At 48.2% G+C, this 230686-nt stretch carries 186 protein-coding genes, 5 tRNA genes and 2 pseudogenes (1 of these 193 running past the window's edge); 108 read left to right on the forward strand and 85 right to left on the reverse strand.

Translation table 11 applies throughout. From position 1 onward, the window contains the following. Positions 1 to 642 precede the first annotated feature (642 nt). Complete coding sequence (locus NFHSH190041_RS01845; RefSeq protein WP_261923628.1) at positions 643 to 870, forward strand: hypothetical protein; 228 nt, start codon at positions 643 to 645, stop codon at positions 868 to 870. A 266-nt stretch (positions 871 to 1136) separates the two neighbouring features. On the opposite strand, the gene NFHSH190041_RS01850 is transcribed toward NFHSH190041_RS01845, so the two are convergent. Genes NFHSH190041_RS01850 through NFHSH190041_RS01860 form a run of 3 tightly spaced genes read right to left on the reverse strand, consistent with a single transcriptional unit; the run spans position 1137 to position 3715 of the window. Then, positions 1137 to 2660, reverse strand: coding sequence for a YifB family Mg chelatase-like AAA ATPase (locus NFHSH190041_RS01850; protein ID WP_261923629.1), 1524 nt, complete (start codon positions 2658 to 2660; stop codon positions 1137 to 1139). 18 nt (positions 2661 to 2678) lie between these two features. Then, positions 2679 to 3506, reverse strand: a complete 828-nt coding sequence (locus NFHSH190041_RS01855; RefSeq protein WP_261923630.1) for a GGDEF domain-containing protein — start codon at positions 3504 to 3506, stop codon at positions 2679 to 2681. A gap of 26 nt (positions 3507 to 3532) precedes the next feature. Continuing rightward, positions 3533 to 3715 carry a hypothetical protein gene (locus NFHSH190041_RS01860; protein WP_261923631.1) on the reverse strand — a complete coding sequence of 61 codons (183 nt, stop codon included), beginning with the start codon at positions 3713 to 3715 and terminating at the stop codon, positions 3533 to 3535. Between the two features lie 172 nt (positions 3716 to 3887). Here NFHSH190041_RS01860 and NFHSH190041_RS01865 point away from each other — a divergent pair, with 172 nt between their 5' ends. Further along, positions 3888 to 5231, forward strand: a complete 1344-nt coding sequence (locus NFHSH190041_RS01865; RefSeq protein WP_261923632.1) for a hemolysin family protein — start codon at positions 3888 to 3890, stop codon at positions 5229 to 5231. A gap of 27 nt (positions 5232 to 5258) precedes the next feature. Here NFHSH190041_RS01865 and ilvY read toward each other — a convergent pair whose 3' ends face one another. Continuing rightward, entirely contained in the window at positions 5259 to 6128 is an 870-nt protein-coding gene (gene ilvY / locus NFHSH190041_RS01870) for an HTH-type transcriptional activator IlvY (RefSeq protein WP_261923633.1), read from the reverse strand. Between the two features lie 311 nt (positions 6129 to 6439). Here ilvY and ilvC point away from each other — a divergent pair, with 311 nt between their 5' ends. The 6 genes from ilvC (at position 6440) to NFHSH190041_RS01900 (ending at position 15688) form a co-directional block, all read left to right on the forward strand. Then, the gene (ilvC, locus tag NFHSH190041_RS01875; RefSeq protein WP_261923634.1) at positions 6440 to 7921 is read left to right on the forward strand and encodes a ketol-acid reductoisomerase; all 1482 of its coding nucleotides are present in this window, start codon (positions 6440 to 6442) and stop codon (positions 7919 to 7921) included. Between the two features lie 739 nt (positions 7922 to 8660). Further along, positions 8661 to 10322, forward strand: a complete 1662-nt coding sequence (ilvG, locus tag NFHSH190041_RS01880; RefSeq protein WP_261925008.1) for an acetolactate synthase 2 catalytic subunit — start codon at positions 8661 to 8663, stop codon at positions 10320 to 10322. Next, positions 10312 to 10566: an acetolactate synthase 2 small subunit gene (gene ilvM / locus NFHSH190041_RS01885; protein WP_261923635.1), complete on the forward strand. Its 255-nt coding sequence runs from the start codon at positions 10312 to 10314 to the stop codon at positions 10564 to 10566. The genes ilvG and ilvM overlap by 11 nt, the downstream gene beginning before the upstream one ends. Before the next feature lie 133 nt (positions 10567 to 10699). Continuing rightward, on the forward strand, positions 10700 to 12559 hold the full coding sequence (gene ilvD, locus NFHSH190041_RS01890) for a dihydroxy-acid dehydratase (protein ID WP_261923636.1): 1860 nt from the start codon (positions 10700 to 10702) through the stop codon (positions 12557 to 12559). Then, complete coding sequence (gene ilvA / locus NFHSH190041_RS01895) at positions 12559 to 14100, forward strand: threonine ammonia-lyase, biosynthetic (RefSeq protein WP_261923637.1); 1542 nt, start codon at positions 12559 to 12561, stop codon at positions 14098 to 14100. The genes ilvD and ilvA overlap by 1 nt, the downstream gene beginning before the upstream one ends. Positions 14101 to 14548: 448 nt before the next feature. Then, positions 14549 to 15688, forward strand: a complete 1140-nt coding sequence (locus NFHSH190041_RS01900; RefSeq protein ID WP_261923638.1) for a pyridoxal-phosphate-dependent aminotransferase family protein — start codon at positions 14549 to 14551, stop codon at positions 15686 to 15688. A gap of 134 nt (positions 15689 to 15822) precedes the next feature. Here NFHSH190041_RS01900 and NFHSH190041_RS01905 read toward each other — a convergent pair whose 3' ends face one another. Further along, positions 15823 to 16878, reverse strand: a complete 1056-nt coding sequence (locus NFHSH190041_RS01905) for a lipoate--protein ligase (RefSeq protein WP_261923639.1) — start codon at positions 16876 to 16878, stop codon at positions 15823 to 15825. Between the two features lie 424 nt (positions 16879 to 17302). Between NFHSH190041_RS01905 and NFHSH190041_RS01910 the strand changes: the two genes are divergently transcribed. After that, entirely contained in the window at positions 17303 to 18955 is a 1653-nt protein-coding gene (locus tag NFHSH190041_RS01910) for a methyl-accepting chemotaxis protein (RefSeq protein ID WP_261923640.1), read from the forward strand. A gap of 70 nt (positions 18956 to 19025) precedes the next feature. Here NFHSH190041_RS01910 and NFHSH190041_RS01915 read toward each other — a convergent pair whose 3' ends face one another. The 3 genes from NFHSH190041_RS01915 to NFHSH190041_RS01925 all read right to left on the reverse strand — a co-directional run bounded on the left by NFHSH190041_RS01915 (position 19026) and on the right by NFHSH190041_RS01925 (position 21314). Continuing rightward, the gene (locus tag NFHSH190041_RS01915) at positions 19026 to 19277 is read right to left on the reverse strand and encodes a helix-turn-helix domain-containing protein (RefSeq protein WP_261923641.1); all 252 of its coding nucleotides are present in this window, start codon (positions 19275 to 19277) and stop codon (positions 19026 to 19028) included. 9 nt (positions 19278 to 19286) lie between these two features. After that, positions 19287 to 19835, reverse strand: a complete 549-nt coding sequence (locus tag NFHSH190041_RS01920; protein ID WP_261923642.1) for a DUF2975 domain-containing protein — start codon at positions 19833 to 19835, stop codon at positions 19287 to 19289. Positions 19836 to 19976: 141 nt separating this feature from the next. Further along, a complete protein-coding gene (locus tag NFHSH190041_RS01925; RefSeq protein ID WP_261923643.1) occupies positions 19977 to 21314 on the reverse strand; it encodes an MFS transporter in 1338 nt (445 codons plus the stop codon). Positions 21315 to 22047: 733 nt separating this feature from the next. On the opposite strand from NFHSH190041_RS01925, the gene NFHSH190041_RS01930 reads away from it, so the two are divergent. Beyond that, on the forward strand, positions 22048 to 23931 hold the full coding sequence (locus NFHSH190041_RS01930) for a methyl-accepting chemotaxis protein (RefSeq protein WP_261923644.1): 1884 nt from the start codon (positions 22048 to 22050) through the stop codon (positions 23929 to 23931). A 152-nt stretch (positions 23932 to 24083) separates the two neighbouring features. Here the strand turns inward: NFHSH190041_RS01930 and ubiK are convergent, their stop codons facing one another. From ubiK to NFHSH190041_RS01945, 3 genes are all read right to left on the reverse strand, one after another. Beyond that, the gene (ubiK, locus tag NFHSH190041_RS01935; protein WP_261923645.1) at positions 24084 to 24341 is read right to left on the reverse strand and encodes a ubiquinone biosynthesis accessory factor UbiK; all 258 of its coding nucleotides are present in this window, start codon (positions 24339 to 24341) and stop codon (positions 24084 to 24086) included. Positions 24342 to 24610: 269 nt separating this feature from the next. Continuing rightward, entirely contained in the window at positions 24611 to 27724 is a 3114-nt protein-coding gene (locus tag NFHSH190041_RS01940; protein WP_261923646.1) for a multidrug efflux RND transporter permease subunit, read from the reverse strand. A gap of 12 nt (positions 27725 to 27736) precedes the next feature. Next, positions 27737 to 28855 carry an efflux RND transporter periplasmic adaptor subunit gene (locus NFHSH190041_RS01945; protein ID WP_261923647.1) on the reverse strand — a complete coding sequence of 373 codons (1119 nt, stop codon included), beginning with the start codon at positions 28853 to 28855 and terminating at the stop codon, positions 27737 to 27739. 370 nt (positions 28856 to 29225) lie between these two features. On the opposite strand from NFHSH190041_RS01945, the gene rep reads away from it, so the two are divergent. Next, positions 29226 to 31244 carry a DNA helicase Rep gene (rep, locus tag NFHSH190041_RS01950; protein WP_261923648.1) on the forward strand — a complete coding sequence of 673 codons (2019 nt, stop codon included), beginning with the start codon at positions 29226 to 29228 and terminating at the stop codon, positions 31242 to 31244. Between the two features lie 138 nt (positions 31245 to 31382). Here rep and NFHSH190041_RS01955 read toward each other — a convergent pair whose 3' ends face one another. Further along, the gene (locus NFHSH190041_RS01955; protein WP_261923649.1) at positions 31383 to 33989 is read right to left on the reverse strand and encodes a diguanylate cyclase domain-containing protein; all 2607 of its coding nucleotides are present in this window, start codon (positions 33987 to 33989) and stop codon (positions 31383 to 31385) included. Positions 33990 to 34211: 222 nt separating this feature from the next. On the opposite strand from NFHSH190041_RS01955, the gene NFHSH190041_RS01960 reads away from it, so the two are divergent. The 12 genes from NFHSH190041_RS01960 to NFHSH190041_RS02015 all read left to right on the forward strand — a co-directional run bounded on the left by NFHSH190041_RS01960 (position 34212) and on the right by NFHSH190041_RS02015 (position 42145). Next, a tRNA-Arg gene (locus NFHSH190041_RS01960) sits at positions 34212 to 34288 on the forward strand. A 32-nt stretch (positions 34289 to 34320) separates the two neighbouring features. Beyond that, a tRNA-His gene (locus NFHSH190041_RS01965) sits at positions 34321 to 34396 on the forward strand. Between the two features lie 62 nt (positions 34397 to 34458). After that, a tRNA-Pro gene (locus NFHSH190041_RS01970) sits at positions 34459 to 34535 on the forward strand. Positions 34536 to 34558: 23 nt separating this feature from the next. Next, positions 34559 to 34635: transfer RNA gene (locus NFHSH190041_RS01975), tRNA-Pro, on the forward strand. 69 nt (positions 34636 to 34704) lie between these two features. Next, positions 34705 to 34781 (forward strand) — tRNA-Pro (locus NFHSH190041_RS01980). A gap of 462 nt (positions 34782 to 35243) precedes the next feature. Beyond that, positions 35244 to 36263 (forward strand): UDP-N-acetylglucosamine 4,6-dehydratase (inverting), encoded by a 1020-nt coding sequence (gene pseB / locus NFHSH190041_RS01985; protein ID WP_261923650.1) that lies wholly within the window; start codon positions 35244 to 35246, stop codon positions 36261 to 36263. A gap of 8 nt (positions 36264 to 36271) precedes the next feature. Beyond that, entirely contained in the window at positions 36272 to 37429 is a 1158-nt protein-coding gene (gene pseC / locus NFHSH190041_RS01990) for a UDP-4-amino-4,6-dideoxy-N-acetyl-beta-L-altrosamine transaminase (protein WP_261923651.1), read from the forward strand. A gap of 40 nt (positions 37430 to 37469) precedes the next feature. Beyond that, positions 37470 to 38645, forward strand: a complete 1176-nt coding sequence (locus tag NFHSH190041_RS01995) for an acetyl-CoA carboxylase biotin carboxylase subunit family protein (RefSeq protein ID WP_261923652.1) — start codon at positions 37470 to 37472, stop codon at positions 38643 to 38645. Between the two features lie 5 nt (positions 38646 to 38650). Continuing rightward, the gene (locus NFHSH190041_RS02000; protein WP_261923653.1) at positions 38651 to 39334 is read left to right on the forward strand and encodes a class I SAM-dependent methyltransferase; all 684 of its coding nucleotides are present in this window, start codon (positions 38651 to 38653) and stop codon (positions 39332 to 39334) included. A 14-nt stretch (positions 39335 to 39348) separates the two neighbouring features. Further along, a complete protein-coding gene (locus NFHSH190041_RS02005) occupies positions 39349 to 40404 on the forward strand; it encodes an N-acetylneuraminate synthase family protein (RefSeq protein WP_261923654.1) in 1056 nt (351 codons plus the stop codon). Then, positions 40397 to 41392, forward strand: coding sequence for a hypothetical protein (locus NFHSH190041_RS02010; protein ID WP_261923655.1), 996 nt, complete (start codon positions 40397 to 40399; stop codon positions 41390 to 41392). Before NFHSH190041_RS02005 ends, NFHSH190041_RS02010 begins: the two co-directional genes overlap by 8 nt. 18 nt (positions 41393 to 41410) lie before the next feature. Further along, positions 41411 to 42145 carry a glycosyltransferase family protein gene (locus NFHSH190041_RS02015; protein WP_261923656.1) on the forward strand — a complete coding sequence of 245 codons (735 nt, stop codon included), beginning with the start codon at positions 41411 to 41413 and terminating at the stop codon, positions 42143 to 42145. 53 nt (positions 42146 to 42198) lie between these two features. On the opposite strand, the gene NFHSH190041_RS02020 is transcribed toward NFHSH190041_RS02015, so the two are convergent. The 11 genes from NFHSH190041_RS02020 to hemC form a co-directional block, all read right to left on the reverse strand. After that, positions 42199 to 44130, reverse strand: coding sequence for an EAL domain-containing protein (locus NFHSH190041_RS02020; protein ID WP_261923657.1), 1932 nt, complete (start codon positions 44128 to 44130; stop codon positions 42199 to 42201). A 5-nt stretch (positions 44131 to 44135) separates the two neighbouring features. Continuing rightward, complete coding sequence (locus NFHSH190041_RS02025; RefSeq protein ID WP_261923658.1) at positions 44136 to 44915, reverse strand: transglutaminase-like cysteine peptidase; 780 nt, start codon at positions 44913 to 44915, stop codon at positions 44136 to 44138. A gap of 61 nt (positions 44916 to 44976) precedes the next feature. Then, the gene (locus tag NFHSH190041_RS02030; RefSeq protein ID WP_261923659.1) at positions 44977 to 46371 is read right to left on the reverse strand and encodes an HlyD family type I secretion periplasmic adaptor subunit; all 1395 of its coding nucleotides are present in this window, start codon (positions 46369 to 46371) and stop codon (positions 44977 to 44979) included. Continuing rightward, entirely contained in the window at positions 46368 to 48578 is a 2211-nt protein-coding gene (locus NFHSH190041_RS02035) for a type I secretion system permease/ATPase (RefSeq protein ID WP_261923660.1), read from the reverse strand. Before NFHSH190041_RS02035 ends, NFHSH190041_RS02030 begins: the two co-directional genes overlap by 4 nt. A gap of 141 nt (positions 48579 to 48719) precedes the next feature. Next, entirely contained in the window at positions 48720 to 49331 is a 612-nt protein-coding gene (locus NFHSH190041_RS02040; RefSeq protein WP_261923661.1) for an OmpA family protein, read from the reverse strand. After that, on the reverse strand, positions 49328 to 50722 hold the full coding sequence (locus tag NFHSH190041_RS02045) for a TolC family outer membrane protein (RefSeq protein ID WP_261923662.1): 1395 nt from the start codon (positions 50720 to 50722) through the stop codon (positions 49328 to 49330). The genes NFHSH190041_RS02040 and NFHSH190041_RS02045 overlap by 4 nt, the downstream gene beginning before the upstream one ends. A 38-nt stretch (positions 50723 to 50760) precedes the next feature. Continuing rightward, positions 50761 to 60024 (reverse strand): Ig-like domain-containing protein, encoded by a 9264-nt coding sequence (locus tag NFHSH190041_RS02050; protein ID WP_261923663.1) that lies wholly within the window; start codon positions 60022 to 60024, stop codon positions 50761 to 50763. A gap of 418 nt (positions 60025 to 60442) precedes the next feature. Next, on the reverse strand, positions 60443 to 61612 hold the full coding sequence (locus NFHSH190041_RS02055; protein ID WP_261923664.1) for a heme biosynthesis HemY N-terminal domain-containing protein: 1170 nt from the start codon (positions 61610 to 61612) through the stop codon (positions 60443 to 60445). Continuing rightward, positions 61609 to 62775, reverse strand: coding sequence for a uroporphyrinogen-III C-methyltransferase (locus NFHSH190041_RS02060; protein ID WP_261923665.1), 1167 nt, complete (start codon positions 62773 to 62775; stop codon positions 61609 to 61611). Before NFHSH190041_RS02060 ends, NFHSH190041_RS02055 begins: the two co-directional genes overlap by 4 nt. A 62-nt stretch (positions 62776 to 62837) precedes the next feature. Then, a complete protein-coding gene (locus tag NFHSH190041_RS02065) occupies positions 62838 to 63575 on the reverse strand; it encodes a uroporphyrinogen-III synthase (RefSeq protein WP_261923666.1) in 738 nt (245 codons plus the stop codon). Between the two features lie 2 nt (positions 63576 to 63577). Next, positions 63578 to 64510 (reverse strand): hydroxymethylbilane synthase, encoded by a 933-nt coding sequence (gene hemC / locus NFHSH190041_RS02070; RefSeq protein WP_261923667.1) that lies wholly within the window; start codon positions 64508 to 64510, stop codon positions 63578 to 63580. A 191-nt stretch (positions 64511 to 64701) separates the two neighbouring features. Here hemC and NFHSH190041_RS02075 point away from each other — a divergent pair, with 191 nt between their 5' ends. Then, entirely contained in the window at positions 64702 to 67227 is a 2526-nt protein-coding gene (locus NFHSH190041_RS02075) for a class I adenylate cyclase (protein WP_261923668.1), read from the forward strand. Positions 67228 to 67276: 49 nt separating this feature from the next. Here NFHSH190041_RS02075 and cyaY read toward each other — a convergent pair whose 3' ends face one another. Further along, positions 67277 to 67609, reverse strand: coding sequence for an iron donor protein CyaY (cyaY, locus tag NFHSH190041_RS02080; RefSeq protein ID WP_261923669.1), 333 nt, complete (start codon positions 67607 to 67609; stop codon positions 67277 to 67279). A gap of 76 nt (positions 67610 to 67685) precedes the next feature. On the opposite strand from cyaY, the gene lptM reads away from it, so the two are divergent. The 6 genes from lptM to NFHSH190041_RS02110 are packed head-to-tail and all read left to right on the forward strand — an operon-like array spanning position 67686 to position 72246. Next, entirely contained in the window at positions 67686 to 67826 is a 141-nt protein-coding gene (gene lptM, locus NFHSH190041_RS02085; protein WP_261923670.1) for an LPS translocon maturation chaperone LptM, read from the forward strand. A 6-nt stretch (positions 67827 to 67832) separates the two neighbouring features. Then, entirely contained in the window at positions 67833 to 69077 is a 1245-nt protein-coding gene (gene lysA / locus NFHSH190041_RS02090) for a diaminopimelate decarboxylase (protein WP_261923671.1), read from the forward strand. A 60-nt stretch (positions 69078 to 69137) separates the two neighbouring features. Then, the gene (gene dapF, locus NFHSH190041_RS02095; protein WP_261923672.1) at positions 69138 to 69965 is read left to right on the forward strand and encodes a diaminopimelate epimerase; all 828 of its coding nucleotides are present in this window, start codon (positions 69138 to 69140) and stop codon (positions 69963 to 69965) included. Further along, complete coding sequence (locus NFHSH190041_RS02100) at positions 69962 to 70600, forward strand: DUF484 family protein (protein WP_261923673.1); 639 nt, start codon at positions 69962 to 69964, stop codon at positions 70598 to 70600. Before dapF ends, NFHSH190041_RS02100 begins: the two co-directional genes overlap by 4 nt. 30 nt (positions 70601 to 70630) lie before the next feature. Next, on the forward strand, positions 70631 to 71536 hold the full coding sequence (xerC, locus tag NFHSH190041_RS02105) for a tyrosine recombinase XerC (protein ID WP_261923674.1): 906 nt from the start codon (positions 70631 to 70633) through the stop codon (positions 71534 to 71536). Beyond that, entirely contained in the window at positions 71533 to 72246 is a 714-nt protein-coding gene (locus NFHSH190041_RS02110; RefSeq protein WP_261923675.1) for an HAD-IA family hydrolase, read from the forward strand. Before xerC ends, NFHSH190041_RS02110 begins: the two co-directional genes overlap by 4 nt. Before the next feature lie 25 nt (positions 72247 to 72271). Here the strand turns inward: NFHSH190041_RS02110 and NFHSH190041_RS02115 are convergent, their stop codons facing one another. Together NFHSH190041_RS02115 and hpf are read right to left on the reverse strand one after the other, a co-directional pair. Then, positions 72272 to 73039 carry an outer membrane protein OmpK gene (locus tag NFHSH190041_RS02115; RefSeq protein ID WP_261923676.1) on the reverse strand — a complete coding sequence of 256 codons (768 nt, stop codon included), beginning with the start codon at positions 73037 to 73039 and terminating at the stop codon, positions 72272 to 72274. A gap of 318 nt (positions 73040 to 73357) precedes the next feature. After that, positions 73358 to 73738, reverse strand: a complete 381-nt coding sequence (hpf, locus tag NFHSH190041_RS02120; RefSeq protein WP_261923677.1) for a ribosome hibernation-promoting factor, HPF/YfiA family — start codon at positions 73736 to 73738, stop codon at positions 73358 to 73360. Between the two features lie 410 nt (positions 73739 to 74148). On the opposite strand from hpf, the gene NFHSH190041_RS02125 reads away from it, so the two are divergent. Continuing rightward, on the forward strand, positions 74149 to 74370 hold the full coding sequence (locus tag NFHSH190041_RS02125; RefSeq protein WP_261923678.1) for a hypothetical protein: 222 nt from the start codon (positions 74149 to 74151) through the stop codon (positions 74368 to 74370). Between the two features lie 224 nt (positions 74371 to 74594). Here the strand turns inward: NFHSH190041_RS02125 and fis are convergent, their stop codons facing one another. The 3 genes from fis to prmA all read right to left on the reverse strand — a co-directional run bounded on the left by fis (position 74595) and on the right by prmA (position 76919). Continuing rightward, entirely contained in the window at positions 74595 to 74900 is a 306-nt protein-coding gene (fis, locus tag NFHSH190041_RS02130) for a DNA-binding transcriptional regulator Fis (RefSeq protein ID WP_011761333.1), read from the reverse strand. After that, entirely contained in the window at positions 74893 to 75888 is a 996-nt protein-coding gene (gene dusB, locus NFHSH190041_RS02135) for a tRNA dihydrouridine synthase DusB (RefSeq protein ID WP_261923679.1), read from the reverse strand. The genes fis and dusB overlap by 8 nt, the downstream gene beginning before the upstream one ends. A 149-nt stretch (positions 75889 to 76037) precedes the next feature. Then, positions 76038 to 76919 (reverse strand): 50S ribosomal protein L11 methyltransferase, encoded by an 882-nt coding sequence (prmA, locus tag NFHSH190041_RS02140; protein WP_261923680.1) that lies wholly within the window; start codon positions 76917 to 76919, stop codon positions 76038 to 76040. Positions 76920 to 77240: 321 nt separating this feature from the next. Between prmA and NFHSH190041_RS02145 the strand changes: the two genes are divergently transcribed. Genes NFHSH190041_RS02145 through NFHSH190041_RS02155 form a run of 3 tightly spaced genes read left to right on the forward strand, consistent with a single transcriptional unit; the run spans position 77241 to position 80751 of the window. Continuing rightward, positions 77241 to 77966 carry a fumarate reductase cytochrome b subunit gene (locus tag NFHSH190041_RS02145; protein WP_261923681.1) on the forward strand — a complete coding sequence of 242 codons (726 nt, stop codon included), beginning with the start codon at positions 77241 to 77243 and terminating at the stop codon, positions 77964 to 77966. Positions 77967 to 78025: 59 nt separating this feature from the next. Further along, positions 78026 to 80023 carry a fumarate reductase flavoprotein subunit gene (locus NFHSH190041_RS02150; protein ID WP_261923682.1) on the forward strand — a complete coding sequence of 666 codons (1998 nt, stop codon included), beginning with the start codon at positions 78026 to 78028 and terminating at the stop codon, positions 80021 to 80023. Next, on the forward strand, positions 80020 to 80751 hold the full coding sequence (locus NFHSH190041_RS02155; RefSeq protein WP_261923683.1) for a fumarate reductase iron-sulfur subunit: 732 nt from the start codon (positions 80020 to 80022) through the stop codon (positions 80749 to 80751). Before NFHSH190041_RS02150 ends, NFHSH190041_RS02155 begins: the two co-directional genes overlap by 4 nt. A 737-nt stretch (positions 80752 to 81488) precedes the next feature. On the opposite strand, the gene rho is transcribed toward NFHSH190041_RS02155, so the two are convergent. Both rho and trxA read right to left on the reverse strand, forming a co-directional pair. Continuing rightward, on the reverse strand, positions 81489 to 82754 hold the full coding sequence (rho, locus tag NFHSH190041_RS02160) for a transcription termination factor Rho (RefSeq protein WP_261923684.1): 1266 nt from the start codon (positions 82752 to 82754) through the stop codon (positions 81489 to 81491). A 226-nt stretch (positions 82755 to 82980) separates the two neighbouring features. Continuing rightward, positions 82981 to 83307: a thioredoxin TrxA gene (trxA, locus tag NFHSH190041_RS02165; RefSeq protein WP_261923685.1), complete on the reverse strand. Its 327-nt coding sequence runs from the start codon at positions 83305 to 83307 to the stop codon at positions 82981 to 82983. A 166-nt stretch (positions 83308 to 83473) separates the two neighbouring features. On the opposite strand from trxA, the gene rhlB reads away from it, so the two are divergent. Together rhlB and NFHSH190041_RS02175 are read left to right on the forward strand one after the other, a co-directional pair. Next, entirely contained in the window at positions 83474 to 84793 is a 1320-nt protein-coding gene (gene rhlB / locus NFHSH190041_RS02170; RefSeq protein WP_261923686.1) for an ATP-dependent RNA helicase RhlB, read from the forward strand. 12 nt (positions 84794 to 84805) lie between these two features. Beyond that, positions 84806 to 85723 (forward strand): exopolyphosphatase, encoded by a 918-nt coding sequence (locus NFHSH190041_RS02175; protein WP_261923687.1) that lies wholly within the window; start codon positions 84806 to 84808, stop codon positions 85721 to 85723. 221 nt (positions 85724 to 85944) lie between these two features. Here the strand turns inward: NFHSH190041_RS02175 and NFHSH190041_RS02180 are convergent, their stop codons facing one another. Continuing rightward, on the reverse strand, positions 85945 to 86613 hold the full coding sequence (locus tag NFHSH190041_RS02180; protein WP_261923688.1) for an AcfA family outer membrane beta-barrel protein: 669 nt from the start codon (positions 86611 to 86613) through the stop codon (positions 85945 to 85947). A 241-nt stretch (positions 86614 to 86854) separates the two neighbouring features. On the opposite strand from NFHSH190041_RS02180, the gene uvrD reads away from it, so the two are divergent. Both uvrD and ubiA read left to right on the forward strand, forming a co-directional pair. Beyond that, positions 86855 to 89020 (forward strand): DNA helicase II, encoded by a 2166-nt coding sequence (uvrD, locus tag NFHSH190041_RS02185; protein WP_261923689.1) that lies wholly within the window; start codon positions 86855 to 86857, stop codon positions 89018 to 89020. 108 nt (positions 89021 to 89128) lie between these two features. Then, the gene (ubiA, locus tag NFHSH190041_RS02190) at positions 89129 to 89995 is read left to right on the forward strand and encodes a 4-hydroxybenzoate octaprenyltransferase (RefSeq protein ID WP_261923690.1); all 867 of its coding nucleotides are present in this window, start codon (positions 89129 to 89131) and stop codon (positions 89993 to 89995) included. Positions 89996 to 90206: 211 nt separating this feature from the next. Here the strand turns inward: ubiA and NFHSH190041_RS02195 are convergent, their stop codons facing one another. The 5 genes from NFHSH190041_RS02195 to hutW all read right to left on the reverse strand — a co-directional run bounded on the left by NFHSH190041_RS02195 (position 90207) and on the right by hutW (position 96977). Next, complete coding sequence (locus NFHSH190041_RS02195) at positions 90207 to 91973, reverse strand: ABC transporter ATP-binding protein (protein ID WP_261925009.1); 1767 nt, start codon at positions 91971 to 91973, stop codon at positions 90207 to 90209. Positions 91974 to 92207: 234 nt separating this feature from the next. After that, positions 92208 to 94406 carry a TonB-dependent hemoglobin/transferrin/lactoferrin family receptor gene (locus NFHSH190041_RS02200; RefSeq protein ID WP_261923691.1) on the reverse strand — a complete coding sequence of 733 codons (2199 nt, stop codon included), beginning with the start codon at positions 94404 to 94406 and terminating at the stop codon, positions 92208 to 92210. 129 nt (positions 94407 to 94535) lie between these two features. Then, the gene (locus tag NFHSH190041_RS02205) at positions 94536 to 95075 is read right to left on the reverse strand and encodes a pyridoxamine 5'-phosphate oxidase family protein (protein WP_261923692.1); all 540 of its coding nucleotides are present in this window, start codon (positions 95073 to 95075) and stop codon (positions 94536 to 94538) included. After that, positions 95072 to 95590 carry a heme utilization cystosolic carrier protein HutX gene (hutX, locus tag NFHSH190041_RS02210; RefSeq protein WP_261923693.1) on the reverse strand — a complete coding sequence of 173 codons (519 nt, stop codon included), beginning with the start codon at positions 95588 to 95590 and terminating at the stop codon, positions 95072 to 95074. The genes NFHSH190041_RS02205 and hutX overlap by 4 nt, the downstream gene beginning before the upstream one ends. A 13-nt stretch (positions 95591 to 95603) precedes the next feature. Then, entirely contained in the window at positions 95604 to 96977 is a 1374-nt protein-coding gene (hutW, locus tag NFHSH190041_RS02215; protein WP_261923694.1) for a heme anaerobic degradation radical SAM methyltransferase ChuW/HutW, read from the reverse strand. 222 nt (positions 96978 to 97199) lie between these two features. Here hutW and NFHSH190041_RS02220 point away from each other — a divergent pair, with 222 nt between their 5' ends. Genes NFHSH190041_RS02220 through NFHSH190041_RS02245 form a run of 6 tightly spaced genes read left to right on the forward strand, consistent with a single transcriptional unit; the run spans position 97200 to position 101917 of the window. Then, entirely contained in the window at positions 97200 to 97922 is a 723-nt protein-coding gene (locus tag NFHSH190041_RS02220) for an energy transducer TonB (protein ID WP_261923695.1), read from the forward strand. Positions 97923 to 97958: 36 nt separating this feature from the next. Continuing rightward, positions 97959 to 98699, forward strand: coding sequence for a MotA/TolQ/ExbB proton channel family protein (locus tag NFHSH190041_RS02225; protein ID WP_261923696.1), 741 nt, complete (start codon positions 97959 to 97961; stop codon positions 98697 to 98699). Continuing rightward, complete coding sequence (locus NFHSH190041_RS02230) at positions 98696 to 99118, forward strand: ExbD/TolR family protein (RefSeq protein WP_261923697.1); 423 nt, start codon at positions 98696 to 98698, stop codon at positions 99116 to 99118. The genes NFHSH190041_RS02225 and NFHSH190041_RS02230 overlap by 4 nt, the downstream gene beginning before the upstream one ends. Positions 99119 to 99144: 26 nt before the next feature. Then, positions 99145 to 100089, forward strand: a complete 945-nt coding sequence (locus tag NFHSH190041_RS02235) for a hemin ABC transporter substrate-binding protein (protein WP_261923698.1) — start codon at positions 99145 to 99147, stop codon at positions 100087 to 100089. Between the two features lie 20 nt (positions 100090 to 100109). Continuing rightward, the gene (locus NFHSH190041_RS02240) at positions 100110 to 101153 is read left to right on the forward strand and encodes a FecCD family ABC transporter permease (protein ID WP_261923699.1); all 1044 of its coding nucleotides are present in this window, start codon (positions 100110 to 100112) and stop codon (positions 101151 to 101153) included. Beyond that, on the forward strand, positions 101153 to 101917 hold the full coding sequence (locus NFHSH190041_RS02245; RefSeq protein WP_261923700.1) for a heme ABC transporter ATP-binding protein: 765 nt from the start codon (positions 101153 to 101155) through the stop codon (positions 101915 to 101917). The genes NFHSH190041_RS02240 and NFHSH190041_RS02245 overlap by 1 nt, the downstream gene beginning before the upstream one ends. A 148-nt stretch (positions 101918 to 102065) precedes the next feature. On the opposite strand, the gene rtcR is transcribed toward NFHSH190041_RS02245, so the two are convergent. Further along, positions 102066 to 103727, reverse strand: a complete 1662-nt coding sequence (gene rtcR, locus NFHSH190041_RS02250; RefSeq protein ID WP_261923701.1) for an RNA repair transcriptional activator RtcR — start codon at positions 103725 to 103727, stop codon at positions 102066 to 102068. 604 nt (positions 103728 to 104331) lie between these two features. Between rtcR and NFHSH190041_RS02255 the strand changes: the two genes are divergently transcribed. The 3 genes from NFHSH190041_RS02255 to NFHSH190041_RS02265 all read left to right on the forward strand — a co-directional run bounded on the left by NFHSH190041_RS02255 (position 104332) and on the right by NFHSH190041_RS02265 (position 109220). After that, entirely contained in the window at positions 104332 to 106383 is a 2052-nt protein-coding gene (locus NFHSH190041_RS02255) for a slipin family protein (protein ID WP_261923702.1), read from the forward strand. Between the two features lie 109 nt (positions 106384 to 106492). After that, positions 106493 to 106684 (forward strand): DUF2986 domain-containing protein, encoded by a 192-nt coding sequence (locus tag NFHSH190041_RS02260; RefSeq protein ID WP_261923703.1) that lies wholly within the window; start codon positions 106493 to 106495, stop codon positions 106682 to 106684. A 952-nt stretch (positions 106685 to 107636) separates the two neighbouring features. Further along, positions 107637 to 109220, forward strand: coding sequence for a methyl-accepting chemotaxis protein (locus NFHSH190041_RS02265; protein WP_261923704.1), 1584 nt, complete (start codon positions 107637 to 107639; stop codon positions 109218 to 109220). A gap of 175 nt (positions 109221 to 109395) precedes the next feature. On the opposite strand, the gene NFHSH190041_RS02270 is transcribed toward NFHSH190041_RS02265, so the two are convergent. Next, positions 109396 to 110121 carry a hypothetical protein gene (locus tag NFHSH190041_RS02270; protein WP_261923705.1) on the reverse strand — a complete coding sequence of 242 codons (726 nt, stop codon included), beginning with the start codon at positions 110119 to 110121 and terminating at the stop codon, positions 109396 to 109398. Positions 110122 to 110649: 528 nt separating this feature from the next. Here NFHSH190041_RS02270 and NFHSH190041_RS02275 point away from each other — a divergent pair. After that, positions 110650 to 110940, forward strand: coding sequence for a hypothetical protein (locus tag NFHSH190041_RS02275; protein WP_261923706.1), 291 nt, complete (start codon positions 110650 to 110652; stop codon positions 110938 to 110940). A 25-nt stretch (positions 110941 to 110965) separates the two neighbouring features. Next, positions 110966 to 111850 carry an IS1595 family transposase gene (locus NFHSH190041_RS02280; RefSeq protein ID WP_261925010.1) on the forward strand — a complete coding sequence of 295 codons (885 nt, stop codon included), beginning with the start codon at positions 110966 to 110968 and terminating at the stop codon, positions 111848 to 111850. A gap of 425 nt (positions 111851 to 112275) precedes the next feature. Here NFHSH190041_RS02280 and NFHSH190041_RS02285 read toward each other — a convergent pair whose 3' ends face one another. From NFHSH190041_RS02285 to NFHSH190041_RS02295, 3 genes and pseudogenes are all read right to left on the reverse strand, one after another. Continuing rightward, complete coding sequence (locus tag NFHSH190041_RS02285; RefSeq protein ID WP_261923707.1) at positions 112276 to 112869, reverse strand: TlpA family protein disulfide reductase; 594 nt, start codon at positions 112867 to 112869, stop codon at positions 112276 to 112278. Continuing rightward, positions 112866 to 113330 carry a cytochrome c-type biogenesis protein gene (locus NFHSH190041_RS02290; RefSeq protein WP_315972981.1) on the reverse strand — a complete coding sequence of 155 codons (465 nt, stop codon included), beginning with the start codon at positions 113328 to 113330 and terminating at the stop codon, positions 112866 to 112868. The genes NFHSH190041_RS02285 and NFHSH190041_RS02290 overlap by 4 nt, the downstream gene beginning before the upstream one ends. Before the next feature lie 27 nt (positions 113331 to 113357). Beyond that, positions 113358 to 115280 (reverse strand): annotated as a pseudogene (locus NFHSH190041_RS02295) (heme lyase CcmF/NrfE family subunit); the annotation flags it as partial. Between the two features lie 693 nt (positions 115281 to 115973). On the opposite strand from NFHSH190041_RS02295, the gene NFHSH190041_RS02300 reads away from it, so the two are divergent. The 13 genes from NFHSH190041_RS02300 to NFHSH190041_RS02360 all read left to right on the forward strand — a co-directional run bounded on the left by NFHSH190041_RS02300 (position 115974) and on the right by NFHSH190041_RS02360 (position 130483). Then, positions 115974 to 118013 (forward strand): multiheme c-type cytochrome, encoded by a 2040-nt coding sequence (locus tag NFHSH190041_RS02300; protein WP_261925012.1) that lies wholly within the window; start codon positions 115974 to 115976, stop codon positions 118011 to 118013. Between the two features lie 97 nt (positions 118014 to 118110). After that, positions 118111 to 118539: a rhodanese-like domain-containing protein gene (locus NFHSH190041_RS02305; RefSeq protein ID WP_261923708.1), complete on the forward strand. Its 429-nt coding sequence runs from the start codon at positions 118111 to 118113 to the stop codon at positions 118537 to 118539. A gap of 127 nt (positions 118540 to 118666) precedes the next feature. Next, positions 118667 to 119431 (forward strand): FKBP-type peptidyl-prolyl cis-trans isomerase, encoded by a 765-nt coding sequence (locus NFHSH190041_RS02310; protein WP_261923709.1) that lies wholly within the window; start codon positions 118667 to 118669, stop codon positions 119429 to 119431. A 95-nt stretch (positions 119432 to 119526) separates the two neighbouring features. Further along, entirely contained in the window at positions 119527 to 120273 is a 747-nt protein-coding gene (locus tag NFHSH190041_RS02315; RefSeq protein ID WP_261923710.1) for a nitrite reductase, read from the forward strand. Positions 120274 to 120305: 32 nt separating this feature from the next. Next, positions 120306 to 121013 (forward strand): 4Fe-4S dicluster domain-containing protein, encoded by a 708-nt coding sequence (locus tag NFHSH190041_RS02320; protein WP_261923711.1) that lies wholly within the window; start codon positions 120306 to 120308, stop codon positions 121011 to 121013. Positions 121014 to 121016: 3 nt separating this feature from the next. Beyond that, entirely contained in the window at positions 121017 to 121964 is a 948-nt protein-coding gene (gene nrfD / locus NFHSH190041_RS02325) for an NrfD/PsrC family molybdoenzyme membrane anchor subunit (protein ID WP_261923712.1), read from the forward strand. Between the two features lie 248 nt (positions 121965 to 122212). After that, positions 122213 to 122698 (forward strand): nitrous oxide reductase accessory protein NosL, encoded by a 486-nt coding sequence (locus NFHSH190041_RS02330; protein ID WP_261923713.1) that lies wholly within the window; start codon positions 122213 to 122215, stop codon positions 122696 to 122698. Between the two features lie 225 nt (positions 122699 to 122923). Beyond that, complete coding sequence (nosD, locus tag NFHSH190041_RS02335; protein WP_261923714.1) at positions 122924 to 124540, forward strand: nitrous oxide reductase family maturation protein NosD; 1617 nt, start codon at positions 122924 to 122926, stop codon at positions 124538 to 124540. A gap of 16 nt (positions 124541 to 124556) precedes the next feature. Then, positions 124557 to 125489: an ABC transporter ATP-binding protein gene (locus NFHSH190041_RS02340; RefSeq protein WP_261923715.1), complete on the forward strand. Its 933-nt coding sequence runs from the start codon at positions 124557 to 124559 to the stop codon at positions 125487 to 125489. Beyond that, the gene (locus NFHSH190041_RS02345; RefSeq protein ID WP_261923716.1) at positions 125486 to 126316 is read left to right on the forward strand and encodes an ABC transporter permease; all 831 of its coding nucleotides are present in this window, start codon (positions 125486 to 125488) and stop codon (positions 126314 to 126316) included. Before NFHSH190041_RS02340 ends, NFHSH190041_RS02345 begins: the two co-directional genes overlap by 4 nt. 225 nt (positions 126317 to 126541) lie before the next feature. After that, positions 126542 to 127336 (forward strand): glycosyltransferase family 2 protein, encoded by a 795-nt coding sequence (locus NFHSH190041_RS02350; protein ID WP_261923717.1) that lies wholly within the window; start codon positions 126542 to 126544, stop codon positions 127334 to 127336. 1080 nt (positions 127337 to 128416) lie between these two features. Continuing rightward, the gene (locus NFHSH190041_RS02355) at positions 128417 to 129700 is read left to right on the forward strand and encodes a transcriptional regulator (RefSeq protein WP_261923718.1); all 1284 of its coding nucleotides are present in this window, start codon (positions 128417 to 128419) and stop codon (positions 129698 to 129700) included. A 399-nt stretch (positions 129701 to 130099) separates the two neighbouring features. Continuing rightward, entirely contained in the window at positions 130100 to 130483 is a 384-nt protein-coding gene (locus NFHSH190041_RS02360; RefSeq protein WP_261923719.1) for a Crp/Fnr family transcriptional regulator, read from the forward strand. Positions 130484 to 130486: 3 nt separating this feature from the next. Here the strand turns inward: NFHSH190041_RS02360 and NFHSH190041_RS02365 are convergent. After that, a protein-coding gene (locus NFHSH190041_RS02365) for an IS3 family transposase (RefSeq protein WP_261921927.1) occupies positions 130487 to 131562 on the reverse strand; the annotation gives its coding sequence in 2 pieces (ribosomal slippage) (positions 130487 to 131310 and positions 131310 to 131562; 1077 coding nt in all). Between the two features lie 224 nt (positions 131563 to 131786). Here NFHSH190041_RS02365 and NFHSH190041_RS02370 point away from each other — a divergent pair. The 4 genes from NFHSH190041_RS02370 to NFHSH190041_RS02390 all read left to right on the forward strand — a co-directional run bounded on the left by NFHSH190041_RS02370 (position 131787) and on the right by NFHSH190041_RS02390 (position 135798). After that, positions 131787 to 132884 carry an ISAs1 family transposase gene (locus NFHSH190041_RS02370; RefSeq protein ID WP_261923720.1) on the forward strand — a complete coding sequence of 366 codons (1098 nt, stop codon included), beginning with the start codon at positions 131787 to 131789 and terminating at the stop codon, positions 132882 to 132884. 85 nt (positions 132885 to 132969) lie between these two features. Next, the gene (locus NFHSH190041_RS02375; protein WP_261923721.1) at positions 132970 to 133389 is read left to right on the forward strand and encodes a GNAT family N-acetyltransferase; all 420 of its coding nucleotides are present in this window, start codon (positions 132970 to 132972) and stop codon (positions 133387 to 133389) included. 53 nt (positions 133390 to 133442) lie between these two features. Continuing rightward, positions 133443 to 134069 carry a lysozyme inhibitor LprI family protein gene (locus NFHSH190041_RS02380; protein WP_261923722.1) on the forward strand — a complete coding sequence of 209 codons (627 nt, stop codon included), beginning with the start codon at positions 133443 to 133445 and terminating at the stop codon, positions 134067 to 134069. Positions 134070 to 134682: 613 nt separating this feature from the next. Continuing rightward, positions 134683 to 135798 carry a GGDEF domain-containing protein gene (locus tag NFHSH190041_RS02390; RefSeq protein WP_261923724.1) on the forward strand — a complete coding sequence of 372 codons (1116 nt, stop codon included), beginning with the start codon at positions 134683 to 134685 and terminating at the stop codon, positions 135796 to 135798. 22 nt (positions 135799 to 135820) lie between these two features. On the opposite strand, the gene NFHSH190041_RS02395 is transcribed toward NFHSH190041_RS02390, so the two are convergent. The 8 genes from NFHSH190041_RS02395 to NFHSH190041_RS02430 all read right to left on the reverse strand — a co-directional run bounded on the left by NFHSH190041_RS02395 (position 135821) and on the right by NFHSH190041_RS02430 (position 144582). Next, positions 135821 to 136435, reverse strand: coding sequence for a histidine phosphatase family protein (locus NFHSH190041_RS02395; RefSeq protein ID WP_261923725.1), 615 nt, complete (start codon positions 136433 to 136435; stop codon positions 135821 to 135823). Positions 136436 to 136645: 210 nt separating this feature from the next. Next, positions 136646 to 137977 (reverse strand): HslU--HslV peptidase ATPase subunit, encoded by a 1332-nt coding sequence (gene hslU, locus NFHSH190041_RS02400; RefSeq protein ID WP_261923726.1) that lies wholly within the window; start codon positions 137975 to 137977, stop codon positions 136646 to 136648. 23 nt (positions 137978 to 138000) lie between these two features. Then, positions 138001 to 138525, reverse strand: a complete 525-nt coding sequence (hslV, locus tag NFHSH190041_RS02405; RefSeq protein WP_261923727.1) for an ATP-dependent protease subunit HslV — start codon at positions 138523 to 138525, stop codon at positions 138001 to 138003. A gap of 162 nt (positions 138526 to 138687) precedes the next feature. Further along, the gene (locus tag NFHSH190041_RS02410) at positions 138688 to 139257 is read right to left on the reverse strand and encodes an SPOR domain-containing protein (RefSeq protein ID WP_261923728.1); all 570 of its coding nucleotides are present in this window, start codon (positions 139255 to 139257) and stop codon (positions 138688 to 138690) included. A gap of 3 nt (positions 139258 to 139260) precedes the next feature. Next, on the reverse strand, positions 139261 to 141006 hold the full coding sequence (argS, locus tag NFHSH190041_RS02415; protein WP_261923729.1) for an arginine--tRNA ligase: 1746 nt from the start codon (positions 141004 to 141006) through the stop codon (positions 139261 to 139263). Positions 141007 to 141399: 393 nt separating this feature from the next. Next, the gene (locus tag NFHSH190041_RS02420; protein WP_261923730.1) at positions 141400 to 142020 is read right to left on the reverse strand and encodes a DedA family protein; all 621 of its coding nucleotides are present in this window, start codon (positions 142018 to 142020) and stop codon (positions 141400 to 141402) included. A gap of 216 nt (positions 142021 to 142236) precedes the next feature. Beyond that, a complete protein-coding gene (locus NFHSH190041_RS02425) occupies positions 142237 to 144048 on the reverse strand; it encodes a DUF3413 domain-containing protein (RefSeq protein ID WP_261923731.1) in 1812 nt (603 codons plus the stop codon). Between the two features lie 66 nt (positions 144049 to 144114). Then, on the reverse strand, positions 144115 to 144582 hold the full coding sequence (locus tag NFHSH190041_RS02430) for a YhcH/YjgK/YiaL family protein (RefSeq protein WP_261923732.1): 468 nt from the start codon (positions 144580 to 144582) through the stop codon (positions 144115 to 144117). Positions 144583 to 145113: 531 nt separating this feature from the next. On the opposite strand from NFHSH190041_RS02430, the gene NFHSH190041_RS02440 reads away from it, so the two are divergent. Next, positions 145114 to 145689 (forward strand): LON peptidase substrate-binding domain-containing protein, encoded by a 576-nt coding sequence (locus NFHSH190041_RS02440; RefSeq protein WP_261923734.1) that lies wholly within the window; start codon positions 145114 to 145116, stop codon positions 145687 to 145689. A 72-nt stretch (positions 145690 to 145761) separates the two neighbouring features. Continuing rightward, positions 145762 to 146688 (forward strand): pseudouridine synthase, encoded by a 927-nt coding sequence (locus tag NFHSH190041_RS02445; protein ID WP_261923735.1) that lies wholly within the window; start codon positions 145762 to 145764, stop codon positions 146686 to 146688. On the opposite strand, the gene NFHSH190041_RS02450 is transcribed toward NFHSH190041_RS02445, so the two are convergent. Continuing rightward, positions 146676 to 148619, reverse strand: coding sequence for an alkaline phosphatase D family protein (locus NFHSH190041_RS02450; protein WP_261923736.1), 1944 nt, complete (start codon positions 148617 to 148619; stop codon positions 146676 to 146678). The genes NFHSH190041_RS02445 and NFHSH190041_RS02450 overlap by 13 nt on opposite strands. 236 nt (positions 148620 to 148855) lie before the next feature. On the opposite strand from NFHSH190041_RS02450, the gene NFHSH190041_RS02455 reads away from it, so the two are divergent. The 3 genes from NFHSH190041_RS02455 to NFHSH190041_RS02465 all read left to right on the forward strand — a co-directional run bounded on the left by NFHSH190041_RS02455 (position 148856) and on the right by NFHSH190041_RS02465 (position 152125). After that, on the forward strand, positions 148856 to 150244 hold the full coding sequence (locus NFHSH190041_RS02455; RefSeq protein WP_261923737.1) for an ATP-binding protein: 1389 nt from the start codon (positions 148856 to 148858) through the stop codon (positions 150242 to 150244). Then, positions 150228 to 150788, forward strand: a complete 561-nt coding sequence (locus NFHSH190041_RS02460; protein WP_261923738.1) for a response regulator transcription factor — start codon at positions 150228 to 150230, stop codon at positions 150786 to 150788. Before NFHSH190041_RS02455 ends, NFHSH190041_RS02460 begins: the two co-directional genes overlap by 17 nt. Positions 150789 to 150922: 134 nt before the next feature. Then, a complete protein-coding gene (locus NFHSH190041_RS02465) occupies positions 150923 to 152125 on the forward strand; it encodes a conjugal transfer protein TraF (protein WP_261923739.1) in 1203 nt (400 codons plus the stop codon). Positions 152126 to 152198: 73 nt separating this feature from the next. Here the strand turns inward: NFHSH190041_RS02465 and metJ are convergent, their stop codons facing one another. Continuing rightward, positions 152199 to 152513, reverse strand: a complete 315-nt coding sequence (gene metJ / locus NFHSH190041_RS02470; RefSeq protein WP_261923740.1) for a met regulon transcriptional regulator MetJ — start codon at positions 152511 to 152513, stop codon at positions 152199 to 152201. 201 nt (positions 152514 to 152714) lie between these two features. Between metJ and metB the strand changes: the two genes are divergently transcribed. The 6 genes from metB to NFHSH190041_RS02500 all read left to right on the forward strand — a co-directional run bounded on the left by metB (position 152715) and on the right by NFHSH190041_RS02500 (position 161093). Beyond that, positions 152715 to 153887 carry a cystathionine gamma-synthase gene (gene metB, locus NFHSH190041_RS02475; RefSeq protein ID WP_261923741.1) on the forward strand — a complete coding sequence of 391 codons (1173 nt, stop codon included), beginning with the start codon at positions 152715 to 152717 and terminating at the stop codon, positions 153885 to 153887. Continuing rightward, entirely contained in the window at positions 153884 to 156325 is a 2442-nt protein-coding gene (gene metL, locus NFHSH190041_RS02480) for a bifunctional aspartate kinase/homoserine dehydrogenase II (RefSeq protein ID WP_261923742.1), read from the forward strand. The genes metB and metL overlap by 4 nt, the downstream gene beginning before the upstream one ends. A gap of 629 nt (positions 156326 to 156954) precedes the next feature. Further along, positions 156955 to 157851 (forward strand): methylenetetrahydrofolate reductase, encoded by an 897-nt coding sequence (gene metF / locus NFHSH190041_RS02485; RefSeq protein ID WP_261923743.1) that lies wholly within the window; start codon positions 156955 to 156957, stop codon positions 157849 to 157851. A gap of 217 nt (positions 157852 to 158068) precedes the next feature. Beyond that, entirely contained in the window at positions 158069 to 158641 is a 573-nt protein-coding gene (locus NFHSH190041_RS02490) for an HdeD family acid-resistance protein (protein WP_261923744.1), read from the forward strand. A gap of 282 nt (positions 158642 to 158923) precedes the next feature. Further along, positions 158924 to 160375, forward strand: a complete 1452-nt coding sequence (locus NFHSH190041_RS02495; RefSeq protein ID WP_261923745.1) for a basic amino acid/polyamine antiporter — start codon at positions 158924 to 158926, stop codon at positions 160373 to 160375. 88 nt (positions 160376 to 160463) lie between these two features. Next, entirely contained in the window at positions 160464 to 161093 is a 630-nt protein-coding gene (locus NFHSH190041_RS02500) for an HAD family hydrolase (RefSeq protein WP_261923746.1), read from the forward strand. 456 nt (positions 161094 to 161549) lie between these two features. Here the strand turns inward: NFHSH190041_RS02500 and NFHSH190041_RS02505 are convergent, their stop codons facing one another. The 4 genes from NFHSH190041_RS02505 to purH form a co-directional block, all read right to left on the reverse strand. Further along, positions 161550 to 163454 (reverse strand): DEAD/DEAH box helicase, encoded by a 1905-nt coding sequence (locus NFHSH190041_RS02505; protein WP_261923747.1) that lies wholly within the window; start codon positions 163452 to 163454, stop codon positions 161550 to 161552. Between the two features lie 162 nt (positions 163455 to 163616). Then, positions 163617 to 163817 carry a hypothetical protein gene (locus NFHSH190041_RS02510; RefSeq protein WP_261923748.1) on the reverse strand — a complete coding sequence of 67 codons (201 nt, stop codon included), beginning with the start codon at positions 163815 to 163817 and terminating at the stop codon, positions 163617 to 163619. 159 nt (positions 163818 to 163976) lie between these two features. Continuing rightward, a complete protein-coding gene (gene purD / locus NFHSH190041_RS02515) occupies positions 163977 to 165290 on the reverse strand; it encodes a phosphoribosylamine--glycine ligase (RefSeq protein ID WP_261923749.1) in 1314 nt (437 codons plus the stop codon). A 41-nt stretch (positions 165291 to 165331) separates the two neighbouring features. Continuing rightward, complete coding sequence (gene purH, locus NFHSH190041_RS02520) at positions 165332 to 166912, reverse strand: bifunctional phosphoribosylaminoimidazolecarboxamide formyltransferase/IMP cyclohydrolase (RefSeq protein WP_261923750.1); 1581 nt, start codon at positions 166910 to 166912, stop codon at positions 165332 to 165334. A 522-nt stretch (positions 166913 to 167434) separates the two neighbouring features. Here purH and zntR point away from each other — a divergent pair. Together zntR and NFHSH190041_RS02530 are read left to right on the forward strand one after the other, a co-directional pair. Beyond that, complete coding sequence (gene zntR / locus NFHSH190041_RS02525; protein ID WP_261923751.1) at positions 167435 to 167899, forward strand: Zn(2+)-responsive transcriptional regulator; 465 nt, start codon at positions 167435 to 167437, stop codon at positions 167897 to 167899. A 15-nt stretch (positions 167900 to 167914) separates the two neighbouring features. Further along, a complete protein-coding gene (locus NFHSH190041_RS02530) occupies positions 167915 to 169189 on the forward strand; it encodes an SO_0444 family Cu/Zn efflux transporter (RefSeq protein WP_261923752.1) in 1275 nt (424 codons plus the stop codon). A gap of 59 nt (positions 169190 to 169248) precedes the next feature. Here NFHSH190041_RS02530 and NFHSH190041_RS02535 read toward each other — a convergent pair whose 3' ends face one another. Beyond that, complete coding sequence (locus NFHSH190041_RS02535; RefSeq protein ID WP_261923753.1) at positions 169249 to 169584, reverse strand: cytochrome c3 family protein; 336 nt, start codon at positions 169582 to 169584, stop codon at positions 169249 to 169251. 738 nt (positions 169585 to 170322) lie between these two features. On the opposite strand from NFHSH190041_RS02535, the gene NFHSH190041_RS02540 reads away from it, so the two are divergent. Together NFHSH190041_RS02540 and NFHSH190041_RS02545 are read left to right on the forward strand one after the other, a co-directional pair. Further along, entirely contained in the window at positions 170323 to 170778 is a 456-nt protein-coding gene (locus NFHSH190041_RS02540) for a GNAT family N-acetyltransferase (protein WP_261923754.1), read from the forward strand. Positions 170779 to 170892: 114 nt separating this feature from the next. Next, a complete protein-coding gene (locus NFHSH190041_RS02545; RefSeq protein ID WP_261923755.1) occupies positions 170893 to 171357 on the forward strand; it encodes a hypothetical protein in 465 nt (154 codons plus the stop codon). Positions 171358 to 171392: 35 nt separating this feature from the next. Here NFHSH190041_RS02545 and NFHSH190041_RS02550 read toward each other — a convergent pair whose 3' ends face one another. Then, positions 171393 to 171605, reverse strand: a complete 213-nt coding sequence (locus NFHSH190041_RS02550; protein WP_261923756.1) for a YdcH family protein — start codon at positions 171603 to 171605, stop codon at positions 171393 to 171395. 365 nt (positions 171606 to 171970) lie between these two features. Here NFHSH190041_RS02550 and udp point away from each other — a divergent pair, with 365 nt between their 5' ends. Continuing rightward, entirely contained in the window at positions 171971 to 172729 is a 759-nt protein-coding gene (gene udp, locus NFHSH190041_RS02555) for a uridine phosphorylase (RefSeq protein WP_261923757.1), read from the forward strand. A 96-nt stretch (positions 172730 to 172825) separates the two neighbouring features. Here the strand turns inward: udp and NFHSH190041_RS02560 are convergent, their stop codons facing one another. The 13 genes from NFHSH190041_RS02560 to rraA form a co-directional block, all read right to left on the reverse strand. Further along, on the reverse strand, positions 172826 to 173365 hold the full coding sequence (locus tag NFHSH190041_RS02560; protein WP_261925013.1) for a thioredoxin family protein: 540 nt from the start codon (positions 173363 to 173365) through the stop codon (positions 172826 to 172828). A gap of 209 nt (positions 173366 to 173574) precedes the next feature. Further along, positions 173575 to 174585, reverse strand: coding sequence for a porphobilinogen synthase (hemB, locus tag NFHSH190041_RS02565; RefSeq protein WP_261923758.1), 1011 nt, complete (start codon positions 174583 to 174585; stop codon positions 173575 to 173577). Between the two features lie 14 nt (positions 174586 to 174599). Continuing rightward, the gene (locus NFHSH190041_RS02570) at positions 174600 to 176477 is read right to left on the reverse strand and encodes a diguanylate cyclase (RefSeq protein ID WP_261923759.1); all 1878 of its coding nucleotides are present in this window, start codon (positions 176475 to 176477) and stop codon (positions 174600 to 174602) included. Further along, the gene (locus NFHSH190041_RS02575) at positions 176474 to 177274 is read right to left on the reverse strand and encodes a TatD family hydrolase (RefSeq protein WP_261923760.1); all 801 of its coding nucleotides are present in this window, start codon (positions 177272 to 177274) and stop codon (positions 176474 to 176476) included. Before NFHSH190041_RS02575 ends, NFHSH190041_RS02570 begins: the two co-directional genes overlap by 4 nt. A 1-nt stretch (position 177275) precedes the next feature. Beyond that, positions 177276 to 177788 (reverse strand): type VI secretion protein, encoded by a 513-nt coding sequence (locus NFHSH190041_RS02580; protein WP_261923761.1) that lies wholly within the window; start codon positions 177786 to 177788, stop codon positions 177276 to 177278. Between the two features lie 49 nt (positions 177789 to 177837). Next, a complete protein-coding gene (tatC, locus tag NFHSH190041_RS02585) occupies positions 177838 to 178599 on the reverse strand; it encodes a twin-arginine translocase subunit TatC (RefSeq protein ID WP_261923762.1) in 762 nt (253 codons plus the stop codon). Positions 178600 to 178602: 3 nt separating this feature from the next. Continuing rightward, the gene (gene tatB, locus NFHSH190041_RS02590; protein WP_261923763.1) at positions 178603 to 179037 is read right to left on the reverse strand and encodes a Sec-independent protein translocase protein TatB; all 435 of its coding nucleotides are present in this window, start codon (positions 179035 to 179037) and stop codon (positions 178603 to 178605) included. Between the two features lie 6 nt (positions 179038 to 179043). Beyond that, positions 179044 to 179319 (reverse strand): Sec-independent protein translocase subunit TatA, encoded by a 276-nt coding sequence (gene tatA, locus NFHSH190041_RS02595; protein ID WP_261923764.1) that lies wholly within the window; start codon positions 179317 to 179319, stop codon positions 179044 to 179046. A gap of 69 nt (positions 179320 to 179388) precedes the next feature. Then, positions 179389 to 181032, reverse strand: a complete 1644-nt coding sequence (gene ubiB, locus NFHSH190041_RS02600; protein ID WP_261923765.1) for a ubiquinone biosynthesis regulatory protein kinase UbiB — start codon at positions 181030 to 181032, stop codon at positions 179389 to 179391. Beyond that, the gene (locus NFHSH190041_RS02605; protein WP_261923766.1) at positions 181029 to 181652 is read right to left on the reverse strand and encodes an SCP2 domain-containing protein; all 624 of its coding nucleotides are present in this window, start codon (positions 181650 to 181652) and stop codon (positions 181029 to 181031) included. Before NFHSH190041_RS02605 ends, ubiB begins: the two co-directional genes overlap by 4 nt. Continuing rightward, complete coding sequence (gene ubiE, locus NFHSH190041_RS02610; RefSeq protein ID WP_261923767.1) at positions 181652 to 182407, reverse strand: bifunctional demethylmenaquinone methyltransferase/2-methoxy-6-polyprenyl-1,4-benzoquinol methylase UbiE; 756 nt, start codon at positions 182405 to 182407, stop codon at positions 181652 to 181654. Before ubiE ends, NFHSH190041_RS02605 begins: the two co-directional genes overlap by 1 nt. Positions 182408 to 182667: 260 nt before the next feature. Continuing rightward, on the reverse strand, positions 182668 to 183696 hold the full coding sequence (locus NFHSH190041_RS02615; RefSeq protein WP_261923768.1) for a formimidoylglutamase: 1029 nt from the start codon (positions 183694 to 183696) through the stop codon (positions 182668 to 182670). A gap of 178 nt (positions 183697 to 183874) precedes the next feature. Further along, the gene (gene rraA / locus NFHSH190041_RS02620; RefSeq protein ID WP_261923769.1) at positions 183875 to 184360 is read right to left on the reverse strand and encodes a ribonuclease E activity regulator RraA; all 486 of its coding nucleotides are present in this window, start codon (positions 184358 to 184360) and stop codon (positions 183875 to 183877) included. A gap of 302 nt (positions 184361 to 184662) precedes the next feature. On the opposite strand from rraA, the gene NFHSH190041_RS02625 reads away from it, so the two are divergent. Then, positions 184663 to 184908 (forward strand): uroporphyrinogen decarboxylase, encoded by a 246-nt coding sequence (locus NFHSH190041_RS02625; RefSeq protein ID WP_261923770.1) that lies wholly within the window; start codon positions 184663 to 184665, stop codon positions 184906 to 184908. Between the two features lie 7 nt (positions 184909 to 184915). On the opposite strand, the gene NFHSH190041_RS02630 is transcribed toward NFHSH190041_RS02625, so the two are convergent. Further along, positions 184916 to 185299 (reverse strand): DUF971 domain-containing protein, encoded by a 384-nt coding sequence (locus NFHSH190041_RS02630; protein ID WP_261923771.1) that lies wholly within the window; start codon positions 185297 to 185299, stop codon positions 184916 to 184918. A gap of 260 nt (positions 185300 to 185559) precedes the next feature. Here NFHSH190041_RS02630 and NFHSH190041_RS02635 point away from each other — a divergent pair, with 260 nt between their 5' ends. Together NFHSH190041_RS02635 and NFHSH190041_RS02640 are read left to right on the forward strand one after the other, a co-directional pair. Beyond that, a complete protein-coding gene (locus NFHSH190041_RS02635) occupies positions 185560 to 188805 on the forward strand; it encodes a winged helix-turn-helix domain-containing protein (protein WP_261923772.1) in 3246 nt (1081 codons plus the stop codon). After that, the gene (locus NFHSH190041_RS02640; protein WP_261923773.1) at positions 188806 to 189159 is read left to right on the forward strand and encodes a DP-EP family protein; all 354 of its coding nucleotides are present in this window, start codon (positions 188806 to 188808) and stop codon (positions 189157 to 189159) included. 81 nt (positions 189160 to 189240) lie between these two features. Here the strand turns inward: NFHSH190041_RS02640 and NFHSH190041_RS02645 are convergent, their stop codons facing one another. The 3 genes from NFHSH190041_RS02645 to ubiD all read right to left on the reverse strand — a co-directional run bounded on the left by NFHSH190041_RS02645 (position 189241) and on the right by ubiD (position 192418). Further along, positions 189241 to 189813: a nucleoside triphosphate pyrophosphohydrolase family protein gene (locus NFHSH190041_RS02645; protein ID WP_261925014.1), complete on the reverse strand. Its 573-nt coding sequence runs from the start codon at positions 189811 to 189813 to the stop codon at positions 189241 to 189243. A 368-nt stretch (positions 189814 to 190181) separates the two neighbouring features. Further along, entirely contained in the window at positions 190182 to 190880 is a 699-nt protein-coding gene (gene fre / locus NFHSH190041_RS02650) for an NAD(P)H-flavin reductase (protein WP_261923774.1), read from the reverse strand. A 56-nt stretch (positions 190881 to 190936) separates the two neighbouring features. Then, entirely contained in the window at positions 190937 to 192418 is a 1482-nt protein-coding gene (gene ubiD / locus NFHSH190041_RS02655; RefSeq protein ID WP_261923775.1) for a 4-hydroxy-3-polyprenylbenzoate decarboxylase, read from the reverse strand. Between the two features lie 451 nt (positions 192419 to 192869). On the opposite strand from ubiD, the gene NFHSH190041_RS02660 reads away from it, so the two are divergent. The 3 genes from NFHSH190041_RS02660 (at position 192870) to NFHSH190041_RS02670 (ending at position 197349) form a co-directional block, all read left to right on the forward strand. After that, a complete protein-coding gene (locus tag NFHSH190041_RS02660) occupies positions 192870 to 193820 on the forward strand; it encodes a TerC family protein (protein WP_261923776.1) in 951 nt (316 codons plus the stop codon). 372 nt (positions 193821 to 194192) lie between these two features. Further along, a complete protein-coding gene (locus NFHSH190041_RS02665; RefSeq protein WP_261923777.1) occupies positions 194193 to 195158 on the forward strand; it encodes a DMT family transporter in 966 nt (321 codons plus the stop codon). Between the two features lie 175 nt (positions 195159 to 195333). Continuing rightward, positions 195334 to 197349, forward strand: a complete 2016-nt coding sequence (locus NFHSH190041_RS02670; protein ID WP_261923778.1) for a bifunctional metallophosphatase/5'-nucleotidase — start codon at positions 195334 to 195336, stop codon at positions 197347 to 197349. 572 nt (positions 197350 to 197921) lie between these two features. Here NFHSH190041_RS02670 and NFHSH190041_RS19645 read toward each other — a convergent pair. From NFHSH190041_RS19645 to arfB, 7 genes and pseudogenes are all read right to left on the reverse strand, one after another. After that, positions 197922 to 198719, reverse strand: a complete 798-nt coding sequence (locus NFHSH190041_RS19645) for a molybdopterin dinucleotide binding domain-containing protein (protein WP_315972982.1) — start codon at positions 198717 to 198719, stop codon at positions 197922 to 197924. A gap of 15 nt (positions 198720 to 198734) precedes the next feature. Beyond that, positions 198735 to 200387: pseudogene (locus NFHSH190041_RS02680) on the reverse strand (molybdopterin-dependent oxidoreductase); the annotation flags it as partial. 9 nt (positions 200388 to 200396) lie between these two features. After that, positions 200397 to 200966, reverse strand: a complete 570-nt coding sequence (locus NFHSH190041_RS02685; RefSeq protein ID WP_261923780.1) for a hypothetical protein — start codon at positions 200964 to 200966, stop codon at positions 200397 to 200399. 324 nt (positions 200967 to 201290) lie between these two features. Then, entirely contained in the window at positions 201291 to 202196 is a 906-nt protein-coding gene (locus NFHSH190041_RS02690; protein ID WP_261923781.1) for a GGDEF domain-containing protein, read from the reverse strand. Between the two features lie 266 nt (positions 202197 to 202462). Then, positions 202463 to 203806 carry an NADP-specific glutamate dehydrogenase gene (gdhA, locus tag NFHSH190041_RS02695; protein WP_261923782.1) on the reverse strand — a complete coding sequence of 448 codons (1344 nt, stop codon included), beginning with the start codon at positions 203804 to 203806 and terminating at the stop codon, positions 202463 to 202465. Positions 203807 to 204100: 294 nt separating this feature from the next. Further along, positions 204101 to 204553: a type II 3-dehydroquinate dehydratase gene (gene aroQ / locus NFHSH190041_RS02700; RefSeq protein WP_261923783.1), complete on the reverse strand. Its 453-nt coding sequence runs from the start codon at positions 204551 to 204553 to the stop codon at positions 204101 to 204103. A 343-nt stretch (positions 204554 to 204896) separates the two neighbouring features. Next, entirely contained in the window at positions 204897 to 205313 is a 417-nt protein-coding gene (gene arfB, locus NFHSH190041_RS02705) for an alternative ribosome rescue aminoacyl-tRNA hydrolase ArfB (RefSeq protein WP_261923784.1), read from the reverse strand. Between the two features lie 97 nt (positions 205314 to 205410). On the opposite strand from arfB, the gene NFHSH190041_RS02710 reads away from it, so the two are divergent. The 4 genes from NFHSH190041_RS02710 (at position 205411) to NFHSH190041_RS02725 (ending at position 211058) form a co-directional block, all read left to right on the forward strand. After that, entirely contained in the window at positions 205411 to 205767 is a 357-nt protein-coding gene (locus tag NFHSH190041_RS02710; protein WP_261923785.1) for an STAS/SEC14 domain-containing protein, read from the forward strand. 201 nt (positions 205768 to 205968) lie between these two features. Continuing rightward, positions 205969 to 206412, forward strand: a complete 444-nt coding sequence (locus tag NFHSH190041_RS02715) for a hypothetical protein (protein ID WP_261923786.1) — start codon at positions 205969 to 205971, stop codon at positions 206410 to 206412. Positions 206413 to 206721: 309 nt separating this feature from the next. Beyond that, positions 206722 to 207879, forward strand: a complete 1158-nt coding sequence (locus tag NFHSH190041_RS02720; protein WP_261923787.1) for an efflux RND transporter periplasmic adaptor subunit — start codon at positions 206722 to 206724, stop codon at positions 207877 to 207879. Positions 207880 to 207890: 11 nt separating this feature from the next. Beyond that, the gene (locus tag NFHSH190041_RS02725) at positions 207891 to 211058 is read left to right on the forward strand and encodes an efflux RND transporter permease subunit (protein ID WP_261923788.1); all 3168 of its coding nucleotides are present in this window, start codon (positions 207891 to 207893) and stop codon (positions 211056 to 211058) included. 156 nt (positions 211059 to 211214) lie between these two features. Here the strand turns inward: NFHSH190041_RS02725 and NFHSH190041_RS02730 are convergent, their stop codons facing one another. Beyond that, positions 211215 to 212006: a recombinase family protein gene (locus NFHSH190041_RS02730; protein WP_261923789.1), complete on the reverse strand. Its 792-nt coding sequence runs from the start codon at positions 212004 to 212006 to the stop codon at positions 211215 to 211217. 362 nt (positions 212007 to 212368) lie between these two features. Here NFHSH190041_RS02730 and NFHSH190041_RS02735 point away from each other — a divergent pair, with 362 nt between their 5' ends. Together NFHSH190041_RS02735 and NFHSH190041_RS02740 are read left to right on the forward strand one after the other, a co-directional pair. Beyond that, positions 212369 to 213028 carry a DedA family protein gene (locus NFHSH190041_RS02735; RefSeq protein WP_261923790.1) on the forward strand — a complete coding sequence of 220 codons (660 nt, stop codon included), beginning with the start codon at positions 212369 to 212371 and terminating at the stop codon, positions 213026 to 213028. Positions 213029 to 213271: 243 nt separating this feature from the next. Beyond that, positions 213272 to 213931 (forward strand): DedA family protein, encoded by a 660-nt coding sequence (locus NFHSH190041_RS02740; protein ID WP_261923791.1) that lies wholly within the window; start codon positions 213272 to 213274, stop codon positions 213929 to 213931. 85 nt (positions 213932 to 214016) lie between these two features. On the opposite strand, the gene priA is transcribed toward NFHSH190041_RS02740, so the two are convergent. Then, positions 214017 to 216212: a primosomal protein N' gene (gene priA / locus NFHSH190041_RS02745; protein WP_261923792.1), complete on the reverse strand. Its 2196-nt coding sequence runs from the start codon at positions 216210 to 216212 to the stop codon at positions 214017 to 214019. A gap of 272 nt (positions 216213 to 216484) precedes the next feature. Here priA and rpmE point away from each other — a divergent pair, with 272 nt between their 5' ends. The 14 genes from rpmE to NFHSH190041_RS02815 all read left to right on the forward strand — a co-directional run. Next, positions 216485 to 216697 carry a 50S ribosomal protein L31 gene (gene rpmE / locus NFHSH190041_RS02750; RefSeq protein ID WP_261923793.1) on the forward strand — a complete coding sequence of 71 codons (213 nt, stop codon included), beginning with the start codon at positions 216485 to 216487 and terminating at the stop codon, positions 216695 to 216697. A gap of 492 nt (positions 216698 to 217189) precedes the next feature. After that, positions 217190 to 218440: a malic enzyme-like NAD(P)-binding protein gene (locus NFHSH190041_RS02755; RefSeq protein WP_261923794.1), complete on the forward strand. Its 1251-nt coding sequence runs from the start codon at positions 217190 to 217192 to the stop codon at positions 218438 to 218440. Positions 218441 to 218620: 180 nt separating this feature from the next. Further along, positions 218621 to 220510 (forward strand): RNase E specificity factor CsrD, encoded by a 1890-nt coding sequence (csrD, locus tag NFHSH190041_RS02760; RefSeq protein WP_261923795.1) that lies wholly within the window; start codon positions 218621 to 218623, stop codon positions 220508 to 220510. A 290-nt stretch (positions 220511 to 220800) separates the two neighbouring features. Beyond that, positions 220801 to 221685 carry an MSHA biogenesis protein MshI gene (locus NFHSH190041_RS02765; RefSeq protein ID WP_261923796.1) on the forward strand — a complete coding sequence of 295 codons (885 nt, stop codon included), beginning with the start codon at positions 220801 to 220803 and terminating at the stop codon, positions 221683 to 221685. Then, on the forward strand, positions 221682 to 222299 hold the full coding sequence (locus NFHSH190041_RS02770; protein ID WP_261923797.1) for a fimbrial assembly protein: 618 nt from the start codon (positions 221682 to 221684) through the stop codon (positions 222297 to 222299). The genes NFHSH190041_RS02765 and NFHSH190041_RS02770 overlap by 4 nt, the downstream gene beginning before the upstream one ends. Continuing rightward, positions 222296 to 222943: an MSHA biogenesis protein MshJ gene (locus tag NFHSH190041_RS02775; protein WP_261923798.1), complete on the forward strand. Its 648-nt coding sequence runs from the start codon at positions 222296 to 222298 to the stop codon at positions 222941 to 222943. The genes NFHSH190041_RS02770 and NFHSH190041_RS02775 overlap by 4 nt, the downstream gene beginning before the upstream one ends. Further along, complete coding sequence (locus NFHSH190041_RS02780) at positions 222930 to 223250, forward strand: MSHA biogenesis protein MshK (RefSeq protein ID WP_261923799.1); 321 nt, start codon at positions 222930 to 222932, stop codon at positions 223248 to 223250. Before NFHSH190041_RS02775 ends, NFHSH190041_RS02780 begins: the two co-directional genes overlap by 14 nt. Before the next feature lie 10 nt (positions 223251 to 223260). Continuing rightward, positions 223261 to 224952, forward strand: coding sequence for a pilus (MSHA type) biogenesis protein MshL (gene mshL, locus NFHSH190041_RS02785; protein WP_261923800.1), 1692 nt, complete (start codon positions 223261 to 223263; stop codon positions 224950 to 224952). 15 nt (positions 224953 to 224967) lie between these two features. Further along, positions 224968 to 225867 (forward strand): ExeA family protein, encoded by a 900-nt coding sequence (locus NFHSH190041_RS02790; RefSeq protein WP_261923801.1) that lies wholly within the window; start codon positions 224968 to 224970, stop codon positions 225865 to 225867. Between the two features lie 3 nt (positions 225868 to 225870). Then, positions 225871 to 226980, forward strand: a complete 1110-nt coding sequence (locus NFHSH190041_RS02795) for a tetratricopeptide repeat protein (protein ID WP_261923802.1) — start codon at positions 225871 to 225873, stop codon at positions 226978 to 226980. Beyond that, complete coding sequence (locus NFHSH190041_RS02800) at positions 226977 to 228719, forward strand: GspE/PulE family protein (protein WP_261923803.1); 1743 nt, start codon at positions 226977 to 226979, stop codon at positions 228717 to 228719. Before NFHSH190041_RS02795 ends, NFHSH190041_RS02800 begins: the two co-directional genes overlap by 4 nt. Positions 228720 to 228721: 2 nt before the next feature. Continuing rightward, positions 228722 to 229939 (forward strand): type II secretion system F family protein, encoded by a 1218-nt coding sequence (locus NFHSH190041_RS02805; protein WP_261923804.1) that lies wholly within the window; start codon positions 228722 to 228724, stop codon positions 229937 to 229939. Positions 229940 to 229941: 2 nt separating this feature from the next. Then, positions 229942 to 230460 carry an MSHA biogenesis protein MshF gene (locus NFHSH190041_RS02810; RefSeq protein WP_261923805.1) on the forward strand — a complete coding sequence of 173 codons (519 nt, stop codon included), beginning with the start codon at positions 229942 to 229944 and terminating at the stop codon, positions 230458 to 230460. Between the two features lie 78 nt (positions 230461 to 230538). Beyond that, positions 230539 to 230686 carry the 5' end (the start) of a prepilin-type N-terminal cleavage/methylation domain-containing protein gene (locus NFHSH190041_RS02815; protein WP_261923806.1) on the forward strand. The gene runs 467 nt beyond the window's last position, so 148 of the gene's 615 nt are visible here — the first part of the coding sequence; the start codon lies at positions 230539 to 230541; its stop codon lies off the right edge, out of view.

Here is a 230686-nt window from a genome sequence, read left to right on the forward strand (position 1 = left end):
TTTGAGAATTATTATCGCGATAATTGCATTTATGACAACAAAGTGTGTTTAAACATCTATTCTAGATGCAAAATAATAGGCTAATTAATCACCTTCGCTGACAGCTGTGGCACACGCATGGCTAACCACACAGAGGGATTCCGTGGTGAGTTGATAGGGAGTTGATCCTGATACCACACTGGGGCTTGTTAGGCATGGCAGCTTGCCTTGGGTGGTGATTATTTGCTCAGTTGGGCATAATGCGTGGCGAGCATATCGCCACGGTGTGAGTACCATCATCGATTGGTGTTGCCATATGCTTGATTCAGTATCACTCATACTCTTAGGGGCTGTTGACGTTTCAAGTTTGTTTTTGCAGCGATTTGAGGATGCTTTATACAAGGCAGAGGCTTTGATAGGTAGTTGCGCTACCTGATAAGCCGATAACGCAGTAGAAAGTAGCCTCAAACGCTGCCCGCAGGGTTCGGCTAAAAGCGTTTTACTCTTTGTTGAGCGGTTCTTGCTTAGAATAACTAGGCGACAAACCACTCGCCGCGATTAAAACGCTTTTATCTCGAACAAAATTTAATCACGAAACGTCAACAGACCCTAGCTAAGGGATGCTAAGACTGGTCTATTGTTTATTTTTACACGGAGGTGAATATGAATGCAGCAACACTTGCCCTGTTAATTCCCATCGTCGCTATTGTTGGTGGTGTGGTGCTGTCAGCGATGAAAATTCAACAGCGAAAGGGACAAGCTCAGCAACAAGATGCCGTTTTGCAGGCGCTGCAGGAAGAGGTTAGCGCATTGAAAGCGCGCGTACAGGTATTAGAAGCCCTTGCCACAGATAGTGGTGAATCCCTAAAGCGCAAGATAAATGACCTTTAGTTTCCAGTGGTTGGTTTAGCCTTCGCGTCATACGCTAGATGCCTATACAAAGCTCATACAAATAAGTGCGTAGTGGGCATCTGATAGTATGACAACTATGGGTGATAAGGCGGAATAAAGCAGGCTGGAGAACATTCACCCGCCTGCATGCTATGTCTAGGCGCTTTTGAGCCCCATTTTAGTGGTTTGCGATAGGGTCATTCCTTTAGTTTCTGGTGCTTCTGCCACTGTATTTCTAAGTTAACCCTTTTGAGCATTTAGCATTATTAGTGTGCCACTGATGCCAGTAGGCGATCCATGGCGCGGTATCCCAGGGCTTGGGCCAGATGGCGGCGTTCAACTTGAGTACTATTATCTAAATCAGCAATGGTGCGGGCTACCCGTTGAATGCGGTGAAAACTGCGCACCGATAGCCCTAATTTTTCGACACTTTGTTCTAGAAAATTCAGTTCAGCAGTGCCAATGCCTGCGCTTTGTTGCAGTTGTCGCCCACTTAATTCCGCATTTAATACGCCTGCACGGCTCAGTTGCATTTCCCTTGCGGCGAGCACCCGCGCGCGTACCTGAGCGCTGGTTTCGGTTTGAGCATGGGGCTGACTGAGGCTTCCGGCCGGTAGGCGAGGCACATCAATGCTGAGATCAAAACGGTCAAGGAATGGGCCAGATAAACGCGACAGATAACGGGTGATTTGTTCCGGAGTGGCTCGACTGTGGGGCCCCGCATCGCCACATGGGCTGGGGTTCATGGCCGCTATCAGTTGAAAATCACTGGCAAAAGTCAGCTTGGCAGCGGCGCGGGAAATGACCACTTCACCGGTTTCCATTGGCTGGCGCAGGCAGTCCAGTACCCGGCGGGGAAACTCTGTCAGTTCATCAAGAAATAATACTCCGCGATGAGCTAACGAAATTTCTCCGGGTTTGGGCACCGCGCCACCGCCCACCAGAGAGACCGCCGAACTGGTATGGTGCGGATTACGAAAAGGGCGCTGATAAAAGCGTTGGCTGTTAAGGGCCATCCCCGCTACGGAATGGATAGCGGCGACTTCCAGTGCTTGAGTGTAATTGAGCGGGGGCAGTAGTCCGGTTATGCGACTGGCAAGCATGGTTTTGCCTGTACCTGGCGGGCCAAGTAGCAATAAATTGTGCGAGCCCGCCGCCGCAATTTCTAATGCCTGTTTGGCTTGATGTTGCCCCAGTACATCGCTGAGACAGGCAGGCTGTTCGGCCTCGGTGCTATGCTCCAGCCATTGGGTACCTTGACTTAACCCGGGTAGCGTTTGCTGACCGTGGAGAAAGGCACTGAGGGATTGCAGATGGCTGGCAAAGAAGACTTTGTCATAATTGACTATCTCCGCGTCATCGCGATTAGCCGCTGGTAGGATAACACTGGCATCAACGCTACGAGCCTGAATCAGCATAGGGAGCAGGCCGGGGCAGTATCGTATCGCACCTGATAAGGCTAATTCTCCGGCAAACTCTAACCCGTTAAGGCTATTGGCGGGCAGCTGATCCGACGCGGCTAAAATTCCGATGGCGATGGGCAGATCATAACGACCTCCCTGTTTAGGTAGCTCTGCGGGGGCCAGATTGACCGTGATACGGCGCATGGGAAAGTCAAAACCGGCATTAATGATCGCACTGCGAACCCGCTCACGGGATTCTTTTACCGAGGCTTCGGGTAACCCCACCAAATTAAAGGCCGGCAGGCCATTACTGAGATGAACTTCAACTGTGACTGGCGGGGCGTCAACCCCGGCCAAGGCACGACTGGCCACACATGCCATCGCCATGGTTGCACTCCTTGCATTTTAGTTGACGGAGGATGTCCGGATATGGCGCATATCCGGATGATAGATTTGGTAGCTTCGGGCGCTGCGTTTGGCCTGATACATGGCGGTATCAGCATTGAGCAGCAAGGTTTTTCTGTCCCGGCCATCATCCGGGTAATGGGCCAGCCCAATACTGATCCCAATACCGTTTTGAAAGGACCCGCAACTCATTGGCTGCTCCAGTTGTTGTACGATCGCCTGGGTAACATTCAGGGCATCATCAATGTCACTGTCCGGCAATAGCACGGCTAACTCATCACCACCGATCCGTGCCGCCATCGCCCCGCCGGGCAGAATATTGGTAATACGCTGGCCTATAGTCTGCAGTACACAGTCACCCTGTTCATGGCCGAAACTGTCATTGATCAGCTTAAAGTTATCCACATCGAGGATCATGCAGCAAAAGCTGGTGTGGTGGCTTTCCAGCAGGCGATCAAATTCCTGATAGAAAAATACCCGGTTGGGCAAGCCGGTAAGCGAGTCATGGGATGCCTGATAATGTTTTTCCTGCACCATTTGCTTTAGTCGGGCAATAGTCTGTTTGCTCATATGGGTGACCACAAAAACAAAGGTGCCCCCGGCACAGAAAATGGCTGCGATGCCTAGTTTCAGTGGTGTTACCGGGTGTAGCGCCAATATCCACAGATAGCTGAGAAAGGCGAGGATAAAGATCAAAATCATACTCAGCAGTACCCGCCAGCCGGTATGCTGATAATCGGAAAATTGAATAATATGGTAGGTGGGCTTGAGTGAGCCGAGCAGGCCGCCAAGGCCGATACATAGAATGCAGATCGCCAGTATTTCCATATTCTCAGCGCCGGTTAATTTGCTTACTAGTATAGACAAACTGACGACAGTGCTTGATTGGTGTTGACTGGGAAATGGGCATTCTGCCGCAGCTGGCCGGAGGAGCGAGCTTGGCTTACCCGAGTGCCGGTTTTGGTGATATACTGAGCGGCGCGAAATCGCAGTTCAATTTCAGGGAGAAATGCTTCAGCCTGCCAAGGGTGAGTCAATTCGATTCCCCGGCATACTGGCTCGCGTCAGTGTCAGATCAACTCTATTCAAACCATACTTCTGTCAGACTCGCTGGCTGTGTGAGCCGGTCACGTGTAACCGGATCCCGGTCGGATTTTCTCCCGGTGTGGTGTGTGCCCCCCAAAGCGGGGCGTTTCATTAAGGTGTCCTATGGGCTTATTTGAGAATCTTTTGGTGATATTTTGCCTTATCGGTGGCAGTTGTTTTTTCTCCATGTCGGAGATTTCACTTGCTGCAGCCCGCAAAATGCGGCTGCGACAGGCGTTGGAAGAAGGGGACTTACGCGCCGACAAGGTTTTGAAGCTACAGGAGCATCCAGGCAACTTTTTTACCGTGGTACAAATTGGCCTCAATGCGGTAGCAATTCTTGGCGGTATTGTCGGTGAATCAGCATTTACTCCTTACTTCAAACTGATCTTAAGTCATTGGGTGGATGAACCTTGGCTGAGTCAGGCCAGTTTTTTGCTGTCATTTGTAATGGTGACCAGTATGTTTATTCTGATCGCTGACTTGATGCCAAAACGTATCGCAATGGCTGTGCCAGAAAAAGTGGCCATGACGCTGGTTGGTCCCATGATGGTCTGTATTGTGGTGCTTAAGCCGCTAGTGTTTCTGTTCAATGGCTTGGCCGATGGCATTATGAAGTTGTTTCAGGTACCGACTGCTCGCAACGATGAAATTACCTCAGATGATATTTATGCGGTGATGGATGCCGGTGCTGAAGCTGGGGTATTGGATCCCGGTGAGCAGCAGATGATTGAAAATGTGTTTGAAATGCAGTCTGTGCCGGTCACTTCAGCCATGACATCGCGAGAAAGTGTTGTTTATTTTTTAAATAGTGACAGTGAAGAAGATATCAAGCGTAAGATCACTGAAGATCCCCATTCTAAATTTTTGGTTTGTGATAGCCAGTTGGATAGGATCAAGGGATTTGTTGATGCTAAAGAGTTATTGCTGCGGTTGATCAATGGCCAGAAGTTGGATTTGACTGATACCAATGTGCTGCACACCTGTCCTATTATCCCAGATACCTTGAGCCTGTCTGAGGCGATGGAGTATTTCAAACTGCACCGCACAGATTTTGGTGTGGTGATGAATGAATACGCTCTGGTGGTAGGGATTGTCACCAGTAATGATCTGCAAAGCGCGGTGATGGGTACGTGGGCGTTGCACGATGTGGAAGAGCAGATTGTCGCTCGGGATAATAATTCTTGGCTGGTGGATGGGGTGACGCCGATCACCGATGTGATGCGGGCTTTTGATATTGAAGAGTTTCCTTATAACGAAAACTACGAAACTATGGCCGGTTTTATGATGTATATGCTGCGGAAAATTCCAAAGCGCACCGATTTTGTGGTGTTTTCTGGGTACAAGTTTGAAGTGGTCGATATTGATGCTTTCCGGGTCGATCAACTGCTGGTCACCAAGGTGGATGCCTGTGACAAGTCAGTGCCAACCCTGCCGCCGCTGGATGACAACAAATCGGCTCAGTAACCCTCGAGTCTAAGCGGTTACCATCCGTTATAACACCTGCAGAAACGCACCTATGATACTGTCATCGGTGCGTTGTTTTTTGCAGCAACACCCCAATACAAAAGGCTCAATAGGGACTGGGGAGTTGAGCACTTCAATTCGTTCCCGCACCGGGCTATGAGCAAGCACAGCATCAGGGATAATACTCAGGCCACAGCCCAGCGCCACCATAGCGGTTATGGCTTCTTGGCCGGTAACTTGGGCATAGATGGTGGGTTTGATACCCATCTGGCGAAACCAGATGTCACAGCGCTGCCACCCCGGCCCATGCTGGGGCACAATAAAGGGTAATTGCTGCCAGTCGATGTCACTGTGGCTAAGTAGCTCCCGGCTTAAGCAGGGAATTTGGGGAGCCAGTAACTGCAGCGGTACAGTATCTATCACCGCAAAATGCAAACTATCCGGCAGTTTTTCCGGTTTGGCGGCAATGGCCACATCGGCGCTGCCCTGCTGGATATGGTTGACCGCATCGGCAGCATCGCCGGTGATCAATTTAATCTCTACCCCGGGCTGCTCATGACGGAATCGGTCCAGAAGCGGTGGCAGATGGCTGTAAGCGGCTGTTACTGAGCAATAAATATTGAGCTGGCCAGATAGTTGCGCCCCGGGACTTAGTTGGCGTCGCAGTTGTTGCCATTGGCTCAATGTTTGACGGGCAAACTGTTGCAGCTCTTTGCCTGCTTTGGTGAGGGAGACGCTACGGTTATCCCGGCTCATCAATACTGTGCCGGTTTCCTGCTCCAGCCGCTGTAAGGTGCGACTAAGGGTGGAGGGGCTGATATGCATTTGCTCAGCGGTGCGGCTGAAGTTCAAGCTATCGCACAGGTGCAAATAGAGCTGTAATGTTCTGATATCCATTCTTTCCCCTTGCCCGTTGCGATTAATAATCGGAATTGGCCATGGCTATTACCCTTGTGAGCCTGCTTTGGCACCGCGATCATCGCGTGTGGTCTATATCTTTTATTGGTCATTAAAATCAACACCTTGTAGATATTGACGCTAACCTCTGTCGATAACAGGGTGCCGCGGTGTTGCAAAAAACGCAATAACATTTTGTTAATATATCAGTTCTAGCAATGTTAACCCTAGGCTATAGTGAATCATCACCGTATCGGCAGGCCGTTGACTGGCCGTTGACTGGCCGCCGGCCAATTTAGCAGGAGCACAGCATGGCCAATTATTTCAATACCTTGAGTCTGCGTCAGCAGTTATCCCAACTGGGACAGTGCCGTTTTATGGCCAAGGATGAGTTTCAGCAGGGATGCAGTTATATCCGTGACTGGAAGATTGTGATTCTCGGCTGTGGTGCGCAAGGGCTAAATCAAGGGCTGAATATGCGAGATTCTGGGCTGAATATCGCCTATGCCTTGCGGCCGGAAGCCATTGCCCAGCAGCGTCCATCCTGGCAGCGGGCAACTGAACATGATTTTACTGTCGGCAGTTTTGAAGCCTTGATCCCTGAGGCGGATCTGGTGCTGAATCTGACCCCGGACAAGCAACATACTCAAGTGGTTAATAGTGTGATGCCGCTGATGAAGCGAGGCGCAACCCTGGCTTATTCCCATGGCTTTAATATTGTGGAAGAAGGTATGCAGGTGCGGCCGGATATCTGCGTCATTATGGTGGCACCCAAGTGCCCGGGTACCGAAGTGCGGGAAGAATACAAGCGCGGTTTTGGTGTGCCGACTTTGATTGCTGTGCACCCGGAAAACGATCCTCGAGGTGATGGGTTGGAAATTGCTAAAGCGTATGCCAGCGCTACCGGTGGCGATCGCGCCGGAGTGTTGCAGTCATCCTTTATCGCTGAAGTGAAATCTGATCTGATGGGGGAGCAAACTATTCTGTGCGGCATGTTGCAGACCGGCGCCATTTTGGGCTTTGACAAAATGGTCGCGGACGGTCTAGCGCCGGATTATGCCGCCAAGCTGATCCAGCAAGGATGGGAGACCATTACTGAGGCCCTGAAACAGGGGGGGATTACCCTGATGATGGATCGACTGTCTAACCCGGCTAAAATTGCTGCGTTTGATCTGGCTGATGAGCTGAAAACCCGTTTACGCCCCCTGTATGAAAAGCATATGGACGACATCATTAGCGGAGCATTTTCTCAGACCATGATGAATGATTGGGCTGAGGATGATACCAACTTGCTGCGTTGGCGGGAGCAGACCAATGAAACCGGATTTGAACAAGCGCCAACTTATGATGGGCAGCTGGACGAGCAGGAGTATTTTGAACACGGCATCTTTTTGGTCGCCATGATTAAAGCGGGCGTGGAGCTGGCGTTCGATACCATGGTGCAGGCCGGCATTGTGGCGGAATCGGCTTATTATGAATCCCTGCATGAGACACCATTAATCGCCAATACCATTGCCCGTAAACGCCTGTATGAAATGAATGTGGTGATTTCTGATACTGCGGAGTATGGCTGTTATCTGTTTACCCATGCGGCAGTGCCTTTATTGCGTGATTTTGTCAGTAATATGCCGGCGCAATATCTCGGTTTGGGGCTGCATCCTGCATCTCAAGCTGTGGACAATGTTCGGCTTAATGAAGTGGACCAAGCGATCCGCAATACCCAAGTCGAACAAACTGGCGCCCGATTGCGCCGTTATATGACGGCGATGAAGCGGCTTAATGCCGCTAACTAGGGGCTGTTGACGTTTTATGGGTAAATTTTGTTTGGGATAAAAGCGTGTTAATCGCAACGAGCGGTTTGCTGTCTAGCATGCTAAACAAGAGCCGCTCAACCAAGGGGAAAACGCTTTTAGCCGACTTCTGCGGATAGCGTTGAGGCGCTCTTCTACTAGGTTATTGGCTTTTCAGGTGGCGTAGTCGCTATCAAAGCCTCTGCCTAGATAAAGCATTCTCAATCGCTGCAAAAACAAACTTAAAAGGTTAACAGATCTTTGTAAACGATCTGGTATCAGGGGGACTCCCAGTGAGTGTTAGCCGTTGACGGAAATTTACCGGGTGGATAAAAAATAAGCTTGTGGTGCAGCTTGTGGCTGTGATACTTCTATTTAGGTTATTTTTTCGGCGGCGATTTTTTTAGCTGTACTGGCTTGCGTTGCCCTAGCTTGAATTGTACTAGCTTGGGCTGAGCTAAATAGTAAAGCCATCGCCATACCGTCAAGCAGACAAATTTTCAGGAGTACTGTCAGTTTATGTTTAACTCGCACCAAGCCGCCATCACCTCTGTTGCCATTGCGCTACTAGTGATTATTACCGTTGTGATTATTCCATCACGGCGGGGGAGGCTTATGGCCAGGTGATAGCCGACAGGCTTCAACATACCACCCCCCGCTCCGACAGGACCGGGGGGTTTTTCATTCTCAGGACGGTGACATGATAAAAACAGAGCAGGATACAGCCGGTGATGCGGCGCAGATGCGCGGTGCTGATGCCATTGTCAGGGTACTCGCAGCCCATGGTGTTGATCGGGTCTTTGGCTATCCCGGTGGGGCCATTATGCCGCTGTATGATGCCTTGTATGACAGCCAGGTAAAGCATGTCCTGACTCGCCATGAGCAGGGGGCTGCTTTTGCTGCTTTGGGTTACGCCCGAGCCAGTGGAAAAACCGGGGTCTGTATAGCGACCTCGGGGCCGGGTGCTACGAATTTAATCACCGGCCTTGCTGATGCATTACTGGATTCTGTCCCTGTGGTGGCGATTACCGGTCAGGTGGCCAGCAGCCTGATTGGCACTGATGCTTTTCAGGAAATTGATGTGTTGGGAATGTCATTGTCTTGCACTAAACACAGCTTTCAGGTGACTGACGTTGAGGCGTTAATTCCAACCCTGTATTGGGCATTTTCTTTGGCCGCAGAGGGCCGTCCCGGCCCGGTACTGGTAGATATTGCCAAAGATGTACAACTGGCACCACTCAGTTATCGCCGAGTTTTGCAGCCGGTGCAGCATATGCCTAAGGCTGACAGTGGTGATATTGACCGTGCCAAAGCGTTACTGGGAGCATCCCGGCGGCCGATGCTTTATATAGGGGGCGGCGTTGGTATGGCGGGGGCCGTGGATGCGCTGCGCAGTTTTATGGCGCAGACCCGGTTGCCATCTGTGTGCACCTTAAAGGGGCTTGGCAGTGTGACACCGGATGATCCTTTATATCTGGGGATGTTGGGTATGCATGGCCTAAAAGCGGCTAATTTGGCGGTGCAGCAGTGTGATTTGTTGCTGGCAGTTGGTGCTCGGTTTGATGACCGAGTAACCGGCCGTTTAGCGGCGTTTGCGCCACGGGCAAAAGTGATCCATCTGGATATCGATCCAGCTGAATTTGGCAAACTGCGCCAGCCGGATGTCGCCCTGTGTGGGGATTTAAATCAACTGTTACCCGCATTGACGCAACCGCTGGTGTTGGATGACTGGCGTGATGAAGTCGTGGCACTGAAACAGCAATACCAGCAGAAATATCACCAGCAGAAACAGGCCATTTGCGCACCTGCCTTGCTCAATGCTTTGTCGCAGCGCCTACAGGGGGACATTGTGGTGTCGTGTGATGTCGGGCAGCATCAGATGTGGGTTGCGCAGCATATGCAGTTTTCCCGTCCGGAAAATCTGCTATCCAGTGCTGGTCTTGGCACCATGGGGTTTGGCTTGCCCGCCGCAATTGGTGCCCAGTTTGCCCGGCCTCAGGCCACGGTTGTTGCTGTGTCCGGCGATGGCTCTTTTATGATGAATGTGCAGGAGTTAGCCACTATCAAACGTATGGGGCTGCCAGTAAAAATTTTACTGCTGGATAACGGCAAGCTTGGGATGGTGAAACAATGGCAGCAGCTATTTTTTGATGGCCGCCTGAGTGAAACCGATTTGTCTGATAATCCGGATTTTGTTCAGTTGGCGGCGGCCTTTGGTATTCGGGGGCATCATATCAGTCGCGGGGATGAGGTCAGTGACGGGCTGGATGCGTTATTGCAGGCTAACGGCGCGTATTTGCTGCATGTGAGCATAGATAACCGGGCTGATGTTTGGCCTTTGGTGCCGCCGGGAGCGGCGAATCAGGAGATGTTGGATAACGGAGGCGCACAGGATGAATCATGAGATGGAATTGGAATTAAGCCCGCGTCCTGAAGTGCTGGAGCGGGTGCTGCGGGTGATCCGGCATCGGGGATTTAAAATAACCGGCATGCAGATGCGCGCAGGGGATGATGCGATGATCCATCTGGCCGTGAATTTGGAAGCTGACCGGGCGATAGAACTGCTGAGTCGCCAGTTAGATAAATTGGTGGATGTGCAGCGTTGTCGGGTTTTAGCGGTTGCTTCATCCTTGGCATTGCGTCGTTGAGCATATATCAGCCGGTTTAAGAGGACGATTTCAACGCGGCGCAGGTGGCAACAAGCAAAGTACCAGCTCCTGGGCATTATCGATTTGGCGCGGGTCGGAGATGGCCAGCAGCAACCTACTACAAGGAATCAATATGGCAAAGTTACGATCAGCAACCAGTACTCAAGGACGCAATATGGCCGGTGCGCGCGCGCTATGGCGGGCGACCGGGGTAAAAGACAGTGACTTTGGCAAACCCATTGTCGCTGTGGCTAATTCCTTTACTCAGTTTGTGCCTGGCCATGTGCACTTAAAAGATATGGGTGCCTTGGTCGCCAGTGCCATTGAAGAAGCCGGGGGCATTGCCAAAGAATTTAATACTATTGCCGTGGATGATGGCATTGCCATGGGGCATGGTGGCATGCTCTATTCGCTGCCATCCCGTGAGCTGATTGCCGACAGTGTGGAATATATGGTCAATGCTCACTGCGCCGATGCATTAGTGTGTATTTCCAACTGCGATAAGATCACCCCTGGTATGTTGATGGCGGCGCTGCGGCTGAATATTCCGGTCGTGTTTGTCTCCGGCGGCCCGATGGAAGCGGGGAAGACGAAATTGTCAGATCAGTTGATTAAATTGGATCTGGTTGACGCCATGGTGGCCGCGGCTGATGAACGGGTCAGTGATGAGGATGCGGCGCAAATTGAGCGCAGTGCCTGCCCGACCTGCGGCAGTTGTTCTGGCATGTTTACCGCCAATTCCATGAACTGTCTGACCGAGGCCTTGGGTTTGTCACTGCCGGGTAATGGCTCCCTGTTGGCGACCCATGCTGATCGCCGAGAGCTGTTCTTACAAGCCGGCCGTCGGGTGATGGCATTGGCCAAGCGTTACTACCAGGATGATGATGTGACGGCTTTGCCGCGCAATATCGCCAACTTCCATGCTTTTGAAAATGCCATGACCCTAGATATTGCCATGGGCGGCTCATCTAATACGGTACTGCACCTATTGGCTGCTGCGCAGGAAGCGCAGGTGAATTTTAGTATGGTGGACATTGATCGCTTGTCACGCCAAGTCCCGCACCTGTGTAAAGTGGCCCCAGCGACACCGCAATATCATATGGAAGATGTACACCGTGCTGGTGGTGTGATGGGGATTTTAGGGGAGCTAAACCGCGCTGGACTTTTGCACACGGATGTTGGCCATGTGGCGCTGGATGATGGTGATTTAGCTGTGCTGCTGGCGCGTTTTGATATCACCGTCAGTCAAGATGATGCGGTGCGGGAGATGTATCGTGCCGGACCTGCGGGTATTCCTACTACTCAGGCTTTTAGTCAGGATTGTCGTTGGGATGTGCTGGATGTGGACCGCCAGCAGGGCTGTATCCGTAGCCGGGAGTTTGCCTTTAGTCAGGATGGCGGGTTGGCGGTCCTGTCGGGCAATTTGGCTGAGCATGGTTGTATTGTGAAAACGGCTGGGGTTGATGAAGCTAATTTGACCTTTACCGGCCGGGCGCGGGTGTACGAGAGTCAAGATGATGCGGTTGCCGGTATTCTCGGCGGTGAGGTGGTGGCCGGGGATGTGGTGGTGATCCGCTATGAAGGCCCTAAAGGTGGGCCGGGGATGCAGGAGATGTTGTATCCCACCAGTTATTTGAAATCCCGGGGATTGGGCAGGGCTTGCGCCTTGATCACCGACGGGCGTTTCTCCGGCGGCACATCCGGCTTGTCCATCGGCCATATCTCCCCAGAAGCAGCCGCGGGTGGCACGATTGCCTTGATTGAAACCGGTGACACCATTGCGATTGATATTCCCAAGCGCGCTATCAGTTTGGCTGTGTCTGATGCAGAGCTGAATCAACGGCGTCAGGCCATGAATGACAAAGGTCGACAGGCTTGGCGCCCCCAATCCCGAAAACGGACAGTGTCTGCGGCATTAAAAGCCTATGCCTTATTGGCAACCAGTGCCGATAAAGGTGCGGTGCGGGATCTGAGTCAATTGGAGGACCGTTGATGCTGGCTTTAGCAAAACAATCCCATTTGAACCTAGCCAATTATTATCTGCAGCAAATTTTGCAAGCCTGTGTCTATGACAGTGCCCGGGTGACACCATTAGACCGGATGGATAAGTTGTCAGCCCGGTTGGGATGTGAGGTGCAACTGAAACGAGAAGATCTGCAACCTGTGCACTCATTTAAGCTGCGTGGCGCCAGTAATAAAATGGCAGCATTGAGCTCTGAGCAGTGTCAAGCTGGCGTGGTCTGCGCCTCAGCGGGTAACCATGCCCAAGGGGTCGCGTTGGCCGCAGCCAAACGGGGCATTGATGCCTTGATCGTGATGCCGACAACGACACCAGAGATAAAAGTGGATGCCGTACGCCGTCGCGGCGGGCGGGTGTTGCTGCATGGTCAAGGGTTTGATCAGGCAAATGAACAGGCTCGGTTATTGGCCAAACAGGAGGGGCGGGTATATATCGCCCCGTTTGATGATGAAGCTGTGATTGCCGGTCAGGGCACTGTCGCCCAAGAGATGTTGCAGCAAAACCGCGCTCTGCAGGCTGTTTATGTGCCGGTCGGCGGTGGCGGACTGGTGGCGGGGATGGCGGCTTATTACAAGGCTGTAATGCCCGAAGTGAAAGTGATTGCAGTTGAGCCAGAAGATGCCGCTTGCCTTAAGGCGGCGTTGGTAGCCGGGCAACCGGTGACACTGCCGCAGGTGGGATTGTTTGCTGACGGCGTGGCGGTTAAGCGCATAGGTGAGGAAACATTTCGATTGGCTCAGGCATTTGTTGATGAGGTAGTGACTGTCAGTGCCGATGAAATTTGTGCTGCAGTAAAGGATATTTTTGAAGATACCCGGGCCATTGCGGAGCCGGCCGGAGCGCTGGCGTTAGCCGGGCTGAAAAAGCATGTGACAGCTCAAGGGGGCAGTCAGGTCGCTGCGGTATTGAGTGGCGCTAATGTGAATTTTCACTCGCTGCGGTATATCTCCGAGCGCTGTGAATTGGGGGAGCAAAAAGAAGCTGTGCTGGCCGTCAGTGTGCCGGAGCAACCGGGAAGTTTTCTGCGCTTTTGCCAGTTATTGGGGCCGCGGGCCATTACCGAGTTTAATTATCGCTTTAGCGGCCGGGAAGGTGCAGTGGTTTTTGCCGGGGTTCGCCTCGCTGGCGGTCATGATGAACTGACTCAGATTATTACCGAATTAGAGCGCAGTGGCTTTGATGTGCAAGATTTGTCCGGCGATGAAACCGCTAAGCTGCACGTGCGCTATATGGTGGGTGGTCGGCCACCACAATCGCTGCCAGAGCGCTTGTTTAGCGTGGAATTTCCTGAGCGTCCCGGGGCTTTGCTGCAATTTCTGTCTGCATTGCAGCAAAGTTGGAATATCAGTCTATTTCATTACCGTAATCATGGGGCGGCGGTCGGGCAGGTGCTGGTGGGCTTTGAAGTGCCGGACAGTGAGCAGCCGACATTTGAAGCTTGTCTGACTCAGCTAGGTTTTGCTTGGCGGGAAATTACGGATAGCCCCGCTTATCGGCTGTTTCTTACTCGTTAAGCGTGTGGACCAATAGCGGTATTATTTTCAGGCGGTTCGAAACAAAAGCCCCCTATTGTTCGCTTACTAACAGCGGATATGGCATTAAACAACCGCTGACAGATAAGTGGAATATGATAACTTAAGCTACTGAGTGATTGCTCTAATTTGACAGATGTGCTGTTAGGGTATGTTGACTTTTCAGGGTTAAATTTTGTTCGAGATAAAAGCGTTTTAATCGCGGCGAGCGGTTTGCTGCCTAGTTGTTCTAAGCAAAAACCGCTCAACAAAGAGTAGAACGCTTTTAGCCGAACCCTTCGGGCAGCGTTTGAGGCTACTTTCTACAGCGTTATCGGCTTATCAGGTAGCGCAACTACATCTCAAAACCTCTGCCTTGTATAAAGCATCCTCAAATCGCTGCAAAAACAAACTTGAAAGGTCAACAGACCCTAGAGATAAGGAGATTAACATGATTGCTGCACCCAAGTTTGCACCGTTTAATCCACCCCGCCGGGTGTTGATGGGACCTGGTCCATCGGATGTATACCCTGAGGTCTTAGCGGCGCAGTCAAGGCCAACGGTGGGCCATTTGGATCCGCTGTTTATTCAAATGATGGATGAACTTAAGGCGCTGATCCAATATGCCTTTCAGACTGAAAATGAGATGACAGTTGCCATTTCTGCCCCTGGCAGTGCCGGGATGGAAGCCTGCTTTGTCAATCTGGTTGAGCCGGGCGATAAAGTGGTTGTCTGTCGTAATGGCGTATTTGGGGAGCGGATGCGACAGAATGTTGAGCGCTGTGGCGGGCAGGTGGTGATGGTGGATAACGAATGGGGTGAGCCGGTTGATGTTGCTGAGGTTGAAGTCGCGCTGCACGCTAACCCGGATGCCAAATTTGTTGCCTTTGTGCATGCAGAAACCTCCACCGGTGCCGTGTCTGATGCTAAAGCCCTTTGCGCATTGGCGAAAGCCCATGACTGCCTGACCATTGTTGATGCTGTTACATCACTGGGTGGAGTAGAACTTAAAGTTGATGAATGGGGCATTGATGCTGTTTATTCCGGCTCTCAGAAGTGTCTCTCCTGCGTACCAGGATTGTCCCCTGTGTCATTTTCTCCGGCGGCAGTAGAGAAGCTCACTTCCCGTAAAACTCAGGTGCAAAGCTGGTTTTTAGATCAAACACTGGTGATGGGCTACTGGAGTGGGGGGGGACGCCGCAGTTACCACCACACCGCACCGGTCAATGCGCTGTATGCTTTGCACGAATCTCTGCGTTTGTTGGCAGCAGAGGGGCTGGAGCAAGCATGGCAGCGTCACCGGGATATGCATGAGCTGCTTAAAAGCGGATTGACAGAATTGGGGCTGGAATTTGTGGTACCAGAGGCCAGTCGACTACCACAACTTAATGCCATATACATTCCCGCTGGGGTGGATGATGCCGCGGTGCGCCGCCAATTACTGCAAGATTATAACCTTGAAATTGGTGCTGGATTAGGGGCGTTAGCCGGGCGAGCTTGGCGGATAGGTTTGATGGGCTATGGCGCGCGGCGGGAAAATGTTGCCCTGTGTCTTAAAGCATTGGGGGATGTGTTGGCGCAGCAACCTTAATTTTTCAGGGACATAGCTTCTGAATGCTGACAGATAATACACAGGCCGAAATCCATTGGATTCGGCCTGTTTATTTTGTGGAGCCTTCAAGGTCGTCGGCAGATTATGGTTGCACAGCGTTTTGCTTTTTTTGTTTAGCGCAATTGTTGCGCTAGCCAGAGTCCCAGTTCTTGCAGCGGATTTGGCTGCGGGGCAGTTGTGGTGCTTGGCGCTGTTTTCCCACTCAGGGCTGTTTGCTGGCTTAATGCTGTAATGTGTTGTAGCAGAGGCTCAGGTTGATATGCCACGCCGGTGAGACTGTCAGCCAGTTGTTCCAGAGGTTGAGGATCAAGTGCATCTGTGTAGATACTGGCATGTTTAATGACCCCTTTTTCCACATCGAGTAGTAATTCAACGCTGCCCCAACTGAAGCGTTCATCTAATGAATGGGTAAATGGCGGAGTTTGGCCGAAGTTCCATTCCCAACTTTGTTGGCGTTGATACTTGTCATCGAAGCCGGGTAAATCCTGTGGCCACTCGGTCTCACTGATCTGTTCTACTTCCGCCATGGTGTCATAGTGGCGGTTGAAGGTGTTGATGATGGCCTTACAGATCTGCTGGTGGTCAATATCGGGTTTAATGCTGTTAAGGTTAATGACCCGGGATTTGACCGAGGTTATCCCTTTAGCTTGCAGTTTTTTCACATCGGGATTGAGGTAGTCCGCTAAACGGCTCATATCGGCGCTGAGCAGCAGGGTGCCATGGTGAAAGCCGCGATCCAGTGTTTCTCGGTACGCAGAGCCAGAAAATTTACGCAAGCCTTGCGCATCTTCCACCACTAAATCATTGCGGCCATTGGTTTGCGCGGTAATACCTAATTGTTGCAGTGCATCCAGGACAATTTGAGTGGAGACACTTTTATCGTATTCAGGCTTGCCAGCCATAAATGTGAAATTGGTATTGCCTAAATCGTGAAATACGGCACCGCCCCCGGTTTGCCGCCGAGCCAATTTAATACCATCCCGTTCCATCAATTCAGTGCGACATTCCCGCCAGGGATTTTGTGCCCTACCGATCACAACTGTGTCGGCATTGCGCCAGAGAAACAGTACTCGCTGATCGGCAGGCATATTGCGAAAAATAGTGTCTTCAACCGCGAGGTTGAACCAAGGATTAGTGGAGGTGGAAATCAGTATGCGGGTACGAGGCATAGGTGAAACAACTCTGAATGTTTAGATAATTCTGTGGCTTATATTACTTTAATGCCGTGGACTTTTGCTGCTTTATCTTTGAGCAACCATATAAATAATTATGAATGTTATTTTCAGTATTAAAGTTAATATGTTGAATATTATGGGAATTTTATTTCTTAATCGGGAATATCGTTTGCTGTTATCTAATTAGCAAATACTAAAGAAAAAGTTAATGCTAATAATATATATAATTAATTTACGTTAATGAATAATTGATCTGTCTTTCTTAGAAGCTTAAGGTATTAAATTAATACAGATTGATAAGTTTTATTGTCTGAAACAACATGATTAATTAATTCTAATAATATATTTATTCATTTTTTGATAATTATTAGCCGACTTTTGGCTTATGTTTACATTTTAAAGGTTATAAAAGGTTTTTATGCAATTTAGACATCTTACAATAGGGAAGAAGCTTGCCGTTGCTTTTTCTTTATTTGCATTAGTTTTAGTGTTTATGGGGCTATCTTCTCTTTATTTATTTTATGAAATGAATGAGCAAGTGGTTGAAATTACAGATAATAATATTCCTAGTTTAAATTTGGCCAGCGATATTCGTAGTGAAGTCGCGGATTTCAGACGTTATGAGTTGGGATATTTTTTATTGCCGCAACAATCTGGTTTACACGGGCAGTATATTGAGGTGATGAAAGATAAAAAAAATAAAATTTTCAATTATTTGGATGATTACAAGAAAGATTTATCTAATCAAAATGAAACTTCAATTTATAACTCTGTGATGGTGAATTGGGATGAATATCATCAACTCCATGATAGAGTATTCAATATGATTCAGAACGGTCAATTGGCTCAAGCACAGACGTTATTTTTAGCTCAAGGCCCGGCAATGTTTGTCAAGGTGATGTCTGATGCAGAAAAACTTATCAAACTGAATCACGGCTTTGCCCGCCAAAGTCGTATTGATGTAGAGCATAGCTACAGTTCTGCGGTACAGAGCATTATTGTGATTACATTGATTGCGCTGGTATTGGTACTGTTTTTCGCCACTATGTTGACCAAGCAGATCCGGGGACCATTGATTATGTTGGTGAATCAGGCTCGGGCGATTGCTCAGGGTAAATTGGGCCGAGGTGAGCTGTGTGAATGGATGGAAACGGATCGGATAAACCGAGACGAAACAGGGCAATTGGCTGAAGCCGTAAAGGATATGAAAGACGGCTTAAGCCACTTAGTTTCGGAAATCTCTTCATCTGTGGCGCAGTTAAGTTCCGCTGTAGAAGAGATGAGCGCGATTTCTGAGCAGTCTGCTCAAGGCATGTCGCAGCAGCAAAGTGAAATTGATCAGGTGGCTACGGCCATGAATCAAATGCAGTCTACTCTGGGGGAAGTTGCCCGCAATACCACTGAGGCTGCTAGCGCTGCGAATTATGCTCGCACGGCTGCTGAAGAAGGCACTGGCGTTGTGCATGATACGGTAACCAGTATTGATGCTGTAGCAGGTAAGCTGGATATTGCCTCTGGTGTCGTACAGCAATTAGAGCAAGATAGCCACAATATCAGCATGGTACTGGATGTTATCCGCGGTATTGCTGATCAAACTAACCTGTTGGCATTGAATGCGGCCATTGAAGCTGCCCGTGCCGGAGAGCAGGGGCGTGGGTTTGCCGTGGTATCTGATGAAGTGCGAACTCTGGCCCAGCGCACTCAGGACTCAACCGAAGAGATCAGTAAAACCATTGAAATGCTGCAAAGCCGAACTGCTCAAGCAGATGAAGCAATGCAGGTGAGTCGCGAGCAGATGCAGAGCTCACTGGCGCTAGCCAGTAAAGCTGGGGAAAGTATTGTCAGCATCAATCAAGCGGTTAGCACCATTACCGATATGAATAATCAGATTGCCAGTGCGACGGAAGAGCAAAATGTGGTTGCTGACGAACTGAATAGAAATATCACCACGATTCAGACTGTTGCCGATGAAAATGCTCAAGGGGCTCGTCATACTGCGTCGACTTGTCATGATTTGAACCGTTTGGCTTCTGAGTTATTAGAGACCACCAGACGTTTTGATTTGAATTGATTAAGTTATTAATAATGATGAAAAATAGCGGCATTGTGGCCGCTATTTTTATTGGTGTTTATGACGGACATTATTCTTGAATATGCTGCCCGTTATTATTATCAGCATGGTCAACGCTTTCATCTTGGAATGCCATAATATCACCCGGTTGACATGCAAGTACTTGGCATAATTTATCTAATGTTGAAAAGCGAATTGCTTTTGCTTTACCGTTTTTCAAAATTGATAAATTTGCTTCTGTGATTCCAACCTGCTGTGCCAGTGTTTTTAGGCGTATTTTTCTTTTTGCCATCATTACATCTAAATTAATATAGATAGCCATGATAACCTCTTAAATTGTATATTTATTTTCTTCAGCAATTTGCTGAGCTTCCTGCATAACCCAGGCGATAATGGTCACAGTAAAGCCGAGTATTATAGTCAGCAGATTCATACTGGAAATACCAATGCTGAAAATACGCTCTCCAATCGGATTATTGATAGTTAAAATAATTGACATCAAGGCGTTATAAATAATCTCCCCGATCACCCAATAAAAAATAGTCAAGCCGAGCTTACGGTAAATTCTGGTATTAGCTTGCGTGAATATTTCACCCTGTTCGTAGTGGCTGAACAACTGAATGAGCTGTTTGAAGGCATAGAATAAAATGCCATAAAGCATCAGACTGCAGATTACTGCCAGTAATTTGGTTTGGGCAGATAAGGGTATTGATGTGTACTGGTCAACGGGGATCTGAAATGGCGCAATAGTAAATACTGACAGCCAGGAATAGTCTGTTCCTTGGCTGAGCCAATAGGCACAGATCCCCACGGGAAAGAGAATTGCCAGTCCCTGAAATAGCCATTTTATCCGTCTACTCTGTGCTTGAATGTGTCCCATAAAAAATTCCAACCAGTAATTAAGATAGCGATATCTTAGGCTTTATTTTTCTTTTATCAATAAAAAAATATCGAAAAACGATAATTATTTTATATTGAACAAAAAACTGCCTGAATAATCAAGCAGTTATTTGGGATGGGATTAGCGGTAAAAATAATGATGTCGGTTGCAGTAGAGCATGGCGGTTAGTGCTATGGCGGCAATGAGCATCATGTAATAGGCTGGCGCCATGGCACTGCCGGTAAATTCGATCAATGTCGTTGCAACCAAGGGGGCGGTGCCGCCGAAAATGGCATTGGCGGAATTAAAGGAAAAGGCAAAGCCGCTGTATCTGACATTGGTTGGAAACAGTTCGCATAAGAAGCAAGTCAGGGTGCCGTCATTAAGCGCTAGAAACAGCCCCATCAGGATCTGAGCCAGCAAAATAATCGCGAAGTGAGATAGGCTCATCAGAAAGAACAGCGGCAGGGTGAACAACATAAAACATAAGCAAGCCAATACCAGTAGTTGCCCACGCCCAAATCGGTCAGACAAGGCGCCGACACACAACACTGCGACAATGTAGCCAGTTAATGTCAGGCTGGAGATGGTAAAAGCCTGTTGTTCACTTAATCCCAGCTCAAAAGTCAGATAAATTGGCATATAGCTGAGTAAGAGATAAAACCCCACCGCATTGAGTGATGTGACACCACAAGCGGCAAACATGCTACTGCGGTGATGGCGGAAAATGGTTTTAATTGGCGCGGGATCTTTTACCTTGGTCTTTTTTTGCTGTTGGAACTGTATGAATTCCTGTGAATCTTCTAGATGAAAGCGGATATATAACCCTATTAGCCCCAGCGGAGCCGCTAATAAAAATGGCACTCTCCAGCCCCAACCGTGCAGATCTTCGGGACTAAGATAGCTATACATTGCGGAGACAAATAGGGAACCGAACAATAACCCGGTTGCGGCACTGGCTGGTACTAGGCTGGCATAAAACCCTTTACGGTCTTTGGGGGCATGTTCAGTTAAAAAGGTCGCCGCGCCAGCATATTCACCTGACGCGGAAAACCCCTGAACGAGCCGACAAATTAGCAGTAACAGTGGTGCCATTAGGCCGATGCTTTCATATCCTGGCAGTAAGGCGATACAGAAGGTGGCAATTGACATCAGAATAATGGATACCGAGAGGGCGGTTTTGCGGCCGAGTCGATCGCCGATATGCCCCCAGAATATCCCGCCTAGTGGCCGAACCATAAACGAAAGTGCAAATACAGAAAATGTCGCGATAAGTGCGGTGGTGCTGTCGTATTCAGGAAAAAAGAATGCTGAGATAATTGCAGCCATAAAGCCATAACTGGCGTAATCAAACCACTCAACAAAATTACCTAAAAAGCATGCAGTAGCAGCTTTAGATAAACTTTTATTTTTGATGGTACGGACATTAATGCTTTCTTTGGCGGCTAATGAGTGTGGCGTCCGTGCTCCTATTGTCATGCTTAATACTCCTGTATTTTTTACTCAGTTTATTGAGTCACTAATATTCATTTGCATCTATCTGAATAAATTGTTTTTTATCTATTTTGTATGCTTTGTATAAAGTCTGTTGTTGGTGACTTATACACAAGGTGTTTTGCTGACAGCTTTTGTGCGTTTTTGGGCGAGTAACAGGAATAGATTCAAGCGCGCATTGTGCCGGGGAGGTTATTTTTCTCTCACTGTCGCTGTCCATTCTGTTTGCTTTTCCCATGGGATTTTAATGGTGCAAGGAAGGTGTTTTTCGCTTTTTGAGCCAAGTTAAGCGGTTCAATAATGAGAAGGTTAATTTAACCTGCCTACGAGGAATAATTCTATTTTTTAACCAGGTTTTGTGAGTTGGTTTGGGTTAATTGTGAGTTATTTGATGTTGACTTGTTTTATTTTTAGCGATGTAAATATTTTTATTTGATACAAATTATCTGATTTGTTCACTATTTAAGAAATTTAATGATATTTATTGTTATGGTATGACGAAGAAAAATTAATCGATTTTATCCAATTATTCTGTTTCTTGGTATTATATTAATTACTTAATATTAATCTATAAAACTATTGGTTCTCAATTTTGCTACACAAATACATTGATATTAGTGTTAAATTGATCAATTAAACATTATTTCAGTTATTTACCTTTACTTATCATGGATGGATGGTAAAAGTTAGCTTTATTTTAATTAATCTTTGTTACTAAATGTCTTTGTCCATCAAAAATCAAATTATTTTGGCTACTGCAAGTATTGTTGCGATTGTGTGTGGGTTGCAAGCGTGGCTTTCTGTTAGCAGTTTAACTGAGCTAACGCTTCAAAATGTGAATGCTGAAATGAAGCAAAGTAGTGGTGCTACCAGCAACTTTATTAGTGCTTGGTTAGAGCTGCGTAAGCAGATCTTATTGGTGAATGAAAACGCGGTAACGAAGGGGCGGGATATCAGTTCCCAAATGCGTCAGACTAAACGCGTCGGGCACTTTTCTGCTGTGTATACGGCATTTGAAGATAATCGTTTAGTTACCGCGGAAAAAAATGCGGATTGGGCCAAAGATTATCATCATAAAGATCATGACTGGTATAAGCAGGCCCGAGAGAGTAGTGAGCTGATTGTGACCTCGCCTTACAATAATGTGCATCAAAATCTGGTGGTGACGTTAGCGAAATCTTTTGCCGGTAGCAGCCCTGGGGTATTAGCAGCGGATGTGCCTGTAGCGGATATTGTCGATCAAGTCAGAGATATTAAGCTACAAAATGACGGTTTTGCGGTACTGATTGATGGCCATAATAATATTGTGGCTTATAAAGATGCTGCGATGACAGGCACTTCTTTGACAACATTAGACAGTGAATTAACGCCAGCATTTATTCGTCGTCTAGGTCAGGCTGATGAGCCTTATGAATTTCACTTTGATCCAGACAATAGAACGAAATGGATTTATGTGACCCCGATTCAAGGGACAAAGTGGAATTTGGCTATTTTCATGGATAAAAATGTCGCATTACAAGCGGTTAAACAACAAGTATGGCTGGATTTGATGACCACGTTAGGTCTGTTTGTATTGGTCTTGGCGTTGGGAAGTTGGATTATGACCCGATTACTAAAACCTTTAGCAGAATTGAATGATGCTGTTGATGAGTTAGCCCAGGGGGACGCCAATCTTAGCTATCGCCTGACGATTAAACGTGATGATGAAATCGGGCGTTTATCAACTAGTATGAACCGGTTTATTGCTCAGCTGCAGACACTGATTAGCGATTTAGTTCAGCGTACCGATACGCTTAATAATATCACTGAGGATGCCAGTAAGGTATCAGAACGGACTGCTCAAGCTATTGACCAGCAACGACAGCAAGTTGATCAAGCCGCGACGGCAATTCATCAAATGAGCATTTCTGCGAGTGAAATTGCCAGTCATGCGGAGATGAGTGCGACTGCTGCTCAGTCTTCATCCGCAGCTTGTGGTCAGGGGCAGGAGATTATCAGCCGTAATATGAAGGCGATTGATCGTGCGGCGCGGGAGATTGTCGATGCCAGTGGGGTGATCACCGAATTGGATACAAATATCCAGGGCATTAATCAAATTTTGGTCAATATTCAAAGTATTGCAGATCAGACCAATTTGCTGGCGTTAAATGCTGCTATTGAAGCGGCTCGGGCTGGCAGCCATGGGCGGGGCTTTGCCGTTGTTGCTGATGAGGTACGCACCTTGAGTCAACGTACACATACCGCAACAGAAGAGGTCAGCCGCATTATTAGTACTTTGCAAAATAATGCTCAACGCGCGGTGCAGGCGATGAGTAACAGTAATGAACAGGCTCAAGTCGGGGTGAATTTTGCGCAGCAGGCAAATGATTGTTTAATGCAGATTACCGATTCCATCACTCATATCTCGGATATGGCGAATCAAATCGCCAATGCGGCAGAAGAGCAGCGGGCCGTTAGTGAGGATATTAGTCAAAATACTCGACGCATTTTGAATGCGGCCGATGATGTTGCTCGACAAGCCAGTGCGGGTAATCAGCAAAATCGCCAGATTGCAGTTGAAGTCAGTGGTATTGGTCAGCAGATAAATCGTTTTCAGATTTAAGGGAGCGTGAGGTTTTTACGCTGCGTCAGCTAACTGAGTATGCGCTGATGATGACGACTTTGCCCGTTTGGCTACTGTAGCCAGTAGTCATTACGGGCAAGTTAGTTAATCAGTTAAATGGTACAGGGCATCTGATGGTGGTTATTTTGCCTTCACGACTTGTGCTCGTTCAGTTTGGCTTCAAGCTCATCCATCCGGGCTTGCAAGGCCTCAAGTTTTTCCCGGGTTTTAAGCAGTACATGCTGTTGTACATCAAACTCTTCCCGAGAAACCAAATCTAACTTCATCAGTTGATTCTGTAGAATCTGTTTGCTGCGATCTTCAAATTCGCCGGCAAACTGCTTCAGACCTGAAGGGAGATTGTCCGTCAGCTGCTTGGCGATATCTTCTATTTTTTTTGGATTTATCATGACCTTGGCCCACTTTAGTAATGATGTTCAGAGGTTTGATTGTAACTGAGTCATTGATGCCTGTGGAAATTTTATCCTGCAGGCGTGGTATTCGTCAGCGTCGTTTTCTTCCTGTTGTGACGTCAGTGGTTTCTTACCGCGTTTATCGCTGCAAAAGGGGACTAAAATTTACCTTTGAAAAGGCAGCTACTCCTGATTTAGAGACTCTGTCTGGGAGATAAAAAAACGCCCGCATATAGCGGGCGTTGATGTACTAACAATAGTGAGCGTTACTGAGCTTGCGTATCAGTACTTTTTGTCGCGGCGATAGCAACAGGTTGGTTTTCATCAAATACCGGCAGCGGTTTGTGACGCTCTGCCAAGAAGGTATAGACCACAGGCAGCACAAACAGGGTAAAGATAGTGCCGACCCCAAGGCCTGCAACAATCACAATCCCGATATTGAAGCGGGCTGCAGCCCCGGCGCCAGACGCAAACAGCAGTGGGATCAAGCCGGCAATCATCGCCGCAGTGGTCATCAGAATCGGTCGTAAACGCACAGCTGCTGCATGTTTGATCGCATCCATCTTACTGGCACCATGCAGTACCTGTTCTTCTCTGGCTACCTCACACATCAAGATACCGTGTTTGGAAATCAAGCCAACTAAGGTGATCAGCCCCACCTGGGTATAGATGTTCAGTGATGTCAGGCCAAAGACATGGGTCCAGCCCAGTGCAATCAGTGCACCACTGATTGCCATAGGCACAGATACCAGGATAACCAAGGGGTCACGCACACTTTCAAACTGACTTGCCAGTACCAGGAAGATAATGGCTAGCGCCAGACCAAAGGTGACATACAGGGCATCGCCTTCTTCAACAAACTGACGGGCTTCCCCCATAAAGTTGTAGTTATAGCCCTTCGGTAGATCCTGCTTACCTATGGTTTCCAGGAAGTTGATCGCATCGCCCATGGCGACGCCAGGAGCAGGCACTGCCCCCACTGTGATTGAGTTCATTTGGTTAAAATGCGGGAGTGAGCGGGGCTCAGATACCACTTGAATATCAACCAAACTGGACAGTGGGATGGACTTGCCGTCAGCCGCTTTCAGATAGTATTTCGACAGATCTTCAGGTGTTGAACGCAGTTCACGTTTCACCTGTGGGATCACCTCATAAGAGCGACCATCAATGCTGACCCGGTTGACATAACCATCTGTCATCATGGTGCTGAGTGTTGCGCCGATATCCTGCATCGTGATGCCATATACCCCGGCTAAATCCCGGTTGATATGGATCTTCATGGTGCCTGAGTCATATTTCAGGTTGATTTCGGAGTACACAAACAGCGGGCTCTTTTTCACTTTCTCCAGCACGTTGGAGCCGATTTGGAAAATGCTTTCAAATGAGTTAGAGCTGGTGATAACAAACTGAACGGGCAGGCCACCAGATGCCCCCGGCAATGCCGGCATCTGGAAGGTGGTTACCGCCATGCCCGGTACTTCTTTGGCTTGTTTACCAATAATCTGCTGCATCTGGGCTTGGCTCTTATCCCGCTGGCTCCAAGGCACCAATGGGGCAATCCCCATGGCCTGGTTGGAACTTGGGATACCGATAAAGGCCAGTGAACCGGCAGATTCGGGTTGAGCCTTAATAATGTCGGTCACCAGTTTCATGTTGTTTTGGATATAGTCCAGGTTAGCGCTCGATGGCGCGGTACCCAGCATCATCACCACCCCATTATCCTCATTCGGGGCAAGTTGAGACGGAATATCCTTAAACATGATGGGCAGTGAGGCCAGTACGATGAGGGCGAAGACAATAATGACAGGTCGCTTCTGCATGACGGCATCGAGTGCTAGCGCATATTTGTGCTGCAGTTTTTCCAGGAAATTTTCCACGCCACGCTCAAAGGCGTTGGGTTGGCTATTTTCCTTGAGCAGTTTGGAGCACATCATAGGTGACAGGGTCAGGGCAACAATACCGGAAATAAAGACCGAGCCTGCGAGGGTTAACGCGAACTCTTTAAACAGGGCTCCAGTTACCCCGCCCATCAAGGCAATAGGCGCATAAACTGCCGCCAGTGTGATGGTCATAGAAATAACGGGGACTGCGATTTCCCGGGTACCGATAATAGCCGCCCGAAATGGTGATTCCCCGGCTTTAATATGCCTATCGACGTTTTCCACCACCACAATGGCATCATCCACCACCAAACCGATGGCGAGCACCATGGCCAGTAGCGTCATCAGGTTGAGGGTGAAACCAAACATCTGCATCACCAGCGCCACACCGATCAGAGACAGAGGGATGGTGATAATCGGAATCACAACTGCCCGCAGTGATCCCATAAATAGCATCACTACCACGATCACGATAACGGCCGCTTCAATAATCGTCTTGGCTACTTCGTGGATAGACTCATCAATCGCTAACGATGCGTCATAGAGGATCTCGGCCTTCATCGCTGGCGGCAGGTTGCGTTTGATTTCCGGTAACATCGCCCGGGCATCGGCTGCCACAGTTAATGGGTTGGCCGTTGGGGTAACATCTAGGCCGACAACAACGGCTTCCTTACCATCAGCTAAAGCACGGTAAACATCATGGCTTTTTGCCAAGGTCACTTTGGCAATATCACCTAAGCGCACCACCATGCCATCTTTACTGCCAATCACTAGGTTTTCTAATGCATCAACGGTTGCCACCTGGGTATCGGCGGTACCATTGAGCAGGGTAAAGTAAGAGTTAGTCTGTCCAACAGCACTTTGGTAGTTGTTTGCCTGCAATACGTGCAAAAGGTCGGTGGCGGTAATATTGTACGCCCCCATTTTGGCCGGCTCAGGCCAGATCCTCAGGGCATAAGGGGTACCACCGTACAGGTTAACGTTGGATATACCATTAATGGTGAACAGCTGCGGCTTAACTACCCGTTCCAGATAATCAGTGATTTGGCTGGAATTGAGCTTGTCACTGGAAAAGGAGATATACAGGGTGGAGGTTTGGGAGCCGGTGGACATGGTCACGGTCGGATCCTGGGCCTCTTTGGGTAGCTTGGAGGCTACCGAGTTGATTTTGGCTAATACATCAGCCAGTGCACCATTGGGATCGGTATTGAGCTTCATATAAACAGAGATACTGGAGGTCCCCAGAAAACTCTCGGATGTCATAAAGTCAACATTGTCCACCTGAGCCAGCGCTTGCTCCAGTGGCTGGGTAATAAAGCCCTGGATTAGGTTAGCGTCGGCACCATAATAGGCGGTGGAAACCTTGATCACCGTATTGGTCATCTTGGGGTATTCACGTACCTGCATCCCAGTCAGGGCATGGATACCCAAGATCAACAGCAGTACGCTGATCGCCCCGGCTAACACCGGGCGCTTGATAAAGATGTCAGTAAATCGCATCAGCCTCTCCCGTTACAGTGCCGGCATGGCGGCGGGTAGCTGCAGCGCATTGCTCTGGACAATATTGACCTTGCTGTCATTACTCAGTCGTACCAGACCTGATGTGACAATTTCATCACCGGCTTTCAGATCGCCACTGACTAATGCTTCAGCCCCACTGCGCTCCAGTACATTGACATTGACCTGTTTCACCCGCAAGGCGGTACCGGTTTTCTCATGGCTTTTATGGATCACATACACAGAGTTGCCATACAGGGCGAAGTTAATCGCAGTTTGTGGCACAACCAGCTGATCTTTCAGTGTGGGTAATACGATAGCGGCTTTTGCGAACATACCGCTACGCAGTTTGCCATCGGTATTAGGAATGCGGGCCTGAACTTGGATCAAACCGCTTTGATAAAACACGGCAGGTTCAATTGCGGCGATTTGCCCTTCAAACACATGATTGGGGTACGCATCAACATTGATATGAACCAATTGACCAACATGGATATGGCTCAGTTGAGTCTGAGGCACGGTAAAGCGCATCTTCATCGAGCTGGTATCTTCCAGTCGTACAATATTGGTTCCGATTTGCAGGTATTGGCCCAAGTTGACGGAGCGGATACCCACAATGCCAGTAAATGGGGCTTTAATTTGGCGCTCATTAATGGTGGCTTTCAGGCTTTCAATATCGGCTTGCAATGCCATATAGCGGGATTCGGCATTATCCAAATCTTGCTTGGACACAGATTTTTGTCGGTACAGACGCAGCAGGCGATCATAGTCGGCTTTCAGTGCCGGTAGCTGAACCTGTTTGGCTTTCAGATTGGCCTGTTCTACCTGAGAGTCCAATTGTACTAACAGGGTGCCGGCATTAACATGGGTGCCGTTTTCAAAGTCGATGGATTTTACGATACCGGAGGATTCATTGGCGATGGTGACGCCTTGATTCGGTTCGATAAAACCGATGGCGTCAATTGTTGGCTGCCATTGTACCGGCTCCAGTTTCATTGCTGTGACCGGATAAACTGCTTCTGGCATATTAGTAATTGCTTCTTTGGTTTTTTGTTGGATAAACCAGTTAAAACCGATGACCGAACCAAAGGCCAGTAAGGCAATGATCACCATGATCAGAAACCATTTTTTCATGTTCTGAGTGCTCCCCCTTGAGAATAACTATGCTGAAAATAGCTATTGGTAGAAAAATATGTTGTCTATGGTAGCAAGGGCCAGTTGAATGAAGTCTGACTAAGCAGCCATTTTTACAGCTGTAATATTCTAGGGTACAAGTTAACACTTGGGCACATTAAAGAAAAAATACATTTTTCATCTGTTTACCAACTTTTTCAGCCAGTAGTTTAGATTTGGTTTCAACTGTGAACGTAGCGTAAATTTCCTGGCAACCAGCCCCTAACCTAACGGCTCTATTGAGTCCCTGCAAGCCAGGGATTTCTGCTTCTCGCTGTGCTTTCTGGTAGAATCGACCGCTGATAAATTGAAAAGGGTTCCGTATAAATCCATGAAGTTAAATCCTGCGCAGAATGATGCTGTTCATTATGTTTCCGGCCCTTGTCTGGTGCTGGCGGGTGCCGGTAGTGGCAAAACCCGGGTGATCATCAACAAGATTGCGTATCTGGTACAGCAGTGCGGCTACAATGCCCGTCATATTGCTGCGGTGACCTTTACCAACAAAGCCGCTCGGGAAATGAAGGAGCGGGTCGCTCAGTCGATGGGCCGCAAAGAGGCGCGCGGGCTATGGATTTCCACCTTTCATACGCTGGGGTTGGAAATTTTAAAGCGGGAGCACAAACAGGTGGGGCTCAAAGCCGGTTTCTCTCTGTTTGATGATCAAGACACGCTGGCACTGCTGAAGGAACTGACCGAAAAAGAGCTGCAGGAAGATAAAGATTTGCTGCGTTTGCTGGCCACGGCCATCTCCAACTGGAAGGGAGCTTTGGTGGTCCCGGAACGCGCGGCGAAAATTGCCCGGGGTGAGCAGGAGCAATTGTTTGCTTTGTTATATCAGCGCTATGCCCAACATATGAAGGCGTACAATGCGCTGGATTTTGATGATTTGATCCTGCTGCCAACATTGTTACTGCGTCACAATGAGGTGGTGCGGGAAAAATGGCAAAGCCGGATCCGTTATCTGTTGGTGGATGAATATCAGGATACCAATACCAGTCAGTATGAATTGGTGAAACTATTGGTCGGTGATCGAGCCCGTTTTACCGTGGTGGGTGATGATGACCAATCTATTTATTCCTGGCGCGGGGCGAAACCGCAAAATTTGGTGTTACTGGGACAGGACTTCCCTGCGCTCAAGCTGATTAAGTTGGAGCAGAATTATCGCTCTAGTCAGCGTATTTTGCATGCGGCGAATATTTTGATTGCCAATAACCCCCATGTATATGACAAAGCACTGTTCAGCCAGTTAGGCCAGGGTGAACCACTGCGGGTGTTGATGGCGGCCAATGAAGAGCAGGAAGCTGAGCGGGTGGTGGCTGAGATTATTCGCCACAAATTTGTTAACCGTACCCGGTTTGGGGACTATGCGGTATTGTACCGCGGCAATCATCAGTCACGGCTGTTGGAGCGGGCACTGATGACGAACCGTATCCCCTACAAGCTCAGTGGCGGCACGTCGTTTTTTGCCCGCGCTGAAGTGAAAGATATTATGGCGTATCTGCGTCTGGTGGTGAATCCCGATGACGATAATGCTTTTCTGCGGGTAGTCAATTTGCCTAAGCGGGGCATAGGCCCGGCCACGCTGGAACGGTTGGGTAACTTTGCTAATCATAAACATATCTCGATGTTTGAGGCGCTGTTTCATCCTGATCTGAACCATGAGTTGGCCCCCTCCGCGATGGCGGCACTATACGATTTCGGGCGCTTTATTGTTGATACCGGAGAAATTGCCAAACGGGGTGAAGGGGTCGATGCGATCAAGCAGTTGATCCGTAATATCCGTTATGAAGATTACCTGTACGAAACCAGCACCAGCGCCAAAGCGGCAGAAATGCGGATGAAAAATATCTCCGAGTTGTACCGCTGGGTAACCGAGATGCTTAACGGTGATGATTTGGATGAACCTATGACCTTGCCCGAAGTCGTCACCCGATTGACATTACGGGATATGATGGAACGTAATCAGGAAGATGAAGGTGGCGATCAGGTGCAGTTGATGACGCTGCATGCTTCCAAAGGCTTGGAGTTTCCTTATGTCTTTATGGTGGGAATGGAAGAACGGATTTTGCCGCACCAAACCAGCATAGATGAAGACAATGTCGATGAAGAGCGTCGTTTAGCCTATGTGGGGATCACCCGGGCACAAAAAGAGCTCTGGTTTGTGATGTGTCGGGAGCGGCGCCAATTTGGTGAAACGCTGCGCTGTGAACCGAGCCGTTTTCTAGCTGAGTTGCCCCAAGATGACCTCGTATGGGAAAACCGTCAGACTCCGAAAACACCGGAGCAGCGGATGCAGACCGGTAAGGCTAATATCTCCAATTTGCGCGCCATGCTGAATAAAGGTAATTGATTTTAACCACTGGATTTATCCATTGTTGGTAGCAAAGATGTCGCATCACATCGGTTTACTCAGAATGTGCTGCGGCATGTTTGCTGTTTAACACCTTTGCGTATGTGAAATACGATTTCACAGAATGTTGATATCAGTTCAAGCAATGTGTAATTGAGGATGGCTGTAGCTGCTATGGCCAAGCGCGGGTCCTTGCCCCCATTGAATGCCGATGTCAATAAAGGCTTGCTGTTGCGCGGTAGAGGTGATGCCGGTGCAAAAAACCTGTAAATCTAATGCAGAAGCTGCCAGAAAACAGGCTTTGACCAGTTTAAGGTGGCGCGGACTGTCTAAATGGGTAGCGAAGCAGGGATCCAATTTTAATGCGGTGACGGGCAGAAATGACAGACTGGCCAGTGCGCTGAAACTGGTGCCATAACTACTGATGCCAAGATTAACCCCGGTTTTACTTAGTGCATCAAAACTACAAACATGATGTTCACTGTCTTGCACTAGAGCCTGCTCATCAAAAAATAGCCACAATTTTGACAAGGGTATATCACTGCTGACCAGTTGATGACACAGTTGTTTACGGCTGTGGGGTTGGCGCAGAGATTCGGCACTCAAGGTTAAATGAAGTGGTAGATTAGACGGTTGGATGGGCCATTCATTGATAAGCAGGCTTATTGCCAAGTTGTCTAGCTCTTTGCGCAGTCCATTCTGTTCCGCCAACGTGTGGAGCCTAAGCTGATGAATATGCCCCAGTGTGGGATGTTCCCAATAGAGTTTGGCTTCTTGGGCAATAATTTTATTGCCGTTTAACTTATATATAGGCAGATACTGCATTTTGATTTGTCCTGCCGCTAATGCCGGGGCCAATTCATCTGCCAATTCTCCATCACCACTACGGGGTGATGGCCTGAGCGGGTCAAAAATCACAAAACAGCCTTTGCCCTTGGCTTTAGCTTGATACATAGCGTTATCAGCGTTTTTGAGTAAGGTTTCGCTACTATCTTGGGGGGTAGCGATGGCAATGCCGATGCTGGCACCAGAACGGAATTTTTGCCCACTTAGTTCATAGGGTGCAGCTAATACCCGAATCACCCGCTCACCAATCTCCAGTACATCCTCTTTCTGATGAATACAGTCGAGTAGAATGACAAACTCATCCCCGCCCAAGCGGGCTAAGGTGTCGTTATCTCTTATACAGGTACGCAATCGGCGGGCGGTTTCAATGAGAAAATGATCCCCTTCTACATGGCCAACCGTGTCATTAACGAGTTTGAACCGATCCAAATCGATAAACAGCACTGCAAAATGATCTGTTTTATGACGGCGCAAATGGCGCACGGCCTGGGTCAACCTTTCCCGGAACATCGCTCGATTAGGCAACCCTGTGAGAGTATCGTGATTAGCATCATAAGTGAGTTGTTGCTCGACTTTTTGTCGCCGTAGAATTTCCAGTTCAAGCGCTTGGTTTATTCGGCCCAATTCCTGGGTTCGGGCATTAACCATAACCTCTAACCGCTCAAAACTTTTTTGCATTGCTGAGGCATTCAGTTTGCGTTCAATGGCTGTGGCGATATGTTGGGAAACAAACGTGAGCAATTCCACATCTTGATTTTGCAGTTGCTGCTGATCTCGGAAGCTATAAATAGCTAAATTTCCCATGATACGACCATGGATAAACAGCGGTACCCCAATCCATTGATGCATTAAATTACTGTTATTGAGAATAGGCGCTTGGCGGTAAATTTTTCCTTGTGTCATCAGCCGAGTGATTTCAGCATGATTCAATAGTAGCGGGTGACCTTTAGCCATTAAATATTCGGTGAGGCCATCTTGGCGAGGACGAGAGAGGGGATGACGACTCGCTAGCTCTGAAACATAAAAGGGGAAAGTTAATTGATCTGTCTGTTCATCAATTAATGCGATATAACAGTTATGAGCGGGTAATAGATGGCGTAAGACTCGATGTATCTGCTGGTAAAAGTCATTATCATTTAAATTTGCAGCAGCTAGATTGGCAATTTCATAGAGTGACTTTTGTAGTAACTCTGTTCGTCGACGAATTCGGACTTCTTGTTTTAGTTTATTATAAGCTTGCCTCAGTTTTAGCGTATGTTGAGAAATTGCTCGTTCCATTTCATCATGTTCATTTCCCCGTTCTAGCACTCCTGCTACATGTTGACTGATAAACTCCATCAGCGCTATATCACTCGGGCTGAAGTGGAATTCCTCTTGACGGTTCTGCACGACTAATGCGCCAATAACATGCCCATGGGCAAGGGTCGGAACCCCCAGCCATTGCAAACAATCATTATCTCGGCGAGTAATATTTCCGGATTGATAAAGTCGCTCTATATCTGTTGGATTTGCTAATAATGCTTTACCTGTGCGCAAGATATAACCTGTTAGTCCATGACGTAACAGTTGCGTTAGATTTTCTGGGGGCGCAGCTTGTTGTTGTTGATCGGCATAAAAAGGAATGGATAACTCACCTGTTCTTGGACAGCACAGTACGATGTAGAAACGATCGACAGTGATTAGTTTTTGTAGTTGCTGATAAAGTTCTGGGTAAAACTGTTCGGGATTAAGGGCCAGGTTGGCTATTGTTGAGAGTTTAAGCAGCGTTTTTTGCATTGTTTCAGCTTGCTTATACTTAGCTGAAAGAGAATAAAGTCGACGAAATCTGTTATCTAGATAACGAGGTTGTTCATTTTCTGTGTTATTGGCGTCATCCTTGACGCGAATATGACTTGTCATAATGCTTACGCGATGCCTCGCTTAACTACCGCCTGAGGGTAATTTATACAATTATCACAGGTTCTGACGATAGCCAAGGGGGTAAAATGATGGATTATCCTGCAAAATTGATAATTTATAGCCATCTGCAGTTAAAACTTGAGCAGTCAGATAAAAAAAGTAAAAACAGTGCTGGACGTCGCCCAGGAAAATACATATTATACGCCCCGCTGACACGGCAGGGCACCCATAGCTCAGTTGGATAGAGCGCACCCCTCCGGAGGGTGAGGCCGAGGGTTCGAATCCTTCTGGGTGCACCAGTTGGATGTTGTCAGTAAGCGGTAACGAGATGGTGGCTATAGCTCAGTTGGTAGAGCCCTGGATTGTGATTCCAGTTGTCGTGGGTTCGAGTCCCATTAGCCACCCCACTCGCGCTTCACATTAAGTTGTGATCCTATCGGCGGCACGGTCGTACTAAGTGCAAAAAGTTCGGTGATTAGCGCAGTCTGGTAGCGCATCTGCTTTGGGAGCAGAGGGTCAGAGGTTCGAATCCTCTATCACCGACCAAATTCAAAAAGTATTCAAATTATCGGTGATTAGCGCAGTCTGGTAGCGCATCTGCTTTGGGAGCAGAGGGTCAGAGGTTCGAATCCTCTATCACCGACCAATACTTTGAAGCTTCGCATTTGCGGGGCTTTTTATTTTCCAGAACCTTGGTTTGGAAAATAACAAAATTCGGTGATTAGCGCAGTCTGGTAGCGCATCTGCTTTGGGAGCAGAGGGTCAGAGGTTCGAATCCTCTATCACCGACCAATTAAACAAAAAGCCCGCAATAATTTGCGGGCTTTTTGTTTTTTTATTTTCGAACTCTTCTTCACGCTTTTCTTATTTACGTTTAGTTTTGTGGGTTAGTTTACTTTGCAAACAAACGTCATATTGTCTGGAATTGATTAAATACGGCTTTTGGTTTTTATAACTGGTTATTCTGCCTGATTATGAAAACAAAACTTTAACAGCCTGATTTTGTAATTTTCCTTGTATTTCAATAATAAATTTTACGTTTAAATGGGCGTGTTTCGATATTTGTATTATTTTAATTAATGTGTGTTTTTTTTGCTTTATTGTTTGTTTTATTAACAATTGATCAAAAAAAATAAAGATATAAATATAATTATTTATAGATGTAATAATCGCCTAAAATGTTATATTTAAACAAAATGGCTTATCTAAACAAAACATGTCTTTTGTTTTGTAATTTTTATTTGGATTGTGTAGATGTTAAATGGCAAAACAGTTTTAATTACTGGCGGAACGGGATCTTTTGGGAAAAAATTTGTTGAAACAATTTTAGAAAGGTATCCAAATGTAAAGAAAATAATAATTTTTTCTCGAGATGAACTGAAACAGTTTGAGTTAAAGCAAAAATATCCGTTTAACCGTTATCCACAAATTCGTTTTTTTATTGGCGATGTGCGTGATCAACAAAGAATGATTCAGGCTTGCCAAGGGGTTGATGTCATCATTCATGCTGCAGCTATTAAGCAAGTTGATACTGCGGAATATAATCCTTCAGAGTGTATTAAAACTAATGTGGTCGGTGCTGAAAATGTAATTAATGCTGCATTGCAATGTGGTGTGAGTGATGTTGTAGCATTGTCGACAGATAAAGCCTGTGCGCCAATTAATCTATATGGTGCGACAAAATTAGTATCAGATAAGTTGTTCACTGCCGCTAATAATATTAAAGGCTCCCGAGACATTCGATTCAGTGTAGTGCGTTATGGAAACGTGATGGGCTCAAGAGGCTCCGTTATTCCTTTCTTTTTGAAAAAACGCCATGAAGGCGCTGGAGCATTACCTGTTACACATGAAGACATGACCCGATTTAATATCTCGTTGCAAGATGGTGTCGATATGGTGATGTTTGCCCTAGGACATCACTTAGGTGGGGAGATATTTGTTCCTAAAATCCCTTCATATAAAATTTTAGATATCGCCAAAGCGATTGCCCCTGAATGTGATGTTGAGATTGTTGGAATCCGTCCAGGTGAAAAGCTGCATGAAGAAATGATTACAGATACTGACTCATTGCATACCATTGATATGGGTAAATATTATGCAATATTGCCATCTGTTTCGTTTACCTACTCAGAAGAAGACTACATAAAGCATCACAACGCAGAAAAAGTACCATTTGGATTCAAATATAATTCTGGAACGAATACAGAATGGGAAACAGTAGAAAGCTTGAGAGACCTGATGAAAAAACATGTTGATCATAACTTCAGTGTGTGAGGTGAGAAATGATCCCATATGGAAAACAAAGTATTAATCAGCAGGATATTGATGCAGTCATCAATGTATTAACCTCAGATTTTTTGACTCAGGGACCAAAAGTTCCGGAGTTTGAGTCGAAACTTTCAAGTCTATGTAAGGCGAAATTTGCTTTTGCTGTTAACAGTGCGACTTCGGCGCTGCATATTGCTTGTTGTGCATTAGGGTTAGGTAAGGGCGATTGGCTGTGGACGTCACCTATTACATTTGTCGCATCAGCTAATTGTGGGCTTTATTGTGGTGCAAGCATTGATTTTGTCGATGTAGACGAAGCTACATACAACATGTGCCCGCGTAAATTGGAAGAAAAGCTTATTGTTGCAAAACAACAAGGTCGATTACCTAAGATTGTTATTCCAGTACATCTTTGTGGTCAGTCGTGTGATATGGAAGCAATTTTCCGATTATCACAAGAATATGGATTCAAGATTATTGAAGATGCTTCACATGCTATTGGTGGGTTTTATAAAGGTGAACCAATTGGAAATTGTGCATATTCAGATATGACAGTGTTTAGTTTTCACCCAGTGAAAATAATCACTACTGCTGAAGGTGGCGCGGTTTTAACCAATAATGCGGCATTAGCTGAAAAGCTTGCATTGTTACGTAGTCATGGCGTTACCCGCAATACAGATTTGATGGAAGGTGAAAGCCATGGTGCTTGGTACTATGAACAGGTTGCGCTTGGTTTTAATTACCGAATGACAGAATTACAGGGTGCACTAGGTGCTAGCCAAATTAGTCGTTTATCTGAATTTGTACAGAAAAGGCATAAGTTGGCAGAGCGCTATAATCAACGATTAGCCGATCTACCAATCGTTCTACCAAAACAACATACAGATACGTATTCAAGCTTTCATTTATATATCATTCGTTTAAAACTTAACTTACTAACGAAATCTCGGAAGCAGATTTTTGATGAATTAAGAGATGCTGACATTGGTGTCAATGTTCACTATATTCCTGTCCACACTCAACCTTATTATCAGTCGCTAGGTTTTACTGTTGGGGATTTTCCTGTAGCAGAAAGATTCTATTCAGAAGCAATATCTCTACCTCTCTATGCTGATATGACAGATACAGAGCAAAATGAAGTTATCAGTATTTTAACTCGTGTATTAGCATAATTACTTTTACAAAAATCATCATCTAGTTCAGGATATATTGATGAAGTATTTAATGTGTGTTGGTGCAGGTATTGAGCAGGTGCCAGGTATTAAATTAGCACAAAAAAAAGGATATAAAGTTGTTGCCATTGATGGTGATAAAAATGCTGTTGGATTAAATATTGCTGATGTTGGTATTCATTTAGATATAAAAGATGAAAGTAATGCTATTCGAATTGCTCATGAATATGATGTTCGAGGGATTATACCTACCCCAATAGGAAGATATTTAACAACAGTTGGTGCAATTAATGATGCATTAAAACTCAGAGGCATAAGCCGAATATCTGCAGTTGCCTGTACTGATAAAGTTAGACAAAACAGATTATTATTTCAAAATAATATACGATGTGCTATGCAGGGATGCCATGTTACTAAGGATGACATTCTTCAATCGATATATCGAGTTGGTTTGCCCTGCATTCTAAAACCAAGATATGGGGCTGGAAGTCGAGCAGTAAAAGTTATTTCATGTGAAAATGAAATTGAAAGATTACTGCAAGAACACCTCGATGAAAGAGGAGATGATGAGACGCTAATTGAATCACTTATGCTTGGTGATGAGTATGGAGTTGATGCTTTAATTAAAGATAGCGTATTTGAATTGATTCTTGTTAGGGGAAAACGAATGACAGCATTGCCCTATAGACAAGAGTTAGAGTATCAATGCCCTGCAAATATTAGTGAATTACAATATAATAATATTTTTAATACGTTATCTTCTGCAGTTAAAGCCCTTGCTTTAGATAACTGTTTGTTACATGCAGATATCTTAGTTGAAGATAATCAATGTTATGTGATCGAGCTATCTGGTAGACCATCTGGTTATTTTTTATCTCAAAAAGTAGTGCCATATGTGACGGGTATTAACTTTTTAGAGCAAGGAATTAATATTGTTCTTGATGAAACAATAAACTTAAAATATAGCAATACAAAATATCTTGCTATTTCATTTTTAGATTTTGTGAATCATGATAGTGATCAGTTATTATCAAATGAAATATTAGAAAAATTACCTTATATTATAGAAAGTAAAGTAAACTTCGAATTTTTAAGAAAGGGAATAAAAAATGGAAGGGATGTTTATAATATTGGGTATGTATTAATCAATGGCAATAGCCATGAAGAACTTACAATAAATATACAAAAATTAAAAAAATTCTTTAATAAAGGATGAAATATATGGAAAAGTTAACTGAATATCAGAAGAGCACCAAACAAAAATGGGACTTTGAAATTAAATCACATGTTATGTTGTATCCAGATGAAAGGATTGTGGCATTTGTTGCTTCAAATTATGGCGGTAAAGATAATTCTGAAAAAAAATCATTAGATATTGGTTTTGGTTCAGGTAGAAATCTAATTCCGTTATTAAATAATGGATTTAAATGCTATGGCATAGATTATTCTGAGGAGTGTTGTGTTGTTGCTAGAGATGTTCTGAAGGATTTTAATAATTTAGAGGAACTGATTTGTGGCAGTCTGGAGTCATCAAATTTTCCAGAAGAATATTTTGATACAATTATTTGTTATGGAGTCCTATTTCTAAATAAAAGAAGTGAAATGAAAACACAATTAGAAATAATGTATAGGATTCTAAAAAATAAAGGGAAATTATTGGTTAACTTTAGAGCGGATGACGATTTTCTTAATGGTTTAGGAGAGAAGATCGATGAAAATACTTATATAATTGATCACCGCGCTAAGGCATATGAGGGGTCGATATATTCGTTTTCAACCTTAAGTGATGCCATATCATTATTAGAAGAATGTAAGTTCTCAGTCTTTAAAAAAGAAAAAATTGAATTCTATAAGAATGATTTGTCAGAAAGACATTCTTGGTGGATTTTGTCTGTAGAAAAATAATTCAGAGTGAGATTATGATTAAAGATAATAATGAAATGATAAGTAAAAACGATAAGGCATTTATTGTTGCAGAGATAGGTGCTAATCACAATAATAATGTTGAAGACATAAAAAAAACTATAGCTGCGGCTAAAGAGTGTGGTGTGGATGCAGTAAAGTTTCAAACCTATACTGCCGAAGAATTAGTTGCTGATGTTGATCGTATTGTTATTACAGGTAAATCCGGTTCAGAAAAGTCACAAACAATTGCACAGCTTTTTAATGATGTAAAATTAGATCGTAAACATCATAAAGAGTTATTTGATTACGCTAATAGTTTGGGTTTAATTGTATTTTCGACACCATTTAGTGTTGATGGCGTAAGATTTTTAGACGCATTGGGAGTGCCTTGTTTTAAAGTAGCCTCCTCTGATGTCAATTATACTGACATGCTTATTGAGATTGCGAAGACTAAAAAGCCTGTCATTATATCTTTGGGTAAGTGTGGTATTGATGATGCTGATCGAGCGATTAGACTGTTAGAGCAACATGGTTGTCCAGAAATAATTATTATGCACTGTGTTGCACAATATCCATCGCCTATGGATGAAATGAACTTAAACATCATTTCAACACTTAAATCTATGTATCCTGATTATCAAATTGGTTTTTCAGATCACTCATTAGGTATAACGGCAAGTTTAGGTGCAGTGGTGCTTGGTGCTAAAGTGATTGAGAAGCATTTTACAACAGATAAAGCTTTGGATGGGCCTGATCATTGGTTCAGTATGGATCCTGCTGATATGAAAAGTCTTGTGAATGAAATCAGAAATATGGAAATAGCTTTAGGCACATCTCGAAAGTCCGTATTGCCTTGTGAAGTTCAGGAAAGAATTAATTCTACCCGTTCATTAGTTTTGAATCGTTCAATGAAAAAAGGCGAATGTATCAAAGAAAGTGATCTTGCCATGCTACGTCCTGGATGGGGAATTAGCCCATTTGATAAAGAAAAAATTATAGGGATGGCAATCAATCAAGATTTGTCTGATAAGACGGTATTAGAATGGAAGTATTTTCAGTCAAATGAATAACTGTACTGTTATCATTCATGCTGCAGGCAATAAAGCGATAGGTATTGGCAATCTTGTAAGATGCTATGAACTTTATCGTACATTAAAAGATAAATATAATTTTAAAATTATCACTATTTTTGAATGTGATAATGCAATGTTTAATTTTATCAATAACGATAAATTTGATATTTTTCGATTTGACTCGCGAAGTGAGTCTATCGAGTTTTTTTATAGATTAAACAAAACGCAAAAGTATATATATATATCTGATATCATTGATCAAACTGCTGAAGTGGAAAATATTTTTAGATCATGTCCAGATTCTAAAATACTACATCTTAATGATTCAGGGTTAGATAGTTTTAATCCTGATGTGATTATTGATGGGGATATTTTTGCAAAACCCTGGAACAGGGATAATGGTATTGTTTTACAATCTCCAAAATATCATATTGTTAAACATGATATTGCTGTTTGTCGTCCTAAATCTTATTGGAAAAATAGCTCTGTTCAATCAATATTGATCTGTTTTAGTGGAAGTGACCCTGCTGGTTATACAGAAAAATTGCTAAATGAATTGCAATCGTATCAAGGATATAAGCACTTTACTTTTATACTCGGCCCAGGCTTTAGTCGTGATAGAGTTAGTCATATTACGGAAAACAACAAAGACTTTGTTACGGTACTTGTTAATGTTACGGATATGGCTAGTGTCATCTTGGAGCATGATGTTGTTGTAAGCTTGGGGGGGGGCGTTGTATATGAAGCTATGCTCCTTGGGCGTCCTTGTTTAGGTGTCGGTTGGCAGTATCTTGAGTATTATATTGATCAAATGGAACTGTTTGGGGTGATAAAAAAAATTGACAGTAATAATATGTTGTCAGAGATAGAATTTTATACCGATGATATCAAGTTGCTGCAGAATATGGCTGATAAAGCTTGGCAGAATATTGATGATTTGGGAGCCGTGAGAATTTCAGACTATATATATGAGAGCCTGAGATAATTGGAGGATAAAGAAACAATGGGCAAGGTTATTTGTGTTATTCAGGCTCATACAACGTCGACAAGATTGCCTAAAAAGGTATTAAAAACGCTCGGCAATAAAATTATGTTGCATCATGTTGTCGAGCGAGTTAAACAGGCAAATCAGGTCGATGATGTTATTATTGCGACAACAATTGAGCCAGAGGATGATGGTATTGTTGAGTTTTGTGAAGCTAATAATATTCATTATTATCGTGGTTCTGATAAAAATGTACTTGAGAGGTATGTCGGGGCAGTCAATCAATTTGATGGTGATATAATCATTAGAATTACAAGTGATTGCCCTTTGATTGAACCTAAGATTATTGATCAGGTTGTTAATTTTTTTAAAGAAAATAACTTTGACTATGTTAGTCCAAGTACTGATATGGGGTTAATCCGCGGTTTAGATACAGAGGTTTTTAGCGCTGATGCACTGCATAAGGCCAAAGATCTTGCCTGTGAAGATAGCCATTTTGAACATGTAACATTATACATGTACAAGCATCCGGATAAATTTAATATTGGCCGTCCGGAAATTGATGATATATATAAAGATAGTAATATTAGATTATGTGTTGATGAGGCTGATGATTTTAAACTGATAGAACATCTCTATCATCACTTCTATAATGGGCAAAACATTGTTGATTTAGCACAATGTCTGCAATATGTGCGTGAAAATCATCAGGTGAGGGATATTAATAAAAATGTCCTGCAGAAGCATGCCTAATCCTATGCTCTATAAATGATAAGCTGATAGTTTTAGCTATCAGCTTATCAAGATTATTGCTCTTCAATATCTACTGGGGGATGGATATATCCCTGATAGCCTTGTATGGCTAAATCTCTAAATCCTTCCAATTGTTGGTTATTTTCGATGCCCGTAATAATGATAGCAATATTTAACCCTCGGGCAACATTGAGCAGTGCGCGACAAAGTTCAGCATTGTGTTGTTTGTCATCATAATGTGCAAACGACTGATCTAGCTTAAGATAATCAGGCCGTAGTCGTTGTAAATACTGCAATGACCCTAGCTGCCGGCCAAAATGATCGACGCCAAATTTTGCTCCTGTGGCCCGAATAATGGCCACGAGTGTTGCACAGGCTTGAGGATCGCTATAAACGATGGCTTCAGGCAATTCAAAACACAGTCGCTCAACATGATCAGCCTCACTAAGAAATGCTTGTAACCATTGGTGAAAACCACTGTCTCTGATACTCTGCAAGGTCAAATTGACAGCCAGTGGCTGAAGTTGTTTCTGCACTAATCTTTGTGAAAAAATCTTTTTTATCAGATGTTTGTCTACTTCCACTCCTTGGGATAACAACTCTACATAAGGCATGAATTGTGCGGCGGAAAGCTGTTGGCCATTGCTCAGTTGCAGCAGACAATATAACTCCCGCTGCATAATGTGATTATTTTGATAACTGTGAATCGTTTGCCAGCGAAAACTCAAGTTTTCGCCTGCAACGGCTTGGCTAATCAATTGTCGCCATTGCGCTTTGGTAAATACTTGCTGACTAGTGTCATACCAAGTTACGGCTTGTTGGCTATTTCCTGCTTGCTGCAAGGCATGGTCTGCCTGTGCCAGTAGCTCTGAAGCACTGATGGCATTTTGTCGCCTCGCAATACCGATGGCGAGCCCGCCTTGAGTCGTTGAACCTGTGTTAGCCTGGGCATGATTTATGATTGTGAGCAGTGTTTCGAGGTAGTGTTCTAACTGCGCTTGGTCGGCTTGTGTGATCAATAAAGCAAATTCATAGGCCGCAATCCGGGTGATTACGCTGGGAGGAAATTGTTGCTCTGATAGCTGACGTGACAGCTGGGCAGATAACTGTCTAATGGCGTCGTCCCTCACTTGATAGCCGAACTGGCGGTAAATCTGCTCTAACCATGGCATTTTTAATAGCATGACAGCTCCCGGACTGTCATTGTCCAGCCAGTCTGCTAAACGCTCATCCAGATATTGGCGATTGGGCAAAGCAGATACCCGATCAATCAGGTTTTTTTCCCGCAGAGCTGTCACTTCTTCATCCAGACTGTGGAATAGCTGCTGTAGTTGTTGAGACATATGGTTAAAAGCCTGTACCAGCGGGCGTAGTTCTTGGGTATGGGGTAGCGTTAGTGCTGGACTAAAGCGGCCTCTAGCAATGGTTTGCGTTTGTTCAATCAGCTGATGCAGCGGCGACAGGATCCAGCGAAGCCCGATGCGTGCCAGTAAAATGGCCAGCAGAAAAAATAGCGAAACTAACAGTAGGGTACGGCTGATCACCTGCCATAACTCCACATAGCCAAAGGATGGGCTAGCCGTAATTTTCAGGCTGGCTAATTGGAGCCAACCCGCTGTGATGGTGGTTTCTTGGCTAAGGGTGGGAAATAAGCCTAGCTCAGTAAACCAGTCTGGCACGCTCCGGATAGCAACGGGATTCTCCCAATGTTGTTGCCGACCATCCTGTAACCAGGTAAGGCTGATATGCTGATAATAACCCCCTTCAAAAATTACATTGACGAGAGTTTGGGCTGCGGCATCATCACCAGATTCCACAGCGGGCGCAAGCATGAGCGCCAAGGCATGGCTGGCGTTATTCAGATCCGATTCCATCTGGTTAATCAGAAAACTGCGGGTTTGGCTGAACTGCACCAACACCAAGGTGGTGACCACCAGAAGAAATAGGCCAAACAGTAGCGAATACAGCTGTTTAAACAGGGTCATGCGGGCTACTCCAGTGATATTCGTGGCTGGCGCAGCACAGCGGCGCCAAGGCGGTAATTGAGGTCATTCCACTTCTGCAGCCGGCTGGCGTCTCCAGCCAGTTCGCCGCGGCCTTTTTGTTTATTGAGCCAGAGTTGCTCGGCATTGAAGCTGTATACCGGCAACAGATCCTGGCGTTGGGTCGCTGGTTTGATTTTGGGATCAAGATTATCCAGCACCAAAGGGATAGCGGTAGGGGTGTCATAGTAGGTCAGTACCATATGGTATTGATTAAGGCTTAGGGCCTTGACCATGGTCAGGCGCAATTTCTGACGTGGCACGCCTAACTGGATCAGAGAGAAATATTTAGCAATAGCAAAATCTTCACAGTCACCGCCATTGGCACCAATAAATTCCAGTGGGGTCGCCCAGTAATTGGACTCGCCCCATAAGCGAGCGTCATCAATAAAGGTGAACAGATTGAAAAAGCGGTTGATTTGAAATAACTGTTCGGTCACAGGAGCCCTGATGGCTTGCTCTAAGGTTGTTAGCCAGCTTTGACCCCGTTGTTGCGCTCTGTCGCCGTAGTGCGCGGCGAGCTGCGTGGTAATCTGGTCTCTATCCAGTGTTGCCCAGAGATGACCAGCTTGGGGATGATGAGGACGGTTTGGACGGATTTCGCTACTGCTGTGCGCTGTGCCTCCCAGCAGTATAAGCAGCAAGGTGATGGTATTTGCTTGTCGCCAAATTTTCCATCTGTTAGGTGGTGATGGCAGATAAGTGCCTGACGCAGTCGCGGGTGTCATCCTGGCTACCGCAACGGACATTGTGGCTGACATATGCAAAATACCGAACGATGGCGCATAGTTAACGCTCCCGCAGGGCGGTTTCTCTTGCCCTAAGGATTGGGTTGAGAATGTACTCAAGGATGGTTCGTTTGCCAGTGATGATATCGACCGACGTCAGCATCCCGGGGATGATGGGCATATCTTCACCGTCGTGGCGGGTCAGACTGGATTTGTCTGTGCGCACTTTGATCAGATAAAAGCTGTTGCCTTCTTCGTCCTGAATGGTATCGGCACCGATATGTTCTACTGTGCCATTTAACCCTCCGTAACGGGTAAAGTCATAAGCGGTAACTTTGACGACGGCGGGCAAGCCGGGGTGGAGAAAAGCGATATCCTTGGGCGCGATACGGGTCTCAATCAAGAGCTGATCTTCTGTCGGCACAATTTCGATAATGTCCACTCCGGGTTTGACGACACCGCCTAGGGTATTGATATGCAGGGTTTTTACTGTGCCATTAACCGGAGAGGTGATAACCGCTTTATTGACCTTATCGGCGGTACTGACCTGCGCTTCTGTCATGCGAGATAATCGGGTTTGTAGCTCACTGAGTTTGGCCCTGGCCTGAGTGCTAAATTGAAAGGCGGCCTCCCGGCGTTTTAAGACGGCCTCCTCCAATGAGGCGCTCAGCTTAGGCTGCATCAGTTTCAGACTGGCAAGTTCCCCTTGAATATCATTGACGCTGCGCTCCAGTTTCAGCAGTTCCACTTCTGGAACAATACCTTTATCCGCCAATGGCCGGGTCAGACTCATTTCCCGTTCGACCAGCTGATAACTCTGGCTTAGGGTGGTAATTTTCGATTTAAGCCCGGCCATTTCTTGCTGCCGCTGACGGATTTGCCGCCCCAGAATGGCCAGTTGATTGGCCAAATTATCCAGCCGGTCATGAAATTCAGCTTGCTGCCGGGTAATTAAGGCTTTTTGCTGTTGCTGCAATTTGGGTGGAAACTGTGGCGGTTGTTTAGTGATATGAACCTGTTGCTGCCAGTCATTAGTGGTATTGGTTTTATCCGTGCTGATCACAATGCTAGCAAGCTCTGCTCTAAGGCGAATAATATTGGCCAGCAGACTATCCGTTTCCTGGGCTTGCTGGGCAAAGTCGGCGCGAAAACGGGTATCATCAATCCGCGCTAACGGTTGGTTTTCGCTGACTTGGTTGCCCTCCTGTACATATAGCGCTTGTAAAATCCCGCCATCCAGACTTTGGATCACTTGCACTTGGGATGAGGGGATCACCCGGCCATTGCCATTGGTGACCTGATCTAACTCCGCCAGATAGGCCCAGATAATAAATACCAGCACCATGGCCGCTAATGCCCAGATAATTAAGCGGTGCCCCCGAGGGGCATCCGTCAGCATGGCAGCATAGACATCATCGACCATCTCTAGCTCTCGGGGGGATAGCTTGGGCTTCATTGGTCACCTTCCCGAGTCAGTTTGCCTTCACTGAGCTGCGTGAGCACCTCATCACGGGGGCCGTCTGCCAGCAGATGGCCTCGGTCCAGCACTATGATGCGATCGACTAGTTTTAGCAGATGCATTTTATGGGTGATCAGTATCATGCCCCGTTCTGTGCTGACATTTTTCATCGCACGAACAAACTGCTTTTCCGCTCGGGCATCTAAGCTGGTGGTAGGTTCATCCATCAGCAGCAGTGGCGGATCATTTAAAATTGCCCGGGCCAGGGCGACAGACTGACGTTGTCCCCGTGACAGTGACTGTCCGCCTTCTCCCACTTGTTGTTCGACTCCTTCAGACTCCTGATGGGTGAACAGGCTGACGCCTGACAGCTCAATCGCACGGATCAATTGATGCTCAGATACCTGACGGGTACCAAACAGAATATTGTCACGAATAGAGCCATGGAACAGCACCACATCTTGGGGCAGGTAACCAAAGTTGCGGCGTAGATCGCTGGGATGAATTTGCGCCGCATCCATACCGTCATAACGAATATGCCCTTGTTCCGGTTGTAGCAGTCCACAGAGCAATTTTGCCAGGGTTGTTTTGCCTGAGCCGTTGCGACCGATAATGGCAATACGTTCCCCCGGTTGGATGGTCAGTGACAGTTGCTGCAGTGATGGCCGCTGTGCGCCGGGATAGCAGAAACTGACCCGATCCAATTCAATTTTGCCTTTGAGACGCTCTAGGCTGAGTAGTTGTCCTCGATCATCAAATTCATCCTGCTGCTGCATAATGGTGTCGAGCTGCTGTAGGGCGCTGATGCTTTGGTTAGCTCGGGTGATTAAATTGGCTAATTGCGCTAACGGCGCAATCGCTCTGCTGGCGAGGATAACCGCAGCAATAATGCCCCCCATGGAGATTGCGCCATCGGCAACCCGATAGACCCCCAATACGACGACGCCAATAACCGACAGCTGTACCAGCAGATTGGCTGTGTTGCTGACGCTACTGGTAATTTTTTTGCAGCGCAGCTGCCAACTGGCGCTGTGGGCCGTCATCTGCTGCCAGCTTTTCTGTACTAGCCCTTCGGCATTATTGGCTTTAATGGTTTCAATGGCACTGAGACTTTCGATCAGATGACCGTGTTTAATGGTGGAAAACTTATTGCTTTCATCCATGGCGCGCTTCAGCTTGGGCTGCATCAACAGGGTATAGGTGAGGATCAGGACGCCACCGAGCAACGGCAATACGACCAGATCCCCGGCAACCAGATAAATGACAGTAAAAAACAGAAGGGCAAAGGGGAGATCGACCAGCGCGGTAATGGTGGCAGAGGTGAGAAAATCCCGAATGCTGTCAAATTCTGCCATCTGTTTTGCCATGGCTCCGACACTGGGAGAGCGCTTCGCCAACGGCATGCCGATGGCTTTGGCAAATAGACGGGATGAAATAATGATGTCAGCTTTTTTACCTGCGACATCAATGAGGTAGCTTCGTAGCTGGCGCATAAGTAAATCAAACAGAAAGGCGATGCCGGCACCAATGGCCAATACCCAAAGGGAGTCAAAGGCCAGATTAGGCAGTACCTTGTCATAGACATTCATGATAAACAGCGGCGAGATCAGCGCGAATAGGTTGACTAACACCGAGGCGATCAGTGCATCACGGTAAATGGCGCTGGATTGTCTGAGAGTATGCCATAACCAGTGCTCTTCACGGCGGTGTAGAAATGGCGCCATGCCTTTGTCATTGCGGTAAAGCTGCTTAACCAAAAATAGATAACCGGCATATTGCTGTTGTAAATCAGGGATTGTCAGCTGTTGTTGCCCGCCGCTGTCGGGTAACTGTAATGTCACTGTGTCATTGTCATGATCCACAGCCATTAACAGCGCGGCTTTTTTATCTTTGAGCAATAACAGGCAAGGCAACATCAAGGGATCAATTTGATCTAGATTTTTGCGGGTTAGTCTGGCGGTGAGTCCTGCTCTGGCCGCTGCCTGGGGCAGTAAATCTGGCGTCAGTACTGCCTCAGTTAAAGGCAGTCCGGCGGCGAGGGAGTCGGCTGAACAGGGGGAACCAAAATGTTGGCTCAGCAGTACCAAGCTATCCAGCAGAGGGTCATCTGTGACTCGCTGGGAAGCTGAAATACGCCATTGTTCGGCTTGTGCCGCTGAGGATTGTGCTGGCTGCGGGGGAGCTTGATAAGCAGTCTGTGCCACGTTTACGTTTCATCCTTAATAAGTAAACTGACTTGTGAAGCTATTGTGATGAATCTGGCTTTTTAAGGCAAGTTATTGTTAAAAAAGACTATTAAGTAAATTGTGAACGACCGGCAGCGTATACTGCCGGTCGGCAGCTGGTTAGCGGATATGTTTGTCCACAGAGTAGATAGTCCAGCGCATATCTGCCGTGGTGTCTTCACCTATCACTTCGGCAATAACACGGCGATTACGTTGGTGAGCGCGGATGCTATGGGTTGGATCGACCGGCCGGTCGAAGCTGTACCCTATGGCTTTGAGTCGATCAGGGGCAATGCCAAACTCTTGGGTGAGGATGGCCGTTACGGCATTGGCCCGGTTTTGTGACAGTGCCAGATTATGGGCATGGGAACCGACTTTGCTGCAGTGTCCTTCAATGGTGACTTGAGTTTTGGGGTACTGGCGCATAAACATGGCCAGCTCTTCTAGTTGGTCATAATAGCGAGGGTCCAGAAAGTGGGAGTCATTGGCAAACAGGACTTTCAGCTCCCGTCGCTCATTGATGGGTTTGATGGCTCCGCAGCCGTAATTGTCTACTTTGGCTCCTTGTTGGGTATCATTACAGCGCTCTCTGGCTTCAATCACACCATCCTGATCATGATCTCGCAGATCGTGTAGCTGCTGGCTCTGTTGAGCCATGCTGGTGATGTCCCCAGCGCAGCCGCTTAGCAGTAGTATCGCCAGAGATGCCGTTATCGTGGTGAGATGGTTCATTTAAATGCCCCTCCTTGGAAGTCATGTTCGCCGCGCCAGCTCTCCGGCCGGGTGACTCGCAGGGAGTCAAGCAAGCGGCCGGTGGCGTTGAGCACCCGGTAGCGGGCCAGCGTTTCATCGTACTCTGCCCGCAGGTAGTCTTTACGGGCCTCAAACAGTTCGTTTTCGGTATCAAGTAGATCCAGCAATGAACGTTGGCCCAGGTTGAACTGTTGCACATAGGCAGTCTGGGTTTCTTTGGCTGCTTCCACATGGCGGCGGATATATTTTTTCTGTGGTGTCAGCAGTTCATAGGCGTTCCAAGCCAGACTGGCGCCTTCGACTATTTGACGCTGAGCTCTTTCTCGTATTTCTTTTGCTTCATTGATTTTGTAAGCCGCTTCCCGCTCTCGGGCGGCATCTCGCCCCCCAGCGAACAGGTTATAACGCATTCTGACCATGGCCTGCAGATCATTGCTGTGTCCTCCGACACTGCCGGTAAAGGAGCGGCCATCTTCACCATTAATATCGTTATTCCAGTTCCCTGACAGTTCCAGTGTTACCGTGGGATAATAATTGGACTGGCTAGCTTGCTGTTCATGTTGGGCGGCTTGAATGTCCTGCATGGCAGATTTGATGACGGGGTGATGAGCCTGTGCCAGTTTCAATGTGTCATTGAGATCCTCAGGCAGCATATCGGCATCAGGTATTGGAGCGATAAGCGCTTGGGGCGGCTTACCGGTAATACGGCGGTATTCAGCTTGCGCATCGTAGAGATTATTACGGGCCGAAATGATATTGGCATTAGCCCGAGCCAGCCGACCGGTAATTTGTGACAGATCCGCCACAGAGCCTAAACCTGAGTCAGTTCGCTGTTTAATTTGATCAAAGATTTGTTCATGGGTTTTCAGGTTTTTGTTGGCCAGGGTGAGGATTTGTTCCGCCTGCAGATAGTGGATATAGACTTTGGCAACATCCAGTGCAATATCCTCTGCGGCTGCCGCTAATGCCCACTGTTGGGCTGTGGCTTCTGCGCTGATACGGTCAACTTCATTTCCGGTGCGAAAACCATTAAACAGCATTTGCCGGATACTGATCCCGGCTTCGCCCCGTTTTAATTCTGTCTCACCATCTTGGTTGAGGAAGTTGCGCCGGGTACTGGGGCTATTGGTATTTTCCAGTCCCCAACCGGCGGTGAGTTCAATATCGGGCAGGTAGTCAGCATAGGCTTGGTTAACCTGCTCCTCTCTGACTTTGAATTGATTAAAGGCTATGCGTAACTCCGGGTGGGTATCTAGCGTTTTTGCAACCGTTTGCTCTAACGTATCGCCGTAGCTAACCGACGGCAGCAATAGAACTGTTGCCGTCAGGGCTGATAGCCTGAATCGCTTAAAGTAGCTGAATGTCTTCATGACCTTCTCCTTGAAAATCCTTTTCTTATCCCGCCTTATCAGGGCAACAATGAAATAGTATGGATATCTTGCTCGTCCTGTTTTAGCGTTTCCGGCACAGAGTGCTCGGTATCATGATGCAGCAGAGCCTCCGCTGCAGTTTTGTTAAATAGCTGGTTAACGCCAGCATCTGCCGCTATGCCACTGACAGCCATATTCCCGTCTAATTGGATATAGTGAGCATCAGCTAATGTGGTTGGATGACTCTGTGATAGGTGCTCTTCATGCCCAAGGGCTTGATGCAGCAAATCATCAAGGCTGGCAGATTCTTGCTTAAGCAGATCTGAGGTAACCGTATGGTCAGCATGGAACAGTTCCGGCCCATCCCCTGGTGGTAGAGGACGATCATCGTCGTCGTCATCGTCGTCGTCATCGCCGTCATCGCCGTCGTCATCGTCGTCATTGTCGCCGTCGTCATCGCCGTCGTCATCGCCGTCGTCATCGTCGTCATCGTCGCCGTCGCCGTCGTCGTCGCCGTTGTCATCGCCGTTGTCATCGCCGTCGTCATCGTCGTCGTCGTCGCCGTCGCCGTCGCCGTCGCCGTCGCCGTCGCCGTCGTCGTCGCCGTCGTCGTCGCCGTCGTCGTCGTCGCCGTCGTCATCGTCGTCATCGTCGTCATCGTCGTCATCGTCATCGCCGTCGTCGTCATCGTCGTCATCGTCGTCATCGTCGTCATCGTCGCCGTCATCGTCGTCATTGTCATCGCCGATAATGTCGATTTGGGTGGTAGCGCTGTCCCCGTCCGCATCATGGATGGTCGCGTTGAAGATTAACTCTTGCTGTTCTTGGCTCAGAAGCTGCGCTTGCACACCACTGAGTAGGAACTCATTGGCAAGTGGTAACAATTGGATATGGCTGATAACGCCATTATCAACGGTTAGGGGCTGACCCGACTGCAGAGTGCCAGCAATCTCGCTGGTTGTGCCATCTGCATGCAGCACAGTCATGATATAGCTGACTTCTCCTACCAAAGGGCTGCCATTTTTATTGACAAAATCCAGCGTGACATGGGCTGTTTTGTGAACAAAATGCAGTTCTAGCGCATCGCTGTCGGCGACACTTAACCCTCGTCCAACGCCGAAACCATGTTGACTGGCATTAACACTGGATTGCTGGCCATTGCTCGTTGCCGTGATGTAAAAAGCACAGTCATCGCTGTTGTCATCATCATCGGCAAAGCTGACCTGACCGTCATCGCTAATCAGAACTTGATCGGCATTACCGCCTCGATGGTTTGTTAGATCCGCTGTGAGTGACTCGATTGCCTGTAGCGGTTGCTTCATATCCAAGACATATTTGCCACTGGCCGGATCCAACGTCAGCGTAAACAGTAAGGTTTGTCCATCGCTGTCGCTATAAGCTGAAGGGGCATCACTGGTATAGGCCAACAAGATGCCTTTGTTGGCCGGATCGACTTGGTAATAGACCGTCTGACCAAGGTGCTGCAGACCTGAGTCAGCGAAGGTGTTGTTGTCATCCCAACCAGCGATATTATCAGTGAGATCGCCTGTAAGATGCGTGTCGGCACCACCGGTGATATTCAGGTGTCCTTCATTGATCCCTGTGGTGAGGCTATCTAATGCTGTAGCAGATACGCCGATCTCTGAGTCTTGGATACTGATACTGATATTGCCGCTGGTGGACAGCCCTTGAGTGTCCGTCGCAACCACTTCAATGCCGCTGATATCGATTAGATTCGGATCTTGTAAATGTGGCAGATTGTTGGCTAAGGTGGCGGTGACAGTTAATGAACCGGCTTGCCCCGGTGCAATGTTATCGCCGCTGAGTGTCAGGGTAATCACGGTTTCGCCATTGATGTTGCCGATTAGCTCACCATTATCACCATGGGACCAGATAATTTCGCCATCTAATCCGGTGACCCGAATCTGTCCCGGGTCACCAAAAGCAAAGGCATTGATTTCATTTGCTCCGGCTTTGAAGACCAGTTGGCCAACGACCTGCTCATGCCCTTGTGCGGTATTGTCGTCTGACATGATCAGTTTGGCATTTGCATCGCCGGTGACAGGTGCGGTATTGGTTGGTGGCGCGATAGCATTAGTACCAATATCTATGGTCAGTGTGGCACTGGATAAATTACCATCGCTATCTTGAACTGTGTAGGTAAAGACATCTATGGCATCATCTGGTAATTCTGCCAGCGCAGTTGTGAGTTGGTAGCTGTATTGGCCATCAGCCTGTAGGATCAAATTACCAAACTGCCCGACAATGACAGTGGCAAGATTACCACTGGCGTGATCCGCGGTTTGATCGCCAGCAGCGACACCAATCACTTCGGTCAGTTCTCCGTCAGCACCGGCAACATCATTAAGCAACACATTACCCTGTAGACTGTAATCCGGTTGTTCGACCGGCGTTACTGTTGCAATCAGCAGGTGACTGCCGCTTTGCTGCTCTTCAGTCGTAATACTAGTGCTCGGCGTACCAATCCCTTGGCTGTCTGCTGGCAAAAAGCCTAATACATTCAGGTTGTAATCCACTCCTAGATAGCTAAAAGTGACGGAGGTTGGTGTCAGAATGACATTATCGGCACCGCTTCCTGAGCTATTACTGGTTTCATCATGGGTCAGGGGAATGGTCACCATAATATCTGCACCATTGATGTTGACCGAGATAGTGAGCTCTGCGCTACTGATACTGTAATCTGCTGAAATAGTGCTATTGGTATGAGTAAACGTGCCAAGAATGAGGTGGGACCCAGATGTCATATCAGAAGGCGCCACCTGATCGGCAGGATCAAAGGTATAACTTGATTTAGATTCATCGGCACCTCCCCAAGATTTGACTGCATCGAGGATTGATAAGGAATCTTCATTACCAAAGGTTGCTTTAACTTGATTCAGGTTTAAACCAAGATTGTCAACATTGAGATGTGCCACATCTTCATTTGCCTGATGACGGCTATCTTTCACTATGACGTTAATGACAGTGCTGTCAGTGTCGCCATCAATGTCTGTCACTGTCACATCAAAGCTGTCTGTCAGCTGGTTGCTGTCTGAGTGATCCTGTCCTTGGGTTAAGGTATAGCTATAACTGATTTCACCATTAGCAAACCCTGTGATATTCAAGGTGCCATAATCCCCAGCAATGCTGACTGGACTATCGCCACTGGCTAATAGCTCTGCCAGCGTTAGCGTGATGATTTGTCCATGAATGGTGATAGTGACACTGGCTAGGCCATCAGGGATCTCAATACTGATACTACCGGTTTTAATGACATCACCAGACGATAGTTTGCTTTCTTTAACTGTTAGCGTGTCTGGGTCAGTGATATGAACCAGTTTATCGACCGCGCCATCAAAACTGATGCTACCGCCGTCAGTTTGTCCTTGAGAATCCACTGCTTCATAGTCAAATGTCGGGGCGCTGTTAACGGTGACGCTTTGTAGGACGAAGTTGGAGTTTGCTTCGGAGGTAACATAGAGACGGATTTCATCGAACTCACCCATGCCACTGATATTGAGCAGGCCCTCACCGGTTTTATTGAATTGATGGTAAAGGTCTGCAAAGCTGACAGTGGTAACCAGTTGCCCTTCTTTATACAGCGCAACATGTATTGTGGCGTTCTGATGATGGCTTTGTTGGCCTTGATCAAAGTGCCCCCAAATGCTGCCAACGCCTAAAGTCACATCCGATACTGCACCATGACCGAATTCAATGATCAGTGCTTCCTGATCTTGGGCGTTCACTTCTTTGCCATTAACACCGAAACCTTTTTCATTGTCAGCATTATCAAACTGCAACTGCCCATCGGTTAGATTGGCAATACCACCATCTTGCAGCACTTCACTATAGGTGACAGCTGAAATAGTAATGCCATTTTGATTGCTTGAATGGCTCCCCGCATCCGTTGCTGAAGCGGTGAAATGGTAGGGTGTTGGGGTAAATTTAAATTGGGTTTGTTCGGTAAAGAGATCGGTTCTTTGTAAGTCATCTTTACTGACGGCTAGCCACTGGCCATCTTTTTCATAGAACAAGGTGCCACCGGATGGCAAAGATGTCAGCTTTATTGCCAAAGGTAAGTCATCTGTGGGCGTGTCCGGATTACCATCATCAACAGTATCGGAGACCAATTGCGCCAAGGTGAATATCTGCTCAGCATCAAAAAGTCCATCACTGGCGGATGGCGCTAAGTCAATAAGTGCAGTATCTGTTGCCGGTAATGAGGTATTACCGTATTGATCAGTTTGGCTGGCGGTTAAGGTGATAGTGTCACCGTCAGCGGCATACCCTGTCCAACTGATGGTACCTGTGTCCGGATCATAGCTATAGGGCTTTCCATCACTGGCAGTTAATTCATTGCCATTCCAGCTCAGGGTCGTGTTCGTGCCGTTGACGGAGATAGTTACATGGCCGCCTAACACTAAGTCTGCATGATCGATATTGACCTGGAGTTGCAGTTGGTCATTACCCAGTTCTGTTGCTGTAACTATGCCGTTATCCGGTGATTGGTCATCCACAATGTTGACCATGGGGCTTGCTGGTGGTGTCACATCGACACCATAGCCTTCAGTATCCGATGCCGTGGCGCTATTACCGGCGGCATCTGTGACGGTGACGGATGCAATAATTTCACTCAGGTTCGCACTGACTAATGTTGCGGCACCAACATCCACCGCAAAGCCAAGTTGGCCACCGGCGAGAACAATGACGGTGACAGTGGCAATGGCATTGCCATCCAGGGTTAAGGTAACCGTATCACCTGCCTGCACATCACCGCCGACGGTACCGCTGAGGGTGACAGTACCATTGCTCTCCGCCAGATTAATGATGTTGTCATCACCAATGGAAATAGCATCTAAATCGATGGTGGCGGTAGGTGGCGTGATATCGACACCATAGCCTTCAGTATCCGATGCCGTGGTGCTATTACCGGCGGCATCTGTGACGGTGACAGACGCAATGATTGCATTGAGATTGGCACCGACTAATGTTGCAGCGGAAACATCGACCACAAAGCCAAGCTGGCCTCCGGCCAGTACCACCACAGTTGCAGTGGCGATGACGTTACCATCTAGGGTTAAGGTAACCGTGTCACCTGCTTGTACATCACCGCCGACGGTCCCGCTGAGAGTGACTGTGCCATTGCTCTCCGCCAGATTGATGATGTTGTCGTCACCAATAGTAATGGCATCTAAATCGATGGTGGCAGTGGGGGGCGTGACATCCACTCCATAGCTCTCGGTATCAGATGCCGTGGTGCTATTACCTGCGGCATCTGTGATGGTCACGGACGCAATAATTTCACTCAGGTTGGCACCAACAAGCGTAGCTGCGGCAACATCCACCACAAAGCCAAGCTGGCCACCGGCGAGAATGATGACGGTGGCAGTAGCTATGACGTTACCATCCAGGGTTAAGGTAACCGTATCGCCTGCCTGCACATCACCGCCGACGGTACCACTGAGGGTGACAGTACTATTGCTCTCTGCCAGATTAATGATGTTATCGTCACCAATAGTAATGGCGTCTAAATCGATGGTGGCAGTGGGTGGCGTTACATCGACACCATACCCTTCAGTATCCGAGGCCGTGGTGCTATTCCCTGCGGCATCCGTGATAGTGACAGATGCAATGATTGCATTGAGATTTGCACCAACGAGCGTGGCTGCAGCAACATCCACCACAAAGCCTAGTTGCCCACCGGCGAGAATAATGACGGTTGCAGTGGCAATGACGTTACCATCTAGGGTTAAGGTAACCGTGTCACCTGCCTGCACATCACCGCCAACGGTACCGCTGAGGGTGACCGTGCCATTGCTTTCGGCCAGATTGATGATGTTGTCATCACCAATGGTGATGGCGTCTAAATCGATGGTGGCAGTGGGGGGCGTGACATCCACACCATAGCCTTCAGCATCCGATGCCGTGGTGCTATTACCGGCTGCATCTGTGACGGTGACAGATGCAATGATTGCATTGATGTTGGCACCGACTAAAGTCGTGGCACCAACATCCACCACAAAGCCTAACTGACCACCGGCGAGAACGATGACGGTGGCAGTAGCTATGACATTGCCGTCCAAGGTGAGTGTGACGGTATCGCCTGCTTGCACATCACCGCCGACGGTACCGCTGAGGGTGACCGTGCCATTGCTTTCGGCCAGATTGATGATGTTGTCGTCACCAATGGTGATGGCATCTAAATCGATGGTGGCGGTAGGTGGCGTGACATCCACGCCATAGCCTTCGGTATCACTGGCCGTGGTGCTATTACCGGCGGCATCTGTGACAGTCACAGATGCAATAATTTCACTCAGGTTCGCACCGACTAATGTTGCGGCACCAACATTCACCACAAAGCCTAGTTGGCCTCCGGCTAACACCACCACAGTGGCCGTGGCGATGACGTTACCATCCAGGGTTAAGGTGACGGTATCTCCTGCCTGCACATCACCGCCGACGGTACCGCTAAGGGTGACTATCCCATTGCTCTCTGCCAGATTAATAATGTTGTCGTCACCAATGGTGATGGCATCTAAATCGATGGTGGCGGTAGGGGCAAGATTGTCGACACCGGCAGTGTCGGTTGCCTCCCCAGAAGTGTTGCCAGCACAGTCCGTAACCTGTGCGGTCACAGTTAGACTATCCGGTGAGCCAGTCACAGGCACATTGACGGTTAAGCCATGATTCAACATGGCTTGGGTAACAGTGCCGGAAAACAGAATATTGCCCTGGGCATCAGTGACAATAAGCTCATCCCCCAGCGTGGTGCCGGGTGCCAGCGTAATGACCGCGGTGACCATATTGTCATTACCGATTTCATCACTGTTGTAGATGCCATCATCACCGGCACCGATAAAGCTGACTGACGGAGTTGGTGGTGCAGTGATATCGACGTCATAGCCTTCAGCATCCGATGCCGTGGTGCTATTACCTGCCGCATCCATGACGGTGACGGATGCAATGATTGCATTGATATTTGCACTAACGAGCGTAGCAGCGGAAACATCGACCACAAAGCCAAGCTGGCCACCGGCGAGAACAATGACGGTGGCCGTGGCAATCACATTGCCGTCCAGGGTTAGGGTGACGGTATCGCCGGCCTGCACATCACCGCCGACAGTACCACTGAGGGTGACCGTGCCATTGCTTTCGGCCAGATTGATGATGTTGTCGTCACCAATGGTGATGGCGTCTAAATCGATGGTGGCAGTGGGTGGCGTGACATCCACGCCATAGCCTTCGGTATCACTGGCCGTGGTGCTATTACCGGCGGCATCTGTGACAGTCACAGATGCAATAATTTCACTCAGGTTCGCACCGACTAATGTTGCGGCACCAACATTCACCACAAAGCCTAGTTGGCCTCCGGCTAACACCACCACAGTGGCCGTGGCGATGACGTTACCATCCAGGGTTAAGGTGACGGTATCTCCTGCCTGCACATCACCGCCGACGGTACCGCTAAGGGTGACTATCCCATTGCTCTCTGCCAGATTAATAATGTTGTCGTCACCAATGGTGATGGCATCTAAATCGATGGTGGCAGTGGGGGCAACATTGTCGACACCGGCAGTGTCGGTTGCCTTCCCAGAGGTGTTGCCAGCACTGTCCGTAATCTGCGCGGTTACTGTCAGGCTATCCGGTGAGCCAGTCACAGGCACATTTACGGTTAAGCCATTATTCAACATTGCTTGGGTAACCGTGCCGGAAAACAGAATATTGCCCAGAGCATCAGTGACAATCAGTTCATCACCCAGGGTGGTGCCGGGTGCCAGCGTAATGAGCGCTGTGACCATATTGTCATGACCGATTTCATCACTGTTGTAGATGCCATCATCACCGGCACCGATAAAGCTGACTGACGGAGTTGGTGGTGCAGTGATATCCACGCCATAGCCTTCAGTGTCACTGGCTGTGGTGCTATTGCCTGCTGCATCCGTGACGGTGACAGATGCAATGATTTCGCTGAGATTTGCACCAACAAGCGTGGCTGCGGCAATATCCACCACAAAGCCTAATTGTCCGTTTGGTAATAGCGTAACGGTGGCAGTGGCAATGACGTTGCCGTCTAAGGTGAGCGTGACGGTATCACCTGCCTGCACATCTCCACCGACGGTACCGCTGAGGGTGACCGTGTCATTGCTTTCGACCAGATTGACGATGTTGTCGTCACCAATAGTAATGGCATCTAAATCGATGGTGGCAATGGGTGGCGATACATCAACACCATAGCTTTCGGTATCCGATGCAGAGGTGCTATTACCGGCGGCATCTGTGATGGTGACGGATGCAATGATTGCATTGAGATTGGCACCGACCAATGTTGCAGCGGCAACATCGACCACAAAGCCAAGTTGGCCTCCGGCGAGAACAATGACGGTTGCAGTGGCAATCACATTGCCATCCAGATTTAAGGTAACCGTGTCACCTGCCTGCACATCACCACCGACAGTCCCGCTGAGGGTGACAGTACCATTGCTCTCGGCCAGATTGATGATGTTGTCGTCACCAATAGTAATGGCGTCTAAATCGATGGTGGCAGTGGGGGGCGTAGTATCAATACTGCCATCATCATTACCATTTCCGGTGTTATTGTTAGGATCTGTCACCGTACCGCCAACGGTATAACCACCATCAGGTAAAGGGGTTGGCACTTCAATACTGAAGTCGCCACCGGGGCCGACAATAATTTCAATGGTTTGTTCATCACCATTGGCGTCTGTCACGATTAAGACAATGATGCTGCCCGGCGGGGCATTGGTATTGCCGGTGATAATCGGCGTGGTATCGCTGCTTTGATCTGGCGCGTTAATGGTTAGCGTTAATTGACTGTTGAGGACTGATGGATCTTGCTCTGGCTCAGCGATATTCAGTTGTGAACGTGACAGCCCTTGAGTGTCGTGGCCAGCATTTGCCAATGTTTCTGCGCCACTGCGGTCAATATTGGTAAATCCGCCACTGCCTTGGCGAGCAGATTGACCGGCAACGGTTTCCGGTAAGCTTTGGGTGGGATCTGCGCCAGCAAGAATTTGTTGTTGCAGTGCCTCAATTTCATCGAGATCGGCTGGTTGCGCTGTGATTGATTGGTTTGGTGCCTGATTAGCTATCTGCGTTGAAGAGATTTCGTCGCCATTATCTAATTGCAGGATAAATTCAGTTCCCTCACCAAGATGCAGTGTGGTGCCTTGTGGGATCCTGTCTCCGGGGGTAACTCGGGCTAACTCAGGGGCGGTACCCACTGAAATTGACCCATTGGCATATTTCAACAGGCCTGATTCAGGTGTTGTATAAGTTTCCATTTATATAGCTCCCAACAGCTATTCAAAGTCCATTTCTTTGAATTAACCCACAACAAAATTCAGGTTAAGCTGTTAGACAATACAGATTGCAACAATAGCCGTCAATTTGGAGCCGTTCGCTAACATTCTGATCTGTATAGGCTATTTAGTGTGTTGTTGGATGGCTGAGTCCCAGTTTAGTGAAAAACTCTTTGTTGGTTTAGTTTTCTCGTTTAATTGCTCTTAATTTACTGTGTTTGTGTTGATAGCTGTATGCAAAAGTAGAATGTGGCATAACAAAAATGCTGACTTGTAGGTCGATAGTGTCAGGCTGGCAAAGGCAATGTGATGGGTTATCATTCTTCAGAGGGAGAGATGATAACGGGGGAGTAATCCCCCGTTTAACAATCAAAATATATTAAGAATTTATCAACGTTTTTTAGCGTATCTGCGCTGCGCGATGGAAGCTATTGAGTGCGCCGTGATCATCGCCCAGCTGTTGTTGCAGTTCACCCAGTGCTAGCCAACAATCAGCGTTAGGGGTTAATTCACAAGCGCGTTGCCAATGGTATTTAGCCTGCTTGAATTCGCGTAATCTTTGATACATTTCAGCCATAGCACGATGATATCCACCATTATCACTGCGTTGAGCTTCCAGCTCCTGCAGATAAAGCAATGCTTGGTTGTCTTCTTTTTGAAGAATTTGGCAAAGCGCCCGGATCAGATCAATGCTGGCATGTTTATGCAGCGCTTTTTGCAGCAGCTTAATGGCCTGAGCTTGTTGGTTAAAGCGCGCCAGTGCTGGGGCATAAATGGCAATAAACTCATGTTGAGAGCGATAAGCCCGGGGTAAGTCTCGCCAACATTTCTCCAGTTGTTGAGCATTGGTTGCCGCCGCTGCGGATAATTGTGCCGTAAAGATTTGCACGCTCAATGCATCATATTGTTGCTCGTTAAGCAGTTGCTTTTTCTTTATTGCTGGCAGTAACTGAGCCAGCGCTGCCCAATTTTGTTGTTGGCGGTATTGGGTTAATGCCAGTTGCAGAACAGGTTGTGGGCTTTGGTTACCTGGCGTCATCAGGGCTAATTGCTCTGCAGCCTGTTGCCAGTTGCCATCTTGCTGTAAGTAGCGGCAGCGGGCAATCATCACAGCTTGTTTAGCTTGCGGTTGGAGTTCGGCTTCAGCCAGATATTGATCTCGGGTTTGGGACTTCCCCTGATGCTGAGCCGCGCGAGCGGCAGCAAGGAGGTTGAGCACTGGCAATTGGGCTTTAGCGGCACTTTTGGCCATTGCGACTTCGGCCGCAGGCCAATCTTGTTCTGCCAGTGCCAGTACGCCTGTTAGCGTCTGTTTTCTGGCGGAGTGACGCTTCCAGCGTTCAGGCAATAGGCGACTACTCAGCAGTAGGTTCAGTAATGCCACTAATAGCCATTCCACAATCTGCACTGCGCCATAAAATACCAAAATAGCCAACAGGGAAAACACCACGCTAGTGGTAATTTGGTAGTGGCCTATTTCAATAAATACTCGCCCGGTATTGCCGATGATATAAGGGCTAAGACACAGGCCGACGAGAATAATAAGCAGGTAGGCAAGGGAGCGGATCATTGCTTGGCCTCCGCACTACCCTGTTGCAGGTTATCTTGGTTCAATAGTTGCTTCAGCAGCTTAGCGGACTGGAATGCGGTGACATCAATATCATCCAGCTTCAGTGTCATCAGAGCATTTAATGCTTTGATGGTGTCGCTGACACCGGCATCAGATAGATTGAAATATTGCTGTATCCAGTCCCTTGCCATTTCGAGTGAGTGGCGGTAATTGATTTCATCATGGCGGTATAGTGCCAGTTGCGCTTGCAACAACTTGCCGCGAATATTTTCCACTAGGTACCATTTCTGTTCGGGTGACAATAGGGGTGTCAGCCCAGCACTGTTGTCGCGCACCACAATAAAATCTTCTGTCAGGGCATGCCACGTTTTACTTAGATTACTGCGCCAGTCACTGACGGAGTCCGACAGTTTTTCCTTGTCAGCTGCATTATCCTGCTGTGGCTGGGCATGGTTTAACGGTAAGTTATCTAAACGGTTAATAATGGCATCCAGCGCAAATACTGTGCCGGGAATATCGACCCCTTTAATGGCTGAAACGGCGGCAATATCTTTGGCTAAAGCCTTGCGTACCGGCAATAACGCAGGATCTTGCATCGCGGCAATCCGTTCATCTGCAGCTTTTAATAAACCAACTGCCGTCACGGGATCTTGCTCCAGCCAGAGTTTCCGCCCGGCCATTCTTACCAGATAATCAGCTTCGGCAATTAACCAATGGTCCGGGGTGCGCTCAGCCAGACTGGCTACCCGTTCACTTAATGCCTGCTGTTGGGCCGGTAGTGCTTCAAGCTGTTTTAAGCTGTCGCTAAAGTGGGTCTGTTGCTGTTGTAACGCATTGAGCTCTTGGGTTGGTTGGCTAAGCGCCTGGCTCAGTTCATCATGGGCCAATTGTTGTTGGCGGTTGATTTCCTGCTGCTGCAACTGTTGTTGATTATAGAGGTAATAACTGCCGCCTAACGCAGCAATACTGCCAGCCAGTCCAAGCAGTGTCAGCGTTGTGAGCAGTGGGTGCCCCGCAGCTTTGTGACTCGGTGCTTTGGTTTTTACTGTCGCCGACGTCGCAGATTTAGCGGGGGTCGCACTGGAAGAGGATGTGGCATTTTTGGTTGATGAGCCCTTTGCCGGCACGGCGGGTGCTTCTGGCTTAGGCGTGTTGTTATCCATGGAACTGTCCTTGATGACATTCAGGCGCAGGCGCCTATGCATTCACGCCGGATGAGCAGTGTCTAAGCGGAATGGTCTGATTTCAGGGTGGCCAGCATGGCTTTACTGTGTGCAGCCCCGGCATTGGTGACCCGGGTCATGCCTTTGGCAATGGCCTGCGCTTCGGCCCGATTACTGGGAACTATGATATGACATGCACTGAGCCATGGAAATAATTCTTTTGGTACCAGTGCGATAAGGTTATCCAGCATCTCAGGACTCGTCAGGAGTATGGTATCAATGCCAAATGTCTGCCATGCCTGACTTATCTGTTGTCCATCCAAGGGCGGGCAACAGCGGCGGTAGACTTCCCAGTAATGAACGTTGGCCCCGCGCTCAGTCAGTGTTTGGGCTAACAGCTCTCGCCCACCATTCCCACGAATGATGATGACCTGTTTTCCCTGCAGTTGTTGTAACGCTGGCAGCAGCAGTAATCCTTCGCTCTGTTGGTTATCATCTGCGGCCACTTGCCCTGTAATGCCAACGTCTGCCATTGCGGCTAGGGTTGCTTGCCCCACGGCAAAATAGCGAATGTGAGCTGGCCACGGTTTCGCCAGTGCCTGACTGGCAAATTGCACGGCATTGCGGCTGACAAAAATAATGATATCAGCCTGAACAATTTGATCAGGGCTAAGCTGAGCCACCGCTGGATTGGCTTCTACGGCCATCAGCGGGGTGATCATGCAAGGGATGCCAGCGTCAGCCAAGGCTTGCTGCATCTGCTGATTGCGCCCCTCGGGGCGCGTCAGTAGCACTTTCATGCTTAAGCGTCTTGGTAAACCGCGGCTAGGATCTGCTTGGCACCTTTACCCAGTAGTTCATCGGCTAGGGCAATCCCTAACTGACGATATTGCGCCACTGGGCCGGTGATTTCACCACGGATGATTTCGCTACCATCAGGATTGCCCACCAAGCCGCGCAGATATAAGGTATCACCATCCAGAGTGGCAAATGCACCAATAGGTACTTGGCAGCCGCCTTCCAGATGGGTGTTCATTGCGCGCTCAGCCAATACCCGGTAACGGGTCTGCTTGTGTTCTAAAGGCGCTAACAGAGCTTTTACCCGCTCATCATCAGTGCGGCATTCAATGCCAACTGCGCCCTGGCCATTAGCGGGCAGAGACTCTTCTTCACTGATAAAGCTGGCAATACGCTCTTGCAGCTCCAAGCGGATAAGTCCGGCTGACGCCAGAATAATTGCATCATATTCACCGGCATCCAGTTTACCCAGACGGGTACCAACATTACCGCGCAGATCCTTAATCACCAGATCAGGACGGGCCGCACGTAGTTGGCATTGCCGGCGCAGACTCGAGGTACCGACAATCGCACCCTGTGGCAGTTCGGCAACACAGGTGTAGTGGTTAGAAACAAATGCATCACGGGGATCTTCCCGCTCACAGATCACTTCCAGTCCCAGCCCCTGAGGAAATTCCACCGGTACATCTTTCATTGAGTGCACCGCGATATCGGCAAGGCCATCGAGCATGGCGGTTTCCAGCTCTTTCACAAACAGCCCTTTACCACCGACTTTAGCCAGCGGGGTATCGAGAATAATGTCACCCTTGGTGCTCATAGGTAACAGTTCAACGGTCAGGTCCGGGTGAATACGTTCCAGTTCGGCTTTCACGAATTCAGCCTGCCACATGGCCAGCGGGCTCTTGCGGGTGGCGATACGAATCAGGTTTTGGGACATGCTCTAAATCCATCTGAGATCTTAATTGCGGACATGCTAACACTTCTGTTTGTTTCTGTAAGAAATCGCTGTGCAATCTTTGAAGTGTACGCGGTGATAAAGTGTGATGACGGTCGCAATTATTGGCGTAAAAGCGGAAAAGTGATAACATGATCACGTTTTTAAAACCAGCATAGACAGGGGGAGATGATATGCGGGCAGAAGCGTCTGCATTATCAGGTACCTCTGAAATGCCGTTAGTTAATACAGTCAATACAGTCGGGCAATCTGATGCCCCGTTTCCGGTTTCATCTGTGTTTCAATCTGATTCAGTCCAATTTCCGCGTATTGCCGAGCGGCTTAACCGTGTGCGTTTGGCCCGGGCTCTGGCGTTACTGACACCGCTGCAGCGCCATCTGGTGCGGCTCATTCCTGTGCTGTTCCACCATCATCACCCTAAATTACCCGGTTATAACGATCCCCTTACTCCCCATGGCATTGTTGATTACTGTGACTCTCCGGCTGCATTGGATGCCTGTAGCCGTTTGCAGCTGACGTTGCCGCAGATGCCGCTGTCAGCGCCAGCATTGGAAGGCATCTATACCATGGGCAGTACCGGCAGCTTTGGCCAGAATATCCGTAGTGATATAGATGTTTGGCTGGTACATGAGCGTGAATTAAATCAGGCGGAGTTGGCACTGTTACGGGACAAAGCTGACAAGCTGAGCCTGTGGTTTGGCCGTTATCAGTTGGAAGTGAATTTTTATCTGGTGCATCCGCAGCAGTTTATGGCTGAGCAACCTCTGCTCGGCCCGGATATTGTGTTGGGGCATGAACACAGTGGCTCGGCGCAGCGTTGGTTGTTGTTAGAGGAGTTCTACCGTAGTCAGATATGCCTTGGTGGAAAACAACTGGCTTGGTGGCCAGATGCTAAGCCGGACTCAGGTCTGCTGACTTTGGGAGATGTACACCAAGTGCCCGCCAGTGAATATCTCGGGGCGGCATTATGGCAACTGTATAAAGGGTTAGAAAAACCCCATAAGGCTCTGCTTAAAGTACTGCTGCTGGAAGCTTATGCCAGCAGTTACCCCAATACTGTGCTGATCAGTGATCTGATCTGGCAGCGAACTGCCGGTGGTGATTTCTCCGCGGGGAATGATCCCTATTTTGTGCTGTACGAAGTGATTGAGCGATATCTGCTGCAGGCTGGTGATCAACGTCGGCTGGAGATTGCGCGGCGCTGTTTTTATTTAAAATGTGGTATCCGGTTAACCCGGCCGGATCAGGCCAAAGACTGGCGTTACCACAAATTGCAGGCATTGGTCAGTAACTGGGGCTGGGATGCCATCTTGATTGCAATGCTGGACAATTGTGAACACTGGCATGCCGGGCAATTGCTGTGGTTCAACCGTCAGTTAAATGAGTTAATGTTGGCCAGTTACCAAACGCTCTTACTGTTTGCGGCGAGCCGGGAAATGGCCAGCAATATGCGTATTGCGGAGCTGGGTATGTTGACCCGCAAATTGCACACGAGCTTTAACAGTGATGCCCGCCGATTACTGAAGCTTAATCTGTTGTGGAGCCACTGCGTGGCGGAAGCTGATTTGGTTCTCAGTCGGGCTGAAGCTGATTCTGCCAATGGTTACAGTCTTTATCGCCTTAATGATAACAGCCGGGGGGAACTTCTGTATCAGGCCGGACAATTGGCGAGTGTGCTGAGTTGGGCCTGTATTAATGGCATTGCTACCGACAAAACCCGTTGGTATTGGCAAGCTCAAAGCGATGGGTCATTAACTGCAGATAAAACCCTGCAGCAGACAGTAAAAGCCTTGCTGCAACAAACCGGTGGCCCCTGCGCGCGGGTATCGAAACAGGATTTATGTAACCCCTGGCATTTCACTCAAGTCGTTATGCTGCTGAATATGGACGATGACCCGACTGCTCGTTGGCAAGGGCAGGAGATCATGGTCGATTATATGAATGCCAGTGTGTTTGCTCTTGGGCGGCAGCGGCGCAATATGCTTGGCAGTGTCGATGTGTTGTGTCTGAATAACTGGGGCGAATATCATTGTCATCATTTCACTGGTGATACCGCAGTGCTGCAGGCATTGGCCTTTGTGGCGCCCGGATTGAAGCGGGCAGGGGATGATGTGCAATTGCAGGTGATAAGCCATGCCCGCAAATTGGGCAGTCAGCTTAGTCGCAGTGTGCTGACGTTACTGCAGCAGGCGGCCAGGTTGTCACGGCATCAACAAAGTGCCACGACGCTGCTGCAACCCTTGCAGATAGGGCCGATTCGTTACGGGTTGTTCTATAACACTCAAGGGCTGGCTTGGCAGGATCTCAGTGATGCTAAATCCCTGTATCAGCAATTTTCCCGTGGGCAGTTGCTCGAATTGCCTCGACCTGAGTTGGGGGATAACCCTTTAGCTGGATTACCGGAACTGGTACAGCGTTATGCCGCTTGTGGCGTGACGCAATATTTTTTACGTCAGCAAGGGGCGGACTTAGATGTGTTGGTGTTGGATGAACATAATCTGCAGCAGCATTATATTCAGAAAGATTCTGATATTAACGCCATGGTCAGTCAGGTAAGCCATCAGTTTGTGTTTGATGAACATCATGCGGTTAATGGCCGTTTCAACATGCCGCAATTTTTCCATCTCAGGCGTGTAGATGGTGCGCTGTCTCTGGCACCATTTGGGGTTGCGCCGGAAGAACTGAGTCGGGAGTTTTAAATGCAAAAAGCAGCGATTAAGCTGCTTTTTTATGGTCTGCATTATCGGATCAGAAGCTGATATTAATTCCGCTTTGACGGGCAATGGACTGCTGGACAAATGGCATAAACTCACCGGCATCGCTACGGTTATCCAGCCATTGACCGGACTCATAGGCAAAATGGTAACCGCCGAATTTGGTGGCCACCCAAATCTGATGCAGTGGTTCCTGCTTATTGATCACAATTTTGGAACCATCTTCAAATTCCAGCTGCAATACTCCGCCGCTGGCGTCAATATCCACATCGGCATCCTGTTCATCAATGGCGCTTTCGATGGCACTTTCAATAATCTGGAACATGTCATCGGCAAGCTGGTGAAATTCGGTATCTGTCATTGCCATGTGTATCTGTCCTTTGCATTCTTGCTGATGGATGCGATTATAAGTCCATTACTCACCGGATGCACAGATATTCAAAATGAGATTGTTTTTACTGGTCATACTGGCCAGTGTCTTAACCGTCGGCTGTGGCCAGAAAGGCCCGCTCTATAAAGCCCCTGCCATGCAAGATAATCATGGCAGCAAAGTGGTGCAGGAAGAGCAAAAACTAAAGGAATAAATTAAGTTGGATCACTTTCTCTATAAGGATGATGGACTGTGGGCTGAGGAATGCCATGTCGCTGAGATTGCGGCAACATATGGTACGCCTTGTTATCTCTATTCCCGGGCGACGCTGGAGCGTCACTGGCATGCATTTGATCGGGCCGTGGCGGATGTGCCGCACCTGATTTGCTATGCGGTTAAAGCCAATTCCAATCTTGCGGTGCTCAATGTACTGGCCAGATTGGGCAGCGGCTTTGATATTGTCTCCGGTGGTGAGCTGGCTCGGGTACTGCAGGCAGGCGGAGATGCCAGCAAAGTGGTGTTCTCCGGGGTGGGAAAAACCCGGTCAGAAATGGCCCAAGCGCTGCAGGCCGGCATTTGCTGCTTTAATGTGGAATCCGCGGCTGAACTTAAGGTGCTTAACGAGGTAGCCGGAGAGCTAGGTTGCTTGGCGCCTGTATCGCTGCGCATTAACCCGGATGTGGATGCTGGCACTCACCCATATATTTCCACCGGGCTAAAAGAAAATAAATTCGGTATTGCCATGGCAGAAGCCGAAGCCTTATTTCTGCATGGCCACAGTTTGCCCCATTTGCATATTAAAGGGGTGGACTGTCATATCGGCTCACAGTTAACGGATATCCATCCCTTCCTTGATGCGGTTGACCGCCTGTTGGCATTGATTGATCGATTAGCGGCCCAAGGCATTGAGATTGAACATTTCGACGTCGGTGGCGGCCTAGGTGTTACCTACGATGAGGAAACGCCGCCCCATCCGGATGATTATGCTAAAGCCCTGCTGGCCAAATTTTCTGGCCGTAATCTGACATTGATTTTTGAACCCGGCCGCGCAATTGCAGCAAATGCCGGCATCTTTATCACTCAGGTGCTGTATCTAAAAGAAAATCAGGATAAGAATTTTGCCATCGTTGATGGTGCTATGAATGATTTGATCCGTCCGTCACTTTACAGCGCATGGCAGAAAATTATTCCGGTGCAGCCGCGTGAGGGGGATTGTAAAGCCTTTGATGTTGTCGGTCCTGTGTGTGAAACCGGGGATTTTCTCGGCAAAAACCGGCCGCTGAATATCCAAGCTGGGGATTTATTGGCTGTGCGCAGTGCCGGAGCCTACGGCTTTGCTATGGCGTCAAATTACAACAGTCGTCCGCGGGTGGCTGAGGTGATGGTTGACGGCGCGCAGCACTATTTGATCCGGGAGCGGGAAAACTTGACTCAGCTCTGGCAAGGTGAGCATCTACTGCCGTAAACTGACTAATAATAAATAACATAGCCAACGTAACTCGCGTATGGCCCAAGGAATTTTCTTTTGATCCATTTCACTAAGATGCATGGTCTGGGCAACGACTTTATGGTGGTCGACGGTGTAACGCAGAATGTGTTTTTCTCCGCTGACCAAATCCGGCGTTTGGCCGACCGCCATCTGGGGATTGGCTTTGATCAGCTCTTGTTGGTTGAGCCACCCTATGATCCCGATCTGGACTTTCATTACCGCATTTTCAATGCCGATGGCAGTGAAGTGGAGCAGTGCGGTAATGGCGCCCGCTGTTTTGCCCGGTTTGTTCGTTATAAGGGGCTGACCAATAAGCATAAAATTCGCGTTAGTACCGCCACGGGGAAAATGACCCTGAAAATTGAACGGGATGGTAATGTCACCGTCAATATGGGGGTACCGATTCTGGAACCAGCGCAAATCCCATTTAAGGCCAAGCGGGCAGAGAAAACCTATCTACTGCAGGCGAATCAGCAGGCATTTTTATGTGGTGCTGTCTCTATGGGAAATCCCCATTGTGTCTTGGAATCCAATGATGTGGCGGCCGCAGACGTTGATGGCGTAGGTGAGTTACTGACTCGGCATGAACGATTCCCCAAAGGCGTGAATGTCGGCTTTATGGAGATTCTCAGTCAGGATCATATCAAGCTGAGAGTGTATGAACGCGGAGCCGGTGAGACCATGGCATGTGGCAGTGGTGCCTGCGCGGCGGTGGTAGTAGGACGCCTGCAGGGTAAATTGGCCCGGCAGGTGAATGTGGATTTACCCGGTGGCCGTCTGAGCATCAGTTGGGAGGGCGAAGGCAAACCCCTGTGGATGACGGGCCCGGCGCAACAGGTATATGACGGACAGATCCAGGTATGAGTGATGGTGGTGTAATTACGGCAGAGCAGCTGTTGGATGAGCAGATAGTGAAAGAGTATCTGCTCGATAATCCGGATTTTTTTGAACGGCATGCCGATTTGCTATTGAGTTTGCGTCTACCCCATGCCCAGCGCGGGGCGATTTCCTTGGTGGAACGGCGGCAGGAATTGCTGCGTAGTCGGGTCGCTCAGTTAGAAGAAGAGATCACCCAACTGATGGGGATTGCCCGTCACAATGAAACGATTTTCCGTTTTAACTGTGACCTTACCGCGGATCTGCTTAATTGCGACAATATTGGTCAGTTACGGGAGCTGCTGTCCAGCCGTTTGCAGGCGCAGTATGGCTTTACCCATGTGCGTTTAATTACCGTGCATGATCTCGATAGCGAGTTATCGGGGATATGGAGTAAACGGCTCAAATACGGTTATTACTTTGGCCGTTTGCCTCAAGCGGAATCTCGTCGGTTATTTGGTGCCGATGTTGGCTCAGTGGCATTAACCAAGCTGACGGAATCGGCTGGACGAGTCATTTTTGCCATCGCCAGTGAAGATGGCTCCCACTTCCATTCAGAAATGGACAGTATGTTGATGGATCAGCTTCGGGGATTATTGGATCACATGCTGATGCGCTTTTGAATATCGCCTCAGTGTCGGTGGAGCAGGTGAATGGAGACGGCATTAACAGCGCAGGATCAGTTGGCATTTGAGCGTTTTCGCTGCCATCTGTTGTCAGAGCGGCAACTGTCAGCACTGACAGTACGGAATTATCTGTTTGAGTTACACCGTTTTGCCCAGCTTCAGCCGGGAGTGTGTTTATGCGAGTCTCCCCAAGACGCCCTGCAGGCGGGCTTGGCTAAGCTGCATCGGCGCGGTTTATCGCCGCGCTCTTTAGCCTTGTCTTTGTCTGCCCTGCGGCAGTTTTTTGATTTTCTGCTGCGTGAAGGGGATATCAAGGCCAATCCTGCCCGGCAATTACATGCGCCGAAACAGCCCAAACCATTACCGAAAAATATCGATGCCGATGCCATTAATGCCCTGTTGACGCCGGTTGGCGATGAGCCGTTGGCGATCAGGGATAATGCCGTGATGGAGCTGTTTTATTCTTCTGGCCTGCGTTTAGCGGAATTAGCGGCCTTGGACATTAAAGATGTGGATATTGCTGAGCGCCAAGTGCGGGTGATGGGCAAAGGCAGCCGTGAGCGCATTGTACCTGTGGGGCGTAAAGCGCTGGACGCAATACAACATTGGCTGACATGCCGGGCGCTGTTTCCTTACCAGGATGATGCGCTGTTTGTCGCTAAAACCGGCGCCAGATTGTCCCATCGCAGTATTCAGGCCAGAATGGATAAATGGGGACGGCAGTTGGGGCTTAATGTACGGCTGCATCCCCACAAATTGCGGCATTCTTTTGCAACCCATATGCTGGAGTCCAGTGGTGATCTGCGTGCGGTGCAAGAGCTGCTTGGGCACGCGGATCTGGCAACCACACAAATCTATACCAGTCTGGATTTTCAACATTTGGCCAGTGTGTATGATTCGGCTCATCCCCGAGCGAAAAAAGGACAAAAATGAAGTGCTACCTCAACCCCGGCCGGTTCAGTGTTCTGTCATTTGATCTGGATGATACCCTGTATGACAACCGCCCGATTATCCGCCGAGCGCGAGCTGAACTGGCAAGCCATTTAGCCAGTCGGTTTGAGGCCTCTTTAAGTTGGCAGGATGATGACTGGCTGGCCTGTCGCCGGTTAGTGGTGCGGGCACAGCCTGAGTTAGCCCATGACACCACGGCCTGCCGGGAGGCGGTACTTGTTCGTGCGCTGTCGTCTTGGGGCTATCAAGGTGCGCAGTTACGACAAGGGGTTAGCGATGCCATGGCCTGTTTTCTCCATTATCGCAGTGATTTTACTGTGGCTGATGCTGTGGTTGCGCTGTTGGCACATCTGGGGGAAAAATACCGTTTGATTGCCATCACCAATGGGAATGTGGATGTGGATGCTATTGGGCTGGGGCCGTATTTTCAGATGGTATTGCATCCGGGGCATGGGGTGCGAATGAAACCGGCAACGGATATGTTTCTGCTGTCAGCCCAGCGTCTGAGACTGCCATGTGCAGACATTGCCCATATTGGTGACAGTTGGCGCTCTGATGTGCAGGGTAGCCGACAGGCGGGTTGCAAAAGTATCTGGCTTAATCCAGGGATTGGTGCCGAGCCTGCTCCCATAGGCTCGGGCCAATTACCCCATCTTGAGATAGATAATCTGCAGATGCTTAATTGGCTGTAATCTTTTTGCGTATCTCCCTTGCCTGTTAGAAGTGGTATTTCACTAGGAATGAGAAGGTGTTTTGATTAACTTCGAAGAATTCATTGTCTGCAATGCCGTACTTATTAGCCCAGTAATCGTATTCGACACCGACAAATAATTTGTTGGCTTTATCCTTACCCATAATGGCCTGACCAAGGTCATATTTCAGCTGTGGGTTAATGTGCAGGTTCTCTTTAGCGCCGTCATCATCATAAGAAATTACCCAGTCAATATAACCGTCAAAAACGATATTGCTGTTACCAATGGGGATATCAATACGGAAGGCAGGGGATATTTGCCAACCGTCTTTATGGACTTCGTCATGCAGTGACTGACGACGGAACGTGTTTAACTGGAAATAAGTGAAACCAGGGATTTGGATATCCATGCCGATACCATACAGCAGAGATTCTACATCACCTTTACCTTCTTCCAAGGACAGCGCCAGAGACAGATCGCTGATTGGTCCCATACTTGGCATACCGAAGATCTTACCCATGGAGAAACGGGTGGTGATCTCACCATAGGTGGTGTCGTCCATGCCATTATTGTTGCCGTTAAAGAAGGTCACATCTTGGAATGCAAACCAGTCACCGTATTTCCAGGCACCGGCCGTTTCGAAGGTTATGGTTGTTTGATCGTGTGGATCGACTTCATAGTCTTGACCATATAACGCGGAGACACTGAAATCCCACCAATGAAGCAGCTCATCACTCAAGGCTGATGGTGAAGCAAGCAGCAAAGCAGAGCACAGCACAGCTTTCTTGTTCATCGCAATATCCTCATATTTTATTGTTGTTGCAGACAATCCTGTCAGCAATCAGCTTGTAAAAGCCCCTTAAATATAAAGATTTGTGAACAAGATTAAGCGATCTGGTTCATGTTTTGAGCGATTGTTTTCAATCTGTTTTTTATTTTTACATCTTGTGCAAATGGTATTGCTATGGCAGGAGATGCGGGGATATTGCCTGTGGTTAAACATGGTGTAAGGCGCTGAGATAACAGGAATTTATTGATATGAACTTTGGCTAGAGCAAAAGAAAGCCCGGTAACGCGGTTTGGGAGACGCTACCGGGCTTGGGGAGGACAGTTACAGTGATTCTTTCACTGATTCAATTGCAGCATCAGTTGCTTCTAACTCTTCGGTTTCACTCATTTTGTCATAGTCTCTTGGCTCATTACGGCTGGCCAGAGGCTTGTCTTTTTGTTTAATGAGTTGGCGTTCCAAGCGGTCAAACACTTCGGCCAAAGCTTCATGATAATTTTTATTATCAGCAGAAGCTTCAATAGGACCTACGGAACTTTTTACTGCAATTTCAATATGGAACTGTTTTGGCGGCTCCAGTTTTACAAAAACGTCCTGGCTGTGAAAAGTCACCTGGTATTTATCCAGTTTTTCCAGCTTGGAAATGATGAAGTCACGTTGTTCGGCGGTAAGTTCAAAACCTTTAGCAGTAATTTTTCCGTTCATAATCAACATATCCCAACTTTACTCGTCTTGTTGGTTATTACATTCCGCTGAAATAGTGGGTAAAAATGTGATGAAAATCACATTTCGAATTAAGCGTCGGCTAAAGTGGATGGTTTGGCTGTTTTATCCGCACATTTATATGTTTTTGGTTATTTTAATAAGTAATTTTGTGTTTGGTTTGTTTTTATTCGTGCTGTATTGCGTGGTTAATATGAAAATTATTTTGGCTGTAAGGGATTTATCATAACTGCTGTATTGTCATTTTGTTTTTATCTATCCGATTACAGACAAAATAGCCCTCTCATTATTCCTAATTAAAATTAATTGTGAAGTAGATCTCGTTTAATCTGTGGCGTAGTGACTTGAGTTCACGGCATACTGGTTGAATAAAAAAACCACAGGGATAGGTAATGGATTACACCAGTTATTATGGCGTTGACTGGGTGGCAATGGTGCTAACATTTTTAGCGATTTGGCAGGTAGGAAACCGCAATAAAATCGGCTTTATTTTGATGATGTTTGGTAATTCCAGCTGGATGGTCGTGGGCTACCTGTCTGGCAGTATGGCAATGATAGTCGCAAACCTTATTTTTCTACTGATGAATATTCGGGCCATTTTGAAATGGTCTTAACCTGCTAGTGCTATCGCTTTTACTGCATCACGTCTACCGTGAATACGGGGTGAATGGCTAGCTGTAATGATGGTGTTGGTTTAGATGCTCCTATTGTTCGCTGAATTGATATTAGGAGCGTGTATTTGAGTAATATATTGTTTGTGTCTTATTGTATAAACAATAAAAAAGGCCTTTTGGATTTACCAAAAGACCTTTTATTTCAATGCACTGTGAATGCCTGATTAGTTCATGCCGTACTTTTTCAGCTTCTTACGCAGAGTACCACGGTTGATACCCAGCATGTTAGCTGCGCGGGTTTGGTTGCCGCGGGTGTGCTGCATGATGATGTCCAGCAGTGGGGCTTCAACTTCGCAAAGCACCATCTCGTAAACTTCCTGTGCTTCCTGACCGTCCAACTGAGCGAAGAAGTTGCTTACAGCGCGCTTTACAGCGTCGCGCAGCAACTGAGGCTTAATGGTGCCGTTAGCGGTTTCAATTTTGCCTACGGTAAGCGGATGTGCTTCTGTGTGAGTTGTCTGATCAAACATTCGTATTCTGCTCTTTATCTAATTCTGAATTTAATTCATCAAAAAAACATTCCACGAGGGAATATTGCTGCGCCGCGGTTTCCAGTCGATTGAATTCGGCACGAAATTCCCGCTGTGCATCCTGGTCCAGGTACCAGCCAATATGCTTTCTGGCGAAACGGACACCCTTAAACTCGCCATACAATGCATACAATTTGGTGAGGTGGTCGAGCATCACTTGACGCTTTTCTTCCACCGCTACCGGCGCTAGCTTGCAACCAGTATCCAGATAATGCTGGATTTCCCTGAATATCCAGGGTCTTCCTTGCGCGCCCCGGCCTATCATCAGAGCATCTGCGCCCGTATAGTCCAGCACATGCCTGGCCTTTTCCGGGGTGGTGATGTCTCCATTGGCGATAACAGGGATCGAGATGCTTTGTTTGATAGCCTTGATGGTGTCGTATTCGGCATCGCCTTTATACATGCACTGTCGCGTTCGGCCGTGAACAGCCAAAGCGGCAATGCCACTGTCTTGCGCTATCTGGGCGATTTGAACACCATTCCTGTGTTCAGGATCCCAACCTGTGCGAATCTTCAGCGTGACCGGCACATCGACGGCAGCCACCACAGCTTGGAGGATTTGTTCCACCAACGCGGGGTTCTGCATCAGTGCTGAGCCAGCCAGCTTTTTATTCACTTTCTTTGCAGGACAACCCATATTGATATCAATGATCTGGGCACCTTGCTCTACGTTGTAGCGCGCGGCCCAGGCCATGGCATCAGGATCTGCCCCGGCAATCTGTACTGAGCGTATGCCTTCTTCACCTGAATGACTTAGTCTCAGGCGGCTTTTGTCGGTATCCCAAACATCGGGATTGGCCAAAAGCATTTCTGAAACCGCCATGGCTGCGCCATAACGGAGGCAGAGGTTTCGGAAGGCTTGATCGGTGACACCCGCCATTGGTGCCACGATCAGCTGATTTTCCAGTTGATAGGGTCCAATCTGCATTACTGTTTCACCTTGCTCTTCAAAGGGGCGCTATAGTACGCCTTTTTCCCCGTTCTGAAAAGGTCAATAAATAACCTTTCCAGAACTTTTTTTCTTGACATTTGTTCGGCAAGAAGTCAGTCGTGGCGCGTGATGCGCGGCAGTTTGACTTATTTGCGTACACCGGTCAGGCGAGTCCAATCCTCTTTATGGGTAGGTTGGTCCATCTCAAACCACTGGGCGTAACAGGCTGAAATCTCTTCTGCTTGCTCACGTAGCAGACCCGATAGTGCTAATTTGCCACCGGTTTTTACCAGCTCGGCAATCAGCGGCGCCAGTTCACGCAGCGGGCCGGCGAGGATGTTGGCAACCAGGATTTCAGTTTGCAGCCCAGCAGGCTGATCCTGAGGCAAATACAGGGCTAAACGGTCGGCCACATCATTGCGCTCGGCATTGGCCTTGGAGGCATCGATGGCTTGATAGTCAATATCAATACCTGTGACTTTGTCTGCGCCCAGTTTCAGGGCGGCTACGGACAAAATGCCGGAGCCACAACCGAAATCCACCACTTCTTTACCGGCCAAATCTAAGCTGTCGAGCCATTCCAGACACAGGGCAGTGGTTGGATGGGTACCGGTGCCAAAGGCGAGGCCTGGATCCAGAATTACGTTAACAGCTGCTGGATCAGGGATTTCACGCCAGCTTGGGCAAATCCACAACCGGTTACCAAATTTGATTGGGTGGAAGGCATCCATCCATTCGCGTACCCAGTCTTTATCTTCAATCTGTTCAATTTTGTAGGCAAAGTCGTTGGTCATATAAGGCAGGGTTTTCATCTGCTCAACAACCGGCGCCAGATCCATACCAGCATCAAATAAGGCGATAACGACAGTGTCATTCCACAGTGGGGTTTCTCCCAGCTTAGGCTCGAAAATAGGCTCATCCTGACCGTCTTCAAAGGTGATGGACACTGAGCCCAGCTCCATTAAATAGTCACTTAATAATTCGGCTTCTTGTTTGCCGGTATGCACGCGCAGTTGGATCCAGGCCATTGTTTGCCTCTGTGGAGTGGTTTTAAAAATTGGGGCGGTATTGTATCTCAAGCCACGCAGTAGCGCGAATTTGCGTCATTATGGCGGGGTAGAGGGAGTGAAATTGTGGGTAACCTTATGTTTGTTCAGGCAATTGTTGGGTGTTTGGCTCATTGGTAAGACCGATTTCGAGTCAGGGTTGGTTGTCTGTGATGCTTGTCGGATATTTGTGTTTATTTGTGTGATCAAGATCGCCGTTGAGTAACATTTGTGATGTTGAATTGTATCAGGCTGTTATCTTATGCCTCCCTACGATAATAGTGGCCTTTAGGCCTGATAATAATGACAACCAAAACCTATGTACCTAACCCCATCAGCCCAAGGCTGCTCGGGCACCGACGCTCGGCCTATGTCGACCGGTTGCAGAGTGCTACCGGTGTGTTGATGGGTGTGTTTCTATTGTTCCACCTGCATTTCGAGTCCAGCATCTTGTTGGGTAAGGATGCGTTTTATCATGTCGTGCACTTTCTGGAAGGCAGTCTCTTCAGTGATGATGGCAAGGGGTTCCCTGTTATCACCCAATTCATCTCGGTATTGATGCTGGCGGTATTTGTGTTGCATGCCTTGACGGCGCTGCGGCGTTTTCCGGCGCAGTTAGGCCAGTGGCGGGCTTTGCAGTCCAGTTTACGGACTATCCGTCACAGTGATACCCGTATCTGGTATTTCCAGTTATTAACTGGCGCGGCGCTGTTTTTTTTGGTGCCAGTTCACCTGTTTGAAATGATCCAAGCCCCCGCCATTGGCCCACATATGAGCGCCGAGCGGGTGTATCACGACAATACCTGGCTGCTGTATGTGTTGTTACTGCCCGCGGTTGTGGTGCATGCCGTGTTTGGTTTGTACCGGGTGGCAGTGAAATGGGGCGTAAGCTCTCAGCGGGCGACGTTGCTGCGGTTAGCTAAAGGGCTGTTGATTTATCTGCTGCTGCTGGGGATAGCCAGCTTGATCTGCTATGTGCTGATTGGCACTGAACTGACATTACCAGTGACGCCTTTTTCGCCAGATTGAATCATCACTGACGTGTAATAACTTGATATTGCAGCGGCATAAAGCTGTAAGGAACAAGCGTGAAAATTATCTATACAGATTCATTAGTGGTGGGGGCCGGCCTTGCCGGGCTGCGGGTTGCCATCGCGTCTAAAGAGCGTGGACTGGATACACTGGTGCTGTCCCTTATTCCGGCGAAGCGCTCCCATTCTGCTGCGGCCCAGGGCGGTATGCAAGCCAGTTTGGGTAATACAGTGAAAGGCATGGGCGACAATGAGGATGTCCACTTTCAAGATACGGTAAAAGGCTCTGATTGGGGCTGCGATCAGCACGTTGCGCGGATGTTTGCCCATTGCGCCCCCAAAGCGGTGCGTGAGTTAGCTAACTGGGGCGTGCCATGGACCCGGGTGACTCAAGGTCCTCGGGAAGTCGTCGTTAACGCTGAGAAAGTGACTATTGATGAGGCTGAAGCGGCCCATGGCCTGATCAATGCCCGCGATTTTGGTGGCACCAAGAAGTGGCGTACCTGCTATACCGCGGATGGAACCGGCCACTCGCTGCTGTACGCAGTTGATAACAAAGCTATCGCGATGGGCATTGCTGTGCATGAACGGATGGAAGCGCTGAAAATCATCCACGATGGCAAGCGCTGCCACGGCGTGATTGCCCGCTGTCTTATCACCGGTGAGTTGCGTGCTTATATTGCCAAGTCCACGACGATTGCCACCGGCGGCTATGGCCGTATTTATGAGGTATCTACCAATGCCATTATCTGTGAAGGCATTGGTCAGGCGCTGGCATTGGAAACTGGCGTTGCCACACTGGGCAATATGGAAGCGGTGCAGTTCCATCCTACTGCCATTGTGCCAGTGGGCATTTTGACCACAGAAGGTTGTCGTGGTGACGGTGGTCTGCTGCGCGATGTCGACGGTCACCGTTTTATGCCGGACTATGAGCCGGAAAAGAAAGAGCTGGCCAGTCGTGATGTGGTTTCCCGCCGCATGACGGAACATATGCGTAAAGGTAAAGGGGTTGATTCCCCTTATGGTCCGCATCTGTGGCTGGATATCACCTTGTTGGGGCGTGAGCATATCGAAACTAACCTGCGTGAAGTGCAGGAAATTTGTGAGTACTTTTTGGGGATTGATCCGGCCGTGGATTGGATCCCAGTGCGGCCAACCCAGCATTACTCCATGGGGGGAATTCGCACCAATGCCACCGGTGAAAGTCCGCAATTGCAGGGGCTATTCAGTGTGGGCGAAGCGGCCTGTTGGGATATGCATGGCTTTAACCGCTTAGGGGGGAATTCGCTCGCTGAAACTGTGGTTGGCGGCATGATTATCGGCAAGTATGTGGCGGACTTTGGTGAAAATAACGATCTGGTCGTGAACACCAGCCTCGTTGAGCAGGCGATGGGTGAGCTGCGCACCGAAATTGAGAGTTTGATCGATGGCAATGGCACAGAAAACCCTTATGTGCTGAAGCGAGAGATGCAGCGCATCATGATGGATTATGTCGGTATCTTCCGTAATGGTCCTGAGTTGGATAAAGCGGTTGCTGGCCTTAAAAGTTTGCTGGAGCGCAGCCGTAACCTGGTGGTTAAGAATAAGAAACGCCACGCCAATCCCGAACTGGTCGAAGCTTTGCGTGTTCGCCGTATGATTAAAGTGGCGCTAACAGTTGCCTGTGGCGCTGCTGCCCGTACCGAAAGCCGGGGTGCCCATGCCCGAGAAGACTTCCCACAGCGTAATGATAAGGACTGGTTGAAGCGCACCCTGTGCCGCTGGCCGGAGGCTAACGCGCTGGAGCCGGAAATTCATTATGAAGATTTGGACGTGATGCAGATGGAGCTGCCGCCGGGGTATCGGGGCTATGGTGTCGATAACGCAATTCCTCACCCCGATACAGCCATTCGTGAAGCTGAGATTGCCGTTAAGTTGGCGGCCTTGGGTGAGCATGCTGACAGATATGACCAGCAACAGGTGCTGATGTCATTTGATTTACCTCAGGAATTAATGCCGAAAAATGAACGCCTGATCGATAAAATATCAGCGCAGCTTGGAGATAAAAACTCATGAGTCAGGGCCGTACCCTTACATTCAATATTTTCCGTTTTGATCCACAGCAGCCGGGTGATAAGCCGAAAATGGTCAGTTATCAGTTGGATGAAACGCCGGGCATGACGGTATTTATTGCCCTGAATCGACTGCGTGAAGAGCAGGACAGCTCGCTACAGTTTGATTTTGTCTGCCGCGCCGGTATTTGTGGCAGCTGCGCCATGGTCATTAATGGGTTACCGACGTTAGCCTGTCGCACCCTGACCAGTAAATTTGCCGCTAGCCAGATCACGCTGATGCCTTTGCCGGGGTTTGAGTTGATTGGTGATTTGTCGGTGAATACCGGTAAGTTTATGCGGGAGATTGCCGAGCGCCTTAAGCTATGGCTGCACCCTAGAGGCGATGCTCAGGATATCCATGTGTTGGAAGCGCCGATGGATCCGGAAGAAGCGGCTAAGTTGTATGAGTTGGAACGCTGCGTTGAATGTGGTGTTTGTGTGTCTGCCTGTGCAACTAAGCAGATGCGCGAGACTTTTGTGGGCGCTATAGGTTTGATGAAGATAGCCCGATTTGAATTGGATAGCCGTGACGCCCGCAGTGCTGATGATTTTTATCATGTGATTGGTAATCAAGATGGGGTATTTGGCTGTATGACCCTATTAGGCTGCCAAGATAACTGTCCAAAAGATTTACCACATATGCAGCAAATTGCTTATCTGCGCCGAAAAATGACCAGCGTATTGGTGTAATAAGCAATCTAAATCACTGCAGCAGAAAGCGCTCTATTTTTGCTGTAGTGATTTGTCATAAAAACGGCTTATTTAGCCTTTGTCGGGCTAATCAATTTGACTGGGCATTGGATATTGGACATTGAATACGGCTGCTAAATATTGACAAACTCTTGGACTGATAGCGGTAATTGATTTGCGCTAATTGACGAGAATAAATGTTCGGGATAAATGAAAATCAAACTAACAATGCATGTTGCTATTCGCTACAAATAACACTGTGGTGAATTTTTATTGGTTTATTATTTAGCCCAGCGTGGTGATGGCTAAATCAATGGTCGCCTTATGCCGTGCATTATTAGGTCATTGGATAATAGTATTGTGAGAGCTTGATTGAGCGACTCAATGCGCCATTAAATGATTTGCTGAGTTAATCGTTGAGTTAATCGTTGAGTTAATCGTTGAGTTAATTCTTGAGTTAGTCGCTGGGTTAAACACAAGCTTATTGTGGTAATTAATTTTAAATTATTGCCGTCATGCTAGTCATTACCGCATTACCGCATTACCGCATTACCGCAATGCTATTGGCTTTATTCTAGCTGAGTGATTGCGACGGAATTATTGTGGCATTAAAACGGCTGATAAAGCTCACAAGCTAAGTTGTGACGTTATCTGTTATTAGTGTTTATTGTTTATCCGCGACAAAAAAGCCACCCGAAGGTGGCTTTTAATGAAATCACTGGATATTACAAGCTGAATTAAGACTTAGAGCGCTTCATCGCAGTGAAGAATTCATCATTAGTCTTGGTCATTGCCAGTTTGTCGATCAAGAATTCCATTGCGCTGACTTCATCCATAGGATTGAGGATCTTACGTAGGATCCACATCTTTTGCAGTTCGTCAGGGGTAGTCAGTTTCTCTTCGCGACGGGTACCGGAGCGGTTAAAGTCGATAGCTGGGAATACACGCTTTTCTGCAGCCTTACGGGACAGATGCAGTTCCTGGTTACCAGTACCTTTAAATTCTTCGTAGATCACTTCATCCATCTTAGAGCCGGTATCAATCAGCGCTGTCGCGATGATGGTCAGGCTGCCGCCATTTTCGATGTTACGGGCAGCACCGAAGAAGCGCTTAGGACGATGCAGGGCATTGGCGTCCACACCACCGGTCAGTACTTTACCGGAAGATGGAATAACAGTGTTGTATGCACGGGCCAGACGGGTGATGGAATCTAGCAGGATAACCACGTCTTTTTTGTGCTCAACCAAACGCTTGGCTTTTTCAATCACCATTTCAGCAACCTGAACGTGACGGCTCGCTGGCTCATCAAAGGTAGAAGCAATCACTTCACCTTGTACCATACGTTGCATTTCAGTCACTTCTTCAGGACGTTCATCAATCAGCAGTACCATCAATACAACATCTGGATTGTTATAGGTGATTGACTGAGCAATATTCTGCAGTAATAAAGTCTTACCGGCTTTTGGTGGCGCAACAATCAGACCACGTTGACCTTTACCTACAGGGGAGCACAAATCCAGAATACGGGCGGTAATATCTTCGGTAGAACCGTTACCTCGCTCCATACGCAGGCGTTCTTCAGCGTGCAGCGGAGTTAAGTTTTCAAATAGGATTTTATTGCGGGAGTTTTCAGGCTTGTCGAAATTGACTTCGTTAACTTTCAGCAGTGCAAAATAACGCTCGCCTTCTTTTGGAGGTCGGATTTTACCAAAAATGGTATCACCGGTACGCATATTGAAGCGGCGGATTTGACTAGGTGAAACATAAATATCGTCTGGGCCTGCCAAGTAAGAACCATCTGAACTGCGCAGGAAGCCAAAACCATCCTGCAGAATTTCCAGTACGCCGCCACCAAAAATATCTTCGCCACTTTTGGCATGGGCTTTTAAGATGGAGAAAATAATGTCCTGCTTACGGGCGCGGGCCATATTTTCCAGTTTCATGCTTTCAGCGAGGGAGACTAAGTCAGAGATCGACTTGTTTTTTAATTCTGATAAATTCATGTTGATGGGTCTTGTAAATTACGCGACAGAGCTCATCGTGCTCAATCTGATTCGAATGTCTGTGAGAGAAAGATTGAACCGCGAGAAATGGGTTATTAGAAAGAAGCTGGTTATTAAATTAGCACTAACCGACCGGGGCGTCCACATTTTTAAGGCTTTCCCGACACAATTTCAACGAGAAACTGTGCCGGGCTTCACTCTTCCTGCTGGAAGTGTTTTTATTGCGTTAGATTTGCGCGTCAATAAACTCTTTTAATTGGGTTTTTGACAGGGCGCCAACCTTGGTTGCTACCAGCTCACCATTTTTGAACAGCAGCAGTGTTGGAATACCGCGTACGCCGTATTTTGCTGGAGAAACATTGTTCTGATCTACGTTCAGTTTACCCACGATCAGTTTGCCTTCGTATTCACCGGCAACGTCATCCAGGATTGGGGCGATCATTTTGCATGGACCGCACCACTCAGCCCAGAAATCAACCAGTACTGGCATTTCTGATTTCAGTACGTCACTTTCAAAGCTGTCGTCGCTCAGGGTTATAAATTTGTCGCTCATGATCTTCTCCGGTTAATGTGGTGCCATCGCTGGTTTGTGAATGGCTTACCCTGTATATTGGGTGCGTTTATCGGCTTTTCAAGCCCGGCTTTCGGCCTTGTTTTTTCTTGCCGCTATTTCAAACGATCGAGTATCTTATTGCAACCCCAACAGGTATGCTTGCGCTATGAGCGAAACACATTTATCCAAACAAAAATTTGCCGAATTTCCTCTCCACGAGGAGGTTGTTAAGGCATTGTCCGAAAACGGCTTTGAATATTGTACGCCCATCCAGGCGTTATCTCTGCCAATTCTGCTGAAGCAAAAAGATATCGCCGGTCAAGCCCAGACGGGCACGGGAAAAACACTGGCTTTTCTGGTTTCCACCTTCAATCACTTATTAACTGTTCCCGTCCCTGAAGGGCGGCAGATTAATCAGCCCCGCGCCATTATTATGGCTCCTACCCGTGAATTGGCGATTCAAATTGCCAAAGATGCCAAATTACTGGCCAAGCACACCAAATTAAAAGTTGGGATTGTTTACGGCGGTGAAGGTTACGATGCCCAGATGAAAGTACTGGAAAAGGGCATTGATATTCTGATTGGTACCACCGGCCGTATTATTGATTATGTCCGTCAGGGTGTGATTAATTTGTCCGCTATTCAGGCGGTTGTATTAGATGAAGCCGATCGCATGTTTGATCTAGGCTTTATTAAAGATATCCGATTCCTCTTCCGCCGTATGCCTAATGCAGCTGACCGCTTAAATATGCTGTTTTCTGCTACCCTGTCGATGAAAGTGCAGGAATTGGCATACGATCATATGAATGATCCGGAAAAAGTGGAGATTGCCCCGGAAGAGAAAACGTCCAAGAATATTAAAGAAGAGCTGTTTTATCCCTCCATGGAAGACAAGATGCGTTTGTTGCAGACGCTGATTGAGGACGATTGGCCAGATAAAGCCATTGTATTTGCGAATACCAAATATATGTGTGAAAACCTGTGGGCGGCGCTGGAAGGCGATGGCCATCGGGTGGGATTACTGACCGGGGATGTACCGCAGAAAAAACGTCTGCGTATTTTAGAGCAGTTTACCCAAGGGCAACTGGATATTTTGGTCGCGACTGATGTGGCTGCCCGTGGCCTGCATATTTCTGATGTCACTCACGTGTATAACTATGATTTACCTGATGATTGTGAAGACTATGTACACCGTATCGGTCGTACAGGTCGTGCGGGTCATAAAGGGACATCTGTGAGTTTTGCCTGTGAAGAATATGCATTGAACCTGCCAGCGATTGAAGAGTATATTCAGCATTCTATTCCGGTCAGCTCTTATGATAGGGATGCTCTGTTGGATGATTTAGCGCCTGCAGTGAAAATTCAGCGTAAACACACCAATAATAATGCCTCGCGCAATCTGCGTGACCGCTCCAGTGGTCGACCTCAAGGTGCTCCGCGCAATGGTCGTCCGCCACGTCATGATCGGACCCGTAGACACGCCTAATTGAATACATCCATGCCAAAGACCACATACGCCGCCATTACATTGGGCTCCAATAGTTTCAATATGCTGGTTGCTCGCACTCAAGGGCACAGACCACAGGTTATTGCCAAATATAAACGTAAGGTGCGACTGGCTGAAGGCATGGGCACTGATGGCCGCTTGCAAGATGCGGTAATGCAGCGTGGTTTAGATTGTCTGGCAATGTTTGGTCGTATGCTGGATAACCACAAAGTCGATCGATGTCATGTTGCTGTGGTTGCCACAGCAACGCTGCGCAGTGTCAGCAATGCTGATGAATTCAGTGAGCGAGCTGTGCCATTGCTGGGCTGCCCGATTGAAGTGATCTGCGGCATGCGTGAAGCGGAACTGATTTATCAGGGTATGGTTGCCAACACGCAGGGTGGCGGGCGTCGCTTAGTGATTGATATTGGCGGTGCCAGTACGGAATTTATTGTCGGCGAAGGTCAGGATGTGCTGCTGAAAGCCAGCTTGCCTTTTGGTTGTGTGACTGGACAGCGACAGTTTTTTGCTCATTTCCCATATCAGGAACAGGATTTTATTGATTCAGCAGCAGATGTTGCCAAGATCTTAACTGAACAAGGGCCGATGTTGCGTCGTTTGGGCTGGAATGCGGTTGTGGGGGCTTCGGGCTCTGTGCAGTCAGTGATAGAATTACTGGCCCATCGAGAGTTGCCTCAGATTATTACCCTTGAGGTATTACAGCAGCTGAAAACGGAAATTCTGCAGCAGCATAGTGCCGATTTAGCCGGTATTACTGGTCTGAATAGCGAACGGGTGCCGACATTTGCCGCTGGGGTGGCGATTTTGCTGGCGCTGTTTACTCAACTGAATTTAGACAGATTACAGTTATCCGGTGGAGCGCTGCGTGAAGGGGTATTGCAACAGCTCGCGGATAGAGTGGCTGGTTGAACTCATTAACCCAATGGTCATATTCATCTGACTATTTGCGTAGGTAATGCTTAGTAAAAAATATCCCCACCATGGCGGGGATATGTATTTTTGGCTAGCAGATTGCGCCGAATGTCAGTATTAGTCTTGGCTTTATTACGTAAAGCTATTATGTAAAGCTCAGCATGATTGTACGACCCGGCTCAGTTATCTACAGCGTCATTGACTAGCCTGTTACTTGGCTAGAAGTGATAGCTCGCATTGAGCATAAACTCTGTGGCGTTAGCAATATGGTCAGCCTGATATTGTGCAGTCATGCCTACATTGAAATGTGGACATACCCGATAATCCAATCCCAGTGATGCTACACCTCCGACAGCATTTTCATCTTTATGCTCCCCTCCTGCACGAGCCACAGTGTGCTCGATATCATCATTAGCTATGGCTTCATATTCATCATTGGACGCAGAATGATAGCTATATTGGGTCAGAGTAAGACCAAGGCCAGCCTTGAGTTTGATGCTATCGGTTAATGGCAGCAGATAGAAAGGTTGCAGAGTATAGCGATGGGCTTTTAAGTGGGCATCCCACTCGGTTTCATGGGTTGCTGTTTGTGGCTTTTGGGTCCCTGGGAATAAGTAATCCAGATTTTTGTTCAACACGCTATGTGAGTCTTCAGCTTTGTATTGGCTATAGCCAAATTCCAGCGCCAGATTGTCATTGAATTGGTATCCCACAAATGCCCCAACCACGTCGCTACTACCATCGGGCTTTAAGGTCACATTGTCATTATTGAAATGGGTGCTGTGATCCTGGCTGACAGATGCAACACCGTACTGCACGCCAACATAGGGGGCGGCAAAGACACTGGGGGCGACGACCAGCAGTGGAAGTATCAGAAGTTTTTTCATAGCTGTTATCGTTATCTATTTGAATAAGAAATGTTTAATTACCTTACTCTTTGTCGAGTGAAGCCATTGTGTCAGATGGATTAACTCTTTTTGAAAGGTTATCCATTTTGCAATTAATGCTGAAAGTGATAAGGAAATTTAAAGACGGGCGGTAATAGGATTGAAATCGCTTACCTGGATAAATTGCCATGGGCTTGGCCATCTTGGGTATAATGCCGGGGTATTTTTTGCGGAGGCGGGAATGGACGTATCTTCTTTACTTGATGGCCTGAATGATAAACAGCGTGAGGCCGTGGCTGCACCTCAGTCGAGCATGCTGGTGCTGGCCGGTGCTGGCAGTGGCAAAACCCGGGTGTTGACCCACAGAATTGCCTGGCTGATGCAGGTGGAGAATCAAAGTCCCTATTCCATCTTGGCGGTAACCTTCACCAATAAAGCGGCTGCCGAGATGCGTGAGCGGGTAGAGAAGATTGTTGGCGGCAATGTTGGCCGCATGTGGATTGGCACATTCCACGGTCTGGCACACCGTTTATTGCGTACCCATTATCAGGATGCGAATCTGCCGCAGGGCTTCCAGATTATTGACTCGGATGATCAGCACAGATTAATCAAGCGAATCTTAAAAACCCTAAAGCTGGATGAGAAGCAGTTTCCTCCCAAACTGGTGGCCGGTTATATCAATGGTAAAAAGGATCAGGGGCTGCGTCCCGGTCATATTGATGCCGGTGGTTTCCCGATGGAGCAGCAACTGCTGAATCTGTATAAGGTATATCAGGAATCATGCGATCGAGCAGGGTTGGTGGATTTTGCTGAAATCTTGTTGCGGGCCCATGAACTTTGGCTCAATAAGCCCCATATTCTGGCCCATTATCAGGACAGGTTCCGTAATATTTTGGTGGATGAGTTTCAAGATACCAACGCCATTCAGTATGCCTGGATCCGCGTATTGGCCGGCAATAGTGCCAATGTGATGATCGTCGGCGATGATGACCAGTCTATTTATGGCTGGCGTGGCGCTCAGGTGGAAAACCTGCACAAGTTTCTGGGGGATTTCCCCCGGGCTGAAACCATACGTTTGGAGCAAAACTATCGCTCTACCGCCAATATCCTTAACGCTTCCAACGAACTGATTGCTAATAACCCAGATCGGTTAGGCAAAAAACTCTGGACCGAGGGTCAGGAAGGGGAATTGGTTTCCGTTTACTGCGCCTTTAATGAGATGGATGAGGCCAGATTTATTGTCGGTCGTATTATGGACTGGCAGGAAAAAGGCGGCACCTTAAGTGAGTGCGCTATTTTATATCGCTCTAATGCCCAGTCTCGGGTGTTGGAAGAAGCCTTGTTACATAAAGGGATTGCCTATCGCATTTATGGCGGTCTGCGCTTTTTCGAGCGGCAGGAAATTAAAGATGCCATGGGCTATTTGCGCTTGATGGCTAACCGGGACGATGACGCGGCTTTTGAACGGGTGGTTAATACCCCGGCGCGGGGCATTGGCGATCGTACCTTGGACATTATTCGCTCCACTGCGCGTAATCATGCGCTGACCATGTGGCAGGCCTGTCTGCGGTTGCTGGATGAAAATGTATTGGCTGGCCGCGCGGCGAATGCTGTACGTGGTTTTATGGATTTGATTGTCCGTTTGACGACTGATACCGAAGAGATGCCCTTGTATTTGATGGCAGACTCGGTGATCCGTGACTCCGGGCTAAAAGCCATGTATGAAGCGGAAAAAGGCGAAAAAGCCCAAGCCCGGGTGGAAAACTTAGAAGAATTAGTTACCGCCGCCCGCACCTTTGAATTGCCTGAAGAGCTGGAAGATATGGGTGAGCTGAACGGCTTCCTATCCCATGCGGCGCTAGAGGCGGGTGAAGGGCAGGCTGATGCTTTCAGCGATGCGGTGCAGCTGATGACCCTGCACTCGGCCAAAGGATTGGAGTTCCCCGTGGTGTTTATGGCTGGGGTTGAGGAAGGCTTGTTCCCGAGTAAGATGGCGCTGGAAGAGGGGGATCGGCTCGAAGAGGAACGACGGCTGTGCTACGTGGGGATGACCCGAGCGATGCAGCAGCTGTATATCACCTATGCCGAATCGCGTCGGATTTATGGCCGAGAAGATTACGCCCGACCATCGCGCTTTATTAAAGAGATCCCTGCGCAATACCTGCAGGAGATCCGCCTGAAAGCCTCGGTTGCTGCCCCCATGAGCAATAATCGTTTTAGCCAGAAGTCAGATGCCTTTAATGAGTCTGGTTACCGCCGTGGGCAGCGGGTGATGCACTTTAAATTCGGTGAAGGGATTGTGACTGACAGCGAAGGCAGTGGTGCCCAGGCTCGGGTGCAGGTCAGATTCGATGATGTCGGCAGTAAATGGTTGGTGGTTGCTTACGCAAAACTTCAATCTGTTTAGTCGCTTAGCCTTATTACGGTTGCGTGATTCAAGTACTGTACAGCAGTGAAATTACCGGCATAATGGACGGCAGCAAGGGGAAATGTTGTTGCAGGAGTGCCGCCCGTTATGGATATCAGAGCAAAATTAGATGCGTATGCTAGGCTGGCCAGAATTGACCGGCCAATAGGGACGTTATTACTGCTGTGGCCCTGTTTGATGGCACTGCTGTTAGCCGCTGATGGATTGCCCGATCTGAAGGTGCTGGTGATATTCCTTATCGGCGTGTTTGTGATGCGGGCCTGTGGCTGCATCATCAATGATTTTGCTGACCGTAAGCTCGATGGCCATGTGGCTCGCACTCAGAGTCGGCCGCTGGTTAGTGGAGAAGTGACCCCCAAAGAAGCGATAGTCCTATTTGTCGTACTGGGGCTATTTGCCTTGGCCTTAGTTCTGATGCTTAATCCACTGGTGGTGCAACTGTCAGTGGTGGGCATCTTACTCACCATTATTTATCCCTTTACCAAACGTGTGACCAATATGCCGCAGATGTTTCTCGGTGTGGTTTGGAGTTGGTCTATTCCGATGGCGTATGCCGCCCAATTAGGCGAAGTGCCGGCATCTGCTTGGTGGTTGTTTGCCGCTAACTGGTGCTGGACGGTGGCATATGACAGCATGTACGCCATGGTGGATCGGGATGACGATTTAAAAGTGGGGATAAAATCCACCGCCATTTTGTTTGGTCGCTATGACCGACATTTAATTGCCCTGTTTCAGATAGCTGCCTTGGTGTGTTTTGTGATTGCAGGTTGGGCTGATAATCGCGGGCTGGTGTATGCCTTAGGCATTATGACCTTTATTGGCTTTGGTCTTTATCAGCAAAAATTGATCAATGGCCGCGAGCGCGCCCCTTGTTTTAAAGCTTTCCTCAATAATAATTGGGCCGGTATGGCATTGTTTATTGCCCTCGGAGTCGATTTTTACTTTTTTGCTTAAGTTTTAAAGCGAATTCATTCTCGTAGAGAAAACAGCAAGTCTTAAATGCGTTTGGGGTTGCTGGGATTGGGCTATGGTAACATCGCCGTGATTCAAGCTTGGCAGATGAATCTACCAAGCTTGCGCATTAGATATTCACATCCTGTTGTTGTTTAGCACGGCTGATGTTTCTAAGCTCTGGCTTATTTCAATGACTCTATTTTTGAGTCCATTAAGCATAGAGGGTCCGATATAACCCTTGCTCTTGCAGTAATTGGCTGTGTTGACCACTTTGAACCACCTTGCCATCTTCCAGCACATAGATAATATCGGCATGCAAAATGGCGGAAAGCCGATGGGCGACAATCAAGGTCGTACGGCCGTGAAGAAACTCAGATAATGCCTGCTGCAATTTCGCCTCGGTCAGGGTGTCGAGGGCTGAGGTAGCTTCATCCATAATCACCAGTTTGGGATCGGTCAGCACCATGCGGGCAATAGCCAAACGTTGGCGCTGCCCGCCAGACAGTTTTAGCCCTTGTCGCCCCAATTCGGTGTCCAGCCCTTTATCTAGTTTCTCAACCACATCATCCAACTGCGCAATGTTCAGTGCCTGCCAAAGTTGCTGGTCACTAAAGCCGGTATCGCCCAGGGTCAAATTCGCCCTTAATGTGTCATTAAAAATGGTTGGTTGCTGTAGTACCACAGCAGTGTGGCGGCGCAGGGCTTCATAGCCAATGTCATCGATACTGGTGCCATTGATGCGGATCTCGCCATCATTTTTGCGATATAGCCCTAATAGCAGTTGGATAAGGGTGGATTTTCCACCACCAGAGGCGCCGACCAAGGCGACTTTTTTGCCCGCTGGAATGGTCAGACTGGCATGGTCTAACACCTGTTTTTCATCATCATAGCGAAAGCGGATATTGTCGAACTCAATGGCTAGTGTTGGTTTGGCCAGTGCGGGATGGTCATGGTTGGCTTGCTGTGGATCTTCAGGCAGCGCCAGCAGGTGGTTCAGCCGGTGCATAGCGGCTTTGGCACTGAACCAGGCGTACTGCATGCTGAGCAGATCCTGAATGGGCGAAAGCATAAACCAGAGATAACCAAATACGGCAAAAATCTCACCAATACTCAGACTGCTGAAGGCCACCATTACCATGGCAACGGCGCGAAATACCTCAAAGCCAAGCAGGAACATTAAAAATGATAACCGCCCTGCGGCATCGGCTTGCCAAGCATAGGTATCGGCATCCTGCCGAATGTTGTCGGCATCGGTTTTTAGTTTGGCGAGAAATTGCTTCTCCCGATTAGCGGCGCGCAACTGGTATAGGCCATCTAGGGTTTCTACCAGTCGCTGCTGAAAACGTTCAAAAGATTGGTTTTCCGCTTTTTTCAGGTGTTGTACCCGCTGTCCCATTTTGCGCGATAGCCAGATAATCACCGGGTTGAGTAGTAAAATAAACAACCCTAGCCGCCAGTCGAGCCACAATAACACTGCTGCCACGCCAACGACGGTAAGCAGACTCACCAGAAAGCGGCTTAGACTGCTGCTGATAAAACTGTCGATAGTTTCAATATCTGTTACCAGATGTGCGGTTACGCCACCACTGCCGTGGGATTCAAACTCTTTAAAACGGATGCGGCCCAACTTATCCAACAGATACTGACGGATATTGCAGGTCAGGGTTTTGGAGACCAGGGTAAATTGGCGGGTTTGCAGAATATTAAGTGCCTGACTGACGACCCGCATCAGGATAATCAGTAACAGCATTGCACTGATATAGCCGGTAGCGGTTTGCCAGCTAGCGGGCATGATCTGGTTGAGAAACGCCACCCCTTCTGCGGGTTTATTCAATAGCACCTCATCCACCATTAGGGGTAACAGCAGAGGAATGGGGACGGCAATTAAGGTCGCAATAATGGCGAGGGTATTGGCACTGTAAAGCCGGGCTTTATGTTGTTTCGCCTGCTGCCATAGCCAAGTGGGAGAAAGTTGCAGCGGTGGCGTTATCTTGGCATGGCGACAAGGGCCAGTGCTTGGCGATACCCTGGCGTCGGCAGTAGGTGATGTTTGGGCGTGGGTGTGGGATTGCACTGAATGTCCTCACAGTGGCTCGAACAATTCGCCGACTGGCTGGGCCGTGCGGCGAATGCTGGGGCGCACATTAGATGCGCCCTCGGGGTTGATACAGCGAATTGTTATTTGGGTTATACGTGGAGATTGTCGTGGGGATTAAAAACGGTAACTGACATCGACGCCCCAGTTACGGCCAGGTTGGGTGCGGCGATCCAATCCTGTGTCGCCTTTATCGATACCGGCCAAATCCATGTAGTCCCAGTATTTTACATCTGTCACATTAAACAAACCGGCCCGGATCATCAAGCCATGCACAGGTTGGTAGTAAGTTGTCAGATCTGCTTTGACATATCCCGGGGCTTTGATGTTATCCACCTCATTATCATTGCTCCATTCATTGCCGGATTTGCCAGCCACGGCGGTGACAGTCAACTTGCCCCCGAAGCGCTCATCCGGGGCATCGTACCCTAAGCTGGCGCTACTGCTCAGTGGGGCCACAGTATCAATGGCGGCGCCGGTTTGCTTATCTTCCCCTTTACTGTAGTTGACATTAAACCCAGCTGTCAGGCCGTTTGGTGCAGTAAATAGCTTGGCCAGATCCCAGTTAGCGCTGAATTCAGCACCGTAAATTTTAGCTCGGGCAACGTTAACCTTGGTCCAGACCTCTTTGCCGTCATGCTCAGGATCGGCCGGATTAATCATCTTGTCTTCAATGAAGTTTTTATAGTCATTGTAATAGGTGGCGAATGTCAGCTTGGTCGCCTCTGTGTTGTAACGCAGACCCATTTCATAAGCCAGGCTCTCTTCCGCTTTCAAATCCGGATTAGGGGCCAGTACTGCACCCATTTCATAGGAATAATAAAGATCTTGTACCGTTGGCGCTTTGAAGCCCTGGCTAATCTGAGTATAACTGCTTAGGGTGTTATTCCAGTGGTAAACCGCACCCAGGCGGGCGGTTAAAGCATCATTTTCTGCGCTAGCATAACCACTGATGGCATCGGGCTGTGCTTTGAATTTGTCATATCTCAGGCCGGTATTGAGAACCAGTTTTTCCTCGGCAAGAAACATCTGATCCTGAATAAAGACCCCCCATTTATCGGATTTTGCCCCGGGCACCTCGGCGTGTTTATCGGTGACCTTGCCGGTGTCCATATCAATGTCTTGATAATGTAGGCTGAATTCGTTGCGAATGTAGCTGGCACCGTAGATCAGCTCATGGTAACCATGGTTGAACTCCAGTGCTTTAAGCAGCTGGATATCCGCCTGCCAGGAGTTGTCCTCGCCGGCGCGGTGACGGTTGCGGTTTTGGCTGCTCAGTGGTTTACCATGCATTTCTTTATCGAGATGGTCGTAGTTGTCGTGGTTGGAGTCACTCTGCAGATAGGCCAGTTGCCACTGCAGCTGATCAAACAAGGTGATATTGGCCTGCCAATCATGCTCAATACTGACGCGGGTGCGGCTGTCTTCATCCCGGCCGTGCACATCAGAGTAGAGATACACCAGCGGCCCCATCTTGATGCTGTCGCCTTCCCGGGACAGTAGATCGATATTTTGCTCCCGGGTGAAATGTTCTGCCGCCAGCCCAAGGGTGTGGGCATCATTTAACTGATAATAGACTTTGGCTAACAGGTTGTCAGAGCGGTAGTTAAGGGGGTCAGCCTCGCCCCGGTTTTCCCCGACAATATCGGCTCCGCCATGGGTTTTTTGTTCATGGCCTTGGCGATGGGTATAAATGAATAGGGTTTCCAGCGCCCCGGTGCGGTTAGCCATTTCTGCGGTGGCTTTGACGCTGTCATCGGCACTGGCATAACCGGATTTAACACCAAATGCACTGCCATCACCGTCTGCGAGCAGATCGGCTGGATCCTTGGTTCGCACCACCATGGTGCCAGCGAGGGCATCGCTGCCGTACAGACTGGAAATCGGCCCTTTATTCACTTCCAACACAGCTAAGGTATCGAGTTCTATGGTGTTGTTATATTTGCGCATCATATCGGCGCCCGGGTTATATCCGGCGGGCAGTTCCACGCCATCAACCAAGGTTTTAACGTAATTGGCATCCCGGCCCCGGATATTGACGCCGGATAGGCCAAAGCGGCCCGTGCCGGATAAGGTGACTCCGGGCTCATCAGCCAGTGCTTGTTGGAGATCCTGCGCCATCGACTGCTCAATTTGCTTGGCATCAACGCGGCTGATTGACGCGGCAATATCCCGCACTTGCTGCTCTGTGCGCGTGGCGGATACGACGACTTCATCCAGATAATATTCGTCATTATTTTGCGCTTGGGCGGGCAAGAGTCCCTGGGAACAGATAAGGCCAATACAGCAGGCAAGTTTTTTACGTTTGATCATCATTCAATCCCTTAATTGCAATGGGTCGCAGGCAGGCTGCCCCGACCCGATTACCGTTAAGGTCAGGCTGGGCGCAGCATTGGCCACAGTCGCGTTAGTCGCGTGAGTTGTTTTAATGGTCTGATTTTGCGGTTATCCGGTACGCCGGCCTGATTTGAGAGAACTGACATGGCCTTCATTCAGCGCGGTGACACCGGGCCGCTCATCGGCATCAATGACAAAGGCTTTGCCAAATCCTTTTACATAGCGTCCTGTGATAGGCCGCAGGCAATAGAGTTTGAAATCCTGTAGCTCACATAGGGTGTTACAGGTAGCACCGGCCCGTTGTTGCATCAGCTGGGTGATGTGTTGCCAGGTGTCACTGTCTCGCTCGACCCGTTCAGCTTTGGCGGTATAAGTCAGGCGGCGGCGGGCAAAGATATCCTTGGTGTCGGCTTCATCTTCGAGCAGCATAAGGCCGACATTAGGGTTGCGTTGCAGGTTTTGGCCGTGAATGGCGATATCGCTTATCAGGATGTAATAACACAAGTTCTGATAGATAAAAGGGGCATAACTGGCATGGGGAAAATCATCAGCATCCAAGCTGGCTAACTGCAGACTCAGGCAGCTGTGGCGAAATGCTTGGATTTCCGGGCCAATACGGTCCTGTAAACGTTGAGCTTTATCTATCATGCGCACAGCTCCTGTTGCAGTTGCTTAAAGCGCTCAATTTGCTCGGGGAACAGCTGACGTTTTTTATCCCGTCCCAGATAGACTTTGAACATGCATTCACCGCTGGTGGTGAAAAAGCCGATGTAATAGCTGTCCATGCCGCGAAATGGCTTGGAAACAAAAGCAATATCCGTGATCAAATCTAACCGCAAATGACCATGCAGCTGGCCTTCACGCCCCATCAGGTTATAAAAGCCCTGGGCGATTTTGCCTTTGGGAAAGTCAGCTTTGGTTTCAAAAATTGACCCAGCTGCCGCGACAATGGTGGTCACTTTGCCCCAATCCGGCAGTTGGCTGAGAATATATTGCGCCTGTTCACCGGCGGTAAATTTGGCCATATCCGAGGGCAGGGCGCGGGTAATGGCGCCTTCACTGGCACGCAGCTCAGTGGCCATCATGACAACCGGAGTATGGGCATCGGCAGCCAGCATGGTATTGACTTGCTGCTGTAGGGTTTCACTCACTTGAATTGACATCCAATATTTCCTTTTATGCTGCTGCAGCCAAGTTTGACTGCAGCACTTCAATCAAAATTTGTGACAGGGTGACGGACCAGAACTGGCCGGCCAGGGTTAATTGCAAATATTCATCGCCGCCTTCGCTTGCTGGAGCGCTGGACAGGCTGATGAGCCCATTTTGCTGCCAGAGTGCAAATAAGGGTTTCAGGGCGGCGAAGGTGCCGCTACCCGCGGCCAGATCCAGCGTTCTGCTGGCCAGTACGCCATGATCAAAGGCCGCTTTAATGCAGGCATTGCTGCCATGTGTGTTGCCGGTGCGCAGCAGCATAGGGACAGGGTAATGTTGTTGCTCAATGGCTTGGATATAGCTGTCCAGATCTCGGTTTTGCATCATCTGCAGCCCATTGAGGTTGCCTCCGCCTCCGGCGCCCAGCGGCATAATTTCCGCGGTGGTTTTGGCCAACGAGTTATAAATGCTGCGCTCGCGATTATCCCGCGCCCAGTGGCTGACGCTGACCCGGCGTTGGCAGTGGCGTGCCATAAACTCCACTCCCCAGGCGTACATAGAGGCTTTCATCTGGGTGTCGGCGGGGGGCGGTAATTTTCCTTGTTCCACCATAGTGGCCATGGGAATACCTTGCATTTCCAGCAGTTGGTACAGGTCAACCCCATGTACCCCACTGGCCAGATAGTCCTGCAGATCTTGCTGCCAGATAGCCATACTCTGATGAGGCAGACCAAACAGGAGATCGATCACCACAGGGGCAGCGTTGTAGTGGACAAATTTGTCCAGCTGCTCCAGCACATGCTCTCTGTCATCTAGGCGTTTGGCGCTTTTACGCACCTGAGTATTAAAGCTCTGAACCCCAAAAGAAAAACGGTTAATGCCCGCTTCCAGCGCCGCTTCAAATTTGTCTTCACCAAAGCGGTTTACCCGTCCTTCTAAGGTGATTTCGCAGTCGGGGGTCAGTGGGAAGTGCCGTTTGATGTCAGCCATAATGCGGCGGATATGCTCCGCGCTGAGATCTGTGGGGGTGCCGCCCCCGATATAGACGGCCTGAAACGGAGCAGATTGAGCCCAAATCGAGCTGGCTTTCCAGCGGATCTCCTGACACAAGCTATCCACATAGCGGTCAATCAGACTTTTACTTGAGGCGTATTGGAAAAAGTTACAAAAGGTGCAACGTACCCGGCAGAAGGGAATATGCAGGTAAAGGCATCTTGGTCCGTGACGCTGCGCCGGCGCTTGATTATAGGCTTGGATTAATTCTGCCTGGATCGCCTGTGGTGGCACCATGTTGGACATGCCTCCTGCATGGGCACCGCGTTTCCTTGCAAATGCGAAGCGCAGCGGGTCGGGACTATGCCGGCCGGTCACTTCTGGGTTAAGTAAATCAATGTGCATTTCACCACCACAGATAAATAACAAACTTAACGTTTCAGTGGCATATCCTAACTGGAATTAACTGGAATGCAACTGATAATCGATCTCATTTGCGTTCATGTGACACGGTTCGCAAAAGTGATGTATATCACTAACTTGTTGCAAACTGATAATTGATATTATTCTCATTCTCATGCAACCTTGGGGTATTTCCGGTAACCAAATACCTCGTTGGGCATAAGTTTGAATCCGTCTCGCTACCTGGTTTGCGCCGCAGTTTCCGCGCTACTGCATACAGCATTTTGGCTCCGCTCGCCGCTGCAGCCAGCCTTTGCGATGAGTACGGAAACTGCCCCCCAGAGTATGACGCTGAGATTACTGGCCAGCCCGGCAGCGCCGGAGCCCGCTAAGCTCTCTGAGCCCAAGCAAAAGCCAGTGCCGGAGCCCGTATCTGTGCCAAAGCCAAAACCGTTAGCGCGTCAAGCGGCAACGGAAAAGCCCAAACTCACCCCGGCCAAACAACAGGTGACAGAGGTAAAAAACGTGCCAAAACCTGAGCCGACGCCTGCTGCCCACTCGCCACAGGCTGTGCCGGAGACGCCAGTACCTGATGCTCAAGCAGATACCGCGCGAGTAACTGAGTCTTCGGTGACTGATGCCGTGGCGGCTCAGGATGCGGCTAAACCTGTGCTGCTGGAGACCCCAAGCTTTCGGGTAAAACCCATGGCGCCGCATTATCCCAGGGCGGCAAAACGTAAAGGGCAGCAGGGTGTGGTATTGGTGGAAATTTGGTTGGATGCCCAGGGACGGCAAACCCGCACTGAGGTGGTGGAAAGCTCGGGCTTTTTATCACTGGATCAGGCGGCATTAACTGCGGTGCAGCAGTGGCAGTTTCGAGGTTACCAGCGTGACGGTCAAACGCTGGCCTCCCGCTTTCGGGTGCCGGTGCGGTTTGAGCTGAAATAATGGAATTGATTTAGCATTCACAAAAGGTGTATCCCGATGTCTTATATTGAGTTTTTTAGTGCCATCCATAATCAGCTGGGCATGATGCGCTGGCCGCTGACCCTGTTATCGGTATTGATGCTGATGCTGATTATTGAGCGGCTGGTATTTTTTCTGCTTAACAGCAAAGCCAACAGTGGCGTGATGCAGTCTGATCTTTATCAACTGTCACTGGATGATGACGCCAAGCTCGATACTTATCTGCAACAGCATGTGCGGGATAAGGGGGCATTATCACAGGGGATTTGCATGTTGATTGGTCATCGCCAGTTTGCCAAACCCCTACGGGAGGAAGCTGTCAGCCTGTGGTTGCAGGAAAAGCGACGTCAGTTTATGGCGGGCTTGCGGCTACTGCAGATTATCGGGGTGTTGTCACCGTTACTGGGGTTGCTGGGCACGGTTTTAGGGTTGATTGAGATGTTCCGGGATGTGGCCGCAACGCAAGGGGCGGTGACTCCGTCTCAACTGGCTGATGGCTTAGGGTTAGCGATGGCCACAACCGCAGCTGGCCTGTTGATTGCGGTGCCTGCGATAGCCTGCTCCCAACTGTTTAGCCTGTGGGCTAATCGTAAGCTCGATACCATTGAATACCTGTTAAATCATTTCAATTTGCATCTGATTGGCCTCAGTGTTGACAAGATTGCTTGTCCGCCGAGCACGACGGATTGCGGTCATTGTCAGGAAGCTGAATCCATCCCACAACAGCGTCGCCAACAACTGGCGGGAGCCTCGGCATGATTAGCTCTCGCCGCCCAACTGATGATGAAGCCCTTAGCCCGGATCTGACCTCTTTGATGGACATTATCTTTATTGTGATGGTGTTTTTGCTGCTCAGCGCCAACATTCAAGTTCAGACCTTGGATGTGGCTATCCCTCAAGCGGAATCTGCCACAGCTCTCAATACCCCAGCTGATACAGTTTTGTCGGTTAGCGTCCCCGCCGCTGATGGCCAGTGGGGACTGCAGCAACAGGCGTTTAACCAGTGGGATGATTTTGCCGCAGCCTTTACCCAAGCGGTGCAACAAAGCCCGCAACGACCTGTGGTGATCGCCAGTGATAAACAAGCCAGTGTCGAGAAGCTGCTGAAATTGTTTGAGTTTATGCAGCGTCACCAAATTCAGGCCACCAATATCATGATGGAGGGCGGCCGCCCATGACAGTTTGCCAAAGGAAGTTACCAACCATGAAACCTGTTATCTCTCATCTGCCCGCGACATCAAAGCGATTTTTCGTTGCTGCCTTGCTGGGGCTGAGTACCGTGTGTGCCATACCGGCATTGGCTGAGCCTGAAACGGGCGCTAAAGCTGGGGGAAGCTCGGATGTGCGCATTATCAGTGCCGGTTCCACCGTAACTGAAATGCTGCTGGCGTTGGGTGCTAAGCACCATATGATTGCCGCGGATTTAACCAGTAAAGCTTTAGTGGCCGACACCGAATTACCGATTGTGGGCTATCACCGCCAGCTGTCGGCAGAAGGGCTGTTATCATTGATGCCGACCCATCTGCTGGGTTCCGATGAAATGGGGCCAGAGACCACATTGACCTTATTACAATCTGCCGGGGTTGATGTGCAGGCGTTGCCATCAGGTAACAGTCTGACGGACTTTAATGCCCGGATTGATAAGCTGGCGACCTTGACGGATACCCGGGAACAAGCCGATGAAATCAAGTCCCGGGTCGCGGCACAAATTGCGGCGCTGCAGCAATATAAATCGGCTCAGCCAATGAAAGTGATGTTTATGATGGTCGCTAAAGGTCGGCCGATGACGGTTGCAGGGCAAGGTACGACAACCAACACTGTGATTGAACTGGCTGGCGCGGTAAATCCGGTCGCAGCACACAGCAACAGTTATAAGCAGATCTCGAGTGAGGCGATTGTACAGATGCAGCCGGATGTGATTTTACTGGCTGAGCGCACTTACAAAAAACTGGGCGGCATTGCTGGGCTGGTGGCTGAGCAGCCGCTATTGGCTCAGACTCCCGCAGTACAAAATCAGCGGGTGATTGCCATCCCCAGTGCGGCGATTCAAGGGGGCTTTGGATTAGCCAGTTTGGCGTTAGCTGAGCGGTTACAGGGCGAATTAACCCATGCTGGCGCAGTCGCTGCTGTGTTGCCGCGCGCGGAATAAAGCAAAGCAGGATGATGGCTATGGAACACCTGATGACCCGACGAATTTCTCTGCGAGTATTAGTGGCGATTTCTGCGGCCTTGTTGTATCTGGTGATGGCGGGTTCTATTGCGCTGGGGCCGATGGATATCGGCTTTAAATCTGCCTTTGGAGCGTTGCTGCAGCTTGATAGTGAGTTGCCAGAATATGCCCGGGTAATTGTGCAGGAAGTGCGACTGCCCCGAACATTACTGGCGATTGCCGTGGGAGGCATGTTGGCCATGTGTGGCGCCGTGATGCAGGGGTTGTTCCGTAACCCACTGGCAGACCCCGGTATTATTGGCGTGTCGGCCGGGGCGTCATTGGGGGCGGCGATTGCTATCGTATTATTGGGTGGCGTGGTAGGGCATACCGCATTTTTGACCTTGGGAACCGTCCCGCTATTTGCCTTTATCGGCGGCGCGTTGGCAACATTTGCCGTGTATTACATGGGCACCAGTGCTCAAGGTACCTCGGTCACTATTATGTTGTTAGCCGGGGTGGCGCTGGCAGCCATGGCCGGCGCTGGACTTGGGCTGCTAAATTATTTTGCCGATGATCAGGCGCTGCGGGATTTATCACTTTGGACCATGGGCTCTTTAGCCGGTGCCAGTTGGGATAATCTGGCGTTGGCTTATGCTGCCTTACTGATATTGGCACTGATGTTCTGGCGTTTGGCCAAGCCTCTGAATGCATTGTTATTGGGTGAGGCAGAAGCCCGCCATATGGGCATTGATGTGCAGCGGCTGAAGCGCAAATTGATTCTGTTCACTGCCGCGGGCGTCGGTATTACTGTGGCGTTAGCTGGCATGATAGGGTTTATCGGTTTGGTGGTCCCCCATATGGCGCGGCAGTTTACCGGTCCGGCCCATGAGCGGTTATTGCCGGTTGCCATGCTGCTTGGTGCTTTGTTGTTACTGTTATCCGATATGATTGCCCGTACTGTGGTAGCGCCATTGGAGATCCCGGTGGGGATTATTACCGCGGCCATTGGCGCCCCTTTCTTTTTACTCCTGCTGTTTAAACAAAGAGGACGTTTAGCCTGATGGCGATTGAAATTTCCAATGCCACGCTGAGGTTAGGCGGCAAAACCCTGTTGGATGATGTGTCCCTGAGCTTTGCCTGTGGCTGTTTCACCATGATCCTTGGCCCTAATGGCACGGGGAAAAGTAGTCTACTTAAACTGATTAACGGCGAACTGGCCGGTGATAGTCAGGTACATTTTTATGGTAAAGCGCGGCAGGACTGGCACCCGGGAGCGTTAGCGCAATCCGTCGCTGTTCTGCCCCAATCCAGCAGTTTGAGTTTTAATTTTACCGTGCAGGAAGTGGTGGAACTGGGGGGATTAACCCTGACGGCCAGCCGAGCACAGATCCATCAGTTAGCGCGGGACAATATGGCACAAACAGGTGTTGCCCATTTGGCAGGGCGGCTGTATCCCAGTTTGTCTGGTGGGGAGCAGCAGCGGGTGCATCTGGCGCGGATCTTGACTCAGGTGTCCCATTCCCCGCGCCCGGCAATGCTGATGCTGGATGAGCCGACGTCGGCACTGGATATTGCCCATCAGCACCATACCTTGGCCTTGTTGCAACGTTTGGCACGGGAGGGCGCCGGCATTGTTGCCGTGGTGCATGACCTGAATCTCGCTGCGCAATATGCGGATCGTTTGATCCTGCTCAATCAAGGGCAGGTGGTGGCCGATGGCGCGCCCGCGGCAGTGCTATCTGCCCAGTTGATCGAGCAGGTTTACCAGTATCCGGTGCAAATTTTGCCCCATCCCCAGTTTGATTATCCTGTGGTGATTGCCTGAGGCTACATCTTTGCCCGCGGTTATTTCTCACATCATCAAAAAGCTGTGAGGGGCTTGGGAGACAAGAATATTGCTAAATGATTGATGGAGTGTATTTGGCCCCAAGTTGAGTGGCCTTAACATCACTCTAAGATGATATTAAGTCAGTCTATTGCGCTTTTAGCATGGCCCATTGAATATTGAATTTAGCCAAGTATTTTTGTAACCGGCTGGTGTCATTATGGGTGCTTTTTTGCTGGCGACTTTGGTTAAAGAGCTCTCGTCCTGCGGCGGCCATACTGGTATGCCGATGGCAAATTTGCAGTACATATTCAAGTTGCTGTTGGTCAAAATTATCCAATTGCTGCCAGTGGGGTGCCCCCAACAGTTGTTGCCCCAATCCATTTTCTGGTGATTTATGCGTATGGCTTAACTGGCAAGGGGTATTGCCCCAACTGGTGGTTAAACGTTGGATCTCTTCTGTGACCTGAGTTATCCCGATTCTGGATGCTTCAGCCAGTGTTCCCATCCGGGTCACGGCGGCTTTTAAATCGCGAAAATTACCACGCCATAATGCAGCCGCTGATGTTGCAAAATTGAGAAATGCGGTTCGGGACTCTTTGCTAAAGCTGATACGCTCGCCATGTTGTAGGCAGTATTGCTCCAGTTCGAAATCTAAATTGGGGGCGATATCTTCGGGTCTTTGCTTTAGGCCCGGTAGGGCATAATCCCATAGGTTAATCCGAGCCAGCAGATCTGCGCGAAAGCGCCCCGCGATGACCTGCTGAGGTAAATCTTGATTTGTCCCGGCAATGAGTTGAAAGTCACTGTGCACTTCGGTATCACTGCCAACTGGGAAGAAGCGCTTTTTCTCCAAGGCGGTGAGCAACATGGCTTGTTCATCTAGCCCCAGCTCTCCTATCTCATCCAAAAATAGCACGCCCTTATTGGCGCTGCGTAAAAAGCCATTGCGGGCCGCTGCGGCGCCAGTAAATGCGCCTTTGGTATGGCCAAATAGGGCGGCCATGGCATTTTCTCCCCGCAGGGTTGCGCAGTTAACGGCAACAAATGCCCCGGTCAGGATGGCCCGTTGTTTTTTTAATTGATAAATCCGCTCTGCCAACTGGCTTTTACCTGCCCCAGTGGGCCCCCGAAGCAGAATTGGTTCCCGGGAACGGATAGCTACTTTTTCAATTTGGGCAATCATGGCGTTAAAAGCACTATTTTGTGTGGCAATCCCCCCTTTAAGAAAGGCATTACCAACATGTTGCTCAGTAGCAAAACGGTTAGCCAGTTGATCATAGCGGGATAGATCTAAATCAATGATTTGGCTGCGGCCACAGAGGCTGTCGCCACAGGGGGCGGTTTGTACCAAACGGCCGGGGAAATGACGGCTTTCGGTTAGCAAGAAACCACAGATTTGGCTGACATGGGTACCGGTTGTCATGTGAAAAAGATAGTCAATATGCTCAGGTTCGAAGGGATACTGGCAACACCAGTCATATAGACCGGCATATACCTCTTCAAAATCCCAAGGATCACTGAAGTTTAATTCATGCAATACCACCCGTGTCTGGGGAGATAAGTGTTGAATTTCATCGGCCAATTGTTTGGCCTGCTCTTTGGCTGGGTGCCCGTGTAATAGTTGCAATTCATCTATTAGAAAATCGGCTTGGCTACATAATCCCGGTGTTGGCCGCCAGCGTGGTTGTTTAGTGGTGAGATCAAGTCGGGTCCCGATAAATCCAACCGCAACAATGCGGCGCGGTGATGAATTTAGTCCATGGCTTGTGACTGGCCGCGGGGTGGCGGGAGGAGAGGAAAAAGACATGGTTGATGCAATGTGTTGTATCCAAAAGGATTGGCATCCTATCTGTTTGGATAGGTTGTTGCCAGTGGTATCAGTCGCTGTTTCCCCGTCACAATATAAGAAGTAAAAAATAAATCCATTTAAATTAGTGGGTTAATAAATATTTTGCATGTTTTTCTCAATCTGGCACAGAGCTTGATAAAGCATGATCGCATTGGTGAATCACAATAGCTTTACGGTATGTGTGCATTACATCCGGGTACGCTGCGCGCTGCAACTGCGTATACCGCTATCTAAAACAAGCTTTTAGTCTTGTTTTCACCCAGTGCTCATTCTCTTAGATAAATATGATGCGGGTGAAATTCCCGTATAACTGCGGGGGCTGCAATGGCAGTAACTCCGAACATAACAACTGACCTCAGATGGCGTGACCACTGAGATTAATCCGCACCGGGCTCAGGTGCGATGGCAAGTTGGCCATACTAGTACGCGTGGTATTGATAGCGCGATACTGGAAAGTCTGCTCCCCGTCGGATCCCAGCTTGGCACCGTGTCAGCATAGCGTTTTGATACTGCCGATTAACCTTAAGTCAAGGCTCACTGAGGCGGTTATACAGGATTTAGATTGAAAAGATTTACCATTGAAGTGGCTGAAACACAGCGAGTATTAGTATTTAAGAATGGCCAATTTAAGGAATTATTATCCCCAGGGCGTTATTCACGTTGGCATTGGGGGGATGTATATCAATGTGAAACTTATCAGCTGGATGAACTGGTATTCAATAAACCCGATGATGAGCGTTTTCTTCGTCAATACCCACAACTCAATACGCATCTATTGCCAGTGCATACTGCCGATGATGAGATCGGATTATTGTATAACTTTGGCCAACTGGTCGGGATTATTCCGCCGGGAGAAAGTTGCTACTGTTGGCGGGCCGCTGGAGAGTTATCGCTGCAGTTAGTGCCTTTGGCTGCGGGGCGACAATTATCTCCACAATTATACGCAAGTTTACAACTATGCCCTGCAACTGATTATCCACCGGTGTTTAGTCGTGTGAGACAGCCAGTGGCACCGGTTTATCAGGTGACAGTTGCCAGAGAGCATATCAGCTTAGTGTATCTTAATGGTCGATTGCATAGCGTGTTAGAAGCTGGACATTATGGTTTTTGGCATTATGGCGCTGAGTTTAGTGTGGAAACCTTTAGTTTGGATAGGCTGGTATTACGCAAAGAGAATATTCCTCAATTACTGGTGGAGTGTCCGGCACTGGCTGACCATTTACAGCAATTTAGTACTGGTATCGCTCAGGTTGGTCTGATTTTTCGTCACAATGTGCTGGCTGGGGTGATGGCACCAGGAGATCGACTTTACTGTTGGCGTAATAGTGGCGAATTGCGGTTGGATTGTGTGGATATTAGTGGTGACCGACAGATTACTGCTCAAGTGCTAAATGGTATCCATCGTATTGCTGATAACCCTAATACCGCATTGTTACGAGGTCATGAGGGAGAAATAACACCACCGGTATATCCATTGGTTATTCCCGCGGAGCAGGTGGGATTGTTGTATCTTGATGGCCGGTTACATCGTGTCTTACCGGCGGGGAATTATGGTTTTTGGCAATTTAATTGTCGTTTCACTGCTGAAGTTTATTCGCAACAACAGTTGGTATTTCAGAAAGATAATGTTTTACAGCTGTTGGCTGAGTATCCGCCATTGTTAGACTCACTGCAGCATTTTACAACCACTGGGACTGAGGTGGGATTGGTGCGGCACAATGGTCAGCTTGTTGGTGTGATGGCGCCGGGAGACAGTCTGTATTGCTGGCGACAAGCGGGCGTATTGCAATTGGATACCTTGGATACCGCGCATAATTGTCAGTTATCCGCTGAATTACTGGCTCAATTACACCGAACAGGAGTTAATCGTGCGGATAAGTTACTACGCAGTGCCCAAGTGAGTGCTTGTCAGCCCGTATATTCCTGTGTTGTTGCCCCCTACCATCAGGGGTTATTGTATCAAAATGGTGAGTTAGTTCAGTCGTTGTCACCGGGGCAATATGGTTTCTGGCAATTTGACCAACAAATTGATGTGCGTGAATTTGATACTCGGATCCGGTTGTTGGATGTCTCTGGTCAGGAGATTTTGAGTAAAGATAAGGTCAGTCTGCGGCTAAATCTCACTGCCAGCGTGCAAGTGGTGGACGCTGTGCTGGCAGCCCAGTGCGCAGAAAATATCGATGAGCTGCTGTATAAATATCTGCAATTGGCTCTGCGCGAGGCGGTGGGAACTAAAACGCTGGATGAATTGTTGGCCGATAAGGAGTATATCAATCAGATGGTGTTTGAGCTGGTGAGTCAACAGTTACAGCAGACCGGGATAGCACTGCATTTGGTTGGGGTGAAAGATATTATTTTACCAGGCGAAATCCGCACCATTCTTAATCAGGTTGTTGAAGCACAAAAGTCTGCTGAAGCTAATGTGATAAAACGCCGGGAAGAGACCGCTGCGACCCGCAGCCTGCATAACACCGCAAAAATGATCGAGAATAATCCTATCTTGCTACGACTTAAGGAGCTGGAAGCATTGGAGAAAGTCTCTGAAAAAGTGGGTAATCTTTCTGTGTACGGTGGTTTGGAAGGCTTGATGCAGGGCACGGTGAAAATAGGTTAGCTAGGCCGTGGTTTATTGGGTCTGAATACTGCTCAGGCATTAAAGCTATCGGCATAGTCTCGGCACTTTTGTTACACTGCTGACCACTTTTAATCCTCAGTAAGATGCTATGAACCGTAAAAAGAAAATTAATCAGACCCTGATAGCCAAAGATAAAAAGAAAAAAGCCAAAATGAGCGGTAACAATAATAAGCCAAAGTACATCGCTAAGGCTGAACGTGAACGCTTGGCGCAATTAGCTGCAGATACCAAGGGGACTGATGAGGCATCCTCTGTGGATGAGATAAGCGCAAGGGGATAATGTTCTGTTTATTGTGTTAGCTGCCCTGTAATGAGCAGAGTGTTATTGCGGCGTACAGCTGTATTGAACCCTATAGTGAGATAGGGTTTTCCCATTTTAGATAGCTGTGTATTGGTGGTGGATTGCACTTATCTACCCGGCAGAGATACTCCGTTTTTTGCCTTTCTTCATTGCTGATTATTGTCGGTTTATTTTCCTGTTAGGTATGGCTAATTGCCTTTTCCTACCCTGTTTGGTGTTTTTAGTCTGTTTTATTTATTACGACTGGGTATGAAGTTGTCAGACTATGGGGGTTGTAATAGAGGGGCACTGAGAAGGTGTTATTGGTTACCTATTGATTTAAAATCTATTTTTATCTTTTTATGTCAGTGGTTATCGCCGTTGTAGGACTATTTTAGTTAATAAGGCTGATTCATCTTATCTCGAAATATGGAATTTATCCTTGTTATTTGGATGATGCATTAATAAGTTAATATAACCAATAAGGTATATTGACTTATGACTTTTTTGTTCATCCTAGTTTATAGCCAGTAATGACCCAGAAAAGAGAAGTTGATTGTGATAACTCAGTCTGAGCATTTGTTAGCTCTATAGTATTATTATAAATATTAATGATGGGTTAATTTATATTTTATTATTGATAATTGCATGGGAGAAGACGTAATCACGCGAGAAAAAATGCAGTTTAAATAATATATAATTGAAAAAAAAGGAAATATTTATATTGATTGTTTGTTTAATTGTTGTGTCGACGTTCTTCTCTGTATAAAAATATTAGTCAAATCAACAAAAATGTCTACAGTTTGCAAAAAGCAATTCGTTTTGCGCATTTTGTTAACGCAATGTCTTTATTTGCTATCAATAATGCCAAATTTTAATATGGCGGCTGAAATTATCTTGCATTCGTTATTATTTATTTAAACCCGAATCATTCTTATTTGGCAAATTTTCAATGATAAAAAATATTAAGACCAGTTTCCTGGCAGTATTTCCATCTCTGGTATCCAGTTTACTCATGGTGTTGATAGCGGTTTATACCTTCACCTCTTTTAAACAGCTTTATGCTAATAATCAGCGGTTGGTGAATAACACTGCACTTTCTCAAGTTTTTACCGATATGCGACAGGAGTTTTTTCAACTCAGATTAGCATCCATCTCTGATAATCCTCAGGAAGTGAATGAACATCTTGACGTAATCCATACGTTGTTGCAGAAAATGTCGACTTATAAAATGCGTTATTTAAATAAGAAGACGGATGATGTTGCACAATTGGTTCCTAGCATTGAGCAATATATGCGGTTATATCGTCAGGATTCTGCTCAAGCTAAACAGCAAAATACGTATTTGATTGTGAGTAAGGAACGCCATGCGCTCGGGGTCGATATTAGCCATAAAATGACCAATATCGTAACCATTATTACGGAGCGCAATCATGGTGTTGGGGATGAGACTGCCAGTGCGATTTCCAATATGCAGCTGACTATGACGGGATTAATTGCGCTGGCTATTATTCTGTCAATTACTGCAGCTTTTGTGACCAGCAAAAAATTGGTTGATACCGTCAACTTGATTAAATCTGTGATGGAAAAACTGGCGCAGGGTCAATTGACCGATAAAGTACGGATCCGAGGTAGTAACGAGCTGTATTCACTGGCTGAAGACTTGGATAGGGTGATCGACTATTTGCGTCGAATGATGTCAGAAATCCGTGATGCCAGTGAGCATATTTCTGAGCAGGTAAATCAGTTAACTGAGCAGTCTCAGGCGAATAGCTTAGCTATTGAAGCCCATAAGGTAGAAACAGATCAAGTGGTTGCGGCCATGACTGAGATGAGTGCAACCGCCCATAATGTGGCAGATCATGCGTCATCTTCGGCTCAATTTACTCAGCAAGCGAATGAACAGGCCGAGCGCTCTCGTCAGGCGGTAGAGCATGCCTCAAATACGGTGAATGCCCTTGTCAGTGAGGTGGAAAATACAGCGGCGACTATTGAGGACATGAATCTACAGAGCCAACAGATTGCCTCCATTCTTAATGTGATCGGCGGGATTGCAGAGCAGACTAATTTGCTGGCGTTGAATGCGGCGATTGAAGCGGCCCGAGCTGGAGAGCAGGGCCGGGGATTTGCGGTTGTGGCCGATGAGGTACGTGCTCTAGCCGCCCGCACTCAGAGCAGCACGAGTGAAATCAATACCATGCTGGATAAACTGCGTAATGGCGCCGAATCAGCTGTGGCTGCGATGGATCAAACCCGTAAGAGTTGCCAAGATACGGCGGAAACGACGTTAGCTGTAACCAGTAATTTGTCGCAACTGAACCAATATGTTTTTGATATTGATGGGGTGAGCAATCAAATTGCGACTGCAGCCGGACAACAGAGTACTGTAGCAGAAGAGATAAACCACAATCTGGTGACCATTCAGGAAAAGGTGGATGAGTTAAGCCAAAGCGGCAATGCAACCCATGCCACTGCTGAGTCATTGTCTACCACTCGGGAGCAACTGACCGCAGTAGTGGGGCACTTCAAGTTTTAATCGAACAGATAAAAATTGATAATGGCCATCAACATGGGATTATTACTGTGTTGATGGTGTTTTATGACTAGCGAGATGGTGGGCTAGTCCTCCCTTTGTTAACTGCAATCATGCGCCCTCACGGAGGGCGAATGCTGTGATATTTTATTGATGGTTAAGTTAATAAGCGTGGGGGTTATCTTGTTGGGGTATATTCGATTTCTGGATATGGCTGAATATCTAATAAGTTATCTGTTGGGTTGTAACTATTTCTTATTGCGTTATCAATTTCTTTCGCTCTAGCCAGAGTGATTCTTTTTATCTCAACTTCTAAATCGTCGTAAACGGAGAAACTCCCTCCAAGCCATCTTGCTGGTGCATTTAAGCAAAATATTGCAATACAAAGTGCAGCAAGGAAGGTTAAGCACATAGCAAAAGTGTCCCACTTTAGCACTTCATTAACGAAGAATGCTGCCAAAGATGCAATTGCAATAACTGAGGCTATATGCAGAAAGTCAATAATACTACCCCAAAGTCGACGTAGAGAGCTCCATCCGCTAACTATTGTACAAACTTTTTTATTTTCTACTTTACCAAGAGTGTGGAGTTCATCTGTATCATGAATATATACGGCATAAGGATATAAGTATCCATCATTCGTATAATAGAATAATGTTATAGCGCTCTGAGAAGGTACATTTACTTTTCCAGATTTAACGACAGATTTTACCTTTCCATTAGCCATACGCACATTGATAGTCGTGTGGTAAGAAGTTGAACTAGTCGTATGATTATTTCTGGTTGATGTTGTGGTTATGGATTCTACTGAACCACCGGCATAAATACCTGTTAAAGTATCTAACTCACCTTGAAAACACTTTCCCTTAATATCAAGGCTATAAGGGAAGCTATTGAAATTCATAATTAAACTCATTGTTATGATTAAAATAAAAAGGAGGATTATTCTGTTATGTAGGTTACTTTATTAAAATAAATTTAAGTAAGTAAAATATAATTATATTGATTTAATAATCATATATCTAGAGCAATATGATTATATGGGATGTATATCGAAGTTTTATTGGGAATATTCTTAATAATCATAATGATATGTGGAATAATGTTTTATTGTCTTATCAGTGTGGGTAATGAGAATTATTTTAAATAGTATAAATGAAGGTGAATAGCCTTTACATACTAACTTGATTGATACTATATACATGATATTTAATGAGGTTTGTTGTTCTGGATACTTTTTATTGTGAAACCAGTCATATCACTTAAATTTTGTTGTTGGGTATGTCAGATTGTGTAAGTTAGTCTGTAATTAGCTAATTTCAGGTAGAGAGTATTTTGTGGAAATATATGCCATATTAGGATTATTGTTAATTTATAGCTGACAGGTGTTCGTGATGCTCTTATTGGTGAGTTTAATTCAATGAGTATAAATTTGTCCTTACAAAATAAAAGCAAAAAGAATATAGCTAAAACGATTAGTTCTGTTTTATTTTTAACTGCAATGATGAGTTATTTTTTCTACGACTGGATCGAAGCATTGAATGCAGTAAGCTTATTAAAAAGTCATATAAAGTATTCAGTTGCATCTCCATTTGGCGCTTTTTTATCTCTTGGTATATGTATCTGGGCTTGGCCAGCTTTTTTTGTGGCTTTAAATTATAATATATCAATAAATAACATGCCTATGCACCTCGGTCAGTTTGGGCGTAATATAGAACCATAAATCGCTTCTTGTGGAGGGTTTTATGATGAACATGTCAGAAATGAGCTTTATAGATTGGCAACGTCAATTTCATTCAGAAAATGCCTGTCTTGATTACCTGAAAATGCAGCGATGGCCGGATGGATTTATCTGCCCTAAATGTGGTCATCGTCAAGCCTATCAAATCCATACCCGTGAGCTTTATGAATGCTGTCAGTGCCATAAGCAAACATCCGTGACATCTGACACGCTGTTTCACGGCACGCATATCCCGCTGTCTAAATGGTTTACGGCCATTTATTTTATAGGGTCAGACAAAGGCGGAATATCAGCATTACGGCTCAAAAAGCTCATTGAAGTTAACTGGCGAACGGCAAGGTTGATACTGAAAAAATTGCGTATCGCAATGGGGCACAGAGACAGACTGTATTGGTTATCTGGCAACATAGAATTGGATGATTGCTTGGTTGGCGGCAAACAAAAAGGTAAACGTGGTCGAGGCGCGGCAGGGAAAACACCGATAATTGTGGCCGTTGAAACCCAAGGTGAACGAGCCGGCTATATTGCCATGCAGGCTGTTAACCGTATCAGCCACCAAAGTGTCGAGCAATTTGTGCAAGCGCATATTCTCCCCAATCAATATGTTCGCTCAGATGGGCTACGTGCATTGACTATCATTGATAAAACCCAGCATCACGAAGCCAGAGTGACGCCGAAAGAATTGGTTGATGAGTGGCTCCCGTGGGTACATATCGCCATTAGCAACCTGAAAACATTTATTCAGGGCACATTCCACGGAATATCCAAAAAATATGTACAGGAATACCTCAATGAGTTCATTTATCGTTTTAATCGCAGAAGAATAGAAAAACAAATTCCTATGCGGCTGTTAAATATAGCTATTTTTCATTCACCTATGAACTCATGCTGAGCAAAGTGCATAGGCATGTAAAATAATAATCACTTTTTTTATGATAGGAATTATTGCTTCTTATTTATCATATCAATTTGTCAATAATAATCTTGTGGCTAAAGGATATTTGGTAAAAACTAAAGTTACAAATGTCAATATGTATGTAACCTACACAAAGATATTAAAATAATATTTGGTATTGCACCTATTTGGTACACAAAAATTTATTGTTAGGTACTGTCGAAACAGAGATAGTATTTGTTGGGGGGGATAAAAGACCCTAGAGATAGTTAAGGGGATTGTTTGCAATCCCCTTAACCCAGAACGTTTTCAGTTGTGATGTAGTTGAAGTAGTAATGATTATTTTACTGCAGGTCACTCAACCTTGAGCGCGAAGCTCTCACATATGCAACCAAGCAGCGTTTTGGATCATTAAAACGATATTACGACTGTGCTGCGGTCTTATGGGCATATTTTGCCATCAACTGATCCAGATAAGGTTGTACCCCTTTATCATCCCAGTGTAGGAAGCCGCGCATAAAGCCTACCAGATTACCGGCGCCATCGAAGACATAGGTGGCTGGCACTACGTTGGCGGGCATGATCAGTTCTACTTTTTTGGTTGGATCAGTCAGGGTTTCAAAGTTTTCAAAGCCGTGCTCCTGCATAAAGGCGGGGATTATTTCTGGCTCAGCATCAATAGACAGGGAGAGAATGGCGATATCCTTGCCTTGATTATCTTTTCTCAGCTGCTGCAGCGCTGGAATTTCTTTCAGGCAAGGTGGACACCAGGTGGCCCACAGGTTTAGCAGTAGTAATTTACCACGGTAGTCACTGATTTTGACCTCTTTACCTTTGAGATCCGTAAAGCTGATGTCCTTAACGATGCGGGCATTTTGCATTTCGATAAAGCCGGTCATCTGCATCGGCTTAGGGATCGGCTCGCCGGTGTGATAAGCCTTGTTCTGCAGCGTATGGGCGTTGACACTCAGGCTGGCGGCGACCAGTGTCAGGCTGAGACAAAGTTTTCTGATCATCTTGTATTCCTTGGGTTTTCACTGTGATTTAAAGGTGATGTTTTCGCGCGGCGCACAAACACGACGCAAGTGCCAACTGCCAGCAGTAACAGCAGGCCGGGGCCGAACCAGAGCAGGGCGGTACCACCGCTCAGACCCGGGCTATAACGGATTTTTTCGCCATAGCGGGCGGTTAGGTAATCAATAATGTCGTCTTTGGTTTTCCCCTCATCCAGTAGCCGAAAAATATGGCCTTTTAGCTCATTGGCAATTTGGGCGTTGGAGTCAAACAGGCTTTGGTTAACGGACATGGGGCAGCGCAGCTCCCGAGCTATCTCAAAGCCGAGATCTTTTTTCTGCGCAGGGGTGTAGAGCACATCCCCATTGGTGAGATTGGCCGCTTCTGCCGTGGCGATAAACAGCACGCCGATGACGAGGGCCGCCATCAGCCCCACAGATACTTTGCGGATAAGTTGTTTCATGCCCGGGTCTACCGTGTGATTTGTCGTGGTTGAGGATTCTGATATCTCTACCGGTTGACGACGACGGCGGGGCAGTGTGCACAGCAGGCCGCCAAGCATCATTAAGCCGCCCCCCAGCCATATCCAGCTGGCTAGGGGTTTGATGGCGATACGGATCAGGTATTCGGTGTCAGACAGTTGCACGCCTTTGGAAACGTACAGATCCCGCAAGAAGCCATGATCAATACCGGCCTGAGACATCTGCATTCCATTGGTTTTAAAGGTTTGGCGTTGAGGGAAGATATAGCCTTGGGGCTGCTCTTCACTGTCTAGCACGGCAATGCGGGCCTGCAGCGCGGTATAGGCAGGTGTTGTCACTTGCTCGGTCGCTTCATAGACAAAGATAAAGTCACCCAGCGGTTTACCCTGTCCCGGCCCCATGCGCAGCATGGCTTCTTCTTCGTAATTAGATACAGCCGTCGCACCAATAATGGCAATCGCCGCGCCAAAGTGAGCCAGATACATGCCGCTACGGCGACAACTGAGGCGACCTTTATCCAGCAGCAGATTGAGTGCTAAACACCCCAGTAGCCAGATAGCTGAAGCAGTACCAAGCCAGAGGAAATGGTTAAGGGGATCTTTATGCTGGCTACACAGTACGGTCGCCAGTGTGATGCTAACGAGTGCCAGCAGTATCAGAGGCTGGGTGCGTAACTGTTTATCCCGACGCCACTGCAACATGGGAGTGATCCCCATCAGCAGCACGGTGACAAAGGTCAGTGGCACAAAAATACTGTTGAAGTAGGGAGCGCCAACGGAAATGGTGCCAAGGCCTGCCAGCTCAAATAGTAGTGGATAGAAGGTACCCAGGAGTACGGACAGTGCGGTCACCACTAAGACGGCAATGCCCATTAGCATCAGGCTGTCTTTAGATTTGAGGCTGAAATCCAGTGGCTGACGGAACTGCTCACCGCGCAGGGCAAATAGTAGTAGCGCACCCGCGGCAAAGATCACCAGTAGCGACAGAATAGACATGCCCCGGGTGGGATCTGAAGCAAAGGCATGCACTGATTGCACAATCCCGGAGCGAACCAAGAAGGTTCCCAGCAAGCTGAGGGAAAAAGCCAGCAGACACAGTAATAGGGTTGTCAGTTGCAGGCCATCGCGTTTTTCGGTGACGATAACCGAGTGTAGCAACGCCGTGGCAACCAGCCAGGGAATAAAGGAGGAGTTTTCCACCGGATCCCAGAACCACCATCCACCCCAGCCCAGCTCGTTATAGGCCCACCATGAGCCGAAAGCATTACCTCCGGTCAGAAATACCCAGGCAATCAATACCCAGGGGCGCAAGTAGCCAGCGTGGGCTCGGGTGAGTTTACCGCCCAGCAATGCCGCCATGGCTGCTGCAAAGGTGATGGTCAGGCCAACATAGCCGAGGAACAGCAGCGGCGGGTGCAGAATGAGGCCGATATCCTGCAATATGGGGTTTAGATCGCGGCCTTCAATGGGAATATTGGGCAGGTTGCGGGCAAACGGGTTGCTGGTAAACAGCAAAAACAGGTTAAAGCCGGTGACAATCATCCCCAGTACCGCCTGTTGACGGGCGATAAAGGCTTTGTCGGTATACTTGGGATTCAAGGCAATTAACGCCGCCCACAGGGCAATAAGCATGACCCACATCAGCATGGAGCCTTCATGGCTGCCCCAGACCGCGGCGATTTTATAGTACCAAGCCAGTTGGGTATTGGAGTGGTTGGCAACATAACTGATGGAGAAATCATCATTGAGAAAGCCCCAGCCCAGACAGCTAATCGCGCCCAGCAGCGCTAGTGCCATGGCGCCACTTAATACCGGCGTATAACTGCGCAGGTACAGGTTGTCTTTTACTGTGCCGTAAAGGGGAACGACGGCCAGCAGTATGGCCAGAGCGGTACTGATGATCAGTAACAGGTGTCCGATTTCTGCAATCATGATGTTCCTCTGGCTGCCGGTTCAGCCTATCTATGCCCGGTATCGATTACGGTGCCACCCTCTTGTTGCAATAACCGTGCATCGCGAACAATGCCGCACGAGTAAAGTGCATAAAAAGGAGGTCACTTATATTTCCCGGAAAATGAGTCCGGCAATTCAATATTTAAATATCAGGAAATAAAGCCAACAATTTATTTTCAATATGCAATTAAATGTATCTTTAATGCGATTTATATAGCTTAAAAATAAGAGTGAGATATATATACCGTTTCCCGTGCATATGGGGGTTAATTCACATAAGGTGGCTAGTGCGATTTTCAATTTCATTTGCTTTGGTTTTGCAGGGTATATGAAAGCCTGCTGTTTTAATGTGATCTTGTTTTATTAATTTATTGCCCCGATTCGCGCTTCAGTCTTTTTTATACTTCCATTGTGTTGTTTTTATAATTTTATATCTAAAAATAGCGCTTTTATTTGTGAAATAAAATCTTAACCTTTCAATTAAGTGCTTGTTTTTATTAGCGGTTTATTGTTTTTATAACTGCAAATAAATCAGTGGGTTTTATTTGTGCGCCAGCGCAGATTTTTTCACGTTTCTTTATGAAGAATACGCCTTGCTCAAGTGTTTATGTCGTTCGGTGAACTGTCGGGTTCAGTGAAAAAATAAAACTAATGAAAAGTTAGGAGTGAATGATGAAACGATGGAAACACAAAACAGCGCTCAGCGTGTTGTTTTGTTTTGGCGCTGCTGCCAGTACTACCGCTCTGGCTGCCAAGCCTGGTGAGCCAGGTTATGGAACCAAGGAAATGGGCGTTTCCGCTCAGAAGACTATCGCCAATCCCGATCTGACAGAAGCAGATAAAGGCGTTAAAACTTTGCAGGATTATATTGTTCAGGAAAAAGAACTGTTTGACTTCTTATTCCAGAACCACCCTGTATTTAAATATCACGAAGAAGGCCGTTTACTCGGTACTTATAAGATTTCTGACCGCGGTGAAGAATACCTGGATCAGGGTAACAGCCAGAAGTACTCCAAGTACAAAGGCCGCCCAATGGCGATTCAGTACCGCTTGGGTGAAAAATCAATTCTGGATTACCCCAACAAGTTTGTTGGCCCAGAGAAGTGTGGTGAGTGTCACGCAGCCCAGTATGAAAAATGGAGCCGCAGCCGTCACGCCAAGACCATTCGCTTCCCTGGTGAGCACCCTGAAGTAGACAATGATCTGGAACAAACCATGTATGAGACCAAGGATACTTCTATCCTGGCTGATGGTATTACTCCAGATGCAATCTACGCCACAGTGGGTACTCCACGTACCAAGTATGGCTTTATTGATGCTTGGCTGGTGCGCGGTACTTACCACATCCGTGACGGTCTACTGAAAGATGGCACAGGCACCATGGTGGCCGGTGGTAACCAGTTCTCCCGTGGTTGGGCTGAGTGGCTGACCCCTGAAAAAGCGAAAGAAATTGCGCAAATCATTCCTGGCTTCCCAACCAAGCTGGAAGAATTTGGCCCAACCAGTTCTCACCAGTGGGGTATGACCTCATACGGTGCTAAGTACGAGAAAGAGTTCCTGTTCCAGCCTGCGTCTTCTTACTGCGAGGTGTGCCATACCTTTAAGTTTGACTTCAAGAGCAAGGATGAGTTCTTCGCTGCACTGGGTGACCCGAAAGAGCTGCAAAAACACACTATCTCTCGCGGTATCGCCTGTGAAGAGTGTCACGGTGCTGGCGGCCACTTAGATGGCGGTATCGGTGGCGGCATGCCATCTAACTGTGAACGTTGTCACCAGCGCTTCAACTTTGTTGATGAATTGGTCGGTGCAGAAGGCAGTGACGACAAGCTGGAATACGCATTTGGCGTGAAGATGAAGTCTTCTTGCCCATCATGCGGTACTGAAGGTTCTCAGATGTTCTCTTCTATGCACTATGACAAGGGTATGCGTTGTGCGACCTGTCACGATCCACACGAAGTGACTGGTAACGATTGGAAATCTACCCACACCCGCCCTGCGATGAAGAAAGACTGTCAGGATTGTCACGAAGCACAGAAGACCATTGCTGACAACAGCAAGACCCACAGTGAGCAAAGCTGTTCTTCTTGTCACATGCCAAACACTGGCTCATGTGAAAACTTCGCCGGTATCCAGTATCCAGATATGGCCGGTTTCGACGCGGTACGTAAGTCCCACGCGTGGAAGATTGACGTTCACCCAACCCGTAAGATGTTGAATCCGCCAGAAGGCAAGCCACGTGACTCTTCCGTTAAAGGCTGGACTATGGCCAAGGATGAGAACGGTCACCACTACCTGGATCTGATGTGGTCTTGTGCTCGCACTGCTATCTCTGACCATGACGTAGTTGACAACAAAGGTTGTCACAGCCCATTCCAGTCTGAACTGGAAAAAGGTCTGCACTACGAAGATCAGATGGAAATCTACGGTGAAGTGCAGAAGTGGCAGAAGCCTATCAAGGACACCTTCGCCCAGGTTGAGCAGGCCATCGAGCGTATTGATCAGCTGATGGAAGTGACCAAGCTGAGCAACGAGCAGAAGACTCAGATCTACATGCTGACTGAAAAAGCACAGGAAGCACTGGACCTGATTAAGGCTGACGGCTCTTGGGGTGTTCACGGTCCTCGCTACACCAAGAAACGTATCGATGCGGCGCTGACTTATGTCACCCAGGCTCAAGCCATCATCGACGGTTCTCTGACCGCTAAGAAGTAACGCTGAACTGCGGGAGGGCTCGCCCTCCCAAGGTGACGACCCGCCCCGGCAGTGCTGCTGCCTTGCCGGGGCTTTTATCAGGTACATGGAAAACACTATGCCCAAGTTATTGAAACAGTTCTTTCTTTCTCTGACCTTGCTGTTAACAGCCAGCCATTGTTTGGCCGGTGCTGGCGGCGAATTAACCCCGGCAGTGGTACATGACTTGAACCCGAAATATATCAGTCTGCTGGAAGGGGAGTCCCTTCATAAACAAGGTGATGTTTATTTTTTCGATGTAAATACGCTGGAGATTTGGGCTGAGGGCTATATCCCTGGTGCGGTTTTTTTCAATGTGAAGCATTGGAGAGACTTACTTCCAAAAAATAAAGCTGCCCAGATGGTGTTTTACTGCGCCAATCGTCTGTGTACCGCCAGTGTGGTGGCGGCACGGGAGGTGATGAAACTGGGCTACACCAATGTAATGCAGATGCCTGATGGCATCTATGGCTGGCGGATGTCCGGCCGGGCTCATGAGGTGCCTTAAGCCGCAGGCATTTGTACTGAATTGAGCTTGAAACAGGGAAAACTGACATGTGCTTCGATGGGGTTGCCCCCGGTGGAACCCCGATGCGAGCACCTCAACACTGAATTGTTACCTAGAGAGTTTGCTGATGAAAATGTTTAAAAAATCCATATTGGCCAGCTGTGCCGCCCTACTGGTTTGTGCCCAGGTGAACGCTACTGAGTTGAGCTCTGATCTAGACCGTGAGTCTTATGCCATTGGCGCGTCAGTGGGGAATTACATGTCTAACCAAGTTCATGGACAACTGGAGCTTGGGGCGCAGATCAATATGGATGCCGTTGTCGACGGGTTTGTTGATGCTCTGAAAGATCAGTCAAAAATCAGTGAAGAAGATGTGGTGACCCTGCTGAACCAGCGGTTGAAGTTCCTGAATGCCAAGCGGGAAGTGGAACTGGCGCAGTTAAAGCAGCAGAACAAAGATGCCGGTGACACTTACCGGATTGAGAACAAGCTTAAAGACGGCGTAACCGTGACGGCATCTGGGCTGCAGTATGAAGTGTTGACCATGGGCAAAGGGAGCAAACCTAAGCCAGAAGATGTGGTGACCTTTAACTTCGTCGGTAAGTTGCTCGATGGCACTGAGTTTGAATCTACCTATGCCATGAACAAGCCTGCCCGTATGGCCATGATGACCTTGATTGACGGCTGGCAAGAAGGCTTGCAACTGATGCCGGAAGGCTCAACGTTCCGCTTTACCCTGCCCCCTGAGCTGGCCTATGGCGAAGAGGGAGCCGGTGCCATCCCGCCACAGTCCACTTTAGTGTTCGATATTGAGCTGGTGAAAGTGGAAGTGCAGAAAGACAAGCCTATGGGCATGGGGATGGGAATGGGTGGGATGAAATCTGCCCACTGATTGAGTTAACAAGGTGGCGGGTTATTGTCGCCCGACATCTTCTGACTTGTGGCTTACTGTCGTAAGTCGCAAAGAGAACAGCGACAGGAGTGAAGATGAGCAGTCTGGCTTTGACTATCGCAGGGGTGATGAGTGGCTTTATTTTGCTGCTCTGGTGGCATCACGCCAGCTTCTTGCGCCAGTGTCAGGTGCAGATAACCCAGTGCCATGCAACAACAGGCGCTAGGGAGCTGCTCCCCAAGCCGGATACTTCATTCCCGTCACTGCTGGCCCCGATACTGCTAAGCCTGTTTGTACTGGCGCTCAGTGTCGGAGTCTACAGCCTGACCGGCCGCTTTAGCGGCTGGGATACAGGCAAACCTGACGTCCACACCGACTATCTGGTGGCCGCCGACATCACCAGAGGCCGTCAGGCGATTGAGCAAAACCCGGATGACGAGATTGCATTATTGGCACTGGCCCAATCTTATGCCGCAGGCGGTATGTACCTCGAGGCGGTGACCACCCTAGACCAGCTCCTGATCCTACAAGGTGAGCAAGCTGAACTGCTAGGGATGAAAGCCACCGCGCTGTACTACCGTGATGGGCGCACTATTGCGCCTGACACCGGCATTGTGATTGCTAGGGCGCTGGCCCTGCACCGTGAAGAGCTGCAAACCCGACTGCTGCTGGCCACGGATGCTTATCTAAGCGGGGATTATGCCGGGGCGATCCGCCACTGGCAGATCCTGCTAGAGAACCGCACGCAGCCCTTTAACCGGGCCGGGATCCATAATGCAATTTCCAAAGCACAGAGCAAGCTGGATCCGGACACAAACACTGAAGCAACCATAAAAAAATAGACGTCAGTACTAACTGACAGATGGAGGATGTTGTGAGTGAAAATCTAGAGAGACGGAGGTTTCTTAAAGGTGTTGGAGCTTGCTCGTTGCTGATGGCGCCACTTGGCTGCAGCTCAGTAAAAGAGGAAAGTGACGGTGCCTATAAGCCTCATTACGTCATGGTGTTTGACCAGAATAAATGCGTAGGCTGCGGTGATTGTAAAGCGGCCTGTAATCAGGCGAATAATCTGCCCGAAGGCGTATCCAAGGTGTTATTGGAGCAGCAGTCTGGTCGGGTGGAAGGTCAGCCTTGTCCTCACTGCGGCAAGATGAAATGTGACTGTGAGCGTAAGTTTGTGCGCGTGTCATGTCAGCAGTGTAAAAATGCCCCTTGTGTCTCTGTTTGCCCTACTGGTGCTGCGCACAAGGATCCGAAAACCGGCGTGGTGACCATGGATGACGCCAAGTGCGCCGGCTGTAAGTACTGTATTACGGCCTGTCCTTATAATGCCCGCTTTATTAATAAGAACACGGATGTCGCGGACAACTGTGATTTCTGTCTGGAAAGCAAGCTATCTAAGGGTGAGCTGCCAGCTTGTGTACAGAGCTGTCGCTATGACGCACTGGTATTTGGTGATGCCAATGACCCGAACTCCTTTGTCAGCCGATTGTTGGCGGTGAAGGATTCCGTGCGCATCAAGGCGCATCTGGGGACTGAACCCAGCCTGCGCTATATCCCGATTGTGAAACTGGGGGTTTAATCAATGGACGGAACAATTGAATTTACCCTGGGACTGTCCCAAGGGGTTGCCTGGCCATGGCCGATTGCAGTTTATCTGTTCTTCGCGGGGATTTCCGGCGGCGCCATGACCATTGCCCTGTGTCTGCGTTTCTTTAAAGGCCAAACGGAAAATACGCCCTTTTTGAAGGCAGCGTCACTGGTGGCGCTGGCGACTATCTGTCTGGGGATGATCTGTCTGGTATTCGACCTGACTAACCCACTGTTCTTCTGGCGTATTCTGGTGTTCTACAACCTGAATTCCGTGATGAGTATCGGTGTTGTGGCGCTGCTGTTCTACATCCCGCTGGTGGCCATTCTGGCATTGCTGGCACTGGAAGAAGAAATTCGTGCAATCAAGGCGTTGAACTTCCTGCTGCCACTGGTTAATGCTCTGAAAGGCATCCGCCGTGGTGCAGAAATGGTGACGCTGGTACTGGCACTGGCGGTTTGTGCTTATACCGGCTTCCTGATCTCTGCCCTGATCCGTTTCCCGCTGATCAACACATCTGTGCTTCCTGCACTGTTTGTGGCATCGGGTCTGTCTGCTGGTGCGGCATCTGCCAAGATGATTGCGGTGGGGATGTTCCGGGAAGATCTGCATTCCAGCGAAATGAAGCTGCTGCATGGTGCTGAATGGCCGATTATGTTCGCCGAAGCCCTGTTCATCTTTATGATTGCCGTGGCATTGATGACTGGTAACGCTGGTGCTCAGGCGGCATTTGCCGCGTTCACTGAAGGAAGCTGGTCCGCTGTGTTCTGGCTTGGGGTGGTTGGTATCGGTTTTGCCGGTCCTTTGTTGCTTAACTTTGCAACTGGCAAGCAGTTTAGCCACTCTGCCAAGGCGTTTTACCTGTCTGGTGCTTGTGCCGTGACCGGGATGATGTGTCTGCGTCTGTTTATTCTGTACGCTGGCCAGCATTACGCTATCTAACCTCTATGGCACAGTGACCGCCTGTCGGCGCTGTGCCTTTCCCCCGAACTGTAATAGCCGAACTGTCAGCGACAGTCTGGTGGGCAGCGTTTGAGGCGCCTTTCTACTGCGTTATCGGTTTATCAAGTAGCGCAACTACTTATCAAAGCCTCTGCCTTGTATAAAGAAGCCTCAAATCGCTGCAAAAACAAACTTTAAAGGTCAACAGACCCTAGGTGTTTTACTGACTTAATTGGAATGTGTTTGCTATGAAAAAATGGTTACCTGCCCTGATGCTCCCTTTCCTGCTGGCCTGCAGCGATGCGGCGGTGACGGCCAAGGAGGTGACGCCTGTGGCCATCGGCGAGCATGACCGCTGTCATATCTGCGGCATGATGATCACGAAATATCCCGGGCCTAAAGGACAATTGATGCTGAAAGATTCTGATTCAGTGCCCAAATTCTGCTCCAGTCGTGATCTATTTAACTTTGCGCTGCAAAAAGAGAACCAGCGTCAAATTTCTCATCTTTTTGTCCATGATGCTGGGGAAACGGACTGGCAAAATCCGAGCGACAGCGCATTTATCGATGCTAAATCAGCATATTATGTTTATGGCACCAGCAAGAAAGCCGTGATGGGGCCGGCGGTGGCACCATTTGCCAGCCGGAAAAGTGCTGAGCAGTTTGCCGCACAATATGGCGGTCGGGTATTAACTTATCCCGATATTACCTTGGAGCTGCTCGCCGGGAAGTAACATTGCCCTTTTAATCTCCTATCATGCTGCCACCTCGGGAATGGGGTGATGCTGTCAGTGCGCCGTCAATTGTGAATAATGCGGCGCATTGTTGTTTCTGTGCCGGATGTCGGCTTGATTCGCTCGCAACAGAGTTAATCGCTTGAAAATGGATAGTCACGCCGCGTATCTCGGCGATGTTATCAGCACAGTGTAAAGTCAGCTCAACAGGGAATAGGTGTCAAAGTGGGACAGGTACAACGCAGAACACGACTCAATTATTCAAGTTGTAAACGGGATTCTCCACCTTATTGGGCTGCGTTATTGGTATTTTGCTTGGGCATCTGGTTTACCTTGGTTAGTCTGCCGCTTTTTGCTTCTGAGCCGCCAATGACAACATCTGCTGCGGCTCCCTTTTCTGCTGCATCACCTTTTTCCGCTGCTGCGGATACTCACTCTGTAGTTTCAGCTGCCAGCTCTGTCGCCCCTGTATTGCCTCAGGGGTACCGCGCAGCCAGTGTGACTGTCTCTGACAGTGCCAGCTTGACCCAAGCGTTAGCTCAAGCAGTGGATGGCACCACTATTACCCTGTTACCCGGGCATTATCCTGGCCATTTTACTGTCAATGCCGCTGTGCATCTGACCGGTCTTGCTGATACGCGATCTTCTGCCGCCCCAAGCCAGTCTGCACCAAGTGGGGCATCGCCGGGGGCGGAGGCAAAACAGCTGCTCGCGAGTGAGTTGCCACATCTGGATGCAGGTGGCAAAGGCTCTGCGCTGACCGTTACTGTGGCGGGAGTACAGATTAGTGGGTTGTATATCAGTCATTACGGCAGTGACAGTTATTACCTCGATGCTGGGGTGTTATTTCGTGATGGCGCAGGTTACGGGCTGGTGGAGCGCTGCGTAATTGATGGGCCAGGATTTGGCATTCGAGGCGATAATCTTAGCCATATTCGCATTATCGGTAACCGTATTCGAGGTGATCATCGCCTGCATAAGCTGGACCGGGGCGATGGCATTTATCTTAAGCGAGTAGATGACCCTTATATTGCCGGCAACCATATCAGCCGAGTGCGCGATGGCGTATATCTGGAAACCGTTAACCGTTCGGTGGCGCGGGATAATTATTTCACTGAGCAGCAATACGGCCTGCACTATATGTACACCCGTGATGATGAGGGCTGGGATAACTTGGCCGAGCAACTGGATGGCGGTTATGCCCTGATGAGTTCAGAGCGGATCCACTTGCACGACAATTATGTCCGTGGAGCAAAAGACTTTGGCATTTTGCTCAATATTACCCATAGATCCCGCATTGAGGATAACGCCGTGTATGCCAGTCGCAATCCTGATGGTGATGTCGCCATTATGACAGAGGGCAAAGGCATCTTTATTTACGGTGCCTTGGATAATGTTATCCGCGGCAATTTATTTGAAGACAATGATACCGGCATCAATATGGCCATGGGCGGGGAGGGTAATAAGCTGTGGGAGAATGTATTGCGGCGTAATACGGCTCAGGTGAAATATGTTGGTGACCGTCAGGTGGAATGGAGCCATGACGGCCGCGGTAATTTTTGGGATGACTATCAGGGCTGGGACTTTGATCGCAATGGTATCGGTGATATTGCTCATCGCCCTAACGACAGTTTAGATAAGTTGTTCTGGATTTATCCTGAGGCCAAGTTGCTGATGGACAGTCCGGTCGTGCTGCTGCTGCGCTGGGTGGAACGCCAGTTTTCCCCCAGTGGTCAAAGCGGTGTCAGCGATGGTTTTCCGCTGAGCCAGCCTGAATTGCCTGGTCATGCTATGGGGCTACGTCAGTCTGCCAGTGCAGAGCACGTTGCATTAACACATTAATCTCAGGGAGTGATGGGTGAGTACGAGGGTGATTGAGGCAAAGGATCTTTGTAAGGCATATCCCGGTGGGGCTTTTGCGTTGCGAGATGTCAGCTTTGCGCTGGATGAAGGACAGACCATGGCGTTGCTGGGGCACAATGGTGCCGGCAAATCGACCTTGATTAAGCTGGTGCTCGGGCTTATCAGTCCATCCGGGGGGGATATCCGGGTGATGGGGCAACTGCCGGCTCAAAGCCGTGGTCGCCGCAGTTTGCCAGTGGGGTATCTGCCGGAAAATGTTAGCTTTTATGACAATATGACCGGATTTGAAATTTTAAAATATTTTGCCGCGCTGAAAGGTATTCAGGCTCCAGTTGTCAATAATATTCTCGATGAATTTGGCTTGGAGTATGCTCGAAACAGGAAAGTGCGTACTTACTCCAAAGGGATGCGGCAACGGCTGGGTTTGGCCCAAGCGACGTTGGCGGAGCCGAAAGTTCTCTTGCTGGATGAACCCACTGTGGGGCTGGACCCTCTGGCATCAGCATTTTTGTACCGCAAAATTAATCAGCTAAAACAGCAGGGCTGTGCGGTGATTGTCTGTACCCATGAGCTGGGGTTAGTGGAAAATGAACTGGATAAAGCGTTGATTCTAGGACAAGGCCGGGTATTGGCTCGGGGCGATTTAGCGGCATTACGCAATGGCTGTGATCTGGCTTTGACTGTAGCATTTGATGATTTACCGGCCCGAATTGCCGGGGATGATTATCTGGCTGCCTTTGTTTGTGGTGATACCTTGCAGGTGGATTACCGGGGGCGAGAGCAGTTGCTGGATTACCTTATCCGGGAAAAACAGATCTGCGATTTGAGCGTTAATCTGCCCAGCTTGAGTGATATTTTCCATCATTATGTTGCCCCACTACAGCAAGTGCGGGCCGCTGAGGTAAATAGCGGGGGGATAGAGCTGTGACACAGGTGCTGATTATTGCCGCGAAGGAAATTCGTGACAGCTTGCGCAATCGCTGGCTGTTGATGATAAGTCTTATTCTGTTGATCCTGTCGCTGGGTGTTACCTTTGGTGGCGGTGCCGTAGGTGGCGTGTTGGCGGTTCCAGAGCTAGGCAATGTGATTTCTGGCTTGGTGACATTGTCGGTGTTTATGTTGCCCCTGGCCGCTATTTTACTTAGCTATGATGCCTTTGTCGGTGAGGAGGAAGCTGGCACATTATTGCTGATGCTCACTTACCCCCTTAGCCGGTTTCAGTTGCTAATGGGCAAATTTATTGGTCATGGTACCTTGTTGGCGCTGGCCTGTTTATTGGGGTTTGCCCCGGCAGGCGTGCTGTTATATCTGTTTGGCGGGGTTGCAGGTATGGCCGTGCTGACGGGATTTGGTAACTTTATGGTCAGTGGTTTATTACTGGCCTTGGTATTTATTCTGCTGGGATACCTAGTCAGTTTAAGTGTGCGGGAAAAGGCTCGCGCCTTAGGTTTGCTGTTGTTTATTTGGTTTGCTCTGGTATTGATTTATGACTTGGCTTTGCTGGCGGCGGTGGTTTCGTTGGCGGATGTGATGAGTCGCAGCAGTTTGAATCTGCTTATTCTGACAAATCCGGCGGATCTATTCCGCGCTATCAATTTAGCGACAATAGAGGCAGGCAGTCAAAGTAGTGGCAGCGCCTTGGCGGCACTGAGTCAAACCGGGCTAAGTTTGGGTGGGCTTTACCTATTAATGCTGTGTTGGGTTACTTTATTACTGAGCGCTTGTCAGCTCAGATTCCACTATAAATCCCTATAACCTCGCCACCGGCGGCCTAATACCGCCGGTTACCTTTGTTAGTTTTTATTATAATGCTTTTAATTTTTATATTTTCTGATGTGTCATTGATAGCTTTATAATTTTAATCGTTAGTACTTTAAAGTATTATTTGTCGCAGAGTTAAGATGCAATTTTGTTAACATGATAATAACGATTGCATCAATATATTATTGTTTGAATATTTTGTTTTTTTATAGGTTTTGTATGCTTAGCGTTTCTTTGATTATAACGACTTATAATTGGCCTAAGGCCTTGTATAAGGTTTTACAGAGTATTTTGTATCAGACTCGTATCCCTGATGAAATTATAATTGCTGATGATGGTTCTACGATTGAAACTACGAATATGATTCAAAGGTTTAAAGAAGAACACTCTGAGCTTAATATTATTCATTTTTGGCAAGAGGATAAAGGTTTTCGTCTGTCAAAAAGTAGAAATAAGGCTATAAATTTATCTACATGTGATTATTTAGTCCTTATTGATGGTGATATGATTTTGAATGAAAATTTCATATTAGATCATCTAAATAATGCCAAGTCAGGTGTATTGGTTTCTGGCAGACGAATAATGCTAAATGAGGCCTATTCATCTGAAATAATTCATAGTGATAAAATTGACAATGTATCATTTTTATCTTCTGCCATCATAAAGCATCGATTTCTCAGTATTAGAAATCGTTTTTTATCTAAGCTTAGATCATCAACTAATACACGGATTGATGGGATTTTGGGTTGCAATATGGCATTTTTTAAAAATGATGCTGTAACTGTAAATGGTTTTAATGAAGACTTTGTCGGCTGGGGAGCTGAAGATACTGAATTTGTTGCTCGGTTTGTGAATAATGGCTTTAAAAAGATGAAGCTAAAACATTTGGCTTTTGGATATCATCTATATCATCCAGAATCATCTAAAGAAATGGTTGAAGCAAATTGTAATATATTGGATTTAACCATATCTATGAAACTTAAATATTGCCAACATGGTTTGGCTGAATATTAATAAGGTTCTAGCTGAGCTATTTAATGGTCATTAAGTCGATTCGATCTATTGTTAAAGAGGAGACGGCTGTCTCCTCTATTTTTTCTTTGAATTCTTCCTGTAGCGAATGAAGTGAATTCTTTGTGGTGGTAATCGTTGTTTGCTACTACAAAGACAACAGCTATTTACCACGAGGGGCTTCGCAGCACGAAGAGCCACGAAGAAGCGCAAAAGCTTTCAACTATCCCTTCGCGTTTTTCGTGTAACGAATGAAGTGAGTGCTTCGTGGTGAGAATTATTGTTCGCTGTTAAACATCAAGGTAACAGCAATAGCGATTTACCACGAAGGACTTCGCAGCATGAAGAACCACTAAACAGAGCAAAAGCATTAAGCTTTCGCTTCGCGTTTTTCGTGTAACGAATGAAGTGAGTGCTTCGTGGTGAGAATTATTGTTCGCTGTTAAACATCAAGGTAACAGCAATAGCGATTTACCACGAAGGACTTCGCAGCATGAAGAACCACTAAACAGAGCAAAAGCATTAAGCTTTCGCTTCGTGATCTTCGTGTAACGAATGAAGTGAGTGCTTCGTGGTGAGACTCATTGTTCGCTGTTAAACATCAAGGGTAACAGTAATAGCGATTTACCACGCAGGGCTTCGCTGTGCGAAGTGCCACGAAGAAGCGCAAAAGCTTTCAACTTTCGCTTCGCGTTTTTCGTGTAACGAATGAAGTGAGTGCTTTGTGGTGAGAGTCGTTGTTTGCTTTTAAAAATCAATAGCAAGCATGAGGAGCATGGTTAATGATCTCACTCAGTAGTTGTTTTTGGGTGAAGTTGATATTTTTACCTCTTTATGAATATAAAATTTACCAATTTTGAGATCTCAAACTGGTGCAAAAACTGCTGAAATAGAACACAATTAAGTGTTTTTTATGAAATTTTTATATTTTTTGAGGTCTAATAATAACCCTGCATAGAGTGTGTGATTTGGGGGGGTAATCACAGACGTCCCCCTTTAGTAAACAGTAATATCGCAGTGCGTCAAAGCAGGTTGTTACATCTGCAAAACATTACCACAACAACAAGTTACAGGCAGCGAAGAGTGTTGAAAGTTACCCCGTATCTGGAATTGGATGAGCAGACGAAAAACCTGGTGGATCATTTACATGGCACTATGGTGGCGCTGACTTTCTCCGAGGCTGCGGTGTTGGCAGCCCTACTGCAAAATCCCGATGCTGTAATGACCAAAGAGGCATTACTGGAAATCGGCTGGCCTGAGCGGGTGGTCGCACCGACCTCGCTAACCCAGTGCATTAGTACCCTACGTAAAAAACTGGAGCCTTACAGTGAGGTTCAGCTAAAGACTTTAGCCCGGCGCGGCTACCAATTACATGTTTCGGAACAATCCAATGTCAAAATGGTGACATTGAATGATGCTGAATCTTTGCGGGATATTGTCACTGGCGTATCGACCCGCACTAAGATCGTCGGCATTGTGCTTTTATGTCTGTTGGCAGCAGTGATCTGGTATATCAGTGATTATCACAATGTGTTGAAGCACAGTGCAAAATGGCATGGAGAGAAAACCATTCCTCTGAATGTGGGGGGCTCACGAGGTGAGGCGACGCTAATTTACCGTGATGGTATGGAAAAGCTGCATCCATCTTGGTGGCAAAAGCATATTGCGCCGGAAGGCAACCATGTGGCTGGGATGAAAGATTTCAGTGCCTTTGCCTTGGCGGATGGCAGTACTTATTCTATGGCCATTTGTCCGGGGCAGAGTTATCAGGAATGCAGCGGCAGCGGTTTAATTAATATTGCAGCCATTAAGGATGAACCGGCGGGACTGAATATGTCGGAATTTATCCCGTTGACGGAAAAGATGGAGCAGCGCATCCGTTATAACCGTATCAAACTGCCCCAAGCCAGTAGTGGTGACAGTGAAATGACTGAGCATAATTATCATGCTGATGTCTATTTTCCTGTAGCTGGGGAGCTGCTGATCCGCAACGACATTACTATGTCGCTGATTTATAACAAACCAGATGCTGGGACATTCTATTTCTCTTCTTGTGTCACAGATCAAGATTGCCAAACTACACCGATAAAATACCGTTTACGTGGTGCGTTTACCCAGTACCAGATGAAAATTGGGAATTTTGATGCCGATGTGTTCCATGTCAAAGTCAGTCAGAAGACCTTGACTAAGCCAGAGGAGATCAGCCCGTCAGCCGTGCATTTCTTCCGTGAAATCCGTAAGCATGATGTCTTAGATGATGAGCTGTATTTTTATCGCTTATACCAAAATGAGCATACTGCGGTGTGGATTGTGCCGCGTATGGGCAATTTTATTGCTTGGACCAAATATCAGAAGTTGAACTTATAAGAATGACCTCTAACCTTAAAGTTCTGAGCTGAAGATTGTTTCAAGGCTAGGTTAAACTGATTTGGCACCTGTACTAACAGTATTAGGTGCCAACTTTTATCCTGATTATTTTTAGTAAACTAAGATTAAAACGATCGGGTATTGTTTATGACTAGTACAAGGTTATCCTTTCAGTCCTCTTTGCTTCATTTGTTGCAGACTTTAGATTGTCATACATCTCTTGCTGGTGAACTTTTGGCGGCGACGTCTAAACCTATTTTGCTCCCTAAAAAAACTATTATCATTCATCAGGGAGAGAGCCCATGCTGGGCTTTTTTCTTGATCAGTGGTATCTGTCATGCCAGTTATTTAGCGCAGGATGGCGCTTCGGTAACTAAAGAGTTTTACTGGGAACAATAGTTGGTTTTTAGTTTTGAAAGTGTGTTATTGGACTGTGCTTACCAATTCAGCGTTGAGACTTTAACGCCTTGTTCCATTGCAAAAATACCTGTTACATTCTTGGCTTCTTTACGCAAGTCATCACATCCATTTTTTCAACGGTTGCTAGAGCGGCAGTTGCTATTTAAAGAACAAAAAGAACGTACATTATTATTACATAGTGCAGAAGCTCGTTATCTGAATTTTATGGAACAATTTTCTGATTTAGTTAATAGGATTCCTGATTATCAATTGGCATCGTATTTGGGGATTTCTCCTGTCAGTTTATGTCGTATTAAAAAACGACTTGAACAAAAAAGGGGCTCAACTGGTAGTCCTCCCTTTTTTAACCGCAGTTTAAAGTAGAGGCTAAGCAGCCATCAGTGGTGGCCTGCCATTGTTTGCTTTGTGTGGTCGTTCATGATTGTAAAACCAAAGCCACTTTGTTGCGTAGTCTTGTACCTCGTCTATTGAGTCGAAAAGATGCTTGCTGACCCAACTGTATCGAATTGTTTTGTTGTGCCTTTCTATGTAAGCGTTCTGCTGGGGCTTACCTGGCTGAATATATTCAATCCGAATGTTGTGTCGCTTAGCCCAATTGACAAACTCACCGCTAATGAACTCAGGCCCATTATCACAACGGATAATTGAAGGCTTTGGCCGCTGCTCCAAGAGTTGATTTAGCGTCCTAATAACTCGTAATGCTGGCAATGACAATCCCGCTTCAATCGCCAAACCTTCACGATGATAATCATCGATAACGTTGAATAAGCGGTAGCGTCGGCCATCGGCTAATTGATCATGCATGAAATCTACAGACCAAACTTGATTCGGCCGCACGGGTTCTTTTAGAGGCTCTGGGGCATGGCGTTTTAGCCGTCGTTTGGGGCGAATACGCAGGTTTAACGCCAACTCGCAATAAATACGATATACGCGTTTGTGGTTCCAGAGTTTGCCTTTCACATTGCGCAGGTAATCAAAGCACAGACCAAAGCCCCAGTCATTTTCATCTGTCGTCAGCTGGATAAGCCAATCGGCAATATCCGCATTTTCATCTCGAAGGACTGATTGGTAGCGGTAGCAACTTTCACTGACACTGAAAATGCGACACGCCATTCGAATACTGATGTCTGAAGCCGCCACAGACTGCTGAGCAAGCACTCGCCGCTCACTGGGCTTCACCACTTTTTTGCCATGGCTTCCTGAATGATTTCGGCTTTGAGGCGTTCTTCTGCATACATTTTCTTGAGCCGCCGGTTTTCGTCCTCAAGCTCTTTCATGCGTGCCATGAGTGACGCATCCATGCCACCATATTTTGCACGCCATTTGTAAAAGGTCGCACTGCTCATGCCATGCTCACGACAAAGCTCTGGAACGGGCGTTCCTGCTTCAGCTTGCTTGAGGATGTTAATTATCTGACTGTCTGTGTATCGCGATGTTTTCATGTCGAATCTCCTACGTTTTACCTTACGAGAAAATTCTACTTTTGGCTGCTGTTATTTTTCGGGGGGACTACCAACTTAACAAGGGTTAATGACAAGGAGCTAAGTTACAGACTAACTTATTGATTTTAATTGATAGGTGTAGGTCTATGTTAGAGTCAGGGCGGGATCGCACTTTATTAAAAAATATGATCAAATAGCGGCGTCTTTTATTATTGGTCATTGCTATGGACTTGTTTGAACACCTCTCCGTCGTTACCGAAACACGCTCTGACATTAATCGTCGGCACGATCTTATTGATGTCATCTTTCTTGTTATTAGTGCCATTGCCTCAGGAGCTGAGGGTTGGCGCGATATTCAAGAGTTTGGGGACAATAAAATTGATTGGTTAAAGCAGTACCGTTTGTATGAATCAGGTGTTCCCCGCCGGCACACGATTGCGCGCATCTTGCGCGCTATTGAAGTCGAATCACTGCTGTTAGCCCTATTAAGCTGGGCCAATGAGCATCGTTACCATTCTGGTAAGCCACTGATTGCACTGGATGGCAAGGTACTTCGAGGGGCTTATCGTAATAACCCCAAGCAAGCATTGCAGCTTGTTACTGCATACGACTGTGAGAACGGACTCGTTCTCAGCCAGCGGCCGACAGCCAATAAAAACGGTGAAATCAAAGTTGTACGACAGATGCTCAAAGTCCTTGATATCAAAGGTGCCGTCATCACTATGGATGCACTCCATTGCCAGCGTGAAACGCTTGAGTTAATCAGCAGTAAGAAAGCTCATGTCGTTGTTCAAGTTAAGAAAAATCAACCTCTACTGCATAAATTTATTCGTTCTCAATTCCAAACTCTGTGTGATGCCAATAAGGAAAAGGTCATTACTGAAGTTATTCAGCAAGCTCATGGGCGTACAGAAGCACGTTACGTCTTTCAGTTAAAGGCTAAGCTCACCCCGGAGTTAATAGAGAAATGGCCGACCATCCGCAGTTTCATTGCGGTGGAGCGCCATCGTACTCAAGATGGTAAAACCTCAATCGATACCAGCTTCTACGTCAGCTCTTTATCACCAAAACATAAGCTTTTAGGACACTATATTCGTCAACACTGGCGTATTGAAAATAGTCAACATTACATCCTTGATGTTGTTTTTAAAGAGGATGCTTCGCGCATTGCAATGGGTGATGCCGTTGAAAATATGGCGCTATTTCGCCGGTTTGTGATGAACCTGTTGCAGCAGTGCCATTGTGATGCACCAAGCCAACGAAATAAGATAAAAAAGGCGGGCTGGAATGATGATTATCGTTCAAAGGTCTTCTTTGGATAAAAAGTCATCGAAGTATGCTCTCGCCCTGATGTTAGAGTGGCAATGTTTGGAGTTTGCCCAATTAAGTACAATGCAGCTGTATGATATGTTGAAACTAAGAGCTGAAGTCTTTGTGGTGGAACAGGCTTGTGTTTATCAGGATTTGGATGATCATGATTGTGCCGAAGATGTGTTTCATTTATTGGGGTATATTGAAAATAATTTAGTGGCTTATTTGCGGATTATTGGGCCAGGACGGATCTATGAGAATGTGGCATTGGGACGAGTTGTTATTGCGCCTTCACAACGTAATACAGGTTTAGGGCATCAGTTATTGGCTCTGGGGTTGATTCAGAGTAATCGCTTATTTCCGCAAGAGCATATTGAAATCAGTGCGCAACACTATTTGATGGGATTTTATAGCCAATATGGTTTCTCTGCGACCTCAGATGTGTATTTGGAAGATGGAATCCCCCATATTCATATGTACCGCGAGTTTCAGGATAATGAAGAGGCACTGAGTTAGCCAATTACTCTGAATATGCTTTATGATCCAGTTTTTCTTGTGGAAATAATGAGATGAAACGATTGTTCTGTACTGCATTGTTAGTAGTTGCACTTTCTCCAACTGCTTTTGCCGCGCCTTCTTTTGATTGCAGCAAAGCCAGTGGCAGTGTGGAGGAGGAAATCTGTCGCAGTCCTCAGTTACAGGCATTGGATATTAAGTTAGCCAAGCTGTATCGACTGGCGATGTCGCAGTTACAGGGTGAGCGTAAAGCCTGGTTGAAAACCGATGAGATAGGTTGGATTAAAGGCCGTAATGACTGTTGGAAAAGCAGTGATATGCCTTGGTGTGTGGCGGCAAACTATCGCGACAGAATTACGGAGTTACAGATTATGTCTCAGGCGGTATCTAAAACCCGTCAGCTGCAGTATCAGTGTCAGACCTTGGCGGTAACCTTGGATGATTATCCGGATACCGAGTCTCCTGCGGCAATGCTTCATCTGCAAGCCTTACCTGAGGTTACGTCGGCAGAGCGCATTAAGCCACAGTCTCTGTTGGGCTTTCAGACTCCGGCAAAACCGGGCATTAAATATGAGGCGATGAATGTGACCTTTAGGTTGCCTCAGGGATTGTCGACAGAAACGGCAACCCTGTCCCGTTATGGTAAACCGGATCAGCAATGCCAGTTGCTACGTCGTTGACTATCATCCCTAGGGTCTGTTGACCTTTTGTGATTAAATTTTGTTCGAGATAAAAGCGTTTTAATCGCGGCGAGTGGTTTGCCGCCTAGTATGCTAAGCAAGAGCCGCTCAACAAAGCGTAAAACGCTTTTAGCCGAACCCTGCGGGCAGCGTTTGAGACTCCTTTCTACTGCGTTATCGGCTTATCAGGTAGCGCAACTACCTATCAAAGCCTCTGCCTTGTATAAAGCATCCTCAAAGCGCTGCAAAAACAAACTTAACAGGTCAACAGACCCTAGTGATTGTTTATCTGAGCCCGGCATTTGTCGGGCCAACTATTTTGTGTGTTATTGGCGTGGATAACATAGCATCCCGCATGGTTTTTGCGTGGGAATTTGCGGGCAATATTGGTGGCTGAGTCATACCTGTTTTGTCGGAAAATAGGTTGATTAATCAAACTGTTGGTTAGTGAATAGCAGCACGTCTAGCTGAAGCAACATGCCGTAAGGCTAATTGATAAAATGTATTTTACCTTTTAATTTCAGTGTCTTAAATCTAAAGGATTACGGAAGGTACTGAATTGACGAATATTTTATTCTAGCTCCATCGTTTGCAATAGATGGAATTTCAGCACATGTCTGGACAGTTAACTAAAGGCCCACAGTTTCCCCAATATTTTACCCAACATCAGCGCCCAGAAATGTCCGGCGTAGTGGCTAAGTTGATTTCCCCATGGCAACCGAGCGGCATTCCTGATAGTGCTTCACCGCTAGGTTCTTTGGACTCATTTGTCACAGGGGGCAGAAATAACACTGATGCGTCAGAGCAGGTCGCCCCCTTGCCGCTCGCGGCAGCTAACCAGGCGCCCATTGCTACGGCACAGCTATTGGGGGTGATGATGCAGATGCAGCATGCTCAGGTATTGGTGGATGACTGTGGGTTGGTGCTGGGAGTTAATTCGGCGGCGGCTGCACTATTGCAAGACACGGGCGATAGCTTTGTTGGTGAGCGTTGGCAAACTTGGCTACCGCCAGCGGCGCAAGCAGAATATGGCCAGATGTTTATTGGTGATGGCCCACAACGTCAGCCACAGCAGCACGGCCCCAGAGAGATGATTATCCGTCAGGCTTGTGGTGGCTTATTGCTGGTTAATATGTCGCTCTCTTTTATTGATGGTCTGTTTATGATCACCTTACAGGATCACAGCCAGTATCAGGCTGAGTTGCAGCGGCTAACACAGCAGGCCGCAACGGATTACCTCACGGGTCTGGCGAATCGTCGCGCGTTCGATGAGATGCTTGAGCGTAGCTGGCACCAGTGTATCCGACGGTCTCAGCCTATCAGTGTCATTATTATTGATGTGGATTTTTTTAAAACATTCAATGATATGTTTGGTCATTTGCAGGGGGATGACTGCCTGAAACGGATTAGCCGCATTATCTCTTCTATGTTGCCTAGCCCTCAGTGTTTAGCGGCCCGTTATGGTGGCGAGGAATTTGCCCTCGTGTTGCCTGGCTTTGATGCCGATACCGCCGAAGAAGTGGCACAAAGTATTCGTCGTCAGGTAAACAGCATGGATTTTGCCCATGCTGGTCTGCCGGAAATTACCCGAGTCAGCGTCAGCCAAGGGATTGCCACCGAGTATCGCGGGGAGTTTCGCACCCATGATGCCTTGATGTATTGTGCCGATACCGCCTTGTACCGGGCTAAAACGGAAGGCCGAGATCGCATCAGTCACTGTAGTTGCTAGCAATACAGTTAAGGCTATTTGTTTAGACAAAATCAACAGTACTAATGCGTTGCAGTTGTCCGCCGTGGAAGTAGTAAAGCGCATCTTGAGGCTTATCCTGTTGCCACAGCTCAGAATCATTTAACCCCAGTAGCAGACCACGTAAAATTACCCCGGTTAAGCCGTGGCTTATCAAAATAATGTGTGATGCCGGCGTATCGGTCAGCCATTGGTGTAGCCGGGTTTGCACTTGCTGTAACGTTTCGGCGCCCGGTGCTTGTAAGTACCAATCACCGCGTTGTTGTAACGTCGGTTCCGCGGCAAATAGAGGGGGAATTTCCTGTTGTTCCCATTGTCCCAAATGACATTCCATCACCCGCGCATCGGTTTGGATCGCATCTGCTGCAAGACCTAATTGCGATGCCACAATTGCCGCAGTTTGCCTGGCTCGCCCAAGCGGACTGGCAATCAGTTGCCATTGTGACATATCCAGCTGTTGCGCCTGCAACGCCTGTCCCATGGCTGCAGCCTGGGCTTCCCCTTTGGCCGTCAGTGGTGAATCACAATGCCCCTGCAGCCGTCCCTCGGCATTAAAGCGGGTTTGCCCGTGGCGCAGAATATAAATGGATTTATTTGTGATGGCCGATATGGTTGGCATCTTCACGTTTCTCCAGTGGTGCAAATTGCATAGATGTTGAATCATGCTGCGAGCATGAAAAAGATGTTTTAACCTAAAATTCAGTCTGCTTATTGTGATGAGGGTATAAATGTGGTTGATTTTCATAGTAAAAAGCCGGGGCATATGCCCCGGCTTAATTATCATCCTGCGCTAACAGGAACAATGCCCCCAGATGATAGGGGAAATGGATTAGAGGATAAAGCGGCTTAGATCTTCATCCTGTACCAGATTATCCAGATGACCGTTAACATAGTCTGCATCAATGGTCATGGTGGTGCCGGACTTATCAGATGCCTCATAGGAGATATCTTCCATCAGTCGCTCTAGCACTGTGTGCAGTCGACGGGCACCGATATTTTCAGTCCGCTCATTCACCTGCCATGCAGCTTGTGCAATACGGTCAATACCTGACTCGGTAAACTCAATGCTCACGCCTTCTGTTGCCAGCAGTGCGATGTACTGCTCTGTCAGCGAGGCGTGTGGTTCGGTCAAAATGCGTTTAAAGTCATCGGCACTCAGCGCATCCAGCTCTACCCGGATTGGCAGGCGGCCTTGCAGTTCTGGGATCAGATCCGATGGCTTGGCCATCTGGAATGCACCAGAGGCAATAAACAGAATGTGGTCGGTTTTTACCATACCATGCTTGGTGTTGACGGTGCAGCCTTCTACCAGTGGCAGCAGATCACGTTGCACCCCTTCACGGGAAACGTCTGGGCCTGAGGTTTCCCCACGCTTACAGATTTTGTCAATTTCATCCAAGAATACGATACCGTGCTGTTCAACCAGCTCAATGGCTTGTTCTTTCAGCTCTTCTGGATTCACCAACTTTGCGGCTTCTTCTTCAACCAGTTGTTTTAGCGCATCTTTGATTTTCATCTTCTTGCGCTTACTGCCACCTTGTCCCATGTTCTGGAATAGGCTTTGCAGTTGGTTGGTCATCTCTTCCATACCTGGAGGTGACATGATTTCAACGCCCATTTGTGGTGCAGCGATATCGATTTCGATCTCTTTGTCATCCAGCTGGCCTTCACGCAGTTTTTTGCGAAATACTTGGCGAGTGTTGGATTGACTATCACTCTGGCTGTCGTTGTCCCAGTCATTTTTAGGTTTAGGCAGCAGGGCATCAAGGATGCGCTCTTCCGCAGCATCTTCTGCGCGGCTGCGGCATTTGACCATCTGCTCTTCACGGGTCAGTTTGACTGCAGCGTCAGTTAGATCGCGGATAATGGTTTCCACTTCTTTACCGACATAGCCCACTTCAGTGAACTTAGTGGCTTCAACCTTGATAAATGGTGCTTTAGCCAATTTAGCGAGACGGCGGGCAATTTCAGTTTTACCTACGCCGGTTGGGCCAATCATCAAAATATTTTTCGGGGTCACTTCTTGACGCAATGCAGCATCAAGTTGCATCCGGCGCCAGCGGTTACGCAGGGCAATGGCCACTGAGCGTTTGGCTTTGTGCTGACCGATAATGTGGGCGTCCAGTTCGTGGACGATCTCGCGGGGTGTCATTTCAGACATAAAGCATTCCTCAACGAATTGGCTCAGTAAGACAGTTCTTCTACGGTTTTGAATTGGTTGGTATAGACGCAGATATCACCGGCTATGGTCAGAGCTTTTTCAGCAATATCACGGGCGCTTAATTCGGTATTTTCGAGCAGTGCTAATGCGGCTGCTTGAGCATAGTTACCACCAGAGCCGATGGCTAGCAAATCATGCTCTGGCTGCACCACATCACCGTTACCAGTGATGATCAGTGAGCATTCGTGATCCGCGACAACCAGCATGGCTTCAAGCTTGCGCAGGGCGCGATCGCTGCGCCAGTCTTTTGCCAGCTCCACGGCTGACTTCAACAAATGGCCCTGGTGCATTTCCAGTTTTGCTTCAAAGCGCTCAAACAGGGTAAAGGCATCGGCAGTACCGCCAGCAAATCCTGCCAGTACTTTGTTGTGGTACAGGCGGCGCACTTTGCGGGCATTGCCTTTCATTACGGTATTGCCCAAAGACACCTGGCCGTCACCGGCAATGACAACTTGGTTGTTGCGGCGTACAGATACGATAGTGGTCACAATAGATCCTCTCTCTTTGCCAGCAGGGTGATATCAATGCTGGTGTTCAATGAAAAAAGATATGGGGACATATAGCGGGAAAAACAAGGGCGCAAGCGGATTGTCAGTGCTTTTCGCGACAGAGTGCGCAAAAAAACGCCCCGGAAGCGGGGGCGTTGGTGTTTATAGTCTTATCAGAATACAGCCATTGATGCTGGCCCGTTGCAAAGCGTGACGTTTGCTTTCAGCATCCCGTTTGCTGGGGAATGGCCCCAAAACCACTTTGTACCATAGGCCTGTGGTGCCTTTGACCTCTCGGACATGGGCTTCAAGTCCCTGAAATGCCATTTTCGCCCGCAGTGTATCGGCTTGGGATTGTAGCCTGAAAGAAGCGCATTGGATCTCATGGGGGCGGGGAGCAGGCTCATCCTGGATCGGAATTTCCACTTCCACCTTTTTATTTTCCAGCGCTTGCTGATAAGTCCACTCTTCCTTGGGTTTGGGCGGCAACGCATTGGGATCTTTTTTCGCCGGCGTTGTTGTGACCGGTTTACGGACTTCAACAGGCGCCGCTTCAGGCTTAGGGCTGTCTTTTAGCTGCCATAAAAAATAGCAAAAACCGGCTATTGCCACAGCAACCACAGCGCTCAGCACCACTGGCAGTCGCCGCTTGGGCGCTGCCTTATTACGGTGTGAACTTGAACTTCCTTTTTTCGCCCGCGGCTTGCGGTTGGCGTAATCCCTTGTTGCCATTAATTACATCCGTTCCAGAGTTTCAAGACCCAGCAGATTCAGACCCTGTTTCAGCGTGTTGGCTGTCAGTTGACTCAGCAGCAGACGGCTATCACGTTGCTCCTGCGTGTCAGCTGCCAGAACTGGGCAAGCCTCGTAGAAACTAGAGAAGGCGCCAGCCAGTTCAAACAAGTAGCCACACAGCACATGAGGGTGACCCTTGCTGACCATACGGGTCAGGGTTTCACCAAACTGGGCCAGTTTATTACCCAGTTCTTTCTCTTTGTCATGCTCCAGTGAAATGGTTGCAGCAGACAGATCAATGTTTTCTGCACGTTTGAAGATACCGGCAACCCGAGTGTATGCATACAGTAGGTAAGGCGCGGTGTTGCCTTCAAAACTCAGCATCTGATCAAAGCTGAAGATATAGTCACTGGCGCGGTTCTTGGACAGATCAGCATATTTTACTGAGGCAGTGCCCACCACTTTGGCGATATGTGCCAGTTCTTGCTCATCCATATCAGGGTTTTTGCTACGCACCAGTTCCAAAGCGCGGCTGTTGGCTTCATCAAGCAGATCAACCAATTTGACTACACCACCGGAGCGAGTTTTGAATGGACGGCCATCTTCACCGTTCATGGTGCCAAAGCCCAGATGTTCTAAGCTGACATTTTCAGGGGCGAAGCCTGCCGCTTTAACTAAGGCAAATACTTGTTGGAAATGCAGTGCCTGACGCAGATCAACAAAGTACATAATACGGTCAGCTTTCAGGGTATTCGCACGGTAGCGGATGGCGGCCAAGTCAGTGGTGGCATACAGGTAACCGCCGTCAGCTTTTTGGATAATAACTGGCAGAGGTTCGCCTTCTTTGTTGTGGAATTCATCTTGGAATACCACTTTGGCACCATGGCTTTCAGACAGCAGGCCTTTAGCATCCAGATCGCTAACCACTTTGGGCAGATCATCATTGTAGCTAGACTCGCCACGGACATCGGCGCGGGTCAGACTGACATCCAGACGTTGGTAGATATCCAAACAATGGTTTAAAGAGATATCGTTAAATTGACGCCACAGTTTCAGGCAGTATTCATCGCCGGACTGTAGTTCAACGACCAAATGACGGGCGCGGGTAGCAAACTCTTCTGATTCGTCAAAACGCAGTTTGGCGGCGCGATAGAACCCCTCCAGATCGGATAGTTCCAGCTCTGCTTTATCGCCATTCTGACCCTGTAGCTCTTCCATATAGGCCAGCAGCATACCGAACTGAGTACCCCAGTCACCTACGTGGTTCTGACGGATAACTTTGTGGCCCATAAATTCCAGTGCGCGGGCACAAGCATCACCGATAATGGTGGAGCGCAGGTGACCGACGTGCATTTCTTTGGCCAGGTTTGGCGAAGAATAATCTACTACCACGGTTTGGGCTGCAGGCAGTGTTAGCCCCAGCTTGTCACCTTGTAGTGCGGCCATCAGTTGGTTGGCCAGTGCATTATCATCGATAAAGAAGTTGATAAAACCAGGGCCGGCAATTTCGACTTTGGCGACATGGCTGGATGCTGGCAGATTATCAATGATTAACTGCGCCAATTCGCGGGGATTTTTGCCTGCCGCTTTGGTCATCATCATGGCCAAGTTGGTTGCCAAATCTCCGTGGCTCTTATCCTTGGTTCGATCGACCTGGATTCGCGGTTCAAAATCAGCAGGTAAAATAGCCTGTTGTTTCAGGGAATCAACGGTTTGTTCGAGTAATGATTGGATATGTGATTTCATGGCGTATTTAGTACCGACTGCGTTGGTAAAAATGTATGTGAATAACCATACATTCTATCCGCTACCGCTACCTTCTGGCTATCCTCTGATTGGATTTTTATCTTTCCCCTTTTTTGAGATGCGAAATCTCATAGATGTAGTGGGTGTTAATGCCTAATAAGACTATTTTTCGGGACTATTAAGCGCCTTATAGCCAGAGAATAAAGAGAAGTAATTAAATAAATATGTAGTTAATTGTGCATAAGTTGGCGGTTATATTTATTTCATCGTGTTATGAAATCATAATTGCTAACCGAGGGTAATTGGTTTGTGTCGGAGTTTAAATTGCTGAGTATTAACCCCCAGTTTCCGCAATGAATATGCGAAGACTGGGAAAACAGAATAACAGCATTATTAACAGGAATTGGCTGAGCGTTTTTTCTGCCATAGCCAAATAGCCACTGCGCCACCAAGAACTACTAACGTCCCAATCGCCCACATTAGCAGTTGATGTGAGTGATAAAAGGTCAGCAGCGGTGTCATTTCATGTCGCAAGATGGCAGGGCCGACTCCAAAAAGTAGCACCCAGCTAACCGTTGCCAATAAGTTGCCCAGTAGGAAGGTTTTTAATGGTAATTTGGCGATGCCGCAGCCAATACACATGGTTTGCTTTAGCCCTTCAATAAAGCGGCTCAGTAGCAGTGCAATCATGCCATAGCGTTCGATAAATCCATGTAGCCTGCGTTCTGTCTGAGGTTTTACCCAGCCCTTTTTCAGCAACACATCACCAAAGCGTAAGCCGATGATATAACCGATACAGTTACCAGAAAAAGCGCTTAGTCCCGCGACCAGCAGTACGCCGGGTAGTGACATTTGCCCTCCAGCAGCGAGTATGCCTGAGACGATCAAAAAGGACTGTCCCGGTGCAGGAATGCCAACGCCCTCCACCGCGATAGCGAGTGCCAGAATAAAATAACCGTACTGATGCAGGTAGGGGGTTAAATCAGAGATGATATGTTGCAGTGTATCGAGCATAGGCCGTATGAGTTAAAGCAGTCAGAAGTACTCAGTCTAAAGCATGCCGGAGCTGATACCAATTCAGATAATGCTGATATGAGTATTGTCGAACTTGCAGCGCGTTACGCCGTGATATTGTTTGGCGCGAGTAGTTAGGCTAAATCAGATGATAAAGATAAAAAAACAGCAGGATTTTCCCTGCTGTTTTCGTCATTTGCATTTACGCCTGAGCTGTTACTTCAGAAACTGGCGCATTTGCTGTAGCGCTTGCTGTAACTGGGCAAAGTCAGGTTGCCCAGTCAGTGGTCGGTAGTGTCGGTCCAGCAGTTGATAACCGCCATTTTTACCACTAACGGTCAGAATACTGTTTTTAGAGACGAGAGCATAATCGGTATAACTAGCCACCATGCGAAAAGGTACCTGCTTTGGATTTGGCGCCAAGATGTCTTGACCTGTGCTGTAGTCAGATACTGGGTTTTTCAGTCCCAGATAATGCTGTAGCAGGGTCGGGGCAATATCGACATGGCTGGTCGGTAGTTCACTGATCCCAGATTTAATACCGGGACCCACAATCACCATGGGCACTTTTGCTTGGGCGTCAGAAAAATTGGAATTATGACCCCAATAGTTCAGTTTATTGTCGTTGGCTTCCTGACCATGATCGCCGGTGATAATGACAACCGTGTTATCCCGATCTGGGCTGTGTTCAATGGCGGTTAAGACTTTTCCGATGAGGGAGTCGGTAAAGTGGGCGGCAGTCATATAGCGGTTTTTGAACAATGACGCATCATAGTCATTATTCAGTGCCATATAGTCGATTTCCTTGGCCATTGGCTCAAATTTTACCGGGTAATTCTCTGGAAACGCATACGCGTGGGGTGCATCATAAAACAGGAAGGAAAATGCTGGCTTATTCAGATCCCGATGTTTATTCCACTGTAGCCATAAACGGGTGATCTCTTCATCTTTGCCAACGGGGCCTTCTGCTTTAGATGATTTACGTAGGTTTGGCACATTGACAAACACTGTCTGGTCAAACTCTGGCTTAACCAATTGTGCTGAGGCAAAAATACCGAGCTGATAATCTTCTTGTTGTAGCACATCCATTAATACCGGACTGCGGCGGTTAGCATAGAAACTGTGCCAATAGGTGGATGGCATCCCATAGTAGAGACCGAAAATGCCAGCGCGAGTGGCATTACCTGTGGAGAGGTGATTGTCAAAGCGCATCCCTTGTTGAGCAAATTGCCAAATATTAGGGGCGTATTTGGCGCTTAATGCATCCCAACGCCAAGAGTCGACACCAATCACCACGATATTAACCGGTTTGGTGGGTTTGTTGAGCTGCAATGGGGCGAGCGGGTAATTTAAGCTACTGCTTTTTACCTGCAGCTGTTTTTGACGATCTAAGCTGGCTTCATCTGCCCAGCCTAAATCCCGTAATAGGCGGTTAGCGGTTGTCGGGTAAAACAGTGGCAGAAAACGGTTCTGGGTAGTGATGCTCTGAATCGCATTGGCCGAAGCCCAGATATGGGTAAGATGGGTCGCCAGTAAACAGATAAACAGGCCGCTAAAAAAGAGTTTATTGACCGGCCGACGAATTTTAGCTTTAGCTTGTAGTTGGTAGAGCAGATACATGACGGCGGTGCTACCCATGGCGGCGGCGATCACCAGCAAGATGTTGCCCGTAGTGAACTCAACGATACCGCCGGATAGTAGCAGCTCAACTAAAATCCACTGAATATGATAGCGATATTGGGCGAATACTTGGGTATCGATATATAGCGCCAGTAAGGGGGCGGCAAACAATAGTGCCGTTAGTAAGGCGCGGATACGCTCGGGTTTAATGAATGTGACCGGTAAGGTAATAAGCCCCCACAGGGCAAATAGCAAGCCCATTTGGCTCAGTGTAGCAACTAGTAGGTAGCCAAGGCTGACGGCGGTCTGGCCTTGAGGTAAATAGCGAAAATAGCCCAGGCAGATAATGCAGGCAATAAGGGCGCTAATGAAGATCATCCGCCCGTGTTGTTGAATTCGGGAACGCATTGGCTCGGGATTCTTATTGTTGTGGGGCAATCAGATATGACTGCCGCCGTTAATTGACGTCGGTGATTATAAGTTGCACTTTACTTTGACAACGATTTTGCGCACATATTCACTGCCGGGTGCTACACCGGGCATATGGATATCCCCGGGGAAGAAAACAGCAAACATACCGGCAGTGACAGTGACAAAATTGGCTTGTGCCAGCAAAGGGGCACTGTGAAATTCAGCAAAATCACGTTCAGCGTTATAGACAGTATCCGGCTGACGCTCCGCCAGTGGTAACACTCCGCATTGTTCTTCGCCGCAAAGCACGAATTGGACATCGATATAGTTCTTATGAATTTCAAATGGTGCGGTGTGCCGGTCTTTTGGGGTGTAATCGTTGACGATGGCAAAAACATTGTCACCGTCCACCGTATAACGGCCGGGAGCAGCATGACTGTAATCTGTGGTGCCCAAGTGCTCAAGGGCTAGGCGGATGCCGGGATGTAAAGCATCGTATTGGCTGCGGTTCGCAAGTGAATCAAGGATCATATTGCATTCCTTCAGGGTAATTTGCTGCGCAGTATACTCTGTCAGGGACGCAGCAGCCCAGAGAAGGTGCTTATTTCTGCGACAGTTTATCTACTGTATTTGTGTCCGAGCCGAGGCTATCGGTTGTTGCGCTGTCATGCCGCAGTGGTTGCTAGGTGGTGCTAGACTGGATTTGTTAGCTACGGGTTATTTAGGGGCGATGGAGGATGTCCTAGGGTTTGTTGACCTTTCAAGTTTGTTTTTGCAGCGATTTGAGGGTGCTTTATACAAGGCAGCGGTTTTGATAGGTAGTTGCGCTACCTGATAAGCCGATAACGCAGTAGAAAGGCGCCTCAAACGCTGCCCGCAGGGTTCGGCTAAAAGCGTTTTACTCTTTGTTGAGCGGTTCTTGCTTAGCATAACTAGGCGACAAACCACTCGCCGCGATTAACACGCTTTTATCTCGAACAAAATTTAATCACGAAAGATCAATGGACCCTAGCAGCAAGTGATATGGCGTGGCTTCGGTAACAGGAAACTGTGGAGGCGTTGATGCGGACAGAACATATGGCCCTTTTGACACATGATGTGTTGTTACTGCCGGAAGGTCGGGTGGAACTTAAAGTGGTCGAGCCTGCTAATCTTCGCATGGTGGCGGATGTGTGTAAGGCTCGCTGTCAGCTTGCAGTAGGAATGTCCAGAGGTACAGGTTCTCCGCCATGTTATCCGTTAGCGACTCAATGCCGTATTATCGATTTTAATCAGCTGGAAGATGACGCCTTATCTTTGGTGCTTGAGGGGGTGCAGCGGGTCAAAATTCTCTCTGGCGCACAGCAGTCTGATGGGGGATGGATGATACGCTGCTTACAGTGCCCCAATTGGCAGCAGGAGCCTATAGCTGGTGAGTTTGCCATTATCAGTCAGGCCTTGGCGCAATTTTATGAAGTGAATCCAGCATTACAGGAATTGTATCCCCAACTGCACTTGGAAGATGCTTGTTGGGTCAGTCAGCGCTGGCTCGAGGTACTGCCTATGTATAATCGGGACAAAATTAAATTACTGAGCCAACCGGATTGTCATCAAACCATGGCTTTTGTGTTACAGCTGATTAAATCCCATGGTCATTGAAAATAGTCTATGTGCTGACAGTGTGGCCGCTGGCAGGTAAAATTCGGTTATGGTCCTTCATTATCCTTGCCAATGACTTCTGTTCGTGCCGCCCAACCTTCCTATGTGGTTCTTCCCCGGGACATTACTGACAAATCGACCGTGCTGAGTTTTTTGATCAGCCATTTTGATCGTATTGCTGCTGAGGTCTGGCACCAGCGGGTTGCTGATGGCAAGGTGCATTGGCAGGATGGTAGTTTGATTGATGCCTCGACACTTTATCGGCCAACGGCCAGAGTGTATTACTACCGTGAAGTCGTCGCGGAAACGAAAATCCCTTTTACTGAGCAGATCCTGTATCAGGATGATGAAATTTTACTGGTGTATAAGCCTCATTTTTTACCGGTGACGCCCAGTGGTAATTATGTCAACGAATGCTTGGTACACCGTCTTAGGCTGCGTACCGGTATTGAGAAATTAACCCCGGCACACAGGTTGGATCGGGAAACCGCGGGGGTGATGCTGTTTAGCGTTAATCCGGCCACGCGACACCACTATCATGATCTATTTAAATCCAAACATATCACTAAGCAATATCAGGCTTTAGCCCGGCTAACACCGGCATTGGCAGACGCTGCGCGCCATGGTTCGTTAACCTTACCTTTGCGCTGGACGGTCAAAAACCGTATGAAACCCGCCGTGCCCAGTTTTTTAATGCAGATTGTGGAGGGGGAGGCGAATACTCACTCTGAAATTGCGTTGCTGGCGGTATCAGGCGATATGGGCTTGTTTCAGCTCAGTCCTATTACGGGTAAAACCCATCAATTGCGGGTTCATATGCAATCATTGGGAATGCCGCTGTGGAATGACAGGTTTTACCCTGAGCTACAACCTAAAGCTGCCGATGATTTTTCTCGCCCTCTTCAACTGTTGGCATATCGCTTGTGCTTTACCGATCCGGTGACAGGTAAAGCACATGACTGGCAGGTTGATGGATTATCTTTGCCTCAGGCTGACTGATCCGTTTGGTCTGAAGTCGCGGAATGACTAAAGCTGCTACCCGGTAGCTCGAACAGGGTTTCTGACATATCAGCGTGCAATACCCGGATACTTTCTGGGGCACCACTGGCGACAAAATCGACGATACCGACTCCGCTGCTGTTAATCAATCGTTTGCGAATGTCACCATTGGGGCGGCGGCCGCGGATACGCATGCGTTTACGCTTAGTCAGCAAATTGAGCGGTGAGAAGTAGCCATAAAGCCAGCCATTAAGTTTATCAAACAGCGGCAGCAGTTTTTCCGGAAACTGATTTTTAAACCCGGAGCAGGTGATTTGATATATATGCGGACTGTCGTGGCGGAATCGCACACTGACATCATAGGCAAAAGAGTAATGCACATCTCCAGATAGGATCACGAATTCCTGCGGCGTATTTCGGTGGGTAAAAATGCTAAGGAGCGCATTAGCTGCGCCAGGATGCGCCATCCAGTTTTCCGCATCCACCATCAGCGAGGCACCGATCAGTGTTGCTGCCCGCTGAACGGTTTCAATCAGTTTTACCCCAAACATCGGTGCTGGAGAGACAATGATGACCTTGTCTTGGCCAATCAATTCATGTTGCAAATCCATTAATGCTTCCCAATCCATCAGACCCGATGGTTTGGCTAGATTAGACTCACTGCGCCAGCGTCGTGTGCGGGTATCAAGTACCACTACTTTGGGACTGGTGTTAAGCGAATAATGCCAGTGTTCGAATTTCAACAGGGCATCAATTAACGCATTATGCGTTGTCATATCCAGTTTGTGCTTATCATGACTGAACAGTTGATCAACTAATGGACGGATATCCCGTTGGAACAATGCGGGCTGATTGCCGAGTCCCTGGAATAGGGTATAGCCAATTAAAGCATTGCCAATAATGCGGCGGGAAAATCTGTGGCTATAGGCAGCTTCTTCCCATTTGGCGGTCAGATTCCAATCATCGGTAATATCATGATCATCGAACATCATATAAGTGGGTAGATGTGCCAGCAGTCGACGTACCTGCCCCAGCCCAGTCTTAAAGTTTTGCAGATGCTGCCATTCAACTTGCCAACGCTGTTGATTTGGGCGGCTTAAACCGCTGACATTTTTCGGAATATCAAATCGTTGCCAGAGTTCAGGCGACCAAATTAGCAGGTATAGGGCGATCATTTCACTTAGGCTGACCAAATGGTTTTCTGCCATGGAGGAAGTGAAAATTGGATGGTTGAGATACCAGTGCCATACCGGGGTTTTTGCCGGGTATTCTGTATGTGGTAATAACCGCTTATGCCGCTGATACATAGCGGCAGGCTGATAGCTGATTTGATTGCTGTTATTCAGTCCAGCACCAGTAAATTTCTCGGTTGGCAGGCCGAGCAAGTGGATCACCTGACCGATGGCGTAGAGCATGGGCCCACCGATGTCATCAACATACACCTGATCTCCGGTCATCATCAGCATGGCTGGGCGGTTATCAGGTTCTGCCATGCTGAGTTTGGTATCTGCTGCTACGAGAGCATCACCACTGTGATGATGCGGGTTGCGGCAGGAGCCATGCATGATTTGCTTAATTTCCGGTTGCACCATCACATCTGGCAGGGCATTACCATGGTAAGTCAGCTCTGGAATATGGCTAAAGAGATCGCCTTGTTCGCTATCGCTGAGTTGGTAACTGATACGGATATTAAGGGGCATCAGCCCCGGACGGCTTAATTGTATGAGGTGCTGCCAGGCTCGACTGCCCAGCTGCACGGTATGAACGTCTTCTGGTTGCAGGGTAATAACCTGCTGCTCCAGGGTTAAGGTCAGTGTGTAAAGCGGTGCGCTGGTGACAAACCACAGGGTGAAATGATCGGCATCGCAATGGCGCAGGACAGGGCCAGCCAGCACCAGAGGAAGGGAGGCGACGGTCAATTGGTGATCCATATTGGTGATTTTGAATCTCGTTAGGGTAAACAAGTGCTTTACGGTTTGAAAGTTTTTACACTGGGCAAAAGTTCAGATGAAGGGAAATTCATCTACAGCTGCTAAAAAAGCAATGATTTCCTGCACTGAGAAACATAATAGCCTCTACAGTTGGCGGTTACAGCTTACACAGCCGTTATCCTGCCATGATAATAATGATAATGAAAAAGTATTTAATATCTCCGCCGGGACAGCTGATGCTGATGCGATTTCTCGGTTTATTGTTGCAGTTGATATTAGTTTTTGGGGCGGCGGACTTATTTGCTCTGACCATAGATACTTCTGCATTGATATGGGTCATGGGTATCGAGACGGGATTATTACTGCTATTGCAGTTGTATCATCATCGTTGGAGTCGAAATCATCTCTTATTGTTTGCGACCTTGAGTTTGGATGTGCTGCTGTGGTCTTTGTGGCTGGCATACTCAGGTGGCGCCAGTAATGCCTTTATTTCCCTATTGTTATTGCCTGTAGTACTGGCTGCGGTACTACTACCCCTATGGGCGCCTTGTCTATTAGCGGCGCTGACCGTGCTAGCTTACAGCGGGATGATTTTTTTATCTCCGTTTAGTGCATCAGCCCATGGTGGGATGCACGGTCATTATTTAGGTATGTGGTGTAACTTTGTTGTCACTGTGCTGGTGATCACCACTATTGCAGCTTTACTGATCCGCCGTCAGCGGCAACAGGATGCCCACTTGGCCGTGGTGCGGGAGACCCAACTGCGGCATACTCAGCTGTTGGCTTTAGGTACTTTATCAGCCCAGATGTCGCATCAGCTGGCAACGCCATTAGCGAGTTTGCGACTGTTACTGGAAGAATTACAGGAAGAGAGCGGTTGTGCCCCAACGGGGAGGGAGAAAACACCTTATCAATGCTCGAGGTTCAGCGCGGTTTCCCCCCATGAGCGCACTGGGGAGCGAGATAATGGAGCGGGCCTTGGTGACGATACGACAGCTTTACATTCGCAAGCTACCCTTGAGCAGATGTCGGCGGTATTGCATCGTTGTGAGCAGACCTTAACAGAGCTGCGGCAGGGAACTCAGGCTATTCGTTGCGGTGAGCAACAGTGCTGTAGTGTCGCCAGTTTGCAGCAAGCATTACAACAGCAATTACTGCTGATGATGCCGGAGCTGGATATTCGCTGGCAATGTCGCTTATCCAATAGCGATGGCGCGCGAGAATTGGCAACGGATCCCCATTTGCTGCCAGCCTTGATGTCGCTGGTGGAAAATGCAGCCCAAGCCAGTCAAGAGGCGGGGCTGGGGCCGCGGGTGGATATTCATCTCTCCATTAATGAACAAGCATTATTGTTGATTGTGCGTGATTATGGCCCAGGATTGACACAGGAGCAGCTTAACCGTTTAGGGGCAACGTTAACGCCATCGGAGAAAGGGCTGGGGGTGGCGCTGGTACTGACCCATGCCAGTTTTGAGCGACTTAACGGCAGATTAGTCCTGCGTAGCGTTAGTGCTGCCGGTGATGCAATAGCTATCGAGCATAAAACTGGCGTGACTGCTGAAGTCACATTGCCCTTGTTATCCAACAATGGATGGGCAGGAGGCCGTGATGGTGCAGCCCGGTGAAATAAGCCTGCTATTGATTGAGGATGATCAGACATTTGCCACTATTGTCAGTCGTCGGTTGAGCCGACACGGTTATTATTGTCACCATGCTGCTACCGCCAGTGATGCCCTGTTACTGGCGCGTCAAATACGGCCACAGGCAATAGTGTTGGATATGAAACTGGATGGCAGTAATGGTCTGGCTCTGATCCGGCCGCTGCGCCATCTGTTGCCAGACAGCCGTATTATTTTGCTGACGGGGTATGCCAGTATTGCCACAGCTGTCGAGGCTATTCGTACAGGGGCGGATAATTACCTCAGTAAACCCGTTGATACTCGAACCTTACTGGCGGCGTTACAGGAAAAACTGTCGTCATTGGATGCTGCTGATTCGATTCTCGGCTCTGGCGAAGAGGCTCCGCTGCATCCGAAACGGTTGGAATGGGAGCATTTGCAGCAGGTGCTACAGGCTAACCAAGGGAATATTTCTGCTACTGCACGGCAGTTGGGAATGCACCGGCGCACCTTACAGCGCAAACTGATGAAAAAACCTGTTTCGATATAGTTGTTGTCATTTTTAGATGAAACAAAATACTGATTTATATCGTTATAAATTCTAATTACCGCTTTTTTGACTGGGCTTTCTGTCTCTCTGGCATAGGGTTAAGGCTGTTTTAAACCATAACCAAGAGACAACTTATGTATTCATGGATGAAAAAAAACAGCTTACCAATTGCGGTGACAGCGGTTTGTGTCGGTGTGGTATTACCGGCCAGCGCACAGCGAATTGATGCTCGAACTCAGGCGATGGGGGGGGCTGCACTGGCATCAGCTAATCGGGATGGGGCGCCAGTGATTAATCCGGCATTAATGAGTTTGCATCGCAGTGATGAGGTAACCTTGGTGCTGCCCATGATTGGTGCAGAAGCTGCTGATCGGGACAATATGGTCGATAAATTGGATTTGCTGCAGGATCATTATGATGCGCTGGACAGTGCGATAGCTCATCGTGATGTCACGGCTATTGAGACTAATCGCGATCTGTTGTTGGCGGATTTGCATGGACTGGCTGGTAATCGTGCCAATGTTAATGCTGCCGTAGGCTTATCACTGGTATTGCCTAGCTTCAGTTTTGATGTTGGGTTGTTTTACCAGACATATCTTGATGCTGTTGGTTTTACAGATATCAGCGCGGCGGACTTAACTTACCTCGCACAAATTGATCCGCTTAATCCGCCCATGCTTGAAGACCTGACCTCTAGCGGCAGTGTATTAGCTGGCGCTGTGTCCGACTTTGGTGTGGCGCTGAGTATGCCTTTGCAGTGGGGGGAGATGCCAGTTTCTATCGGTATTTCGCCTAAATTCCAACGTTTAGATAGCTATCATTATCGTGTTAGCGCCAATAATTTTGATGGTGATGATTTCAGTGACAGTAAATACCGTACTGAAACGACAGGGTTTAATCTTGATGTCGGTTTGGCGCTGCAACCGATGGCGGGATTAACTGTGGCAGTAACCGGTCGAGATCTGCTATCGCAATCATTGGCGACAGTGGTGAATGGTGGTCAGCAGTTTACATTTCAGGTCAAGCCGGTTTATCAGGCTGGGGTGGCTTATGATTGGCAGCATGCTAGCTTAAGCTCTGATATTGATTTAAGTAGCCAAAAGCGTTTTGCCGGTGAACCGGGACAGCAATTTTGGCGTCTTGGCGGAGAATATCGGCCTTGGTCATGGCTGGCATTGCGCGGGGGATACCGCCGCGATTTGGAGCAAGGTGGTATGACGTTGTATTCACTGGGGGCCGGCGTATTAATTGGCAATACGGTCAATTTGGATATTACCGGTATGCTGGGTGATGAAGATGCTGCTGGGGTGGTATTACAAAGTGCTTTTTATTTCTAAATAGAAATAGTGGTGTTGTTATAACAACAAAAAGCCCGGCATAACCGGGCTTTTTGTTTAATTCAGCTCGAGATTATTCCATCTCTTCCCATTCAATACCCATTTCGGTCATAAGCCTTTTTGCTTCAGCAGGAATACTGTCAGGGCTATCTTTGGCCAAATCTGGATCATTTGGCAACGGCTGGCCGGTATAGGCATGTAGAAAGGCTTCGCAAAGGAGTTCGCTGTTGGTGGCATGACGCAGGTTGTTGACCTGACGACGGGTGCGTTCATCAGTTAACACCTTCAGTACTTTCAAGGGAATGGATACGGTAATTTTTTTTACCTGCTCACTCTTTTTACCATGCTCTGCATAAGGGCTGATATAGTCGCCATTCCACTCAGTCATTGACTCACCTGTTGATTCTGTAATTCGCAGCCGATTTTAAACACTTACTTTTTACAGTCAAATTATTGCGGCGAAAACGGGATGAATGCAAATAGAATTCTTGATGTTTGGACGTCCAGCCGTCTTTTTTCTTGACCTGGGTAACCCGCCTAGTCTAGTTTAGACGTCTAGCCATCTGAAATAGCAGGCAGGAGTGACAGGATGACTCAACAGCATACCGCAACCACGGCGGTCAGACAGGGAATTGAAACTGACTTGCAGCACCGCGCCGTTGTCCCCCCCATTTACCTTAGCAGTAATTACAGCTTTGCCGATCCACAAACTCCTGGCGCTTTTGACTATAGCCGTTCAGCTAATCCGACCCGAGAGCAGTTGGCGATAGCGCTAGCTGAGATGGAATCTGGTCATAGCGGTGTGATTACTGCCAGTGGGATGGCGGCGGTGCACTTGGCGGTCAGTGTGCTGTCTGCAGAGGAGTTGTTGTTAGTTCCCCATGATTGTTATGGCGGTAGTTTACGGCTATTTCAGCATTTGGCGCGCAAAGGCCAGTTTCGTCTGCAAGTGGTCGATATGACAGATACCGAGGCTCTGACCCAAGCGTTGGCTGCATCTCCGGGGCTGATCTGGCTGGAGACGCCCTCTAACCCGTTACTGCGTATTGTTGATATTGCCGCTATTTGTCAGCAGGCCAAGCAGCAGGGTTGCCGGGTGGCGGTGGATAATACTTTTCTTACTCCAGTGTTGCAGCAACCTTTATTACTTGGCGCAGATATGGTGATCCACTCCACCACCAAATATATCAATGGCCACAGCGATGTCATTGGCGGGGCTGTCATTGCTAAGACGCCTGAGTTGAGTGAAGAGCTGTTGTGGAATGCCAACACTTTAGGATTAAGCGGGGGGGCGCTGGATGCGTATCTTACTTTGCGCGGGCTGCGTACCCTGTCTTTGCGTATGTCCCAGCACCAACATAATGCCTCGCTGATTGTGGCAGCGTTGCAGGCACATCCGGCGGTTAGCCATATTTATTATCCCGGGTTAGTACAGCATCCTGGCCATGGGATTGCTCAGCGTCAGCAGCGTGGTTTCGGCGGCATGATCAGTTTTGAGTTACAAGGCGGTGCGGCGAGTACTGGGCGTTTTGTTGCTGCGCTTAAACTGTTTTCATTAGCGGAAAGTCTCGGTGGAGTGGAAAGTCTGGTCGCTGTCCCGGCCAGTATGACCCACAGAGCGATGACCCCGGAACAGCGGCGTTGTGCCGGTATCAGTGATGGACTAATTCGGTTATCTGTGGGCATAGAACACAGTGATGATTTGTTGGCGGATATCCAACAGGCACTGACAGCGGTGACTCAGGGAGATGATGCGTCATGACATGTCAAGCAAACAGCACAGTAAATGACGCTGCTAGCGGAAAGGTTCCGGCCCAGTTACATAAGTTTGGTGGCTCTAGTCTGGCTGATGCCGATGGTTACCGCCGGGTTGCCCATATTTTGCTGACGCAAGGAGAAAGCTCGGATTGGGTGGTAGTCTCTGCGGCGGGCACAACCACCAATCAGCTGTATCAACTATTGGCGTTAGCAGATGCTGGTGAGCTATGGCAGCAGGAGCTGTCAGTATTGATGGCATACCAGCAACAGCTGGTGGAGCAGTTACTGAGTGGTGACGCGGTGCGGGAATTAAGGGAGCGGTTGGCGGCGGATAAAGCCCAGTTGCAGTCACTGCTTCAACTGGCGGTTATAACGGATGGGCAGCGTGCTCAACTGCTGGGATTTGGTGAGCACTGGTCAGCTCGGTTATTGGCGGCTTTGCTGAGGCATCAAGGGGTTTGTGCGAGGGATATCAGTGCCATAGAGGTATTGAAAGCTGATTGTGCTCTAATTCCCAATATTGATAGCGTGGCATCTATGGCCAATATCACCCAGCTGATAGCCCAGTGTGATAGTTGTAGATTAATTATCACCGGGTTTCTGTGCGGGGGGCCGGATGGGGAAACCGTATTGCTGGGGCGTAATGGCTCTGATTTTAGCGCCAGCCAGATAGCGGCACTGGCGGGTATTCCCCGTTGCACGATTTGGACTGATGTGCCGGGGGTGTTCAATGCTGATCCTAATTTGATTGTTGATGCTGCACTCTTGCCAGTGTTGTCGTTGACAGAGGCCAATAGACTCGCTGGGTTGGGTTCTGCTGTGCTCCATCGGCGAACATTACAGCCGCTGTTTGACACTGAGATGAGTTTAGCTGTGCGCTCCAGTTTTACGCCGGAGGCGGATTTTACCCTGATCACCCGCCACAGTCACAGTGATGGTCAGGCAGTGATCACGACCTTGCCCAGTGTTTGGTGTTTTACCTTGGCAGATGTTGATGGGGATGTTGAGATTGACGCCCTGCTGGCACAGTTGGCCGACTTGTCACTGACACCATTGGCATGGTGGCAGCATCACAATAGGGTTGAATTAGTGTATCCCCCTGAGCAGGGGCAAGCGCTGCAAGTATTGCTACACAATGACAGCCTGTCGCTACCGCTGCAACGACAACTGGATAAAGAAATGGGGCTGGTGGCTTTGGTGAGTGCTCAAGCCGGGGATTATCGGCAGCGTTTTAGTCGGTTGTTACAACGGCAAGCTTATAGTTTGTATCAGGATGATGTCAGCTTGGTGACCTTGGTTCCCACGGTGCAGGTTGCGAGGTTAAGTCGCCGATTGCACCGCAGCTGCGCTGCAGCCCTTCATCGTATTGGCTTGGTGTTGTTTGGCCCGGGAAATATTGGCCAAACTTGGTTGGCTCAGTTTTTTCATCAGCAGAAAGCGTTAGCACAACAATTAGGCGCTGAGCTCACCCTGCATGGTGTGGTGAATTCGCGTCAGGCATTGATTTGTCGTGAAGGGCTGACAGAGCATAACTGGTCACAGCGTCTGATTGATACTTCACAGGGGTGGCAGTATCCCGCGCTGTTGGATGAACTGAGCCGTTTACCCTGTGATGAACTGGTGGCGTTAGATATCAGTGCCAGTGAGTCCTTGAGTGAAGAATATGGGGCCTTTTTTCAGCGCGGCATGCATATGATCAGTGCCAATAAACTCGCTGGTAGTGCCAGTCAAGCTCAATATCTGCAGTTGCAGCAGGCGCTGGCGGTACGGCATGTGTTATGGCGGCAAAATGCCAGTTGTGGGGCAGCCTTGCCGGTACAGGCCGCGCTGCGGGAACTTCGTTTAGTCGGCGATAAGGTTGAGGCGATTTCTGGTATTTTTTCCGGCACATTAAGTTGGCTTTTTAGCCATTATGATGGGGCTGTGCCATTTTCCCATTTGTTGCTGGATGCCTTGGCACAAGGGATCACTGAGCCCGATCCTCGGGAAGATTTATCTGGCCGGGATATGCAGCGCAAGTTATTAATTTTGGCTCGAGAGTTAGGTTTGCCGCTGGCGCTGACGGATATCCAGATGCACAATCCGGTACCTGATACTTTATCCACAGTGCCATTAGCAACATTTCTGCAGCGGGCTAATGAGTTGGATGCGCCACTGGCTGCAGCACTTGATAAAGCCAGAGAGCAGGGGAACGTATTGCGGTATATCGCACAGCTGGAGTGGTTAGATGGCCGCTGGCAAGCCGCGGTAGGATTAATGCCTTTACCACCAGATCACCCCTGTGCCACGCTGCTACCCGGTGATAATGCTTTTATTATTCGCTCGCGATTGTATCGGGATAATCCGCTGGTGATCCGTGGCCCTGGTGCCGGGCGGGAGGTGACAGCTGCCGCGGTACAATCGGATCTGGTGTATCTGTGCCGGGAACTGTTACGTAACTAATGGCGCTATATTATGCAGCTAGGTATTACAGTTATGTTCTACCTAAAGCTGCTTTTGCGCGCACGTTACCCCATGCCTTGGCAACATAATGTGTCCCCCTTACCTGTGATCATTATGACCCATTGGATTGCTTCATTTTTTGACTTCCTCTTATAACAGTCCCAGTACTTTATCGACTTATTTGATTGCACTATCACTTATCAAAGCCATCACTTATCAAAGCCACCACCTATCAAAGTCACGTCCTTGTAAAGTGCCTCCCTAAAGCTGTTGCCCAAATAAGCAAGGTTTAGCGCTGCGGTTGCGCTGATAACGTCTGCTATTAGGCCATGGTGCAGGGTGAAATATTTACCGCTTGACTTCACATCTTATTAACCTAGTATGGATGTTTAGATGGCTAAACGTCTTTATGGTTGAACGTCTTTTTTGTCGCGAATATCTATTATGGCTGCCGTTGTGATATAGCTGGTTTTATCAGTTGATACGTCTATGCGAGTTGATGAATAAGGCGTTTGTTATGGCCAGAGAGTACGGCAGTGTTTGAGTACAAGTATCTGGGCTTGGGATAGGGTTTATCGGGGCAGTATGCTTCCTCGGCTAACAGGGAAATAACAGTGGGAGTAGATGTTATGGCATTTCATCATGCACAGTTGGCTCAGTCTCTGAATCAGAGTCTGGCGGATTTACAGGGCGATATTAATGTGTCTTTTGAGTTTTTTCCGCCAGCCACTGAGGAAATGTCGCAGCTACTGTGGCGTTCGGTGGATCGTCTGGCACCGTTAAATCCGAAATTTGTCTCTGTGACTTATGGAGCAAATTCTGGGGTGAGGGATCGTACCCATGATGTCATTACCCGCATTCAACGAGATACTTCGTTGCAGGCTGCACCGCACTTGACCGTGATTGATGCACCTGACTGCGAGTTAGCCGCGTTAGCCCAGCAGTATTGGCAATCCGGAGTACGGAGTATTGTGGCTCTACGTGGGGATGTACCTTCTGGCTGTGAGCGCCCTAAACGTTATGCCAGTGATTTAGTGCGACTGCTTAAAGGGGTGGCAGATTTTGATATTTCAGTAGCAGCCTACCCGGAGGTTCATCCCGAGGCAGCAAATGCCCAAGCAGATTTGATTAATCTTAAGCGTAAAATTGATGCTGGGGCCAATCGGGCTATTACGCAGTTTTTCTTTGATATTGAAGCTTATCTGCGTTTTCGTGATCGCTGCGTCAGCGCCGGAATCGAGGCTGAAATCATCCCTGGCATTTTACCTGTCACTAATTTTACCCAGTTGCAGCGGTTTGCTGGCCAAACCCGGGTGTCTCTGCCACGTTGGTTAGCCCAGCAGTTTGAGGGGTTGGAGCAAGATTCCGTCACCCGGCAATTAGTGGGGGCCAATGTCGCGATTGATATGGTTAAGGTTTTGTCTCGAGAAGGGATTAAGGATTTTCATTTTTATACCCTGAATCGGGCAGAGCTGACCTATGCCATTTGTCATACATTAGGGATCCGGCCTACCGCTGGGGATTAGTCTCAGTTCATCTTATTGTCTTTATTTTTTGCGGTGTTATTAGCGCGAATATCAACATAAACATGTGCTTGCCTGCTTTTGTGGCTTTTATAGCGGGTTTAAATGTCAATTAAAGGTTAAAATGACTTAATTTTGCGTTACTATTGACTGAATATGCTGGTCGCTGTGGTTGCGGTTGGGTAGACTGACTGACATGTCTGCTGACAAAGGCAAGAATATGAACTCGCTAGACCAATTGATGTTAAAAACCTGCCAAACCAGTAAAAACTGGGGCTATATCACTTTACTGCTTGGTGTATTGGCCATCGCATTACCCATGGTGATTGGTTTGGCTGTGACCTTACTTTTTGCGTTGGCACTGATTTCAATGGGTGTTATTCAATTGTTAGCAGCTTGGCCCGGGGAGATCCGGCGGATGAATTTCCGTTTTGTCTGGGCCATTCTGACTTTGGTTGCCGGTATGTATATGGTGATTACCCCTAAAGTTGGGCTGGCAACGTTAACACTGTTTATTGGCAGTTATTTTTTGGTCGATGGGATCGCCAATATTGCCGCAGCGTTGCAACAGCAACATGCGCATGGGCGCTGGGCTATCGCTTTGGGCGGCTTGTCTTCTTTAGTGATGGCACTCGTGATTGTCTGGCTATGGCCTCAATCTTCAGAATTTGTTATCGGCATTTTGATTGGGCTGAAGTTGTTAGTGCTAGGTGTGACACTACTGACCGTTGGTCGACGGGTTGCACAGGCTGTGCAGAGTGGTCAGGCCGGTGAGAAACAGATTAATCCCTAATATAAGGTATAAGGTATAAGGTAATTTTTTACTGATTGTGTATTAGGTTTTTACCTTTAGATGCTCAATGGCACGACGATTTCGGGATATCTAAAGCAGGATATGAAGCTCAGGATGATAGCCGTTTGGCGAACTGTTCTGGGCTTTTTGTTTGTCCGATATTTTATCGATGAGAATATTGGACCCCCTTGGGATGGGGAGGATGGAATGCCTAGCATTGACGCTGGCACAAAAGGATAGGGGAGAGCCTTTCGGGCATTTTTGTTCTGCCAGAAAGGATAAATGTTAGCTGATATCCGACAGTGGTTGGATCAACTTTTGAACAATACCGTGAACAATATTTCTGATAACAAACTTGGACTTGGCGCATTGTGCGCCCTGGTAATCGGCTCAATTATTGGTGCCGGTGTTTTCAGTTTGCCGCAAAACATGGCTGCAGTTGCCAGCCCCTTGGCCGTGATGATTGGTTGGGGGATTACAGGTACCGGCATGATTTTTCTGGCGTTAACTTTCCAGCGATTATGCTTGGATAAACCGGAAATCAATACGGGTGTATTTGGATACGCCAAGGCCGGATTTGGTGATTTGATTGGGTTTTTCTCCGCTTGGGGATACTGGCTCAGTGCTGTACTGGCAAATGTTTCCTATTTGGTGATTATTTTCAGTACCTTGGGGTTGTTTTTTGATACCCCACAGCATGTGGTATTTGGTGAGGGGAATACCCTGATATCGGCAATATTGGCATCCTGCTTTGTGTGGATGATCCATTTCCTGCTATTGCGTGGGGTGCAGACTGCGGCGGTTATCAATGCCGTCACGACAGTGGCCAAACTGATCCCGCTATTGCTGTTTATTGTGATTGTGGCGTTCTCCTTTAAATTGAGCACTTTTACTTGGGATTTTTCCGGTCTTAAGTCGATGCCAGACAAATCATTAATGTCTCAGATTAAAGATACCATGCTGTTTACTGTGTGGGTCTTTATCGGTGTGGAAGGGGCTGTGGTGGTATCTAGCCGGGCCCGTAACCGCAAAGATGTTGGCCGGGCGACAATACTTGGGTTGTTAACCACGCTATTTATTTATGTCATGGTCAGTTTGTTGTCCATGGGCGTGATTAAAACCCCTGAATTGGCAGCCATGCAAAACCCATCGGCAGCGCAGGTATTACAAGTGGTCATTGGTCCTGTGGGGTTGTGGATTATTGGTCTTGGTCTGATTATCTCTGTGTGCGGCGCTTATCTGAGCTGGACTTTATTGGCCAATGAATCCCCTTATATTGGCGCGAAAGAAAAGATGTTCCCCAGTGTTTTTGGTAAAACCAATGCGAAAGGGACGCCGAAAAATATCCTGTTGGTGTCCAATGCTGTTGTGCAGTTGGTGCTTGTGTGGGTCACTATCGCGGGGGGGACATATGACTCATTGCTGAATGTAGCTTCAGAAATGATTTTGGTGCCTTACCTGTTTGTTGCTGCATATGCATTGAAATCTGGTCTGCAGGATGGTTGCCGTAAACGGGCATTTGTTGGCGGGATGGCTACCTTGTATGGCGTGTGGCTATTGTATGCTGCCGGACTACATCATCTGCTGCTGACCAGCTTACTGTATATGCCTGGCGTGGTATTTTACATCATGGCTAAGCGGGAATACGGCGAAAACTGGTTTGCTGGCAATAACCGCTGGGTGATCTTGGGGCTGATGGCAGTATCTATTGGCGCTGCCTTAGTGATTTTATAATTCTGCTTCACCTTTCACGTCTCTGAACTAAAACCGGCGTATAGTCTAAGTTATTAAATATATTGAGTTTGATAACGGGAGGGACTGTATGCCGGTGATTCAACATTCCGGTGCTCAACTGCGTCATATTCATGGTGTGATCTTTGATCTTGACGGTACTTTAGCGACATCTAATCCTGATTTTACTGCGCTGCGTTCAGAGCTAAATATTCCCTATGGGACAGATATTCTCAGCCATCTGGATGCAATTGCCTGTGATAAACAGCGGCAATGGGCTCATGGTGTGGTTGGACGTTATGAAATGCAAAGCGCTGCGGCTGCGGATTGGATTCCTGGCGCTAGCGAATTAGTCGATTATCTCTCTGGGCAGCATCTGCCTATGGCAATTTTAACCCGTAATATTCGTCAGGCTGCGGCGATCACGCTTTCCCGGTTAAAATGCCCGATCAATTTATTACTCACCCGTGAAGATGCCTTACCAAAGCCTTCTGCTGATGGTATTTTTCAAATTTGTCGTCAATGGCAAATACCGCCACATAATATTCTCTATGTGGGGGATTACCAGTATGACTTACAGGCTGCCCATGATGCTGGGGCTATGAGTTTACTCTTTTGTCCAGAAATGCCTTGGCCTGAATATGCAGAGCTAGCCGATTGGGTGACGGATGATTATTTAGATTTTATCGCGCTGCTGCGTTGTGTACGGCAAGGTGCATAATCCTTCTAGCAATAGTGCATCTGCTGATGAGTGATTGTGGTGAGGATACTGCGATTGATGCTGATTTTCTGAGTCTGGTTCTGAGAGAAAATATTCAATCTAGCGGTAGCTAGGGTCTGTTGACCTTTTATGTTTGCTTTTGCAGCGATTTGAAGATGCTTTATACAAGGCTGAGGCTTTGATAGGTTTGCGCTACCTGATAAGCCGATAACGCAGTAGAAAGGAGCCTCAAACGCTGCCCGAAGGGTTCGGCTAAAAGCGTTTTACTCTTTGTTGAGTGGCTTTTGCTTAGAATAACTAGGCCGCAACCCACTCGCCGCGATTAACACGCTTTTCTCTCGAACAAAATTTAACCACCAAAAGTCAGTAGACCCTAGTTTTTGTGTATTAAAAAGGCGCCTTAGGCGCCTTTTTAGTGTCAATACTGCTTGAACAGTCGATGACTTAGCTCAATGATCAGTCGCGATCACGTTGCTGACCACCCTTACGGTGTGGCTTTTTGTTGTAATCACCTTGACCTTGACCTTGACCGCGACGATCGCCTTGTGGACGACGGTCACCTTGAGGGCGGCGGTCACCTTGAGGGCGGCGATCACCTTGAGAACGACGGTCACCTTGAGGACGGCGACGACGTGGTGCACTGTGGCCGCGATCTTCAAAGACCATGTTTTCAGTCACTTCACGGATGTTCAGTGGACGACCGCATACGCGTACCTTCGTCAGGTGCTGCAGAACTTCTTTTGGCATTCCGTCAGGCAGATCAACTGTAGTAACAGAGTCAAACAGTTGGATTTGACCGATATAACGGCTGTCGATATTGGCTTCATTGGCAATAGCACCAACGATATTGCCGACACCGACACCACTTTCACGGCCTACCTCGATCACATAACGGCACATCTTCATGTCTGGGTTATCTTTCAGTGGCTCAGCACTGCCCAGCATTTCTGCGGTTGGACGAGGACGACGCTCACGACCTTCACGGTTACCGCGTTCTTCGCGACTACCACGTTCTTCGCGATTATCACGCTGACGCTCTTGCATTGGTGGCAATTGCAAAGGACGTTCTTTCTGTACTTGATACAGCAGCGCAGCAGCTAGAGCATCAGTGCTGACTTCCAGTTGCTGACACAGTTGTGCAACGGCTGCTTGCATAAAGTCCAGAGACTCGGTATTGATGATTTCAGCTACCTGCTCACCTAAGCGAGACAGACGACGTTCAGCTACGGTTTCAGGGCTTGGTACCTTCATTGGTGAGATACGGCTGTTAGTTGCACGCTCGATGGTGCGCAGCATACGCATTTCACGGTTAGTCACAAACAGAATTGCCATACCGGTACGACCAGCACGACCAGTACGACCGATACGGTGAACGTAAGCTTCAGTGTCGTATGGAATGTCGTAGTTAACTACGTGACCGATACGCTCAACGTCTAGACCACGAGCCGCAACGTCAGTGGCAATCAGAATATCTAGCTTACCATTTTTCAGCTGATCAACCGCACGTTCACGCGCCTGCTGGTTCATATCACCGTGTAGTGGCGATGCTGCGTAACCCCGGGCTTCCAGCTTCTCAGCCAGTTCCACACAAGAATTACGAGTACGAACGAAGATGATAATACCTTCGGTGTTTTCCACTTCCAGCACGCGAACCAGAGCTTCCAGTTTGTTGTGCTGAGAGACTTGCACGAAACACTGTTCGATAGAGTCAACTGTAGTGTGGCTGGCTGCAATGCTGATTTGCGCAGGATTGGTTAAATGCTTGCTAGCAACACGCTTGATCTGCTCTGGCATGGTGGCAGAGAACAGTGCCAATTGACGTTGTTCTGGGGTGTGCTCCAGGATCCATTCGATATCGTCGATGAAGCCCATTTTCAGCATTTCATCTGCTTCGTCCAATACTAGGGCGCGCAGGGTGTCCAGTTTCAGGGTGCCACGACGCATGTGGTCCATAACACGGCCTGGTGTACCCACCACAACCTGAGGACCGCGGCGCAGTGCCTGCAGCTGTTGGTACATGCTTTGTCCGCCGTAAATTGGCAGTACATGGAAGCCTTTCATAAATTTGGCGTAGCTGCTGAATGCTTCGGCAACCTGAACAGCCAATTCGCGGGTAGGAGCCAATACCAAGATCTGAGGGGCATTCAGAGTATGGTCGATGGCATTAAGCAGTGGCAGCGCAAATGCGCCGGTTTTCCCGGTACCTGTCTGCGCTTGACCGAGAATGTCGCGGCCTTCCATCAGCGGATCGATACTGGCTGCCTGGATAGGGGTTGGTTTCTCGTAGCCTAGCTCGTCAAGAGCGCGCAACAGAGGCTCGGAAAGGCCGAGCTCGCGGAAAGTTTTTTCACTGGATGACATGGGTTGTAGCCTTGTGGCGTGTTATTGCAACACGTTAGAGTTGTTTCATAGACAGAAAATCAACCCCGTGTCGATTTCCCGCACCGAAAACGGTAGATTATAACAGCACAAAACCCTCTGCGACAATGATTAAATGGCAGACTTTGCAATATTGGTAGTGTTTTAGTGAAATTCCCGTAAAGAAATCAGCACTTTTTTACATTTGCGTGGCTTTGTGATTTGGCTGTTTATCCTTTTGAAAATATTGGGTTTTATTTTATTGTTGGTTTGCGCTGTTATCAGCACATGACCAAGGCTACCGCCTGATAATACTGTGTGATGACGCACTTGCCAAGCAGGGATTTTTTTTGCTGTTTTTATCATCAATTCAGCTGTTTGCTGAAATATTGAGAACAGTCTCACTAGCAGTTATATGACTCAGTACTCACAGGGATTAAACGGCGTGAATAACAGGCCGTTATTCACCGACCCGTTATTCATATTGCTGTTTCTTTGCCCGATGTGATTGGGGCAATATTGTGATTACTGCTCTCTGGCGATTGCCCGGTAACCGATATCGGTACGGAAGAACACATCATCCCAATGGATGTTATCTACTACACCATAGGCAGCTTGTTGAGCTTGGGTGACAGTGTCGCCCAATGCAGTTGCACACAATACCCGGCCACCATCGGTGACAATGTGGCCGTTTTGCGCTCTAGTTCCGGCATGAAAGACTTTCGTTTCCGGATGCCTATTCCCATTGTCACCGGCTGTCATTGTCAGTCCATCAATGATATCTCCCTTGCGGTAGTCCAGAGGATAGCCCCCGGCGGCCATCACTACGCCAACCGCGGCGCGGGGATCGTAGTGAGCCTGCATGGCGTCTAACTTGCCCTGACAAGCTGCTAAACATAAGTCGGTAAGATCCGACTGCAGTCGCATCATAATGGGTTGAGTTTCCGGATCACCAAAGCGGCAGTTATATTCCAGCACCTTAGCTTTGCCCTGTGAGTCAATCATTAATCCCGCGTAGAGAAAGCCGGTATAGGGCATGCCTTCTGATGCCATGCCTTCCACGGTTGGGGCGATAATGTGTTCCATTACCCAGTGATGAATCGCGGGTGTTACCACTGGCGCAGGGGAATAAGCCCCCATTCCACCGGTATTGGGGCCATTATCAGCATTGTCTCTGGCTTTATGATCCTGACTGGTGGCCATGGGCAGAATATGGCTGCCATCCACCATTACAATAAAACTGGCTTCTTCTCCGCGCAGGAACTCTTCAATTACTACCCGGCTACCGGCATCGCCAAACCGATTGCCCTGCAGCATATCATCAATGGCGGCATCGGCTTCTGCTTGGTTGGCAGCGATAATCACGCCTTTACCGGCAGCCAGACCATCGGCTTTAATCACCACGGGAAAGCCGGTTTCTGCTGCCAGCTGCTTGACATAATCTTTGGCCGGGGCGGATTGGGTAAAGTTCTGATACTGAGCGGTTGGGATGTGGTGCCGAGCAAGAAAATCTTTACTGAATGCTTTAGAGCCTTCCAATTGCGCAGCAGCTTTACTGGGGCCGAAAATGGTGAGTCCCGCGGCCTGAAAGGCATCGACGATACCCATGACCAAGGGGGTTTCCGGGCCGACAAGGGTCAGTGCTACTTGGTGTTGTTGGGCAAATGCCAATAGCGCCGGGAGATCGGTATCGGCAATGGCGATGTTTTCCAATTTGGCTTCTTGCGCCGTGCCGGCATTGCCTGGTGCAACAAAAACCCGCTCAACTTTAGCACTCTGGGCGACTTTCCAAGCCAGTGCATGTTCGCGGCCTCCGCCGCCAATGACCAGTACATTCATCTGCTTATCCTTAATGTTGCTATCCCTGCTGTTGCAGTGATTTAGTGGCGGAAATGGCGCATGCCGGTAAAGACCATGGCGATGTCGTGTTCGTCTGCTGCGGCAATAATTTCTTCATCTCGGATGGAGCCGCCGGGTTGGATGATGCAGCGTATCCCTGCCTGCGCCGCAGCATCAATACCATCACGGAATGGGAAAAAAGCGTCAGAGGCCATCACTGAACCGGCGACCTGAAGTTGTTCATCGGCTGCTTTTATCCCGGCAATTTTGGCACTGTATACCCGGCTCATTTGTCCGGCGCCGACCCCGATGGTCATGCCGTCTTTGGCGTAGACAATGGCATTGGATTTAACAAATTTGGCCACCTGCCAGCAGAACAATAAATCAGCTAATTCACTGGCGCTGGGCGCACGTTTGCTCACCAGGGTTAAATCGTCAGCGGTGATCATGCCCAGATCTCGCTCCTGTACCAATAAGCCGCCGGTGACTCGCTTGTAATCCAGCGTTTGCGCTGGTTGTTGCCATTGGCCTGATGCCAGTAAGCGCACATTGGCTTTCTGCGCCACAATTTCCCGGGCGGCAGGGTTGATCTGTGGGGCAATAATCACCTCAACAAATTGGCGCTCGATAATGGCGCTAGCAGTTTGGGCATCTAACTCGCGGTTAAAAGCGATAATACCGCCGAAAGCCGAGGTGGGATCGGTACTAAAGGCGCGTTGATAAGCCTCGAGCAGGTTATCACCCAGGGCAACACCGCAAGGGTTGGCGTGTTTGACGATGACGCAGGCTGGCGCTGTAAAAGATTTCACGCACTCTAATGCCGCATCAGTATCGGCAATATTGTTGTAAGAAAGTGCTTTGCCTTGCAGTTGCTCCGCTGTGGCAACACTGGCTTCTAGTTGCGTACTGTCGACATAAAATGCAGCGTGTTGGTGACTATTTTCGCCATAGCGCAATGTTTGTTTTCTGTGCCACTGGCCATTAAAGGTACGGGGAAATTGCGGGCTAATTTCGCCTGCCTGATCCGCGACCTTAGTGCCAAAGTAATTGGCGATCATGCCATCATAGGCTGCGGTATGTTCAAAGGCCGCGATGGCTAAGTCAAAGCGAGTTTGTTGGGTGGTCGCACCTTGATGCTCGGCCATTTCGGCTAAGACGCTATGGTAATCAGCGGCATTGACCACTATGGTGACATCCCGGTGATTTTTGGCTGCCGCTCGCACCATCGTCGGGCCGCCAATATCAATGTTTTCAATGGCGTCTTCCAAAGAACAGGTGGGATCTGCCACGGTTTGTGCAAAGGGGTAGAGGTTGACGGCGACCAGATCGATTGGGCCAATGCCCAGTTCTGCGGTAATGGCATCATCAATACCGCGACGCGCCAGAATACCGCCGTGGATTTTGGGGTGCAGAGTTTTTACCCGGCCCGCCATAATTTCTGGGTGACCGGTATAGTTGGAAACCTCAATGACCGGCAGATTATGCTCCGCCAGCAGTTTAGCAGTACCGCCGGTGGAAAGCAGTTCTACGCCTTGCTGGTGAAGGGCTTGGGCAAATTCAACAATTCCGGTTTTATCAGAGACGCTGAGCAGCGCGCGGCGGATGGGGCTTGCAGTGGTCATAAAGGTCACAGAATCCGTCTGTTATGATCTGTTTCCTGTGGGGCAAGGCCATATTCGGGCCGTATCTGCTGCCGGGTGCAGGATGGCGATCGGGGTTAAGGGGTTTTCGGAAAGACACTACCGCAGGTTTATGCGATAACAGCTTTTCAAAAATTCCTTACAGAGAACTAATTGATTTTACTGTTTTTTATTTCAGTATTGCTCAGGTGCTAGTCAACCTAAGGTGGTTAATCATCGGCTGAAATAGCGGGCGTATTTTACCTTAGATACTGTTGTGTCTGGGTTTTTATGTGCAATTACACAATATTGTCAGGCGAACACTGAGCGATTTTTTCTTGTCGATAGGCGCCAATAGCGCAGGGCAAGCATGACTGATGTAAACCTTGATTGGGAGCAGATTAGTCTGGTTGTGATTGCAATAAATGTGACTTGAGAGTGGTTCTTATTTACTCTTAAGTCTTGACCTTGGATTAAACTCCAAGGTTTATACTCGTACTGTATTCCGCACCAGGAGATTTTCCCATGTACCGAATCGGCGAATTGGCACAATTGTGCGCAGTGAAAACCGATACCCTGCGTTTTTATGAAAAGCATGGGCTGCTGGCACCCTCTATGCGTACTGATTCTGGCTACCGTATGTACAGTGATACAGATGCTAACCGGTTGAAATTTATTCTGCGGGCGAAAGCTGTGGGCTTTACCTTGGGGGAAATTACCGAACTCTTGTCCATTGAGCTGAATAAAGCGCAGTGGGCTTGTGCTGATGTCAAAGGCATGGTGGACGGTAAGTTGGCTCAGGTAGAGGCCAAAATTGCGGAGTTAAATGCCTTTAAGGCAACGCTAGAAACGCTGTCTCACGCCTGCTGTGGCGGGCCGGAGAGCGCGGAGCATTGCTCGATCCTGGCGGCACTGGAGTCATCTTTGACGGAAGTGCGCTGTGAGGACCCGGGCTGCAGTTGCAACCATCAACAAGCGGGCCGGTCATAACGCCGGGAATCAATTATGTTATTGCAGAACTTTATCGCGCTTTTTTTAGAATCCGCCCCCTGGCTGCTGTTAGGACTGATATTGGCGGGTCTGTTGAAAGTTTTTGTTCCCATGAGCTGGATGCACAACCAGTTGGGTGGACACGGATTAAAAACCACAGTGAAAGCCGCTCTATTTGGAGCGCCATTACCTTTATGTTCCTGCGGGGTGATCCCTGCTGCGGTAGGATTGCGTCGCAGTGGCGCTTCCAAAGCTGCGACCACCTCGTTTATGGTCTCCACTCCGGAAACCGGTATTGATTCTGTCAGTGTGTCCTACGTACTACTTGGTCCTTTTATGGCGATTGTGCGGCCGATTGCTGCCGTGATCAGTGCCATCGTTGCGGGTCTGTTGGTTGGGCGTGATGATGATGACGGAGTGATTGCGAGTACTCCTAAAGAGAAACCGGTTGCGGAAAAGGCGGCTTGTTGCAGTAGCGATACTCAACCTCAGGCGCGGTTTACACCTGTGGATGCCTGTTGTCAGGATACCCCATCACTGATGCAACCGGTTGCATCAGGTTCATCTTGCTGCAGCAGCAAAGCTGCGGAGACGACTACGACATCTTCTTGCTGTGGTGGTCATGGTGCAGAGCATAGCCATCAGCATCATCATGGACATCAGGGGGACAGCTGTTGTAGCAGTACCCAGGATACGGCTGCCGAGCTGCAAGGTACATCGATACTTTACCGTATTGGTAAAGCGCTACAATTTGCGGCAACTGATCTGGTGCGTGATACCACAGTATGGTTATTAGTCGGGCTGTTTTTTGCTGCATTGGTGCAGACTTATGTGCCAGCGGATTTTCTATCTAAGTGGGGTAACGGTATTTTAGCCATGCTGGTGATGGTGGTGATTTCTGTTCCCATGTATATCTGTGCCACGGCGTCTACACCGATAGCGGCAGGTTTGCTATTGGCAGGGGTATCGCCTGGTGCAGTGCTGGTGTTTATGATGGCCGGTCCAGCAACTAATATCGCGACTTTGGGCGTAGTTGCAAAAGAGTTAGGTAAACGCGCATTGTGGGGCTATCTCGGCGGTGTGCTCGGTGTGGCGCTGTTGTCTGGCATCTTGGTTAACTATCTGGTGGCGACCTTTGGGTTTGAAGTGATGCCTCAAATTGGTGAGCACCATGAACTCTTACCCGCTTGGCTGGTAGCTGGTAGCGGCATTTTACTCGCTGTTCTGATGGGGCGGGTATTGCTGGCTAAATTGCCACGTAGCTGGTGGCGTCGAGATTGCTGTTCATAGTGACACTGCGACAACATAAAAGGGCCTTAGTGGCCCTTTTTGCTTTTATTACAACAGGATCAATTGTAGCCGTGTATTAATTTTGCATGGCTACGTGATAGGACATCATCCTGTTGATGACAGGTGGCGCAGTGGTTGGACAAGTCCGGGCGTAATAAGTGAGCATCGTTTGTTCCATGGGGATCATGGCATTGGGTACAGTTCCCTTTTGTGCCTGCATGTTCATGTTTAAATGGTCCTTGTTTATCGAGGTGGCATGCAAAACAAGGGGCATTGAGGGATGGGGTCTGGTAGGCCGGAGTCCATTTACTGCCATGGGCAGCATGACAATGGGTAGAGCATCCCTGTTTGATATTTGTGCCCGTGACAGCCTCCAGTTCATGGTGATATTTCATTCGTACCTGCTTTTGTAATTTAGGATGGCAGGCTAAGCAGGCAAGAGTTTGTGTTTGTGTGTCCGGAAGGGCATTGGCTGTGTGTCGCCCAGTATGACAGGTTGTGCATGGGGTGCTTTCTAATGGAAATTGCTCTCCGTGGCAGCGAAGACACATCGGGTTTTGGATTTTAGCGCTGGCATTGGCGAGCAGCATAACGCGCTGAGCAGACACACTCTTATGGCGGTCACTATTATAATTACTATCTTTGACTTTGTGTTGTAGAAGTACGCGTTCAGGGGTATTACTGGGAGATGCCGGCGTGGCGATAAAAGAGCGCCGGGGGCGCTCAATGGGGATAGATAGTACTAGTCTGGGGTGGCTTGTTTTTTCTGCTTTTTGGCCATGCGTTTTTCTTTCAGGGATTTTTGGGCCTGCTTTTTCGGTTTATCTTTGCTCATCTGAATTCACTCCAAAGTCATATCCATATCAATAAAGCGTTTACGGATGGCATCGCCGCTGGGTGCCGAAAAGGGTAACTTAAGTTACTGCGCGGCTGAGTTGAACTGCACTGGACGATCCCCCACAGTATTTGTTTGTTTTTTAAACATACCCTGACAAGTTGATGAGTTCAAGTGGTTGATTCTGGGGGAATCATTCTCTGTTATAGCGGTTAGCCGCAGATTTTGGGCAGCCCCTAAGATTATGGTAAACAAACAGTTGCTATCTTCAGTTAATACAGTGGATGGGGAATTGATTATGCAGTGGAAAATGGCGCAGTTTTCGGCGCTATCCGTGCTGGAATGGCACGATATTGTACAGTTAAGGATCAATGTTTTTGTTGTGGAACAAGCGTGTGCATATCCTGAGTTGGATGGTAAGGATATTCACGTACAAACCCGCCATTTAGCGGCATACCGACAAGGTAAATTGCTCGCTTACGCCAGAGTGCTGCCTCCAGGAGTAAGTTATCCTCAGAGCAGTATTGGCCGAGTGGTCGTGGCTAAGTCGGCAAGGGGCGATGGTCTGGCTACAGAATTAATGCAGCGGGCGATTGCGCTTTCAAAACAATGTTGGCCTGCGGTAGGAATCCAAATCGGGGCACAACAATATTTGCAGCGGTTTTATACCGACTTGGGGTTTGTTCCTGTCAGTGATATTTACCTTGAAGATAATATTCCCCACGTGGATATGGTGCTGTCATCCGATCAATAGCGCTGCTCCATTGTGGGTGTGAGCATGATCAGTTTTGTTGATTAATTCTGATGAGTTTGATTGGTAGTTTGGCTAGTCTAGGGCGGATGACGATAATATTCAGGGATTTATATTATGTTGAAAAAGTTCGCTTTGGCATTGGTGATATCTGGTGCGTTGACGCCGGCTTGGGCAGATGCCTTGCAGGTGGGGGATAAGCTATCTCAATTTTCGCTTTCCGATCAGCATGAAATCGAGCAGTCGCTTGATGAAGGGGTGCGAACACTGTTATTCAGCCGAGATATGGCTGGTGGGGACATTATTCAGCAGGTGCTGGAAAGTATGACCCCGCCTTTGCCAGAAGACTTACGCTATGTGGCGGATATCAGTGGTATGCCAGGTTTAATAGCTAAATTTGTGGCTATTCCCCAGTTGCAGCAGTTGCCTTTCAGTATTGTGCTTGATCGTGACGGAGCGTTAACGGCGTCATTACCAGCCCAGGAAGATAAAGCGACCTTGATTCAGCTGCGCGGTATGACAGTGGAAGCTGTGCATTATTTCGATTCAGTTGAAAGTTTACAGCAGCATCTTGCTGAATAAAGAATAAAACAGGGCGCCGATGGCGCCCTGTTTAGTTATTTGGTATGGGTTTGCAATATTTCGAACATGGCATCTTTCAAAGCCAATTTTTCCTGTTTCATTGCATGCAGTTCATCGGGGTAATCGGCAGGCCGCCTTTCCAGATCCGTGATTTGTTTGTCCAGATTGTTATGTTTTTCAAACAGGCTATGGAAATGCGTATCAGTGGTTTTCAGTTGGGAAATCAGATCCCGATATTCTGGAAACATTGGCTTTCTCCTTTGCTAGTGAACTGTTTCTACATTATCGTGCTATACCGTAAGTTTTTGTGATCTAGATCACTTCATTGGTTGTGTGATGGTTAATTAGCTTTTACTTAGTTGTTTGTTCTGACTGCTGTTCAGGGCGATTTCTCGGGCTCGTGACAGTTTTGATTTTAGCGTTCCATGCTAGTTTTGCTGTCACAATTGATGCATTATTCAAATCATTTCTGATAAACCTCGGCGTCGAATAGCTGATAACGTGTCAGTTATCCTGTTGTTTTTGTGATGCTGACAATGTCTTTTGTAACCATTGTCAGCTAAATTGATACAAATTAACGACTTTTACACTTATTTTGAAAGGGGTTTTCACCATGTCTGATGTATTTCACTTGGGTTTGACCAAAGAGATGCTTAATGGCGCAACATTAGCGATTGTTCCAGGTGATCCTGAGCGAGTTAAGCGCATCGCGAATCTGATGGATAACCCGACTTTTTTAGCCAGTCTGCGGGAGTACACCAGCTACCTTGCTTATCTGGATGGTAAGCCAGTTGTTATTTGCTCTACAGGGATTGGTGGCCCTTCTACTTCAATTGCGGTGGAAGAGTTGGCACAACTGGGGATCAACACCTTCTTACGCGTGGGTACCACAGGTGCGATTCAACCCCATGTTAATGTTGGGGATGTGATTGTGACTCAGGCCTCCGTGCGTTTAGATGGTGCCAGTTTGCATTTCGCGCCATTAGAATTCCCAGCGGTATCTAACTTTGAATGTACCACTGCTATGGTTGCCGCCAGTCGTGAGGCCGGTATTGAGCCTCATATCGGGGTAACGGCATCATCAGATACCTTCTATCCTGGTCAAGAGCGTTATGACACGGTTTCTGGTCGAGTAACCCGCCGTTTTGCCGGCTCAATGAAAGAGTGGCAAGAGATGGGGGTATTGAACTACGAGATGGAGTCTTCCACTCTGTTCACCATGTGTGCTACTCAGGGGTGGCGAGCAGGTTGTGTTGCTGGGGTGATTGTCAATCGTACTCAACAGGAAATCCCTGATGAGACAACAATGAAAAAGACCGAGACCAGTGCAGTTTCCATCGTGATTGCAGCGGCGCGTAAGCTGTTAGCTTAACAGTTTGTGTAATAGGCATTGATTCGAATAGCAAAAAGGCGCGGTAACGCGCCTTTTTTGTGGGCAAATTGCAGCTTACCAACATTTAGCCTGATATTACCGTTTGAGGATAGCTAATAAATCTTGCTCCAGAGAGTTTTTGGGTCGTTCAATAATACGACCAATTTCGTGCCCTTGCTGCATAACGATAAATGTAGGGATCCGGGTGAACTCATATTGACCTGACAGGTTGTCAGGATCTTGCTTGCTACGGTCGACCCCGATATAGGTTACGGTAATATTGGGATTGTCCACCGCATCCATCAGGCGGATAAATCGAGGGGTTTCTCGATGGCAATCTGGGCACCAGGTGCCGATTATCACAACAATATCTGTGGGCGTGTTGATCTGTTTTAACGCGGCAACTGTTTTTTGGTCAGGGTGATAGTTGTCAGCGTGATCTGCAAACTCAGGTAGTTCCAGTAATGTCTGTGGGGTAATCTTGCCAGTCAATATCACTTCTTGATCCTCTTGGGTGCAGGTTGCAATTTGGTTAGGGTCCTGGCTGCCATTATTGAAACTGCAGCCTCCGGCAAAAGCGCCAGCACTGAAGAATAATGTGGTCGTAGTGAGCAGGGCTTTTATGGTGTTGTTCATTTTTTCAAGGCCTTGTTCTTGAATATCAGAGTTTTCTGATTCAATCATTTCGGCTGAATTTTGCCCAGCTGTTGTTGCATTGATTGTTAGCTTGATCACTATGTTTCTATCTTTGTGCAAAGTGTTTATCGGGGGAATAACCCCACTGTGTAGGGTGTAGATACAAAAACGCCGCTGACAGCAGCGGCGTTTTTGATGGTATAGCTGAATTACTTATCTTCTTTCAGCCACTGAGCGGCTTGTTTAGCAAAATAAGTTAACACACCATCGGCACCGGCACGCTTAAAGCACAGCAAAGATTCCATAATGGTGGCTTTTTCTGATAACCAACCATTTTGAATCGCTGCCATATGCATGGCATATTCACCGCTCACCTGATAAGCAAATGTGGGGACACCTAGCTCGGTTTTTACTCGGCGAACCACATCCAGATAAGGCATACCTGGCTTCACCATCACCATATCAGCGCCTTCTTGAATATCCATGGCGACTTCATACAGGGCTTCATCACTGTTGGCTGGATCCATTTGATAGGTATGCTTGTTGCCACCTTTGAGGTTGCCAGCAGAGCCAACTGCATCACGGAATGGACCGTAATAGGTAGAAGAGTATTTGGCACTGTATGCCATGATTTGCGTGTTGACGTAACCAGCTTCTTCCAATGCTTCACGGATAGCGCCAATACGACCGTCCATCATATCAGATGGTGCCACAACGTCAGCGCCTGCTTCAGCGTGGGACAGTGCCTGCTTCACAAGAATGTCAGTAGTGATATCGTTCAGGATATAACCTGTCTCATCAATAATGCCATCCTGACCATGAGTCGTGAAAGGATCCAGCGCTACGTCAGTCATCACACCCAGCTCAGGGAATTCCCGCTTCAAAGCACGTACTGCTCGTTGCACCAAGGCATCAGCATTGTAAGCCTCTTCAGCCATCAGAGTTTTCTTTTCTGCTGGGGTCACTGGGAACAGGGCGATCATTGGAATGCCCAATGCAACTAGCTCTTCGGCTTCTTTTAGCAACAGATCGATAGAATAGCGTTCGATGCCAGGCATAGACGCAATCTGTTCGGTACGATTGTTACCTTCCAGTACAAACATTGGATAAATAAGATCATTGACCGACAGCTGGTTTTCAGCCATCAGGCGGCGGCTGAAGTCATGTTTGCGCATGCGGCGCATTCTGCGGTTTGGGAAAGCACTGGTAATGATATTCACATTCGACTCCTGAATTAGGTTACCGTTTGCTGCTTTGGCGAATAGAGGCACACTCTGTTACGGCCTTCATGTTTAGCCTGGTACAGTGCTCTGTCCGCCTGTTCAAGTAATTCTGTCGGGTGGCTGTCTGATTCAATGACAGCGGCGCTGACGCCTATGCTGACAGTCAGTGGGATATCCTGTTGTTCCCATTTGATATCCAGATCCACAACGGCCTGACGGATGAGTTCCGCCAGATGCATGGCCCCTTGGGCAGAAGTGTGGGGCAGTATGATAGCAAATTCTTCACCGCCAAAACGTGACAGCAGATCACTTGGGCGCTTTAACTGGTTTTGCAGCAATAGCGCGATGCGGCGCAGAATATCATCTCCTGCTAAGTGACCGAAGCTATCATTAATGGCTTTAAATTTATCAATATCCAGCATTAAAAGAGACATTGGCGTTTGCTGGCGTCGGCTAAGTCGCCCCTCAGCTTGCAGGCGCTTATCAAATGCATTGCGGTTTTTCACCTGCGTCAGGCTATCTACTGTGGTTTGTTCTGTCAGTTTGCGGTTAGCTTCATGTAGCTCGCGCAAGGTAATTTCGAGCTCAAGGGTGCGTTCCTGCACCATACGTTCTAGCTTGGCATTGGTCTGCGCTTCGACGCGCAGGGATTCTTCGCGAATTTTGCGTACCCGCTCAGCCTGTTCTAATGCCTGCTGTTGTATGGCTAGCTTGCTTTTGCGCTCATCACTGTAGCGAATTGCCAGCACAGCCGCCATAAAGATCACTTCAAATGTCAGCCCCAGCATAACCGGTGTCTGGGGCTTGATCGGTAGGGCAATAAGGCCCAGATAGAGCAAACTGGTAATGAAAGCACCCAGTAGCATACTGAACCAACCGATGGTGTAGAGTTTGGCGACTTTATGGCCCTCAACGGCCTGACGCACGGCAATGCACATCAGCAGGCAGGAAATCAGTAGTACCGCGAGAATATCCAGATAGATGGCGATCTCATAGCCCAACCAAGGGGAAAGCAGGCTAAGCAGGATAGCGATAGCGGTAAACCCTCGGGAGGCGCGCAGCAGTTTATGGCTATAGCGTTTTAATTGCAGAATTTTTTCGCTAAATAGCAGAGCAAATGCCATCACCAGCGGTAGTAATAGGGGAATGATATATTGTTGGATATCGGGTAGATTTGGCCAGAGGTAACGGAAGGCAAAGCCGTGTACCGATGCAACCAGCAATGTCATCGTCAGCACATAACCTGCATAAAAGCAGTAACTGAATGAGCCGGTAGTAAAGGCAATAAAGAGGGCAAAAATACCGATTGCCGCCAGTGCGCCCATTTGAAAGCCATGCAATAGGGTCAAAGACTCAGTTTGTTGCGTTAGGTTTTGAGGTGTTTGTAAGGCAATATCCAAATGAATCGCCCCGGTGGATTCAACCGCTAAATAAAATGTATGTTCGCTGTGTGCCTTAAATTGAATCGGGTAAGCGAATAGATTACTGAGTAAGGGACGTTGTCCGAATGGCAAACTGTCACCCATTTTGAGTTTTTGCTTCAGATGACCGTTGACCAAGTGGTAGATGGTGATTTGATCTAGTAGTGGATTGGCCAGGGTCAGTATTCGCTGATTGCGGCTTCCGGGATTACTGATATTGAGCTTAAGCCAGAGGTTACGCGCACCTATACGCTTTATGTCGTGGTCGTTTAGTTTGTGCCACGCCTTATCGGGTTGGTGACGGATTTGGGCAAAGTATTCAGCCTGTGTTTGGCTGATATACAACAAAGGCATCAAATTGATGTCACCTGCTGTTTCTGGGGTGATGGTCAAATGCTGTTGTGTGGCCTTAGCGGCCAAAGGGATGACACTTAACAGCAAAGACAGCAGCAGGTATCCCAGTCTCATTCACCAGCCTTTAGATTAAAAAAACGTCGGCTGTTGGTGGCTACCGTCTGAGCAAACAACTTACTATCCTGCCCGCGCAGTGTTGCAACATACTCGGCGATATAGGGTAAATACTGTGGCAGATTTTTACTAGATTTGGGTTTTGGGCGCATGCTTCTGGGCAATAAGTAAGGGCTGTCCGTTTCCAGTAATATGCGGTTATCGGGAATATGTACCACGGCTTCAGCCAGTGCTTGCCCTCGGCGTTCATCACAAACCCAGCCCGTGATACCCAAGTAGAGATCCTGCGCTAGATAATCATGTAGTTCATGGGTGTCGCCGGTAAAGCAGTGCAGTAATGCGTTAGGCAGTTCGGCGCGGTATTCTTGTAAAATCGCCAGAAAATCCCCATGGGCATCGCGTTGATGCATCAGTACCGGTAACTGCAGCTCAACGGCTAAAGCTAACTGGGCAGCAAAAGCTTTACGTTGATCGGCTCGGGGAGAGAAATCCCGGTTGTAATCTAGGCCACATTCGCCCACAGCAACGACTTGGTTGTGCTGACACAGTGCTTTATTACGTTCGTAACTGTCAGCCTGCCAAGTACTGGCGTGGTGGGGGTGAACCCCCGCCGTACAATAGAGTTTACCCGGATATTGTTGGCATAGCTCAATGGCTTGCTGGCTTTCCGTCAGGTGTGAACCGATCACGATCAATGGCATAACGCCATGTTGTTGTGCGCCGTTGATAACGTCATCGACTTTATCTTCAAGGGCACTGCCAATGAGATTGACAGCAATATCTATGTAGCTGGACATATCAGAGAATGCGTTTGACCCGTATGGTAGCGTTGCGATCGTCACTGCCTAGCAGAAATGAGCTCAATGCTGCCCGCTCAATATAGACCTTATCCCCAACTTTCAGGCGGAAACGGCGGTTTTCAGTTTGTTTCCAGCGCTGACCATTGGTAAAGGTAATTTTCATCGCACCATAGGCGTCTTTATTGATACTGGCAACATCGAAATAGAGTTTATCTATCTCTTTATCTGCTTTTTGAGGTTTGGGGTTACCAAAGGCGTGTTCGGCTTCGGCTTGATTATGCCCTACCGGTTGAGGAGACGCTGGCGGTTCCGGTATTTGAGGTTGTGGTGATGCAGAAGCAGCAGATTGTACCTTAGCATGGGGCTGAAGGCTTGCTGCTAGGTTGTCATAACAAATTAGCCGCTCGAGTTTATCTTTAATGGCAGCGCAATGAGTAAGCTTGGTTTCTACACCGGCAACAGCCGGTGTAGAAACCAGAAATAATATTGCGGAGATCCCCAAATAGCGCATAGACAGCATCCTTATTGTTTTTGGCTTGGGTTGTCCCGCATCAGTCGGATCAGTTGTTGGCTGTTTCGTCGGCCTGTTCCTGCTCATCCGTGTCATCGGATTTTTTACTGTAGAAGCGGGCGGCAATCAAACCACCTTCAAATAACAGTAACATAGGAACAGCAAGCATGGTCTGTGAAATCACATCCGGTGGTGTCAGCAGCATACCTACAACGAAGGCCCCAACAACAATGTAAGGCCGTTTTTCTTTCAGATCGTCGACCGAGGTCACCCCGGCCCAACACAGCAGCACTACAGCAATCGGGATTTCAAACGCCAGACCGAAAGCAAAGAACAGCTTCAGCACAAAGCTGAGGTAACTGTTAATGTCGGTGGCGATATTGACCCCTTCCGGTGCCACGCTGGTGAAAAAGCCGAACACAACCGGGAATACCACATAGTAAGCAAATGCAATTCCCATATAGAACAGCAGGGTACTGCTGATCAGTAATGGAATGATCAAACGCTTTTCATGCTTATATAGGCCTGGGGCAATGAATGACCAGATCTGATACAGCACATACGGCACTGCGATAAAAAATGCCAAGATCAGTGTCAGCTTGAATGGCGCGAAAAAAGGCGCTGCCACATCGGTGGCGATCATGCTGCCACTTTGTGGCATTACTTTGAGCAGTGGGGTTGCGACGTAGTGGTAAATATCCTGAGCCCAGTAAACCAGGCCCACAAATACGATCAATACGCTGGCTACGGCATGCAGCAGTCTGGTCCGCAGCTCCAGCAGGTGAGCGATTAAAGGTTGTTGTTGCGACATCGATTATCCGTTTGCTTTAGGCGTTGTGCCGGATTGATCTGTGCCTGACGGCTTAGATTCCTGAGCGGGAGTGACGGTTTGCGCCGCAGCGGCAGGTGCCTCAGTGTCAACGTGCTTTTTCTGGCTGTCGAGCATATCTTCAACCTGATAAGGACGATTAACTGATTGGGCCGCTTGTTTTAGCTGGTCAATCGATTCCTGCAGCTCGGGCGACAGGTTGGACAGTCCCTTAGATTCCGCTTTTTTCAGGTCGCTGTGCAACTGTTCAAGCTTCAGCTCTTGTTCCAGCTCGTCTTTGACTGAGTTGGCCATGCGTTTCATTGCACGGATCCAACTGGCGATTGAACGGACTGCTACCGGTAAACGTTCAGGGCCCAGTACGACCAGGCCGATAATACCGATGAGCAGCAGCTCCATGAAGCCGATACCATCGAACATAAGGAATTACGCCTGTTCTTTTTTCTCTTCAGCCTTTTGAGCTGGTTGTGCAGTAGGCTGCGCAGATTCTTGAGTTGCAGTTTGTTGCGGAGCGGCAGTTTGCTGCTGGGCAGTCTGTTGCTCTTCAAGTGCTTTCTTTTCGTCTTCAGCAGACATGGCGTTTTTGAAGCCTTTGATAGCACCGCCTAAATCACCACCTAATGTACGCAGTTTTTTAGTACCAAACAGCAGTACAACAATCAGCGCGATGATAAGAAGTTGCCAAATACTAATGCCACCCATGGTGAAGGTATCCTCTAAGGTTGATATAGGCTCATTATGAACCTTTGGTTGTTTAGTTCCAGCTTAAATTTATACTTTTTTAGGCCGACAGCGCCAACCTATAAGCCAGACAACGGCACCCGTACTCAGACAGACGCACGAAGGCCATAGTGTAGCGTCCCGGCTGATTAATATCGTGCCACAGATCAACAAAACCGATGAAGTTATCAGTAAGTAGTTACTTTTATGTGCCCGGCGTTGTAGCGTCAGGTAATCATTAATAATGCGCTGGTAACTACCCAGTAACTTTTGGCCTGATTTGAGGTTGTCATAAATCAGTTCTGGAAGCTCGGGGAGTTTATCAGACAAAAATGGCATTTGGGATTGAACTTTTTTAAACATTGCCTTCATCCCCATTTGCTCTGCCATCCAGTTTTCCAGGAAGGGTTTGGCGGTCTGCCACAAGTCCAGTTGGGGGTAAAGTTGTCGCCCAAGTCCTTCTATATAAAGGAGGGTTTTTTCTAGCAGCACCAGTTGAGGCTGTACCACAATGTCAAATTGTCGGGCAGTTCGGAACAGCTCCAGTAGTACGTGGCCAAATGAAATTTCATTTAAGGGCTTATTGAACATAGGTTCACAAACGGTGCCGATAGCTTGTTCGAATGCTTGAATATCTGTATTGGGGGATACCCAGCCAGATTCCACATAAAGTTGGGCGATGCGGTGATAATCCCGGTTAAAAAAGGCGAGAAAATTTTCCGCCAGATAACGCTGATCTTCTCGGGTTAGCGTCCCCATGATGCCGCAGTCTAGGCCGATATAAAACGGATTGTCTGGGTGCTCTCTGGAGACAAAAATATTGCCCGGGTGCATATCGGCATGGAAAAAATTGTCTCGGAATACTTGGGTGAAAAACAGCTCAACTCCACGCTCTGCTAGCAGTCTAAGATTGGTACCTTGGGCTTTTAGGGCGGCAATATCAGATACCGGGATGCCATAGATGCGCTCCATCACCATAACCCGAGTGTGGCACAAATCCTCATAGACATAGGGGATATAGATGGCATCAGAATCTGGGAAATTATTGCGTAATCTAACTGTGTTCGCCGCTTCCTGTTTGAGATCCAATTCACCAAGGATGGTGCGCTGGTAATCAGCCACCACTTCTTTGGGGCGCAGGCGGTTGTTGTCCCCGAGCAGAAGGTCGATAAGCGCGGCGCTTTGGGCCATCAAGATTAAGTCGGCTTTGACCTGCTGTTCAACGCCCGGGCGTAGTACTTTAATGACCACAGCTTCCCCGGTTTGCTTAAGGGTCGCTGTATGTACCTGGCTGATGGAGGCTGACGCCAGTGGCACATCGTTAAAATTATCAAATTGGCTGTCTATGGAGGCATTTAGTTCAGCTTCAATCGCTTGCCGAGCCAATTGACTATCAAATGGCGGCACTCTGTCCTGCAGCATAGCCAATTCGTTGGCCCATTCATCATTAAGTAGATCCCGCCGAGTCGAGAGCATTTGACCAAACTTAATGTAGACAGGGCCAAGCTGTTGCAGTGCCAGTTTCAGTCGCTCTCCTGCCGGTTTATTTTTATGACGGTTTCTAAGCCAGAATAAACTGCGGCGAAGCAGTTTTGCATACCAGGGCAGCCACGCCGGGGGCAGCATGTCATCCAGTCCATAGTGCAATGCGGTGCGGATTATCTGGTATCCCCGGCGAATGCTGGCGAAGCTCATGTCGTAATTCGGTCCATTAGTGATTGCAGGCGCTGTTCAGCCTTGAGGGTCTGTGCTGCTAGCGTATCGATTTGATCGGAAAAGTGTACAAACTCCAGCCGCCCTGGGGCGATACGGTATTCTTCCCGAGCAAGCTCCCCCACATGTTGGCGGGTATGGCTAACTATCGCTTGTGTCCAGCGCTGTGCCGTTGCAGCTGTGCTTACCAACATATGGCTGGCAGCATCGCCTAAGTAAGGGGATAGGTATTCGGCTGGATCAAACGGATTATCCAATAGGAAGCGACTGAAGTGTTGCAGCAGTTGCAGATCCCCTTGCAGTTGCAGCTTATCCTGCTTGATAAGTTCGGTCAGGCTCGTGCCTTCTCGTAATTGGTTGAGGGTGGTGATATCCAGCGTAACGCTGACATCTGGCGTGCCTGCGAAGCTGCTGAGCACTTGTACCCGCTGGCTTTGGCAAATCAATACCAGCGGGAAGCGCAGTTGACTTAGTTGTAGCGAAATAATGGCACCACTGAGTTGGGTGCGGGCAAACTGGGGGTGGGATTGGGCAATTAAGGTATTTAGCCCGGTCTCAACGGCACTGCAAAGTAGCAGTGGTGGCCAGTCAGCCTTTGGCATCAGAACTTATATCCTTTATGGAGCGCGACAATGCCGTCAGTCATATTGGTGTAGTCCACCTGTTCAAAACCCGCATCACACATCATTTGTTTTAAGGTGTCTTGATCTGGGTGCATGCGAATCGATTCAGCCAGATACTCATAGCTGCCAGCATCTTGGGTAATAAAGTCTCCCATTTTCGGCAGAATTTTGAAGCTGTAAAGATCGTATAGTTTGCGCATCATTTCATGCTTGGGTTTGGAGAACTCCAGCACCAGCAGTTTGCCGCCTGGCTTGAGTACTCGCAGCATAGAACGCAGTGCAGCATCCTTGTCGGTCACATTGCGCAGACCAAATGCAATGGTGATGATATCGAAATGGTTGTCAGGAAACGGCAGTGCCTCGGCATTGGCTTGGACATAGTTAACATTGCCGACAATGCCGCGGTCACGTAACTTAGCGCGGCCGACTTTTAGCATGGAGTCATTGATATCTGCTAACACCACTTTACCTTGTTCGCCGACTAATTCGGAAAAACGTGCGGTTAAATCGCCGGTGCCGCCAGCTAAATCCAGAACTGTCATGCCTGGGCGAGCAGCTGCAGTTTCAATGGTAAAACGCTTCCAGAGTCTGTGAATGCCAAATGACATAACGTCATTCATCACATCATATTTGGCAGCAACTGAGTGAAAAACGCCGGCAACCAGATCGGCCTTCTGTGCAGTTTCTACGGTTTTATATCCGAAGTGGGTACTGGTTGACTTGTCCTGAGACATTGGCTTCTTCCTGTTATTTCGATGAGTTGCACCGAGTGTATGCCAAAGGGGTTCCCCCCGGTTACTTTGGCAATGTCACTCTGTGATCGAGTTATTAATTCACTACCTTGTCGCGACAGCCGTACTGTCTTTTACGCCGTCAACAGGCGTAGTATTCACCTTTTTGCCTGTAGTTAGCCTTCAGACAAAATACCTCGCCGGGCATTAGAGCACAATATTTGTGCGGGTTGAACAGTTGTTATTCATTTTTAATCAATGAGTTATTTTGTTTGTGATGCCAGTCTTCCCTGGAGATAGGCGAGCATCAACTCTGCCAAGGCCTGGCCTGTGATCCGTCGACCACTTTGCAGGTTGGCATGTCGCGCTGGCGCAGCTTCAGCCAGGTGTAGATAAGCACAGTCGCTATGGCGGCTGAGATAATCCACATAACGACAGGCATCAAGTAAGGGCACTCCTGCAAAGGTCATGGCACTGGCCGGCATCTCAGCGATGGCATCCATATCGAGTTCCAGCCCAACAGGTGCTTGAGTTGCATTGAGCGCAGTGCTGATTTCTTCTAAAGCTGAATCAAGGGATTGACAACGACGTGTCCAGATGTCCTGAAAGCTGTGCCAGCGCCCGCCAAATTGGCTTAATTGCGCCAAACTGGTTTCACTGTTTTTTTGTTCATGCAATCCCAGCACATGGTAATAGGCCAGCGAGCCGTTTTGGGCGCAGTAGCTGAATCCATTACCGCTGTGACGCCCTTCCAGCGGGCGAAAATCGCAGTGGGGATCAAGGTTAACAACTGCAGCAGGGCGATGTTTGGCCTGATGTAGCGCTGTGATCAGGCCAAAGGCATTATTGTGGCCTCCACCGATAACAATGGGCTCAAGTCCGGCAGCAAACAGTGCCTGGCAGACGGTGATGACCTGTTGATCCAGTTCAGCAACGGCTTGGCGAAGTTGCTGTGGGCTTGGATGGTGCGGCGTGATAGCAGTGGGTCGGATACTGCCCACTAACAGGCAAGAGTGACCGGTTAAAAAGCGGTTGGCTTGTAGGTTGGCAAAAACACTGATGGCAGCAGAAAACCCGTCTTCCGCCCCGCCTTGTCCCTGATTTGCTCTTGGGCCAATATCTTCGCAAATTCCCACTAAGGCAAATCGGCAGCCCTGTGCTTTGGCCTGTTGCAGATGTGCTGCATTAAATTGCGTCAGCAGCTGAAATTGTTCACCGAGCTTAGTTTCATCTTCCCTGAGCTTAAGGCATTGCAGCAGGTGATCTCGGCTAAAAAGATGCAAAAAGTCCATATCATTCCATCCCTGTCAGTCTGCTGATATTTTCATCGCTTTAGGGGTAACAGACAAGCCCGAGATAACGAAATTGTGCGGTGTATTTTTCGATTGGTGTGCCTAACGTCAAGTTAGTAGATGTGATAACAAAAACCCCGGCATGACCGGGGTTGATAGATGGGGAGCAAATTGTGGATTATTCAATATCCAGTGGTTCAGGCGACAGAATAATGCCGGTATTATCGGCATAGACGTGGTCGCCAGGCAGGAATGTAACCCCGCCAAAATTCACCGGAACGTCCACTTCACCGATACCATTACCATCGGCTCCCACTGGAATAGAAGCTAACGCCTGAATACCGATATCCAGTTCCTCTAAGGCATCAACATCGCGCACACTGCCGTAAACGATAATACCTTCCCAGCCATTGTTGACAGCCGCCTCTGCAATATTGGCGTCGATCAGCGCTCGGCGTAGCGAGCCACCGCCATCAATAAGCAATACTTTACCTTCACCGTCTTCTGCCAAGATATCCGCAATCAGGCCATTGTCTTCGAAGCATTTAATGGTACTGATTGCACCGCCGAAAGAGCTACAACCACCATAGTTGCTAAACATGGGTTCTACGACGTCTACCACGTCCAGAAACATGTCACAAAGTTCTGAGGTGTTGTATTCCATATTGCACTCCTGTTTGTTCCACGCCGGGAAATGCTGGCTTGCTACCAGAGGGTCTGTTTACCGCAGTATATAAGGGAATCTTGAAAAGAAAAGCGTTATCAATCACGGTATTGCTCCACTATGCCTGAAATGTAACCAGCAGGGAAACTGCTTTTTGCTATCTCTGTGAAAAGCCGAGTTTTTTACGTTTTGCGGTAGGACTTGGACATGATTGTTATAAAAATGTTGTTTGCGACTGGCAACCGGTTTGTGTCAGGTTGGTGGTGTAGATAGCTATGTCCTATCGGATAAACGGAGGAAAGATGGCTGCTGAAGGTATGGTTGAGGTACTGGGATACATGGCGTCAGTGATGATAGCCGCTTCTCTTATGATGAAAAATATCATCTGGTTACGTTGGCTGAACTTTTGTGGCTGCGTGCTGTTTGTTGTGTATGGCAGTTTTATTCAAGCTTGGCCCGTGGCGGGGATGAATGCTTTTGTTGCTGCGGTAAATATCTACCATCTGGTCGTAATTTACCGCAGTAAAGCCATCGCGGACGGTTGGTAACTGGGGATTAATTGTATGTGATATTCATGGCGATCAGTGGCTCTCGGGATGCTTTCGCGGCGCGCAACCGCGCTAGATACTCTTCCCACAGTTGGGCTTGATTGCTGCCCAGTTGGTGTAGCAGTTGCCAGGAATATAGCCCGGTATCGTGGCCATCATCGAAGATAATTTTTACCGCATAGTTACCGACAGGCTCAATGGCGCTGATATTGACGTTCTTTTTATGGCTGACCAACACAGGCTTGCCATGGCCGTGAACTTCAGCGGAAGGGGAATACACCCGCAGAAATTCACAGCTTAGAGTGAATTGCTGACCGTCAGTGAAGCTGATGTCTAATTGGCGAGATTTCTTTTTCAGTTTCAATGCGCTGACTTGTGGCTGTGTTGTCATAAACCTAACCCTGTTTGGTACTAACGGTATGTTGTCTGGCATTTTATACCAATTTGAGCGGGGATCATGTTTTCCTTGCTGCAGATATTCTTATCTCCCCGTGAAGAAGCTTATAAGGTGAGTGGGTCTAAAGGCCACTTATGCTGCTTGACATTTTATTAACATCAGTCGGTTTTTTCGGTATAAAAGGGATTAATTTATTGATGCTAAAGATATTAATGTAGGCCGATAGCAGATTAAGTTGTGCGGGGAGCAGAGTCATGGAAGAGGTGGAGTTCAGTTTTGGTCCCTGGCAAGTGGAGCCGGCTGCTAACCGGTTGCGGCAAGGGGGGCGGGTAAAGCCGCTTGAACCTAAAGCGATGGCAGTACTGATTTTACTGTGTCGTACCCCCGGGGAAGTTGTCAGCACTGACACCATTTTGGATCAGATTTGGCCGGCATTGGATGCCGGTGATAACCCGTTGCATAAAGTGATTAATCAATTGCGCAGAGCCTTGGGAGACAGTGCTGCTCAACCCGAGTTTATCGAGACCATTCGTCGCCGTGGTTACCGCACCGTTGCTCCGGTACAGCCGTTACATCAGCCTAGGGTTCAATCTCATTGGCAGCAAGGCTCTCCCTTCCCAGGCTTACAGCCATTTAGTTCTCAGTATGCTGGGGTTTTCTTTGGTCGCAGCCACGCACTGACAGCTTTACTGGAGCGGGTGGTGCGTCAGGTGCGTTATGGCCGCGCCTGCTGTTTGATTATCGGCCCCAGTGGTTGCGGAAAATCCTCATTGTTGCAGGCCGGAGTGCTGCCTTCGCTATATCGGGACAATGGCTGGGAAGGGATAAAGTTGCTTTGTCACAGTGGGGTTGATTTTGCTGATGTCAGTGCCGGGCAACTGTTTTTGACTTTAGCCAGCGCCATGTTGGACTGGGAGCTGGCTGGTGAGCCGGTGTTCAAGGGTGAGAATGCAACGGATTTGGCTTACCGATTGTGCCATCAGCCTGAAACCGTGATGGCTTGGCTGAAAAAACAGTTGCCCCGCACAGAGGTCAATTTACCGCGTTTTGGCTTGATTGTGGATCGACTGGAAGTGCTGCTGACATCGCCCTTACACAGCAATGATGAGCGAACGCTTTTCATTGCGTTGTTAGAGCAGTTATCCGCCAGTGGCGCAGTATTGGTCCTGGGCGCTTGTCGTAATGATTTTTATCCCCAATTGGTTGCCTATCCGTGTTTTGCTCAAGGTCGAGCCCGTAGCGCTTTATTTGATTTAGCGCCACCAAGTCGGGGAGAGATCCGGCAGATGATTTGTCAGCCTGCTAAAGCCGCGGGACTTACTTGGCAGCAGGATACGGCCTCTGGACTGACACTGGATGAGCTGTTATTGGATGAAGCCGCTGGGAATCCGGATGCATTACCTATGTTGCAATACACCTTGCAGGCACTGTATTTGGGGCGGCAGGAGCAGGAGTTGCAGTTATCCCGTTATCAGGCTCTCGGTGGGCTTGAAGGTGCGATTGGGCAAGCTGCTGAAACATGTTTGGCGGGATTGCCGGCGGCTGCTTGCGATGCGCTGCCGGATATTTTATCTCGGTTAGTGTGTTTGCAGGCCGATGGCGAGTCTCTGACCAGCCGCAGTGGCTATTTTGCCGCGTTGACCGATGACGCTCAGCATGGATTAGTGCAGGCGTTAGTGGAGCAGCGGTTGTTTGTGGCCCATCTGTTTCAGGGGCAGCCTTGTTTTAGTATTGCCCATGAAGCGCTATTGCGGTGCTGGCCCCGCGCGGTCGCTTGGATTGCAGAGCATAAACACAGTTTGGCCGCTCAGGCTAAGCTGGCTGCTCAGACCCGTCAGTGGCTTGCTGAGCAGCGGGCGCGAGCTTATCTATTGCCACCGGGAAAACCTTTGGAGGAAGCCCGGTCATTGGCTAACAATCCCTTGTTTCGCTTGAGTGATGATGAACGGGCATTGCTGCAGGCTTCTGAGCGCCGGCTGCAGCTTAAACGTTGGAGTCAGCGAGGAATTGCTTCAGTGCTTGCGGTATTGGCGCTGGTTTCTGTGGTTTCGGGGGTACAGAGCATGGCCGCTGAGCGACGCGCAACGGAAAAGCGTCTGGCAGCAGAAAATTTGCTTGGTTTTATGGTGGGGGAATTTGCCGATAAGCTGCGGGGTATTGGCCGGATGGATCTGCTCGATGGCATCAGTAATAAGGCGCTGGAATATTTTACTCGACCGGATTGGGATGATGGGGTCGGCTTTGCGGCTAAGTTTCAGCATGGCCAGACATTGGAAGCTATTGGGGAAGTGGCCTATTCCCGGGGAAATTATGATGAAGCCCAAGCCGCATTGGGTTCGGCGTATCAGCGATTGCAGGCATTACTCAGCCAGCAGCCACAGCATCTTGGTTTGTTGAAAACCCTGGGGGTCAATGCCTTCTGGCAAGGGCAGTTAGCCTATGATGCCAAAGATTGGCGCGGCGCGGGTCAATGGTTTGAAGCATATCGGGACTACAGTGAACAAATGCTGTTCGCCGCGCCTGACTCGTTAGATGCGGCGATGGAGTTGTCTTATGCGCTTAATTCCTTGGGGTCGCTGGCCATGGAGCAGCAGGATTTTGCTAAAGCCTCGCAGATGTTTCACCAAGCGCTGAATCGTAAACAGCAGATTGCGGCGAGCCGTCCCGGCGATCTTAATGCCATTAATGCGGTATTGAATAGTCAGTCTTGGTTGGCTAGCGCGCGTTTGGCTCAAGGGCAGCTCGCTGAAGGGATCCGTAATCACAGGGCGATTGTTGCTATGGCTGAGCCCCATCGCCAGTCGGCTCATCCGAAAATTCTTGAGCAGCAAGCGCTCAGTCAGGACCACTTGTCACGTTTGTTGTTTTTACGGGGGGATATCATTCAGGCATGGGAGGTCGGTCTTGCCAGTGTCCGCTTATCGCAGCAATTACTGGGGTTGGATTTAGATAACCGCGCTTGGCGTCGTAACCGTCAGCGGGCTGCACTCCATCTGTCACTTATGTTGGCTTCTTCAGCGCAGATATTGTCTGAGCAGGGTGTCAGCGCGGAGCTGCAACAGATTTTTAGTCCAGATAATATGCTGCAGCAGTTACTGGCCAAGGAAACCGATGATTTAGATTATCGGGTCGCTATTGTGCTGGCATATTTATATTCCGGGCTGAATTTCCAACGGCAGGAGAATCCTGCTGCTGCACGAGTCGCATTACAGGCGGCAGACCACAGGTTGCAGCAGCTACCTATTGAGCACAAAGAAGTGCAATTCATTGGGGCTATTTTACGCTTGTTGCAATCTAATTTGACTGGAGGGTCTGCTGCAAAAGGACTATGTCATCAGGCGCTGACAATGATACAAGGGCAGGGACGGGATGATTTCAGCCCAGCCTTTTTTGTGCCGCTACGCGATGCATTGCGTTGTACTGGGCAGAGGCTCCCATCGTCATTGGACAAGATTTATCCCAATAATAAAATCAGCTTCACTTACTTAATAGGGAAATAAGTGGTTGTTAATGTGAAAGTGACCGGCGAGCTACCAACGCCAGTATTTGAGTTTGATAAGTATCGTGTCACTGTGACAGAGCCTGATGCTGAAGTGTTGTATCAGCTAGATCCTCAGCAGCGCCTTGGGCTGTATTTTGCCGGGGTGGTTTTTCCTAACAGTAGTCAGGTGCCTAATCCAAGCATTTTGGATGATGTTATTTCAGTCAAGCTGCAGCAAGAAGGGTTGCAGTTGGTGGTGGAAGATAAAAATAGCCAAGAAGGCATGATCGCCTTTAAGTTGGTGTTGACTGGCCCTGAAGGGGAAGTCTATGTGACCCAGGACCCTGAGGTGATCAATCGTCCTAAGTGGTAGCACTTTGGGTTAATCAAGCTTATGCATCAGGTATGACTGAATACCTGATGCAATTTATCTGGCAGCCCGATAGCGCCAGTCTTATACCAATGCAGTGAGATCCGCAGGGCGATATTTGACGGATTTCAACACTTTCCCTGCGCGGATCATTTTACCGTCTAGCTGGGTGTCCGCTGCACACTTAGCGACAATACCTAATTCAGTTTCTGTGGCTAATAGCGGGATACCCATACTGGCATAGTGTGCCCGGGTTGCTTCAAATTCCTGCTCGGTATGGCATACCTTGCTCATATTGCTGGTGTGAATTTCATCCCAGCAGGCCAAAAAGCGAATATTAAGGTTATCCGCCACATTGAGCAGTAGATCGATTAGATAACTAATTGCTGGATTGTCTTCCATATTGGCCGCGCCCAGATGGACTTGTCGGCCCATTAATACATAGACTGAATCGACAATGGCATCGGCCTGTTCAGCCGCACTGGCTGCTTGGGCAAGTTCAGTCAATTCTTCAATAATCAGTGAGCTATGTAAGGTGTCTGCTTTAGAGTCCAGCGACAGAGGATCCCGTATCGGTAAATCAAATGTGGAGCGAAATTCTGTAATGTCCCGGTATAGGTGATCATAGATATCCGGGGTCAGGCTGGTCAGTTTCATCATCGGATCCTCGCGGGTACATTATGCTAACCATGTTAAACAATTGTATCGCCCGGTGTAAGGGTTGATAGCGTTAAATCTGCAGAATAAGTGACTATCCCGCTTTAGATGCTTTTTATTGGAGTTTTAGCAACTGGTTATGCTGACTGAGTGTCGGTGCGGTCGATAACAATTGCACCACGAATCCAATAACGCTGATAAGCAAACTTAGTAATAAAAAACATAAACAAGCGCTATAAACATGAGTTTAAGCTGCGATTGCGCTTGTTGTGGTTTGATGATGGGACGCTTACTGTCAGCATTGCTTGCCAGTGACGCGGATGATAAATACCCGTGGCAGCAGCGTTTCACACTGCTGCCGTTTAGCACTATTTGATAAAGGCAAAAGCATCGCCGTACAGATGCGCTTCATCGACATTAAGCTGGCGGAAAATTTCCCGCGCCGCGCCGACCATATCAAAGCGTCCTGCAATATACACGTCAAAACCGGCTAGGGAGGTGTAGTCTTGCTGAATTTGTGCCAGCAGATTTCCCTGTTTGCCATCCCATTGTGGTTTTGCTTCTTCGACGACGGGGACAAAATGCAGCCAAGGATGTTCACTGTGCCATTGACGGGCTAATTGTTCGTAATACATGGCGTCTTGGTTGCGACAGCCCCAATACAGCGTGGTTTCAATGGTTTGCCCTAGCTGGATCTGTTGTTCGATCAGACTTTTGATATAGGAAAAACCCGTGCCACCGGCGATTAACAGTCGTGGCCGGGTGCTGTCGTGGCGCAGCCAGGCTTCTCCGCCCGGTGCTTCGATATCGATATGGCTGTTTTGTTGCAGCTTTTCGACCACTTGCATAGGGTACGGCTCATTCACGGCCGCACCAATATGCAGTTCAATCACTTCAGCATCTGCCGCAGAAGCAATGGAAAACGCCCGTTTGTCTTTTTCCCCCATCACCACGCATAAATACTGCCCGGCTTGGTGTGCCAGTGGGGTGTCTGGCCGTAGCAACACCTGATAAACGGCCCCGTTAAAGGGGGTGATTTTTTCTACCTGACAACGAATGGTTTTCATACTGCTTCCCTTGGCCTTTTCTGCGAAGGCTTATGTTTGCGATTTAAAAGACAGGATCAGAGTGTCGGTGCCTCATCGATCCCCAATTCATCCCAGATGGCATCTACCCGCTGTTTAACGGCGGCATCCATCTCAATGGGGGTGCCCCATTCCCGGTCTGTTTCCCCCGGCCATTTATTGGTGGCATCAAGCCCCATTTTTGAGCCCAGGCCTGCGACCGGCGAGGCAAAATCAAGATAATCAATCGGTGTATTATCTATCATAACGGTATCCCGTTTGGGATCCATCCTGGTGGTGATTGCCCAGATAACATCCTGCCAGTTGCGGCAATCAACATCATCATCCACCACCACAATAAACTTGGTGTACATAAACTGGCGCAGGAATGACCATGCTCCCATCATCACTCGCTTGGCGTGACCCGGATACTGTTTACGGATGGAGATCACTGCCATGCGATAAGAGCAGCCTTCAGGTGGCAGGTAAAAATCAATAATTTCCGGATACTGTTTGCGCAAAATCGGTACAAATACCTCATTGAGCGCCACCCCCAGCATGGCGGGTTCATCCGGTGGCCGACCTGTGTAGGTACTGTGGTAGATAGCATCGCGCCGCTGTGTAATGTGGGTCACAGTGAAGACCGGGAACATATCGGTTTCATTGTAATAACCGGTATGGTCGCCATAGGGGCCTTCTTCCGCCATCTCATCAGGATCTATATAGCCTTCGAGAATTATTTCACTGGTGGCCGGCACCTCTAAATCACAACTTAGCGCACGAACCACTTCGGTACGCTCTTTACGCAGTAGCCCGGCAAAGGCATATTCGCTCATGGAGTCAGGCACCGGGGTGACAGCGCCGAGGATGGTGACAGGATCACTACCCAGCGCAACGACCACAGGGTATTTTTCTCCCGGGTGTTGTTGCTTGAAGTCAGCAAAATCCAGTGCGCCACCGCGGTGGGATAACCAGCGCATAATCAATTTATTTTTGCCCAGTAATTGCTGGCGATAGATCCCCAAATTCTGCCGTTTCTGCCGCGGCCCTTTGGTGATGGTCAGTCCCCAGGTTACTAGCGGGGCGGCATCGCCGGGCCAGCAGTGTTGGATGGGCAGTTGAGTTAAATCGACGTCATCACCTGTGATGACAACTTCTTGGCAGGGGGCATGGCGGACGGTTTTCGGCGGCATATTTAATGCCTGCTTGAACATGGGGATTTTACTGATGACGTCTTTAAAGCCCCGGGGCGGTTCTGGCTCTTTTAAAAAGGCCAGCAATTCACCGACTTCGCGCAGCGCTTTAGGATCATCCTGTCCCAATGCCATTGCCACGCGCTTTGGGGTACCGAATAAATTGGCCAGCACCGGCATGGTATGCCCTTTGGGCTGCTCAAACAGTAATGCGGGGCCGCCAGCGCGCAAAACGCGGTCGGCAATTTCAGTCATTTCCAGATAGGGATCAACTGGATATTGAATACGCTTAAGTTCACCCCGGGCTTCAAGGTGAGTAATAAAACTTCGTAAATCCTTAAAACTCATGCGAAAAGACCTTCCATCGCCATTGCATATGCGCCGCACTATAGCATTAATTCCAAACCGGCTTAAAGCGGGCATTACTGACGGTTTTGCCTAGGCGCTGTTCAATCTCAGGTAGTTGGGTGAAAAAAACGTTTTATTGCGTGCAATAGCATCAAGATGACGGCGATCTTCTTGCTGCGATTAACGCAAATTAATCTTTTGCTTAATTAGCCAGCGTTATAATTCTTGCTCATCAGATGACCACATGGCCGATCCCTTATGAGGGATTGTTAGCCGGGATGCATGAGATGACCTCGGCGGCATGTCGACGGAAAACTAGGTACTGGCCTGACGCCTGATGGCGGCAGGCTTTTTTTGTGCAGTGACCTTTTATGCTGTGGCTCTTTAAGCGCGCAGCCTTAACTGGTGGCAGCGGTGTTTGCGCAGCATTGAGCTGTGGGTAAGTGGGACTATGACTGAACAATGGTGGATGTGGGCCGGTTTTTTTACGCTGGTGCTGGCAATCCTCGGGATTGATTTGAAATTTGCAGGTGGTGGCAGCAATCACAAGGTGACGGTGAAAGAGGCGGCGATATGGATGCTGATTTGGCTGGTGGTGGCCTTGCTCTTTAATGCCGCGATCTGGTGGTACTACCATGACAGCGCTGGTGCGGCGGTGGCGCATCAACAATCTGCGGCTTTTTTGACAGCATATTTGTTAGAAAAAGCGTTAGCGGTGGACAATGTGTTTGTCTGGCTGATTATTTTTAACTTTATGGCTGTGCCTGCTGAGTTGCAGCGTCGAGTGTTGTTATACGGGGTTTTGGGCGCCATCGCTTTGCGAGCTGTGATGATTTTCGGCGGCAGTTACCTTATCGATCAGTTCCATTGGTTACTGTATTTGTTTGGGGCGTTTTTACTGTTCAGTGGCATCAAAATGCTGTTGGTGGAGGATGAAGAGCCGGATATGGAGCATAACGCGCTGCTGGGATTCTTACGCCGGCACCTGCGTTTAACCGAGCACTTGGAAGGCGAGCGTTTTTTCGTGCTGCGAAATGGATTGCGCTATGCCACGCCACTGTTTTTGACTTTGGTGCTGGTGGAGTTGAGCGATGTGATTTTTGCGATGGACAGTATTCCGGCCATTTTTGCTGTGACCACAGATCCCTTTATTGTGCTGACCTCCAATATCTTCGCCATTATGGGCCTAAGGGCGATGTACTTTCTGCTGGCGGAAATTGCCGATCGCTTTGTGCTGCTGAAATATGGTCTGGCAGCCATTTTGTCCTTTATCGGTTTAAAGATGTTATTGGCCCATTGGTTGGCGGTGCCTATCGCCGTCACTTTAGGGGTGATCGCCGGTATTTTGTTATTGACCATGGTGCTGAGCTGGTATATCAGCGGCCGAAGTCAGGTGCAATAGGCTAGGGGCTGTTGACTTTACAGGGTTAAATTTTGTTCGAGATAAAAATGTTTTACTCACGGCGAGTGGTTCATGATAAGCAAGAACCACGCAACAAAGCGTAAAACGTTTTTAGCCGAACCCGTCGGGCAGCGTTTGAGGCTTCTTTCTACTGCGTTATCGGCTTATCAGGTAGCGCAACTACCTATCAAAGCCTCTGCCTTGTATAAAGCCCCCTCAAATCGCGGCAAAACCAAACTTGAAAGGTCAACAGCCCCTAGGGCGGAAAATCTACAGGGCCGGACGCAGGTCAAAGTTTCTTGTTAATCATTGGGGCAAAATGCCCCACTTTTGCGCCCATGGCGGAGTCTGCGCCAAGGGTAAGGGGATAATGTGAACGCTTCATCTAATCGGCTGGGGCTGAGTTACAGCGCGGTTGCCGTGCTGTTCTGGGGGATGCTACCTATCGCCCTGAAGCTGTCAGGCGGTTTTATTGATGCCGTCAGCCTGACTTGGCTGCGGTTTATTTTTGCCTTGGTGGCAACCTTTATGATGCAGTATATGCTGCGGCAACTGGGGCAGTTTGCCCGGCTGCAGAAACGGGATTGGCTACGTTTGGCCGGTGCCGGCGTGTTTCTGATCATGAACTATGTCACCTTTGTGATGGGACTGAAATACCTGAGTCCTGGCACCGCGCAATTGAATTTTCAGGTTGCTCCCTTCTTTTTGGCATTCGGTGGGCTGTTGTTTTTCCGTGAGCGGATTTCAGCGTTGCAATTGACCTGTTTTGCCGCGTTAGCTGCAGGCATGCTGATGTTTTTCCACCCTCATCTGCATTTTGGTGGTAGCGACAGCAGTGGTTTGCTGGCTGGCGTGCTGATTATTCAGTTTTCGGCATTTTGCTGGGCCAGTTATGCCTTATTGCAAAAATCCCTGCTCGCGAAATTGTCCCCCAATAACGTCATGTTGTGCATTTTTGCGCTGGGCACTGTGGTGATGGCTCCTGCTACTGATTTTTCCGCTTTTGGCCGGATGTCATTGCCGGACTGGAGCATTGCGCTGTTTTGTGCCGTGAACACCCTAGTGGCTTATGGCACATTCGGACAGGCCATGCGGTATTGGCCGACAGCTCAGGTCAGCGCCATGGTTGCATTGACCCCGGTACTGAGCTTCAGTTTGACTGAGTTGGCGGTAGATATGGGCTGGTGGCCAGAGATGATTAAAGGCAATAGTCTCGATTGGTTGTCTATCAGTGGCATAGGGATGATTGTGCTGGCGGTGATGGCGATGCAATTGCTGCCATTGTATTTATCCCGTCGTAGCCGCCGTGCGGCGCAGATGGCGATGAAAACTGCCTAAATTTGATGCGATTTTTGTTGCTCAGGCTGAAAAATGCACAGTATATAAACTCAGTTTCACTTTGTGGCAATCAATAAGCTGTTAACATATCTGGGTTTTATATGGTCAGGTAGTCAAATTACCTGACCGGGGCATTTCTCTCCGGCGTCAGTCCGGTAAATGAGCAGCAAAAATCATGATAACAACCCGTCAAAAATCCCTGGTGGCGGTGGCATTATTCGGTGTACTGAATGCCAGCGCCATGGCCGCAACCCCATCCCAGCCTGCAACCGACTTTACCCTGCAGGTCGCCCATATCAATGATACCCACTCTAATTTTGACCCGGTAAAGTCCAGCTTTACGCTGGGGAAAAACGGTGAGCGGGTGTATAACGAATTTGGTGGCTACCCCCGGGTACTGGCCGCTGCTGATAAGGCTAAGGCCGCGGCAGCGAAAGCTGATTTACCTATTTTGTTCCTCCATGCTGGCGATGCTTGGCAGGGGTCGGCTTATTTCAAACTCAATGACGGGCAAGCCAATGCTGATTTACTGTCTCGCATGGGGCTGGATGCCATGGCACTGGGCAACCATGAGTTTGATTTGAATACCGCCAAATTGGCGGCTTTTATTAATAAGGTTAATTTCCCTGTGCTGGCGGCGAATATGGATGTGTCTGCCGATGCGCCATTACGCAATAGTCATAATCTCAAGCCATATCAGCTGTTTGCCTTTAACGGCGATCACAAGCGCAAGATTGGTTCGGTAAAAGAAGCCAAACCGGGCGAGCAGGTTGTCGCGGTAATTGGTGTGGTGTTGGAAGATATGCCAACCATCGCCAATGGTGTCGGTAAGGCGAAATTTCTCTCTGAGGTGAAAGCGACTCAGCAAACAGTTGATGCCCTGACACAAGCCGGGGTGAATAAAATTCTGGTGCTTTCTCATATCGGCAACGCTAAGGATGTGGCACTTGCTGAGGCAACCCATGGGGTGGATGCCATTATCGGTGGTCACTCCCATACTCTGCTGGGGGATTTTACCGATCTGGGCCACGGCAATAATGGACCTTATGCGCAGATGGTGCCGTGGAATAATCAGCAGGGTGAAACCTGTATTGTGCAGGCCGGACAGTATGCTCAAGCGCTGGGGCAGGTATCATTGGCGTTTGACAGCCAAGGTGAGTTGCTGACCTGTAAGGGACACAATACCCTGTTGTCAGATGAAACCTTCTTTGCTGATGGTAACCGCACCCCGGGCACTGCACTGACAGGTGCTGCCTTGAAAAAAGTGGAAGATTATATCGAGCATAACGATAAAATCACTGAAATGCCGGAAGACCAAGCGCTGCGTCAGCGGATTGATAGCGCGTATAAGCCCGCCGTGGAGCAGGCGTATGGTCATGTGCTTGCGCATGTGCCAGCGGAAATGAAACATATGCGCCGTCCGGGTGAAAAAGGCAGTGATAATCATGGATCGGATGTTGCCGCGTTAGTGACCCAAGGATTATTGTACTGGGCGAATCAGCCTGCGGTAAAAGCCGCTACCGGTAAAACCGCCCAAATCGCGATGATTGGTGCCGGTGGGATCCGTACTGATATTGCCGCTGGAGATTTTCGTACCGGTAACGCCACGTTAGAATTATTGCCTTTCAGTAATTTCCCTTCTGAATTAACCGTCAGTGGTAAAACCTTGCGTGAGCTGTTAACTCAGACCATTAATGCAACTTTGCCGGAAGGTGCCCATGCTGGCAAATTCCCTTATGTGGCAGGTATGCGTTATACCTTCATTGAAGATGTAAAACACCAGCGGGGTCATATCAGTCAGTTGGACTTTAACGCAGGTACTGTCACGCACCCTAAATGGGAGCCTATGCAAGATGATCGTCACTATGTGGTGGTACTGAACAACTATAACGCCAGTGGTAATGATGGCTGGAAAGCGCTGGGTGATGCCCAGTTGCAGGGCACTGATCGGGTGGATATCGTTAAAACAGCCAAGGGATATAAAGCCTATGGTGTTGATCACCTGACATATAACCCACAAACCCAAAAATTTGCTGTGGTTTATAAAGAGGGCGCGCCCGCTTGCAGTAGCAAAGGGAAAGGCCAAGATATCTGTAATGCCGACGCTTTGGCTGTTGCCGATTACGCGGCACACGTTAAGGTACTTAAACCCCTGCCAATTGAGACCGTGACAGTAGATTATCTAAAGTAAGTTAATGTCTTGTCACTAGGGCGTGTTGACGTTTTGTGATTAAATTTTGTTCGAGATAAAAGCGTTTTAATCGCGGCGAGCGGTTTGTCGCCTAGTTATGCTAAGCAAGAACCGCTCAACAAAGCGTAAAACGCTTTTAGCCGAACCCTGCGGGCAGCGTTTGAGGCGCCTTTCTACTGCGTTATCGGCTTATCAGGTAGCGCAACTACCTATCAAAGCCTCTGCCTTGTATAAAGAAACCTCAAATCGCTGCAAAAACAAACTCGAAACGTCAACACGCCCTAGGTGCAGTTGAGCCTTTAAACTGATACTGACCAACTATAGAACCCGGATTTAGCCGGGTTCTATGAGATTAACGCCTGAGACAAATTAACGAAGTAACATTGATACTCGGTTGACTGTCTTTATGATAGATACAGCTTGATCGATATAAATATTCTGATTGCTCACCTACTTACCCCTATTAAAGGGGGCTATCTATCTGTAATTGTCAGTATCTTTCTATCCGCAATAATTACTGTTCCTCCCCATTGCCATAAGTTATATCGACGTATTTCGTATTTAGTACTGGCTTATATCGAGAGAGCCATCGCCCCTTTAGGTGGTGTAAAGGCATCCATTGGCAGTACAGAGCCTTGGTATTTCTCAATATTGACTAAAGAGGAGTTAGGCGCGCAGCCGTTGGCCAGTGGGGAGGTGGGGATATCACTGGTCAACACGTTACAGTTGCCGTTTTTACAGATATCCAAGGCATTATCTAGATTAAGCCAGGCCCCTTCATGGACGCAGACTGTCCCCTGTTTTATGCCATTGGTGACCAGGGCTCCCGCGAGAATTTTACCCCGTTGGTTGTGGACACAGACCAAATCACCATCACTGATATGGTTCGCGTTGGCATCATGGGGGTGGATCAGTACCGGCTCTCGGTCAGCAATGGCATAACGTTGACGTAGGCGGCTGTAATTAAGCTGGCTGTGTAGCCGGTCTGCGGCATGGGAGGTGATTAAATGCAACATGCCGGGTTGGTGCGGCGCTTGCCATTCAGTTGGCTCCAGCCAAGTGGGGTGGGCGGGGCAATCGGCATAGTGATAACCGGCGATAGTGCGGGAGTAAATTTCAATCAGGCCGCTGGCGGTGCCCAGTGGATTCATGATCGGGTCTTGGCGGAAATCAGCATAAGTGACGTATTTCTCGTTGGCGGGGTTGGGTTTCATGGTCAAAATAGCATTGTCGACCCAGAAGTGTTCAAAGTCAGGCGTAGGCACGCCTTGAGCATCGGACATTTTTTTCGCCGTATTGTACAAATGCGCCAGCCACTGCATTTCTGTACGGTTTTCTGTAAACAGGGCTTTGCCGTCACTGCGTAACATTCCCGCCAGATCGGCAAAAACATCAAAGTCACTGCGGGCTTCATACTGAGGCGGTACCACTTGTTTCATCGGCACGATATTTTGGTTGCTGTAATCCCCTGTCATGGTCATATCGTTGCGCTCATAACTGGTTGTAATGGGCAGGACGATATCGGCAAAACGGGTCGATGATGCCCAGTAAGGATCTGATACCACGATCATTTCCGGTTTTTGCCAAGCTCGGATCAGGTGGTTGATATCCTGATTGTGGGTAAAGGGAGAGCCACCCGCCCACCAAATCATACGAATATCCGGGAAGGTTTTTACCTTGCCATTGTTGTCATATTGCTGATGAGGATGCTCCAGCGCCCGGATCAGCGAGCCAACCGGGATAGTGTTGAGTGCCCCTGCCATATCCCAGTTGTTAGCAGACGCATTGCCTGCATGAATTGACGGAGAAATGGTGGGCAGTATGCCACCGATACGGGTAGGGTTACCCCCGTTGGCATAATGGTAGGATAAACCAAAGCCACCGCCTGGTAGCCCTATCTGACCGATCATAGCGGCGAGAGTGACCAGCATCCAGTGACGTTGCTCACCGTATTGCTGTCGTTGCATCCCCCAACCGGCCATCAACATGGTTCTGTGTTCGGTAAACAGGCGGGCAAGGCGCTCAATGGTTGCTGCGGGCACCTGACAAATGTTTTCTGCCCATTGTGGGGTTTTGGCGATCCCGTCCGTTTTACCTTGCAGATAATCAAGAAATGGCGCAAAGCCGACAGTGTATTGCTGCAGGAAGTTTTTATCATGCCAGCCCTGCTGCACCATATAAAAAGCAATCCCCAACATCATGGCCACATCAGTATTGGGTACAGGGGCAATCTATTGCGCTTTATCGGCCATAAATTCAGCTGTTTCATTGCGCAGCGGATCGATGATGATGATGGTTTTGCCGCTGTCACGTAACTGACGGAAAAACTCTAACCCACTGCCATCTGAACTGGTCCAGGCAATTCTTAGGGTATTGAGTGGATTGGCGCCCCAAATCACGACGACCTCAGAAGACTCCAGCACCACGGGAAACACAGTTTGCTGTTCATACACGGCAATGGAGCCAACCATATAAGGCATGATGACTTGGGCGGCGCCAGTTGAATAATCACCGAAATGGCTGGAATAGCCGCCCGCCATGCTCATATAACGGCTTAACAGAGTTTGTGGCTGATGTAATACTCCGCTGGAACGCCAGCCATAGGAGCCGGCATAAATGGATTCATTACCGTATTTATGGCGGATACGCATATGCTGTTGGTGAATAAGCTGCAATGCTTTTTGCCAGCTGACCCGGACAAATTCATCCTGTCCGCGTTTGCCGTCCGGATGGCTCGGATTGGCTAAAAAGCCTTTACGCACCATGGGATATTGCACTCTTGCTGGGGTATAGACTTGATCATGCACCACAAGCTGTAACGCATTGGGCATCTTTGCGGGCAGTGCCCCATTGGAGTCAACAATGCGGCCATGGTTGACCTGAATTACCAATGGTCCCCAGTGGGCAGCATTAATAATAAAACGCCCCGGCACCCCTTCTGCGAATGATTTGACCGGTAGTAGACTGGTAATGCTGAGTCCCATAGCTGTGATACCCAGCCCTTTGATAAAGTCCCGGCGGGACAGTTGTTCAAACATCACTCCCCCTTAATGCTGCGCGGCATTGTATTGGTAGTAGGCAGTTAACAGGTGCAGTTCATCTTGTGACAGGGTGGTTCGTCCTCCCATACTGCGAACAGTAGCAGGCCAAGCATTGGCCGACAGTTGGCCAGGTTGCGGTGCGGCATGGCATACCGAGCAGGCGGTATCACGTAGCTGCTCGGCTTGATGCCACAGCGGCTGTTGGGATGCGGTGACATCATCGGGGATTTGCAGGGTTAGGCTGACATGACGCCAAGGCTTGCCGTAGGCATCGGTAAAACTTTTACCGGCAGTGATGCGCTCTGCCATTTCTGGGGTCAGTGCTGCCAGCACAATGCGTTGATCAGCACTTTTGAAAATGGCTCTGTGATTACCGTTAGGTTGTACCCCGGTAATTTCAACCTTGAGCTTGCCTTGGCTGTTGCCAAGTTCTTGCAGCGGGGTAGCCACCGGAATGGTACCCACACCGGGCAGTGCCAAGGTATGGTTGGTATAAACCGTGTGCACGGCGGCTTGGGCGGATGAGGACAGAACAATAACGGCTAATGCCGTCAGCGCGGGATATAGGTGTTTCATTGCAGCTCCACTTTATTTTTATCACGCCGGATCTAAGGTGTCGGCGTATTATCTGTGTCTGTTGTCACGACGAAATGGAGTATCAGGGGGCATTGCGCCGATGACAAAACAGGCGACTGTGTCAGGATTCTGTGGCGCGGTTGCGGTAGCTTCAATCAGATTTTTATTAAATAAAAGTTACTTAAATTACTAAGAGATAAAGAGGTTTTGTCATCAGGATCACATTGTGATGGCATCAAGGGTGTTAAGGCACAACGGATAATTACGAGGTGATAAATGAAGCCAGTTTCATTTATCAATATGTCATGCAGTTATTAGCTACCCCTAGCTTTGTTCCACTCGGTTGCGGCCTGCAGCCTTTGCCCGGTATAACGCGGCGTCAGCCCGGGTCAGAGCGCTACTGCAATTATCATCTTCGCTCAGTTGGGTCAGACCGATACTGACAGTAATATGAAACTGGCTACCGGCTGCGGAGATTTGACGTTTGGCGATGGCACAGCGGATACGCTCTGCGACTAATGTTGCTTCATCAAGACGGGAGTGGGGCAGTAAAATGGCAAATTCTTCACCGCCGATCCGGGCGGCAATGTCCCCATCCCTGAGCTGGCGTTTTAACTCTTCACAGATCTGCTCCAGCACAGTGTCACCGACCTGATGGCCGTATTTGTCATTGATCTTTTTGAACAGATCAATATCTAAAATTAACAGTGCGGCGAGGCGGCGCTGTTTTTTGCTGTCATGGAGTAATTGGCGCAGGGTGTCGAGCATGCGTCGGCGGTTATACAGCCCTGTGAGTGCGTCGGTTTCGCTCAGGGTGCGCAATTGCTGTTCTAGTTGGTAGCGGTGGGTAATATTACGGGTCAGCCAAAGCACAGCCCGTTGACCGTGAAATAAACTGTTTAGCGGGACGATTTTGCCTTCGAAATGCAACATACCGACCGGTCCCTGTTGGTCGACCCCATCCACTTCTTGTACATCCAGATCATACTCAACAATTTTGACCTGATGATGCTTGAGCGCCAGATGGATTTGAGCAATAAACCAATTTGCTTTGCTTTTAGGAAGGACATCATAGAGGGATTTGCCAATTAGAGGGCGACCATCATGGTAATTGTCATGATCTACACCCCCAAGATAAGCAATATAGTAGCCATCCTGACTGAGGATAAATGCCGGATCCGGCAGTAGAGAGACGATCTCCTGCAGTTGTGTCAGGTTCAATGTATTCATGATTGCCCATCCTTGAGCCGTCGGGAATAACCCTAGTTGATTTTACGCTTTAGATGGGAAATATCGATATAGTAAGGTTAAAAACTCATTGTTCTATTAGGGGTATTAATCAGTATGTCTTGATGTTGGCTTAGTGAAGTGGTCTAGCGGCATAACTGGTCAGGGAAATTGCAGTCCATGGCATTGACATGATGTTTAGTCAGAGGATGTTTTCCATGTAATGAGGCCTATCCTATGGATTAGGCCCCATCAAAAATAGCGTTCGCTTAGTACACGCCTTGGGCTAACATGGCATCGGCAACTTTCACAAAGCCGGCAACGTTGGCACCCAGCTCATAATTGGTATGATCGCCTTCCCGGCCATATTGCTGACAGGTGTGATGGATAGAGTACATGATGTCTTTCAGACGCTGATCCACTTCTTCCCGGCTCCAGCTTAAGCGCAGGGCATTTTGGCTCATTTCTAACCCTGATGTGGCCACGCCGCCAGCATTGGAGGCCTTGCCCGGGGCAAACAGCACTTTGGCTTGGTGGAATAGGGCAATGGCTTCGGCAGTAGATGGCATATTGGCCCCTTCTGCGACTAGCTGCACTCCGTTGGCAATTAACTGCTGGGCATCTGTGGTATGCAGTTCATTCTGGGTCGCGCAGGGGAGCGCTACATCCACAGCAAAGCGCCATGGGGTTGTGCCGCTGATGTATTCCAGTCCCATTTCCTGGGCATAATCTGCTACCCGGCCGCGTTGCTGGTTTTTGATTGTCATCAGCCTGGCCAGTTTTTCTGTGGTAAAGCCATCGGGATCATAAACCACCCCGGCAGAATCGGATGCTGTGACCACTTTTCCGCCCATGTCGATGGCTTTTTCAATGGCGTATTGTGCCACGTTGCCCGAGCCTGACACCGCAACTGTTTTACCGCTCAGGGTTTCCCCTTTGGCTTTGAGCATGGCTTCAACAAAATAAAGCAGACCATACCCTGTGGCCTCTGGGCGGATAAGGCTGCCGCCAAATGACAACCCTTTGCCGGTAAAGACACATTCGGCGCTGTTGGTCAGTTTTTTCATCATGCCGGTCATATAGCCAACCTCACGGCCACCGACACCGATATCGCCCGCGGGGACATCGGTGTCGGCCCCTAAATGACGGTACAGCTCCAGCATTAATGCCTGGCAAAAGCGCATGACCTCGCCTTCACTCTTGCCTTTAGGATCAAAATCACTGCCCCCTTTTCCGCCGCCCATAGGTAAGGTGGTCAGAGCATTTTTGAAGGTTTGTTCAAAGGCGAGGAATTTCAGAACAGATTGGTTGACGGTGGGATGGAAGCGCATGCCACCTTTGAAAGGGCCGATGGCTGAGTTGTGTTGAATACGAAAAGCGCGGTTCACCTGCACCTTGCCCTGATCATCTACCCAGGATACCCGAAATTGGATCAGGCGCTCCGGCTCCACCAAACGTTCAAGAATACCGGCATTGAGATACTCGGGATGCTGCTGGACATAGGGCCAGATAGAGGTCATCACTTCTTTGACGGCCTGCAGGAATTCAGGCTGGTGGGGATTGCGGTCGGCAACAGTGGCCAGAAAGCCGTCGAGAGAAATCTCTGCGCTCATGAAATGCTCCTGTGGATTAGGGATTCAGGTGGTTTTTATCGGTCGCATGCGGCAAGAGTTACCGCAAAAGACATCTTTTACCTTTTTATATCAGTAAATAATGTCAGCTGAACATAATGGTTCGCTAATCCTGTGTAGCATATCCCGAATTTGAAAACTTTTGCTCTATTGTTGAGGATTATTTATTTTTAATGCCGAAAATATCGCAAAAGCTCAATGCAATTAGATTTGTACGATTAAAGCTATAATGTGGTTTTGGCGGTGAAGACGCGTTTTCACCGCCAGGAAATTGCTTTATTTTGCGGTTTTACCGTCGAGATAACTTGATGCGGCTGTCAGCGCCAGTGCATACCCCTGCAGGCCTAAACCGCAAATGACGCCCACGGCAATATCAGAAAGGTAAGAATGTTGCCGAAATGGCTCCCGGGCGTGGACATTGGTGATATGCACTTCAATAAATGGAATAGCGACCCCCAGCAGGGCATCTCGCAGCGCCACACTGGTGTGGGTAAAAGCCGCCGGATTAATGATGATAAAATCGGCATCCGTTTGGTGGATGGCATCAAGCAATTCATGCTCGGCGTTGGATTGCAGATGTGTCAGGGTTAACTGCTGCTGTATCGCTTGTTGAGTCAGCTGTTCCACTAACTCGGTTAGGCCACAGTGGCCATATTTTTCCGGCTCACGTCGTCCAAGTAGATTCAGGTTTGGACCATTGAGTAATAGGATTTTGTGCGGCGTCGCCATCGGCTTGCTCCATCAGCTATCGATACTGCTGCCCAGTATAAAACGCCGTGGTAATAATCCTAGGGTTTGTTGACCTTTCAAGTTTGTTTTTGCAGCGATTTGCGACTGCTTGATACCAGGTAAAGGCTTTGATAGGTCGTTGCGCTACCTGATAAGCCGATAACGCAGTAGAAAGGTGCCTTAAACGCTGCCCGAAGGGGGTGGCTAAAAGCGTATTGCGCTTTGTTAAGCCGCTCTTACTGAGTATGACTGGGCGACAAACCATTAGTTGCTATTAACCCGCTTTTATCTCGAACAAAATTTAACCATGGAAAGTTAACAACCCTTGGTGTTTGCAGTTGACCTAGTCAAAGCGCTTTTGTTGCCGCAGGGCTTTGACCTGACCGCGCTGTTTTTTCGTGTCGATACGACGGCGTTGGCTGGCACGGGTCGCTTTGGTGGGCAGGCGTTTTTTCTCCACCACGGTAACACTTGCCACCAATTGAATGAACTGCTGCAGGGCGGTTTCCCGGTTTGCTTCTTGGCTACGGGATTGTTGGCATTTGATAATGATTTTGCCGCTGGCACTAATGCGATGGTCACTGCGCGCGAGCAGTTTTTCACGGTAAAATTCTGGCAGAGACGATTGATGAATATCAAAAATCAGCTGGGCTGCCGTGGATACCTTGTTAACATGCTGGCCGCCGGCGCCACTGGCCCGGATAAATTGCCATTGAATTTCATTTTCCTGCACGACAACACGGTTTGAGATCTTGATCATGGTTAGTGTTATTAGTTACGTCAGTTTGTGACTGCTGGTATAAGCCGGCAGCCAAGCATACCAGTTTCTGCATTCTTTTGTGTGGGGGAGCCACTTCATGCTTTGCCAAATTCCAGATATCACTCCTGGAGTGATCAGCTTATTTGTCAGCGGCCGCATCTCGGCGCTGGATTACTCTGAATGTCTGCAGCCGCTGCTGCGCCGCTACCGGGATGAGTTTGGCCGGGTCAAAATTTATATAGAAGCGGATGTTTTGTTGGAGGGGTGGGAAACCATTTTGTTACCCGATGCCGGTGAGGTTCAGTTGCCACAAGCTGATGCTTTGGTATTTGTGGGGGGGCCAGATTGGGTTGGCAATGCAGTGCAATTACTGGGGCCGTTTGTGCGTGGTGATATTGCTTGGTATCCATTAGAGCATAAAGCCCAGGCGCAGGAGTGGTTGGTGCGCCGTTAAGACAAACAGCTTACTAAGCGCCCTACTATTGGGTTGTAGGGCATATCTTCTTTACCATCTCGCTTTTTCTTCACCTTGTTTATGCTGATTTATTCCCGTTTACTTTCGCTATGTTATGTAAAAATTCTTGCTGAAATCAGCGTGCCGTATAAAATGCATGTCACACAAATGTATTGATACCGATAGCGACAGGAAACGGATTTGTTCTTCAGATTGCGCGATAATATGCACCGACTGGCGCAGACCATGATTGCCGTGGTGCTGTTGCAGTTGTTACTCGCCAATTTGGGAACTCATCAACTGCATGCCACAGAGTTGTCTGCTGAGCATGATATGTCGGAGTCCTTGCATCGTCATTTACAGATTGATGTTCCGGCGCAGTGTGTGCAGTGCCGCGATGCGAATTGTCGCTGGCAAGGTGTGTCTGCGCTAGAGATGCCTTTGCCTACCGAGCACCACCATACAAGCGCAGATACCCAATCTGTTGAGTTGTGCCTAGATTGTCAGTGTCATGGCGGTCTGGTTAGCTTGCTGGCCTATCATGGTGTTTTGCCTGCCAGTCAGCCTGGCTTATCACCGGATTTTTTCCCGCTTAGCTATTTCCCGCCGTTACCTCAACCTGATTACCGCCCCCCGATTACCTGATTATTCAGGTGTTTTGATATTACTCATCTCTCCACCACTACAGTTCCCTGACTGTTGAGTTAAGCCCATTGACGACTTGAGCTGCTGGTCTTTTGTGAATGCGCTCAAGGCATTTAGCCTTTGCGATATCAGCAATAGAGGGCGATTTTGCTGTCACTGTCCAGTCACGCTCAATGTCGCTGTGACGCAGATGGAGCAGCTATTGTCCAAGCTGTGTGCTTTAGGTCTCTTAGTGCTGTGGAAGTGGAGTATTTTTCGCTGCGTTTAACGCAGGACGTTTCCTTATTGTGACTTGTGACAGGATGCATTATGTCCGGTAATACTCTGTTTTTGCGCGCGGTCACAGCCGCGCTGTGTGTTCCTCTGTTTGTTTTTTCCTTTCCGGTAGCGGCCCATGGGCCAAGTGATGAGCAGTTAGCTTTGGCGGCACTAGGACCAGATCGGGAGCTGCATCTGAATGCTAAGCAGATGCAGTTAGCTGAGATTGAATTAATGCCAGTGGCTGAGCAGGCATTTGATTTAGATGCGGTGGCGACGGCTACCTTGAAAGTTAATCGTGATAATACGGTGACGTTGGCACCGCAGTTGGATGTGCGGGTATTACGCCGTCATGTGGTTCCCGGACAACAGGTACAACAAGGGCAACCTTTGCTCACCTTAGGTGGCGCCGCCGTGGCTCAGGCGCAGGCTGATTACATCAATGCGGCCGCCGAGTGGCGGCGGGTACAGAAGATGAGTCCAGATGCGGTCAGTGAGCGGGAGCGGCTTCAACATCAGGTTGATGCCGAGCTGAAGCGGGCGATTTTACAGGCGCTGAAAATGACGCCGCAGCAGATTGCAACCTTGTCCCGTAGACCGGCGGATATTGGCCGTTATCAACTATTGGCGCCGATTGCGGGCCGGGTACAGCAGGATATTGCCCAGCGTGGTCAGGTGTTTTCGGCGGGCAGTGCACTCATGCAATTGACCGATGAATCCTCTTTATGGGTTGAAGCGCAGTTAACGCCCACTCAGGCTCGGATGTTGGCGATTGGCGCTTCGGCTCAGGTGCGGGTGGGGGAACAGTTGTTGCCCGCCACGATTATTGGTCGCTCACATGAATTGAGCGCGGTGACCCGTACTGAGCAGGTGTTGGCAAAAATGGCGAATCCGGGGCATAAACTTCACGCCGGTCAATTTGCTGAATTGTACCTGACAGGGAGTGGTGCGAAAGGGGTGGTGCTGCCGGATACGGCGCTGTCCCGCAGCAGTGACGGTCATTGGCAGGTGTTTATCGCACAGCAGAGGGATAAGACGCCTGTTGCTGGCGAAAGTGGGTTTATTGCCCGGGAAGTGACTGTGTTGCAGCGCCAACGGGGTATGAATCTGGTCGCGGGGCTGCATGATGATCAACAGGTGGTGATTTCCGGGGCTTTTTTCCTTGCATCCGAGCAGGCTAAAGCCGGCTTTGATATTCACAACCACTGAGGATATTAGCCATGAATTTGTCTGATGTCATTCATGTGGCGGTGCGTCACCGCCTTATGGTCGTGCTGGCGTTGTTGGCGTCTTTGCTAGCGGGCACCGTGGTGCTGCCAAAGCTAAATCTGGATGCATTTCCTGATGTGACCAATGTGCAGGTGACAGTGAATACTGCAGCCGAAGGGCTGGCAGCGGAAGAGGTGGAAAAACTTATCAGTTATCCGGTCGAGTCGGCCATGTATGCCTTGCCGGATGTGACTGAAGTGCGCTCATTATCCCGAACCGGTCTGTCTATTGTGACCGTCGTCTTTGCCGAGGGAACCGATATTTATTTTGCCCGCCAACAAGTGTTTGAGCAGTTGCAGGCGGCGCGGGAAATGATCCCGCCTGGGGTGGGGGTGCCGGAAATTGGCCCGAATACATCTGGGCTTGGACAGGTATATCAATATATTTTACGGGCTGAGCCACAAAGTGGCATTTCAGCTGCAGAGCTGCGCAGCCTGAATGATTATTTGGTCAAACTGATCTTAATGCCCGTCAGCGGTGTCACGGATGTTCTGTCATTCGGCGGCTATGTGCGTCAGTACCAGGTACAAGTCGATCCCAATTTATTACTCAGTTACGGCTTGAGTATGGCGGATGTGACCAGCGCGCTGGAGAGTAACAACCGCAATGCCGGTGGTTGGTTTATGGCCCAGGGGCAAGAGCAGCTGGTGGTAAGAGGGTATGGCTTATTACCTGCGGGAGAAGCCGGGCTTGCGGCTATCGGCCAGATCCCGCTGACTCAGGCTGATGGTACCCCGGTCAGGGTGATGGATATTGCCAAGGTGACATTTGGCGCAGAAACCCGGGTTGGTGCAGTGACCATGAGTCGTAAATTGGCCGATGGCCAACCTCAGGTGCTGGGTGAAGTGGTGGCCGGTGTGGTGCTAAAACGCATGGGAGCCAACACCAAGGCCACCATTGATGACATTGTTAGTCGTGAAGCACTTATCCGCCAGGCGCTCCCTGACGGGGTGCATTTTGAGGTGTTTTACGATCAGTCTGATTTGGTTAAAACCGCTGTCACCACAGTTGTTGATGCGTTGCTACTGGCTTTTGGGTTTATTTTGGTCATTCTGGCGCTGTTTTTGGTCAACCTCCGGGCGACGTTATTGGTGCTTTTGTCGATCCCTGTCGCGATTTGTCTGGCGTTGATGGTGATGAGTTACTTCGGCATGTCAGCCAATTTGATGTCGTTAGGCGGGTTGGCTGTGGCAATCGGTATGTTGGTGGATGGTTCTGTGGTGATGGTGGAGAATATTTTCCGTCATTTGTCCCGCGCAGGCTCAGCCTCAGTCAGTGAGCGGGTCCAAGCCGCCGCAAGGGAAGTGTGTCGACCGGTATTTTTTGCCACCGTGATTATTATGTTGGTATTTGCGCCTTTGTTTACGCTGCAAGGGGTGGAGGGCAAATTATTTCAGCCGATGGCCGTGAGCATTATATTGGCAATGTTGGCAGCCTTGCTGGTGGCTTTGTTGGTGGTTCCGGCTCTGGCTGTGTATCTGTTTAACTCTGCGGGAATAAAGAACAAAGAAGGTTTAAGCACTGATTGGCAATTACCGATGCGACAAAGTCCATTGTTACGTCCGCTGCAAGCGGGTTATCAGTGGTTGTTAACTCGGGTGATGGCGACTCCCGGCCGGATTTTATTGGCTGCGGTATTGCTGTTTGCGGTGACGTTAAGTTTGATCCCCAAATTGGGTACTGAATTTGTACCTGAACTGGAAGAGGGCACGATTAACCTGCGGGTGACCTTAGCGCCGACGGCTAGTTTGGAGACTGCGCTGGCGGTTGCACCAAAACTGGAAGCTATTTTGCTGCAGTTCCCTGAGGTGGAGTATGCCCTTAGCCGTATCGGTGCGGCTGAGCTTGGGGGGGATCCTGAGCCAGTATCCAATATTGAGATTTATATTGGTCTAAAGCCTCGCGAGCAGTGGCAATCGGCGACTGACCGTCAAACGTTGCAACATCTGATGCAGGACAGGTTGAGTGTTTTTCCCGGTCTGCTTTATACCTTTTCTCAGCCGATCGCGACCCGGGTTGATGAGTTACTTTCTGGGGTTAAGGCGCAGTTGGCAATCAAACTGTTTGGCCCGGATTTGGCAGTGTTAGCAGAAAAAGGCCAGCAGTTAACCGAATTGGTGGCGGGGATTGACGGTACGACAGATGTTTCATTGGAGCAGGTGACCGGCGAGGCTCAACTGGTAGTGCGCCCTAAGCGGGATATGCTGGCCCGTTACGGCATCAGTGTGGATGATGTGATGAGCCTAGTTAGCCAAGGTATTGGCGGGATGGCCGCAGGACAAGTGATTGACGGCAATGCCAGATATGACATTCAGGTGCGACTGGCACAAACCTTTCGTCGCACTCCCGATGCCATTGCCAACCTGCTACTGACAGGTGTCAGTGGCGCGACAGTACGACTGGCTGAAGTGGCCGATGTTGCTGTGGAGATGGCGCCGCCCAATATCCGCCGGGATGATGTGCAGCGGCGGGTGGTGGTGCAGGCGAACGTGAGTGGCCGAGATATGGGCTCTGTGGTCGCGGATATTTACCGTTTAGTACCGCAAGCTGAGTTGCCACCTGGCTACAGCGTGATTGTTGGGGGACAGTATGAGAATCAATTGCGGGCGCAGCAGCGCTTAATGCTGGTGGTGCCCGTGGCGATCGCGCTGATTGCTCTGCTGCTGTATTTTTCCTTCGGCAGTTTGGCACAGGTGGGGTTAATTATGGTCAATGTGCCTTTAGCCCTCATTGGCGGCGTGCTGGCGTTATATCTCAGTGGCACTTATCTGTCGGTGCCCGGTGCTATCGGCTTTATCACCCTGTTTGGTGTTGCTGTGCTTAATGGCGTGGTGCTAGTGGATGCGATTAACCGTCGCCGCTCTGGCGGTGAAGCACTGTTTGATGCGGTGTTTAATGGCGCTCTTGGTCGCCTCAGACCTGTGCTGATGACGGCGTTGACTTCGGCGCTAGGGCTGATTCCGATCCTGCTCTCCAATGGTATCGGCAGTGAAATCCAGCAGCCACTGGCCGTTGTCGTGATAGGCGGGTTACTCAGTGCAACTATTCTGACCTTGGTGGTATTACCGGCGGGATATTATTGGTTGTATCGAGGTAAAGCCGTCATCGGGGAGCGTTAGCCACTAAAGTTGCGGCTTGGTAAGTTGGCAATGCCAAGATTTGAGGGCGCATAGCAGGGTGATTAACTGAAAAAGGCAGATGTTGCGACATCTGCCTTTTTATTCTTGTGTGGGTGATATCGTTATTTGAATAAGAGGATCACCTAAGGTCTCGGCTTATTCGAGGATCAGCAGTTCCTGATCTATGGTGACATGCTCACCGGATTTGACCTTAATCTCTTTGACTATGCCTGAGTGGGTCGCGATAACATCATTTTTTAGCCCTTTTACATCAATGGTGGCGATAATCTGTCCTGCGGTAATTTTACTGTTCAGTTCAATCACAGGATCGCCGGTTGTGGTGTAGATATGCTGAAACTCACCAAACAGTGGGCTGATGATTTTCACTTTAGGGGCATTGCTTTCTACGACAGGCGCCGGCTCAGGTTCTGGAGCCAGTGGTGCCGCTTCAACGACTGCCTGAGGGGCGGGTGCCGGTGTTGGTGCGACAGCTGGCGGTGGTGTCACTGGCATCACCGGGGCTTGAGGGGCTAAATCGGCGCTGTTGGTAATGCTACTTTCTAGCAGGCGCTTTTTATCAAATTCTGCGATAGCATGAATGACAGGGAATACATTGTCTAGATTGGCACTGTTGATATCATCAAAGGGAATATCCAAAGATTGCAGTAAAATACCTTTTTGGGTCAGATTATGTAGGGTCTGCAGAATATTGGCGGCACCATTACCTAAGCCATCAAGCCCTGCCACTACCAGCTTGTCTCCCTCTTCCATGCGGTTTTCAATCAGGTTTTTAAACTCAGGCCGGTTCATCGCTGGCACTTTAATATCAACACAGTCTGAAAAAATACGCTGTGGTTGCAGGTCCTGAACTTTGCTGAGTACATCAGCTTTCTTGCTGTCAAAGTCACTTTCAAATTGCGTCATTCTTATGTATGCAAATGTTCTCATTGTTACTATCCCAGTATCTGTTAATTGTGTTTCCCATCACTAAGGTTTGCAGTGTACATAGCTTAAGATTTGAGTTCAGTGATGAAGATCCTGCGCTATTCCCATGGCTGATGTGTGACACCAAATGTTGCTTAACAGCGGTTTAACATGATCTTCAAGATAATCATACTTACGCGAGAAAATCAATGTGTTGCTTTCATAGTTGCCTTATAATCCCTACGCGCTTTTTCTGTTGCTGAATAAATTTTCCCGCCGGAGAAGAAGCTTGTGTTACAGAGAGATTCAACAAGATTGATTTTGTTCGATTAATCACTGTTTTTGGCCACCTTTTTCACCGGCCGAAACTTTTTTTCGGAGATGATATGCTGGACTCCATTTACACGGTTTTATCTGCCCTATGGCATCAGGATTTTAATGCCTTGTTGACCCCAGGCAGTGCAGTACTGATTTACTTATGTGTCGGTACGTTAATTTTTCTTGAAAGCGGTTTTATTCCTGCCGCGCCTTTTCCTTGTGACTCTGTCGTTGTGCTGTCTGGCACCTTGGCCGCCGTGGGAGTGATTGATCCCATAGCTATTTTATTGCTTATTCTAGTATGCGCAGCCATGGGGAGTTGGATGGCTTATTTGCAGGGGCGTTGGTTAAACCGTTTACCTGTCGTGCAGCGTTGGGTCAATGCCGTGCCATCGGAGAAACTGCAAACCGTGGATAAGTTGCTGGGTCGCCATGGTTTAGTTGCATTATTTACCGCCAGATTTATTCCTGTAGTACGCTCTTTGCTGCCATTAATGATGGGCATGCGGGTGAAAGAAGCGCCTAAATTTCATTATTTCTCTTGGCTCAGTGCCATTTTATGGACGCTGCTATTGGTGGGGTTGGGCTATATTCTGCCATCCCTGCCTGAGCCTATCAGTAAAACGGTGACCATGGGGTTGATGGCTGCGCCAGTTATCACCTTCTGTGTGGCACTGACCAGTTGGCTGGTGTTTAAACTCAGAAGTCGACTAAAACGCAGTATTTGATGATGTGTTAAGCCGGGTTTGTTACCCGGCTTTTTTATTCCAGTCATTCAGCCGTATAGGCAGCCTATCTCAGGTTTTACCGTGATTGGTTGGCGTTTTTTTCCACGCTCAAAAGCTAATCAGGCATGGGAATTTGCTGGTTTAGGTGTATCCTAACAGCCCCGCGTGAACCTCAGTATTTCCAAGGGACTGTGGTTATTCTGTAGTTTGCTCTTGTTATTTGTTGATTTGCTGGAGCTTTAGATGCTGGACTCCATTTGTACAGTATTGACTGCGCTGTGGCATCAGGATTTTACGACCCTGATGGCCCCGGGCAGTGCGACCCTGATTTATCTGTGTGTCGGTACTCTTATTCTGCTGGAAAGCGGCTTTATTCCGGCTGCGCCGCTACCCTGTGATTCTGTGGTGATCTTGTCCGGTACCTTAGCTGCGGTTGGGGTGGTGGAACCTTGGGTGATTTTTACCTTAATTATGAGTTGTGCGGCCATTGGCAGTTGGTTGGCCAGTTTGCAAGGAATGTGGCTTAATCGGCTTCCCCTTGTGCAGCGCTGGGTGCAGTCGGTGCCCCCGGCAAAATTACAGACGGTTGATAAACTGTTGAGTCGTCATGGTCTGGTAGCTCTGTTTTGTGCCCGGTTTATTCCTGTTGTGCGCTCTTTATTGCCATTGATGATGGGCATGCGGGTGCAGCGTAAGCGTAGTTTCCAGTATTTTGCTTGGTTTAGTGCATTTATCTGGAGCTGTTTGCTGGTTGGTATGGGCTATATGCTGCCATCGTTGCCGGAGAACATCAGCCGGGTTGTGACCATGATGCTGATGGCAGCGCCTGTGATTACCTTGTGTATCGGGGTCAGCAGCTGGATTATTTATAAATTCCGTGGTCGGCTGAAAAAGTCAGTCTGAGTTGATATGCCAAATAGGCAATAAAAAACCGCAGTGTGAGCTGCGGTTTTTTATTGTCAGTGGTACACCAGCCATTGTGCGGCCTTTAGAGTAAATCCTGTGGATCGCGATCTAGGCTCCAACGGCATTTTTTGACGCTAGGTAACTGGTTGACTTGCTGTAGCATGCGTTCAGTTTCTATTTGCAGTCGGTGGCGGGCCTTAGCTTGAAACAGGAGTTGGCGACGATATTTACCCGCTTTTCGGTCCAGCGGTGCAGGCATTGGCCCAATCACTTCAAATTCAGCATCTTTAGGCAATATATCAGCCATTGCCCGCAAAAACGCATCGGCATCTTCTGCCTGATGAGCCTCGGCTCTTACAAGTACCATATGCCATGCGGGAGGTAACAAGGCTTGTTGCCGCTCCAGCAGTTGGCTTCGAGCAAACTCACCATATCCCCGTTGCATTAAGTCACGCAGTAGTGGGTTTTCACCTTGAGACGTTTGCAGCAATACCGTGCCGGGCTTTGCTGCGCGACCAGCGCGGCCTGCCACCTGGGTGTAAAGCTGGCCGAAGCGTTCGGGGGCGCGAAAATCGGCACTGAACAAAGCACCATCCACATCCAGTAGCCCCACCAAGGTCACGTCTGGGAAATGGTGCCCTTTGGCCAACATTTGGGTGCCAACGAGAATTTTATACTCTCCCCGTTGGATTGCGGCTAAATGCTCTTCCAAGGAACCTTTGAGTCGGGTTGTATCTCGATCAATCCGCACCACAGGGTAATCCGGAAACAGTTTTTGCAACGTACCGGCTAGCTGCTCAGTACCAATACCTTGACCGGCCAACATGGTGCTGCCGCATTGATGGCACTGCCTCGGGATAGGATATTGATTGCCGCAATGGTGGCAGCAAATCTCACCCAGTGATTGGTGCAGGGTAAAAAAGGCATCACAGCGATCACATTCATGTAGGTAACCACATTCATGGCAGATCAGCGCCGGGGCAAAACCGCGGCGATTCAGAAATAGCAGCACTTGATTCCCCGCATTAAGATGCATGCGCATTTCATTGATCAGGGGTTGGGATAACCCAGCTGTGAGTGGTTGACTGCGAATATCGATAAGCCCTTGGCGTACCTGTTGTGCGGCGCCGGCGCGCTTGGTAAGCGGAAAATGATGGTAACGGCTATTGATGGCGTTATTCAGGGTTTCCAGTGACGGGGTGGCACTGCCGAGAATGACTGGGATCTGCTCCAGGTGGCCGCGCATTACGGCGAGATCCCGGGCGTGGTACCCCACCCCTTCTTGTTGTTTAAAGCTGGCGTCATGCTCTTCATCCAAGATAATAATGCCGGGAAACGCCATGGGGGTGAATAACGCTGAGCGGGTACCGATAATAATCGCGGCTTCCCCACAGCGGGCTTGACGCCAAGCATTTAGGCGAGCGTTATCGGTTAAGCCTGAGTGAATAACCGCAACCTTGACTTTAAAACGCCGGCGAAAGCGGTTGATTGTTTGTGGGGTCAGACCAATTTCTGGCACCAGGATCAGCGCCTGCTTTCCTTGGCTAAGACAATGCTCAAGTACTGCGAGATAGACTTCTGTCTTGCCTGAGCCCGTGACCCCTTCTAGCAAACTGCAGCAGAATCCGTCCTGCTGGTTTATGGCGGTAACGGCAACCGCTTGTTCCTGATTCAGTTTATGTGGTGTTTCATCCATCTCTAACTGGGTACGCCAGCTTAGATCGGGTTGTTGTACCAACTCATGTTTTTCTACCCAGCCCTTATCGCACAATGCCTTGAGCGCGGATTTACTTAACTCAAGGGCGTTAAACTCTTCGTCGGTCAATGGCTGACGACTAAGTTCTTGTAAGAGCTTACCTTGAGCGGGTGCCCGTTTTAATGTCCCGATATCGGCTTCAGTGCCCGCCGGTGTTAATCTGAGCTGGGTGATACTTTGGCGACTGGCATCGGCCCCTTTGCGTAGCGCAGCTGGCAGGGATTGGTTGAGCATTTGTCCTAGGCTGCAGAAGTAGTATCTGGCGGCCCATTGAGTCAACTTATACAAGGGCTCGGATAATACCGGTTCAGGATCAAGGAACTCGCTGACCGCTTTTATCTGGGCTGCTGGCAACGCACATTGATCGGTAATATTGGTGATTAATCCGATTAATTGTTGTCGACCAAATGGTACTTTCACTCTGGCACCAATTTGAGGGGGAAAAGGTGCGGTAGTGGGCACTAAATAACTGAAGTTCTGCCGCATAGGAACTGGCAGTGCGACTTCAACAAATAGGGACATATAGGACATTTTTATTGGGTAGTGGCCGGTTAGTTTACCCCAAGACTGAAAATAGGGAAGGTGGTGACCCCGTCATAATAGTTTGCAATAAAATTACTCGGTAGCCACTTTACTGAGGGAGCCCAGTTACAGAGTTAGAGCTGGGAAAATATGCTTGTGTCTGGTGGGCAGATACTGTACTATTCTGCGCCCTAAACATACTGTTATTAACTGCATGTGGTGTCCGACTTCGGGTTGGAAGAGCGACATGGCCTTAGTTTGAGGTAATCCAAATGAAACCAGGTATCCATCCTGAATACGCAGAAATCACTGCAACTTGTACTTGTGGCAACGTTATCAAGGTAAACTCTACCGCTGGTAAGCCTCTGCACCTGGACGTATGTGGTGCTTGTCACCCATTCTACACCGGTACTCAGAAAGTTGTTGATACCGGCGGTCGTATCGACAAGTTCAACAAGCGTTTCGGTATGCTGGGCAAGAAGTAATTGCGACTGCAATGAATTGCTGAGAAAGGTGTCCATAGGGCACCTTTTTTGTTATTGGGCCGCGCAATCCCTGTTGGTTAAATTCCCCTCTTTCGGTCAGACAACTTGACCAAATTTGCTTTGAATCGCTGCTGTTTGCTGTTTTTGTTGTGTTCTTGCTGTGTTCTCTATGCCAGCGGGGTGAAAATCATGGTTAGATTTTTTACCTCTTGGTATCCGTGGGCTTTGACTGATGCATAAAATAATAAACACGATGTGAATATCTGATTTTATTAAGGTAATTTCCAGAAAACGCAACTCACAGCGACAAAATCAAGCGAAGTTCTAAAAATTCCATTCTTTTATTTAAAACATAAAATCTTTGGCGTATTGTTGGTAAACCGCAATAGCATTGTTGCAATTTGTGACATGGTCAGCAGCTTGGCTGACCGGGTCGGTGCAATGCTTGTGATATTAATCATTACCCTACATGTCGTATTCCAGGAATAAAAAATGACAGACCTTCGTCAACAAGCGCTTGATTATCATGAATTCCCTGTGCCGGGGAAAACTGCTGTCAGTCTGACCAAACCAGCTCAGACCAGTAAAGATTTAGCTTTGGCTTATAGTCCGGGCGTCGCAGAGCCGGTGCGGGAAATTGCATCTAATCCGACGGATGCTTACCGCTATACCAATAAAGGCAATACGGTTGCTGTTATCTCAAATGGTACCGCGATTTTGGGGTTAGGCAATTTAGGGCCGCTTGCTTCAAAACCTGTGATGGAAGGTAAGGCATTATTATTCAAACGGTTTGCTAATATCGACGCGACAGATATTGAAGTGAAGCATCGTACGGTTGATGAGTTTATTAATACTGTTGAAGCAATAGCAGATACGTTTGGCGGCATTAATCTGGAAGATATTAAGGCGCCAGAGTGTTTTGAAATTGAGCGTGAGTTAATTGAGCGCTGTCAGGTACCGGTGTTTCATGATGATCAGCATGGTACAGCTATTGTGACAGCTGCTGGGATGATTAATGCGCTGGAGATTCAGGGCAAGGAATTGTGTAAGGCTGTGTTTGTCTGCATGGGGGCTGGCGCTGCTGCCATTGCCTGTATGACCATGTTGGTTAAATGCGGAGCGCAGCGGGAAAATATTTATATGCTTGATCGTCAAGGCGTGTTGCATACCCGTCGTGAGGATCTGAATGAATATAAAGCACTATTTGCTAATAATACCGATAAGCGTACTTTGCAGGATGTGATTGCTGGGGCTGATGTTTTCTTAGGTTTGTCAGGGCCGGATTTACTCAGTATTGATGATATTGCCCTAATGTCGGATAAGCCGATCATTTTCGCCTGTTCAAACCCAGATCCAGAAATTAAGCCTGAGTTGGCGCATCAGGCGCGTCATGATCTGATTATGGGGACTGGCCGCAGTGATTATCCGAATCAGGTAAATAATGTGCTCTGTTTCCCTTTTATTTTCCGTGGTGCGCTAGATGTTCGAGCACGGCGCATTAATGATGAGATGAAGTTAGCAGCAGTAAACGCCATTGCCAAGTTGGCCAAAGAGCCGGTCCCCGATGTGGTGCTGGCAGCTTATGAGGGCGTAAAAAGTATGCAGTTTGGGCCAGAATATGTATTACCCAAACCAATGGATCCCCGTTTATTACCTCGGATTGCCAAGGCGGTTGCTCAGGCTGCAATTGACTCCGGGGTTGCTACGGTAGAGTCCCTACCGGACAATTATATGGCAGAGTAAATTAACGTTGTTGATATCAGGGCCTTTGGGCCCTTTTTCATTGCTGCGTTAGCAGACATTCCAGGTGGTGTGTAGTTGCCTTTTGGGGTTGGCTCATAAATAATCAGCTCAATCTGCCAGAGCCATCTTGAGGCGTTCTCTGGTAAATCGGCTGTGATTTAACAGGGACAGAGGCTGCTGATGAAATTGACGCGTTTGCTAACAAAGCGGTTAATTGGTTTTTGGGGCTGGTCGTTACTGGCTGTAATGGCGGTTATTTTACTGGGTGCTGTGCTTAGTTTTATGCATATTTCTGCCCGATTTCAGCTGCAACAGGTTGATGAACTGCAGACGGTTTTACAGCAACGTGATGCCCATGAACACTATCAATGGCTACCGGCAATACTGTCGGCCTATGGTACCGAAAAATTTGAATTGCTAGAGCAAGGGCAGGTTATTTATCGGTTTGATAATGGCGCAGCCACCCCATCGGCAAAAACGTATCACCGACAACTTTCCTCTCAGCCGTTGCGACAGATGATGCTGGTTTTACCCACCCCTTATAGATTGACCTTGCCCGATACCACTGAGTTAGTGATTTTACTCACTGCTTGCGTGGTGATTTTACTGTTTATTTTTTATGGCTACCGTTGGATCCGTCACCAGATGGATGGCATTGAAGCATTAGCTTATCGCAGTCAATTAATTTTGGCTGGTGAACTGCAGGATGCATTAAAAGCGCCGGGAAATGGGCAGCCAAAGATTATTAATGGGGCCTTGACTCAGTTGCTGACGGATTTGGCGGATGCCCGGCGAGAACGAGCCCGATTTGATCAGTTTATTCGCTCAAATACTTTTTTAGATCCTCAGACCCGAGTGGGTAATCGATTATTTTTAACGAACAGACTGGAAGCGTTGAGTTATCAACAGCAAATGATTACTTCCGGGGTGATGTATTTGTTAGAAATGGAAGATTTAGAGCTCTATAAGCAATCTAGTGGAATGGGGGCTGTCAGTGATTTATTGGCTCGAATTATTGAGGCGGTAAATCAGGTGTTAAGTGGGCAACCTAACAGTATTTTAGCCCGGCGCAGTAATAATCAATTTGCGATTGTAGTCACACAGATATCTTTAAATGAAGCTGATCGGTTGGCAGAGCGTTTACTAGGTGTGTGCATCAGGCAGGGAAAAGTCACCTTGAATCTTGCTGACGATTTTTTTCAGCTTGGTGGGGCTTATTTCCGGGCTGGGGATCCAGTGCAGCAGTTGCTGGATGAAGCTGATTTGGCGCTTAAAGCCGCCAGATTACAGGGATATAGTAATTGGTTTATGTACGATAAAGGCGCTGTAGATGAGGAGTTTGCTAAGGGCTCTGTTCGTTGGCGTTCTATATTGGAAAACGCCCTATCTAATAATCGTATTATAGCTTATGCGCAACCGGTTAAAGATACGGATAATCAATTACATCATTTAGAAATGTTTAGCCGGGTGAAAGATAATCAAGGGCATATTATTAAGGCCACAGTCTTTTTACCTATGGCGAATAAATGTGGATTGATGCCTCGAGTTGAGCGTCAGATTATTGAGTATGTTTTATCTCATTTAGCGGTGAAAATGCCGGATAGCTGTTTCAGTATTAATTTGAGTTTGGACTCTCTGCAAAGTAAAAATTTTATTCATTGGCTGACTTCTTATCTGTTAGAACACAGGTATCAACTCCCGCGTTTGGCGTTTGAGATTTCAGAAGAAATTATGTCACGGCATGTCGATTCCTTTTTACTAACATTGACTATGCTAAAGAAGATGGGGGTTCGTATCTGTGTTGATCATGTGGGATTAGATGTTATCAGTACGGAGTATTTGAAGGACTTAGATGTTAATTTTATAAAACTGCACAGATCGATTATTCGGCAGATTCATTTGCGTCAAGAAAATCAGTTATTTGTGAGAAGTCTGCTCGGTGGTTTATACCGAACTGATATTCAGGTTTTGGCGGAAGGCGTTGAACAGTTTGAGGAGTGGCAAACCCTGCAAATCCTTGGTGTGAGTGCGGCTCAAGGGCGTTTTTTAGGAGAGCTGACGACAATCTGACAAGGGTCGGATTTTTGACATCTGTTAGCAGAATTAACTTGAGAATTTAACAAAACGTACCTATCTTACTCTAATATTCACATTTTAATGTGAATTACATCTCAAAAAAGGCAGGGTCAACAGATACAATGTCGCGTTCTCGATAAATTTTTTGTTTTCAGCACGTTATTTGTGTACGCCGCCTGAAAGGCTGAAAATAAGCAGTGTCCGATAGTATGTTTTTGACGCAGCATCTGCTTTATTTATCTACAGTTTTAGGCAGACTCAAAAAAACCGAATAGAATAAGTGTATGGATAACAGTATTTTTCACCGTCTTGCATTCTGGCGTAAACATAGCAACGCAACCGGCTTAGGGATGTATGTGGCACCGGATGCTGTTTGGATTCACCGGCCAGCAACAGCCGACAAAGAGGCTGTGGAAATGGAATTTCGACTAGCTGGCAATAATTGGGCTAGCGTTTTTCCCAAAATTGCTGATGCATTTGGCCATAATCGTTTTCAGTTGGTATTGAGTGCTGCGTGGTATCAGTTACTTCAAGTTGACAAACCACCTGTTGAACCCCAAGAAATGGCCCAAGCATTGCTTTGGGCTGTTAAAGATATGGTCAATGTGCCAGTTGCAAATATTCATCTGGATTATTTTGACGCCCCCCTCGCTAGTCAAAGTAAAGTGACAGTCGCTGTTGTTGATAAATCTCAGTTACAGCAGTTGGTTTTTGCTGCTGTTGAGTGTCATTGCGACATAAGCGGTATCAGCATCGAAGAAATGGCTGTGTGTAATCTCCATCCTCATGATCCCCAAGCCCGTTTAGTTATTAGTCATTATCCTGGTCAGGATTTACTCTTTACCGTAGTGCGTGATGGTGAGCCCTGTATGCAGCGTCGAGTCAGAGGATTTGGTGAACTAGATACGATTACTGCGCAGGATCTTTCTTATGGCGCAGCTGATAATCTGAGTCTGGAGTTACAGCGTTCGATGGATTATTTCGAGAGTCAGTTACGTCAGCCACCTGTCACTGCAATTGACATTTTGGTTGGCGGTGCCAGCGATACATTAGCTCAGTTGGTTGGTGCTAATTTCAACCAAGCGGTGACTTCGATACCAAAATCATCAGTTGGTATCGCGATGGCTACTTTGGCCTACACTGAAATGAATAGGGAAGAAAGTGCATGAAAAAACGCCTAAATCTTTTCAGTGAAGAACTTTTACCTCCTAAGCTGCAATTATCTTTTTCTCGACTTACCAAGGTATGTGTAGCGCTTATTGTTATTTTTGGGGTGGCAGGTGGATTGCTCATTTTTAGTAATCATGAGCTTCAGGCTCAGTCCCAGCAGTTGACCGCACAAAAGAATCAGCTCACTGAGCAGAAAACGACGTTAGAGACTCAGGTTAATCAGCGTAAGCCTGATGCAGCGCTCATCTCACAGGTTGAGTTAATGACCGAGAGATTAAAATTGAAAGGGCTAATGTTGGATGAATTGAAGCGTCGGGGTACCGCTATTAGCCAAGGTTTTTCACCTTTGTTGTTCGATTTAGCTAGTGTATCGGCACCTAAGCTCTGGTTGGATCGCATTAAGGTCGACGAAGATAAATTCGGGTTTGAAGGTTATAGCGTCAAGGCTCAAACAGTGCCTTATTGGATTGAACAGCTAAAGACAACCGATACATTGAGAGGATATGCCTTTGCTTCAATGACAATGAATCGGGGCGACGGGAAGCCAATTGCTTTTAATTTGAGTAGTAAACCTCAGATCCAAAAGGAAGTGGTAACGGAGAAGGCTAAATGATGCAGCAATGGCATGAGTGGAGTGAAAAGTTTGATGCATTGTCAGCCCGCGAACGCGGACTGGTTGCCATGTCAGTCACGGCTTTTCTGTTTGTGTTGGCGTATTTGATATTTGAGCCTTATTGGTTGGAGCGGAGTAAGCTGGATAAAGGTATTGCAGCGATGACGCAGGACAATAAGAAGCTGCAGACACAAATTAAGTTGTTTGAAACCCGCTTGAGTGTTGATCCCAACCAAGATTATCGACAACGTTTAGTCAGTTTAAAGAGTCAGCTGGGGGACTTAGATGGGCAGTTTGCAACCCATAATGTGGTACCTGCTAATTATATGCCTACGCTGCTCAATGCTGTTTTGGAAAAAGCTCGAAATATAAAAGTGTTGTCATTTAAATCCTTGCCTCCTGAGTCACTTCTCCAGGGAAAAGGAGATAAAGAAAATATTAACCTCTACAGTCATGGTGTCAGGTTGGTTATTCAAGGGGATTACTTTTCTGTGCTTAAGTTTATGAAAGCAGTGGAAGAAATGCCGGATAAATTATATTGGAAAAGCATGGATTATCGGGTGAAGGACTACCCCGATGCAGATGTAGTGCTGGAGTTCTATACCTTGAGTATTAATAAGGATTTTATCAGTGTTGCAAATTAAACCATTTGTCAGCCTTGTTGCATTACTGATGTGCAGTAATGCACTTGCCCAGCCGTTGAAAGATCCTACCCGCCCCGCAGTTGTCACTGGGAAACAGAGTCGAGGACCTGTTATTCGTACTGATACTGGGTTGGTATTGAATTCAATTGTTAAGAGTCCTCAGCAATCATATGCGGTAATTAATAGTCGTATTTACCATCTGGGGTCGAGTGTGCGGGGCGTTAGGATTATGAAAATCAGTGAAGATCACGTTTTACTGGCTGATGGCCGTCGGCTAACGCTGTTTACTTCTGTTATTGGGAAATAGGTAACTTAGCATGTCCTTGAGAAAATATTCCATTCTGTTGCTGCCCCTGTTTCTGTTGGGATGTCAGTCCGTGGACAGGCCAGACCCTGTTAATTCTAAACAGGCTGTCTCTGAGTTACTGGCCAGTCAGCAACATAAAGCTGAAACTACTCCCCCGCCCCCTGCCGCTATGCCTGAAGATGTATTGCGGGAAATGGGGTCAACGGATTTAGAATCTGGTTTAAAATCGCGTGTATCTTCGGAGCGTCGCTTCAATGTCTCTGCTAACGATGTGCCTGCCAGTGTCTTTTTTGCCAGTTTAGTGCAGGGAACCCCGCTAAGTGTGGTGGTACACCCTGGTGTTGAAGGCCATATTACACTGTCGCTGAAGAGTGTGACCCTCAGTGAAGCTATTTTGGTTGTCGAAGATATGTATGGCTTTGACATCAGTTTAGAGGGGAATATTTTACGCGTTTATCCAGCAGGGATGCGCACTGAAACATTCCCGTTGAATTATCTGTATATGCAGCGTCAAGGGTTAAGTGTGACGTCTGTTAGTGCAGGGCGCATTTCTGATAACAACAGCTCTGGCAACTCATCAAGCTCTTCAAACAGTGGTAGTAGTTCCAATGAGAGCTTCTCCGGGGCTGGTGATGGCAATGGTAGCCAAGAGACCAATGGCACATTTATTCGTTCTGAAACCAAAACTGACTTCTGGGGGGAGCTACAAAAAACCTTAGAGGCTATTATCGGTGATACTGGTAAAGGACGTCAGGTAGTCGTTTCGCCTCAAGCGGGTTTGGTGACGGTGCGCGCATACCCCAATGAATTACGGCAGGTGCGTAACTTCCTTAAAACGGCTGAGACTCATTTACAGCGTCAGGTTATTCTTGAAGCCAAGGTACTTGAAGTGACTTTGTCAGATGGATATCAACAGGGAATTCAGTGGGACAATATCCTCGGCCATATTGGCAGCACCAATATTGAATTCGGTGCTTCTGGTGGTAACTTTGGCGACCAAATTACCAGTGCTTTGGGTGGCCTAACATCATTAAAGATCAGTGGTAAAGACTTTAGCACCATGATCAACTTGTTGGATACGCAAGGTGATGTTGATGTGTTGTCTAGTCCAAGGGTGACGGCATCAAACAACCAAAAAGCAGTGATAAAAGTTGGTAAAGATGAATATTTTGTCACTAATGTGTCTTCTACAACGGTCGCATCTGCAACCCCGGTAACCACCCCTGATGTGGAATTGACACCTTTCTTCTCGGGTATTGCACTGGATGTAACTCCTCAGATCGATAAGGCAGGTAATGTACTGTTGCATATTCATCCCTCTGTAATTGATGTAAAAGAGCAGATTAAGCAAATCAAAGTCAGTGACAGCTCTTTGGAGTTACCTTTGGCACAGAGTGAAATTCGCGAGTCTGATACTGTTATTAAAGCTGGTTCCGGTGATGTGGTTGTTATCGGTGGTTTAATGAAGACTGAAAATGTGGAATATGAATCTCAAATTCCACTATTGGGTGATATTCCCTTTATTGGTGAAGCGTTTAAAAATCGCAGCAAAGAAAAACGGAAGACAGAGCTGGTTATTTTGCTGAAACCGACAGTTGTTGGTGCAGATACCTGGCGTAAAGAATTAGAGAGAACCCGTAATCTGTTGGATCGCTGGTATCCATCGGCAGAATCTCAGGTATCAGGTGATAACGCTCAATAGGAGTAGTAATACAGCATGTACCAGCAGCATTTCCGGCTTAATGAGACACCGTTTTCACTGACGCCCAATACCGGTTTTTTCTTTGGACTAACACCTCATTTGGAGGCGCTGCAGGTACTACAGACAGCACTACAGACCGGTGAAGGCTTTACTAAGGTGACTGGTGAAGTTGGCACAGGTAAGACATTGATTTGTCGTAAGTTGATTAATGAGTTGCCGAGTGATTTTCACTGCGCTTACTTACCTAATCCCTATTTGACACCTCAAGAGTTACGTTGGGCTGTTGCGATGGAACTGGGGTTGGAGTACAGCAAAGACATTGATCAACAGCAATTGATTGGTTTAATCCAAAAGCAACTGATGGGACTTGCAGCCAAAGGGTTTTCTGTTGTGTTAGTTGTGGATGAAGCGCAAGCCATGTCAGATGACAGCTTGGAAGCATTAAGGTTATTTACCAATTTAGAGACTGAAAGCAGGAAGCTACTTCAGGTGGTTTTGTTTGGGCAGCATGAATTGGATGAGCGCCTTAAAGAGCAAAAGTTTCGGCAATTGAGGCAGAGAATAACTTTCAGTTATAACTTAAGGCCATTAGATAGAGACGAAATCCAAGGGTATATCCAGCACCGACTAATGGTTGCCGGTTATGAAGGCCCGACATTATTCGGTGCCAAAGAAGTTAAAATTATAACAAAAGCATCTCGGGGAATTCCCCGATTGATCAATGTATTGTGCCATAAAGCTATGTTACTCAGTTATGGCGAGGGGTGCAGTATAGTAAAAGTTGCCCATATTCGAGCAGCAATAAAGGATACGGAAGATACTGTTGTAGCACCACGGCGTTGGTTCTGGATTGGATCCTTGGGGGTGTTGAGTCTTGCTCTCAGCGTGGGCATGACATTAGTGGGGTTCAATTAAATCATGAGTGTTATTAACCAGATGCTTAAAGCTCTGGATAATCGGCAGCAGGCTCATCAGGTGAGTAATTTAGGCCGTATTCCCCGCGAGTTTAAGGGGCGAAATAGTCCTTGGTTAGTGCTACTTGTCGTTTTTTTATGTGTTGCATTTATTGGCTGTGCAACAGTCGGTTACTTTTGGTGGCAAGAAAAACAGGCGCAGTTTGAAGCGGAAATTGCTTTGCTTAAGCAATTACAGGCTAAAGAGAGTACCGCATTGGTGAAGCTGGGTGAAGTAGAGCAACTAAAAAAAATACCATTACCACCTCAGTCACACAGCGAGCGACCGGTAGCAGATAAGAAACAGATTAATGAGACGAATAAATCTGAAGTTGCCTCACATGATGACGATAAAGCGGAGATTACATTGAATCGCTCAACAGGTGTTGTATCGTCTAAAAGCGCGGTATCAACCCCAGAAGTTGATAAGGATATTGTCGGTAGTCATACCCAAAAATCAAGCGGTAGCATCGCTATTACGCCTGTTAGACTGACTGCAGCTCAGTTAGCGGATAAATGGGTACAAATGGCAGAGTCTGCAGAGCAGCATGGCGATTTTGAATCGGCGGAAAAGCAATATATTCGGGTTTTGGAGTTGTTACCAAGTAGACATGTTGTCAGGGAAAAATTGGCAGCTTTGTATTATGGACAAGGCAAGTTGGAGCCGGCTATCACTCTGTTAGAAGAAGGGGCTGTGTTGTATCCACGCTACGCTGGGTATCCTTTATTGCTCGCGAAAATTCAACAAGTGAATGGCGACTTAATTGGAGCCTTGGATACACTGAATGCCATTCCTGACAATAGTGCTCGCGTGATTGATAAGTGGGTACATCAAGGGGACTTAGCCCAGAAACTAAAGAAATTTGAAATTGCAGAGCAGGCATATCGGAATTTACTAGGGCGAGAGTCAAACCAAGCAAGATGGTGGATGGGGTTGGCCTATGCTGTCGATGCTCAGGGCCGTTATGCTGAAGCTGCTAAAATATACAAAACCGCCCTTGGGAAAGCCGGCTTGTCTCCTCAGGCAAACCAGTATATTGAATCAAGATTGGCCCAGCTAGGAGCAAACGAATGAAGCCCAAGTTAAAGATGCGCCTAGGTGATTTGCTGGTTCAAGAGCAAATCATTACAGACGAACAGTTGCATCAAGCGCTGGCAGATCAGCGCATTACAGGGCAGAAACTCGGCCGCACCCTGATAAAGCTGGGGTGTATTACCGAAGATCAGCTACTTAAATTTCTTTCTCATCAGTTAAATATCCCCTATTTGGATGTGACTCGTAGGGCTATTCCGGCGTCTGTCGTTAGTTTGCTCCCTGAAGTTCAGGCTAGGCGTTACCGGGCTTTGGTTGTGGAAGATATGGGGGATAGTGTACTGGTCGCCATGAGCGACCCTGCTGATCTACAAGCACTAGATAGTCTGGAAGTCTTATTAAGTCCTAAAACATTAGATATTGCTGTTGCACCGGAGCAGCAGTTGCTCAATGCGTTTGATAATTTATATCGACGTACAGATGAAATTGCGGCGATTGCTGGCAAATTAGAGGAAGAATATGTTGCTGATGAGATGTTCAATCTCAGCGCATTGACTGAATCTGACAGTGACAATGAAACAACTGTTGTTAGGCTGCTGCATTCAATTTTTGAAGATGCGGTGCAAATGCGAGCGTCAGATATTCATATTGAGCCCGGTGAAAAAGTACTGCGGATCAGACAACGTATTGATGGGCAATTGCATGAAAACGTTTTGAATGAAGCTAATATCGCTGCTGCATTGGTATTGCGATTAAAGTTGATGGCTGGCTTGGATATCTCAGAAAAGCGTTTACCTCAGGATGGTCGTTTTCACATGACTATCAAGGGACATGAAATCGATGTGCGTATCTCTACTATGCCAATTTACCATGGTGAATCGGTGGTGATGCGTTTGCTGGATCAATCTGCTGGATTATTGACGCTGAATGAAACGGGTATGCCAAGAGAGATTCTTGCCCGTATTCGGCAGCAGATTAAGCGCCCCCATGGCATGTTGCTAGTAACCGGCCCGACGGGTAGCGGTAAAACTACGACGTTATACGGTATTTTAAGTGAGCTTAATACCGCAGAACGTAAAATTATTACCGTGGAAGATCCGGTGGAATACCAATTACCCAGAATCAACCAGGTTCAGGTTAACCATCGGATTGGGTTAGATTTTTCAAATATTCTCCGCACTACATTACGTCAGGATCCCGACATTATTATGGTTGGGGAAATGCGCGATCAAGAAACCATGGAAATTGGTTTACGAGGGGCTCTGACCGGTCATTTCGTATTATCTACTTTGCACACTAATGATGCGATAACCAGTGCTTTACGTTTATTGGATATGGGGGCTGCACCATATCTGGTGGCGAGTGCTTTGAGGGTGATTATTGCGCAACGTTTAGTGCGTCGAGTGTGTCGTAGTTGCGCAACTGAGTACCATATGACCCCCCAAGAACAAGCTTGGCTTAGTGGTATCAGTGGTGACGATTTCTCATCTGTACATTTGCGAGCTGGGAGTGGCTGTCAAAGTTGTAATGGCAGTGGTTACCGTGGTCGAATAGGGGTATTTGAAATACTTGAATTGGATGATCGTATGGTTGATGCCATGCGCAGTGGTGATCCGCAGGGATTTGCTTTGGCCGCAAAAAGTAGCTCTCACTTTACCCCTCTGCTTGAATCAGCATTACGGTACTTACGTGATGGTATGACGACTATAGAAGAAATTGCCAAGTTGGTAGAGGATATCAGCGACAGTGAAATCCCCCTTAATCTGGATGCAGAGGACTGATTATGGCGGTGTTCAGTTATAGAGGTCGGGATGGGCAAGGGGCATTAGTTCAGGGGGAGCTGGATGCTGCAAGTGAAAATGCAGCGGCGGATATATTGCTGCAAAGAGCGATTATTCCACTGGAACTGACTGAGCTTAAGGTGAGGAAAAAATTTGAAATTTCAGGTTTGTTTCGGCGAGGGGTTAGTTTAGAAGAATTACAAATTTTTACCCGGCAAATGTATTCGTTGACGCGTTCTGGTATTCCTATTCTGCGGGCGATTGCGGGGTTATCTGAAACAACACACTCCCAATTAATGAAAGATACCCTTAGAGATATCACGGATCAATTAACTGCAGGCCGTTCGCTTTCATCTGCGATGAATCAACATCAGGATGTGTTTGACCCTCTATTTGTTTCTATGATCCATGTTGGAGAAAATACCGGGCGATTGGAAGACTCCTTCTTACAGTTAGCCGGATATATTGAGCGAGAGCAGGAAACGCGAAAGCGAATAAAATCGGCAATGCGTTATCCGACCTTTGTGCTGATTGCGATTTCTATCGCCATGGTAGTACTAAACGTATTTGTGATACCTAAGTTTGCCGCTATGTTCGCTCGATTTAATGCAGAACTACCGCTGCCAACAAGAATATTGATTGCGACCTCTGACTTTATTATTGGTTATTGGCCGCTCGTGATTATGATTATTGCTGGCGTGATTACAGCTATCAGGTTTTGGCACCATACTGAAAAAGGTGAAAAACAGTGGGATCGCTGGAAGCTTCGTTTACCTGCGGTTGGCTCTATCATCGAACGCTCAACGCTTTCACGTTACTGCCGTAGTTTTGCCATGATGTTGACTGCTGGGGTGCCAATGACTCAGGCATTAAGTTTGGTTGCTGATGCGGTTGATAATGCCTATATGCATGACAGGATCGTTGCGATGCGAAAAGGCATTGAGGCAGGTGAATCCATGCTGAGGGTATCAAATCAAAGTCAGCTTTTTACTCCGCTTGTACTACAGATGGTGGCTGTCGGTGAAGAAACTGGGCAGATTGACCAACTATTGAATGACGCTGCAGATTTTTATGAGGGTGAAGTTGATTACGACCTTAAAAATCTAACGGCTAAACTTGAGCCTATACTTATCGGCATAGTGGCCGGAATTGTGCTGGTATTGGCTTTGGGTATTTATCTACCTATGTGGGATATGCTCAATGTGGTTAAAGGCAACTGATAATGGATCGGCAGGAAAAGTCAGAATCTTCATTGCTGGAGAGTTATCGGCAATTGATGACAGTTATCTTGATGATGGTGTTACTTGCTGTGTTGGCATTTCAATATTTTGGTGCCGTGCCAAATATTGCAGGTCAAGGATTGAGGCTGGACTATAACCGTTGGTTGAATGTGCTTGGTATGTTGCGTAGCCAATGGCAGGGAAGTGGGCAGCCAAATATTATGGCCGTATCGTGGATTGAGCAGATCACACCACAGTCGGGTACTAGTGTGCCAGTGCAGTTTAAAGCATCAGGGGTTTCTCGGGTAACAATGTCTTCTGGTGGTTGGCCATTGCCGGAACAGTGGTCAACAAATGGATGCGAAGCGCTTTGGCAGAAACTACTTGGCGTTAAGGTTGATGGTGAAGGGTTGCAGGCTGAGTATCGTGGTGATAGTAAAACGTGTCGTTATTTTGTCGGTGATGGTGCTAGTGTGAATTATCAGTTAACGACTGGTCAGGTTGTGTTTTTAACGCAGTAAGGATATAACGTTAATTTAATCGTTCATTAAAATCATACCAATTGATATGATACACGCCCAAAGGGTGACGGGGGTTCAATGAAGGAGCTACAAAGAGGTTTTTCTCTGATCGAATTGGTGATCGTGATTGTCATTTTGGGATTGCTCGCGGCTACCGCTATTCCGCGTTTTCTTAATGTGACGGACGATGCTGAAAATGCCAGTGTGGATGGTGTGGCTGGTGGTT

The organism is Shewanella sp. NFH-SH190041 (assembly GCF_024363255.1).
Lineage (GTDB): Bacteria > Pseudomonadota > Gammaproteobacteria > Enterobacterales > Shewanellaceae > Shewanella.

Bases quoted from the DNA above. Each gene is read 5' to 3' on its own strand.
- NFHSH190041_RS01845 (WP_261923628.1), top strand. From the start codon at position 643: ATGAATGCAGCAACACTTGCCCTGTTAATTCCCATCGTCGCTATTGTT.
- NFHSH190041_RS01850 (WP_261923629.1), bottom strand. From the start codon at position 2,660: ATGGCGATGGCATGTGTGGCCAGTCGTGCCTTGGCCGGGGTTGACGCC.
- NFHSH190041_RS01855 (WP_261923630.1), bottom strand. From the start codon at position 3,506: ATGGAAATACTGGCGATCTGCATTCTATGTATCGGCCTTGGCGGCCTG.
- NFHSH190041_RS01865 (WP_261923632.1), top strand. From the start codon at position 3,888: ATGGGCTTATTTGAGAATCTTTTGGTGATATTTTGCCTTATCGGTGGC.
- ilvY (WP_261923633.1), bottom strand. From the start codon at position 6,128: ATGGATATCAGAACATTACAGCTCTATTTGCACCTGTGCGATAGCTTG.
- ilvC (WP_261923634.1), top strand. From the start codon at position 6,440: ATGGCCAATTATTTCAATACCTTGAGTCTGCGTCAGCAGTTATCCCAA.
- ilvG (WP_261925008.1), top strand. From the start codon at position 8,661: ATGCGCGGTGCTGATGCCATTGTCAGGGTACTCGCAGCCCATGGTGTT.
- ilvM (WP_261923635.1), top strand. From the start codon at position 10,312: ATGAATCATGAGATGGAATTGGAATTAAGCCCGCGTCCTGAAGTGCTG.
- ilvD (WP_261923636.1), top strand. From the start codon at position 10,700: ATGGCAAAGTTACGATCAGCAACCAGTACTCAAGGACGCAATATGGCC.
- ilvA (WP_261923637.1), top strand. From the start codon at position 12,559: ATGCTGGCTTTAGCAAAACAATCCCATTTGAACCTAGCCAATTATTAT.
- NFHSH190041_RS01900 (WP_261923638.1), top strand. From the start codon at position 14,549: ATGATTGCTGCACCCAAGTTTGCACCGTTTAATCCACCCCGCCGGGTG.
- NFHSH190041_RS01905 (WP_261923639.1), bottom strand. From the start codon at position 16,878: ATGCCTCGTACCCGCATACTGATTTCCACCTCCACTAATCCTTGGTTC.
- NFHSH190041_RS01910 (WP_261923640.1), top strand. From the start codon at position 17,303: ATGCAATTTAGACATCTTACAATAGGGAAGAAGCTTGCCGTTGCTTTT.
- NFHSH190041_RS01915 (WP_261923641.1), bottom strand. From the start codon at position 19,277: ATGGCTATCTATATTAATTTAGATGTAATGATGGCAAAAAGAAAAATA.
- NFHSH190041_RS01920 (WP_261923642.1), bottom strand. From the start codon at position 19,835: ATGGGACACATTCAAGCACAGAGTAGACGGATAAAATGGCTATTTCAG.
- NFHSH190041_RS01925 (WP_261923643.1), bottom strand. From the start codon at position 21,314: ATGACAATAGGAGCACGGACGCCACACTCATTAGCCGCCAAAGAAAGC.
- NFHSH190041_RS01930 (WP_261923644.1), top strand. From the start codon at position 22,048: ATGTCTTTGTCCATCAAAAATCAAATTATTTTGGCTACTGCAAGTATT.
- ubiK (WP_261923645.1), bottom strand. From the start codon at position 24,341: ATGATAAATCCAAAAAAAATAGAAGATATCGCCAAGCAGCTGACGGAC.
- NFHSH190041_RS01940 (WP_261923646.1), bottom strand. From the start codon at position 27,724: ATGCGATTTACTGACATCTTTATCAAGCGCCCGGTGTTAGCCGGGGCG.
- NFHSH190041_RS01945 (WP_261923647.1), bottom strand. From the start codon at position 28,855: ATGAAAAAATGGTTTCTGATCATGGTGATCATTGCCTTACTGGCCTTT.
- rep (WP_261923648.1), top strand. From the start codon at position 29,226: ATGAAGTTAAATCCTGCGCAGAATGATGCTGTTCATTATGTTTCCGGC.
- NFHSH190041_RS01955 (WP_261923649.1), bottom strand. From the start codon at position 33,989: ATGACAAGTCATATTCGCGTCAAGGATGACGCCAATAACACAGAAAAT.
- pseB (WP_261923650.1), top strand. From the start codon at position 35,244: ATGTTAAATGGCAAAACAGTTTTAATTACTGGCGGAACGGGATCTTTT.
- pseC (WP_261923651.1), top strand. From the start codon at position 36,272: ATGATCCCATATGGAAAACAAAGTATTAATCAGCAGGATATTGATGCA.
- NFHSH190041_RS01995 (WP_261923652.1), top strand. From the start codon at position 37,470: ATGAAGTATTTAATGTGTGTTGGTGCAGGTATTGAGCAGGTGCCAGGT.
- NFHSH190041_RS02000 (WP_261923653.1), top strand. From the start codon at position 38,651: ATGGAAAAGTTAACTGAATATCAGAAGAGCACCAAACAAAAATGGGAC.
- NFHSH190041_RS02005 (WP_261923654.1), top strand. From the start codon at position 39,349: ATGATTAAAGATAATAATGAAATGATAAGTAAAAACGATAAGGCATTT.
- NFHSH190041_RS02010 (WP_261923655.1), top strand. From the start codon at position 40,397: ATGAATAACTGTACTGTTATCATTCATGCTGCAGGCAATAAAGCGATA.
- NFHSH190041_RS02015 (WP_261923656.1), top strand. From the start codon at position 41,411: ATGGGCAAGGTTATTTGTGTTATTCAGGCTCATACAACGTCGACAAGA.
- NFHSH190041_RS02020 (WP_261923657.1), bottom strand. From the start codon at position 44,130: ATGACCCTGTTTAAACAGCTGTATTCGCTACTGTTTGGCCTATTTCTT.
- NFHSH190041_RS02025 (WP_261923658.1), bottom strand. From the start codon at position 44,915: ATGACACCCGCGACTGCGTCAGGCACTTATCTGCCATCACCACCTAAC.
- NFHSH190041_RS02030 (WP_261923659.1), bottom strand. From the start codon at position 46,371: ATGAAGCCCAAGCTATCCCCCCGAGAGCTAGAGATGGTCGATGATGTC.
- NFHSH190041_RS02040 (WP_261923661.1), bottom strand. From the start codon at position 49,331: ATGAACCATCTCACCACGATAACGGCATCTCTGGCGATACTACTGCTA.
- NFHSH190041_RS02045 (WP_261923662.1), bottom strand. From the start codon at position 50,722: ATGAAGACATTCAGCTACTTTAAGCGATTCAGGCTATCAGCCCTGACG.
- NFHSH190041_RS02050 (WP_261923663.1), bottom strand. From the start codon at position 60,024: ATGGAAACTTATACAACACCTGAATCAGGCCTGTTGAAATATGCCAAT.
- NFHSH190041_RS02055 (WP_261923664.1), bottom strand. From the start codon at position 61,612: ATGATCCGCTCCCTTGCCTACCTGCTTATTATTCTCGTCGGCCTGTGT.
- NFHSH190041_RS02060 (WP_261923665.1), bottom strand. From the start codon at position 62,775: ATGGATAACAACACGCCTAAGCCAGAAGCACCCGCCGTGCCGGCAAAG.
- NFHSH190041_RS02065 (WP_261923666.1), bottom strand. From the start codon at position 63,575: ATGAAAGTGCTACTGACGCGCCCCGAGGGGCGCAATCAGCAGATGCAG.
- hemC (WP_261923667.1), bottom strand. From the start codon at position 64,510: ATGTCCCAAAACCTGATTCGTATCGCCACCCGCAAGAGCCCGCTGGCC.
- NFHSH190041_RS02075 (WP_261923668.1), top strand. From the start codon at position 64,702: ATGCGGGCAGAAGCGTCTGCATTATCAGGTACCTCTGAAATGCCGTTA.
- cyaY (WP_261923669.1), bottom strand. From the start codon at position 67,609: ATGGCAATGACAGATACCGAATTTCACCAGCTTGCCGATGACATGTTC.
- lptM (WP_261923670.1), top strand. From the start codon at position 67,686: ATGAGATTGTTTTTACTGGTCATACTGGCCAGTGTCTTAACCGTCGGC.
- NFHSH190041_RS02100 (WP_261923673.1), top strand. From the start codon at position 69,962: ATGAGTGATGGTGGTGTAATTACGGCAGAGCAGCTGTTGGATGAGCAG.
- xerC (WP_261923674.1), top strand. From the start codon at position 70,631: ATGGAGACGGCATTAACAGCGCAGGATCAGTTGGCATTTGAGCGTTTT.
- NFHSH190041_RS02110 (WP_261923675.1), top strand. From the start codon at position 71,533: ATGAAGTGCTACCTCAACCCCGGCCGGTTCAGTGTTCTGTCATTTGAT.
- NFHSH190041_RS02115 (WP_261923676.1), bottom strand. From the start codon at position 73,039: ATGAACAAGAAAGCTGTGCTGTGCTCTGCTTTGCTGCTTGCTTCACCA.
- hpf (WP_261923677.1), bottom strand. From the start codon at position 73,738: ATGAACGGAAAAATTACTGCTAAAGGTTTTGAACTTACCGCCGAACAA.
- NFHSH190041_RS02125 (WP_261923678.1), top strand. From the start codon at position 74,149: ATGGATTACACCAGTTATTATGGCGTTGACTGGGTGGCAATGGTGCTA.
- fis (WP_011761333.1), bottom strand. From the start codon at position 74,900: ATGTTTGATCAGACAACTCACACAGAAGCACATCCGCTTACCGTAGGC.
- dusB (WP_261923679.1), bottom strand. From the start codon at position 75,888: ATGCAGATTGGACCCTATCAACTGGAAAATCAGCTGATCGTGGCACCA.
- prmA (WP_261923680.1), bottom strand. From the start codon at position 76,919: ATGGCCTGGATCCAACTGCGCGTGCATACCGGCAAACAAGAAGCCGAA.
- NFHSH190041_RS02145 (WP_261923681.1), top strand. From the start codon at position 77,241: ATGACAACCAAAACCTATGTACCTAACCCCATCAGCCCAAGGCTGCTC.
- NFHSH190041_RS02155 (WP_261923683.1), top strand. From the start codon at position 80,020: ATGAGTCAGGGCCGTACCCTTACATTCAATATTTTCCGTTTTGATCCA.
- rho (WP_261923684.1), bottom strand. From the start codon at position 82,754: ATGAATTTATCAGAATTAAAAAACAAGTCGATCTCTGACTTAGTCTCC.
- trxA (WP_261923685.1), bottom strand. From the start codon at position 83,307: ATGAGCGACAAATTTATAACCCTGAGCGACGACAGCTTTGAAAGTGAC.
- rhlB (WP_261923686.1), top strand. From the start codon at position 83,474: ATGAGCGAAACACATTTATCCAAACAAAAATTTGCCGAATTTCCTCTC.
- NFHSH190041_RS02175 (WP_261923687.1), top strand. From the start codon at position 84,806: ATGCCAAAGACCACATACGCCGCCATTACATTGGGCTCCAATAGTTTC.
- NFHSH190041_RS02180 (WP_261923688.1), bottom strand. From the start codon at position 86,613: ATGAAAAAACTTCTGATACTTCCACTGCTGGTCGTCGCCCCCAGTGTC.
- uvrD (WP_261923689.1), top strand. From the start codon at position 86,855: ATGGACGTATCTTCTTTACTTGATGGCCTGAATGATAAACAGCGTGAG.
- ubiA (WP_261923690.1), top strand. From the start codon at position 89,129: ATGGATATCAGAGCAAAATTAGATGCGTATGCTAGGCTGGCCAGAATT.
- NFHSH190041_RS02200 (WP_261923691.1), bottom strand. From the start codon at position 94,406: ATGATGATCAAACGTAAAAAACTTGCCTGCTGTATTGGCCTTATCTGT.
- NFHSH190041_RS02205 (WP_261923692.1), bottom strand. From the start codon at position 95,075: ATGATAGATAAAGCTCAACGTTTACAGGACCGTATTGGCCCGGAAATC.
- hutX (WP_261923693.1), bottom strand. From the start codon at position 95,590: ATGTCAATTCAAGTGAGTGAAACCCTACAGCAGCAAGTCAATACCATG.
- hutW (WP_261923694.1), bottom strand. From the start codon at position 96,977: ATGCACATTGATTTACTTAACCCAGAAGTGACCGGCCGGCATAGTCCC.
- NFHSH190041_RS02225 (WP_261923696.1), top strand. From the start codon at position 97,959: ATGTCTTATATTGAGTTTTTTAGTGCCATCCATAATCAGCTGGGCATG.
- NFHSH190041_RS02230 (WP_261923697.1), top strand. From the start codon at position 98,696: ATGATTAGCTCTCGCCGCCCAACTGATGATGAAGCCCTTAGCCCGGAT.
- NFHSH190041_RS02235 (WP_261923698.1), top strand. From the start codon at position 99,145: ATGAAACCTGTTATCTCTCATCTGCCCGCGACATCAAAGCGATTTTTC.
- NFHSH190041_RS02240 (WP_261923699.1), top strand. From the start codon at position 100,110: ATGGAACACCTGATGACCCGACGAATTTCTCTGCGAGTATTAGTGGCG.
- NFHSH190041_RS02245 (WP_261923700.1), top strand. From the start codon at position 101,153: ATGGCGATTGAAATTTCCAATGCCACGCTGAGGTTAGGCGGCAAAACC.
- rtcR (WP_261923701.1), bottom strand. From the start codon at position 103,727: ATGTCTTTTTCCTCTCCTCCCGCCACCCCGCGGCCAGTCACAAGCCAT.
- NFHSH190041_RS02260 (WP_261923703.1), top strand. From the start codon at position 106,493: ATGAACCGTAAAAAGAAAATTAATCAGACCCTGATAGCCAAAGATAAA.
- NFHSH190041_RS02265 (WP_261923704.1), top strand. From the start codon at position 107,637: ATGATAAAAAATATTAAGACCAGTTTCCTGGCAGTATTTCCATCTCTG.
- NFHSH190041_RS02270 (WP_261923705.1), bottom strand. From the start codon at position 110,121: ATGAATTTCAATAGCTTCCCTTATAGCCTTGATATTAAGGGAAAGTGT.
- NFHSH190041_RS02280 (WP_261925010.1), top strand. From the start codon at position 110,966: ATGAACATGTCAGAAATGAGCTTTATAGATTGGCAACGTCAATTTCAT.
- NFHSH190041_RS02285 (WP_261923707.1), bottom strand. From the start codon at position 112,869: ATGATCAGAAAACTTTGTCTCAGCCTGACACTGGTCGCCGCCAGCCTG.
- NFHSH190041_RS02290 (WP_315972981.1), bottom strand. From the start codon at position 113,330: ATGAAACAACTTATCCGCAAAGTATCTGTGGGGCTGATGGCGGCCCTC.
- NFHSH190041_RS02300 (WP_261925012.1), top strand. From the start codon at position 115,974: ATGAAACGATGGAAACACAAAACAGCGCTCAGCGTGTTGTTTTGTTTT.
- NFHSH190041_RS02305 (WP_261923708.1), top strand. From the start codon at position 118,111: ATGCCCAAGTTATTGAAACAGTTCTTTCTTTCTCTGACCTTGCTGTTA.
- NFHSH190041_RS02310 (WP_261923709.1), top strand. From the start codon at position 118,667: ATGAAAATGTTTAAAAAATCCATATTGGCCAGCTGTGCCGCCCTACTG.
- NFHSH190041_RS02315 (WP_261923710.1), top strand. From the start codon at position 119,527: ATGAGCAGTCTGGCTTTGACTATCGCAGGGGTGATGAGTGGCTTTATT.
- nrfD (WP_261923712.1), top strand. From the start codon at position 121,017: ATGGACGGAACAATTGAATTTACCCTGGGACTGTCCCAAGGGGTTGCC.
- NFHSH190041_RS02330 (WP_261923713.1), top strand. From the start codon at position 122,213: ATGAAAAAATGGTTACCTGCCCTGATGCTCCCTTTCCTGCTGGCCTGC.
- NFHSH190041_RS02350 (WP_261923717.1), top strand. From the start codon at position 126,542: ATGCTTAGCGTTTCTTTGATTATAACGACTTATAATTGGCCTAAGGCC.
- NFHSH190041_RS02370 (WP_261923720.1), top strand. From the start codon at position 131,787: ATGGACTTGTTTGAACACCTCTCCGTCGTTACCGAAACACGCTCTGAC.
- NFHSH190041_RS02375 (WP_261923721.1), top strand. From the start codon at position 132,970: ATGTTGAAACTAAGAGCTGAAGTCTTTGTGGTGGAACAGGCTTGTGTT.
- NFHSH190041_RS02380 (WP_261923722.1), top strand. From the start codon at position 133,443: ATGAAACGATTGTTCTGTACTGCATTGTTAGTAGTTGCACTTTCTCCA.
- NFHSH190041_RS02390 (WP_261923724.1), top strand. From the start codon at position 134,683: ATGTCTGGACAGTTAACTAAAGGCCCACAGTTTCCCCAATATTTTACC.
- NFHSH190041_RS02395 (WP_261923725.1), bottom strand. From the start codon at position 136,435: ATGCCAACCATATCGGCCATCACAAATAAATCCATTTATATTCTGCGC.
- hslU (WP_261923726.1), bottom strand. From the start codon at position 137,977: ATGTCTGAAATGACACCCCGCGAGATCGTCCACGAACTGGACGCCCAC.
- NFHSH190041_RS02410 (WP_261923728.1), bottom strand. From the start codon at position 139,257: ATGGCAACAAGGGATTACGCCAACCGCAAGCCGCGGGCGAAAAAAGGA.
- argS (WP_261923729.1), bottom strand. From the start codon at position 141,006: ATGAAATCACATATCCAATCATTACTCGAACAAACCGTTGATTCCCTG.
- NFHSH190041_RS02420 (WP_261923730.1), bottom strand. From the start codon at position 142,020: ATGCTCGATACACTGCAACATATCATCTCTGATTTAACCCCCTACCTG.
- NFHSH190041_RS02425 (WP_261923731.1), bottom strand. From the start codon at position 144,048: ATGCGTTCCCGAATTCAACAACACGGGCGGATGATCTTCATTAGCGCC.
- NFHSH190041_RS02430 (WP_261923732.1), bottom strand. From the start codon at position 144,582: ATGATCCTTGATTCACTTGCGAACCGCAGCCAATACGATGCTTTACAT.
- NFHSH190041_RS02440 (WP_261923734.1), top strand. From the start codon at position 145,114: ATGCGGACAGAACATATGGCCCTTTTGACACATGATGTGTTGTTACTG.
- NFHSH190041_RS02445 (WP_261923735.1), top strand. From the start codon at position 145,762: ATGACTTCTGTTCGTGCCGCCCAACCTTCCTATGTGGTTCTTCCCCGG.
- NFHSH190041_RS02450 (WP_261923736.1), bottom strand. From the start codon at position 148,619: ATGGATCACCAATTGACCGTCGCCTCCCTTCCTCTGGTGCTGGCTGGC.
- NFHSH190041_RS02455 (WP_261923737.1), top strand. From the start codon at position 148,856: ATGCTGATGCGATTTCTCGGTTTATTGTTGCAGTTGATATTAGTTTTT.
- NFHSH190041_RS02460 (WP_261923738.1), top strand. From the start codon at position 150,228: ATGGTGCAGCCCGGTGAAATAAGCCTGCTATTGATTGAGGATGATCAG.
- NFHSH190041_RS02465 (WP_261923739.1), top strand. From the start codon at position 150,923: ATGTATTCATGGATGAAAAAAAACAGCTTACCAATTGCGGTGACAGCG.
- metJ (WP_261923740.1), bottom strand. From the start codon at position 152,513: ATGACTGAGTGGAATGGCGACTATATCAGCCCTTATGCAGAGCATGGT.
- metB (WP_261923741.1), top strand. From the start codon at position 152,715: ATGACTCAACAGCATACCGCAACCACGGCGGTCAGACAGGGAATTGAA.
- metL (WP_261923742.1), top strand. From the start codon at position 153,884: ATGACATGTCAAGCAAACAGCACAGTAAATGACGCTGCTAGCGGAAAG.
- metF (WP_261923743.1), top strand. From the start codon at position 156,955: ATGGCATTTCATCATGCACAGTTGGCTCAGTCTCTGAATCAGAGTCTG.
- NFHSH190041_RS02490 (WP_261923744.1), top strand. From the start codon at position 158,069: ATGAACTCGCTAGACCAATTGATGTTAAAAACCTGCCAAACCAGTAAA.
- NFHSH190041_RS02495 (WP_261923745.1), top strand. From the start codon at position 158,924: ATGTTAGCTGATATCCGACAGTGGTTGGATCAACTTTTGAACAATACC.
- NFHSH190041_RS02500 (WP_261923746.1), top strand. From the start codon at position 160,464: ATGCCGGTGATTCAACATTCCGGTGCTCAACTGCGTCATATTCATGGT.
- NFHSH190041_RS02505 (WP_261923747.1), bottom strand. From the start codon at position 163,454: ATGTCATCCAGTGAAAAAACTTTCCGCGAGCTCGGCCTTTCCGAGCCT.
- NFHSH190041_RS02510 (WP_261923748.1), bottom strand. From the start codon at position 163,817: ATGATAAAAACAGCAAAAAAAATCCCTGCTTGGCAAGTGCGTCATCAC.
- purD (WP_261923749.1), bottom strand. From the start codon at position 165,290: ATGAATGTACTGGTCATTGGCGGCGGAGGCCGCGAACATGCACTGGCT.
- purH (WP_261923750.1), bottom strand. From the start codon at position 166,912: ATGACCACTGCAAGCCCCATCCGCCGCGCGCTGCTCAGCGTCTCTGAT.
- zntR (WP_261923751.1), top strand. From the start codon at position 167,435: ATGTACCGAATCGGCGAATTGGCACAATTGTGCGCAGTGAAAACCGAT.
- NFHSH190041_RS02530 (WP_261923752.1), top strand. From the start codon at position 167,915: ATGTTATTGCAGAACTTTATCGCGCTTTTTTTAGAATCCGCCCCCTGG.
- NFHSH190041_RS02535 (WP_261923753.1), bottom strand. From the start codon at position 169,584: ATGAAATATCACCATGAACTGGAGGCTGTCACGGGCACAAATATCAAA.
- NFHSH190041_RS02540 (WP_261923754.1), top strand. From the start codon at position 170,323: ATGCAGTGGAAAATGGCGCAGTTTTCGGCGCTATCCGTGCTGGAATGG.
- NFHSH190041_RS02545 (WP_261923755.1), top strand. From the start codon at position 170,893: ATGTTGAAAAAGTTCGCTTTGGCATTGGTGATATCTGGTGCGTTGACG.
- NFHSH190041_RS02550 (WP_261923756.1), bottom strand. From the start codon at position 171,605: ATGTTTCCAGAATATCGGGATCTGATTTCCCAACTGAAAACCACTGAT.
- udp (WP_261923757.1), top strand. From the start codon at position 171,971: ATGTCTGATGTATTTCACTTGGGTTTGACCAAAGAGATGCTTAATGGC.
- NFHSH190041_RS02560 (WP_261925013.1), bottom strand. From the start codon at position 173,365: ATGAACAACACCATAAAAGCCCTGCTCACTACGACCACATTATTCTTC.
- NFHSH190041_RS02570 (WP_261923759.1), bottom strand. From the start codon at position 176,477: ATGAGACTGGGATACCTGCTGCTGTCTTTGCTGTTAAGTGTCATCCCT.
- NFHSH190041_RS02575 (WP_261923760.1), bottom strand. From the start codon at position 177,274: ATGTCCAGCTACATAGATATTGCTGTCAATCTCATTGGCAGTGCCCTT.
- NFHSH190041_RS02580 (WP_261923761.1), bottom strand. From the start codon at position 177,788: ATGCGCTATTTGGGGATCTCCGCAATATTATTTCTGGTTTCTACACCG.
- tatC (WP_261923762.1), bottom strand. From the start codon at position 178,599: ATGTCGCAACAACAACCTTTAATCGCTCACCTGCTGGAGCTGCGGACC.
- tatB (WP_261923763.1), bottom strand. From the start codon at position 179,037: ATGTTCGATGGTATCGGCTTCATGGAGCTGCTGCTCATCGGTATTATC.
- tatA (WP_261923764.1), bottom strand. From the start codon at position 179,319: ATGGGTGGCATTAGTATTTGGCAACTTCTTATCATCGCGCTGATTGTT.
- ubiB (WP_261923765.1), bottom strand. From the start codon at position 181,032: ATGAGCTTCGCCAGCATTCGCCGGGGATACCAGATAATCCGCACCGCA.
- NFHSH190041_RS02605 (WP_261923766.1), bottom strand. From the start codon at position 181,652: ATGCCAAAGGCTGACTGGCCACCACTGCTACTTTGCAGTGCCGTTGAG.
- ubiE (WP_261923767.1), bottom strand. From the start codon at position 182,407: ATGTCTCAGGACAAGTCAACCAGTACCCACTTCGGATATAAAACCGTA.
- NFHSH190041_RS02615 (WP_261923768.1), bottom strand. From the start codon at position 183,696: ATGGACTTTTTGCATCTTTTTAGCCGAGATCACCTGCTGCAATGCCTT.
- rraA (WP_261923769.1), bottom strand. From the start codon at position 184,360: ATGGAATACAACACCTCAGAACTTTGTGACATGTTTCTGGACGTGGTA.
- NFHSH190041_RS02625 (WP_261923770.1), top strand. From the start codon at position 184,663: ATGGCTGCTGAAGGTATGGTTGAGGTACTGGGATACATGGCGTCAGTG.
- NFHSH190041_RS02630 (WP_261923771.1), bottom strand. From the start codon at position 185,299: ATGACAACACAGCCACAAGTCAGCGCATTGAAACTGAAAAAGAAATCT.
- NFHSH190041_RS02635 (WP_261923772.1), top strand. From the start codon at position 185,560: ATGGAAGAGGTGGAGTTCAGTTTTGGTCCCTGGCAAGTGGAGCCGGCT.
- NFHSH190041_RS02645 (WP_261925014.1), bottom strand. From the start codon at position 189,813: ATGAAACTGACCAGCCTGACCCCGGATATCTATGATCACCTATACCGG.
- fre (WP_261923774.1), bottom strand. From the start codon at position 190,880: ATGAAAACCATTCGTTGTCAGGTAGAAAAAATCACCCCCTTTAACGGG.
- ubiD (WP_261923775.1), bottom strand. From the start codon at position 192,418: ATGAGTTTTAAGGATTTACGAAGTTTTATTACTCACCTTGAAGCCCGG.
- NFHSH190041_RS02660 (WP_261923776.1), top strand. From the start codon at position 192,870: ATGACTGAACAATGGTGGATGTGGGCCGGTTTTTTTACGCTGGTGCTG.
- NFHSH190041_RS02670 (WP_261923778.1), top strand. From the start codon at position 195,334: ATGATAACAACCCGTCAAAAATCCCTGGTGGCGGTGGCATTATTCGGT.
- NFHSH190041_RS19645 (WP_315972982.1), bottom strand. From the start codon at position 198,719: ATGTTACGCAGTGACGGCAAAGCCCTGTTTACAGAAAACCGTACAGAA.
- NFHSH190041_RS02685 (WP_261923780.1), bottom strand. From the start codon at position 200,966: ATGAAACACCTATATCCCGCGCTGACGGCATTAGCCGTTATTGTTCTG.
- NFHSH190041_RS02690 (WP_261923781.1), bottom strand. From the start codon at position 202,196: ATGAATACATTGAACCTGACACAACTGCAGGAGATCGTCTCTCTACTG.
- gdhA (WP_261923782.1), bottom strand. From the start codon at position 203,806: ATGAGCGCAGAGATTTCTCTCGACGGCTTTCTGGCCACTGTTGCCGAC.
- aroQ (WP_261923783.1), bottom strand. From the start codon at position 204,553: ATGGCGACGCCGCACAAAATCCTATTACTCAATGGTCCAAACCTGAAT.
- arfB (WP_261923784.1), bottom strand. From the start codon at position 205,313: ATGATCAAGATCTCAAACCGTGTTGTCGTGCAGGAAAATGAAATTCAA.
- NFHSH190041_RS02710 (WP_261923785.1), top strand. From the start codon at position 205,411: ATGCTTTGCCAAATTCCAGATATCACTCCTGGAGTGATCAGCTTATTT.
- NFHSH190041_RS02720 (WP_261923787.1), top strand. From the start codon at position 206,722: ATGTCCGGTAATACTCTGTTTTTGCGCGCGGTCACAGCCGCGCTGTGT.
- NFHSH190041_RS02725 (WP_261923788.1), top strand. From the start codon at position 207,891: ATGAATTTGTCTGATGTCATTCATGTGGCGGTGCGTCACCGCCTTATG.
- NFHSH190041_RS02730 (WP_261923789.1), bottom strand. From the start codon at position 212,006: ATGAGAACATTTGCATACATAAGAATGACGCAATTTGAAAGTGACTTT.
- NFHSH190041_RS02735 (WP_261923790.1), top strand. From the start codon at position 212,369: ATGCTGGACTCCATTTACACGGTTTTATCTGCCCTATGGCATCAGGAT.
- NFHSH190041_RS02740 (WP_261923791.1), top strand. From the start codon at position 213,272: ATGCTGGACTCCATTTGTACAGTATTGACTGCGCTGTGGCATCAGGAT.
- priA (WP_261923792.1), bottom strand. From the start codon at position 216,212: ATGTCCCTATTTGTTGAAGTCGCACTGCCAGTTCCTATGCGGCAGAAC.
- rpmE (WP_261923793.1), top strand. From the start codon at position 216,485: ATGAAACCAGGTATCCATCCTGAATACGCAGAAATCACTGCAACTTGT.
- NFHSH190041_RS02755 (WP_261923794.1), top strand. From the start codon at position 217,190: ATGACAGACCTTCGTCAACAAGCGCTTGATTATCATGAATTCCCTGTG.
- csrD (WP_261923795.1), top strand. From the start codon at position 218,621: ATGAAATTGACGCGTTTGCTAACAAAGCGGTTAATTGGTTTTTGGGGC.
- NFHSH190041_RS02765 (WP_261923796.1), top strand. From the start codon at position 220,801: ATGGATAACAGTATTTTTCACCGTCTTGCATTCTGGCGTAAACATAGC.
- NFHSH190041_RS02770 (WP_261923797.1), top strand. From the start codon at position 221,682: ATGAAAAAACGCCTAAATCTTTTCAGTGAAGAACTTTTACCTCCTAAG.
- NFHSH190041_RS02775 (WP_261923798.1), top strand. From the start codon at position 222,296: ATGATGCAGCAATGGCATGAGTGGAGTGAAAAGTTTGATGCATTGTCA.
- mshL (WP_261923800.1), top strand. From the start codon at position 223,261: ATGTCCTTGAGAAAATATTCCATTCTGTTGCTGCCCCTGTTTCTGTTG.
- NFHSH190041_RS02790 (WP_261923801.1), top strand. From the start codon at position 224,968: ATGTACCAGCAGCATTTCCGGCTTAATGAGACACCGTTTTCACTGACG.
- NFHSH190041_RS02795 (WP_261923802.1), top strand. From the start codon at position 225,871: ATGAGTGTTATTAACCAGATGCTTAAAGCTCTGGATAATCGGCAGCAG.
- NFHSH190041_RS02800 (WP_261923803.1), top strand. From the start codon at position 226,977: ATGAAGCCCAAGTTAAAGATGCGCCTAGGTGATTTGCTGGTTCAAGAG.
- NFHSH190041_RS02805 (WP_261923804.1), top strand. From the start codon at position 228,722: ATGGCGGTGTTCAGTTATAGAGGTCGGGATGGGCAAGGGGCATTAGTT.
- NFHSH190041_RS02810 (WP_261923805.1), top strand. From the start codon at position 229,942: ATGGATCGGCAGGAAAAGTCAGAATCTTCATTGCTGGAGAGTTATCGG.